Genomic DNA, 223,969 nt, shown 5'->3' with positions numbered 1-223,969 from the left:
CGGTTGTGGCGCGCCCTGCGCGAGGCTTTGCCGGGCCTGAAGTTTCGCCGTCAGGTTCCGATGGGGCCATACCATGCCGATTTCTGCTCGCACGCGGCACGGTTGATCGTCGAAATCGACGGAGACGACCATGCAGCGAAGCCGGAGCGCGATGAAGCACGCACCCGCTTCCTCAAACATGAAGGCTATGCCGTGATCCGCTTTGCCAATGCCGATGTGATGACCAATCTCGACGGTGTCGTGGCGGTGATCGGCGCGCGGGTTGCAGACAAGCAAAAGGGCCGCCCGTGACGGACAGCCCCCTCACCCTCCCACGGCCTGCGGCCGCGGGCCCCTCCCTCTCCCACAAGGGGAGAGGGGTCAGACGCTCACTCGGCTTCTTCGAACTGGTCCTGCGCGTTCTGCGCGGTGGCCGACAGGCGGACCTTGTCGCCTTCGACCTCGGCGACCAGGCCGAGCGGCAGGTAATGATGCTTGGCGCCCTGGCCGTCCTGGGTCTGGGGGCTGTCGTTCTTGGTCAGCTTGATGCGGTCGCCGTCGACATGGTCGACGGTGCCGACATGCACGCCGTCCGCGCCGATGACTTCGGCATGTTCCTTGATCTGGCTGACATCGACCATCGTTCGTCTCCTGTGTTGGGTTCGGCTTCGGAACGCGCCAAGCCGGAATTGGTCGCATGACGGGCGCGACGATCATGTACGCCGTCGCGGCAATACTTGGTGCGATCGGCGCGACGCTGCTGCTGCAACTTCGCACGACCCGATCGGACCAGGGCCGCTATGCCCGGCTGATCGCGGGCACCATGTTCGCCACGGGCGGGATCATCCTCGCCGGTTTCGCGACCGCTCTGCGCTCCTGGGCAAGCAGCGGCTGAACCGGCCTTCACCCCTATTTCCATCATTCGTTCGGAGTAACCCTCATGTCCCTCCTCCAAGCCTCAAAGCAGTACAAGCCCTTCGAATATCCCTGGGCGTTCGAATTCTGGAAGCGTCAGCAACAGCTTCACTGGCTGCCCGAAGAGGTGCCGCTGGGCGAGGATTGCCGCGACTGGGCGCAGAAGCTGACCGATCACGAGCGCAACCTGCTGACCCAGATCTTCCGCTTCTTCACCCAGGCGGATGTCGAGGTGCAGGACTGCTATCACGAGAAATATGGCCGGGTGTTCAAGCCGACCGAGATCAAGATGATGCTGACCGCGTTCAGCAACATGGAGACGGTGCACATCGCCGCCTACAGCCATCTGCTCGACACGATCGGCATGCCCGAGAGCGAATATGGCGCCTTCCTCGAATATGCCGAGATGAAGGACAAGCATGATTACATGCAGAATTTCGGCGTCGACAGCGACGAGGACATTGCGCGCACGCTGGCGATGTTCGGCGGCTTCACCGAGGGCGTCCAGCTCTTCGCGTCCTTCGCGATGCTGATGAACTTCCCGCGCTTCAACAAGATGAAGGGCATGGGCCAGATCGTCTCGTGGTCGGTCCGCGACGAGAGCCTGCATTGCGAAGGCATCATCCGCATGTTCCACGCCTTCTGCCAGGAGCGCCAGTGCCTGACCAAGGCGGTCAAGGACGACATCGCCGACGTCTGCCAGACGACGATCCGCCTGGAGGACAATTTCATCGACCTCGCCTTCGAGATGGGCCCGGTCGAGGGGATGAAGCCCAAGGAGATCAAGAAATATATCCGCTACATCGCGGACTGGCGGCTTAGCCAGCTTGGGTTGAAGCCGATCTACATGATCGACGAACATCCCCTGCCCTGGCTGACCCCGCTGCTCAACGGCGTGGAGCATGCCAACTTCTTCGAAACGCGCGCGACCGAATATTCGAAGGCGGCGACGCGCGGTCAGTGGAACGACGTCTGGGACGCGTTCGACACGCGGCAGAAGGCCAAGACCGCCAAGGCGGCCAACGAGGAGCCGAGCGAGACCGGCGACATGTTCTCGGCAGCGGGTGTCGCGGCCGAGTGATTTCGAGAGGGCGGGCTTTGGTCCGCCCTTTTTCGTTCGCGTGAAGCCGCGCCGCGGCGTGAACCAGCCTTACCGCGCCCCGCGCGTCGGCGCATGGAAGTCCGCCGGTTTCTCCGCGATCCACTTCACGAATCGCGCGACATCCGGATGCGCGCGCAGCACCGCGAAGTCGGAATAGTCCCGCGCCAGTTCGGCATTGGACAGCGTGGCATGGATCGTCCGGTGGCAAATCGGATGCACCGGCACCGTCTCGCGCCCGCCCTCGCTCTTGGGAACCGGATGGTGCCATTCCACCTTCGCGCCCAGCGCCCGCCCGCACAGCGCGCAGTGCGGCAGAGCCCCCCGCTCGACCCGTTCGGCGGCGGCCGCCAGCCCCGCCTTGCGCTTTACCCGTCCGACCATCGACCCCGATATGGGATGTGCGACGCGCATAGAAAACGGGGTCCGGCATCGCTGCCGAACCCCGTTCCTTTACGCCAACTGGATCCGACAGGGATCAGAAGTGTGCGACGACACCCGCCATCGGGCGGAACGAATGCGCGTCGTCGAAGGTCGAGACTTCCATACGGAGGCGCAGACCCGAATTGCCGGTCAGGCCGCCCAGACCGATGTCCTTGGGGCCGACTTCCGCGCCAACGCCGTACACGGTGCCGTGATAGTCGCGGTTCAGGTCACCCGCGACGCCCGGCGCGAAGTTGTGGAAGTTGTTCCAGCGATAGCCGACCTTGCCGTAGAACAGGCCGCTCTCACCGGCGCGGAAGCCCGCGCGGCCATAGGCGCCATACTGCCAGTCGATGTCGCCCGACACGCCCTTGGCGACCGAACCTTCGGCACCGACGAACACGGGGCCCAGCGGGATGTTGGCGCCGACGATGCCCTCGACCAGCGCGCCGTCCAGGTTATAGCCCTTGGGCTGCGCGGGGATACCGGCGACCGACTGGCGATCGAACTGCTCCCAACCACCCATGATCGCGACATAGGGCTCGATACCGAAGGCGCGGGTGCCGTCGGGAGCGGTCGCGGCGGGGGCCGGAGCCGCCGTCGTGTCGGTGGTGTTCATGTCCTGCGCCATGGCAGGCACGGCGACGAACGCAGCCGCCGCGGCGGCGACGAGGGAAAGCTTACGCATGTGAGATACCCTTCTCTTATTCTATGTGGGGCGGCGGTACGACCGCTCAGCCCAGGCCCGCTTAACCGGTCAAATCGTCAGGGGTTGCACGCCAAACGCGATTTTTGGTCGGCTTCTGGTCTGCTGTGTTGGAAATGCCACAGTTCCTGTCACCCGGATGAACCAATTGGGGCAGAATGGGGCAGAATGAGGCGACCGCGGATTTCCGCCATTTTTCGGCCGGGTTTGTCCGAATATCGTTAACGCATTGCGGTGCAGCGAAGCGAATCGCCGGTGGGGCGTGTCAAAACCACCTCACCCCGCTTGCCGCGAAGGTCATGGCCGAAACCTTGGTAATGGATCCCCGAGGCGACCGGTTCGCCGGTCATCCGCACCTCCAGATCGCCATCGAGACGCAGCAAGGCGGTATCGTCGCGATTGTCGAACCGCACCCAGAAGCGGCTGCCATTTTCGCACTGGAACGTGGTGGAGATCATCGGCGGCATGGCCGCGCGGGGATCGGGCATGGTCGAGCAACCGACCAGCACGATCCCGCCCGCCGCCAGGGCCACGGGCAAGCGCGTCATGGCCGAAGCGCGGTGTCGTCGGCTTCGTCGATATCGCCGTCGGCGACCGTGTCGTCCTCGAAATCCTCCTGAAGATCGTCCTCGTCGACGTCGTCGGCATCCATGTCGACCGACGCGTCGCTGGTCCCGACCTCTTCGGAGTCCATGTCGAGCTCGCCGATCGGCTCGTCCTCTACCGTATCGTCGCCCAGATCGGGTTCGATATCGGTCAGCAGCACGCCATCGGTCGGGCCGTTGCGCGTCGCCTCCAGGATTTCGGCGCGCTGGCTCTCGTCATAGCCTTCCTCGTCCCAGCCGTCGTCGCCGGGTCCCTGGCTGGGAACCTGATGTCCGCCCATCTTTGCCTCCTGTGCTCGGTGTCAGGGGAGGAACGGTGCGGCGGGCCGGGCGGTTCCCCGCCGCTGGCCACGCTCAGGTCGGGCGGAACATCCGCCCGCGCTCGGTCAGGAACACCACCGCGAAGGCCACGCACCCGGCGACGAGGAAGCCCAGCGTCAGCGGCCGCGTGGTCGAATCGAACGCCTGGCCGATCCCCGCCCCGATCAGCGAGCCGATCGTGACGCTGGTGAAGCCCTGCACGCTCGACGCGGTTCCGGCGATCCGCCCCATATTCTCCATCGCCATCGACGAGAAGTTGGAGGTCGCCAGGCCGAAGCACGCCATGGTGATCGCCTGCAGCACCGCGAAGACGATCAGCGAATCGCCCCGGACATGCGCCACGCCCAGATGGATCGCCGATACGAGGATCAGGATGGTGACCGCGCTATGGCTGATCACCCGCGTGCCCAGCCGCATGACGATCCGCGAGTTGAGCAGGTTCGCCGCCGCCATCGTGACCGAGGTCGTGGCGAAGATCAGCGCGAGCAGCTTCTCGCGCCCGAAGGTCACCGCCATGATCGGCTGGACCGAATTGAGATAGCCGTAGAGCGCCGCCATCAATGCGGTCGCCGCGAGCGTATAGCCGAGCGACAACCGGTCGCTCACCGTCTCGCGCCAGCCGCCGAGGATTCGCGGCAGCGAGATGGGCTGTTGCGCCTCGGGCGCCAGGGTCTCGGGCATCCGGACCGAGAACCAGATGAGCACCAGCGTCGCCAGCCCCGCGATGGTCCAGAAGATCAGCCGCCAGTTGCCAAACAGCAGGACCAGCTCACCGAATGCCGGGGCGAGGATCGGCACGATCATGAACACCATGAAGGCGATCGACATCACCTGCGCCATCGCGCGCCCGTGATAGCAGTCGCGGACCAGCGCCACCGTCGCCACCCGCGTGGCGGCGATCGCCGCACCCGCGCAGACCCGCGCGACGAGCAGCAGCGGGAAGCTGGCCGACACCGCCGCCGCGCCATTGGCGATGACGTAGATGACGAGCGCGACGATCAGCACCCGCCGCCGCCCATAGCGATCGGCAAGTGGCCCATGGACGAGCTGCGCCACGCCGAAGCCGATCAGGAAGGCGGTGACGACGAACGGCCGCGCGGCGGGCGACGCATGGAGGCTTTCCCCCATGGCGGGCAGCGCGGGGAGCATCGAATCGATGCCGAGCGCGGTCAACGCCATCAGCGCCGCGATGAGAAGGACGAACTCGACAAAGCCGATCGGCGCGCCGGGCGGCTCCGCCACGACGGACGCCACCGGAGCAGCGGAACGGGATTCGGACATGATGGCTGTCCCTTAGTGGGATCGGACCGCCAGGGGAACCCGCGAAACGATCCGAAGGGCGATCCCGTTGGCCAGGAAAGGTCATGCCCCCAGGAACGGCGCGACGTTCAGCGCGTCGACAGCATCCCCGGCCCAAGACCTGCAAATCGCCGTATTGGATCAACAGGGTATGCAAGGGAGTTTGCCGCCATGATCTTTCCATACCGCATCGGACCGGCCCTGCCGCTGTTCGCCGCGCTTGCCCTGTCGGGCTGCGACCGCCCCCAGGGCACCTCGGTCACGATCAACAGCGCGGACGGTGACACACTGGCGTCCGTCGACGGCAAGTCCGGCGAAGTGAAGCTTGCGCTGCCGGGCTTCCAGGGCGCGTTCAAGCTTCCGAAAATGTCGCTGGAGGCCGATGATTTCGAGCTGAACGGCGTGCATCTCTATCCCGGCTCGACCATTCGCAACGTCGATGTCGGCAATGGCCGCGACAAGGCGTTCATGATGACCTTCGACAGCCCGGCGGACCCGGCGACCGTGCGAAGCTGGTTCCGGGACAAGATGGGCGAGGCGGACTTCACCCTGACCGACGACGGCGGCGTGCTGGTCGGCAAGACGGCGGAGGAGAAGCCCTTCCGGCTCGACCTGCGCCCGGCGGGCGGCGATCGATCGACCGGGGTCATGACATTGGGTGGATGACGCACCCTGTTCCGATGGGCCGGGCGCGCTATAGTGATGACAGTTTTCTGGATTTTCTGGACATATTGCCATGACCGACACCCGCTCCGCCGAGGTTCCGACCCTCAGCCTCGCCGATCAGGACCGCGATCCGGAGGGCTTTGCCGCCGCGCTCGGGGGTTCTTTCGAGCGCTTCGGCTTCGCCATCGTCGCGGATCACGGGGTGCCCGCCGACCTGATCGACCGCGCCTGGACGCAGACCCGCGCGCTGTTCGACCTGCCCGAGGACGAAAAGCGCCGCTATCACGTCCCCGGCGGCGGTGGCGCGCGCGGCTATACGCCGTTCAAGACCGAGATCGCCAAGGATGCCAAGGTCGTCGACCTCAAGGAATTCTGGCATGTCGGCCGCGAACTGCCCGAGGGGCATGGTTATGCCGACCGGATGCCCGCCAATATCTGGCCCGAGCGGCCGGAGGGCTTCCGCGAGGATTTCATCGCGCTGTTCTCCGCGTTCGACAAGGCGGGCGACCGGCTGCTCTCGGCGATCGCGTGTCACCTGAAGCTCGATCCGCACTGGTTCGATCCGGCGGTGAAGGACGGCAATTCGGTGCTGCGCCTGCTCCACTATCCGCCGATCCCCGCCGATGCCGAGGGCGTGCGGGCGGGGGCGCATGAAGACATCAATCTCATCACCCTCCTGCTCGGAGCCGAGGAGGCGGGGCTGGAACTGCTCGACCGCGATTCGGGCGAGTGGCTGGCGATCCGGCCGCCCGAGGGAGCGATGGTCGTCAATGTCGGCGACATGCTGCAGCGGCTGACCAACCATGTCCTGCCCTCGACCACCCACCGGGTCGTCAACCCGCCGGTCGAGCGGCGCGGCTTCTCGCGCTACTCGATGCCGTTCTTCCTGCATCCGGCGCCCGATTTCCTCATCAAGACGCTGCCGGGGACGATCACCGACGCGCATCACGATCGCTATCCGGAGCCGATCACCGCGCACGACTATCTGTTCGAGCGGCTGGTGGAGATCGGTTTGATCAAGAAGTGAGTGTCGGGGGGCGGGCTCGGTGAGACACCGCCCTCCCCCAGCCCCTCCCGCCTGCGGGAGGGGAGCGGCAAGACCGAGGTTTCGAATTCTTCCAACAAGGCTCCCCTCCCGCCAGCGGGAGGGCACCCGTTAAAAGTCCCCCCCCCCGCCTGCGGGAGGGGCACCCGTTAAAACTCCCCTCCCGCAAGCGGGAGGGGTTGGGGGAGGGCACGGGGTCTCACCGAGACCTCCCCCGCGATCACCCCAAAATATGCATCAACAAGGGCTGCCCCACCAGGCTCTGGCTCCCGCGCAACCGCTCCAGCGCCTGCGCCACCGCACGCTCCGGCCCCTCATGCGTGACGATCGCGATCATCACGCCGCCGTCCGCCGCCTCGCCACGCTGGATCAGGCTTTCGATCGAGACGCCCGCGTCGCGCATCGCCGCCGCGATCTCGGCCAGCACGCCGACCTTGTCCTGCACCGTGAAGCGCAGATAGGCGCGCCCGCGCCGCTCGCCGCTGTCCGCCCTGGCCGCCTCGGTCAGTTCATGGGCGGGCATGGCGAAGGACGCGCCATATTCGCCGCGCGCGATGTCGATCAGGTCGGCGACGACCGCGCTGGCGGTCGGGCCGTCGCCCGCGCCCGCGCCCTGGAACAGCAGGCGGCCGACGAAATTGCCCTCCGCGACGACCGCATTGGTCGAGCCGGTGACATGCGCCAGCGGATGGTCGAGCGGCACCAGATGGGGATGCACCCGCTGGAACAGGCCGTTCGCCCCCTCCTCGGCCACGCCGACCAGCCGGACGCGGTAGCCGAGCGATGCCGCCTGCGCGATATCGGCGGCGAGCACATGACGGACGCCGCCGACCGCGACATCCTTGAACGCGGGCTGGGTGCCGAAGGCGATCGCGGCCAGGATCGACAGCTTGTGCGCGGCGTCGACACCGTCGATGTCGAAGCTGGGATCCGCCTCCGCATAACCGAGCGCCTGCGCCTCGGCGAGCACCTCGGCGAAGTCGCGACCTTCCGCCTCCATCTTGGACAGGATGAAATTGCAGGTGCCGTTGAGGATGCCATAGACCCGCGCGATGGCGTTCGCCGCCGCGCCTTCGCGAAGCCCCTTGATGACCGGGATGCCACCCGCCACCGCCGCCTCGAACTTGAGCGCGGCGTTCGCGGCTTCCGCCTTCCGCGCCAGTTCGAGCCCGTGATGCGCCAGCATCGCCTTGTTGGCCGTGACGAAGCCGCGCCCGGCGTCCAATGCGGTCCGCGCCAGCGTGAGCGCGGGGCCGTCCGAGCCGCCGATCAGCTCGACCACCACATCGGCATCGGGGAGCGCGGCGAGCGCGGCGGTGTCGTCGACCCATTCGAAGCGCGACAGATCGACGCCCCGGTCCTTGGTCCGGTCGCGCGCGGAGACGGCGACGATCTCGATCGGGCGACCGGCACGCCGGGTAATCAGCTCGCGGTTCGCATCGAGCAGGCGGATGACGCCGCCGCCCACCGTGCCGAGTCCCGCCAATGCCACCCGCAATGCGTCACCCATAATCGAAATCCCGTACCCTCAGCATTCACAGAGCCTCGGCGGGTAGCGGATAGAAATGGTCGCTGTCGAGCCTGACCGCGACCTTTTATTGCTTGAGGCGGCGTATCTCGCTAAATACGCGGGATGATCTCCCCCGATTTCGTGGTCGTCGACGTCGAGACCGCCTGTTCGCGCACCAGCAGCATCTGCCAGATCGGCATCGTCGGCTATGCGGCGGGGGTCGAGGTGCTGGCCTATGAGACGCTGGTCGACCCGTGCGACGAGTTCAGCCTGTTCAATATCGGTATCCATGGCATCACCGCCGAGCATGTGCTGGGCAAGCCGACGTTCGCGCATCTTCATGCCGAACTGGCGGGCCATCTGGCGGGGCGGGTGACCGTCGCGCATTCGGGATTCGACAAGGGCGCGCTGGGCCGTGCGTGCGAGCGGGACGCCCTGCCTCCGATCGCCGCGCGCTGGCTGGACAGCGTGACGATCGCGCGGCGAGCCTGGCCCGACCTGCCCAACCACAAGCTCAATACGCTGGCGGGTTTCCTCGAACTGGAACACCGGCATCACGACGCGCTGAGCGACGCGCGCGCGGCGGGACAGGTGGTGCTTCGCGCGATGGCGCAGACCGGACTGACGCTGGCCGACTGGTTCACCCCACCGCCCTCGGCCAGAGCGCGCGCCAAGCGACAGGTGAGGGCCTAAGCGATCCCCCTTCCTCCCCATCGTCAGATGGGGAGGGGGACCGCGTCCGCAGGGCGTGGTGGAGGGGCGGGGCCGGTCCGTCGCGCCCCTCCACCACCGCTGCGCGGCGGTCCCCCTCCCCAGGCGCGCCTGGGGAGGGAGGAGGGCGGCCTCAGGGTTCGAGATGCCCTTGGGGGCCCGGGCCGTCGAGCGCGATGGGGACGCGGTTGCTCTTGTCGCGGGCCTTGTCGGCCAGCTTGCTGATCCCGATCCGCGCCTCGTTGGCGAGCAAGAGTGCGGGCGCGAGGATGTTGAACCCCGTCTGGCATCCCCACTGGCTCGCCGCGCATGGCGTGCCCGACGCCCGCAGCGCGCCGGCCCCGGTCATCTCCGGATTGGATGGGACGGGCCCCGCCGGCACCTCGTCCGGGACGACGGGGATGCGATCGTCCGCCTGACGACGCCCGCAGACGACCACGTCCTCCACGGTTCCGGCGGACGCCGGACAGGGATCCTTCGCCAGGATCGAGAAGCGCTCCGTCCCCGGCGCGGCGGGCGGGGGAGAGGCGGGGGTCGCCTGCAGGGCGATCAGCAACAGCGCGAGCATCGGCACATCTCCGTCAGGGCGCGGGCTTGCGCAGCGTCGGGCCGCCGCCGCTGCGGGGGTTGGTCTCCATCGTCACCCCGGCGAAGCCACCGCCGACGAGGAAGGGCGACATATCCTTGACCGGATTGCTCCGCGCCAACAGCCGGGTCCGTTCCTCGGACACCCCTTCATGGCGGGGATCGCCGGGTTCGGGCCGGACCTCGAAGGGATAGCGGAAGCGATCGGCGTTGCGGCGGCCGCAGACGGTGACGTCGGTCGAATCGGGATTATAGACGCAGCGGGTCTGGACGCCGCTGGCCGCGCGAGTCCGGGTCATGATCGACTCTACCGACGGCGGTGGCGATGGCGATACCGGCTGCGGCGGTGGCACCGGCGGCGGGGCCTGACCGGGCACCGCCATCATCAGCATGGCCATCATCGTCGCCACCATGACACCCTCCCGGCATCGCGAGTCCCCCGGCCTTGGCCCGAGGCGGGGGCGCCGTGCCCCTTCTACGATCGACGACCAGTATCGCTGCGCCTGTGGCGTTTTTAGGGCATCAATCGATCTGGGTGCGGAACAGCGTGCGGGGCTTGCTGGTGCAGTATTTGTCGCCGACCACCGCGCAATAGGTGCCGTCATTGGCGAAGGCGCGCGCCTTCGAATCGATCGGCACGCGGTGATCCTGCGACAGGCGATAGGGCGACGGACGCGCCCGGCCCGGGCAGCTGCCCGGCATACAGGCGGGGGTCAGGCGCGGCAGCGTCATCATATGACCGCCCGCCCCATGCGGCGCGGCCAACAGCAGCAGGATCGGCACCGGCACCATCGATAGTCTCCCCTGTCTTTCCGTCGAGCCTTGAAAATTTTCGCTGGACCGCGCGAGCCTCAATCCTGTCCGACCGGCGCGATCCGCAGCCGGGGGATCTCGATCGCGGGACAACGGTCCATCACGACCTTCAGCCCGGCCGCCTCCGCACGCGCCGCCGCCGCTTCGTTGACGACGCCAAGCTGCATCCAGATCGCCTTGGCGCCCATCGCGATCGCCGCGTCCACGACGTCGCCGACCGCGTCCGAGCGGCGGAAGATATCGACGATGTCGATCGGGTCGCCGAGCTGGCCGAGTTCACGGAAGACGAACTCGCCATGCACATGCTCGCCGGTGATCTGGGGATTGACCGGAATCACCCGGTAGCCGTGATCCTGGAGCCGCTTCATCACACCATAGGACGGCCGGTCGGGGCGGTCCGACGCGCCGACCAGCGCGATGGTCCGTGCCTCCTGCAACAAGGCGCGAATATCCTGGTCATCGGTCAACGGCATGGACGGTCCCCTTGCACGACCGCCCGTCCGGCTTGTGGCATCGACGGGATACCGGCGGTCTACCGGGCTCCAACGCCCCGCCGACCCGCCGGTTTCATCCGTGTCGGAGCCAGTCCGCGACCGTCTTCGCGAGCGGCGCGAAGACGAGGTCCCCCTCCCCCGCCGCGGGCGGCTGGCCAGCGTCGGAGGCGGTGCGAATCGCGATGGTCAGCGGCACCCGACCGAGGAACGGGATGCCGAGTTCCGCCGCCGCCGCTTCCGCCCCGCCCGATCCGAACGGATCCGAATATTCGCCGCAATGCGGACAGCGATAGCCCGCCATATTCTCGACCAGGCCGATGATCGGCACGCCCGCCTTGGTGAACAGGTCGATCGCGCGACGCGCATCGATCAGCGCGAGGTCCTGCGGCGTCGACACGATCACCGCACCGGCCGGACGATGCTTCTGCACCATGGTGAGCTGCACGTCGCCCGTCCCCGGCGGCAGGTCGAGGACGAGCAGTTCGGTCGCGCCCCAGTCTCCATCGACCAACTGGCTGAGCGCCCCCGCCGCCATCGGCCCGCGCCAGGCGATCGCCTTGTCCGGCTCGACCAGCTGCCCCATCGAGAGGAGCGACACGCCATAGGGCGTCGGCACGGGTTGCAGCTTGCCGTCCTGCGCGACCGGCTTCACCCCCTCGGCCGCCATCAGCCGCGGCTGCGAGGGGCCATAGATATCGGCATCGACCAGCCCGGTCTTGATCCCGCCCCGCGCCAGCGCGATGGCGAGATTGGCGGACAGGGTCGACTTGCCCACCCCGCCCTTGCCGCTGGCGACCGCGACGATACGCCGTTCCCGCTTCTCGGCGGTCAGGACGACGCGGACATCCTCGGCCCCCGACCGGATCGCGGCGGCCTTCACCTCATCCTCCAGCGCCTGTCGACCCGCGCCGTCGAGCCCCGTCGTGTCGAGGACGACGCCCGCGCGCGCGCCCTCCATCCGCACATTGGCGCGCTTGCCCGCCACCGCGGCCACCGCCGCCTTTACCGTCTCGATGATGCTCATGGCGGCCAGATAGGATGCGATACACGGCTTGGCACTGTTTTTGTCGGCGAACCGTTCCTATAACGATGTTCATGAGAAAGCTGACGGGCCGGTTTCAACGCCCCCCCAATCTAGCCGCCGAAACGCCGAAGGGCCCCTGGGGTGGGTCCGGAGAGGACTCCGACGGCGGTCCCCGCAATCCCTGGGCCGTGCCGCCGGGTGGCCGCAAGGCGCCGGGCAAGCCCACCGCGCTGGATGAATTCATCCGCAAGGCGCGCGGATCGGGCGGCGGAGGTCCGGGCGAAGGTCCCGGCGGATCGGGTGGCGGCTTTGGCGGCCTGCCCGGCGCGCCCGGCGGCCGAACGCTCTGGGCGATCGGCGCGGCGATCCTGATCGGCATCTGGGTGCTCTACACCTCGATCCATCCGATCGGGCCGCAACAGCGCGGCGTCGTCACCTATTTCGGCCGTTACACCGGCATATTGGAACCGGGCATCCAGCTTACCGCCCCCGCCCCGATCGCCAGCGTCCGCGTGCTGGACGTGCAGAAGATCCGTACCGAGAATTTTCCGGAAGGCTCGGGCGCGAATCTGGTCCTGACCGGGGACCAGAACATCATCGACCTGACCTATTCGGTTCGCTGGGACATCGCCAATCCGCGCGACTATGCCTTCCGCCTCGCGCAGCCGCAGGAAACCGTCCGCGCCGCCGCCGAAAGTGCGATGCGCGCGGTGATCGCCGAGACGACGCTGGACCAGGCGCTGGGTTCGGGCCGCACCGGCATCGAGCAGCGCGTCCAGGAGATGACCCAGTCGATCCTCAACGAGTATCGCTCGGGCGTCCGCATCCAGGGCGTCGCGATCAAGCAGGCCGCCCCGCCGCAGCAGATCGTCGACGACTTCAACAAGGTGACGGCGGCGCAGCAGCGCGCGGTCGCCGATGTGAACCAGGCGCGTTCCTATGCGCAGCAGGTGATCGCGCGGGCCCAGGGTGAAGCGGCGCAGTTCGACAAGATGTACGAGCAATATCGCCTCGCCCCCGAAGTGACGCGCCGCCGCATGTATTACGAGACCATGGAGGCCGTGCTGGCCAAGTCGGACAAGACCATCGTCGAGACCCCCGGCGTCGTCCCCTATCTGCCGCTGTCGAAGGCGCGCCCGGCACCGCCACCGCCCGAGGTCGCGACCCCGACGCCCGCCCCGCAGCAGGGAGGCGGCCAGTGAACGGCCTGACCCTTCGCAACCCGATCGTGCTGGGCGTCGCCCTGCTGGTCGCGGTGATCGTCGCGGCGGCGACCTTCGCCATCGTGCCCGAGACCAAGCAGGCCGTCATCTATCGGTTCGAACAGCCCCGGCGGATCGTCAACGGCTATCGCCCCGACGAGGATCTGGGGTCGAGCGGCGCCGGACTGATCGCGCGCATTCCCTTCGTCGACCGGATCGTCTGGGTCGACAAGCGGGTGCTCGACCTCGACCTGGAGAAGACCCAGGTCCTGTCGACCGATCAGCTGCGCATGAATGTCGACGCCTTCGCGCGCTTCCGCGTGGTCGATCCGCGCCGGATGCTGGCGACGGCGGGCAGCGTGGACGGCGTCATCAACCAGCTTCGTCCGATCTTCGGCTCGGCGCTGCGTAACGAGCTGGGCAAGCGCCGCTCGACCGAGCTGCTCAGCCCCGAGCGCGGCCAGGTGATGGACGCGATCCAGGTGCGACTCGACCGGATCGCGCGCCAGTACGGCGTCCAGATCGTCGATGTACGCATCAAGGAGGCCGAACTGCCGCCGGGCACGCCGCTGGAAAGCGCGCTCGCCCGGATGCAGACCGCGCGTCAGCAGGAGGCGATCACCATTACCGCGCAGGGGCAGAAGCAGGCGCAGATCGTGCGGGCCGACGCCGATGGCCAGGCCGCGCAAATCTATGCGCAGGCCTTTGGCAAGGATCCGGGCTTCTACGACTTCTATCGGGCCATGCAGTCCTATCGCCACACCTTCGCCGCCGATGGCAGCAACCAGGGACATGGCAGCACGCAGATCATTCTGTCGCCCGAGAACAGCTATCTGAAGGAATTCACCGCGCCGGGTCGATAGTGGCATTTTCCACCTTTCGACCCGTTCATATTCAAGCGTCGTTCAGCCAAACCGTGACATATAGGCCACGGTCAAACCGAATTTTCTTCATTGAGAGGACTTTAGCCCAGTGCGCTACGCCTACGCCATTACCAGTGCGCTCCTCCTCGGTGGCGCGACCGCGACCCTGGCCCTCCAGCCCGGCACCGCGCAGGTCGCGCAGAACGAACCGGGTGCGATCCAGGCCGTCGCGCCGCGCGCCGGTGCGCCGATGAGCTTTGCCGACATGGTCGCCAAGCTCCAGCCCGCCGTCGTCAACATCTCGACCAAGCAGTCGATCACCGTGAAGCAGCAGGCGAACCCGTTCGCCGGTACGCCGTTCGAGGGCTTTTTCGGCCAGTTCGGCGGCCAGGGCGGACCGCAGCCGCAGAAGCGCGAAGGCGCCTCGCTGGGTTCGGGCTTCCTGATCTCGCCGGACGGCTATATCGTCACCAACAACCATGTGATCGCACCCGGCGCGCAGGGCGCCTCGGTCGACTCGATCACCGTCACGCTCAACGATCGCAAGGAATATACCGCCAAGGTCGTCGGCCGTGACGAAACCTCGGACCTTGCGGTCCTGAAGATCGATGGCAAGAACCTGCCATTCGTCCGCTTCGGCGATTCGTCGCGTGCGCGTCCCGGCGACTGGGTGCTGGCGATCGGCCAGCCCTTCGGCCTGTCGAGCACGGTGACCGCGGGTATCGTCTCGGCGGTGCACCGCGTCACCGGTCAGGGCGGCGCCAACGACCGCTTCATCCAGACCGACGCCGCGATCAACCAGGGCAACTCCGGCGGCCCGATGTTCGACATGAACGGCAACGTCATCGGCATCAACAGCCAGATCTATTCGCAGTCGGGCGGTAACATCGGCATCGGCTTCGCCATTCCGGCGGAGGATGCCAAGCCGATCATCGATCGGCTGATGAAGGGCCAGAAGATCGAGCGCGGCTATCTGGGCGTCCAGATCGGTGGCCCGGTCAATGACGATGTCGCCGCGTCGCTGGGCGTGCCCAAGGGCCAGGGCGAGATCATCGCCAAGGTCGAACCCGATGGTCCCGCCGCCAAGGCCGGTCTGAAGGCGTTCGACGTGGTCACCAAGGTCAACGGCCAGCTCGTGACGCCCGAACAGACGCTGTCCTATCTGATCGCCAACGTGCCGCCGGGCGGCCGGGTCCAGATGGAGGTGCTTCGTGCGGGCAAGCCGGTGTCGCTGACCGCGACCGCCGCGACCCGTCCGTCGAACGACGAACTTCGCGCGACGATGGGCGATGGCTCCGACGCGTTCCCGGACGATGACGACGATGCGCAGGTCGCGCCCACCGCGGGTGGCGGGCTGGGTCTGTCGGTCCAGGCGCTGACCCCGGCGATCGCCCGCGCGATCAACGTCGATCCCTCGACCCAGGGCGTGGTCGTCGCCGCCGTCGATCCATCGAGCGACGCCGCCTCCAAGCTCAAGCGCGGCGACGTGATCACCGCGATCAACGGCACCGCCGTCCGCAGCGCCGCCGACATTCAGCAGATTGTTGCCCAGGCGAAGGCGGCGGGTCGCCCGCAGGTGCTAGCCCAGATCACCCGCGCCCGCATCGCCGGCGCGCTGATCCCGCTGCGCATCAAGTAACGACCGGACCTCAAGGCAAAAGGCCGTCGCATCCACCGGGTGCGGCGGCCTTTTCCTATTCCCGTCACGAAATGCCGCGATAAGATGCGGGCATGGACGGAATCTTCATCGGCATGGGTGGCGGCAAGCCACAGGCGATCGACCTCAAGCGGGCCAACCGGCACGGACTGATCGCGGGTGCGACCGGCACCGGCAAGACGGTGACGCTGCAGACCATGGTCGAGGGATTTTCCCGCGCCGGCGTTCCCAGCTTCGTCGCCGACGTGAAGGGCGACCTGTCGGGACTCGGCATGGCGGGATCGGCGATGGGCAAGACCCATGCCGCCTTTTCCGCCCGCGCGGCAGAGCTTGGCCTGACCGACTGGTCCTATGACGCATCGCCGGTGCAGTTCTGGGACCTGTTCGGCACGCAGGGGCATCCCGTGCGCGCCACCGTGTCGGAGATGGGGCCGCTGCTCCTCGCGCGGATGATGGGGCTGAACGAGACGCAGGAAGGGGTGCTGACCATCGCCTTCCATGTCGCCGACAAGGAAGGGCTGCTGCTCCTCGACCTGGACGACCTCCAGGCGATGCTCGCCGATTGCGCCGCGCGCGCCGACGAGCTGACGACGAGCTACGGCAATGTCTCCAAACAGTCGGTCGGCGCGATCCAGCGCGCACTGCTCCAGTTGCGCACGCAGGGCGCCGAGCATTTCTTCGGCGAGCCCGCGCTAGAGCTCGCCGACATGATCCGCACCGACGAGACGGGGCGCGGCGTGGTCAACATCCTCGCCGCCGACCAGTTGATGGCGAGCCCCAAGCTCTACGCCACCTTCCTGTTGTGGCTGCTGTCCGAACTGTTCGAACAGCTTCCCGAGATCGGCGATCCCGACAAGCCCAAACTCGTCTTCTTCTTCGACGAGGCGCATCTGCTGTTCGACGAGGCCGCGCCCGCGCTGGTCGATACGATCGAGCGGGTGGCGCGGCTGATCCGGTCGAAGGGCGTCGGCGTCTATTTCATCACCCAGAATCCGATCGACATACCCGACAAGATCGCCGGGCAGTTGGGCAACCGGGTCCAGCACGCATTGCGCGCCTTCACCCCGCGCGACCAGGCGGCGGTCCGCTCCGCCGCCGAGACGTTCCGGGCCAATCCCGGCGTCGACGTGGCGACCGCGATCACCGAGCTGAAGGTCGGTGAGGCGCTGGTGTCGCTGTTGCAGGCGGACGGTTCGCCTTCCCCGGTCGAACGGACGCTGATCGCGCCGCCGCGCAGCCGGGTCGGCCCGGTAACGCCGGACGAGCGCAAGCTGCTGGTCGAGACCGATGCGGTGGGGACCAGGTACGATCAGGCGGTGGACCGCGAATCCGCCGAGGAACTGCTCGCCGCCAAGACGCAGGAAGCCGCCGCCGCCGCCGCCGAGGCCAAGGCGCAGACCGAGGCCGACAAGCAGGCGGCCCAAAGTGCGAAGGCGGACGCAAAGGCCGCCAAGGAGGCCGAGCGCGCGCGGATCGCGGAACAGCGCGAATCGGCGAACTCGCCCTGGGCCAAGATGGCGACCAGCGCCGCCCGCTCGGCCAGCTCGTCGATCGGGCGGCAGGTCGCCAACGAGATCGGCAAGCAGGTGTTCGGTGGCGGATCGCGACGCCGGTCGAGCGGCGCGGGCGGCGGGTTGGTCGGCGCGGTGGTGCGGGGCGTGTTGGGGAATCTGTTCCGGGGATGAGGGTCTGACTGCGCCCCCCCTCTCCCCTCAGAGAGGGGCGAGGGAAGGACAGGCATGGTTGAATGTCGGTCGGTCTTGGATTGGGATGACATGGGGTCGACCCCAAGCCGAGTCCCTCCCCAGAAGGGGAGGGGTAAATCAATCCGACGTCATCATGCTCTAGGCGCACGCCCCACACTCTGTCACATCTGCGCGCATGAGCCGTACTCCAACGACCGCCGCGCCCGTCGCCGAACTCACCCTTCGCGGGATCGCGCTGGGCGGGATCATCACGCTGCTGTTCACCGCCGCGAACGTCTATCTGGGTCTCAAGGTCGGGCTGACCTTCGCCACCTCGATCCCGGCGGCGGTCATCTCGATGGCGATCCTGCGCTATCTGCCGAACAGCTCGGTGCTGGAGAATAATATCGTGCAGACGGTCGCGTCGGCGGCCGGGACGCTGGCCGCGATCATCTTCGTGTTGCCGGGGCTCGTCATGATCGGCTGGTGGCAGGGTTTCCCGTACCTGCTGACCGCAGGGATCACCGCGACCGGCGGTATCCTGGGCGTCATGTTCTCGGTCCCCCTGCGCCGTGCGCTGGTCGTCGACACCGACCTGCCCTACCCGGAAGGTCGCGCCGCCGCCGAGGTCCTGAAAGTCGGCGCGGGCAGCCGCGAGGGCGAGGCGGAGAGCGCGGTCGGGCTGCGGCTGATCGTGGTCAATGCCATCGCCTCGGCCGGGTTCGCGATCCTGACCCAGACCAAGCTGGCGGTAGCCGAGGCGGCGATCTTCTTTCGCACCGGCGCGGGTGCGAGCGGGATCGCGGGTGGTTTGTCCTTCGCGCTGATCGGGGTCGGGCATCTGGTCGGCCTGTCGGTCGGGCTGGCGATGCTGCTCGGCATCGCGATCGGCTGGTGGGTGGCGCTGCCCATCCTCACCGCCATGGCCCCGTCGACCGCGCCCATCGCCGAATGGGCGGGCGCGATCTTCAGCAGGGACGTGCGCTTCCTGGGTGCAGGCGTGATCGGCGTGGCGGCGATCTGGACGCTCCTGAAGATCATCGGCCCCGTCATCGGCGGCATCCGCTCGTCGCTTGCCGCCGCTTCGGCCAAGCGCGACGGCGCGGTGCTGGCGATCGGCGAGCGCGACCTGCCGATCGGCATCGTCGCGGCCGTGGCGCTGGCGACCCTGGTCCCGATCACGGGGCTGCTCTGGTCGGTGATCGCGGGTGGCCCGCTGGCGGCGTCCGGCGTCGCGCTGATCGGCGGCGCGCTGCTGTTCATCCTGCTCATCGGCCTCGTGATCGCGGCGGTATGCGGCTATATGGCCGGTCTGATCGGCGCGTCGAACAGCCCGGTGTCGGGGATCGGCATCCTCTCCGTCCTCGCCGCCGCGCTCCTGCTGGTCGGCCTGTTCGGGCGTGGTACGCCGCCGGAGACGACGCAGGCGCTGGTCGCCTATGCGCTGATCGTCACGGGCGTGGTGTTCGGCGTCGCGACCATCTCCAACGACAATCTTCAGGACCTCAAGACCGGCGAACTGGTCGGTGCGACGCCGTGGAAGCAGCAGGTGGCGCTGGTCATCGGCGTCGTCTTCGGCAGCCTCGTGATCCCGCCCGTCCTCGACCTGCTCAACGCGACCTTGGGTTTCGCGGGCACGCCGGGTGCGGGGCCCAACGCGCTGTCCGCACCGCAGGCCGCACTGATCTCGGCATTGGCCAAGGGCGTGCTGGGTGGCGACCTCAACTGGGGGATGATCGGGATCGGCGCGCTGGTCGGCGTGGGCGTGATCGTCGTCGACGAGATTTGCGGCAAGCTCGGCTGGTTGCGCCTGCCGCCGCTGGGGGTCGGGCTGGGCATCTATCTGCCGATGACCGCGACGCTGCCGGTCGTGCTGGGCGCCACGATCGGCCATGTCTATGACCGCTGGGCGAGGCAGAGCGCCAATCCGGAGGCGGCCGAGCGGCTGGGCGTGCTCGCCGCGACCGGCCTGATCGTCGGCGAAAGCCTGTGGGGTGTCGCCTTTGCCGGGATCGTCTACCTGACCAACTCGGACGCGCCGCTGGCGCTGGTCGGCGACGGCTTCGCCACCCCCGCGCTGATCGGGGGGACGCTGGTCTTCCTGGGGCTGGTGGCGGCGCTGTATCGCAATACGCGCCGCCAGGTCATCACATTGCCGCCAGCAGCTCGCTGATCTTCACGAAGGCGAAACCGATCGAGCTGTCCGCGATGCCATAGGGCAGGAACAGCGAGTCGCCGTGGCGGATCGCGCCGCACGAATAGACGACGTTGGGCACATAGCCCTCGCGGTCCTGATCCTTGGCGGCGAGGATCGGCAGCTTGGTCCGACCGAGCACCTTGGACGGATCGTCCTTGTCGAGCAGCGCCGCGCCGATCGAATATTTGCGCATCGCACCGACGCCGTGGGTCAGCAGCAGCCATCCCTCGTCCGTCTCGATGGGCGGGCCGCAATTGCCGATCTGGACCAGCTCCCAGGGGAAGACCGGGGTGAGGATTTTCACCCCCTCGTCCCAATGGGTCAGCGAGTCGGACTTGAGCAGGAACAGATTCTCGCCGTCCTGCCGCCCGATCATCATATATTGCCCGGCAACCTTGCGCGGGAACAGCGCCATGCCCTTGTTACGCGCCGCCGAGCCGGTCATCGGCACCAGGTCGAACGCGCGGAAATCGCGGGTGCGCATCAGCTCGGACTGGATGCCCGAGCCGTCATAGGCGGTATAGGTGCCGATCCACTCGACCGCGCCGTCGTCATGCGTGAACTGGACGATCCGCATGTCCTCCAGCCCCTTGGACTGGGCATGGGTGATCGGGAAGATGACCGTGCCCGACAGGGTCGAGTCGCGGTGCCGGTAGACGGTGATCGGCCCGCTCGGCGCATCGTCCTCGCCCCAGCCATGGACGTCGGTCGCGGTGGCGAAGGGCGGCTCGGGCGCGAGGCGAAGCTGGTTCTGATCGTTGATGATGCCTTCGCGGAACGCGACCGAGGAGATGTGCCCCTCGCCCACCGCGCGCATCGACATCAGGATGCGCTGCGACCCCGGCTGGATGCCCGTCTGGTCGAAGTGCGGCACCGCCGACGGATTCATCAGCGCGGCGGCGGCATAGCTGTATTCGTGGCAGAAATAGGCGCCGATCAGCTGGCGCTTCTCGTCGCTGATCTTCGCCCCGTCGAGCTTCAGCATATCCTCGATCTGGTCATAGCGCGTCATGAAGACCCGCCGCGTCTGCCAGTGCCGCGCCTCGAAATCCTTCAGCACGGTTTCCAGCTGGTCGCGCGCTTCCGCCGGCGTCATCGCCAGGACCTCGCCCACCAGACGCTCGGTCCGGCTCGGCGGCGCGCCGTTGCCACCCGCCCATGCGATATGGAAGGGCCGCACCACGACGCGCGAAGGATCGGCATGAAGCCGCAGCCGGTGGTTGAACAAATCCATCGCGCTACCGTCTCGCCATTTTACCTAAAACGCTCGTCCCATCCCCCGTTACGCATGAGCGCGTCAGGCGATGTGACGATCGGCTCCTGCCATGGATGCACCGGATTGGCAAAGGCTAGCGATCGCACAATTGGCGAGTTGCAGCGCCAGGATCGATTCGGCGCCCTGGTTGCGGTTGAGCCCGGTCGGCATCAGCCCGTCGAAGCAGCCGCCATCATTGGCGGTCGCCAGCGGCAGGTCGAGGTCGTTGGCGCCCAGGAACCAGCCATAGGCCCGTTCGCCCTCCGCGATCCAGCGCGGGTCGCGCGTCGCGACATAGGCCGACTGGCACGCCTCGACCGTCGCCTGTGCCTCCAGCGGCTGCTGGTCGAACTGCAACGGTTCGGCATAGGGACGACCGAAGCTTTCGCTGCCGACCGCGCGGAAGCGCCCCTCGGGCGAGGTCTGCTTGCCGACGATCCATTCCAGCGTCGAGATGCCGCAGTCGATCAGATCCTGGCGGCCCAGCGCGCGCCCCGCCTCGATCAACGCCTGCGGAACGCGGGCATTGTCATAGGCGAGCACGATCTCGAACCACTGCCATTCCGGCCGCCGTGCCTCTTCGAGCAGCGCGAGATGCAGGTCGGGCATCTTTTCGAGGATCGAGCGGGCGAGCTGGTGCCCCGGCCGGGCCTCCAGCATCGCGGCGGCACCCAGCATGGCAAAGGCCTGCGCACGAAGCGAACCCAGGTCGAGCGCCAGCGACGCGGTGGCGTCGAACCACATCTGCGCCCAGTCGCGATGCTTGGCGAGCTGCGCGTCGCGTGCGGTCACGCCCAGCGCCCAGAGGGTACGGCCGTTCGAATCCTCCGACCCGACATCCTCGCACCAGCTACGGTCGAAGCGCATGAAGTTGCGATAGCGCCGCGCCTCCGGGTTCCAGGCATATTGCAGGAACGAGGCGTAGATCGTCGTCCACTTGTCGCGCGCCACCGGATCGATGTCGGGCGCCTGGGTCATGAAGATCAGCGCGCGGGCATTGTCGTCGATGCAATAGCCGTGGCGTCGATCGGGCACCGAATAGATCGCATGTTGCAACATGCCGGTCGAATCGCTCATCCGCTCGACCGCCGCCAGGTCCGGGGCCAGCGGCGTGATCGCGCTATGCTGGCTGGCGGCGATCCGGCGGGGGCGGGCGTTGATCGCGGTCCCGATCAGCGCGACCGCCGCCTCCGCCAGACGTGGCCAGATCATCGTCCGGCCGCGCGCATAGGCACGGCTCGACAGGCGATTGCGCGCCGCCTCGTCGCTCAGCAACCGGTCGATCTCGCGCGCGAAGGCCGCAACGTCGCCGAACGGCACGAGCACGCCATGTTCGTCCGCGAGGATCTCGGTGGCATGGACATAGGGGGTGGAGATCACCGCCTTGCCGACGCCGATGGCGTAGGACAGCGTGCCGCTCGTGATCTGCGCCGGGTTCGAATAGGGGGTGGCGTAGATGTCGGCCGCCTGGAGATAGTCGAGCAGTTCGTCATGCTCGAGGAAGGAGTCGACGAACGCCATGTTGTCCGCCACGCCGCGCGCGTCGGCCAGCGCCTTCAGCCGGTCGCGATACGCCTCGCCCTCATGCGCGATCAGGTTGGGATGGGTCGCACCGACCACGACATAGAGCAGCTCGGGATGATGCGCGACGACCGCGGGCAGCGCCTCGATGATCGTCTCGATCCCCTTGTTGGGCGCGAGCAGGCCGAAGGTCAGAACGACCTTGCGTCCTTCCCAGCCGAAACGCGGCTTGAACGCGTCTGGGGTCAGCAGCGCGCGATCGGGAACGCCGTGCGGGATCATCGCGATCTGGCGCGGATCGGCGCCGTAGACGCGCTGGAGAATGTCGCGGCCCTTGTCGGCCATGACGATGATCTTGGCACAGCGGCGGAGCAGCCCCTCCATGACGCGGCGCTCGTCCGCCGAGGGCTTTTCGAGCACGGTGTGGAGCGTCGCGATGACGGGCAGCGTGGTACGGTCGAGCAGCGCGAGCAGATGCTCGCCCGCGGCCCCGCCATAGATGCCGTATTCGTGCTGGACCCAGATCGCCTGCGCGCCGCTCGCCTCGATCCGCCGGGCCATGTCGATATAGGCCGCCCGCTCGTTCTGCGGGATCGCGGCGGTCACGGCGGGGGGATAGGCATAGCGGCCGGGGTGGTCGTCCATCGCGTAGACATCGACCTTCAGGTCGGGGAAGCGATTGCAGAGCGCGGAGTAAACGTCCGTGGTGAAGGTCGCGAGCCCGCACTGCCTGGGCAGGAAATTACCGATCAGCGCCAGACGTTCGATCACGGTTCCGTTCGCATCCACCATTTTGCTTGTCCTTGCAGGCGCGAGGGATGGCGGCGATCCGCACGTCCCCTCTCGTATACCATGAACACGTGGTCGGCACGATGGTTGCACCCAGTGTTACATTTTCGCTGCACTGCAACCGGAAACAGCGACCGAAAGGCCCGAAAACGGGCTATTCAGAACGACTTGGCAAAATGCTGGATAGGCGAAATCGAATGCGCCGTTCACCCGCGTCCGCGATAGCCCGCGACGCCCTGGTCGGGCAGCCACAGGGCGGCGGGGGGTGCCGACGACTGCCAGAACACGTCGATCGGGATGCCGCCGCGCGGATACCAATAGCCGCCGATGCGCAGCCAGACGGGCTTCATCTCGTCGAACAGCCGCTCGCCGATGCCGACGGTGCAATCCTCGTGGAACCCCGCATGGTTGCGGAAGCTGCCGAGGAACAGCTTGAGCGACTTGGACTCCACGATCGTCTCGCCGGGCACATAGTCGATGACGAGGTGCGCGAAGTCGGGCTGGCCGGTCACCGGGCATAGCGAGGTGAACTCCGGCGCGGCGAACCGGATCAGATAGGTACGCCCCGGACGGGGGTTGGGAACATAATCGAGCACCGCCTCTTCCGGGGAAGCGGGCAGCGCGCTGGTCTGGCCGAGATGCTTCATGAAAGGCCATGTAGGACAGCCATGCCCAAAGCGCCAACGCTGATCCCCATCCTGGGCGATCAATTGTCGATGAACCTGTCCAGCCTGGAGGGCGCGGACCCGAAGCGCACCGTACTCCTGATGATGGAAGTGGAGGACGAGACGGGCTATGTCCGCCATCACAAGGCCAAGATCGCCTATATCCTGTCCGCCATGCGCCACCATGCCGCGGCCTTGCGGAAGGCCGGTTGGACGGTCGATTATGTGAAGCTGGACGATGCGGACAATGCGGGCAGCTTCACCGGTGAGGTGGCGCGCGCGGTCGAGCGGCATTCCCCCGAACGCATCGTCGTCACGCAAGCCGGCGAGTGGCGCGTCGCCGCGATGCTGGAGGCGTGGGAGACGATGTTCGGCATCCCCGTCGACATCCGCCCGGACACCCGCTTCATCGCGACGCAGGCCGAGTTCGAGGACTGGGCGAAGGACCGCAACGAGCTGCGCATGGAATTTTTCTATCGCCTGATGCGCCGCAAGACCGGGCTGTTGATGAAGGGCGACAAGCCCGAGGGCGGCAAATGGAATTACGACGCGGACAACCGCAAGCCCGCACCCAGGAAGGACAAGCCGCCCGAGCCGCTGGCCTTCGCGCCCGACCGGATCACCCGCGACGTGCTGGCGCTGGTCGCGGCGCGGTTCGACAATCATCCCGGCTCGCTCGACGGATTTGCCTATGCGACGACGGCGGAGGAGGCGCAGCAACAGGCCGAGGCGTTCATGGCGCACGCGCTGCCCAAGTTCGGCGACTATCAGGATGCGATGCTGACGGGCCAGCACCAGCTCTGGCACTCGGTCCTGTCGCCCTATATCAATTCCGGGCTGCTCGATCCGCTCGACCTCTGCCGGATGGCGGAAGGCGAATATGAGGACGGGAATGCCAGCCTCAACTCGGTCGAGGGCTATATCCGCCAGATCATCGGCTGGCGCGAATATGTGCGCGGGCTCTACTGGCATGTCGGGCCCGATTACGTAGACCGCAACTTCCTGCGCGCGACGCGGCCGCTGCCGGGCTTCTACTGGACCGGCGAGACCGACATGCACTGCATGGCGGAGGCGCTGGGCCAGACGCTGGCGACCGCGCACGCGCACCATATCCAGCGGCTGATGGTGACGGGCAATTTCGCCATCCTGATCGGCGCGGACCCGGCGGAGGTGCATCGCTGGTATCTGGAAATCTATGTCGACGCCTATGAATGGGTCGAGTTGCCCAACGTCGTTGGCATGAGCCAGTTCGCCGATGGCGGCATCATCGCGTCCAAGCCCTATGTCTCGTCGGGGGCCTATATCAACCGCATGTCCGATTACTGCGGATCGTGTCGGTACGACGTGAAGCAGCGGGTGGGCGAGGATGCCTGCCCGTTCAACGCGCTCTATTGGGATTTCCTGGCGCGGCACGAGAAGAGGTTCGGCGAGAATCCGCGCATGGCGATGCCCTATCGCAACTGGAACCGGATGGCGGCGGAGGACCAGAAGGCGATCCGGGCGCAGGCGGCAGGGTTTCTGAAGGGGTTGGAATAGCCGGATTTCCTTGGCCTTCGACTCCGCTCAGGCGGAACGGGGGTTGGTGTGGTGAACCCTCACCCCTGGCCGCTCCCCTCCCGCAGGCGGGAGGGGATGGGGGAGGGCCTGGAGCCTCACCGGGACCATAGCTTGCCGCCCTGCCCTCCCCAAACCCTTCCCACCTGCGGGAGGGGCTTACCGCGCCCGCGCTTGCGACGCCGCCATCAACGCGCCTAGGTACGGACCGAACCGACCGAGGAGCCCCATGATGCCGCCACTCATCACGCCGGACGAACTCGCCGCGATCGCGGGCGAGGCGGATGTCCGCATCCTCGACGTCACCTATTTCCTCGACGACGCGGATGGCGCGACCGCGCGGCGCGGCTATGAGGAAGGCCATATCCCCGGCGCACGTTTCGTGGCGCTGGGCGGGCTCGCCGATCCCGAGAGCGACCTGCCGATGACGCTCCCCCCCGCCGAGCATTTCGCCCACGCGATGAGCGCGGCGGGCATCGGTCATGCCGACCGGATCGTCCTCTACGATCGCTCGCCGCTGCACAGTTCGGCGCGGGTCTGGTGGCTGCTCACCCTGTTCGGGGCGAAGTCGGTGTCGTTGCTCGACGGCGGGCTGGAGGCATGGCGCGCCGCCGGGCAACCGGTCTTGGTCGGCCCCGCCGACGCGATCGACGCGCCCGGCCTGTTCGTCGCGCAGCCCGACCTGTCGCGCGTCCGCAGCCTTCGCGAAGTCCGTGCCCATGTCGAGGCGGGCGATGCGCAACTGGTCGACGCGCGCTCGCCCGGACGCTTCGCGGGCGCCGAGCCCGAGCCGCGCCCCGGCGTCGAGCCGGGCCATATCCCGGGTTCGCGCAACCTGCCCTATGCCAAGCTGTTCGAACCCGATGGCCGGTGGAAATCGCCCGACGCCATCGCCGCCGCCTTCGCCGCCGCCGGGGTCGATCCCACCGTGCCGATGGTCGGCACCTGCGGCTCCGGCATCACCGCCAGCGTCCTGGCGTTCGGCGCGGAGCGGATCGGCGCGATGATGCCGGTCTATGACGGAAGCTGGACCGAATGGGGCTCCGACCCCAGCACCCCCAAAGCGAAAGACATCTGACCGCGATGACCGACGACGATCTGCCCATCAAGCCCGCCACCCGCCTGGTCCAGGCGGGCCGCCGCGCGGAATGGACGAAGGGCGTGGTCAACGTCCCCGTCTGGCGCGGATCAACCGTGCTGTACGACGATGTCGCGCATATGCGCCGAGTCGGTTCGGGCGATCTGCACGAAAAGCTGTTCTACGGTCGCAAGGGGTTGCCCACCCAATGGTCGCTCGCCGATGCGCTGACCAGCCTGGAGCCGGGGGCGGAGGCGACCTTCCTCTACCCCTCGGGCGTGGCGGCGATCGCGGCGGCCTTGCTGTCGGTGCTGTCGCCGGGGGACGAACTGCTGCTGGTCGACAGCGCCTATGACCCGACGCGCGGGCTCGCCACCGGGTTGCTGGCGCGGATGGGGATCACGACGCGCTTCTACGATCCGCTGGTCGGCGCGGGGATCGCCGAGCTGATCGGTCCCGCCACGCGCGCGATCTTCCTGGAAAGCCCCGGCTCGCTGAGTTTCGAGGTGCAGGACATTCCCGCCATCGTCGCGGTGGCCAAGGCACGCGGGATCACGACGATCCTCGACAATACCTGGGCGACGTCGCTGTTCTTCCCGGCGATCGAAAAGGGCATCGACCTGACCGTGCTGGCCTGCACCAAATATGTCGTCGGCCATTCCGACGCGATGCTGGGGTCGGTGACGGCGGCCCCGTCGCATTGGGCGGCGCTACGCGACACCAGTTTCCAGCTTGGCCAGGTCGCCAGCCCCGACGACGCCTATCTGGGCAGCCGGGGCCTGCGCACCATGGGCGTCCGACTTGCCCAGCATCAGCGAAGCGCCCTGACCATCGCCAGGTGGCTCGGCGAACAGCCGGGGGTCGCGCGGGTGCTCCACCCCGCCCTGCCCTCCTGTCCCGGCCACGAGGTCTTCGCGCGCGACTTTCTGGGATCGAGCGGATTGTTCGCCTTCGTCCTCGACGGCGGGAACGACGCCGCGCGTACCGCGATGCTAGACGGGCTCGCGCTGTTCGGGCTGGGGTTCAGTTGGGGCGGCTATGAAAGCCTCGCCATCCCCGCCGATCCGCATCGCTATCGCAGCGTGACCAAACGCGAATTCGCCGGTCCGCTGATCCGGCTCCAGATCGGGCTGGAGGATACCGACGACCTGATCGCCGATCTCGACCGCGGGCTCGCCCGCTTCCGGGCCGCGCGCGGATGACGCTGTTCGAATGGCTTCAGGCGAGCGGCATCGAACTGCCGGATCGCATGGAGGCCATGGAGGCCGGGGTCGCGACCGCCCTGTCGCTGGCGATGCTGGCGGGCGGGGTGGTGGCGGGACGCAGGCTGGGGCCCCGCATCGCGCAGATGGTGCAGCGCTTCGCCATCGCCAAGGGGGAGGTGCTGCAGGCGCGGATCTGCGCGATCACCCGGCATGTCGCCGCCGCGTTCCTGCTGATGACGCTGGGCGCGATCTGGCCGTGGGAATCGCTCGCGGGCGTGCCGATCGGGCTGGCGCTGGGCGCGTCGGTGGCGCGCGCGGGGTTCCAGCTCCTGCGGGGGCTGAGCCTGCCGCGCTGGTTGGCCTGGGTCTTCGCGATCGTCTGCTTCGTCGGACTGTTCAGCCGCGAGATCGGCGGCCTCGACCCGGTCACGCGACTGGCCGAGCAGATCGGCTTCACCGTCGGGTCGCGGCGATTCTCGGTGATGCTGCTGGTGACGATGCTGGTCACGGTCGTCACCATCCTCGCGGTCACGCGCGCGGTCACCCGCATCACCGAGCAATGGATCGGCCATGCACGCGGGCTCGACCCGACCCAGAAGCTGCTGGCGCAGAAGCTGGCGAGCATCGCCATCGTCGTCATCGCCTTCTTCTTCGCGATGGACCTGCTCGAGATCGACCTGACCAGCCTCGCGCTGTTTTCGGGCGGGTTCGGCCTCGCGATCGGTTTCGGGTTGCAGAAGACGATCGGCAACCTGATCGCCGGGATCATCCTCCTCATGGATCGCTCGATCAAGCCGGGCGACGTCATCGCGCTCCAGAACGAGATCGGCTGGGTGAACAAGATCGGCGTGCGCGCCGTCTCGATCATCACGCGCGACGGCAAGGAGCATCTGATCCCCAACGAGAATCTGATGACGCAGGAGGTGGAGAACTGGTCCTATTCCGACCGCAACGTCCGCGTCCGCATTCCCGTCTCGATCGCGCACGACTGCGACCTGCGCCTCGCGCAGGAGCTGATGCTGCGCGCCGCCAACGAATCGCCGCGCGTGCTGAAGAGTCCCAAGCCCAATGTCTGGCTGATGAGCTTCGGCGATTACGCGCTCCAGCATGAGATACTGGCCTGGATCAGCGATCCCGAGAGCGGCGTCGGCAATGTCCGCTCCGACGTGCTCAACCGGCTATGGTTCCTGTTCAAGGAGCATGGCATCGGCCTGCCCTATCCGCAGCGGGACATCCATATCCGCTCGCTGCCGACGGGCGAGCGTCACGAAAATCTCCGTTCGTGACCTGTGCTGTTCGCGCAACATCCTGTGCGATGAATGTCGCCATAAGACAGATTGTGCTTGTGCAGTGCACCACGGCCTGCCAATCATTCGGACCTCGCTACGGCAGACGGTCCGCCGGGTTTGACCCGACACGATAGAGGCCGCACCGATGCGGGGTTGCAGGTGAGAACATCGAATTTCCGTTTGAAAGGGAAACGATGCGCTTCTCCACGATCCTTCTTGGCGGCCTCTCCTTGGTCGCCGCCACGCCCGCCTTCGCACAGGACAGCGGCGCGGCGGGTGCCACCGCCGATGCGGCGCCGACGGCCCCCCCCTCTCCCATCACCATCTCCGGCAGCGCCGCGATCCTGACCGACTATCGCCTGCGCGGCGTGTCGCAGACCAACAAGAACGCCGCGGTACAGGCCGCGCTGACCGTCGCGCATGAAAGCGGCTTCTATATCGGCACCTTCGCCTCCAACCTGGCGGGCTGGGGCACGTTCGGCGGCGCCAATATGGAGCTGGACGGCATCGTCGGGTACAAGCACACTGCGGGCTCCGCGACCGGCGATATCGGCGTCACCTGGTACACCTATCCGGGCGGCGCGTCCGAATCGGACGTAGTCGAGTTCTTCGCCCGCGTGTCCGGCACGGCAGGCCCGGCGACGCTGACGGCGGGTGCCTATTACGCGCCCAACCAGACCTCGCTCGGCAACTTCTCCAACACGTCGTACAGCCGGGGCCAGCGCTGGGACAATATCTACCTGACCGGTGACGGCGTCGCGGCCATTCCCGGGACGCCGATCACCGCCAAGGCGCATATCGGCTATTCGAAGGGCAATCCGGGCCTCGGCCCCAACGGCACCAGCCTGTCGCCGACCGGGCAATATTGGGACTGGTCGCTGGGCGCCGACGTCGCCGCGTACAAGAACCTGACCTTCAACGTGTCGTACATCGACACCGACATCAGCCGCGCCAAATCGGCCTATCTCCAGCCCAATTTCTCCAAGGGGCAGGTGCCCGGCGGCGACACCATCGCAGGGGCGACCGTGGTGTTCGGACTGACCGCGGCCTTCTGAACGCCGCACGATCGGGGCTAAGGGGCGGTGCCGGGGGTGGCGCCGCCGCCTTTCCCGACGGCTTTCACGCGATGCATCGCCAGATGGGACCCAATGTCCCTCGCTTCCGGCCGAAACCGCTCTAAGCTGGCGTCTTCGGCTGTGGAGTGCGTTGGATGCCTCGGTTTCACCTCCTGCTTTCGTTCGGTGCCTTCGGCGCGCTGGCCCTCCCCGCCGCCACGGCATGGTCGCTCCAGACGCCGCCGCCGATCGTCGAGATCCGCACGGCCAATGTCCGGATGCTGATCCAGTGGGAGGCGGGTGCCGTCCGCTGCGAGGGCGGCCCGGCGGTCGGCCAGCCGCTTCGGCGTCCGTGGAACCAGTTGGGATGGATCGCCGACACGGCGCCGCGCGAGGTGACGCTGGGCTTCGCGATCGACGCGACCGGGCGCGCCGTCTCGATCGCGCGCGACGACAAGGCCTTCATCCCGTTCGCCGAGGACGTCGCACCCGCGCTGGCCGCCAGCCGCTTCGCCGCCGGTGCGCCGCGGCGCGGATGCACGATCACCTACCGGATGCGCGGCACCCCGCCAGCGCAGGCCGATGCGATGGAGCTGATGTCCTATACCGTCCACCCGCTCTCGGGACGGCTGCCCGAAGACGGCTGGACACGCATCCGCAGCATGGGCGGCACCTGTCTCCAGGATCCGCAGCCGCAGCCGCTGGTGCGCGTCTATCCCGATTTCTCGACCATTCCCGCCACGACAGGGGTGCGCGACTGGTCGATGGTCCGCTACGACCTCGATGCATCGGGCAAGGTGCGTCACCCCGGCGTCCTGATCGGCACGGGCAATCGCGCGCTCGATGCCGCCGCGCTGAAGGCGATCCGGGGCGCCCGCTTCACCAGGGGCGCGCGGACCGGATGCCTCTATCCCTATTGGCGCAATGCGGCGATCCTGCCCGCCCCCGAGATGCCCGAGGCGATCCGCCTGAGCCGGGTCGAGGGCGGCAATTGCCCCGACGATCATGGCTGGGCGGTTCCGCCCCAGCTGCGCTTTCCCGAGCCCTATCGCCAGCGCTCGATCGAGGGCTGGGCCGTGGTCAGCTACGACGTCGCGCCCTGGGGCGAGACCGGCAATCTGAAGGTGATCGCGGCGCAACCCGCCGACGCGTTCGGCACACAGGCGATCGCCCTGCTGCGCGCCGCGCGACTGCCGACCAGCGGCCAGGGCTATACGGGCTGTGTCGACCGCGTGCTGTTCAAGATGGCACCGCCTACATCGCCACAGGCCGGGGGCGAGGGCGGCGCACCGGTGCCGCCCGCCTGACCCGACGAGCAAGGGGCCGGACGGCTTTCGCCCCGGCCCCCTGGCGTCATCGGTCGTGCGACCTTACTTCGTCGCGGCGCGGGCGTCCTGGCCGTCGCCTTCGGGCGCGGCGACGATGTCGCGGGTGGTCGCGCCCTTGTCGACCACGTTCGTCCCCGGATCGCCGACCGAGGATCGGATGCCCGGATCGGCATTGTCGGCCCCGGCATTCTGCACCAGGCCATATTCCGACTGGCTGCGCGCCGCCTGACCGCCGAACAGCGCGTCCAGCGTCTGCTGCTGCCCGCTGCGCGCCTGGACCGGCGCGGCGCCCGGCTGGGGCGGGACCAGCGCGAAGTCGGGCGGGATGATCAGCGAGGGCTGCCGCGCGACGGCGAATTCGTCCGGACGCGCCCGGTCCAGGCCACGCCCGGCCCCACATCCCGTCAGCAACGCGGCGCAGGACAGACCTGCGATGACGGGCACCAACTTACGCATTGCTCTTCTCCACGGGAGCAGGCCGGTCGCGCACGAGGAGCGCGCGCGCCAGCAGAACCAGAACGCCTATCGTAATCGCTGCATCGGCGACATTGAAGACCAAAAAGGGGCGCCACTCGCCGAAGTGCAGATCGGCGAAGTCGACGACATAGCCGAACCGCACCCGGTCGAGGATATTGCCCAGCGCGCCGCCCAGCACACAGCCGAGCGCGACCTGGTCGACGGGATTGCGCTCCCGCGTCATCCAGAAACCGACCGCCAGCGCGATCGCCCCGGTCATCGCGACAAGCGCCCAGCGCGACGCGTTGCTGTCGGCGGTCAACAGACCCAGCGAGATGCCGTAATTGGGCACGAAGCGCAGATTGAAGATGCCGACCACCTCTCGCACGTCGCCCAGCGCGCGCAGGCCGAGCGGTCCGGTGATCGCCCATTTGACGAGCTGGTCGACGATGAACAGGATCGCGGCGGTGGCAAGACCGCGCCGGGGCAGATCAGCCATGCGCGACCACCTCCGTGCAACGTCCGCACAGCGTGCCGTCCTCGACCACGTCGGGCAGGTGCCGCCAGCAGCGGCCGCATTTGTGCTTGGTCGTCCGCGTCACGCTCACCGCATCGGCCCGCGCCACGTCCGCGACGATGAACGCCTCGGCCAGCGCATGGGGTTCGAGCGGCAGCGACAGCACCGTCACCTCCGCCTCGTTGGACGAACGCACGGTCTTTTCGCGGCGCAGCGGCTCGATCGCCTCGGTCACCTGCGCGCGCAAGGAACGAACCTCGGTCCAGCGCGCCATCAGCGCCTCGTCCTCGCCCAACTGGGGCAGCTCCGGCCATTCGAGCAGATGGACCGAGCCATCCTCCGACGGGAAACGCGACTGCCACACTTCCTCGGCGGTGAAGCAGAGGATCGGCGCGGCATAGCGGACCAGCGCGTGGAACAGGATGTCGAGCACGGTGCGATAGCTGCGCCGCTTCGGATCCGTCGCGGCGTCGCAATAGAGCGAGTCCTTGCGGATATCGAAGAAGAAGGCCGACAGGTCCTCGTTCGCGAAATCGGTCAGCGCGCGCAGGTAGCGATTGAACTCATAGGCGTCCGCCGCGCGGCGCAGCTCGGTGTCGAGCTGGGTCAGGCGGGCGAGGACATAGCGCTCCAGCTCGGGCATCGCATCGAACGAGATGCGCTCCTCTTCCGTAAACCCGTCGAGCGCGCCGAGCAGGTAGCGGAAGGTGTTGCGCAGCTTGCGATAGCTGTCCGAGGCGGTGGCGAGCACCTCCTTGCCGATGCGGACATCCTCGAAATAATCGGTCGAGGCGGTCCAGATGCGCAGGATGTCGGCGCCCGATTCGCCGATGATCTTCAACGGATCGACGACATTGCCCAGCGACTTGGACATCTTGCGCCCCTGCCCGTCGAGCGCGAAGCCGTGGGTCAGCACCGCGTCATAGGGAGCCCGCCCCCGCGTGCCGCAGGATTCGAGCAGCGAGGACTGGAACCAGCCGCGATGCTGGTCCGACCCTTCGAGATACAGGTTGGCGCGCGTGCCCTCGCCATAGCGCGCCTCGATCACGAAGGCATGGGTCGAACCCGAGTCGAACCACACGTCGAGGATGTCGTTGACCGGCTCGAAATCGGCGAGGTCATAGTCGGGGCCGAGCAGCGTCTGGTGATCGGCGGTGAACCACGCATCCGCTCCGCCCGCGCGGAAGGCGGCGAGGATCCGGGCGTTGACGTCCTTGTCGGCGAGATACTCGCCGGTCTGGCGGTTGACGTAGAGCGCGATCGGCACGCCCCAGGCGCGCTGGCGGCTGATGACCCAGTCGGGACGCCCCTCGACCATCGCACGGATGCGGTTGCGGCTGCGCTCGGGCACCCAGCGGGTCCGCTCGATCGCGTCGAGCGCGGTCTCGCGCAGCGTCGCGCCATTGCCCAGCGGCACGGTCAGCAGCGGCGTCACGCCAGAGATCGGGTCGACACTGGCCATCGCCATTTCCGGCACCAGCGTGGCGTCGGCGCGGTCCATCGGAATGAACCATTGCGGCGTGGCGCGGAAGATGACCTTCGCCTTGGAGCGCCAGCTATGCGGGTAGCTGTGCTGGAAATCGTCCGAGGCGGACAGCAGCGCGCCGACGTCGCGCAGGTCCGAACAGATCGGGCCGTCGGCGGAGACGAACTTCTTGTTGATGACGCTGCCCTGGCCGCCCAGCCACGCCCAGTCGGGGCGATAGGTGCCGTCGCCCTGCACCGCGAAGACCGGATCGATGCCGTTGGCCTTGCACAGCAGGAAGTCGTCCTCGCCGTGATCGGGGGCCATGTGGACGAGGCCCGTGCCCGCCTCGGTGGTGACGAAGTCGCCCGCGAGGAACGGCCGGGGCCTGGCGAAGAAGCCGCCCAGCTCGTGCATCGGATGCCTGGCGGTCGCCCCCTCCAGCACCGGGCCCTTCACCAGACCGATGAACGTCTCCATCGCGATGCCGGTCCGCTTGGTGAAGGCGGGGAGCAGCGGCTCGGCGACCAGATAGCGGCGCCCCGCACTCTCGAAGTGCAGATAGTCGATCGCCTCGCCATAGCTCAGCGCCTGGTTGACCGGGATCGTCCAGGGGGTCGTGGTCCAGATGACCGCCAGCGTGCCGACCAGATCGGGATATTCGGGGCAGGACGCGACCTCGAACCCGACATCGATCTGGGTCGAGACGATGTCCTCATACTCGACCTCCGCCTCGGCCAGCGCGGTCTTTTCGACCGGCGACCACATGACGGGCTTGGCGCCGCGATAGAGCTGGCCCGACTCCGCGAACTTCAACAGCTCGCCCGCGATCACCGCCTCGGCATCATAGGTCATGGTCAGGTACGGATTGGCCCAGTCGCCCATCACGCCCAACCGCTCGAACTGCGCCTTCTGCGTACCCACCCAGGTGTCGGCATAGGCGCGGCACTCGGCACGGAATTGCGCGACGGGCACCTCGTCCTTGTTCAGCTTCCTGGCGCGGTAGGCTTCCTCGACCTTCCATTCGATGGGCAGGCCGTGACAGTCCCAGCCGGGAACATAGGGCGCGTCCTTGCCCATCAGCGTCTGCGAACGGACGATGATGTCCTTCAACACCTTGTTCAGCGCATGGCCCATATGGATGTCGCCATTCGCATAGGGCGGACCATCGTGGAGGATGAACCGCTCGCGCCCCTCGCGCTCGCGGCGCAGACGGTCGTACAGCCCCATCCTGGCCCAACGATCCAGGATCGCCGGTTCCTTGGCGGCAAGCCCCGCCTTCATGGGGAAATCGGTCTTCGGCAGGAAGACGGTGTCGCGATAATCGGGCGCGTCGGTCATAGGGGACACGCCCTTAGCGGGTTTGGATTACCACGTCATGCCGGATTATGCGTGGTCAGCAGACGGCGTGCCCGCGCGCAATCGGCGTCCATCTGCACGACCAGCGCATCGAGCGAATCGAACTTCGCTTCGGGCCGCAGATATTCGACCAGCTCGACCGCCAGGTGCTGGCCGTAGAGATCGCCGGTGAAGTCGAAAAAATGCGGCTCGAGCAATTCCTTGGGCGGGTCGAAGCTGGGCCGGATACCCAGATTGGCGGCACCGTTCAGCACCCGCCCGTCGGCCAGCCGCCCCCGCACCGCATAAATGCCGTAAGCGGGCCGCAGATAATGCCCCATGTCGAGATTGGCGGTCGGATAGCCGATCGTCCGCCCCAGCTTGTCACCATGCTGCACCACGCCGTCGATCGTGAAGGGGCGGGTCAGGAGGCGGGCGGCCTCGCACGGCTTGCCCGCGACCAGCGCGGCGCGGATCCGGCTGGACGAAATCGTCTCGCCATCGAGCATCACCGGGGCGACCGCATCGGTCGAGAAACCCCTGGCGACGCCCCAGGCCCGCAAGGCGTCGACATCGCCGCTCCGCGCGCGGCCGAAGGTGAAGTCCTCGCCCGTCACTACCCCGCCGACGCGCAACGCCGCCAGCAGCCGCTGCTCGACGAAATCCTGTGCCGAGAGCGCGGCCAGTTCGGGATCGAAACGGAACAGGATCATCGCGTCGACACCCGCCGCCGCGAACAGCCGCTCGCGCTGGTCGAGCGTGGTCAGGCGGAAGGGGGCGGCGTCGGGCCGGAAATAGCGGATCGGATGCGGGTCGAAGGTGGCGACCAGCGCCGGACGCCCCTCGGCCCGCGCACGCGCGACCGCGGCACCGACCACCGCCTGATGCCCCAGATGAAAACCGTCGAAATTGCCCAGCGCGACGATCCCGCCCGCCAGATGCGCCGGGATCGGACCCGCGCCATCAACTCGCTGCATGGGCGCGCGCTATAACAGGCCGCACCGAATTGGCTAGGCGCGCGACATGACGCGGTTGCCGACCCCATCGCCCGCGATCACCCGCAGCGCCTCGGCACGATCGAACGTCTCCTCCATCGGAACGCCGATACCGACCGCGATCCCGGCGGACATGGTCACCACCCCGATCGGCTCGCCCGAGCCGCGCAGCCGCAGCGTCCGCGCCTGCATCGCGGTGCGGGCGTCCTCCATCATCCCCGCGACGGTCGACAGCGGCCGGCCGCGCTGCACGACGACGAACAGATTGCCCTGCCAGCGAATGATCTCCGCACCCTCGGCCGACTGGCGCAGCGTCGCGACGAAGGCGCGCAGGACATTGTCCGCGACCGAGCGACCATAACGCTCGTTGATCCCCTCGAGATCGTCGAGGCTGCACGCCACGACGACATAGCCATGCGAGTCGGAGGCGAGCCCCTCGATCAGGCTGCGCGCGCCGGTCCGGCTCATCACCCCGGTGAGCGGATCGACATCCTCGTTCTGCGGGACCGACTCGATCCGGACGCGCAGGCTGGAGATGCTGCCCGACAATTCCTCGAGATGACGTTCGGTCTTCGAGATGCGGGCGATCAGCTGTTCGAGCAGCAGCGCGATCGCGCTCGAATTGGGGCCCAGATCGTTGTCGCGTCCATGCGCGTGCGACAGTGCCGAGACGTCGTTGCTGAAATCGCTGGTGATCTGCCGTGCCTCGCTGGTCAGCGAGTCGAGCGCCTCGGCATGGTCGCTCAGGTCGCGATCGAGCTGGGCCCGGTCCGGCGGAAGGTCGATCGCCTCATGCTGGCGGACGAGCGGCATCAGTTCGGCGACATCGTCCTCGGTCAGGCGGATACCGCCATCGGTGCGGTCGGCGACGGCCGTTCCCAGCGGACCATAGGGATGCAGGACCGCCTGAAGCGCCAGCGCATAGCTGTTCGTCGTGCGCGCCAGTCGATGCCGGTCCAGAAACATCAATGCCTCGCGGCTGGCATCGAACAACCCCGGCGGATCGATATTCGGGTGGGTTCGACCGTCGTTTTCCCAATCCATGATCATCGCGTGGCGCCCACCCTCAAGATGACTGCGATGCACGACCGCAATCCTTCTCCTGTTTCGGATCTTTAAGGCGCTTCCCCTGCCAAATGAAGAGCGGCAAAGGACAAAATTTTCATACGATTGTTAACTCAGATTTACCGCTGTGTTTTTCTGTTGCCTCGCCAGTGTCACAAAGGAATAGGCAGGTCGGCCGTCCAATGCGGGATAATGCTTTCTGTTAACTTCGTGCCAACCGATGAATGGCGCGACGATCGTATCGCCCTCGGCATCCAGATCGATCTCGGTCAGTTCGACCCGATCGGCATGGCCGCGAAAAAGCGCGAAAATCTCCGCGCCGCCGATCACCGACACGTCCCCCGGCCCGGCCAGGGCCAGCGCGCCCGCCACATCATGCGCGACCTCGGCGCCCGGCGCGCTCCAGTCGCGATCGCGGGTCAGCACGATATGCCGTCGCCCGGGAAGCGGCGCGGGGAAGCTCGCGAAGGTCTTGCGCCCCATGATCATCGGCTGGCCCATGGTCAGCGCCTTGAAGCGCTTCAGGTCGGCGGGCAGGTGCCAGGGCAGCCCTCCGTCGCGCCCGATCACGCCGTTGCGCGCGCGGGCGAGGACCAGGGTGATCATATCGCGACCGCCGCCTTGATATGCGGTTGCGCGACATAGTCGTGGAGCACGAAATCCTCGGGCTCATAGGCGTCGATCGCGGGCGGGCGGCGTATGATCTCCAGCCGCGGCAGCGGGCCGGGCTCGCGCGCGAGCTGGGTCCGCGCCTGGTCGAGATGGTTGAGGTAGAGGTGGCAGTCGCCGCCGGTCCAGATGAACTCGCCGACTTCCAGATCGCATTGCTGCGCGAGCATATGGGTGAGCAGCGCATAGGAGGCGATATTGAACGGCACGCCCAGGAAGATGTCCGCCGAGCGCTGGTAGAGTTGCAGCGACAACCGCCCATCGGCGACATGCGTCTGGAACAGGCAGTGGCACGGTGCCAGCGCCATGGCGTGCAGGTCGCCCGGATTCCACGCCGACACGATCTGTCGCCGCGACGCGGGCTGGGTGCGGATTTGCTCTATCAGTTCGGCGATCTGATCGATATGGCGGCCGTCCGCCGTCGCCCAGTCGCGCCATTGCTTCCCATAAACCGGACCAAGATCGCCCTGATCGTCGGCCCATTCGTCCCAGATGCTGACCTTCCGATCCTGCAACCAGCGAATATTGGTGTCGCCGCGCAGGAACCACAGCAGCTCGACGATGATCGAACGGAGGTGGAGTTTCTTGGTGGTCAGCGCCGGAAAGCCCTTGGCCAGGTCGAAGCGCATCTGGTGGCCGAAAACCGACAGGGTGCCCGTGCCGGTCCGGTCCATCTGCTGGGCGCCCTGGGTCAGCACCCGGTCCATGAGGTCGAGATATTGCCGCATCGCTTTCGCCTAGCGCCGCACGGCCCCGCCGCCAAGTCGCGCCGGAACGGAGCGGGACGAAGATGCCCGGACGAGCGACACGCGGCAGAGCGGCCCATGCCGTTCATGCCCCCCTATCCCCGCCAGATTCGTACCAGAGACGACGCGCACAGACTGTTCGCGGGGCTGGGCCGCGGGCGACAGGAGGCGATCGGGGTCGCTTTTTTAGGTCGGGAACGGACCATATTGGGATTGCGTCATGCCTGGGGCCGTAACGATTCGGTCGCGGTCCCGTTCGCGCGAATCGCCCGCGATGCCCTGTTGCTCGCCGCGCGGGCGGTTCTGATCGCGCACAACCACCCCGATGGCGACACCCGGCCCAGCGCCGCCGACCTGGCGCTGACCCGGCGACTGTCGCAAGGGCTCGCCGCGCTGGACGTGGTGCTGCTCGACCATCTGATCGTCACCGGCGCGGGGATCATCAGCCTGCACGAGCAGGGTTTGTTGTGAGGATTCCATTCCCCCCCTCTCTCCTGGACAGGCGAGAGGGAAGGACGGGCATGGTTGAATGTCGAGCGGGCCTAGAAACTGACCCGGACGCGGCCGACGAGACGGTCGCCCGAATGCCGCGCGTCGGCGAGCAGGAAGGGGGCGGCGGCGCGTTCGGATACGTCGGTGCCGATATAGTCGAGCCCCAGCGTGATCGGTCCCGTCACATGCTCCACGCCCAGCCGCCAGTCGCTATAGTCGCCGCCGGGACGAAGCCGCGCCGCGCGGAACGGATCGTCGGTCTTGCCCGAGGAGTGGCCGACGCCCGCCAGCACGGTCCAGGGCGTGCCGGGAATGCCCGCCTGCGCGCCGGCATGGAGATAGAGATTGTCGCCGCCGATCGAATCCTGCGACGGCGCATAGTCGGCGCCCGCATCGACATTGACCGGGCCCAGCGTATAGGCCGCCGATCCGCCAAGCTCATAATAATCGGCGTCGAAGCCCGCTCCGCCGAAGAGATGCCCGGTCACCCGGCCGCGCAACGTGACGAGGCCCAGCGTCGTGCTGGCGCCAAGGCTCACATCCCCCACCACCTCCGCGCCGCCGTGCCGGTCCGAATCGCGCAGCGACACGATCCGGCCGCTCGCCTCGAGCGCGCCGCTGGTCACGAAGATGTCGGCGGAGGGCGACACCCGCCCCCCGCTCCAGCTCAGGCCGCGCCGGTTCTCATCGCTATCCAGTTCCACCCCGATCGCGGGGCGTTGCTGCGCGGCGGCGGGGATCGCGGCCAGCATCGGAGCCACCGTGACGATGGCGGCCCACATGATCTTCATATCCATTCTCATCCAGCGCGCGTCTCGGCATGAAGTCGGTCCATCTCGGCGCGCAGCAAGCCATGGTCCTCCTGGGCGACCGCCTGAAGGTGGTCGCGGACCGAGTCCTGCCGCTCGGCGACTTCCTGCGCAATGGCGTTGCGGTTGGCGCTGCACCAGCCGGGACGGCTGCCCTGCATCACGCCGTCGCTGCTGGCGCTGCGGAGCAGTGCGGCGCCGTTGCCCGCGCGTGCCTCGCGGTGGACGGTGACGTTGGCGCTCCACTGGCAACGCAGGGTCGAGGGACGACCACCGGTGGTGACCGCGCCGATCTGCTTGTGGGTCACGCCGACATCGGCGCTGTAGCGGACCGCGACCGGCCCCGAATGATGGTCGAGCTGAACCCGGTGTTCGAGTGCGGCATCGGAGGCCGCCACGCCACCGAGTAACAGTCCGACGACCAGAAGCGTATTCATCATCATCTCCTTCTGCGGGCCCCGGCCCATGCTGGCCGGTGGCGTATCGGCACCGAGGCGGGCCGATACCGGATCAATGCATGACAAAGCTGTCAGGTTGCAAATCCGTCCCGCAGCCGGGGGCGACCGGGCGGCTCAGTTTTCCTGCATACGGCACGGGCGGATCGCGCCCGGCTCGGGACGCGGCCCGGTGGCCTGGAAGGTCGCCAGATAGCCGCCAGCCGAAGGCATGTTCTCGAACGAGACCTGGGTGAAGCCGACCGCCTCGAACTCGCATTTCAGGAGCGCGGGCGGCGTGCCGTGCGCCTTGGTGCGGCGATCGGCATCGACCACCACGACCAGCCCGTCCTTCTTCAGCGCGGGGAAGAGCCGCCAGAGGAATTCATAGGGCTGCTCGATCTCGTGATACATGTGGACCATCATCACGCGGTCGAAGCTGTCGGGCGGGAGCTTTGGATCGGCGGGCTCGCCCAGCCGGACGCTGACATTGTCCAGCCGCTCGCGCGAGACGCGCTCGGCAAGCCGGTCGCGCCACGCGGCGACGATGTCCTCGGCCAGCACGCGGCCGTTCTTGCCGACCCGCTGAGCCAGGCGAACGGTGTAGTAACCCTCGCCCGCGCCGATATCGGCGACGGTCATGCCGGGACGGATCTTCGCCCGGTTCATGACCTGATCCGCCTCGCGCAGCCGGTCGCGCGCATCCTCGTTGGACCAGCGCGACGACACGACATCGGCGACCGGGCGGTCCGCCGCCGGGAAGGGCCCCGGCTGCTCCTCGTCGTCATGCTGCTGGATCAGCGGCTTGGAACCGTCGCATCCCGCCACCGCGCCCCCCAGCGCGATGAACAGCGCGGCCGCCGCCAGCACAGGCCCCCGCCTCCGCATCTCAGTCCACATCCTCCACCGCGACCGCCTCACCGGTCACCCGCTGCGATAACGCCGCCGCCATGAACGTGTCGAGGTCGCCGTCGAGCACGTCACCCGGCGCGGTCGAGGTCACCCCCGTGCGCAAATCCTTCACCAGCTGATAGGGCTGGAGCACATAGGAGCGGATCTGGTGACCCCAGCCGATATCGGTCTTGGTCGCGTTCTCCGCATTGGCCACCGCCTCGCGCTCGGCCAGTTCGCGCTCGTACAGCCGCGCGCGAAGCTGGTTATAGGCCTCGGCCTTGTTCTTGTGCTGCGAACGCTGGTTCTGGCACTGCACCACGATGCCGGTCGGCAAGTGGGTGATGCGCACCGCCGAGTCGGTGGTGTTGATGTGCTGACCACCCGCACCCGACGCGCGATAGGTGTCGATGCGCAGCTCGCTCTCGTTGATCTCGACCTCGATATTGTCGTCGATCACCGGATAGACCCACACGCTCGAAAAGCTGGTGTGGCGACGCGCGGCGGAGTCGTATGGGCTGATCCGGACCAGCCGGTGGACGCCCGATTCGACCTTGGCGTAGCCATAGGCGTTCTCGCCCTTGACCAGCAGCGTGGCCGACTTGATCCCCGCCTGTTCGCCCGCATGATAGTCGATCAGTTCGACCTTCATGCCGTGCCGCTCGGCCCAGCGCGTATACATGCGCTGGAGCATCCCGGCCCAGTCCTGGCTCTCGGTACCGCCAGCGCCCGCGTTGATCTCGATATAGCTGTCATTGGCGTCGGCCTCGCCCGCCAGCAGCGCCTTGACCTTGTCGCCCTCCGCCTTGCGCGCCAGTTCGCCCAGGCTGGAGACGGCTTCCTTCTCCAGCTCTTCGTCGCCCTCCATCTCGGCCAGCTCGATCAGCTCGACCGTGCCCGACAGCTCGTTCTCGATGGCGCGGGTGGCGGTGATCGCCTCGTCCAGGCGACGACGCTCGCGCATCACGGCCTGCGCCTGCTTGGGATCGTTCCACAGCGCCTGGTCCTCGACGCGCGCGTTCAGCTCGTCCAGGCGGCGCAGCGCGCGGTCCCAGTCGAGGAAGCGGCGCAGCAGCTCCAGGGCGTCCTTGATCGTGTCGACATGAGCCTGCGCTTCAGCGCGCATGAATATTCTCCGAATCGGTCGTACACCGCCCATTGGCGGGCGGAGGAAATCAATATGGGAAGCGGGCTAGTAGATTCCGCCTTCCCTTTGCAAGAAATCGCTGTCGCGCGGCGGCGCGGGCGTGGCGGGCCCGGCGGGGGTCGCCGGGGCGGTGGTGGCCGCCTCGGCATTGCGGCGGGCGCGGCGGCGCGGCTCGCTCTCGGGCTTGAACGCTTCCCAGATGACGGCGGGCTTGGGATCGTCGCCGGTGGGGAAGGTGCCGAAGACCGGTCGACCGCTCGCCCGATCGATCCGCACCATCCGAATGCCCGGCGACGCGCGGAAGGGCAGCTTCTCCAGCCCCTCATAGGCCTTTTCGGCGAACTGGCGGAAGATCGGCACCGCGACCGTGCCGCCCTGCGCATAGCCGCCCAGCGAGCGCGGATGGTCATAGCCGATATAGAGCCCGCCGACGAACTGCGGCGTGCCGCCGACGAACCAGACATCGGTCGGGCCGTTGTTGGTGCCGGTCTTGCCGAACATCGGGCGGTCCAGGTCACGCAGGCCGGTCGCGGTGCCGCGCTGGATCACGCCCTCGGTGATATGGACCATCTGATAGGCGGTCATCGCATCGAGCACCTGACGCTGATGCGAGACCGGGCGCGGCATCGGCTTGCCGTCATAATCCGCCGCGTTGCAGCGGTCGCAGGCATGCCAGTTCTCCGGCCAGATCACCTTGCCATGCCGGTCCTGTGCGAAGTCGATCAGCGAGGGCGCGCCGCCACGCCCGTTATTGGCGAGGATGGCATAGGCGTTGACCATCTGCCCCACCGTCGTCTCGCCCGCGCCCAGCGCATAGGCGAGATAGGGCGGGAAGTCGCCGATCCCCATCTGCTTGATCGTCGCGACGACATTCTTCATGCCGACCGTCGACGCGGTCCGCACGGTCATCAGGTTGCGCGACTGCTCGATGCCCCAGCGCATCGTGTGCGGCCCGGCACCCGCCGAATTGCCGAAGTTGCGGAAGCACTTGGTGCCCAGCCCCGCCCCCTGGTCGACGCAGAAGGGTCCGTCGACGATGATCGAGGCGGGCGTCATCCCCTGGTTGAGCGCGGCGGAATAGACGATCGGCTTGATCGTCGAGCCCGGCTGGCGCTCGGCCTGGGTCGCGCGGTTGAACGCCTGGAGCCGTGCGTCGAACCCGCCCTGCATCGCCAGCACGCGGCCCGTCGCCGGTTCCTCGACCACGAACCCGCCCGAGATACGCGGGACGGAACGAAGGCCGAAGACGCTGCCCTCCGGCGCGACCGCGACGATATCGCCGACCTGCAACGCGCTGAACGCGGTCGCGGCGCTGCCCCGGCGCGGCATCTGCGCGCCCGAACGGGGCAGCGTGCCGGTGCGGCCATTGGCGAAGCCGATCGTCGCGTCGGCCGACGACTTGGCGGTGACGATCCCCGCGCGCCAGTCGCGATAGTCGAGCCCGATATTGGTGTTGAGCAGCGCCTGCTGCCAATTGTCGCCGTCGAGGTCGACATGGCGAAGCGGCCCGGCCCAGCCACGCCCGCCCTCGAACCGGACCAGCCCGTCGCGCAGCGCCTGTGTCGCCAGGTCCTGCAACCGCGTATCGAGCGAGCTGCGCACCCACAGTCCGCCCTCATAGACGCTGTGCGGTCCCGTCTTCGCCGTCTCGCCGAACTGCTTGATGAGCGCGCGGCGGACCTCCTCGACGAAATAGCCGCCGACCTGCGCATATTTGGGCGTCCGACGCAGCACGGTGCCGAGCGGCTCCGTCATCGCTTCCTGATATTGCGCGCGGGTGATGAAGTTGTTGCGCAGCATCTCGCCCAGCACATAGGCCCGGCGGCCCAGCGCGCGGTCGGGGTGGCGGACCGGATCGTAATTGGACGGGCCCTTGGGCAACAGCGCCAGATACGCCATCTGCGCCAGCGTCAGCTCGTTGAGTTCCTTGTCGAAATAGGCATGTGACGCCGCCTCGACGCCGAAGGCGTTGCGCCCCAGCGCGATCTGGTTGAGATACAGCTCCAGGATCTGCTGCTTGCTGAGCGCGCTCTCGATCTTATAGGCCAGGATCGCCTCGCGCACCTTGCGCGTCGGGGAATAGGCGTTGCCGATCAACAGGTTCTTGGCGACCTGCTGGGTGATGGTCGATCCGCCGCGCGCGCGCCGCCCGGTGCCCCATTTCTTGGCATAGTCGAGCACCGCGCCCGCCAGCCCCGGATAGTCGACGCCGCCATGTTCGAAGAAACTCTTGTCCTCCGCCGCCAGGAAGGCGCGGATCAGGAGCGGCGGATATTCCTGGAACGACAGCTCGACCCGGCGCTCGCGCGCATAGGACTGGATCGGCGCGCCGTCGCTGCCCCGGACATGGGTGGGCAGCGGCGGCTCATAGGCCTTGAGCGCATCGACCGACGGCAGGTCGCGCATGAACACCAGCCAGAAGACGCCCGCCCCGATCGCCAGCAGCAGCGCCAGCGCGGCAAGCAGCCTCAGCCACCAGCGCCGCCAGAGCGGGCGACGCGGCGTTTCGGGGGTCTCGGGCGGGGAAAAAGGTTCGACGGCCATGATTTTACGCGGGCCCGTGTAGCAGGTTCGCCCCCGCTTGCCACCCGCTTGGGCTCAGTTGCGCATCACGACGCGGGCGGTTCGTCGCGATCGGGATAACGCGCGCCGACATGCGCCACCCCGCGCGCCGCCGCCAGCGCCTCCTGGCGGTGCCGCTCGGCATAGGCGGCCAGCCGCTCCGCACCCCGCGTGCCGTGACAGGCGGGGCAACTCACCCCCTCGACATAGAGCGGCGAGGCCATGTCCTCGGGCCCGACCGGCATCCGGCAGCCATGGCACAGGCTATGAACCCCCTGCGACAGCCCATGCCCGACCGCGACCCGCGCGTCGAAGACGAAGCATTCGCCGTTCCAGCGGCTCCGCTCCTCGGGCATCGTCTCCAGATATTTCAGGATGCCGCCGTCGAGGTGGAAGACATCCGCCACGCCTTCGGCCTTGAGGAACGCGGTCGCCTTTTCGCAGCGTATGCCGCCGGTGCAGAACATCGCGACCTTCGACTTGCCCGCCATCAGTTCGTCGCGATGCTCGCGAAACCAGCCGGGGAAGTCGCGAAAGCTCTTCGTCCCCGGATCGACCGCGCCATCGAACGTGCCGATCGCGACCTCGTAATCGTTGCGCGTGTCGATCAGCAGCGTGTCCGGGTCGGCGATCAGCGCGTTCCAGTCCTCGCCCGAAACATAGGTGCCGACCTCGCGCGTGGGGTCGATGCCGTCGACGCCCATCGACACGATCTCGCGCTTCAACCGCACCTTCATCCGGTGGAACGGCATCGTCTCGGCGGTCGAGTCCTTGTAATCCAGATCGGCGCACCCGGGCAGCGTGCGGATATGCGCGAGCAGCGCCTCGATCCCGTCATGCGTTCCCGCAACCGTCCCGTTGATCCCCTCCTCCGCGAGCAGCAGCGTGCCGCGAATCCCGTTCGCCTCGGCCACGGCGAGCAGCGGTTCGCGCAGCGCGGCGGGGTCGGGGAAGGCGGCGAAACGGTAAAGGGCACAGACGCGGATCATGGGCGCGCCTTTACGCCGATCGGGCGGAAGGAGCCAGATGCCCGGCCCGGGGGCTCAGGCGCGTCTCCCGAAAAGGATCCCAATGGGAAAGCTCCCCCCAAAGGCCCATCACCGGGCTGGCGGCTGCATAAGCTCGATCGTAATATGATCGGGGCCTGAGACGTAGGCCACCAAAGTCCCCTTCCGTGGACCACCCGCGATTGGCAGAGGACTACCCTTGGCCTTCCATCCTGCCGCTTCGACGCGGCCAATGGCGGCATGAATGTCTTCCACGGTCATAGCCAGGTGAGCCGCGCCAATCGCCCCCGCGCTGGAAGGCACCGCCCCGTTCTGCCGCCCTTTTGAATATTGCAACAATTCGATCGCGTAACCGCCTGGTGCCCTGACGATTGCCGTTTTCACACCCGGATCGTCGACACCGGTCACCTGATGCAGGAAGTCGCCCCCCATCTCCGATTGTCGCTCAAGTGTGAAGCCGAGCGCTCCCGTCCAAAACCGAATGGCTTCGTCCAGCGACGATACGGCAAAGCCCGTGTGATCCACCGTAATCACGGCTGCGGCGTTGTTCATCGCTGTACTCTCACTCGGCTGTGTTTGCGCTGCCTTTGCCTGCGCCCCGGCTGCAACCGACGCCAGCAGCATGGCGAACATGATCTTCATGGTGACACTCTAGGGCACGGCTGCTTTCCCGAAACCCGTTCCCGCTTCGCAATTCCCGAAATGGCCGATGTCGGTGGAGAAACGAGAAGGACGGCAACCTCCCTACCGCGCCGCCATCCGCCGCGCGAAGTGGACCTCCACCGCCTGCAAAACCGCCTTGGCGATCCGCTCGCGCCCTTCCTTGCTGTCGAGGAACGCCGCGTCCTGCATATTCGAGATATAGCCCGTCTCGAACAGGATCGACGGCATGTCGGGCGCCTTCAAGACCATTAGCGAGGCCATGCGGTGGAAGGTCGGCTTGACCGGGATCAGCGGCTCCGCCTCGCGCCCCAGCAGGCGCGCGAAGCTGGCCGAGGCGTTCATCGTCTCGCGCTGGGTAAGGTCGATCAGGATCGAGGACACGTCGCTGTTCCCGCCCAGGTCGACGCCCGCGATCACGTCCGCCTTGTTCTCGCGCGCCGCCAGCCGCGCGGCTTCCTTGTCGGAGGCGACGTCGGACAGGGTATAGGCGGTCGCCCCGCGTGCCTCGCCCGCACCGGCGCTGTCGCAATGGATCGAGATGAACAGGTCGGCATGCAGCCGCCGCGCGATGCCGTAGCGCTCGCGGTGGAGGATGTAGCGGTCGTCCTCGCGGGTCAGCGCGGCGCGTACCCGGCCGCTGGCGACGAGCGTGTCGCGGATCTGCCGGGCGATGGCGAGCGTCACGTCCTTTTCGCGCAGGCCGGTGACCGGGTTGATCGCGCCCGGATCGACTCCGCCATGCCCGGCATCGATCACCACCAGCGGGCGGTTGTCGGCGCCACGCACGCGCGGCAGCGGCAGCGCATGGCTGCGGCTCGGCACCGGTACGGTCAGGGTATAGGCGGGCTTGCGCTGGAAATGGAACGGCAGGAAGTCGAGCGCGCCCGCGAAGCTCGCCTGGGTGAAGCCCTGGTTCAGCGGTTTGAGGGTCAGCGTCAGTTGCCGCGCCTCGTCGTCGAAGCCGCCGTCGAAGATCGCGGCATCCTGCGCCAGCGTGAAGGTCAGGCGGGTGACGCCGGGCTTGACCTGGGCCTGGGTCAGGCCGCGCACCGCGCCGTCATGGACCGCCAGCGTCGCGGGCGTCGCGCCGGTGACGTCGACCGCGATCCGGCGGGGCGCGTCCAGCGCGACACTGCGCGCGCGCCTGACCGGCGAATCGAACCGAATGACCAGTTGCGCGCCCTTCACCACGACCGAACGGACTGTGGCGGCAAACGCGCTGACGGGCGCGGCGAGCCCGATCAGAAAAGCGAACAGCATCAACACGACACGGCCATATTGCCGCGTCCGCCCGCCGCCGGTCCAGCGAAAAGCCATCACGTCACACCCCTTTTGGCGATCCTGTGGATCGGCCGTCGGGGATAACGCGCGACCGCTGTCTCGGGCCTTTCCGGCAATGGTTAATCGGCAATTCGGCATTTTTTGGCCGCCAAAATCGGCAGATTTCCGCCTGTTGCGCAAACGTTCCGATGATGCTAGCAATCCGGTGGACCCCGGCTCCGATCACCTCTCCCAACCGATCGGGGGCGGGGCCATCCCCAAAATGGACCGGGACGGCGATTCGATTCGCCCGGACCAACCAGGTTGACGCTCGCATGACGCATATGATCCACCCCGCTGACCGACCGGCCTTTGCCGGTGGGATCGCGGTGTCGTGGGTCCGCACCGGCCCCGTTGCCGGTGCTGCGGCTGTGGCCGACACGCTTTCCGTTTTTTCCAGCGGACCGGCGCCCCGCGCCGCCGCCCACCTTATTTACCGCGCGCGACGGCTGCCACAGGGCCCGACGCGCGCGTGGAGACTCCATAATGACCACGCGTATGCTGATCGACGCACGCCACCGGGAAGAGACCCGGGTGGCCGTCGTCAAGGGTAACCGGATCGAGGAATTCGACTTCGAATCGGCCGAGCGCAAGCAGCTCAAGGGCAATATCTACCTCGCCAAGGTGACCCGCGTCGAACCGTCGCTCCAGGCGGCGTTCGTCGATTACGGCGGCAACCGTCACGGCTTCCTGGCCTTTTCGGAAATCCACCCCGACTATTACCAGATCCCCAAGGAAGATCGCGAAGCCCTGCTGCGCGAAGAGGCCGAGCATGCCGCCGAAGAGGCTGCGTTGCGCGCCGAGCTCGACGCCGAGGATGACGACGATCACGGCGATTTCGACGGCGAGGGCGAGGACGACCACGCCGACGAGCATCACGACGACGAGGATGGCGAGGCGGCGCCGCGTGCCCGCAAGTCGACCGTCAACGACGACCAGGTCGAGGCGCTTCGCCAGCGTCGCCAGAATCTGCGCCGCCGCTACAAGATCCAGGACGTCATCCATCGCCGCCAGGTGCTGCTGGTCCAGATCGTCAAGGAAGAGCGCGGCAACAAGGGCGCGGCGCTGACCACCTACCTGTCGCTGGCGGGTCGTTACTGCGTGCTGATGCCCAACACGTCGCACGGCGGCGGCATCAGCCGGAAGATCTCGAACGCGGCCGATCGCAAGCGGCTGAAGTCGATCATGGCCGACATGGCGCTGCCCTCGACCATGGGCTGCATCGTGCGCACCGCCGGGCTCCAGCGCACCAAGACCGAGATCAAGCGCGACTTCGACTATCTAGCGCGCCTGTGGGACGGCATCCGCGAAAAGACGCTGCACTCCTCGGCGCCCGCGCTGATCTATGGCGACAGCGACCTGATCAAGCGCGCGATCCGCGATATCTATAATCGCGAGATCGAGGAAGTGATCGTCGAGGGCGAGGAAGGCTATCGCCAGGCGAAGGAATTCATGCGTCTGCTGATGCCGACCCATGCCCGCCGGGTGAAGCAGTACGCCGACGCGGTCCCGCTGTTCCAGCGCGCGCATGTCGAGGATCAGCTCGCCGCGATGTACAATCCGGTCGTGCAGTTGAAGTCGGGCGGCTATCTGGTCATCAACCCGACCGAAGCGCTCGTCTCGATCGACATCAACTCGGGCCGTTCGACCCGCGAGCACAATATCGAGCAGACCGCGACCGCGACCAACCTCGAAGCCGCGCAGGAAATCGCGCGCCAGCTTCGCCTGCGCGACATGGCGGGTCTGGTCGTCATCGACTTCATCGACATGGACAACAACTCCAATGTCCGGAAGGTCGAGAAGGCGATGAAGGAGGCGCTGAAGAACGATCGCGCCCGCATCCAGGTCGGCCGCATCTCGTCCTTCGGGCTGATGGAGATGAGCCGCCAGCGGCTGCGCACCGGCGTGCTCGAGGCCTCGACGCGTCCCTGCCCGCATTGCGAGGGCACCGGTCTGGTCCGCACCGCGTCGTCCTCGGGCCTGTCGGCACTGCGCCTGATCGAGGACGAGGCCGCGCGCGGTCGCGGTTCGATCCTGACGCTGCGCGCCAGCCAGGAAGCCGCCGTCTACGTCCTCAACCGCAAGCGCGCCGACATTGCCGAGATCGAGGATCGCTACGGCGTGACCGTCGAGATCATCCCCGACCGCGAGGAAGAGGGTGCGCGCATGACGGTCGAGGCGTCTGGCCCGCCGCCGGCCTATGCGCCCAAGATCGACTCGCTGATTCCGGTCGAGGAGGATGAGGACGATCTGATCGACGAGATCGAGGAAGACGAGGACGAGGAAGAGGTCGAAGAGACCGCGACCGAAGCCGCCGCCCCGCGCGAACCGCGCGAAGAGGGCGAAGGCGGTGGCCGCAAGCGCCGCCGTCGTCGTCGCGGACGCCGCAATCGTGGCGGTGCCGAGGGCGAGCAGGCCGAGGGCGAAGAACTGGCCGACGACGCCGAAACCGACGAAGCCGAGGACTCGGTGGAGGAAGAGGCTGGCGAGCCGGTCGAGGCGACCGACGCCGAGCCGCGCGAGGGCGGTCGCCGTCGTCGCGGGCGTCGCGGTCGTCGTGGTGGCCGTCGCAACGAGACCGGCGCCAACGACGCCATCGAGGCCGCGTCCGAGGCCGATGACGATGCCAGCGAGGCGCCGCTGTCGATCGAAGAGCCGATCGAGGCGGGCGATGCCGCGCCGGTGACGACCCCGCTGGCGGTTGCCGAGGCCGAAGCGAGCGAAGCGCCCAAGACCCGCCGCCGCCCGCGCGCCCGCAAGGCCGCGCCGACGGTGACCGAGGCGGTCGAGACGCCGGTGGTGGAAGAGCCGGTAGCGGCTCCGGCGGTCGAGGCGGCACCTGCCGTCGAGGCGGAGGCTCCGGCCAAGCCCAAGCGCGTCCGCAAGAAGGCCGCGCCCAAGGTCGCCGCCGAGCCGGTCGCCGAGGAAGCGCCCGCTCCCGCCGCCGAAGCGGAAGCCCCGGCCAAGCCCAAGCGCGTCCGCAAGAAGGCCGCGCCCAAGGTCGCCGCCGAGCCGGTCGCCGAAGCGGCTCCTGCCGCCGAATTCGAGGCCGAACCCGCCGCCCCGGCAGAACCGGCCGATGCCGATGGCGCGACCGGCGAAGCGCCGCGTCGCGGCTGGTGGCAGCGTACCTTCGGCGCCTGATCGCTTTCAGCACCAGGCTACAGAACGCCCTCCTTCCCCAGCGGAAGGAGGGCGTTCTCATTTGTAGGATATCGGCCATTCGCGGGCCTCACCCCTCCCGCCCGCCGGCGCGGAGCGTCGGACGGGTAGGAATGGCGCCGGTGTCGAGAGCCTGTTACCTACGGGCCAGGACTTGCGACGCCGCGCACAAATTCGACGGCCTGGTATCCGGCACCGTCACGGGCGCGATCCCGCCATGCGCCACGTCCCGGAACGCCAGCACGCGATAGCGGTGTCCGATTCCGCCCTGCTCCACCCAGACCAGCCAGAGGCTGCGGACCCGATAGGCGCGCAGGAAACGCGTTTGCGGCGGCGAGTCGGACTTGACGATGTCCGAGACGTTGAACGGCGCCCCCGCCTCGGCGATCCGGCCACCGACCGCGCCCTGCAGCGCCCTTCGGACCGGCGGCGGCAGGTCCGCCATCCGCCGCGTTTCGGGGGCGGCCCCCGCGATCGTACAGTGCGGCAGGGCGGGCATCGGCGCCGCCAGATGGGCCGGTATGTCGTCGATCATCATCATGGTGTCACCCCTTTCGTTCGCCGCGCGTTCAGCCAGCCAGTGGCAAGGCCGGTCCGTCGCATCATAAGCGGCAAAGCCGGTTGTGTCCCGACACCGACCCGCCGATAGAGGAAGCATGAAGCGACTGATCGCCGCCTTCGCCACCACGATCCTGCTCTGGGCGCAACCCGCTGCCGCCCAGTCGATCCTGCGCGATGCGGAAACCGAATCGCTGTTCGCCGACATGTCGGCGCCGATGATCAAGGCCGCCGGACTGTCGCCGCGCGACGTGAAGGTCGTCCTGATCAACGACGATTCGATCAACGCCTTCGTGGCGGGGGGACAGATCGTCTATGTCCATTCGGGACTGATCCAGGCGGCGGACAATGTGAACGAGGTCCAGGGCGTCGTCGCGCACGAACTCGGCCATATCGCCGACGGCCATGTGATCCTGAGCGAGCAGGCGATGAAGCCCGCGATGAAGATGCAGCTCTTGTCGATGGTCCTCGGCCTGGCCGCCGTCGCGATGGGCGGCGGGGCGGCGGGCATGGGCGTCATGGCGGCGGGGCAACAGGCCGCGATGAGCCAGGTCCTCGCCTTCAGTCGCAACCAGGAATCGGCGGCGGACGCGGCGGGCGCGCGCTATCTCACCACCTCCGGCGTGACCGGCAAGGGGATGCTCAGCTTCTTCAAGAAGCTCCAGAATCAGCAATATCGCTATGGCTACGTCAATATCGATCCGTTCGCCCAGACCCACCCGCTGTCGGCGACGCGTATCCAGGCGCTGACCGCCGATCTTCAAGCCTCGCCCGCCTGGAACAAGCCGATCGATCCCAAATTGCAGGAACGCTTCCTCCGGGTGAAGGCCAAGCTGTTCGGCTATGTCTCGCCGCCCGAGACGACGCTGCAGAAATTTCCGGAGACCGATCAGTCGGTCTATGCGCATTATGCGCGCGCCTATGCCTATCACAAGGCCGCCTATCCCGACAAAGCCGATGCCGAGGCGAACGCGCTGATCGCCAAGGATCCGCATGACCCCTATTTCCAGGAGATCCAGGGGCAGATCCTGCTGGAGGCGGGCAAGCCACAGGAAGCGCTGGCCCCGCTGCGCGCCGCGACGATGGGATCGGGCCAGAACGCGCTGATCGCCACCACCTTCGGCCACGCGCTGATCGCGACCGAGGACAAGCGCAACCTGCCCGAGGCGGTGAAGGTCCTGAAGGTCGCGGTACAGCGGGACGAGGACAACCCCTTTGGCTGGGTCCAGCTCGGCACCGCCTATGAACAGATGGGCGACACGCCCCGCGCCGCACTGGCCACCGCCGAGCGGGCCGCCATGATGGGCGACGATCGCACCGCCATCCAGAGCGCGCGCTATGCGCTCGCCAATCTCACCCCCAACACGTCCGAATGGATTCGGGCGCAGGATATCGCCATGACCTCTGCCGACGCCGCCGCCAGTTCGAAGAAGAAGCGCCGCTGATGGGTGTGAAGACATTGGCCGCCGTCGCGGTCCTGGGTGGACTGGTCGGCGGCGGTGCCGCGTTGGCGCTCGCGCCGCTGGTGGCGGGGGGCGGCGCTTCGGGCGACAGCGTCCGCGCCTATCTGCTCGACCATCCCGAGGTCATCCCGGAGGCCATGCAGCGCCTGCAGGACCGCGAGCAGGGCAAGGCGGTCGCGGCGATCGGTGGCGACCTGACCAGGCCGTTCGGCAACGCCTATACCGGCAATCCGCGCGGCGATGTCACGCTGGTCGAATTCTACGACTATAACTGCGGCTATTGCCGCGCCAGCCTGCCGCTGCTCCGACAGTTGACGCAGGCCGATCCCAAACTCCGCATCGTCTATCGCGAGCTGCCGATCCTGGCACCGTCGAGCAAGGCGGCGGCGCGTGCCAGCCTGCTCGCCGCCGCCCAGGGCAAGTTCGCCGCCTTTCACGACGCGCTCTATGCCGGTGGCCCGGTCAGCGATGCGACGATCGCCGCCGCCGCCTCCAAGGCTGGTGTCGACATGGCCAGGATGGCGGCATTCCAGCCGCAGGCCGATGCCGAGATCACCCGCAATCTGGAGGCGGCCGGTCGGCTTGGGCTGACCGGCACGCCGAGCTGGATCGTCGGCAATCGCATCCTGTCGGGCGCGCTGCCGATCGAGGAATTGCAAAAGGCCATCGCCGCCGCGCGAAACGGTTGATACAGCGGCAGTCCTGTTACGGGGGACTGCCGCATGACCGACCCGATCCTGTCCGTCGAGGGCGTGACCAAGACCTATAAGAGCGGGGTCACCGCGCTCCAGCCGGTCGACCTGGCCATCCGGCGCGGGGAGATTTTCGCGCTGCTGGGGCCCAATGGTGCGGGCAAGACGACGCTCATCTCGATCGTCTGCGGCATCGTCACGCCATCGGGCGGGACGATCCGGGTCGACGGCCACGATGCCCTGCGCGACTATAAGGGCGCACGGCGGAAGATCGGGCTGGTGCCGCAGGAACTGTCGGTCGACATGTTCGAGCGGGTGATCGACACCGTGAATTTCAGCCGGGGCCTGTTCGGCCGCGCGCCCAACCCCGCCTATGTCGAACAGGTGCTCCGCGACCTGTCGCTGTGGGACAAGCGCCATGCCAAGCTGATGGAGCTGTCGGGCGGGATGAAGCGCCGGGTGCTGATCGCCAAGGCGCTGAGCCACGAACCCGACCTGCTGTTCCTCGACGAACCCACGGCGGGCGTCGATGTCGAGCTTCGCCGCGACATGTGGAAGCTGGTCCACCGGCTTCGCGAGCGCGGGGTCACCATCATCCTGACCACGCACTACATCGAAGAGGCCGAGGAGATGGCCGACCGGGTGGGGGTGATCGCCAAGGGCAAGCTGCTGCTGGTCGAGGAAAAGGCCGAGATGATGAAGAAGCTCGGCAAGCGCGAGATGGTACTGACGCTGGCCGAGCCGATGACCGAGGTCCCGGCGGCGCTGGCCGAATGGAATGTGTCGCTGGAGGACGAGGGCAAGCGGCTGCGCTACATCTTCGACGCGCGCGCCGAGCGGACCGGCATCCCCTCGCTGCTGCGTCGGCTGGGCGACATGGACATCGCGTTCGTCGATCTGGAAACCTACAAATCCTCGCTCGAGGATATCTTCGTCGATCTGGTCGAGGGAACGCGCGCATGAACCTGCATGGCATCTGGTCGATCTACCGCTTCGAAATGGCGCGCTTCCGGCGGACGGTTTGGACCAGCCTGATGGTCCCGGTCATCACCACGACGCTCTATTTCGTGGTGTTCGGCACCGCGATCGGCTCGGCGATGAACCAGGTCTCGGGCGTGCCTTACGGCGCGTTCATCGTGCCGGGGCTTATGCTGCTGTCGATATTTTCGGAAAGCATCCTGAACGCGAGCCTGGGCATCTACATGCCCAAATTCACCGGCACCATGTACGAGATATTGTCCGCGCCGCTGTCGCCGATCGAGACCGTGCTGGGCTATGTCGGCGCGGCGGCGAGCAAGTCGATGGTGATCGGCCTCGTCATCCTCGGCACCGCGCATCTGTTCGTCGACCTGACCATCCTGCATCCGGTCGCGATGCTCTTCTACCTGTTGCTGGTCGCGGTCACCTTTTCGCTGTTCGGCTTCGCGATCGGCATCTGGGCGCGCGGGTTCGAGCAGTTGCAGGTCGTGCCCCTGCTGATCGTCACCCCCCTCACCTTCCTCGGCGGCGCCTTCTACTCGGTCAAGATCCTGCCCGAGCCGTGGCGGACGGTGACGCTGTTCAACCCGGTCGTATATCTGATCAACGGGTTCCGCTGGACCTTCTTCGGCACGTCCGACGTGACGCCGGGGGTCAGCCTGGGGGTGACGGGGCTGTTCCTGCTGGTATGCCTGGCGTGGATCGGCTGGATCTTCCGCACCGGCTGGCGGCTGAAGAACTGACCATGATTCCTCCCCTCTACAGGGGAGGATCTTTGCGAAGCGCCCCGCGCATCACGGGCGCGACGACCAGCCCGTTCAGGTCCACCAGCACATGGACCAGCATCACCACCCACAGCGCGCCCGTCATCAGATAGAGCCCGGTCATCACCGCGCCCAGCGCGGTGGTCGCGGCGACGCCGACCCGCCCCTGATAGCGGTGCAGCGCCCCGAACAGCGCCAGCGCGGCGGCGAAGCCGATCCAGGCCCGGCCGGTCAGCATCGCGATCAGCAGCGGCAGATAGAGGCGGAAGAACGCCTCCTCGGTCACCCCCGCCATCACGCTGAGCGCGGCGGTGTATTTCAGCTCGCGCCGGTCACGCGGCAGCAATGCGGAGACGTCGCCGATCGGCTTGCGCCGCCGCAGCCGCGCCATGACCGCGCCCGCGATCAGCCCGCCGACCGCGCCCCCGGCCAGCATCCCCTGCATCGCCGCGCCGCCCGCGAAGACCGATGGCAGCGCCGCCGACGCCCCGGCGAATTCCTCCGGCATCCTCGTCAGGGCGTCCAGCCGCCCGATCAGCGCCAGCCCGACCAGCACCGGCGCGAGGAAGGCCAGCGCCGCGCGGACCAGCCACAGCCGGAACCGCATCCGGCGCGAATGGCTGTCGTTCAACGACTTGAACCGTCGATACTCGCCCAGATCGCCCTTCTCGAACCACCACACCCCCGCCAGCGCGGCAAGCAGGAGCAGGGTGGCGGCTACAGAGGTGGGCATGACGGCCATTCCTGCTTCACCGCCCATGCTTCTTCAACCGTCCGTTCTCGCCGGGCGATATCGTAGCGCATGTCCGACGTTCGCGTCTCGGCGATCTCGGGCAAGGCGGAACGGCGGTCCGGAAAGCGCATCACGCCCCGACGATCAAAGCCGATGCTGACCCTTCACCCAGCGTACCGTGCCCGACGAGGCGCGCATCACGACGCTCTCGGTCGTCATCACCCTGGTGCGCCGCTTGACGCCCGCCAGCAGCGAGCCGTCCGTAACCCCCGTCGCCGCGAAGATGCAATCGCCACGCGCCAGCTCTGTCAGGTCATATTGCTTGTCGAGGTCGGTCACGCCCCACTTGTGCGCACGCGACCGCTCGGCATCGTTGCGGAACAGCAGCCGCCCCTTGAACTGCCCGCCGACGCAGCGCAGCGCGGCACAGGCCAACACCCCCTCGGGTGCGCCGCCCGAGCCCATATAGACGTCGATGGTGGTTTCCGGGTCGGTGGTCGCGATCACCCCCGCCACGTCGCCGTCGCCGATCAGCACCACGCCGCAGCCCAGGCCGCGCAGCTCGGCGATCAGCGCCTCGTGCCGCGGCCGGTCGAGCACGCACACGACGATATCGCCGGGCTGAACGCCCTTGGCCTCGGCGATGGCGCGGATATTGTCGCTGGCGCTGCGGTCGAGATCGATCACCCCCGCCGGATAGCCCGGACCGACCGCGATCTTTTCCATATAGACGTCGGGCGCGTTGAGCAGCTGGCCCTTTTCCGCGATCGCCAGCACCGCCAGGCTGTTGGGCCCCGCCTTGGCGCAGATCGTCGTGCCCTCCAGCGGGTCGAGCGCGATGTCGATCTCCGGGCCGTTGCCGGTCCCGACCTTCTCGCCGATGAACAGCATCGGTGCCTCGTCGCGCTCGCCCTCGCCGATCACGACGGTGCCGTCCATGTCCAGCTCGTTGAGCGCGGCGCGCATCGCCTCGACCGCGGCGGCGTCGGCGGCCTTCTCGTCACCGCGCCCGACCAGCGTGGAGGCGGCGATCGCCGCCGCTTCGGTGACGCGCACCATTTCGAGGACGAGGACGCGGTCGAGGACATGGCTGGCAATCTGTGGATCGATCTGGCTCATAACTCTCCTGGCGCGGACGGGCCCGCGTTGAACATGTTTTACATGCCATACCCTGCCATCGGACGAAGGAATAGTCCGAAAGCTCCGGCGGTTGGGACGGAAAGGCGGATTGCCGCGTTTGACCCATTCATGTTGCATCCCCATGATCCCGGACCATGCCGAACCCGATGATCGCGCTTGACCATCTGTCCCGCCGCTATGACGCGGTCACGGCGGTCGACGATGTGTCGCTGACCATCGCGCGCGGTGCGTTCGTCGCGCTGGTCGGCGCGTCGGGATCGGGCAAGTCGACCTTGCTGCGGATGATCAACCGTCTCGAGACGCCCGATCGGGGCCATGTCCTGATCGACGGACGGGATGTCACCGAAGAACCGGCGCCCGGCCTTCGCCGACGGATCGGCTATGTCTTCCAGCAGCATGGCCTGTTCCCGCACATGACCGTCGCGTCGAACATCGCGATCGGGTTGCGGCTGGCGGGACGCGCGATCGGCGATCGGGTCGGCGTCATGCTCGATCTCGTCGAATTGCCGCGCGAGCTGGCCGATCGGATGCCCGACGAACTGTCCGGCGGGCAGCGACAGCGGGTCGCCATCGCCCGCGCGCTCGCGACCGAACCGCCGATCCTGCTGCTCGACGAGGCGCTGGGCGCGCTCGATCCGGTGACGCGCGATGCGGTGGCGGGGCGGCTGGTGGCGCTGCACGCGCGGCTCGGACTGACGACCCTGCTCGTCACGCACGACATGGCGGAGGCGCTGCTGACGGCCGACCGCGTGCTGGTGATGGAGCGGGGGCGGATCGTCGCCGATGCCACGCCGTCGCAGCTCGTCGCCGGTGGGGGCGGTGCGGCGGCACAGGCGCTGATGGCGGTTCCCCGGCATCAGGCCGAGCGGCTGGCGGCGCTCGCCCGATGAGCGCATTCCTCGACGCCCTGTCACGCGTGCCACCGCTGCTCGCCCAGCATGTGCTGGTCAGCATGGCGGCGCTGCTGCTCGGTATCGCCATCGCGGTGCCGCTGGCCTTCGCCTGCGCACGGCGGCCGGGGCTGTCGCGCGTCGCGCTGGGGTTGGCGAGCCTGGTCCAGACCATTCCGGCGCTGGCGCTGCTCGCGCTCTTCTATCCGGTGCTGCTCAGCCTGTCGGGATGGGTGGGCGGCGGCATCCCCGCACTCGGCTTCCTGCCGTCGCTCCTGGCGCTGACGCTCTATGCGCTGCTGCCGATCCTGCGCAACGGCGTCACCGGGCTGATCGGGCTCGATCCGGCGGTGTTGCAGGCCGCCGATGCGGTGGGGATGACGCGCGGGCAGAAGCTGCGGCTGGTCGAGGCGCCGCTGGTCGCGCCGGTGCTGGCGGCGGGGATTCGCACGGCGGCGGTCTGGACGATCGGCGCGGCGACGCTGTCGACCACCGTCGGGCAGCCGTCGCTGGGCGACCTGATCTTCGCGGGGCTCCAGACCCAGGCCTGGGCGCTGGTGCTGGCCGGTTGCTTCGCGGCCGCCGCGCTCGCGCTGGGTGTCGATGCGCTGATCGGGCTGATCGAGCGCGGGCTGGCGACGCGGCGCCGGTGGATGTGGATCGGCGGGCTGGTCGCGCTGGCGCTGGGGGGCGCGCTGGCGACCCGGCCGCTCTGGCCCCGCCAGGGGGAACCGCAGCGCCAGGTGGTGATCGGCGCGAAGAATTTCTCCGAACAATATATCCTCGCCAGACTGATCAGCGACCGGCTGACTCAGGCGGGCTATTCGGTCAGCTATCGCGACGGGCTTGGCTCGGCGGTGGCGTTCGAGGCGACGGCGGGGGGCCGGGTCGATGTCTATGTCGATTATGCCGGGACGCTGTGGACCACCGCGATGCACCGGCATGATTCGCCGCCGCGCGGCGCGATGCTGACCGCGCTGAAGGACTGGACGGCGACGCGCGACGTCGAGATGCTGGGGCCGCTGGGGTTCGAGAATGCCTATGCCTTCGCGATGAAGACGCCGCTCGCGGACCGGATGGGCGTTCGCTCGCTCGCCGACCTCGCACGCGTCGCACCGGGTCTGAAGCTTGGCAGCGACCTCGAATTTCTCGACCGGCCCGAATGGGCGGCGGTGCGCGATGCCTATGGTTTGCGGTTCGCGAGCATGACGCCGTACAGCCCGACCTTCATGTACCGCGCGCTGGCGAGCGGGCGGGCGGACGTGATCTCGGCCTTTTCGTCGGACGGGCGGATCGCGGCGGACCGGCTGACGGTGCTGAGCGATCCGAAGCGGGCGATTCCGGGCTATGACGCCGTGCTGCTGGTGGCGAAGGAGCGGGCGGGGGATGCCAAGTTCGTGCAGGCGCTACGGCCGATGCTGAATCGAATCCCGGTGGAGGCGATGCGGGAGGCCAATTACCGGGTCGACCGCGACGATGCGGCGAAGGAAAGTCCGGAGGCCGCGGCGCGGTGGCTGGCCAAGCGGGTGGGGTTGTAAGGGGAATCCCCCGCCACCATCGGTAAGCCCCTCCCGCAAGCGGGAGGGGTTTGGGGAGGGCATCGGGTCTCACCGAGACCATCGCCCGTGGCTTTCCCTCCCCCATCCCCCCCGCCTGCGGGAGGAGCGTGCCTGGGTCAGCCGTCTTGCGAGATCAATCGCGCAACAAATCGTTGATGCTGGTCTTCGACCGGGTCTGCGCGTCGACGCGCTTGACGATCACCGCGCAATACAGCCCCGGCTTGCCGTCGACCGACGGGGTCGAGCCCGGCACCACCACCGAGTAGGGCGGCACGGCGCCTCGGAAGACCTCGCCCGTCTCGCGATCGATGATCTTGGTCGAGGCACCCAGATAGACGCCCATCGACAGCACCGCGCCCGCGCCGACGCGGACACCCTCGGCGACTTCGGCGCGCGCGCCGATGAACGCGCCGTCCTCGATGATGACGGGATCGGCCTGGAGCGGCTCGAGCACGCCGCCGATCCCCGCACCGCCCGAGAGATGGACGTTCCGGCCGATCTGCGCGCAGCTGCCGACCGTCGCCCAGGTGTCGACCATCGTGCCCTCGCCGACATGGGCGCCGATGTTGACGAAGCTCGGCATCAGGATCGCGCCCTTCGCCACATGCGCACCGCGCCGCACGACCGAGCCCGGCACCGCGCGGAAGCCGGCGGCGCGGAAATCGGCTTCGGACCAGCCGCTGAACTTCGACGGCACCTTGTCGAACCAGTGGCCCGCCCCCGGACCATTGTCGATCAGGGCGTTGTCGTTCAGGCGGAACGACAGCAGCACCGCCTTTTTCAGCCACTGGTTGACCGTCCAGCCGCCCTGCCCGTCGGGTTCGGCGACTCGCGCCTCGCCCCGGTCGAGCAGCGCCAGCGCACGGTCGACGGCGATCCGCGCCTCACCCTGCGTCGCGAAGCCCAGCTCGGCGCGGTTTTCCCAGGCGGCGTCGATCGTGGCGGCCAAATCCTGGCTCATGGTCATTCCTCCAATATGCTGGTCAGCCACGGCGTCAGCGCGTGGACGGTATAGTCGATATGGTCGCGGGCGGCCTCCGGCCCCTGCTCGGAGCCGTTGTCGACCCACACGGTCGTCATCCCGATCGCCTTGGCGGGAATCAGGTTGCGCGCCATGTCCTCGAAGAAGATCGCGCGGGTCGGATCGATGTCGAACGCCGCGCACAGGCCCGCATAGGCGGACGGCTGCGGCTTGGGCACCAGGCCCATCGCGGTGATGTCGTGCACCGCCTCGAAGTGCCCGCCCAGCCCCAGCCGGTCGAGGACCTTGAGCGCATAGGGCTTGTCGCCGTTGGTGAAGACCAGCTTGCGCCCCGGCAGCTTCGCGATCGCGGCGGCGAGCGGCGCGTCCTGTTCCAGGACGTCCATCTCGATATCATGGACGTAGGCGAGGAAGGCGGCGGGATCGACGTCATGCTCGGCCATCAATCCGGCCAGCGTCGTGCCATGCGCGTGGAAATACGCCTTCTGCACCCGGAACGCCTCGGCGGGCTCGAGTCCGAGCAGGTCACCGACAAAGGCGGTCATCCGCCGGTCGATATGCGCGAACAGATTGGCGCTCGCCGGATAGAGCGTATTGTCCAGATCGAAGATCCACGCGTCGATATGGGCAAGGGCTGGCAGCATCGGGCAGCGTTTAGGCGCGCCGCCCCAGCCCCGCAAGCCGCGCGTCGCGCGACTGTCCATCATCATGTCACTTGCGAATCAACTTCTCCTTCGCGTCGCGCGCAACCGGCTCTATGACAAGCCGATAAGCCAGAAATGCGGGGCATATGGGGGTGACGGCGAGGATGGGGGCGATGCGCCGCACGGGGCTCGGCACGGGCACGGCCTGTACCCTGGCCGCGCTGCTGTCCGCCTGTGGCGGCGGAGGCGGTGGCGGGGTCGCGTCGATCCCCGCGCCGCCGATCGTGACCCCGACGCCCTCCCCGACGCCCTCCCCATCGCAGGGCGCGACCCCGACGCCCTCCCCGAGCCAGAATTACGACACGGCGGGCTACCGCGCGACGAAGGGCGCGGTGTCGATGAACGCGCTTGCCGCCTATCAGCGCGGCGCGACCGGGGCGGGCGTCACGATGGGGATCATCGATTCGGGGCTGGATACGCGCACCGGATTGTTCGCGGGACGGATTTCCGCCGCATCGACCGACGTCGCCGGGATGCGCGGCACCGGCGACGATGACGGGCACGGCACCGCGGTCGCCTTCACCGCGGCGGGCGGACGCAGCGGCGACCGGGCGCAGGGCGTCGCGTTCGATTCGACGCTGCTGATCCTGCGCGCCGATCAGCCGGGCAGTTGCGGTTCGAGCGGCGGCAGCGATGGCGGGCTGGGTGGCAAATGCTCCTTCTCCTCGACCTCGATCGCGCGCGGTCTGGACGCCGCGCGGCTGGCGGGAGCACGGGTGGCCAACATCTCGCTCGGCTCCAACGAAACGCCGCCCGCTGCGCTGCTCGCCGCGATCGACCGCGCCACCGCCGCCGGAATGGTGATCGTCATCGCCGCCGGGAATGACGGCGAATCCGATCCCTCGCTGCTCGCGCAGATCGCCAACAATAGCGGTGTCGCGCGCGGGCAGGTGATCGTCGCCGGGTCGGTCGGGCTGAGCGGCACCATCTCCGCCTTCAGCAACCGCGCGGGACAGTCGGCCGCGCACTATCTGACCGCCCTCGGCGAACAGGTCGAGGCCCCCGATGCCAGCGGCACGCGGATGCTCTGGTCGGGCACGTCCTTCGCCGCGCCGCAGATCACCGGCGCCGCCGCGCTGCTCGCCCAGGCCTTTCCCAACCTCACCGGCGCGCAGATCGCCGACCTGTTGCTGCGCACCGCGCGCGGTGCGGGCAGCGGTGGGGGCAGCGGCGGCACCGACAGCGTCTATGGTCGGGGCACGCTCGACCTGACCGCCGCCTTCCAACCGGTCGGCGCGATGAGCGTCGCCGGGAGCACCGCCGCGCTGTCCATGTCGATCAACGCCCGGCTCTCGCCCGCCATGGGGGATGCACGCGCACAGGGGCTGAACCTCGTCGCGCTCGACGGCTATGCGCGTGCCTATCATGTCGACCTGTCCGGCACGGTGGCGCAGGCGAGCCCCCGCGCGCTGCTCGCCCCCGCGCTGCTCGGCCGGATCGAAGGGGTGGCGGTCGGCGACGGCACGCGGTCGGTTTCGCTCACCAGCGCGATCCAGTCGCCGGGCGAGGCGCGGCTGCGCGCGGTCGTCCCCGGCGATGCGGTCGGCCCGGTCCGCCAGATCGTCGCGGGCAGCGTCACCCAGATGCTCGACCCCGATACGGCGATCGGCTTCGGCTTTGCCAGCGGCGGCGACGCGCTGGTCGCGAACTGGACGGGTCAGTCGGGCGTCCCCTTCCTGCTGACCGATCCCGGCTTCGGCATCGATCGCGCGCCGCGCGCCTCGGCGGCGGTACACCACCGGCTGGGTTCGTTGGGGATCAGCGTGATGGCCGAGAATGGCCGCTTCGCCACGCCCGCGCCGGGCATGGTCCCGCCCGGCTACGACCAGGCGAGCCTGACGCTCGACCATCCGGTCGGGCCGGTGGCGCTGTCGATCGGCATGACCCGGCTGGCGGAACGGTCGACCGTGCTGGGCGGCTGGTTCGGCGGCGCGCTGGGCCAGGCGCAAGGCACGAGCTGGTTCGCCGATACCGCCGCGCGGTGGAGCGATACGGGTGGCTGGACGATGGCGGCGCGCTGGCGGAGCGGGTGGACCCATGCGGTCGGCGGTCTGGGCGGCGGGTTGCTGACCAGCCGGTCCTGGTCGGTGGAGGCGGGCAAGATCGGGCTGTTCGGCGGCGACCGCCTCGACCTGCGCGTGTCGCAGCCCTTGCGCGTCACGGCGGGCGGGCTCGACCTGCGGCTGCCCGCTCACTGGGATTATGCGGGGGGACGGGTCGACGCCTGGACGACCGATCGCCTGTCGCTGGCCCCGACCGGGCGGGAATTGCTGGTCGAGGCGCGCCATGCCGTGCCGCTGGGCGCCGGGCAATTGTCGACGCATCTCTTCTGGCGGCGCGACCCCGGCCATATCGCCGCGCTGCCCCCCGAGCGCGGCATGGCAATCAAATATGGCTTGCGCTTCTGATACACGGTCTTGGCTGGCGGAGACGGGTCACGGTCCCCATCTCCCTATCATGACACGATATTCCCTGCTCGATCTGGTGCCCGTCATCGAGGGCGGCACCGTGGCCCAGGCACTCGCCAACGCCGCCGACCTGGCCGCCCATGCCGAGGCAAGCGGCTATCACCGCTACTGGACCGCCGAGCATCACGGCATGGCCGGGATCGCCTCCGCCGCGACGGCGGTGGTGCTGGCGCATGTCGGCGCCGCGACCAGCCGTATCCGGATCGGCGCGGGCGGCATCATGCTGCCCAACCACGCGCCGCTGACCATCGCCGAGCAGTTCGGCACGCTCGACGCGCTATTCCCCGGCCGGATCGACCTGGGGCTGGGTCGCGCGCCGGGGTCGGACCAGCGGGTCGCGCGCGCGCTTCGCCGGACGCTGGACAGCGACGCCAACGCCTTTCCGCGCGACGTGATGGAGCTGCAAAGCTATTTCGCCGATGACGGCCAGACGGGCATCGTCGCGACGCCGGGCGCGGGCGCGAAGCCGCACATGTGGATCCTGGGATCGAGCCTCTATGGCGCGCAACTCGCCGCCGCGCTCGGCCTGCCCTATGCCTTCGCCTCGCACTTCGCGCCGGACGCGCTGGACGACGCGCTGGCCATCTATCGCCGCGACTTCCGCCCTTCGGCGATGCTCGACAGGCCGCACGCGATGGCGGGCTTCAACGTGTTCGCCGCCGATACGGACGAGGAGGCGGAATTGCTGGCGAGTTCGCAGCAACAGGCCTTCGTCGCCTTGCGCACCGGTCGGCCGGGCAAGCTCCCGCCACCCCTCCCCGGCTATCGCGAAAGCCTCGGCGCGCAAGGGGCGGCGATCCTCGACCATGTCCTGTCCTGCTCGGCGATCGGCTCACCCGCCACGGTCGAGCGTCGGTTGGCGGCGTTCGTCGAGCGGACCAGGGTGGACGAGGTCATGATCGTCAGCTCGATCTTCGACCATGACGCACGCAAGCGCTCCGTCGGGATCGCGGCGCAGGCGATGCGTGGGCTGGAGGCGGTCGCGGCCTGAGGCCCCGGCCGTCGCCGGGGCGACGATGCGGGAGGATCGACGGCCTATCCCACCGCCGCCGGAAGCCTGAGCCGCACGAGCAACCCGCCCAAATCCTCGCTCTCCTCCAGCGCGACGGTGCCGCCGTAGATCTCCGCCACGTCGCGAACGATGGCGAGGCCCAGGCCCGTGCCCGGCTTGCCGGTATCGAGCCGGACCCCCCGATCGAAGATTCGCACGCGTTCGCCCTCCGGGATGCCGGTGCCGTCGTCCTCGACCAGGATCTCGACGAACCCGGCCTGCGCGCCGACCGTCACGAAGACGCTACCGCCGCCATATTTGGCCGCGTTCTCAACCAGATTGCCCAGCATCTCGTCCAGATCCTGGCGCTCGACATGGACCGCCAGGTCCTTGGGACCGTCGATGTCGATGCGGACATGACGATAGAGGCGACCCACGGCGCGCTCGACCGATTCCAGACTTGGCCAGACATCGGCGCGGCTATGCGCAGAACCGCGCCGTCCCACCGCGCGGGCGCGCGCCAAATGGTGGTCGACCTGGCGTCGCATCGTCCGCGCCTCGCGGATCACCGTCTCGGCCAGATCCTCGGACTTGGCGGTCGCGGCGTTCATGATGACGGTCAGCGGCGTCTTGAGCGCATGTGCGAGATTGCCCGCATGGCGCCGCGCCTCCTCCGCCTGTTTCTCGTTATGCTCGATCAGCGCGTTGAGTTCCTCGACCATCGGCGCGACCTCGTTGGGCATCGCGTCGGAGATGCGATTGGCCCGCCCCGCGCGCATCGCCGCGATCTCCTCGCGCACGCGACGCAAGGGGTAGAGGCCGTAAAAGGTCTGGATCGCCGCCATCAGGATCAACCCGACGCCGAGCAGCGCGAAGCTGCGCACCAGCGTCCGCCGCAGCGCGCCGACCTGGGCATCGAGCCCGGTGGTCCGCTGTGCCACCTGGAACCGCCAGCGCACGTCGGAGCCGGGAAGCTTCACATCGCGTTCGACGATGCGCAGTTTCTCGTCGGGGAATTGCGTGCTGGTATAGACGTGGATCGTATCGTCATTGTGCCGCGCGCCATAGGCGAGCCGCCGATCCCAGAGGGAGCGCGAGGGATAGGGCTCCAGCCCCGGCGCCGATACCTGCCAGTAGACGCCCGAGCCAGGCTCCAGAAAGGCCTGGTCGGCGGGTTCGCGGCTGAACCAGACCTCGCCCTGCACGATCTGCGCCGAGACGAGCAGCGACTGGAGGACATAGGCCTGGCGATCGTCGAAATTCTGGGTGACCGCCGCGACCAGTACCCGGTCGAGCGCGAAGCCCCCGCCGGTCAGCAGGACCATGATCCACCCCGCGGCGATCAGGATCATGCGGCGCGACAGCGATCCCGTCCGCCGCGTCGCGCGCGAGGTATGAGCGTCCTTCACCGGCGTTCCAGCATTCGGGCCGGCGTTCAGGCGACCGCGCCCGCCGCCGGATCGTCGAGGCTATAGCCCAGCCCGCGGATGGTGGTGATCACATCCTGGCCCAGCTTCTTGCGGATGCGCGTCACGAACACCTCGATCGTGTTCGAATCGCGGTCGAAATCCTGGTCGTAGATATGCTCGATCAGCTCGGTACGGCTGACCACCTTGCCCTTGTGGTGGAGCAGATAGCTGAGCAGCTTATATTCCTGCGCGGTCAGCTTGACCGGCTCGCCCGCGCGCGTGACCTTGCCCGAACGGGTGTCGAGGCGGACGTCGCCCGCGGTCAGTTCGGACGAGGCGTTGCCGCTGGCACGGCGGATCAGCGCGCGGAGGCGGGCGATCAGCTCCTCGGTCTGGAAGGGCTTGGCGACATAATCGTCCGCCCCCGCGTCCAGCCCCGCCACCTTGTCCGACCAGCTGTCGCGCGCGGTCAGGACGAGCACCGGGGTCACCTTCCCCTCCTTGCGCCAGCGGTCGAGCACGGTCAGCCCGTCGATCTCGGGCAAGCCCAGATCGAGGACGATCGCGTCATAGCTTTCGGTCGAGCCCAGGAAATGCCCCTCCTCGCCATCGGTGGCGAGATCGATGGCATAGCCCGCGCCCTCCAGCGTGGACTTGAGCTGCTGGCCGAGATTGGGCTCGTCCTCGACGATCAGAACGCGCATCGCAAAACTCCTATTCCCCTTCGACGAAAGCGGCGGCGATCAGCCGTCGGTCCGCCCGATGATCTTACCGGTACGACCGTCCACTTCCACCCAGATGACCGTGCCATTGCGCAGGAACTTCAGCGTGTAAATCTGCGCCCCGGCATCATAGTCGAAACCGATATATTGCGAATCGCGCATGGTGGGCACGACCCGCTGCTCGATCTCGCGCAGCGACAGATTGCCTTCCTTGCGGGCCTGGAACGCGCGCATCTGGTCGCCGCGACGCTGATCGGAGGCCATTCCCATCGGTGGCTCGATCATCGGCGGCGAACCCAGCGGTGCGGCGAGCAGAGCCAGAAGAACGGTCATCGACATGAAATTGGCATAGCGGGATACCGTTGAACAGCCTCTGAATGGATCATACAGCGGCGCGACAGCGCGTGAGCCGCTTGCCGGGTTCCCCATGGACGCCTAACTGCTGCTTCATCATGGCAGCACCCGTTCTTTCCTACGAAGACCTGGGCCTCGTACAAGGCTCGGGCTGGCTCTTCCGGCATCTCGACATCCATATCGGTCCGCGCGACCGGCTGGCGCTGATCGGGCGCAACGGTGCCGGCAAGTCGACCCTGCTCAAGCTGATCGCCGGGATCGTCGATTCCGACGAGGGACGGCGGATGATCGTGCCGGGCACGCATGTCGTCTATCTGGAGCAGGATCCCGACCTGACGGGTTGCGCCACGCTGATGGACTATGTCCTGTCGGGCGAGGGTGCGCCGGAAAGCTACGAGGCCGACGCTATCGCCGGACAGCTCGGCATCGACCTGACCCGCGACGCCTCGACCGCGAGCGGCGGCGAGAAGCGCCGCGCGGCGATCGTCCGCGCGCTGGCGATGAACCCCGACGTGCTGTTGCTCGACGAGCCGACCAACCATCTCGACCTCGCCGCGATCGAATGGCTGGAGGACTGGCTGAAGCGCTTCACCGGCGCGTTCGTCGTCATCAGCCATGACCGCACCTTCCTGACCCGCCTGACCAAGTCGACCCTGTGGCTCGATCGCGGGCAGATGCGCCGCAACGAGGTCGGCTTCGGCGGCTTCGATGCATGGACCGAGCAGGTCTATGCCGAGGAACAGCGCGCCGCCGAGAAGCTCGACGCCAAGCTCAAGATCGAAGAGCATTGGCTCCACCGCGGCGTCACCGCGCGCCGCAAGCGCAACCAGGGCCGCCTGGAAAAGCTGGTCCAGATGCGCGCCAGCCGCGCCGCGATGATCGGGCCGCAGGGCGCGGCCAAGCTCGGCATCGCGTCGGACGATGTGAAGACCAAGGAGGTCATCAAGGCCGAGCATGTCACCAAGCGCTACGGCGACCGCACGATCATCAAGGACCTGAGCCTGAAGGTCACGCGCGGCGACCGGATCGGGCTGGTCGGCGCGAACGGCGCGGGCAAGACGACGTTGCTCAAGCTGCTGACCGGTGAGATTCAGCCCGATGAAGGCACGGTCTTCCTCGCCAAGACGCTGGACGGCGTCATCATCGATCAGCAGCGCAAGCTGATGGCACCCGAAAAGCGCGTGCGCGAGGTGCTCGCGGATGGCGGCGACTGGATCGACGTGCGGGGCACGCGCAAGCATATCCACGGCTATCTGAAGGAATTCCTGTTCGATCCTTCGCTGGCCGAGGCGAAGATCGGGACGCTGTCGGGCGGCGAGCGGTCGCGGCTGTTGCTGGCGCGGGAATTCGCGCGCGAATCCAACCTGCTGGTCCTGGACGAACCGACCAACGACCTCGATCTCGAGACGCTCGACCTGTTGCAGGAGGTGATCGGCGACTATGACGGCACCGTCCTGATCGTCAGCCATGACCGCGACTTCCTCGACCGCACGGTGACGGTCACCCTGGGGCTGGACGGTTCGGGCACGGTCGATGTGGTGGCGGGCGGCTATGCCGACTGGGTCGCCAAGCGCAAGCAGCCCGCCGAGGCGCGCAAGGCCCCGGCCAAGACGACGCCGACGCCCCCCGCCCCGGTCCAGGCGCGGACCAAGCTGAGCTACAAGGATCAGCGCGACTATGAACTGCTGCCCAAGCGGATCGAGGAGCTGGAGGCCGGGATCGCGCGCGACGAGGCCAAGCTGGCCGATCCCGATCTCTATGCCAAGGATCCGGGCCAGTTCGACCGGCTGATGAAGGCGATCGAAAAGGCGCGCGACGAAAAGGACGAGGCCGAGATGCGCTGGCTGGAACTGGCCGAGCAGGTGGAGGCGCTGGCGGGCTGATCCCGCCGCGCCCACGTGCCGCCCCGTGCGTCAGTTGGTGATGCGCGCGGTCGCCACGGCGTTCTGGAACAGCGCGTCGAGCGCGGTGTAGATGTCCTGGTCGGTCGTGACCTTGGTATATAGGCCGGGCGAGGCGCAGGCCTGTAGCGCGGGTTCGACCTTGTAGAGCACGGGCTTCACATTGGTTTGCGACCAGGAATCCCCGTCCATCGATTCGGGCAGATATTCGGTATAGAGCACCGCGATACGCACGCCGCGATTCTTGATCATGTCGCATTTGGTGGTGTCGAAGGCGACCTCAGGTCGCCCGCCTGGACGATATTCGTCGCGCATCCCGTCGGTGATGATGAACAACACCGCTTGCGGCGTGGCATTGTTGATCCCCGTGCCCGGCGTATTGATGGTGGCGTTCATATTGTCCATCGCATCGCTGCTGCCGGTATCCTGGTCGTTATAGCCGACCTCGGTCGGCTGGCAGGCCTTTGTCGGACAGCCATTGCTATAGTATAGCGACGGCGTGAGGTTGGCGGTCTGTTGCGCTGCCAGTGCCATGTTGGCAGTCTTGGGCTGAAGAACGGAATAGCCCCCCCGCCCCCGGAACGACGCGATCGTGATGCGATAGTCGGCGCCGTTCTTGCTCGACGTATTGGTCGCGTTGGCCGTCAGCTTCGATACCGCCGTCCCTTCGTCGTCGATACGCAGGGTCAGACCATAGGATTTGGCGACGCCGTAGAGGTCGGTCATCTTGCCATTGGCATCCCTGCCGTTCAGGTCGTTCGTCGAATGACAGGCGAATTTGCAGCTCTTGCTATTGCTAGCCGCGACCTTGGCCAGCCCGGCGCTGGTGGTCGGTAACGCCATCGACCCGGACACGTCGAGCAGCATGTAGAAGTCGATATCGGGCGCGATCGCGTTGGTCGTCGCCGACCTGCCCGATATGGTCAGGGTGTTCATGCCCAGGATGCGCGCGAAGGCGTTGTTCGACTTGGCGACATAGCTCACCGTCGCGGTCCGGCGGCCATTGGCGTCGGTCGGGGACTGGATCGACAGGCCGGTCAGCGTGACGTCGCCGGACCCGGTCAGCCCCGCCGATTGCAGCATGAAGAATTGCTGCGCATAGACGGTGGCCAGCGCATCGGGGGCCTGCATCGCCATCTTGCTGACCGCCGCGAGCGCCGCCGCGTCCGCGACCGCATTGAGCTTGGTCTGCGCCTTCATCGCGCGGGCATAGTCGACGCCCATGCCGATCGCGAAGGTCAGCACCGGCAGCGCGAGCGCGAACATCATCATGACGTTGCCGCGACGCTGACGCAGCAGCGACAGGATCGCGCGAAGCGGATGGCGCGTCATCACAGGCAGTCCGAGCAGTCGATCTGATCGCTGTTGCGCGGAATCATATAGATCGAGTCCTTCAGCATCAGGGGACCGATCGCGCCGAAGGCGCTCGGCGGGGTGTAGGCGTAGGTGACTTCGGCGAGCAGGAAATAGGTGCCGTTGATCCGCATCGCAGCGGGAAGCGTGACGACGCTGCCGCGCTTGTTCGCCGCGGTGTTGAGCCCTCGGCTCCACATCACGGTGCTGACATTGTTCATCGTGCCGACCTCGGTCACGCGCACCGTCGCATTGCTCGCGGCATAGGGGAGCAGCACCTGGGTCGCGACCTGGAGATTGTCGTCGACCTCGCTCGCCGAGATCTTGCCGGTCGTATTCTGCGCGATCAGGTCGCCCGCCGCACGCGCCGCGATCGTCACCTTGCGGTTGCAGGCGATGCCGTCCTGAAGCTGCACGCCGCCGAGATAGAGGACGAGCATCACCGGCAGGAGCAGCGCGAATTCGACCATCGCGACGCCGCGCGTGTCGCGCCAGACCATGCCGGGAGGCCAAGGACGGCGGATCACGAAAAGGCCTCCGACTTGGACACCGACGTCGCCATCAGCACCGTCTGCCCGGTCCCGCGCGCGGTGAGGTCGGCGTTGGGCGCGACCTGCATCGGCCACAGATAGATGAAGCGGATCATCACCATCGATCCTTGCGAGCCGAGATCATAGGAAAAGCTGTTGGTCGGCTTTCCGCTGGCATCGAAGGTCAGCGCCATGGCATTGCCGCCCAGCCCCGATCCGGTCGTCGCGCTCTTCACGTCGACGTACAGGCGCGAGCAGGCCATGAAGCTGGGCAGCGCGGCGCATGCCTGCTGACGAAAGCGTTCGGCGAGCTGCGCCTTGGTCATGCCGGTCCCGCCGCCCTGGATATCGCTGGCCTGTGCCTGTCCCGTGATGACGCTGCGCGCCGCGATCTCGACCGCACTTTCCAGCGATTCCTGCGCGAGAAAGGCCAGGCTGGCCTGAAGGATGGCGAGCAGCAGCGCGACGAACGGCGTGGCGACCAGCGCGAACTCGACGACCGTCGCACCCCGCCGATCGGAGAGAATGGGACGGCGCGGGCCGGTCCGTCGGCGGGGAAAGGGCATGAACAACATGGCTGGGCGAGTCTCTTTCCCGCCCATAATGGTCAGTATGCGTTAAACTTCGGCAAACGCGGTTGAGAAAAGCAAAGGTTTTAACCGAGGCCGCCGAGCCTCAGGCGGTTCGCAGGGCACGCCCGTAAAGCGCCAGCGTCCAGCTCATCGCCTGGAGGAACAGCGCCGGATCATAGCGTGGCCCCTCGTCGCGCAGGAACGCGTGCTGCCCGGCGACTTCATGCCATTCATAGGATGCGCCGACCTTTTCGAGCCGGGCACGGATCGCCTCCCGCCCGGCAAAGGGCACGTGCGGATCCTGCCGCCCCCAGACGAACATCGTCTCGGCCTTCAACTCGTCCATGCGTGCCAGGCTGTCGTCGCTCCGCCCCTCGCCCAGCGTACCCGAATGGATATCGGTGGCGTAGAAACAGGCCGCCGCCGAAACGCGCGGGTCGAGCGCGGCGCGATAGGCGAGATGCCCGCCCAGACAGACGCCGAACGTCCCCAGCCGTCCGTTGCACGCCGGATGCGCCGCGAGCGCCGTCAGCCCCGCCGCCGCGTCGGCATCATAGGCCGCGACGGGCTTGGTGAATTTCAGGTCGTTGCCCCGGTCGGTCCCCGGCTTGTCATAGGCGAGCACCGTGCCCGCCGGTTCATATTCGTGATAGACCTCGGGCACCGCCACGACATAGCCCTGCCCCGCGAGCATCGCCGCCAGCCGCCGGATCGGGGCCGTCACCTGATAGATTTCGGAAAACAGCATGATACCCGGAAAGCGTCCCTCGATCGCGGGGCGGAACAGGTGCATCCGCATCGTGCCGCTGCCGGGCACCTCGACATCCTGGAACTCGTCGCTGCGTATGATCATGGCGCGCCTTCCTGTGCTGAGCGCCGTCCTTCGCATTGCGGCGGGGCGGGGGCAATCGGCTGGGGTGGGGTTGTCGACGCGGGGGGCGGCGTTATCCTGCCGCCATGGAATGGACGACGCGACGACTGGCGCTGCTCGGCGCGGTGTGGGCGGCCGGACTGCTCGCCTCGGGACGGTATCCGTTCGACCGGGCGACCTGGTGGATGGAGGTCGCACCGGTCCTGATCGTGATGCCGCTGCTCTGGGGCCTGCGAAGACGCTTTCCGCTGACCGGCCTGGCGCTGATGCTGGTCGGGATCCACGGGCTGATCCTGATGCTCGGCGGCGCCTACAGCTATGCGCGCGTGCCCGCCGGGCATTGGGTGCAGGACTGGCTTCACCTGGCGCGCAACCCCTATGACCGGCTGGGGCATTTCGCGCAGGGCTTCGTACCCGCCATCGTCTTTCGCGAAGCGCTGATCCGGTGCGGCGGACTGGCGCGCGGCCGCCTGCTGACCATGCTCGTCATCGCCTGCTGCCTGGCGGTCAGTGCCGCCTACGAGCTGATCGAGTTCGGCGCGGCGATGGCATTGGGCCAGGGCGCGGACGAGTTTCTCGGCACGCAGGGCGATCCCTGGGATACGCAGTGGGACATGTTGATGTGCCTGGTCGGCGCGGCAACCTCGCTCCTGACGCTGTCACGCTTGCATGACCGACAGATCGCGCGGCTGGGCAAGCAAACCGGGTCGTCATGAATTCGGCCGCTATCGCAAGGCTATGGTGCCCGGCGACCGCCGCCGATAGGCTGCCCGGATGAATCGCAACCTCACCGAAGACCGCCCCACCTTCGTCACCCATCTCGAATGCTCGCTGACCGGCGAGCGGTACGAGGCGGACCGGCTCCACGGCCTGTCGCGGGCGGGCCGCCCGCTGCTGGTGCGCTACGATCTCGAGGCACTTGGCAAGGCGGTGTCGCGTGAGACGATCGCGGGGCGTGAAACCGATCTGTGGCGCTGGCGCGAGCTTCTGCCCGTTCGGCATACGGACAGCATCGTCTCGCTGGGGGAGATCGAGACGCCGTTGATCCCCATTCCCCGTTCGGGCGGCGGGTCGGTGCTGGTCAAGGACGAGGGGCGGCTGCCCACCGGATCGTTCAAGGCGCGCGGGCTGGTCATGGCGGTGGCGATGGCGCGCGAGCTGGGCGTCACCCGAATCGCCATGCCGACCAACGGCAATGCGGGCGCCGCGCTGGCCGCCTATGCCGCGCGGTGCGGGATCGAGACGGTTATCCTCTGCCCCGAGGAAACGCCGGAAGTGAATGTCCGCGAGATCGCCGCGCAGGGCGCGCGCGTCTGGCGAGTCAACGGCCAGATCGACGAGTGCGGCGCGATCGTCGGGCGGGGTGCGGCGGAGGGACGCTGGTTCGACTTCTCGACGTTGAAGGAACCCTACCGGATCGAGGGCAAGAAGACGATGGGGCTGGAACTGGCCGCGCAGCTCGGCTGGGAACTGCCCGATGCGATCTTCTACCCGACCGGCGGCGGCACCGGCCTGATCGGCATGTGGAAGGCGTTCGACGAGATGGAGCGGCTGGGCTGGATCGGGTCGAAGCGCCCGCGCATGTATGCGGTGCAGGCGAGCGGCTGCGCCCCCATCGTCCGCGCCTATGAGGCGGGCGAGGAGCATGCCGAGCGCTGGGAGGATGCCGCCACCGTGGCGGCGGGCATCCGCGTGCCAAAGGCGGTCGGCGACTTCCTGATCCTGCGTGCGGTGCGCGAATCGGGCGGCGCGGCGCTGGCGGTGGGCGACCCCGCGATCCTGAGGGCGGTCGAGGATTGCGCGAAGCGGGACGGACTGTTGCTGTGTCCCGAGGGCGGCGCGACGCTGGCGGCCTATAACCAGGCGGTTCGCGACAATCTGGTCGATGAGGACGAGCGCGTGGTGCTGTTCAACTGCGCCACCGGGTTGAAGTATCCGATGCCCGAGGCGGGGCAGTGGCTGGACAAGGACGGGGCGATCGACCTGGCGGCGCTGTAAACCCACCCTCAACCCTCCCACCGGGAGAGGGAGGGAGGCGCAAAGCGCCGCAAGGGTGAGGGTGTCGGAGGGCTACCCGATCAACAACCGAATCCCCAATGCCGCCACCAAAGCCAGCGGCATCGCCACCGCGCCGACCTTCAGGAAGGCGAGGAAGCTGACATCCTCCCCCTCGCGCCGGATCGCCTGGAGCCACAATATCGTCGCCAGCGAGCCCGTAACCGACAGGTTGGGCCCGAGGTCGACGCCGATCAGCAGCGCGTCGGTCACGATCTGCGGCGGATGGGCCTGCTGGATCGCGCTGCTGGCGACGAGGCCCGCGGGCAGGTTGTTCATCGCGTTGCTGACAAAGGCGAGAATGGTGCCCGACACCGCCGCCGCGCGGGTCGGATCGGTCAGCATGTCGCGCAGGCCGCGCGCCACCCAGGCGATCACGCCGGTCCGGTCGAGCGCCTCGACGAGCACGAACAGGCCCGCGACCAGCGGCAGCACGCCCCAGGACACGCTGCGCGCCAGCGTCACCGGCGACCGCCCCGCCAGCAGCGATACGATCACCGCCGTGGCGATCCCCGCAAGCGCGGTCGGCAGGCCCAGCGGCTCGTCCAGCGCCGACATGGTGAGGAGGAGGAGCGCGGTCAGCACGATCCCCGCAATCGCCAGCTTGCCGCCGGTCGACAGCGCATCGCGCGCCACGTCCGATTCGCAATCGCCCGCGATCCGTGCCCGCTGCGTCCAGCGAAGCACCGCATAGGTGACCGCGATCGACGCGATCGACGGCAGCGCGAACGCCGCCATCCATGTCCCCAGCGGCGGCATGTGCCCGCCATAGAGGACGAGATTGGCGGGGTTGGAGATGGGCAGCACGAAGCTGGCCGCATTGGCGATGAGCGCGCAGGCGAAGAGCAGCGGCAGCGGATCGGCCTTGGCCTTCTTGGCGGCGACGAACACGGCGGGGGTCAGCACGACGGCGGTCGCGTCGTTGGACATGAAGGTCGTGACGACGACTCCGGTCGCATAGACCAGCACGAACAGCCTGGCGCGCGAGCGACCCGCCATGTTGACCGCGGTCGCCGCGATCCAGTCGAACGCGCCCTGCTCCCGCGCGGTCTCGCTGAGCAGCATCATGCCGGTGAGGAAGAGATAGACGTCGAGGCCCTTGGCGACCGCCTGCCCCGCTTCGGACAGCGGCATGAGGCCGAGCACGATCAGCAGCACCGCCCCCGCCACCGCCCAGATCCATTCGGGCCAGCGCATCGGTCGCGCGATGACGCCTGCGGTCGACAGCCCCGCAATCGCCCAGGTCGTACCCGTTGCCAGCGTCACCATCGCGTCTCTTTCCCCTGCGAGCCCTGCGGCCCCCTGATCCCGTCGTGCGATAGGCGAACGATGCGAGCCGTGGCAACGGCCGCCCGACGCTCGCCCACGAACGATCGCGCTCCCAACCCGACAGCGATACAAACGATCCGATCCGGCTCCAATGCCGCGCCGGATTTCATCGATTTCAGGCAAATGTCATGATCGCGCGGCGGATCGGCGCTTATGCTCCGACCTCGCGATCCCGGGGCGCGGTCGCACGAACGCGGGGGGCGACGATGCGGATGCGGGGCATGGCGGCTTGGGGCATGGCGGCGGTGGCGGGCATCGCGCTGATGCCGGGTGCGGCGCTCGCCGCGCCTGCCGGGTGCAAGGTCGGCCAGATGGCGGCGATCCCGGTGACGATGCAGGGCCTCCGCCCCATCGTCGAGACGCAGATCAACGGGGTTCCCGCGCCCTTCATCCTCGATAGCGGCGCGTTCTTCAGCAATATCTGGCCGTCGGTCGCGCGCGAGCGCAGGCTGAGCGAACGGCCGCTTCCCTTCGGTTTCCGGGTCAGCGGCATCGGCGGCACGACCGATGCCTCGGTCACCACGGTGCGGCATTTCGGGCTTGCCGGGCTCGACGTGCCCAATGTCCAGTTCGTCGTCAGCGGCAGCGATATCGGCCAGACCGGGCTGCTCGGCCAGAATGTCCTGGGGCTGGCCGATGTCGAATACGACCTGCCGGGCGGCATGGTCCGGCTGTTCCGGCCGAGCAATTGCGGCAAGGCGGCGATGGCCTACTGGACCGGGGGCAAGCCCTTTTTCGAAATGGCGATCCAGTCCAAGGAAGCCGGGAACAGCCATACGGTGGGCACGGGCGAGCTGGACGGCGCCAGGCTGAACATCACCTTCGACACCGGCGCACCGCAAACCGTCATCAGCCTGCGCGCCGCCGCGCGTGCGGGCGTGCATCCCGGCGATCCGGGCGTGATCGCGGCGGGGTGGGAGCGCGGCCTGGGCCGTCATGTCGTCCAGGGCTGGACCGCGCCGTTCAAGCTGCTGAAGATCGGCAATGAAGAGCTGCACAATGTGCGGCTGCACATCGCCGATCTGGGGCCGGTCGATACCGACATGCTGCTGGGTGCGGATTACTTCGTGTCGCACCGCATCTATGTGTCCAACCTCCAGCACCGCCTCTATTTCACCTATACCGGCGGGCGGCTGTTCGACGCGGTCGCCCATGCCGATGCCGCCACGGCCGCGCTGGTACAGGCCGATGCCGGCCCCGCGCCGAGCGATGCGGACGGTTTCAGTCGCCAGGGCGCGATGTTCCAGACCCAGCACGACCTGCCCCATGCGATCGAGTCCTTCACCAAGGCGATCGCCCTGGCGCCGAAGGATCCGCGTTTCCCCCGGCAACGCGCGCTCGCCTATCTGGAGCAGCGGCGGCCGGTGCTGGCGATCGACGATCTGGACACCACGCTGGCGCTCGATCCCGGCGACCTGCGCGCGCGGCTGTTGCGCGCCGAACTGCGGCTGCGCGCGGGCAATCCGGCGGGGACGATCGCCGACCTCGACCAGATCGCCGCCACCCTGCCGCGCGAGGATGGCGCACGGTTGCAGATGGGCCAGCTCTATGCCGGGGCGGACGCGTTCGACCAGGCGGTCGCGCAATATGGCCTGTGGCTCGCCGCGCATCGCGACGATTCGCGGCGAAGCACCGCGCAGAACGGACGCTGCTGGGCGAGGATGCTTGCCGATCGCGATCTCGACCAGGCGCTGGGCGACTGCAACGCCGCCGTCCGCGCGGTGCCGAGCAATCCCAGCTTCCTCGACAGCCGCGCCTTCGTCCATCTCCGCCAGAAGGACGACAAGAACGCGCTCGCCGACTTCAACGCCGCGCTGGCGATCGATCCGAAGCGCCCCTGGGCGCTGTACGGTCGGTCGCTGGCCGAGACGCATCTGGGCATGACGACCGAAGCCGCGCACGACCGTGCGCTGGCGACCGCGCTGAACAGGCGCCTGCCCGAGCTGATCGCCAGATACGGCATCGCGTGAGACGATCCTCCCCGGTACGGGGAGGACGATCAAAACGCCTTGGACAGGCCGACGAAGAAGCCGCGACGCGGGCCGAATTGCGGCGCGCCGACGCCGACGCCGGTTCCGTCGCGGATTTCGTAGCTGTGGTCGAACAGGTTGATCACGTCGAACCGGATATCGAGATTCGGCCCCGCCAGGTGCTGGCTCGCGGTCAGGTTGAACTGCGCATAGGGGGGCAGCTTGGCGCCGTTGGGGATCGAATTGACGTCGTCGTCGCGCCGCAGCCCCGAGCCGTAGATCATGCTGCCGCCCAGCTTCGTCCCCTCGGCAAAGGCATAGGACACGCCCGCCGAACCGGTGAAGGTCTGGTCGTGGTCCAGATAGATATATCGTCCGGAGATATAGGCGAGGTCGTCGGGCGAGAAGCTGAACTGGCTGGAGACGATGTTGCGCCCCTTCGCCTTGGCCGCGGCGAAATTGGCATAGGCGAGCAGGCCGCCGCGCGCATAGCTCATATTCGCCTCGATCCCGCCGATCCGCCCCTGGCGATAGTTGAACGGCGTCAGGATGATCGGCGCGCCGAACTGCCCCTCGTCGATCAGGTTCCTCGAGATGCGGTAATAGGCGTCGATGCCGTAGGTGAAGTATCGGCTGAGCCGCGCCTGGAACCCGGCGTCGAAATAATCCTGTCGCTCGGCGAAGGGCACGTCGTTGAGCGGGTTGGCGGGATAGGCGCTGGTCCCGACGAACTTGGCGATGCTGGTGCTGGCGACCAGTTCGAAGGGCGGCGGCACGAAATAGCGCGAATAGCCCGCGTGGAGCGTGTAGACCCCGTCCGGCTGCCACACCAGATTGACGCGCGGCGACAGCTGCCCCTCGCGACGATAGCCGTTATAGAGGTCGTAGCGCGCGCCGTAGTTGAGCGTCAGCTTGGGCAGCAGCTTCCATTCGTCCTGCAGATAGGCGCTGAAGCTGGTCGCGGTCTTGCCGCCATTGTCGACGACCGCGATCGGCTCGCCCGCCTGATTGCCATTGGCATCGACCGGAAAGACGCTGGTCGTGGTGTCGCTGGTCGAGCGATCGCGCGTCACCAGCAACCCGCCGCGCAGCGTGTGCGCGGTGCCGATATGGTAGACCGCATCGACCTGTCCGCCGATCGCGAAATCCTGCTTATAGGCCTGCTGCGCCTGTCCGTTGTAGAGCAGCTCGCCCACTATGTCGGGACGGTAGCGCAGCGACGAATAGCGGGCGAAAAGCGATGCCTGCACGGTCAGCGGCTCGGCATCGTGGAGGAATGCGACCTGGCCGAAGCCGGTCTTCTCGAGCTGCGTCTCGTTCAGCTTCTCGCTGGGAAAGGCGCTTTGCCCGCCGATGGTCCAGGTGCCGTCCGGCTGCTGTCCGACCGGGTTCGGGATCTGGAACCACTGGTTGGAATAGCCGCCGACGAACGACACCCGGTTCTGGTCGTCCAGGATATGGTCGACATAGGCGAAGCCCTGATACTGGTCGGTATCGTCGTGGACCGGGTTGGAGCGGCCGTCGACGCTCTCGATCCCCAGTCCGCTATGGCGATAATCGCCCGAGACGAAGTAGTTGGTGCTGCCCGTCGAGCCGCCATAGGTCAGGCTCGGCTGGATGGTATTGTGACTGCCGCCATAGATGGACGCGGTGCCGCCATTGTCGAACAGCCCGCTCTTGGTCGTGATGTCGATGACGCCCGCAGTGCGCAGGCCATATTGCGCCGGTAACGCGCCGGTCAGGATGTTGACCTTGTCGACCAGTCGCGGCGACAGCGTCTGGCCGAACACCGCCAGCCCCTCGGGCAGGATGGTGCCGTTGATGCGATATTGCAGGCCGTTATGGTCGTCGCGGACATGAAACTGGCCGAAGCCGTCCTGCACGACGCCTGGCGCCTGGAGCAGGATCTGGTTGAACTGCTGATTCTCGCCGCCGGGCAGCGCCTTGATCGTCGCGCTGGTGATCTCGTAGTTCGACGCGCCCAGGCTGGGCTGGATATGCGCGCGCGCCTCGTCGAGGCGCTTGGCGGTCACGACGATGTCGCTGCCGCTACCGGCGTCACCCGGCGAAGTTTGATCGGTCTCCGACGCGGGCACGCCGCGCGTCTGGGCGAGCGCGGGAACGGCGAGGGCGGAGGACGCGACACAGCAGAGCAGGGCGGAAAGACGCATGGGCATACTCGCATGATACAAAGTCACAACAGGCCGCCTGCTTCGCCGCGCGGCGTGACGAAGGCAAGCGCGGTGACGCTCCATGACGCATTTGTAAGCGAGCCATCATCGACCGGGCGGCGCATGGCCCGGCATGGCCAGCGGCGATCCGTCATCCTATATGAACGGCATGGCCGAGAAATTTGAGCGACATCGCCAGCCCTGGCGGCAGGACGAGATTCAGAAACTCCACACGCTGGCCAAAAAGGGCATGGCGCTGAAGGCGATCGCCAAGGCGCTGACCCGCAGCGAGGAGTCGGTGAAGGCGCGCGCCAAGGAAGACGGGCTGGCGATCGCCAAACTCCACTGACCGGCGCGATCGCGTCGCCCGGACGCCACCCCTCCACCACTCGCTCGCGCGAGCGGTCCCCCTCCCCATCGGAGATGGGGAGGAGTCCGGGCACCTCATTCCTCCCCAAGCATGCTTGGGGAGGTGGCAGGGCGAAGCCCTGACGGAGGGGCGATGCCAGTCGGTTGCCGGGGCAGGCTACGCCGGTTGAAGGACGACGGCGTCGGATTCGACAGGGCGGGATCGCGTCGCCCGGACGCCGCCCCTCCACCACTCGCTGGCGCGAACGCCCCCTCCCCACCGGAGATGGGGAGGCGTTCGGACACTCCATTCCTCCCCAAGCGTGCTTGGGGAGGTGGCAGGGCGCAGCCCTGACGGAGGGGCGATGCCAGTCGGTTGCCGGGGCAGGCTACGCCGGTTGAAGGACGACGGCGTCGGATTCGACAGGGCGGGATCGGCCCGCCCGGACGCCACCCCTCCACCACTCGCTGGCGCGAACGCCCCCACCCCACCGGAGATGGGGAGGAATGGGTTCAGGCCACGTCCGCCGACGCGGTGATCTGCGCCAGCCGCTCGGCGAGTTCGCGCTGGCGGAACGGCTTGGTCAGCCGGGCGAGCGAGGAGGCGACGCCGTCGGTTTCGGCATAGCCCGACACCAGCAGGATCGCGACGCCCGGTCGCCGGGCCCGGACCAGTCGGGCGAGTTCGGTCCCCGACAGGCCCGGCATCAGATGGTCGGTCACCAGCAGGTCGAACGCCACCCCGTCGTCGAGCATCGCGACCGCCTCCTCGCCCGATGCCGCCTCGATCACGTCATAGCCCAGATCGGCAAGCATATCGGCGGTGCTGTGGCGCACCAGATCCTCGTCATCGACCAGCAGCGCGCGACCGCTTCGCCGCGCCGGTCCCGCGCAGGTCGGCGCGACCACCGGCTCCTGCCGCACCGATCCGCTGACCGGCAGGAACAGCGCGACTTCGGTCCCCTCTCCCGGTTCGCTGCGGATCGTCAGCGCACCGCCGAGTTGCAACGCCAGCCCATGGACCATCGACAGGCCAAGCCCGGTTCCCTTGCCGACGCCCTTGGTCGAGAAGAAGGGCTCGACGGCGCGGGCCAGCGTGGCGGCGTCCATACCGCTGCCCGTGTCGGTGACGGACAGGCGGATATAGTCGCCCGCGACGACGGGCAGCCCCCGTCCCTCATCCACCCGCTCCTGGCCCAGCGCGATGCGCAGGCGACCGCCCTCCGGCATCGCGTCGCGCGCGTTCACCGCCAGGTTGAGCAGCGCCATTTCGAGCTGGTTGGGGTCGGCATCGGCGGGCGGCAGGCCGAAGGCGACATCGACCTCGACCATGATCGTCGGCCCGGTCGTGCTGGCGACCAGATCGCCCATCCCGGCGACCAGCTCGGCCAGGTCGACCGCGATCAGCTGCAGGGGCTGGCGGCGCGCGAAGGCGAGGAGGCGCTGGACCAACATGCGGGCGCGCTCCGCCGACTGCGCCGCCCCGGCGATCAGCCGCTGCTCGCGCAGGCCGCCCAGCCCCTTGTGCTGCAACAGGTCGAGCGTACCGACGATCGGGGTCAGCAGGTTGTTGAAGTCGTGCGCGACGCCGCCGGTGAGCTGTCCCATCGCCTCCATCTTCTGCGCCTGGCGAAGCGCGGCCTGCGCCTCGACCAGTTCGGCCTCGCCGCGAAGCCGGTCGGTGACGTCGGTGACGAACTGATAGACGCCGAACTGCACGCCCGCCTCGTCGAACAGCGGGTGGAAGCTGACCGAATAGCAGCGGCGGATATGGTTGGGGTCGCCATATTCGTCGACGAAGCTGACATGCTCGCCCTGCATCCCGCGCATCCAGCCCGCGCGGACCTCGTCACGCAGGCCCGGCCGGTCGGCGAGCAGTGCCAGCATGTTGTCGCCGGTGTGCGGGCGGACGCCGAAGACGCGTTCGAACTCATCGGCATGGGCGAGATTGAGCGCCAGGATGTCGAAATTCATATCGACCGCCATCACCATGATGTCGGTATTCTCGACCATCGTCGCCAGCATGTTGCGCTCGGCGGTCCGCTCCGCCACCCGCTGCTCGAGCGTTGCGTTGAGTTGGTGAAGCCGGTCCTCGGCCAGCTTGCGATCGTGGATGTCGATCGACGAACCGAACCAGCGGACGATCTCGCCACTGTCCGGATCGCGGTAGGGATGCGCGCGGTCGAGGAACCAGCGATATTCGCCCGAGGCGGAGCGGATGCGATGCTGGCACTTGTGGACACCGCCGCCGTCACGCGCGGCCTGGAACGAGGCGACGACATGGGCCACGTCGTCGGGATGGATATAGGCGCCCGCGATCTCGGCGGGCGACATCGACCGGAATGCCGCGCCGGTATAATCGGAAAATTGCCGGTTCAGGAATTCCATCTGGCCATCCGCATCGGCGATCCAGACGATTTGCGGCACGGTATCGACCATCAGGCGGAACCGCGTCTCGCTATCGGCCAGCGCCGCCTGCGCGGTGACCCGATCGGTCATCTCCGCCACCACGCAGAGCACTCCGCCCGGACGACCATCGACGTCGGTGATCGGAGAGTAATCGAGGTTCAGCCAGACCTGTTCGGCGACACCGTCGCGGTAAAGGGTCAGCGGATGGTCGCGATAGCTGAGCGTCTCGCCCGCCATTCCGACGTGCAGGACATTCGTGATGAACGCCGCGATCTCGGGCCAGGCCTCCGCCACCGGCCGCCCCATCGCCTCGGGATGCCGCCCTCGTGCGATCGCGGCATAGGCGTCATTGTACAGAAGGACGCCCTGCCCGCCCCACATGATCGCCATCGGCACCGGTGTCCGCAGCATCAGCAGGACCGCGGCACGGAGCGCGGCGCTCCATCCCTCGATCGGCCCGAGCGCCCCGTCCGACCAGTCACGCCGCGCCATCAGCGCGCCGCAGATGCCGCCGCTGCGCAGGCTGTCACGAAAACGGGTAACCGGGGTCATGCGGGGGTCGACGATCCTATGCACCACATGGTCCATCCGGCCGTGAGGTTAACCTGCAATAGGAGTTTAACCTTCCCGACGCGACAGGATTTCGCGGCCACCGCGATTGGCGGGGCGACCGCCACCGCCACGCCAGCGCCGGAGATCAGGTCAGGCTGATCCGTCGCCCTTCGCGCGCCGAGCGATAGATCGCCTCGATCAGACGCATGTCCGCCAACCCTTCCTCGCCGCCGACCAGCGGCTTCGTGTCGTTCCGGATGCATTCGGCGAGATGATCGAGTTGCCCGGCATGCTGGCCCTTGCCCGCCGGGACCTGTCGCTCCTCGGTCCGGCCGTCGCGCCGGATCCACATCTTCTGCCCCTCATAGGATGTCGCGGGCTCGAGCTGGATCCACCCCTCGGTCCCGGTCACGCGGTACATGTTGTGGTTGGAGCTGTAGCTCGACACGCACGTCGTCTCGATGCCGGAAGGAAAGCGCATCAGGAAGCTGATCCGATCCTCGACGGTGCGGAAACGCGGATCGTTGCGGTCGGTCGACTCGACCGCGCTGACCTCGACCGGTTCCTCGCCGGTCAGGTAGCGGACGGCGTTGAGGCTGTAGATGCCGATGTCCATCAACGACCCGCCCCCCGACAGGGCCCGGTCCAGTCGCCACTGGTTGGGCCGCGCGTTGAATCCATGATCGGCGGTGATGATCTGGGTCGGTCCGACGAAACCCTTCTTCGCCAGGTCGATCGCCAGCCGGTTATAGGGCTCGAACCGCGAGCGATACCCGATCATCAGCTTTCGCCCGGCCTTGCGGCACGCCTCGATCATCGTCCGGCACTCGGCGGCCGATACCGCCATCGGCTTTTCGCACATGACGTGCTTGCCGGCCTGTGCCGCGCGGACCGTATATTCGGCATGCATCGAATTGGGCAGGATGACGTAGACGACGTCGATATCCGGATTGTCCCGGATGCGGTCGAAGGTCTGGTAGCTGTAGCGATGGCTTTCGGGGATGCCGTATTTCTCGCCGAAACGCTTGAGCTTGTCGGGCGTGCCGCTGACCAGCGCGACCAGCCGCGACTGTTCGCACTCCGCGAATTTGGACATGATCAGCTCGGCATAGCTTCCCAGCCCGACGATCGCATAGCCGATCTTGCGCCCACGCGGCGCGGCACAGGCATTGCCCGCGGCAAGGGCCAGCCCGGCTCCCAGCCCCGCGATGACGGTCCGACGATCGGCGTTGCGCATGGTCTTCTCCCTTGATCCGGCCAGGCGATGTCGTCCCGCCATTTCATGAAGTTATCATGTGCGCCCCACGGGCACCACCATCATAGACTAAGGTCGATGGGGTCCTCCCCGCCACGGGGAGGGGGACGGCCGCCCCGGGGATTCCCCGTGAGCCCCCCTCCGTCAGCGCTCGCGCGCTGCCACCTCCCTGCGTCGGGGAGGATCGGATCGCTCACACCGTCACTGCCGAGGCCTGCCGCCCGTCCTCGCCGAATATCCGCAGATACCGCGCGATCTCGCTCGGCTCGCCGGTGGCCTTGGCTGGGTTGTCGGACAGCTTGACCGCGGGTCGACCGTTGGCGCTGATGACCTTGGCGACCAGCGAGATCGGTTCCAGCCCCGCCTCGCCCGCCGGATCGCATCCCCGGAAGTCGTTGGTCAGGTTGGTCCCCCAGCCGAAGCTCATCCGTACCCGGCCATGGAAGTGGCGGTAGGTCGCCTCGATGCTGTCGACGTCCATGCCGTCGGAGAAGATCAGCAGCTTGGACTTCGGATCGCGGCCATGCGCGCGCCACCAGGTGATGATCTGCTCGCCGCCCTCGATCGGTGGCATCGAATCGGGGCGGAAACCGGTCCAGTCGGCCAGCCAGTCGGGCGCGTTGCGCAGGAAGCCGCTGGTCCCGAACGCATCGGGCAGCGCGATGCGCAGATTGCCGTCGTACAGCGCCTGCCACTCCGCCAGCACGCGATAGGGCGCGGCGGCCACCCCGGCATCGTCGGGGGCGAGCGCGGCCATGACCATGGGCAGTTCATGCGCGTTGGTGCCGATCGCCTCCAGGTCATTGTCCATCGCCAGCAGTACGTTGGACGAGCCGATGAAGCGGTCGCCCAACCCCTCCTTCAACGCCTCGACACACCAACGCTGCCACAGGAAGCCGTGCCGCCGCCGCGTGCCAAAGTCGGAAAGGACCAGATCGGGCAGCGTCCGCAACCGCTCGACCTTGTCCCACAGCTTGGCCTTGGCGCGGGCATAGAGGATGTCGAGTTCGAACCGCCCCTTGCCCTTGAGCGCCGCGCGCGAGCGAAGTTCGTTGACGATGGCGAGCGCGGGGATCTCCCACATCGTCGTCTGCGCCCAGGGGCCATCGAAATGCAGCTCGAACTGGCCGTCGACGGTGCGCAAGTCATAGTCGGGGAGCCGGAACCGGGCGAGCCAGTCGATGAAGTCGGGCGTGAACATCCGCTGCTTGCCGTAGAAACTGTTGCCCGCCAGCCAGATCAACTCCTTCTTGGTGAAGCGGAGCGTGCGCGCATGGTCGAGCTGGTCGCGCAATTCCTGCTCGTCGATCACCTCGGCCAGCCGGACCGAGCGGCTTCGGTTGATGAGCGAGAAGGTCGCCGTCACCTCCGGATGGAGTTGCCGGATCATCTGGAGCATCAGCAGCTTGTAGAAATCGGTGTCGAGCAGGCTGCGCACCACCGGATCGAGCCGCCAGCCGTGATTATAGACGCGGGTGGCGATGTCGGTGACGGGCATGGGCGATCCTTGGTCGGGCGCGGAGAAAGGGCGGGAGGGGCCGATGACGGAACGCGGCATTCCCCGCCTCGCGGTGCAAAGACCATGTACGACCGGTCCTGTCAGCCCCTTTCGCATCGGCGACCCTCGCGAACTTGGCCGCGCACCGCTGTCGCCCTATGCCACCCCGCCTATCGATCCCGAGGTCCTGTTTTCCCGATGACGTCCCCGACCCCCGGCCTGTTCGGCCATATCCAACGGCTTCATGGCGACCGCCCCTGGGGTACGATGCTCGATGCGGGGACCGGGGCGGGATCGCTGCGCTGGATGACCACGCTCGCGACCGAGCGCTGGACCGCGGTGACGGGCGCGGCAGGCCATGCCCGGCAGTTGCGCGAGCAGACCCGCGCCACCCGCCGACCGGGCGACCGCATCCTGCTGGGCGATTGGGCGGATCCGGGCCTGTTGGCCGGCGAGCGCTATGACACGGTCCTCGCCGACTATCTGTTGGGCGCGATCGACGGTTTCGCGCCCTATTTCCAGGAAAGCCTGTTCGCGCGGCTACGTCCGCTGACCACTGGGCGGCTCTATGTCGTCGGGCTGGAACCCTATGTCACCGCCACCCCGCCCGGCGATCCGGCGGCGCGTATGGTGTGGCGGATCGGGCGGCTGCGCGACGCCTGCCTGCTGTTGGCGGGCGAGCGGCCCTATCGCGAATATCCCGCCGATTGGGTGAAGCGGGCCCTGGATCGCGCGGGCTTTCGCCTGCTGTCGGAGGAGCATTTCCCGATCCGCTACGGCACGCGCTTCGTCGAATCGCAGATCGCGATGCTGTCGCCCCGGCTCGCGCGGCTGGCCGACCGGACGCTGGCCAGCGCATTGGCCGGACAGGCCGCGACGCTGCGCGACGAGGCGCTGGCGCTGATCGAGACGCAAGGTGCGCTCGCCTGCGGCAGCGACTATGTCCTGGCCGCCGAGCCCGTCTGACTTTCCAACACATTCCGGCCAAGACATTCCGGCGACGAGCGACGAGGATCGCACCACCGGGTTGATCGTCATTCGGCTGGAAGCGCCCTGCCCCTGGCCTCGGCCCGAGGGGATATGGCGGAGACGGAGGGATTCGAACCCTCGGTACGGTTTCCCGTACGACGCTTTAGCAAAGCGTTGGTTTCAGCCACTCACCCACGTCTCCGGTTGCGGCGAGGGGCGGCTATAGCGGGACCGGGGGAGGCAATCAACCGGGTCCGGAGGGGATTTTATCGGGAAAATCGACTAGGGCGTTTCCCGTCATTCATTGCGCTGCAAGGCGCGGGCTGGTTAACGTGGCCAATCGGTCCGCCGGGGGAGTTTGAAGTCATGCGTCTCGTCTGTCTGGGTCTGTCGGTGCTCGGCGGTCTTTCCATGGTCGCCGCCGCGCCGCTGGCCGCACAGGTCCGCACCATCGATCCCAATCAGGGCATCGACAGCGATCTGGGCACCCAGCCCTCACGCCCCGCCCCGCGCAGCACGCCCGTGCAGGAGCCGTCGCAGGACAATGCGCCGCCCCCCTACACCCCGCCGGTGCAGCAGCCGCCCGTCACCACCACGCCGCCCGCGAACACCCCGGAGACGCGCGCGACCCAGACCACCCAGGCCGCCGACACCTTCGAGCGCGACGACCTGCTCGCGGCGGGCGAAGGCGTGTTCGGCAAGGGTGCCGAGGGGCTCGCCGGAATGATCGAGCGGATCCTGCGCGAGCAGGGTCGCCCCAACGCCTATATCGCCGGGCGCGAAGCCTCTGGCGCGTTCGTAGTCGGGCTCCGCTATGGCTCTGGGATCATGACCCACAAGGTCGAGGGGCAGATGCCCGTCTACTGGACCGGGCCGTCGCTGGGCTTCGACATCGGCGGCGATGCCAACAAGGTGTTCGTGCTGGTCTACAACCTCTACGACACCGAGGAGCTGTTCCATCGCTTCCCGGCGGCCGAGGGTCGGCTGTATTTCGTCGGCGGGTTCGCCGCGACCTATCTGCGGCGTGGCAATGTCGTTCTGATCCCCGTGCGGCTCGGCGTCGGCTGGCGCGCGGGCGTCAATGTCGGGTATATGAACTTCACCCACAAGGCCCGGTGGTTGCCGTTCTGATGGGGCTTGGGGGCCGGGGGTTGTCCTCGGCCTTCGACGTCGCTCAGGCTGAATGGGGGTCTGGGAACGGGTCAGCTCTCGACAGCCGTTCCCGCTGAGCGAAGTTGAAACCCACGGCCGACCCTATTCCCGCACCAACATGCGATAAGGCTCGCTCACCGCGATCACCGGCACGTCCCAGGGGTGCGCCGCCAGCAGCCGTTCCGCCAGCATGTCCACCTCCGCCTCCGCATCGAAGATCGCGGTCAGGATGACCGTCGGGGACCAACTGGCCTCGCCCAGCGTGCCCAGTGTCGGCACCGCGCCCTCGCCCGGTCGAAAGCCTTCATAGCCGATCGCCAGTTCGACCACGTCGTGATAGCGCCCGAAGTCGCCGAGCGGCGGGGTGCGCATTATGGCGAGGAGCGCGGCGGCGGTGTCGTCCCGCTCCACCGCGTTCGGATCGCCCGCGATCAGGGCCGCGAGCGTGGCGGGCGCGACCGGGCAATAGACCCGGATATCCCGCACCCGCCGCGTAAGGCTCATCCGAAATCGACCGCCTCGAACCGGATCGGCCGACCGGTCGGGGCGTCCGCAATCCGGTCCTCCCACATCGCCACCTGACCGCGCACGATGGTGCCGATCGGCTTGCCGGTCAGTTCCATGCCGGTGAAGGGCGACCAGCCGCATTTGGACTGGAGCCACTGTTCCTCGATCGTCCAGCGCTTCTTGAGGTCGACGATGGTGAAGTCGGCGTCGTACCCGGCGGCGATCCGTCCCTTGCCGACGATCCCGAAGATACGCTGCGCGCCCGCACTGGTCAGCTCGATCACCCGCTGCAGCGACAGACGGCCATGCGCGGCATGGTCGAGCAGCAGCGGCAGCAGCGTCTGCACGCCGGGCATCCCGCTGGGGCTGCCGGGATAGGGCTTGGCCTTTTCCTCCAGCGTGTGCGGCGCATGGTCCGATCCGATCACGTCGGGCACGCCCTGGTTGAGCCAGTGCCACAGGCCGTCGCGATGCGCGCCCGAGCGGATCGGGGGGTTCATCTGCGCCAGCGTGCCGAGGCGCGGATAGGCCTCTTCGCCCGCCAGCGTCAGATGTTGCGGAGTCACCTCGCAGGTCGCGATGTCCTTGTTCCGGCCGATATATTCCAGCTCGGCAGGCGTGGTGACATGCAGGATATGGATGCGACGATTGGCCTCGCGCGCCAGGCGCAGGATGCGGCGGGTGGCGAGCATCGCACTTTCGTCGTCACGCCAGACCGGATGTGAGGCGGGATCGCCCTCGATACGCTCGGCCGTGCGCGCATTCATCCGGTCCTCGTCCTCGGCGTGAATGGCGACGCGGCGGTGGCCCGAGGCGAGCACTTCGGCCAGGCGCGCATCTTCCGAAACCAGCAGGTCGCCGGTCGAGGCGCCCATGAAGATCTTGACCCCCGCCGTGCCCGGCATCCGCTCCAGCTCGGCCAGGTCGCGGGCATTGTGGTTCGTCGCGCCGACATAGAAGGCGTGATCGCAGAACATCGTCTTCGCGCGCGTCAGCTTGTCGGTGATCGCGTCCGACGAATCGGTGTTTGGCTTGGTGTTGGGCATCTCGAACACCGCGGTGACGCCGCCCATCACCGCCGCGCGGCTACCGCTGGCCAGGTCTTCCTTGTGCATCAGGCCGGGCTCGCGGAAATGGACCTGGCTGTCGATCACGCCCGGCAGGATGTCGAGACCGGTGCAGTCGATCACCCGACCCGCATCGCCGACCGCGCCGATCTGAACGATCCGGCCGTCGCGCACGCCGACATCGGCGCGGACCGGGCCGCCGGGCGTGTGGACGGTGCCGCCGGAGAGTAGCAGGTCGAAGGTCATGACAAACGGGCCTTTCGCGAGGGATCGCGCCTTCCTACCTTGCCAGCATGACCGATACCACCCCGACCGCCACCGCCGACGCCATGCCCGCCACGACGCTGGCCGACCGACGAATGATCCGGGTCGCGGGCGAGGACGTACGGGGTTTCCTGCAAGGTCTGGTCACGCAGGATGTCGTCGGCCTGTCGCCCGAGGCGCCCCGCTGGGGCGGCCTGCTGACACCGCAGGGCAAGGCGCTGTTCGACTTCATCCTGTGGGACGATGGCGAGGCGGTGCTGATTGATGCGGAGGCCCAACAGGCCGAGGCACTGGCCCGGCGGCTGGCCATGTACCGGTTGCGCCGGGCGATCACGATCGAACCCGTCGACGCCATGGCCGTTCACTGGAGCCCCGACGCGGCCGGGCGGCCCGACGATCCCCGACTGGCGGCGTTGGGGAAGCGCTGGCTGGCGCCTCCGGGAGCTTCGGCCGCGGGGTGGACCGGACATCGCCTGTCGCTGGGCGTGACCGAGGGGGTCGGCGAACTGGGCGCGGGGGAGACGCTGTGGCTCGAGTGTAACGCGCGCGAGCTTAACGGCGTCAGCTTCACCAAGGGTTGCTATGTCGGGCAGGAAAACACCGCGCGGATGCACCACCGGTCCAAGGTCAACCGGCGGCTGGTCGTCGTGCCGCTGGCGGAGGCCACCGACCGGACGCGTGCCCGCTATCCGGAACTGGGTGTGATGGTCGAGCATCGCCGCGTCGAGGCGTTGGGCGACGCCGTTCGTCCCCAGTGGCTGGTCGACGCGTTGGCGCAGGACGATCGCGACTGACGCTCAGTGCGTGGCGTGGGCCTCGATCGACAAGGCCTGCTGGATCCGGGAGCCGGGCGCGGTCAGCATGTGGCCGACCTGCACCGCGATCGTCGCGGCGGCCGCCAGCCCGAACAGGCAGAGCGTTCCGAATTGCAGCGCGCTCGAAATCGAGCGGCTGCGTTCCATCCGGCGGGCCGCGTCGATTTCGCTGACCAGTCGGTTCCGAACATCGCGGCGATCGTCGCGCGCGGCGGTGGATAGCGGCTTTCCCTCGAGCCGTGGTTCGCTGACCAGCGCGTCGGCGCTGATCACGTCCTGCGTCCGGATTCCGGAAAACCGGTCCCTGTGCCAGATGACGCGGCCGATCACGACCTGACGCCCGCGCCGGATATCGACATATTCCCCGGCCGCCAGCGGGTCGTCGCTGGCCACCATCATCCCGTGCGACGAGATGTTATGGATGCAGGCATCGCCCCAGCCACGCGCCGACTTCATACGACAGGGGATCAACACCTGTCGGCGTTGTTCGCGCTTCCTGTATTCCGCCCCCGCCCGCAACATGGCGATCCTTTCCCGTCGAGCGAGTGACCATAACGGCCACCCACGAAGAAAGTGTGAATCGGCAAAGGCGATGTCGGCGTGGCGCAAATATCGCGGGCAGCCGGTCCTCGTTGCGAAAGATCAACGACCGTCGCGAAAGCAGCCGGGCGCTCAGCCTGACGGATTTCGTCAGATTTCAACGAAGCCGAAGCGAATGTCGACTTTGGAGGCCTACCGGATCAGGGCGGCTTTTGTCGTTCGCGGCCACCCGGTCACGATGTCACCCGCCCAATAAAAAAGGAGGCCGGCTTTCGCCGACCTCCCTCTTTCGTAATCAGCCTTGGCTGAGCGTGGCTTACTGGCCAGCGCCCGGACCGTAGGTGATCTCGACGCGACGGTTCTGGACCTCGCGGACACCGTCCGCGGTCTGAACGCGCAGCTTGTCGCGCTGCTCGCCGAACGCTTCCGTTGCGATCGAGCCGTCCGGGATCGAACGCGAAGTCATGTACGCCTTCACCGCGTCGGCACGACGCTGCGAGAGGCCCATGTTGTACTTCGGCGTACCCGAGGTGTCGGTGTAACCGGCAACCATCACGCGCGCATTGCCGCAGCTCTGATACTGCGTGATCGCGTTGTCGAGGATCGACGCGGCTTCCGGCGTGACGTCCGACTTGTCCCATTCGAAGAACACGATGAACGGACCCGGCGAGCACGTCACCGCTTCGGGAGCGGGCGGCGGCGGCGGGGGAGGAGGCGGCGGCGGCGGGGGCGGAGGCGGCGGCGGCGGCGGCGGAGCAGCCGGTTCGCCGAAGTTGTACGCCACGCCACCCAGGATCGAGTGCGAACGGAAACGGCCGTCGAACGTGTTGTTCGCGACGTCGACCAGCTTGACGTTCTCGGCGTTGAAGAAGCGATACTTCAGCGTCGCGTCGATGTGGTCGGTCAGCGGCGCACGGATGCCCGCCAGAGCCTGCCACGCGAACACGGTGTCCGAGTCGTTCAGGAAATCGGCCTGGTTGTTCAGCTTGTAGTTCGCCTTGACGCGAGCCACACCGACACCGCCACCGACGAAGCCCTGGATGCCGTCGTCGGCACCGAAGTCCAGCAAGCCGTTCAGCATGAAGCTGAGCGCCGAGGTGGAACCACCGGCATAGTCGTAGTTACCAGCGGCAACCGTGCCAGCACCGATGCCGGTGTTGGTCAGCGTGGTCGAGCTGAAGCCGTCGACCGTCGCGCGGCGATAGCCGACTTCGGTTTCCAGACGGAAACCACCGAAGTCGTAACCCATCACGCCGTCAACGTCATAACCATAGTCATGGTTGACGGTGGCAACGCCCGTGCGCGTGCCGGTGACGTCATAGTTGATGTCCTCGACGATCATACCGCCGCCTTCGATGCCGACGTACCACGACTTGTCGCGGGCGAGGGCAGGCGAAGCCAGAGCGGTGGAGGCGAGTGCCAGAACAATGGCAAGCTTCCGCATCATAGTCCCCTTTCTTGGTTGTCACTACGGACAGCGCAAACCCACTATCGGAGCGTTGGTTTCCACGCAAGCGAACAAAAGCCCGGCACTGTGGCATTAAAAGCACAGATTTTCGGTCAGCCGGAGGCGACCAATCCATGGCTCCGGAGCGCCCCGATCACCGCCTCAAGGGCAGAACGCGCCTCGATATCAACGACTTGGCCACCAGTCGGAACTAAGATGGGGGATTGTTGCGCGCCCAAAACTTTTTTTCCACCGACGGTTACCTCACGGGCCGCCACCCGCCCCGTCCGCCATGCCGTCCCGTCCCATTCGGACCGGCATTGCTCCGCCCCGTTCCAGACCGACAACCCCGCTCGCGGCGACAGGAACCGCCATCCGCCATCGGTCCAGCCGGCGAGCATATCGGCCCGGCCCTGCCAGGCGCCGAAGGGCTGGTCGCCGATCACCCAGGCCTGTCCGACCATCGGCGATGCGGGCGGGGTGTCGAGGCCCACCGCCTCGACACAGGGCTGAACGATCAGGTCGAGCAAGGTCAGCGCCTCGTTATGCGTCATCTCCTTCTGCGCCTGTCCGGCGGTCAGCAGCGGCAGCGTCCAGCGCGGTGTCTCTGCGGTCATCTCATCCCTCCCCGATAGATCCGACCAGCGGCGGCGATGCGCCCCAGGTCCCCAATTGGCGTATCGTGACCCGCTCCCCCGCCTGCGCGGGGCCGGACCAGCGCGGTTCGGTGACGATCGCCTCTCGTCCACCCACCGTCACGCGGTAGCGTTCGCCCTCCTCGCCCAGCGGTGCGTCGACCCGGTCGAGCCAGCGCCAGCCGATGCGGCTCCGCCGGGTCCAGCCGATCGCGACCTCGCCGCCCGACTGATGTCGGCTCCAAAGGCCGATGGGTGCGGGTGGCAGGACCGAGCAGCCGGTGACCGTCGCCGCCGTCGCCACCCCCTCGCTGCCATCGGCGACGCCGTGCGCGAGGAACGTCACCCGCGCGCCGAGCGCGGTGATCGGCAGGTCGAGCGTCCGCACCGTTTCCGCCGTGACCAGCGCAAAGGGCGTTCCGGCAACCGCCTGGCCGACCATCGCCTCGGTTCCGCGCAAGCCCCGGCGCAGCGCGCTCAACCGCCAGTGCCGGTCGCCAAGCGGCTCGGCGCGCGCGAATTGCAGCAGTTCGCCACCGACCCAGGCGAGATTGGCGCCCGCATCGATCGCCGCCGCGTCGGCATCGGCCAGGTCGTCGTCGACGCTCACCACCAGCGACCCCCGGCGATCGACCAGCGCGGTGCCACCGCCCGGCGTCACCGCCGTCACGCTGCCGATCACGCCGGGCAGCGCGGTGGTGCCGATCGCGATCCAGCTCGCGCCGTCGTCGAGGCTATAGGCGAGGTTCGCCTGGCGCCACCCCGGTCCGCCCGCCGCGATGATCGTCAGGCGCGGGGCGGACAGCAGCTCGTCGGAGAGCGGCGGCGCCTCGAACGCGATCAGGCGCGTCGCGCCGACCGTCCGGTCCGCCGCGCGCGCGATCCGGCCCGACGAGGCGCCGAGCACCGGTGCGGCCCCGCTGACCGGTACGCAGCTCAGCCGAACCGCCATCGCTTCCCACGCGGCCTCGACCACGCGCCAGCGTCCCGTCTCGCCCGCGATGCCGATCACGTCACCCGGACCGATGGCCAGCGCCTCGGGCCCAAGCGTGACGGTGCGCCGCACCCGTTCGGCGAGGCGACGGGTCAGCCGGTCCTCGGCCAGCGTCCGCGCCGTCGCGGCGTCGAGCGCGGCGGCGAGGTCCAGGCGCTCGTCCCGCACCCCGCCCACGCGGCGCGCCCGCTGGGTTCCGATCTGGTAGTCGCGCGCGGGATCGTAATGCGCGACGGTCACGCTGGCGGGCAGGACCGCGTCCGCCGTCACCGCGCGACGCCCCCGCTGGCCCGCACCGCGCGCCGCCATGCCCTCGTCGACGATCGACGTTGCGGATGTGGCGTAACCCGGCACGATCATCCGTATCCCGGCGCCGTCCGCGATCCATTGCCCCCCGCTCATGTCGGCAAGCATCGCCAGCACCGCCCGCACGCTGCCGCCACTGGCCGCGAAGCCCGCGACGGTCGTGCCCTGGCTCCCCGCGCGGACCACAGGCGACACGGCCTGCGCGATCGCGCCGCTGTCCATGTCGGTCGCATCCGCCTCCACCTCGAAGGTGAGTTGCGGGATGCGGTTGCCGAACTCGGCGAGCGCCAGCCCCTCGAACACGGCATAGGCGAGCCCCCGGAACGCCGGGGCCCGCTCCCCCTCGACCGACGCGATCAGCGGATCGACCGCCTGCGCCTCGGTGCCGGGGTGGAGGCGGAAGGCGGTCGCCACCTTGAAATCGCCAGCACTGCCGCGCAGCAATCGTCCATCGGCCCAGATGCGCCCCACCCGCCGGATCGTCCGGCCCGACAGGGCGACGGCGAAATTCGCCGAATAGCTGTAGCTCTCGACGCTCGGCCGTCGCTTGCCGCCGCCGCTCACGCCCCGCGTCTCGACCAGGTCCGTCGCCCAGATGACCGGTCCCGCCACTCGCATCGTGCCGAAGATGGCGGGCATCTGCGTGCCATAAGCAGAACCCTGGACCGACAGCTCGGTCAGGCGCGGGCCCTGCCGCCGGGGCGAACCCAGCACGGCGTGATCGACGCGATTGCCGACGAGCGCGCCGATCGCGCCGCCCACCGGGCCCAGCAGCGCCCGCCCCACCACGCCCAAGACCAAGGTCGCCATCACCCCTCCCCCTTCCAGAATCCCAAGACCGGCCAGGGCGGCGCACCCGGCCGCCAGGCGACGCGGCGCAGCCCCGCATCGGCATGGACGATCCCGTCCTCGACCCGGATCGCCAGATGGAGCTGTCCCGGCCCCGCACGGCACAGCAGCACCGCGCCGGGTTCGTCGCCGCCGCGCACGAAGACCGCATCGAGCATCGCCGCCACCCGCGCATCGTCACCGCTTCGCCCGCCATAGCCGGTGGGTGCCGTCCGCCCGGTCGCCGCAGCGACCAACCCGACGCAATCCAGGCCATGCCGCACGTCGCGACCGTGTAGCCGGAACCGCACGCCGACCAGCGCGCGCGCCGCCGCCGCCACCCGGCTCATGCGCCGGGATACCGCGTGAGCAGGTCGATGCCGGGCAGGAACGGTTCGCCGCGAAAATTGGCGACGTTGCCGAACCGCGACAGACAGGTGTCGAGCCGCTTGTCGCAACCCTCGACCAGCTCGACGAGCACCGTCCCCTCGACCGCGAAGGCCGGGGCGACCGACAGCGACACGCGATTTCCCTCCGACCGGACGATGATCGCCTCCAGCCCGGCATTGGCACCGCCGAACCAGATCAGCCGCCCCTGGCCATAGGCATTGTCGACCGGCTCGGTCGCATCCAGCGTCAGTTCGCGCCCACCGTCCCAGGCGGTGACGCGGCACATGGGCCGCCGCCCCGCCATCGCGACCCGACAGCGCCGATCGCCCAGCGACGCGCGGCAATCTGGCGAGGTTTCCTCCGCGACGGGTCGATCGAGCGCGGTCGCGATGCCGCGCAGTTCCGCGGTAAAGCCCCCCTCGCCCAGCTCCACGCCGCCGATTTCCCCGACACCGAGCGGCACCGGCGCCGCCTCGCCGCTCCAGTCGACCGCGATCGCCGTCACCCGCGCGCCGTCCCAGCGCCCCGCGAGCAGATCCGCCTCGGCGATCGCCGCGCTGGTCAGCGCGCCCGAGGCTTCCATCAGCTCCGCCTCCAGCCCGTCGCCGCGCAGGATCGCACTCGGCGTCAGGCCCGGCGCGGCGCGATAGCGGAGGCCGTCGATCCATAGATCACGGTCATGCCCGGTCAGCCCGATCGTTACCCCGTCGCGGCGGTCCAGCCGCCAACAGAGAACGCGCGCGGTCAGCGTGTCGGCGCTCATGCCTCGCGCACCTCGACCAGCGGGACCGAGGGGGCCGCGCCCGCCTGGAACCCCGCCAGCGCCGCGCTCAGCCTGTCCTCGGCAAAGCGCACGGGCACGTCGAAGCTGAAGCTCGCGGTGATCGTCGCGCCCGTGGCCGGGGCGGTGTCGAACACCAGCCAGCCGCCCGCCTCCACCACGAACGCGGTCACGCCGGTGCCGCCGACGCGGACCGAGACGCTGCCGGACACGGGCCGGGTGATCCGGCGCGACTGCGCGCCGTAATGGCGGACCAGCGCGAAGCGGCGGGACGTGCCGTCGCCGGTTCCCAAGGCCTCGTCGGTGCCCATGCTGTCGAACGGATCGCGCAGGCGAAATCCGCGCGCCGGACCCATCCGCGCACGATAGAAGGCCAGCAGCGCGGCGATATCCGCCGCCGAACGGATACCCGGCCCGACGTCATAGGTGGTCCGCGCCTCCGCCCAGGCGGCATTGCGCGCCTCGCGTCCGCCCGCGCTGGTCAGGATCGCGGTGGAGAAGCCCGGCGTCACCTCCGCCTCGCGCCCCAGCGCCAGTGGGAACAGCACATCGTCGAAAGCCTGCATGTCGTCCTCGCCCCCCTCCCAACAGACGAAGCCGTCGCGCATCGCCTGCGGCATCGCCCAGACATAGGTCGCCGCGACACCGCGCGACCGCGCGGTTTCCGCCGCGTCGGTGATCCATCCCCATTGCGCGCGCTGATCGGCGCGCAGCACGAAGCCCGAAAGATAATGCTGCCGCTCCGGCGGATAGCCCAGCCGTGCCTCGGCCAGCGCCACGGCCTTTCGCGTCGACGCGGTATCGCCCGCGGTGACCCAGTCATAATCCTCGAGCTGGAGCATATCGAAGGCCGGGCTCGCCCAGCCGACCGGCATGTTCGCGCGCGCCGCCTCGGGCGCCTGCGGGTCGAGCACCGTTGGCAGATAGGTGAGCAGATGGGTGACGCAGCCCGGTGCGGCCGCCTTGGCCGCCGCGCACAGCGCCGCCGTCGACGCGGCCAGACACGCCCCCGCCCGGTCGAGCGTGTCGCGCTGTCCTTGCGTCTTCGCGCCGCTCATCGTCGCGATCGGCACCGGGGCGAAGGCCGCGACCGCCGCCGCATCGTACAGGCACGGGGCACCGTCCGATGGCCGCACCCACCACCAGGGCTCGCCGATCTGGAAGCGCGGCGCCAGCCCCGCCGCCTGCCCGATCGCCAGGAATGCTCGCGCGACCGACTGGAGATAGGCCATCGCTCCCGAATGCGCCGGGCTTAGCAGCGTCGAGGGTGGCGACCAGCCGGTGAGTGCCGGCCCGCCATCCGCCGCCCGCTGCTTCCAGTCGCCCCAGCAATGCGCGTCGAACAGCTCGTAGGACAGCGACCAGATCAGCTCATAGCCCAGCGCCCGCGCCTCGCGCGAGAACCCGCCATGCCAGGCGGCGCAGGCGGTGTTGAGCGTGCCGCCGCGCAGGCTGGCGTAGAGCCCGTCGCCATTCCGCTCGAGCCTGAAATAATGGCTCATCCCGACATAGTGGACGATCCCGCCGCGATAGCCGAGGTGCAGGATGTTGCGCAGCAAACGCTGCGGCGTCAGGTGATAGCTGTCGTCATAGCCGGTCGCGATCCGGAAACCCTGCTCGGGAAGCACCGCCGCGCCGACGCCGATCACCGCGCCCGGCCCGTCGCAGGCGATCCCGGTCATTTCGACCCACGCCTCCTGCGGCTGGTCGAGCATCGTGGCGCCCGCATCGTAATCGCGCGCCACCAGCGAGACGAACATGCGGTCCACATCCCCCCGCCCAGACCGGGTCGCGATCCTCGGGCAAGCGGAACCCGCCCGCCAGGTCGGCGAAGTCGATCACGATCTCGGCATCCTCGGCCGAACCGCTGGCATAGTTCCACAGTCGCACATACCAGGCGCGCGCCCGCCCCCCGGCATCGCGCCCCTCAATGGTCAGGGTAGGGCCGTAGACGGCGTCGAGCGGCTTGATTCCCCCCGAGCGCCAGCGGAACCGCAACCGGCAATCGCGATAGTCGCGCGCCGTGTCGTAGCGGAGCAGCGGATGATCGTGCCGATCCGCCGATTCCCAGATCAGTCCGGCCAGATCGTCGGCGCGGTAGAACACCGTGTCGACCCGCAGCGCGTCGGGCGCGGTGGCGACCACCGCCGCCATCATCGGGCGCGGGAAATCGACCGTCCAGTAGCGCGGGTCGAACCGCGAAAGCGTATCGCTCCGCTGCGCGTCCCGCTGGTCGTGCAGACACCATTGCATCTGGTTAGTCTCCTGAACCTGTGCCGGGGAAGCCCCTCCACCACCGCTTCGCGGCGGTCCCCCGCCCTCAATCCTCCGCCAGCGCCGCCCGCACCGCCCGCGCGACCTGGCGGCTGGAGCGTTGCAGGACGTCGCCCGCCTGCCCTGCCCCGGCGTTGATCGTGATCGCCACGCGTACCTCGCGCGAACCACCGCCGCCGTCGGGGCCTAGCGTCTCGACCCGCCCGCTGCTGGTCGGCACGAACAGCTCGGGACCGCGTTCGCCGACCAGATAGGGTCGGTCGGGCGCCACCGGCCCGCCGGTCGCGCGGCCGGGCAGGCCCGACAGCAGCCCGCTCAACACATCGTTCCCGAAGCAGCCGCTGCCCCGGTCGCCATCCTCCCCGCCCCGCCCGCCGCCGCGCGCCAGGCCGAGCAGGTCGCGCAGCGCCATGCGAGCGATCTGGTCGAGCACCGACAGCGCGGTCGCCTTCAGCTCCTCGAAACCGAACTTGCCGGTCCGCGCCGCGCGGAGCAGCGCATGTTCGACCGCCCGCGCGCCGATCTCCGCCGCCGTGCCCAGCCCGCGCGACAGCTCGTCACGCATCGCCGCCATGTCGGCGGCGATGCCCCGCGTGTCGATGCGGGGCGCCCATTCCTGCTCATCCATCCGGATACATCTCCCGCAACCGGGCGAGGCGGTCGGGGGACGGCGGATCGCCGCCCATCCCCGCCATGCCCGTCATCGCCGTCACCACCGCGCGAAGCTCGGCGGGCGTGGCACGCCAGAAGCGGTCGGGCGACCATCCCAGTACCGCGCCCGCCATGCCCGCAAGCTGACCCGCCTCGTCCGAAAAGCTCACCGCCCGCCCAGGATCTGGCGCAGCAATTGCCGCAGCACCGGCGCCAGCGCGCCGAGCCCCAGCTCGATCAACGCCTCGCCCAGTTGCTCCCGGCTCAGCTCCTCGGGCACGTCGTGCAGGCAATGCCAGATCAGCGCCGCCGCCTCGCGCAGCGACAGCTTCCCCTCCCCGGCGCGCTCGACGAGTTCGAACAACGGGCCCAGCTCACCCTCGGCGGCGACCAGCGCCTGGAAACTCGGCCGGACGACCATCTCCGCCCCGCCGATGTGCAACGCCGCCTCGCCGCGCAACGGATTCGCCGCCGCGCTCATGCCGCCACCACCTGGCCGGAACTCTCCAGCGCCAGCGTGTAGGTCCGTTCGCCCCCGAAATCCCCACTATAGTCGAGGCGGGTGACCAGGAAGCGGCCGGTCATCGATCCGCCGCTCTCGAAGCTCAACCGATAGGTTTCGATCGTGCCCGAGAGCGCATGGCCGCGCATCCGCGCCTCCGCCGCCGATCCGGTGAACACGCCGGCGCCAGCGACACTGACATGCCGCACCCCCGCACCCGACAGCAATTCGCGCCAGCCGCCCGAATCCTTGTTGGTCACCACCACCGTCTCGCCGTTGATCGACAATTGCGTGGTGCGCAGCCCCGCCATCGTCGCGAAGGACGGCGGTTCCGCCCCGTCGCCGATCTTCAGCAGAAAGGCACTTCCCTTTTCGATCGCCATGTCCGTCTCCCCCCTATTGCCCCACGCGCCACAATCGCGCGCGCCATTCGATCACCGCCGTCCAGCGGGTGCCCGTCTTCGCCATTCGCGTCGCCACGACGCTGAGCCCCGCGACCCGCCAGCCCCCGGCCAGCGGATCGGGCAGCACGATGTCCTCCGCCGCGCGCATCGTGCCGCGCAGCCGCAGCGGCTTCTCGCCCTCGTCGACCAGCGTGACGGTCGCGCGCATCTCGCGCCCCTCGATCCCCGCCGCGCCCCAGTCGCTGTCGCTCGGCTCGCCCAGCACCGCGTGCGGCACCCCCGCGCGCACCGGCACGGCATCGAACACCGCCACCGCCAAAGGCCGCAGCGCGTCCCGCAACGCCGTCAGCATCGCATCGCGCAAAGTCTCTCGCGCGGTCATGCCCGCCTCGCCATATCGATCCGCATCGACCGCCAGGGCCGCCAGAGCGCCGCGACGGCGGCGGGCGGCACGGCGGCGGCGTCGCGATTGTCGAACAGATGCGCCCCCATGATCGCGACGCCGTGCGCGATCCCGGGCGGCAGCGTCGCCCAGCTTTCGGCCATCCCCGCGCGGTAGCGCACCGTCGTCGCCACGCGCGTGCGGATCCAGCCGCGCGCATCGCGATCGATCTCGCCCTCGCCGCCCGACAGGATCGCGACCACCGGCCCCATCGACAGCGTTTGCCATCCGCTGGCACCCGGCAGCGATTCCTCGACGACCCGGCGGATCGTCACCCGGCCGCAGAACGACTCGGCCAGCCCGAGCGCCACTCCCGCGACCTGTTCGACCAGTTCCGCCTCATTGCCTTCGTCCAGCCGCAACAGTCGGCGCACCGCCCCGGCCGCCGCGGAGAGCGCCGCGGCGGGAATGGGCTCGATCGTCCCGCTCATCATGATGAATTCTCCTTCACCGATACAAGTTGCGACAAGCCGGACACATGGCCGTCACACTTGTCAGGCAGATGATCGGACAGCCGCTGCCCGCCTCCCCCTTGGGCACCGGCCATGTCGACCCAGCGCCTCCCCCGGCAGGGTCCGGCATTCTCCCTGAACTACGGGGCAGCCCCCTGCCGGCTGCCCCGCATTTTTTCCGATCAGCCCGCCGAGAATTTCAGCAGCTTGATCGCCTCCGAATCGCTGACACAGCCACCGACGCGCCGCGTCGCGTAGAAGGTGACGAACGGCTTGTTGCTGTACGGATCACGCAGGATCGCGGTCTCGGCGCGCTCGGTGATGAGATAGCCCGCCTGGAAGTTGCCGAACGCGATGGCGCAGGCGTCGGTGGCGATATCGGGCATCTCCTCCGCCTCGATCACCGGATAGCCGAGCAGCGTCGTCGGCTGCCCCGCCGCCAGGCTCGGTGCCCAGATGAACTGGCCGTCGAGCGTCTTCATCTTGCGGATGCGCGCCGCCGTCGACGCGTTCATCACGAAGCACGCGCCCTGGCGATAGGGTGCGCGCAACGTCTGGACGAAGTCGACCAGCCGCTCTTCGGGCGAGTCGCCGAAACCCCCGCTTGTCCCCGTCGCCAGATATTGCAGCGTCCCGAACGCCCGGACGCCGTCCTTGGCGCTGGAGACGGGATTGGCGAGGAAGCCCTTGGGCCGGTTGACGCCGGACCCGTTGACGAAGGCCTGCCCCTCGGCGCGCGCGAACTCGGTCGCGATCTCGCCTGCCAGCCAGCCCTCGACGTCGAAGGCCGCATCGTCGAGCATCGCCTGGCTGGCCGACGGATTGGCGTAGAGTTCGCCCATCGGCGGCGCGAGTTCGACGAAGCTCGGCGTCGCCGTTTCGGGTCGCGCCGCCGTCTCGCTCGCCCAGCCCGACGGCGTGCCGCCGGTGGTCACCAGCTTGCGATAGCCCGCCGAGCCGACCGTCACGACATTGGCGATGCTGCGGATCGGCGAGACGTTGCGCAGGACCGAGGCGATCGTCGCATCGATCTCACGCGGGACGGCATAGCCGCCGCTGTCGCCGGTGGTGCCGGTAAAGGCCTTCAGCTCGACGGTGGCGCCGCTGCGCACATAGCCGTCGAACGCGGTGTTCGTCTTCGGGCCCGCGCCGTCCAGCACGGGTCGTTCGATCACGTCCATATCAGTCCCCCTTGGTTGCAACATGATTCACGCGGGCCAGCGGCTGCATCGGCACCGCCACCAGGCTGATCTCGACCAGTTCGGCCGACAGGATCGCGCGGGCGGCGCCCTGATGGACACGACGCGGGCGGTATCCGACCGACAGACCCGCCACCGTGCCCGCACGCACCATCGCGGCGAGCGCCGGATCGTCGACCGTCCCCTCGACCGCCAGTCCGGTATCGTCCTCGTTCAGGCTCACCACCCGCCCCATCGCGGTGCCGCGATGCTGCCAGAGCAGCGGCACCAGCGGCGCACCCGCAAAGGCGCCGCGCCGCATGACGTCGCCCGCCCGGTCCATCCGATCCCAGATCGCGGCATAGCCGGTGAAGGTCAGGCTCATTTCAGCCAGTCCTCCATCCCCAGCCGCATCGCGATCCCCGCGAGCAGCAGCGCGCCGAGCAGCCGCGTCAGCCAGCCCATGGCGCTTTTCCACACCGACGACTTGGCCTCGCGCCAGGCCGACAGCAGCTCGCGCAACTCGGCGACATCCTCCGCCGCATCCGCATCGGCGAGGCCGAGCCGGGTCAGCGCACGCGTCGCGCCCAGCTCGCCCGCCTCCTCGGCGACCGCGCGCAGTGTCACCAGGTCCGCGCCGCTATCCGCCGCCTGCGCCAGCAGCCGGGCCAGAACGTCACCGCTCATGACAGCCCCACCATGGCGCGCTTCTCCGCCGGATCGAGAAAGTCCGCCGACCCCGCCATCGCCCAGAGCATCTGGCGCTCCTCGGCCAGTGCGGTGACGCGGTTGATGTCGACCGACAGGTTCGCATTCTCGAACCAGCCCGCCAGCCCCTGCGCCAAGCCGCTCAGGATCGCGCCCGCCAGCGGCAGGATCGCCTGTCGCCACAGCGCGCGGTTCGCCTCGCGGTAATTGGCATAGGTATTGTCGCCGGGCAGGCCGAGCAGCATCGGCGGCACACCGAAGGCGAGCGCGATCTCCCGCGCCGCCGACGCCTTGGCCGCGATGAAATCCAGTTCCGCCGGGGTCAGGCTCATCGCCTGCCACTTCAGCCCGCCTTCCAGCAGCAGCGGACGCCCGGCATTGCCGCTGCCCGCGAATCCCTCCATCTCGGCGCGCAACCGCTCGAACTGGTCGGGCGTCAGGGTCGATCCGTCGCCCGGATCATAGACCAGGGCCCCCGACGGCCGCGCCGCATTGTCGAGCAGCGCGCGGTTCCAGGCGGCGGCCGCATTGTGGATCGCGATCGCCCCCGCCGCCGCGCCCAGACAACCCAGACCATAATGGTCGTCGAGCGGGTGGCAGCTTTTAACGTGAATCACCTGCGGCTTCACCGGATCGACCGACAGCTTGGTCGCACGCCCGCCCGCCCGGTAGAGATAGGCGGCGGGCCAGCCGCTCGCGTCCAGTTCCATCGTCACCCGCTCGGGGCGAAGCGCGAACAGCTCGACGACATCCCCCTCGGCATCGCGCAGGATCTGCACATAGGCATTGCCGTGCAGCAGCAGATGGGTGGCCACCGTCTCCAGCAGCGCCTGCCCCTCGCTGCGCGCCGCGACCAGCGCGACCAGTTCGGGATGCGAGGCGGCGAGCGGCGCATCGGCCAGCCCGCCCGCGACCATCCGCACCGCGCGCTGCGCCACCGGGTTGCGCAAGTAACCCTCGCGCACCTGCGTCTCATAGGACGGCGCCGAGCCCGTCAGCGGCACCCCCGACCGCGCCAACCCCAACCCGAGCAGCGGACGCGCGGCCCCCCGCCCGGTCTTGCGACCGAACATCCTCATCGTCTTGCTCCTCAATCACTCCTCCCCGGTACGGGGAGGTGGCAGCGCGCAGCGCTGACGGAGGGGGGCTTCCACACAGGACTCGCCCAGCGGCGATCCCCCTCCACCACCGCTTCGCGGCGGTCCCCCTCCCCGTTCCGGGGAGGATCAGCTCACAAATTCCGTATCCCCGGCGGTCCGCGTCCCGACAGCATCAGCTCGGTCAGCGCCCAGACCAGCGCATCCGCGCGATCCGGCGAGCGGCCGGGCCCCTCATAGGCCCCCGCCACGCCCAACCCGCACAATTCATCCTCCAGCGCGGGAAACCCCCGGCCGTGCCAGACCCGTCCCTGCGCATAGAGGAACGACACCGGCTCCGCCCGCGCGGCCTTGCCCGTGGAGGCATAGACCAGATGCACCGGCAAAGTCGGGTCGGCGAGCCGCAGCACGCTTTCCACCATGTCGCCGCCCTGGTTGCGCTCCGCCACCACCCGGTCCGCGCGGTTGCGCCGGGCACAGCCTGCCACCCGTGCCGCCCAGCCCTCGGGCGACAGTCCCGCTTCGCTCGCATCCTCCAGCACATAGCCATGGCCGTCGCGCCCCAGCCCGACCGCGACGATCCCGCAGGCATCGCCGCTGCTGGTCGCGGGCGGATCGACGCCGATCACCACCCGGTCGAGCGCGGGCACCGCCTTGGCGCGTTGCCGATCGAGCAGCGCGCGGGTCCACAGCGCACCCTCGCGGTCGTCGACCATCTCGCCATCCAGTTCCTGGCGCCCCAGCCGCGTGTCGCCATATTGCGCGAGCATCGCCTCCTGGAAACTGTCGGGCAGATGCGCATTGTCGCTGGTCCGCCCGATCGTCTCGACGCAATCGGGCAGCGCCATGACCTTGCGCATCAGGGGCGTCGCACGCGGCGTGGTCGTGACCAGCACGCGAGGAAAATCGCCCAGACGGAGCGTCATCATCAGATTGTCCCACCCGGCCTCCCCCTTCCACTTGCCCAGTTCGTCGCACCAGGCGGCATGATGCTGCGGGCCGCGCAACGCCTCGGGCGCCGCCGCCGAATAGGCGAAGCCGATCGCGCCCGACGCGAAATGCACCTGCCCCAGGCTGCCGATCCATTTGGGCCGCTCGCCCTTGCGCGCCACCGCCAGCAGCCCGCTTTCGCCGCGCACCATCACCCGCTCGACATCGCGCAGGGTCGCCCCCATCAGCGCGATCCGCGCCCCCGGATTGTCGCGGGCGAGCGCACTCACCCACTCCGCCCCCGCCCGCGTCTTGCCGAAGCCGCGTCCCGCGCGGATCAGCCAGACGCGCCAGTCGCCCGGCGGCGCGACCTGTCCGTCATGCGCCCATAATTCCCACCGTTCGATCAGTTCGCGCTTCTGCGCCGACGTCAGCGCCGCCAGCGCCTGTTCGCGTGCCTCCGGTGCCAGCAGCGCCAGCGCGGCGAGCCGCGTCGCCGCATCCTCCCCCGCCATCACGCCATCCCCTTCAACCGCCGCCGCGCCAGGCCATCGAGCGCGCGTTCCAGCGCCGCATCGGTCTCCGCCGCACTTACCCGCGCCGCCTCGCTTCCGGCGTCACCCGCCTGGACCAGCGCATCGCGGCGTGCGAGCAGCTTCAGATAAAGTTGCACCTCGGTCGCCTGGAGCGGCGGGGTGATGGAGAGGCCGGCGGTCCCCGCACCGGCCTCTCCGCCCTCCTCCTGCTCCCCGGCCAACAGGGCCAGCATCCGGCGCAGCAGTCCTTCCTCGACCAGCGCGTGCGCCGCGCCGATCGCCTCGTCCCAGGCCTCGCCAAAGGCCCGGTCGCGCCGCCGCAGCGAACGGGCCGCACCGAGCGTCTCTCCCACCGCCCGAGCCGCCACGCCAGCATCGGCACTGACCGCCAGCGCCGCCAGGAATTGCCGCCGCCGCGCCAGCGTCCACCGCGCGCCCTCCCCCGTTCCGGCCATCCCCGCTCCCCCGAAGCATCGAGCGCGACGTCCAGCGCCCTCGATGTTCCTGTTATGTACCTGATGCTATCGATCTTGTATCCAACAAAGGAACCTATTTGGTTGGCCGCACAAAAGCGGCTTGCCAGACGGCAAGGCCATCGGCATTAGGCGGTCTTCCCGAAAGGGGGCGATTAGCTCAGTCGGTAGAGCGTCTCGTTTACACCGAGAATGTCGGCGGTTCGAGCCCGTCATCGCCCACCAGTTTCCCCGCCGCCGCGCGAACAATTCGCATCGTGCTGATCGCCGCGACGGCGTGGCTACTGGACCCCGGCGGTCGCCGGGGTGGTTCCAGCCATCACAGGGTCCGCGATCAGGCCAGCTTCCAATAGGTCGCGTACCGTTCGTGCGCGATGCTGTGGTATGGGACCAGCCGCACCGGCTGGCCGTCCGCCGCGGGGATGGTGAATTCCAGCGGCTTGCCCGACGCGGCGATCCTTTTCGTCAGGTCGTCGGGTTCGCCGGACAGCGTCGGGGCCTGGAACGGCGTGTTGTTATAATCGCCGTATTTCCGTTCGTTGACGATGATGTCCGCGCCCGGCGACAACCCCTCGCGACCCAGCGCGCCCGCCAGCACCAGCGGGCCATAGGTGAAGGCGACGATCTCCGGCGCGGCGGGGGCGCTTTCGACGCCGGGTTCCATCACCATCCGCCATTCGACCGTGTCGCCGGTCTTCCAGGTCCGGGTCACGTCCGCATAGCTGCCGGGCTTGTCCGATCGCGACACCTCGGCGCCGTTGACCAACAGCGTCGCGGTCCGGCTCCATTTCGGGTGGCGGAGCTTGAGCGTCAATTCGGTCGGCTGGCGGAGCTGCCACCGGAACTGGGTATTCCCCGCCTCCGGGAACCGCGTCGCCTGGGTCAGCACCGCGCCCTTGTCGGCCCATTTCAGCGTCGAGGGGATGAACAGGTTCACATAGAGCGAATCGCCGTCATGGAAGTAGATCGAGTCGCGATACTTGACGTGATTTTCCATGCCGGTGCCGGTGCAGCACCAGAAACTGTCCTCCGGCGTGTGGTACAGTTTCATATAGCCCGGCCGCGCGCCCTGGAAATAGGTCGCCATGCCCGAGTCCGGATCCTGCGAGGCGAGGATGCCGTTGTAGAGCGTCCGCTCGTAATAATCGGCATATTCCGCGCGCGGGTCGTGCAGGAAAAGCGCGCGGGTCAGCTTCAGCATATTGTGCTGGCAGCAGGTTTCCGACCCCTTGGCCGAGAAGACATGCTTGTCGAAATCGGCCATGGCGAAGAAATGCTCGCCGTCACCGTGTCCGCCGGTCGCGAAGGAGCGGGTATGCGCGACCGTCCGCCAGAAGAAGGACGCCGCATTGTGATAGGCGTCGTTGCCCGTCGCCTCAAAGACGCGCTGGAAGCCGATGATCTTGGGCACCTGCGTATTGGCGTGCAGCCCGTCGAGATGATCCTGGCCCTTGGCGAGCGGATTCATGATCGCCTTTTGCGAGAAGCGCTCGGCGACGCGGGCATAATCCTGATTGCCGGTCATGAAATACAGATCGGCGTAGATCTCGTTCATGCCGCCATATTCGGTCTGCAGCATCGTCTCGAACTGTTCGTCGGACAGCGGCCTGGTCGCCACCACGCCCCAGTCGGCCAGTCGGATCAGCACCGCGCGCGACGGCTCGCTGCCCGCCAGCAACACCGAGTCGCGAAGCCCCGCATAGACCTTGTGCAGCGTGTACCAGGGGACGCCCGTGATCGGCTCGCCACGCAGATGCGCCGCGACCAGCGCGGGGCCCTTGGGGAAGGCGCAGACCAGGCCGGTCCCCGCCGCCTGCTGGCAGGCGGCCAATTCGTTCGCGATATAGTCGATCCGCTGGCGATAGCGCTTGTCCCCGGTCGACCGGTAGGCGAGCGCGCAGGCGGACAGATAATGGCCCAGCGTATGGCCGTGGCAATTGATCTCGTCCCACATCGGCTCCGATTCCCAGCCGCCATAGACGGGCGCCCTGGGCTTCAGCCCCGCATTCTTGCGGAAATTGGCCAACATCCGATCGGGTTGCAGCCGCATCAGATACGCCTCGGTCATCTTCTGCGCGTGGAGGAAAGGCCCCTCGCCCAGTGTCACGTCCGCCATGTCGAAGGGCTGGAGAACGGCGGGGCGCGCCATCGCCGTCGGCTTGGCCTGAGCCCATGCGGCGGCGGGCATCACCGCCCCCCACCCGGTCGCCAACGCGCCGATGCTGGCGGTGGCGAGGACGTCGCGACGCGACGGTGTGTGGCAGCATGAGCGCACGATCTTCTCCGACTATTCTCTTTGGCCGGAGGGTAGCGATCGGCACGCCCACGACGCAACCGCTTTTTGGATTCCATCCTCGATAACGTTTACGAGTGCGTAGCCGAGCGCTCGGGCCGAAGCTATCGACCGACTTGATCGCGATCAATTGTCCGACATAAGATACGGCGATCACGCCGTTTCTGTCGTCATGCCCCCCTTTGCCCTGTCTGCCCGGTGGCTCTCGCCCTGTCGCAAGGCCATGTGCCAGAGCATCCGGACCGGCGGCTCCGCACCGCGTCGATCGCCCGGCAGCATCGCGACCAGCGCCTTGGCCAGCGCAAGGCCGAGATCGCCCAGCTCCAGCGAGAAGCAGGTCAGGTCCGGTGACAGCGCGCGGCAGGCGGGATTGTCGCGCAGCCCGATCACCGCCACGTCGCGCCCGGGCTCCAGCCCCAGCCGCCGCAAGGCGCGATAGGCCCCGACGGGCGCGGTTTCGCCCATCAGCAGCAGCGCGGTCGGGCGATCGGCCAGCGCCATCAGCTCGCGCGCGGTCGCCTCGCCATCGCTTTCGTCGGTCTCGCCGTGATGGACCAGCGCGGGGTCGTAGCCGATTCCGGCCTGCGCCAGCGCGTCGCGGTAGCGCTGCACGACGATATGGCTGTTATTGATCGTCGCGGGCGGCGCGACCAGCCCGATCCGGCGATGCCCCGCCCCGGTCAGCAGCGCCATCGCCTCGTCCACCACGCCTTCGAAATCCAGGTCGATCCAGGCATAGTCGCGCGGCGTGTCGGTCCGCCCCAGCGCGACGAAGGGAATGTTGTGATCGAGCAGGAAGGCGATGCGCGGATCGTCATGCTGCGTCCCCGACAGCACCCAGCCATCGACGGTTCGGCGCGACACGTGCCGCCGCAAAAAGGTCAGCCCGTCCTCCCCCTTGCGCGCGAGCAACACGACGAGGTCGAGGTCATGCTCGCCCAGGCCGTCCTGCAACCCCTCGAGCAGCGCCATGAAGAACGGATCGCCATGGATCGCGCTGTCATGCTCCAGCGTCAGCATGAAGCCGACGGTTCCCGTTCGCCCGCTACGCAGCGTCCGGCCGGACTGGTTGGGGATATAGCCGACCTCCCGCGCCGCCTCCACCACCCGCGTCCGCGTGGCGGGGCTGACGTCCTTGCGATCGTTCAGCGCGCGCGACACCGTGCCGATCGACAGGCCCAGGTGACTGGCAAGCTCGCGTATGTCCATGTGCCTGTGATCGCGGTGCAAAGCGATCCGCACAAGGGGCATTGACAGTCGGGTTTGTCCGAGTGATTATCCGTAAACGTTTACGGCCATCAAAGAATGGCGATGAGAGGAAGACGGGTTTGCACACACTCGCCCTGGAGGCGCGCGCGCTTTGCTGGTCCTATGACGGCGAATGGCTGCGGATCGAGGCGCATGGCGCGGACGGCCTGCGGCTGCGGGCCTCGTGCTTTCCCGATCGCGGCGCACGCGCCGGGGCGCTGCTCGCTGCGTCGGCGGACGATAATGGGCCCGCCCCCGTCATCACGCGTGACGGCGGCACGGCGCGGATCACGCAAGGATCCATCACGGCGGAAGTCGATCTCCAGGGCCGCGTTCGCTTCCTGAACGCGCGCGGCGAGCTGCTGCTCGAGGAAAAGTGGCGGCAACGCGACACGATCAGCAAATACTGGACCGTCGGCACCGATGAGGTGCGGACGATCAGCGCACTCGGGCTGTCGGGGCGCGAGTTCAAGCCGCTGCCCGGCGATGTCGCGCGGATCACCGTTCGGTTCGAGGCGAAGTCGGGCGAGCGCCTCTATGGCATGGGCCAGTATCAACAGCCCAATCTCGACCTGGCGGGCTGCACGCTGGAACTGGCGCAGCGCAATTCGCAGGCGAGCGTCCCCTTCGTCGTGTCGAGCCAGGGCTATGGCCTGCTGTGGAACATCCCCGCCGTGGGCGAGGTGCATTTCGCCGCCAATGGCGCGACATGGACCGCGCGGGCGGCGCGCGAGATCGATTACTGGATCACCGCCGCCGAGCGCCCGGCGGACATCCTGCGCAACTATGCCGCCGTCACCGGCACCGTGCCGATGATGCCCGACCATGCCCTGGGCTTGTGGCAGAGCAAGCTGCGCTACCGCACGCAGGACGAGTTGCTGGCGGTCGCCCGCGACTATCATGCGCGCGGCATTCCGCTGGCGGTGATCGTCGCTGATTTCTTCCACTGGCCGGTACAGGGCGACTGGCGGTTCGACGAGCGCGAATGGCCCGATCCCGCCGCGATGACCGCCGAGTTGAAGGCGATGGGGACCGAGTTGCTCGTCTCGGTCTGGCCGACGGTCGATCACCGTTCGGAGAATTACGCCAGGATGGCCGAAAAGGGCTATCTGGTGCGCGCGATGCGCGGGCTGGACGTGCAGCAGGAATTCCTCGGCAATACCCGCTTCATCGACGTCACTCATCCCGGCGCGCGCGATTTCCTGTGGCGGACCGCGAAGCGCAACTACCGCGACAAGGGTGTCGCGCTGTTCTGGCTGGACGAGGCCGAGCCCGAGTACAGCGCCTACGACTTCGACAATTACCGTTATCACGCGGGCAGCGTGCTGGAGATCGGCAACGCCTATCCGCTCCATTACGCCCAGGCCTTTCACGACGGGCTTCGCGCCGAGGGGGAGACGGAGATCGTCAGCCTGGTTCGCTGCGCCTGGGCGGGCAGCCAGCGTTACGGCGCGCTGGTCTGGTCGGGGGACATCCATTCCTCGTTCGAGGCGATGCGCAACCAGCTGAGCGCCGGATTGAACATGGCGATGGCGGGCATTCCGTGGTGGACCACCGATATCGGCGGCTTCCATGGCGGCGATGTCGAGGATCCCGCCTTCCACGAACTGATGATCCGCTGGTTCCAATGGGCGGTGTTCACGCCGATCCTGCGGATGCACGGGCACCGCGATCCGATCACCCCGCCCGCCGAGCCGTTCCGCGACGGCGTCGCCCAGTGCGATACGGGCGCGGGCAACGAATTGTGGAGCTTCGGCGAGCCGGTATTCGCGATCCTGCGCGATTATGCCGCCCTGCGCGAGCGGCTGCGCCCCTATGTCGCGTCGCTGATGCGGGCGGCGCATGAGCGTGGCGATCCGCTGATGCGGCCGATATTCTACGACTATCCCGACGATCCCCGCGCCTGGGCGGTGGACGATCAATATATGTTCGGCCCCGATCTGCTGGTCGCCCCGGTGACCGCGGGCGGTGTGACGGAACGGCGCGTCTATCTGCCCCACGGCATCTGGCGCGACGTCTGGACGGGGGAGCGGGTCGAGGGCGGCGTCGACATCGCCTGCGCCGCCCCGGTCGAGCGGATACCCGTCTTCGTGCGCGACGGTGCGGGCGTGGCGGACGCTTTCGACGCGCGGACGTGATCGCGGGACAGGACAGGGCGGGATCGTCAAAGGCGAACCGGGGATAAGGGACAGGACAATGGCACTATCGATCGCCGACCACGCCATGGGAACGACGGAACCGCAACCGACCGATGGTCAGGCCGCGTCGATCCCGTTCGTCGAAAAGCTCTGCTACGGGCTGGGCGATGCGGGCGGCACGATCGTCACCGGGCTGATCGCCAATTTCCTGACCTTCTATTACACCGACGTCTTCGGCCTGGCGCCGGGGATCGTCGGCATCCTGTTCCTGTCGCTGCGCATCTTCGACGCGGTGTCCGATCCCCTGATCGGGATCATGGCCGACCGCACCTCGACCCGCTGGGGCCGGTTCCGCCCCTATCTGCTGTGGACCGCGATCCCCGTCGGCCTCGCCTGTTTCCTGACCTTCCAGTCCCCCGACCTCGGCTATGACGGCAAGGTCGCCTATGCGGCTGTCACCTATTTCCTGCTCGCCTTCTCCTATTCGCTCAACAACGTCCCCTATTGCGCCCTCATCACCCGCATGACCGACAGCGCGCGCGAAGGCGTGGCGTGCCAGTCGGTGCGTTTCGCGCTGGTCGCCATCGCCTCCTTCTGCGTGTCGGTCGGACTGCCGATCATGGTCCGCCAGTTGGGCGGCACCGACATCGCGCGCGGCTATCGCGACGGGGTGGCGATCCTCAGCCTGGCCGCCGTGGTCATGTTCCTGATCTGCTTCCTGTTCGTGCGCGAGCGGGTGGTCGCCGCCGACAGTGCCGAGGTGCCGCTGAAGGTCGCCATCGCCACCACGCTGAAGAACGACCAGTTGCGCCTGACCTTCGTCATGACGCTGCTGCTGATCGGCATCTTCAATACCAAGGGCGGCGCGGCGCTCTATTTCATCACCTATGTGCTGGGTGGCGACACCACCTATCAGGCGCTGTTCTTCGGCATCGCGACCGCGGGCGGGTTCCTGGGTTCGGTGATCGTCCCCTTCTTCACCCGGCGTTTCGACGTGAAGACCGTCTATGTCTGGGTGAACCTGATCCTGGTCGCGGGACATTTCGCCGCCTTCTTCGTGCCGGGCGGCTATCCGATCCTGTGGCTGGTGCTGGTCGGCCTGTGCTGCATCGTGCTGGGCTGCACCCTGCCGCTGCACTTCACCCTGATCCAGCTCGCCGACCAATATGGCGAGTGGAAGCTCGGGATGCGCTCCTCGGGCATGAGCTTCGCCTTCAACCAGTTCTTCGTCAAACTCGCCTGGGCGCTGGCGGGCGTGCTGATCAGCGGCGTCCTGGTCATCGTGTCGTACAAGGCGGGGGCGGGCAATCAGACGCCCTTGTCCCTGACCGGCATCCGCGCGCTCTCGACCGTCATCCCCGGCTTGATGCATCTGGCGCTGGCCGCCACCGCCGCCCGCCTGATCCTGAACCGCGCGACGATCGAGCGCATGACCGCCGAGCGTCCCGCATGACCTTCCAGCCGAAAGCCCGCCCCATGTCCTCGCCCCTTCGCCTGATCCTCGCCACGCTGCTCGGCTCGACCTCCATCGCCGCCGTCGCGCAGGAGCGGCTGACCGTCGATCTGGCCAGCGATACGGGCGCGTTTCATGGCGGCGCGTCGGGAACGCTCTACGGCCTCTACGATGCCCGGCTGCCGCATCCCAATCTGGTCGAGGGGATCGGTCTCCGCACCGTCTCGACCAAGGCGCAGGACGGGCCGCAGCATCCGGGTGCGGACGCGCTGGAGGTCTCGACATTGCTGACCGATGCGTCCGGCGGCGACACTTATATCTACATGACCGATATCAACCGCGAATTCCCGTACAACTGGAAGACCGGCGACTGCGCCCGGTCGGTCTCGCATTATATCGAGCAGTTGCGCGCCCAGGTCCGCCAGGTGAAGGCGATGGCCCCGCGCTATCGCGACCGGATCGTCTTCGTTCCCTATAACGAACCCGATGGCAACATGTTCGCGGACGGCCCCAAGAGCTGCAACGGCGTGAAGTGGCAGAAGGACCCGACCGCCTTCAACGACGCCTGGGACCGGGCGGTGCGGATGATCCGCCAGGAGCTGCCCGGCGCGCGGATCGCGGGGCCCAATACCAGCATCCTCTATCCCGAGGTCGAGGGCTTCCTGCGTCACGCCATCGCGGCCGATACCATGCCCGACGTCGTAACCTGGCACGAGCTGAGCAACCCGGCGGCGGTGCGGACCAGCGTGCGCAAGTATCGCGAATGGGAGGACCGGCTGTTCGCGGGCACCAAATGGCAGGGCCGCCACCTGCCCGTCAACATCAACGAATATGCCTATAACTACCACACGTCCGTCCCCGGCCAGATGGTGCAGTGGGTCGCGGCGATCGAGGATTCCAAGGTCGACGCCGACATCGCCTATTGGAATATCGACGGGAATCTCAGCGACTCCGCCGTCCAGGCCAATCGCGGCAACGGGCAATGGTGGCTGCTCAACGCCTATGCGACGATGAGCGGCCATACGCTGGCCGTCACCCCGCCGCATCCCGACCAGAGCTATACGCTGCAGGGGCTGGCGACACTCGACCCCGCGCGGCGGCAGATGCGCCTGCTGTTCGGCGGCAAGAGCGGCGACGCGACGATCGCGCTGGCGCATGTCCCCGCCGCGTTCGGCCCCGAGGTCCGGGTGCGCGTCCGCGAGATCGGCTGGACCGGACAATTGGGCGATTCCGCCCCGCCGGTCACGATGGCGGAGCGGACGATGCCGGTGAAGGACGGCCAGATCGCGCTGACCTTCGGTCGGGACGGCCTGCCCGCGCTGCGCGAAGAAGCGGCCTATGAGTTGCTGCTCACGCCTGCGGAAGGGACGCAGGCCCCCGCCGTCGCCCTGCCCTGGCGACAGGATTACGAGGCGGAGAAGGCGACACGGCGGGGCCAGGGCCTGGCGGTACGCGGGCCGGAGGGCTCGCCCGACCATGTCGACCGCTTCCACACCTCGGGTGGCTACTCGGTCGAGGGGTTCAGGACCGGCGGCGACGCCGCGCTCGACTTCGCGGTCGCGGTGCCGCGCACCGGTCGCTACGACCTGCGCGTGCTCGCCAGCACCTTCAACAAGGATCCGCTGGTCACCGATCAGGGGGCGACCAACGTCTTCCTCCGGATCGACGGCAAGAAGGCGGGCGAGACCGAGCTGTTCCTGCCGCTGGGATACAAGCCCGCAGTGCTCGATCATGTCGATACGATCGTCACCCTGACGCGCGGCCAGCATGTCCTGACGCTCGCGACGCGCAGCCTGGACGGCACAAGGGCGACGCGCGGCAACGCGCTGGTCGACCGGATCACGCTGACCGCCGCCGACCCCGCCGCGACCACCGTCCGCTACGACGTGCGCGACGCGATGCTGAAGGGCGAGACCGCGACCTTCTGGGTATACGGCGCGCAGGACGGGGCGGCGAAACTGGCCGCCGATGCGCGCGGCCCGGTCACCATCCGCGTCAACGACCGGCCGCTGTCGGGTGGCGACGCGTTCCTGCTCGGCGGGATCAACAAGGTCGAGGTGTCGGGAACCGCGGGTCTTCGCGCCCTGACCGTCACGCGCGAGCCCGCGCCCCAAGCCCCCCGCCGCTACGAGGCGGAGGGTGCGCAGGTCGCCGGGACCACGCGGATCGGCACCGCGTCGCTGGCCAGCGGCGGACGCGCGGTATTCGACATCGGTGGTGCGCCGGGCAACGGCAACACGCTGACCTTCCCCAGGGTCGTCGCGGACAAGGCGGGGACCTATGCGCTGACCATCCGCTTCTCGAACGACGAACAGTCCAAGGCGACGCATTACAATCCCGATCCGCTCGCCCGGATCGCGCGCATCTCGGTCAACGGCGCCAAGCCGATCCTGGCGACCTTCCCCAACAGCTTCCACGCCAACAACTGGTGGGAGATGACGGTGCCGGTGACCCTGCGCGCCGGGGCCAACAGCATCCGTATCGCGGGCGAGGAACAGCCCGACTGGGACGGCCGCACCCCTGCGTCCAAGACCTGGCCCGGCGTCCTGCTCCGATCGCGCTTCGCACCCAATATCGACCGGATCACCGTCTCACCCATGCCCTGAACGACCGGATTCCGGGGTGACGCCGAACACGGCGCGCCCGGATTTCGAACACGACCGGAAACGTTTCCATCAAAAAATAGAAGGAGGGGTTTATGAAGCACGCATCGATCGGTGGCCTTTTGGCCTCGGCATCCATCCTCGCCACCCTGGCACTGGCCGCCCCCGCGACCGCCCAGAGCCAGCCGCCCCAAGCCGAACCCGCGCAGGATCGGGATCAGCCCGTCGGCCAGACGGCACCGGGCAGCGCCGACATCGTCGTCACCGGCATCCGCCAGAGCCTGAGCAGCGCGCAGAACATCAAGCGCAATTCGGATGCGATCGTCGACGCGCTGGTCGCCGAGGATATCGGCAAATTCCCCGACAACAACGCGGCGGAGGCGATCGCGCGCGTCACCGGCGTACAGGTCACCCGCTATCTCGACGAAGCGGGCGGCGTGCTGATCCGCGGCCTGCCCAATGTCCAGACCACGGTCCAGGGTCGGGAAATCTTCACCGCCGACGGCCGCTCGGTGTCGATCGCCGACTTCCCCGCCCAGGCGCTGTCGCGGGTCGAGGTCTATAAGGCGACGACCGCCGACAATCTCGAAGGCGGCATCGCCGGGCTGATCGATGTCGGCCTGCGCCGCCCGTTCGACTTCAAGGGCTTCCAGATCGCTGGCGCGGCGCGCGCCGTCTACAACTCGGAATCCCGGAAAGTGGACCCGATCGGCAGCCTGCTGGTCACCGACCGGTGGCAGACCGGGATCGGAGAGATCGGCGCGCTGGTCAACGTGTCCTTCACCCAGACCCGCTATCTCAACTCGGTCCGCTATCAGGGTTTCCAGGACAATGTCCCCGCCGCGCAGGCGGTGCTGCCCGCCTCGGTCGGCCGCAACTTCACCTTCCCGCAGGATATCGGCCTGTTCTACGGTCGCGGCACTCGCCAGCGTCCCTCGGTCAACGGCTCGCTCCAGTGGAAGCCCGCCGACAATCTGATGATCTATGCCGACGGCCTGTATCAGGGCTATCGCAACAAGAACGCCAACGACTTTTTCGGCGTGCCGATCCAGTCCAACCCCAATGGCGGCAATCCGCCGACGATCCGCAACGCGGTGCTGACCCAGGACGGCACGACGCTGCAATCCTTCGACGTCGATCTCGGCCTGGTCAACGGGCCGTCCAAGGAGTTCGGGACCAGCCGCACCGACACCTATCAGGGCGCGGTCGGCGCCAAATGGGAGACGGGCAACGCCGTCTTCACCACCGACCTGGCCTATACGAAGTCGATCGTCGACAACAATTGGGGCCAGTTCCAGACCCAGGTCGCGACGCCGCTGTCGCTGTCGGTCAAGCTCAACGACCAGGGCAGCGTCAACTTCACGCCGAGCGGCGTCGACTTCAACAACCCCGACAGCTTCTATATGCGCGGATTGATCGAGAACCGGAACCGCGCGACCGGCAGCCAGTGGCAGTGGCAGGGCAATGTCGCGATCGACACCGGCTCGTCGCTATTCCCCAAATTCCTGTTCGGGCTTCGCTATGGCGATCGCAACGCCAGCTCGGTCTATGGCGACCGCTATGCCTCGCTGGTCAGCCTGAAGGACCCGATCAGCCGGGTGCCGACCGTGGCGCAGGGCGGCGTCATCGAACCCGGCTTCCACGGCGACGACGTGCAGCAGTTCCGATCCTGGTACGCGCCCAATTCCTTCCTGTTCAACGACCGGCTGAACGATGTGCGCGACTATGTCCGCGACGCGCTGGTCCGTGCGGGCGCCGATGCCGGAACCCAGGCCGCCTGGGCGCCCGAGCAGCCCAATCTCAACCCGCTCAACGCCTTCCAGGCGCGCGAGCAGGTCTACACCACCTATGCGCAGGTCAATTACGCCTTCGATATCGGCATCCCGGTCGACGGCGTGATCGGCGCGCGCGTGATCCTGACGCGCAACCGGCTGAACGGCACCAATCAGCTTCCGACGGCGGCGGGCGGCACGGTGCTGGTGCCGATCAACTCCTCGACGCAATATGCCGACATCCTGCCCAATATCAGCGCGCAGTTGCACTTCACCGACCGGTTGAAACTGCGCCTGTCGCGGACCCAGGCGCTGTCGCGGCCGGGGTTCAACCAGATCAACCCGACGCTGACCGTCTCGCAGGGTACGGTCGGGGGCAACATCTCCTACACCGGCAATGGCGGCAATCCGAACCTGCAGCCGATCCGGTCGGACAATTACGACGCCTCGCTCGAATATTATTTCTCGCGCACCGGGTCGGTGTCGGTCGCCGGCTTCTATCGCAAGATCAACGGCTTCATCAATTCGCTGCCGCAGATCGTCAATGTCGCGCCGTTCGGCGACATCCTGGTCTATCGCCCGTCCAACGCCGGATCGGGCACGATCAAGGGGATCGAGGTGGCGGGCACCACCTTCTTCGACTTCCTGCCGGGCGCGCTTCGCGGGCTGGGGGCGCAGGCCAACTTCACCTATATCGAGGGGGAGCAGGTGCTGCCCTCCGCCGCCAACTTCACCGGTGGCACCAACACCCTGCCCGGCGTGTCCAAATACAGCTTCAACGTCATCGGCCTGTACGAGCTGGGGCCGACCAGCGTGCGGCTGGCCTATAACTATCGCAGCGCGAACGTGGACGGCTTCGGCGCGCCGGGCGTCTACACCACCGTCTATTCGGGGGCGGTCGGGCGGCTCGACCTGTCGGCCAGCTATAATCTGAACGACAATGTCACGCTGACCGTCGATGCGACCAATTTGCTGCGCACGCCCTATCACAGCTATGTGAAGGACCCGCGCTATCCGCGCGACGTCCGGTGGGAGGCGAGCCTGTTGTCGGCGGGCGTCCGCTTCCGCTTCTGAGACAGGATGGGCGGGCCATCAGGGTGGCCCGCCCCGTCCGACCAAAAGGGACGATAGCCGAGGGCCGACAAGGCGACCGGCCCCCGGGTCCATGAGGGCCCGGTCATGGACCCCGATGCTACCTCGACCGGGTCGACGGCCCGCAGATCGGAACGCAGAGGCTGACCGGGGACAGAAACCCCAGTGGCAAACCCGGACCACCCCCCGTCACCGGCGCGACGGGTGACGCGCCGGACCGCCTATTCGGCCAGCAGGCTGGCGGTCTCGTCGGCGGTCAGGTCGATCCCGAACATCAGGCTCATCCGCATCCGGTAGACGCGCGGATCGCTCAACGTCGCGCTGGTTTCGTCCTGCCCGACACGGCGCCGGTAATGACGGTCGGTCAGCGAGGCGAAGCCGTGCGGCAGGATGATGCTGACGATATTGGCCTGGCGGAACCGGCTGTCCCCGGCGGTCGAGGTCCAGTGATTGCCCATCGCCAGGTCGGCGTCCCAGACATGATCGGTGGTGAAGCTATACTGCGGCTCCCACCCCTCGCCCGCCGAGCGACCATCGGTAAGCCCCGGATGGCCGTTGCGCAGCAGCATCCAGCCATGCTGGACATCGCGGACCAGCCGGAAGCCCGCGCCGTCGGGCGCCGTCGCCTCCGCCCCGTCGACCAGCGGCATGGGCGGCGAATAGCTGCCCCCGAACCCGGCATCGGCGATCCAGTCCTGTCCGTCCAGATGGACAAGGCTGAGCGTATGCGTGGTCGGCGGCACGTCGCCGGCGCGCAGCCAGACGCGCGCCAGCAGCGGCCGCGCGACGAAACCATGCGCCGCCAGCGCGTCGAGGAACAGCCGGTTCTGCTCGAAGCAATAGCCCCCACGCTTGGCGGTCACCAGCTTGGCGAAGACGCCGTCGCTGTCGATCGCGATCGGACGGCCGAGCCGCACGTCGAGATTCTCGAACGGAATGGCCAGCCGGTGCGCCCATTGCAGTCGGCCCAGCCCCTCGGCATCGACGGTCACGCGCGATGGCAGGGCGATACGGGAAAGATAGAGGTCAAGATCGAACATGGTCCCGCAGATAGGGTGCCCGATGCCGATTGTCGAAGGGGGTCGCGTACCCCACCCCCTTATCGCACCGCGCGCGACGGGATATAGCGCGGCGTGACCATGCGCTTCCCCGACCCCGATCCGACCCTGGCCTTCTCCCCCGCCGCGATCCGCGCGGCCGCCGACGTGATCCTTTCGGGCGGGATCGTCGCGGTTCCGACCGAGACGGTCTATGGCCTGGCCGCCGATGCCACCGACGCCGACGCTGTCGCGCGCATCTACGCCGCGAAGGGGCGGCCGTCCTTCAACCCGCTGATCGTCCATGTCCCCGACCTGACGGCCGCACGCGCGCTGGCCGTCTTCGACACCGACGCGCTGGCGCTGGCCGAGGCGTTCTGGCCCGGTCCACTGACGCTCGTCCTGCCGGTGCGGGCGGAATCGGGGATCGCCTCGCTGGTCACGGCGGGGCTCGACACGGTGGCGATCCGCGTACCGCGCCACCGTGCGATGCAGACGCTACTGGCGACTTGCGGACGACCGCTCGCCGCGCCCTCGGCCAATGCCAGTGGCGGGATCAGCCCGACCCGCGCCGCGCATGTGCGCGCGAGCCTCGGCCCGTCCGTACCGATCATCGACGACGGCGCGACCGAGGCGGGGCTGGAGTCCAGCATCGTCGCCGGGCGGACCATCCTGCGTCCCGGCCCCGTCACCGCGGCGATGCTCGCGACGGTACTTGGCGATATGGAGTCGGGGCCCGAGGCCCCCGCGATCGTCACCGCACCCGGCCAACTCGCCAGCCATTACGCACCGCGCAAACCCCTGAGACTGAACGCGGAGATCGCGGCCCAGGACGAATGGCTGATCGGCTTCGGCGCGGTCGCGGGGCAGGATACGCTGTCCGCCAGCGGCGACACGGTCGAGGCGGCGGCGCGGCTGTTCGACGCGCTCCACCGCGCCGATGCGGGCGACCGCCCCCGCCTCGCGGTGGCGCCGATCCCGAACGAGGGAATCGGCGAAGCGATCAACGACCGGCTGCGACGCGCGGCGACCCGGTAGCGGGTCGGCTCGTCGCGTGGCCCCCGGGCCGCGCCCGACGCCCGGGATTACGCCGTCACCGCCTTCGACCTTGCGGCGAAGCTCTTGCGCAGCTTCTGCAGTTTGGGCGGGATCACCGCCATGCAATAGGGGTTCGACCGGCCGGAGGTCTCCCAATAATCCTGATGATAATCCTCCGCCGGATACCACTCCGCCATCGGCTCGATCGTCGTGACGATCGGCTTGTCCGACCCGGCCTGCGCCCGATCGGCGGCGGCCCTCATCGCGGCCTCCTGGCGTTCGTCCGCCGGGAACATCGCCGAGCGATACTGGGTCCCGACGTCGTTGCCCTGACGGTTGAGCTGCGTCGGGTCATGCGTCGCGAAATAAATGTCGAGCAGATCGTCGAGCGCGAGCTGTTCGGGATCGAAACCGATCCGGATCGCCTCGGCATGGCCGGTGTCACCGCCGCATACCTGCTTGTAGGTCGGGTTGGGAACGTTACCGCCGATATAGCCGCTTTCGATCGATTCGACGCCGATCACGTCCTTGAACACCGCCTCGGTGCACCAAAAGCAACCGCCTGCCAGTGTCACATATTCAGTCACACGAAATCTCCTCGTCGTCTTGTATGCTTAGATAGGAAGGCGCTAGGCCACGGCAATCCATGGGTTCGGGACAAAGATGATGGCGGCGATCGACGGCAAGGTGATGGTGACGGGTGGAGCGGGCTATATCGGCAGCCATGCGGTGCTCGCGCTGCTGGACGCAGGCTATGAGGTCGTCGTGCTAGACAATCTCGTCACCGGCTTCGACTGGGCGGTCGATCCGCGCGCGACGCTGGTCGTCGCCAATGTCGCCGATGACGACAAGGTCCGCGCCGCGATCCGCGACCACCGCGTCCGCGCGATCATGCACTTCGCCGGTTCGGTCGTCGTCCCCGAGTCGGTCAGCGATCCGCTCAAATATTATCGCAACAACACCGCCGCCAGCCGCGCGCTGATCGAAAGCGCGGTGGCCGAGGGCGTGCCGCACTTCATCTTCTCCTCGACCGCCGCCACCTATGGCACGCCCGAGAAGGTGCCGGTCGCCGAAGGCGATCCCAAGGCGCCGATCAACCCTTACGGCATGTCCAAGCTGATGACCGAGATCATGCTGAAGGACGTCGCCGCCGCGCACGCGATCAACTATTGCGCGCTGCGTTACTTCAACGTCGCGGGCGCGGACCCCAAGGGGCGCTCGGGCCAGTCGACGGTCGGCGCGACCCACCTGATCAAGATCGCGGTCGAGGCGGCGATCGGCAAGCGCGAGGCGGTCGGTGTCTATGGCACCGACTTCGCGACCCGCGACGGCACCGGCGTGCGCGACTATATCCACGTCTCCGACCTCGCCGACGCGCATGTCGCCGCGCTCGAACTGCTGATCGCCCAGCCGGGCGAGAGCCACACGCTCAATTGCGGCTATGGTCGCGGCTTCTCGGTGCTCGAAGTGCTGGATGCGGTCGACCGGGTAACCAACCACACGATCGAGCGCCGGATGGAAGGTCGCCGCGCGGGCGACCCCGCCGAGCTGGTCGCGGACAACAGCGCGATCCTGGCCGCCCTGCCCTGGCGCCCCGAGCGTGACGATCTCGACGGCATCGTCCGCGACGCGCTTGCCTGGGAACGCAAGCTGGCCGAGATGGGGCGCTAAGCCCGGTGCGGCTGCGCTCGCTCCTGTTCGTGCCGGGCGACCGGCCCGACAGGATGGCCAAGGCGATGACCCTCGGCGCCGACGCGCTGATCCTCGACCTCGAGGATGCCGTCGCGCCCGACGCCAAGCCGCGCGCGCGCGACGATGTCGCCCGCTTCCTGGCGCAGCCGCGCGATGGCGCCGTCGCGCTGTTCGTGCGGATCAACCCGGTCGACGGGCCGCTGGCGGCGGACGACCTGGCGGCGGTGCTGCCCGTCCGCCCCGACGGCATCGTCCTGCCCAAGGCGGAAGGGCTGGTCAGCCTCCATGCGCTGGCGGCGCGCGGAGTGGCGCATGTGCCGATCCTGCCGATCGCCACCGAAACCCCGACCGCGCTGTTTCGCCTCCACGAATATGCGGGGTCGAGCGTGCCGCTCGCCGGGCTGACCTGGGGCGCCGAGGACCTGCCCGCCGCGATCGGCGCGACCAGCGCGCGCGAGACGGATGGCGGCTATACCGCACCCTATCAGCTCGCCCGCTCGCTGACCCTGTTCGGGGCGCACGCCGCCGGGGTCGCCGCGATCGAGACGGTCTATCCCGATTTCCGTGATCTCGACGGGCTTGCCGCCTATGCCGCGCGTGGGCGACGCGATGGCTTTACCGGCATGATGGCGATCCATCCGTCGCAGGTGCCGGTCATCAACGCCGCCTTCACCCCCTCGCCCGAGGAACTGGCGCGGGCGCAGGCGATCGTCGATCTGTTCGCCGCCAATCCCGGCGCGGGCGCGTTGCAGCGCGATGGCCGGATGGTCGATGCCCCACATCTGAAGGCGGCACAGGCACTGCTGGCCCGCGCGGGGCAGTAACGCCTATTCGCGCATGCTCGGCCAGGACGCGCGCATCGCCGCCGTGGCCCACCACCAGCCGAGCGCCCAGAGGGTCCCGAAACACCATCCCGCCGCCACGTCGGATGGCCAGTGGACGCCCAGATAGACCCGGCTGACCCCGATGGCTCCGACCAGCAGCACCGCCAGCGCGACGATCGCGTGGCGGACGCGGCGGTGGCGGGTCAACTGGGTCGCGAGCGCGGCCAGGGTGAGATAGACCATCGCGCTGCCCGCCGCATGGCCGCTGGGGAAGCTGGCATTGGACACGTCGACCCAGTGCGGCACGAGATCCGGCCGCGCGCGCGACACACCGTTCTTGACCAGGGTCACGACCGCACCGCCGCTGATCCCCGATGCGACCGTGACCCCCGCCACCAGCCACCAGCCGCGCGCCGCGAGCAGCAGGGCCGCCGCCCCGACCATCATCACCAGCACCGGCACGCTGCCCAGCGCGGTGATGTCGACCGCCGCGTGCATGAGGGCGCGCGACGCGAAATGCGCGCGCAGCCCCGTGAGAATCGCCCGGTCCCATGCGAAGGGCCAGCGATCGACCAGCAGGCCCGCGAGCATCAGAATCGCCAGCGCCGCGGCCCCGGCCGCCGCCCCCCGCAGGGCCAGCGGCATGGCGGAGAGGCGTTCAGGCAGTCGTTCGGTCAAATATCGTCACCCGGTTCGGTTACTCGCCGACCAACGATCCCGAACGGACCCCGGTCGCGCCAAGCTTCTGGCAAAGCGGGATGAATTGGGCAACCGCCCCCCTCCCACCGTTCCCCGGACAGGCGTTTCGCAACCCCGGTATCGGCTTGGCGAACATAATCGATCATGCTCATTCGAAAAACGGGTTTGCGCATTAACTATAATTGTCGCAAAGATGCGTCATACCGGCACACAGACCGGCTGGAGAGGACTGCACGACCATGGAACAAAATGTCATTTCGCCGTTCGACCGCCTGCTCATCCTCGCTTTCGGCGCGACGGCAAGCTGGGTCGCCGTGGGCGGTATGGCGATGGGTGCGTCCAAGCTGGTCCACCACCTGTTCTGAACGATCGACGCCGGTCCGCACCACGACGGACCGGCTGTCTTCCTGACCGACCGGCCCGGCATTTCGAAGATCAGGTTTGGTCGACCGGTATTCCCGGTCTGAACCGGCGCACCAGTCCGATCGCGCGCCAGCGGAGCAGATCGTCGACCCCGGCATAGCCGAGCCCGAGATGCGGCGGCCGCGATGCCAGCACATCGGCGAGCGTGACCCGCCCCGAGCGCAGCGCCGTCCGCGCCAATTGCCGCCATCGTCGCGCGGTTTCCCACCGGATGAGCGTCACGCTCTCCTGATCGGGTGCGACCTGGCGCAGATAGGCCCCTTGCAACACCGCGATCGCCCGACCCAGCCGCCGCAGCGTCGCGCCGTCCGGCACCGGCAGTCCGCCCATATTATGCCGGACCAGCAGGCCGGCGATATCCCCGGCCGCGTCGCCCAGCAGCGCGGTATGCGCGTCCGCCAGGACGCGGGTCGCGCTCGCCCGCATCTGCGCGATGAACCGCTTCGACGCCCCACCCGCATGCTGGCGATAGATCAGCAATGGTTCGTCCAGCCGCGCGATCCGGCCGAACGCGACGATACGGTGATACAGGTCGAAATCCTCGGCATAGAGGATCTCGGGCCGGGTGAAGGGTTCCAGCCGCCGCGCAACGTCGCCGCGCACCATCACCGTCGACCAGGCGAGCGGGTTCTCGATCCAGCTCAACCAGCGGATAAGGTCGGGCGTGGTATGCGCCGCATAGTCCATCGGCAGCACCCGCCCCTCGACCAGCTGCTCGGTCTGCGCCCCCGCCAGCACGACATCGGGGTTCGCCTCCAGATAGGCGACCTGCCGCGCCAGCCGTTCGGGGCGGCACAGATCGTCCTGGTCCAGCCCCGCCAGATAGCGTCCGCGCGCCTCGGCGAAGCCGCGATTGCGGGTCGTCACCGGTCCGCCATTGACCGCATTCTCGATCAGGCGAACCCGGCGATCGGGCCAGCCTCGCACCAGCGCGCGCGTGTCGTCGGACGAACAGTCGTCGACGACCAGCGCCTCCCAGTCGGTCAGCGTCTGCGCACCGAGGCTCGCCAGCGTCTCGCCGATCAGCGCGGCGCCGTTATAGGCCGGGATGACGATGCTGACGACCGGATGGCTCATGCCGCTTCATGGCTCCGGTCGACGTCGTTCCGATCGAGCAACTGGTCGACGATCATCTGGCCGACATGGTTCTGCCACAGCCACAGGCCGTTGGCCTGGCCGCGAAAGCTCTTTTCGCCGCCCAGGGCGCCCCAGGGCACGAACCCGGCGGACAGCCCGATGCCATAGGCCCCCGGCACCGGTCGGTCGCCCGCGTCGAGAATTCGGCAATGGCGATCGACCATTGGCCGCCCGGCCATATGCGCCAGCGCGATCGGTGCGCCCGCTTCATCGAACAGCGGCAGCGCGCGCGGTCGATAGCCCAGCGCACCGACCACCAGATCGGCCTCCCCGATCAGCGCGCGGGCCCGATGGTCGTCATCGCCCGCGATCCGGTGGATCGTCAGGCGCGGATCGGGGACCCGCCCGCCCAGCCCCAGTATCCGCAGTACGAGCTCGCGCGACTCGAGCCGAAGCCCCGCCAGCCGCAGCACGAAGCCGCTCACCGGACAAATGTCGTCGGCCGTGAAATCGGTGAACCCTTCCGCCTGTGCCGCCGCCACCGTCGGGAAGAAGGGCTTGGGCGGATTGCGCACGACCAGCGTGACCGCACCCGCGCCGAGCGGCAGGTCATGGCATTTGAGCAATTGCACCGCCGAGGCGAGCGCGCTGGTCGAGGCGCCGACGATCACGATCCGCGGTGCGCGCACCTGCGCCAGCCGCGCGACCGCTTCGCCCGTCCCGCCATGACGGAGCAGCGCGTCGGACCGCATCAGCCGCGCCCCCGCCATTTCACCCAGGGGCAGGCCCGCCACGACGGTCGCGGCGACCTGAGCCTCGGTCTGAACCCCGCCGGTGGCGACGACGACGCTGCGCGCGGTGACCTGTCGCTCCTCTCCGCCCTCCATCAGCGTCGTGCGCCATAGCCCGTCCCGGGTACGTTCGGCGCGCACCGCCTCGACACCGGTCCATATCCGGCCGCCCCGCTCCGTCACGATGTCGCGCAAGGCGGACGCGGTCGCGTCCAGCAACGGCGCGGTATCGCGAAGCGGCGCTCCCAGCGCACCGCAATAGCCAGCCATCACCCGACCCGCAGGATGCGTCTCCAGCGCGGCCAGTTCGGGATGGGGATTGTCCTTCACCGCCGACAGGAACGTCTCCGCCGTCGTATCCGACCGGATCGCATAGTCGCCCAGCGCGCCCGAACCGATGCGCGCCGATCGCTCGACCAGCGTCAGTCCGCCCCGCGCGAGTTCCTCGAGCGATCCGTTCTTGCTCGCCGCGGTCAATATGGCGGTGCCGGCCGGGCCGCCGCCGATGACGAGACAATTGACCGGCCCCGCCGTGTCGGCATCCGTCGTGGCGGCGCATCCTTCGGACACCCGCGCCACGACGATCCGCAGCCGGTGGGCGACGATGTTCGCCGCGCCCGGCTCCATCGCGTCGGTGATCGGCAGGCTGATCATGCGCGCGGAGATCTGGTCGGCCACAGGCGTCGGTTCGATCAGCGCCGCCTCGCGAAACCAGGGCTGCTCGCCCAGATGCGGGCTGAAATAATGCCCCGCCCCGACGCCATGGTCGGCCAGCATCGCGATCACCGCGTCGCGACGGGGCCCCAGCGCGGGCGGGAGCAGCACCGGCATGAACTGGGTCGCCTGTCGCCGCGCCGTCTCCCGCTGGAACGACCAGCCGGGCAAGGCCGCGCGATATTCGTGGTCGAGCGCGGCGCGCGCATCGCAGACCCGATCGATCTCCGCCAGCTTGCACCGTGCCATCAGCGCCAGCACTTCGGGCATCTTGGCGTTGATGCCCGGCAGCGTCGCGCTGCGCCCGCTCTCGAAGCCGAAATTCACCATCGCGCGCAACCGGTCGATCCGCTCGACGTCGCCGCTGTAGATCAGTCCGCCCTCGCCGACCGAGAAGGTCTTGGTCGCGTGCATCGAATAGACCAGGGTGAAGGGCGCGCCCGTGCCGAAGCCGCGACCATCCGCATCCAGGGTGCCCAACGACGCGGCGGCATCGATCACGATCCCCACCCCATGGCGCCGCGCCAGCCAGGCATAGCGATCGAGGTCGATGGCGGTGCCGAAGGTCGCATAGGGCACGATCACCCGGATGCGGTCACCATAGCGCGCCAGCATCCGCTCCTCCCCGGCCGCGTCGGCGGTCCAGTCGTCGGGATCGACGTCGATGACCAGCGGCGTCAGCCCCGCCCATATCGCCGCCTGCCCCGTGGCCGCGAAGGTCATCGTCGGCATCATCGCCAGCGCGCCGGGTGCGGGCGTCATCCCCGCCGCCTGGCGGATCGCGATCATCAGCCCCAGCGTCGCGTTGCCGACCGCCAGCGCCGCCCCCCGTCCGCCGAACAGCCGCGCGACCATCTCCGCCTCCAGCGCGCGCACCTCGGGCCCGCCATTGCTGAACTGTCCGGAAGCCTCGATCCGGATCAGCCCGTCGATCTGCTCGGACAGCCGAGGCGGATTGGGGGCAATGAGCGGAAATTCCATGGGGCGCTTGTCCTGGGGCACGGCCATCGCTGTCCCATAATCGCCTTTAAGAAGCGGTTAGCACAAGCGTATACGAGGATCGGCGGTGCCGGATCAGGACGCCGCGTGTCGCCGCAGCTGGTCCCGAAAACCCGATGGTGGGTCCGCCGGGACTCGAACCCGGGACCTCTCGATTAAAAGTCGCTTGCTCTACCAACTGAGCTACGGACCCTCCATCGGGGTGGAAGCGACCTAGGGGCGCGGACGCCTGCGGTCAACACCATGTCGAAGATGGCGAATGCGCCGACCGTCCCACGGATCGCGCCAGTCCCCCGCGATCGCCGCCAGGGGATGCAGCACGAAGGCGCGGCTCGCATAGGCGGTATGCGGCACGGTCAGTCCGCGCGAGCGCCACTTGCCTCCCGACCAGAGGATGATGTCCAGATCGATCACCCGCGCGCCCCAGCGCTGCCCGCGCCGCCGCCCGAACGCGCGCTCCACCGCCTTCAGCCGCGCGAGCATAGCGGGTGGGGCGAGCGGGCTTTCGATCAGCGCGGCGGCATTGGCGAAGGCCCGGATCGACGGACCGACCGGCGCGGTGATGAGGATCGGCGACACCGCATAGACCCCCGGCAAGGCCGCCAGCGCCGCGCGAATCTCGTCACGCGGCCCGCCATGCCGTCCCGGACGGTTGGAACCCAGCGCGATGGCATAGCTTGTCGTCGTCATGTCACCCGACTACCCGAGCGCGATGCCCGACGCATCCTTTCCCGTGATCCCCGCCCCGTTGGCCCCGATCCAGCCGCCGCGCGACTGCCCGCTCTGTCCCCGCCTGGTCGAGATCCGCCAGGCGGTCGCCGCCGAATATCCCGGCTGGTGGAACGCCCCCGTTCCCCCCTTCGGCGATGGCGAGGCGTGGCTGGCGGTCGTCGGCCTCGCCCCCGGCAAGCATGGCGCGCACCGCACCGGCCGCCCCTTTACCGGCGACGGTGCGGGTCCGCTCCTCTATGGCACGCTCGCCAAATTCGGGCTGGCCGAGGGGGAATTCGCGGCCAGGATCGATGACGGACTGACGCTGAAGGGCGCGGTGATCCTGAACGCGGTCAAATGCCTGCCGCCCGAGAACAAGCCCATGCCGGACGAGATCCGCACCTGCCGGTCCTTCCTCGAAGCCGAACTGGCGGCGCTGCCCCGCCTGTCGGTCGTCGTCGCGCTGGGCGAGATCGCGCATCGCTCGGTCATCAAGGCGCTCGGCGGACGCCTGCCCAAGGCGCGCTTCGCCCATCTGGCGGAACACCGGCTGCCCGGCGGCGGCCCGGTGGTGCTCGATAGCTATCACTGCTCGCGCTACAACCAGAATACCGGCCGCCTGACGCCCGAGATGTTCGAGGCCGTCTTCGCCCGCGCGGTGAAATTGCGGGGGTAGCCGCCGGATCGTCGCCCCGGCGAAGGCTGGAGCCTCTCACGATCCGCGCCCGACAGGACGAGAGGTTCCAGCCTCCGCCGGGATGACGGGCGTCAGATATCCTGAACCAGCCGCCCGTAGAGTTCCGGCCGCCGGTCGCGGAAGAAGCCGAACGCCGCGCGGTGGCGCTTCACCCGGCCGAGGTCGAGGGTCGCGACGATCACGCCCTCTTCCTCGCGGCCCAGTTCGGCCAGGATGTCGCCGCGCTCGTCGCAGATGAAGCTGGTGCCGTAGAAGGTCTGGCCATGTTCGCAGCCGACCCGGTTGGCCGCGACGATCGGCACGACGTTGGACACCGCATGGCCGACCATCGCGCGCCGCCACAGCCGCGCGGTATCGAGGCTGTCGTCATGCGGCTCGCTGCCGATCGCAGTCGGGTAGAACAGGATTTCCGCGCCCATCAGCATCATCGCGCGCGCCGTCTCGGGATACCATTGGTCCCAGCAGATGCCGACGCCCAGCTTGGTCGCCGGGCCGTCCCACACCTTGAACCCGGTATTGCCGGGGCGGAAGTAGAATTTCTCCTCATAGCCCGGACCGTCCGGGATATGGCTCTTGCGATAGACGCCCGCGACCTTGCCGTCGGGATTGACCATCGCCAGCGAATTGTAATGGTGTGGCCCGTCCGCCTCGAAGAAGCTGGTCGGGATATGGACCTTCAGTTCGGCGGCGAGTTCCTGCATCGCGCGGACCGCCTTGTGTTCGTCGGTCGGCTTGGCGTTGGCGAACAGCCCCTCGTCCTCGACGCGACAGAAATATTCGCCCTCGAACAGCTCGGGCGGCAGGATCACCTGCGCGCCCCTGGCGGCGGCCTCACGGACGAGGCGCGAAACCTCGGCGATGTTGCGGTCGATATCGGCGGTAAAGGCCAGTTGCAGCGCGGCGACGGTGATCTGGGTCATGGTCCCGCCCTTTAATGGCTCGGCTTTCCGGCGTCACGTGCGGAGTTGGGTGGGGAGACATTTGACCCGGGGCCGAACGAACGGATATCGGGGGGCAAGCCCCCCAGCCGATCACCGCGCCGGGATCTGCTGCGAGATGCAGTGGAAGCTGCCCCCCCCGGTCAGGATCGCGTCGGCGCGCAGGCCCACGACCTCGCGGTCGGGGAAGATCGCCTGGATCGCCGCGACGCCCGCCGCGTCGTTCTCGCTGCCATAGAGTGGCACGACCACCGTCGCATTGCCGATATAGAAGTTCATATAGCTGGCGGGCACGATCTCCTCATCGCGCAGCACCCGGCCCGGCGACGGGATGGTCACGACCTCAAGCCCGGCGGCGGTCGCATCGCGCCTGGCGGCCATATAGACCTGCCAATTGGGGTCGTTCTCCGCCGCCTCCGGCAATGCGATCCGGTTCGGGCCGACGAAGCGCGCCAGATTGTCGACATGGCCATCGGTATGGTCGTTGAGCAGCCCGTCGCCCAGCCACACGATCCGGGTCAGCCCCAGATCCTGCGCCAGCCGCTCGGCGATTTCGGCTTCGTTCAGCTCGGGATTGCGGTTGGCGTTGAGCAGGCATTGCCGCGTGGTCACGACCAGCCCGCTGCCGTCGCCATCGATCGCGCCGCCCTCCAGCACCCAGTCGCAGCGGGTCGCGGCGATACCGCGATCCTCGGCCAGCCGCGCGCCGACCGTGTCGTCACCCGGCAGATCGTATTTGCCGCCCCAGCCGTTGAACTGGAACAGCCGCGCGGAGCCGTCGCCGGTGACGATCGGCCCGGTATCGCGCAGCCAGATGTCGCCGAACGGCTGGACGATCACCTCTGCGGTGTCGCCCGCCATCCGCCGCGCCGCCTCGGCGGCCTCGCCATCGGCGGCGACCAGGATCACCCGCTCGCCCCGGCCATCGGCGTGGACGGCGCGGGCAAAGGCCAGCACCTCCTCGCGCGCGGGCTCCAGATCCTCTTCCCATAGCTCGGGATGGCTGGGAAAGCCGATCCAGACGGCGTCGTGCGGGGCCCATTCGGGCGGCGGGGGCGTCGTCGCGGATGACTGGGTCACGGGCGTCGTCACTGGGCGTTCTTCCTGCTTTGATCGCGAAGGCTGCGAAATTCGGCGGTGGGATACCAGTTGGGCCACAGGCCCGGCCGGTCGGCGAGCGTCCTGCCAAGTTGATAGTAGACGGTCAAATCCTCGACCGCACCCGACCAATCCCAACTGGGGTCATATTGATCGGCGGGCTTGTGATAGCGATGCGCGACATAATCCTCGGTCGCCGCCTTGCCCGCCGCGACGCCGCCCATCACCTTGTCCTGACCCGATCCGCCGTCGAGCATGGGAACACCCTGTTTCGCAAAGGAAAAATGGTCGGAACGATAATAGCTGCCCCGTTCCGGATTGGCCTCCTCGCCGATATAGCGGCCCTGCGCGCCGACCAGCCCCTTGGCCAGATCCTCGATCTCGGACTTGCCCTTGCCGACCAGCACGAAATCCTTCGACCGGCCGGTGACGTTCAGCCCGTCCATGTTCACCCCGCCGACCGTGCGTGCCAGCGGAAAGATCGGATGCTGCGCGTAATAGCTGGAGCCGAGCAGCCCGCTTTCCTCCGCCGTCACCGCCAGGAAGGCGATCGAGCGCTTGGCCGGGCCGGCCTTGGCCTGCGCCTCCGCGATCGCGACCAGCCCGGCGACCCCGCTCGCATTGTCGACCGCGCCGTTGCAGATATCGTCGCCATCGACCGCGTCGCAGCGGCCCAGATGGTCCCAATGCGCGGAATAGAGGACATAGTCCCCCGGTTCCGACGTGCCCGGCAGCACGCCGATCACATTCTTCGATGCCTGGCGCCGGATCGTGTTGGTGAAGCCCCCCGACAGCGTCAGGCCGAGCGGCACCGCCTTGAACCCCCTGGTCTGCGCCGCCTTGGTCAGCGTGGTCAGGTCGCGCCCCGCCGCCGTCAGGATCCGCTTGGCGACGGCTTCCTGGATCCAGCCGATCACCTGGCTCTGGTCCATATGGTCGCCCGCCTCGTCCAGCTCGAGCTGCGGCCCGGTCCAGGAGGATTGCACCACCGCCCAGGGATAGGCCGCCGGTTCGGTCTGATGCACGATCAGCGCGGCGGCCGCGCCATGCTTGGCGGCATTCTCGAACTTATAGGGCCAGCGACCATACCAGGTCATCGCCCGGCCCTCGAACGGACCGTCGCGCCCCATGGTCTGCCAATCGGCATCGTTGACCAGGATGACCACCGTCTTGCCGCGCACATCGACCCCGGCATAATCGTCCCAGCCCTTTTCGGGCGCGGTGATGCCATAGCCGACGAACACCATCTCGCTGTTCTTCAGGTCGATCCGGGGCGTGACGCGGTACGTGCCGACGACCATGTCGGTGCGATAGGCGAGCGGGATCGACGCCCCCTTGCCCGACACGGTGAAGGGCTGGACATCGTTGGCCAGGATCTCGACCATCGGCACGTCCTGGGTCCAGCTTCCCTTGTTGCCGGGCTTCAACCCCGCCTTCTGGAAGCGCTCGATGATATAGGCGACCGTCTTGTCCTCGGCGGGCGTGGTCGGCGCGCGCCCCTCGAACGCGTCGGAAGACAGGGTCTGCGTGACGGTCTTGAGCGTCTCGACCGAGATGGCTGGCTTGTCCTGCGCCATCGCGGTGCCGGAGAGGAGGACGGACAACAGGAGCAGACGGCGCATGACGGATTCCCCTTTGCTATGCGGGCTTTGTGCCCGGCGGCGAGGTCGGGGGCAAGCTTGCCAAGGGGCGGCGGGACACTCAGTGTCGCTACATGAGAAAACTGTACCCCCTGGCCGTGCTGGTCATCTTCGGCTTTGTCGGTTTGCTGTTCGGCAAATTCGGCCTGTTGTTTCCCCTGGGACTGGCCGCCGCCGTCATCGTGGCGATTTCGCGGAATGGACGCGCGAGTCGATAGCCTGGTGAGGCAGGCCGAGGCTTATCGAGGTGATTGGCAGAACGTAAGACGAACTCCAGCTTGGGCCCCAGCGGGCCCGTGCAAGACAAATTTCATCAATCGCCATGGGCCCGAACCGACCGGTTAGACTTGCAGTATACCAACGATCGCCCTCACTCACATAGGCTGATGATTTGGCGGGCGGCTTTGACCGCGCCATCCTCCTGCGCGACAACCTCAGCGGCACGCTTCGCTGCACATTTCATCCGGCCCGACATAAGAACGCTCGAAATGACGTCGACAGCATGATTGGCCTCGAACCTTTCGCGCGGGATCGTCAGCCCGATACCGGCTGATTGCAGACGGGCCGCATTATCGAACTGGTCTCCGAAGTGCGGGACGACGATCTGCGGAGCACCCGCGCGAAGTGCTTGGCCCGTAGTGCCCACACCGCCATGGTGAATGATCGCAGCGGCATGAGGAAAGACCGCCGAGTGCGGAGCGTAACCGACATAAAGGCAATCGCCGTCCCGGCGCGGCGTTCCCGGTTGGCCGGTCAACATCAGGGCGCGCTTACCCAACATCCGACTTGCTATCACGGCTTCGTGGTAAAAAGGTCCCGGTGAGCCTACCGCGAACGATCCCAGAGTGAATATCAAGGGCGGATCGCCATCGCGCAGAAAGTCCGCGATCTCGGGTGCCAGCATATCCGCCGCCCCACTTTCGCTATCGAAGAAGGGGAAACCCGTAAGGGCGGCATTGTCCGGCGAGTCGGGCGGCAGGACGCCGAGCGTGGAAGACCAACAGCATAGAATGGCTTGTGCTGCGGCATTACGATCCAGCAAGGGGGCCGCCTTATTGGCAGCAAGGCCATGTTCGCGGCGCACCGCATCGATCCGTTTCGAATGGCGCTTCCGCAATGCCATGCGCGCAAGCGCATAGATGGTTCGATTCCAGCTTCGGCCAAGGCCGGTACGCGGAAGGTGCCGCATCATCCCGAAATGCGGTGCCACCGGGGGCTGCCAGATCGAGAATAGCGTCATCGGTTGCAGAAGGACCGTCGCCAGCGGCAGGCGACGCTTTTCCGCGACGATCTCCGACGCGAATGCGAATATCGAACTGCCCAGTACGTCCGCGTCCGCCCCTAGCGCATCCAGGGCCGCGACGCTGGCCGAGAGAGAAGGCATCAAGATTTCGTCGAGAACGAAGCGTGAGTCCGCAAGGACCCGTCCCGCCAACTCCGTTGGGTTCATGCCCAACCGATGGCAAAGGGCCATATGGCCTGGCAGAATGGCTTCGGCGTTCAGCCCCGCAGCGCGAGCCTTGACCACCCCATCTTCTGGAATGGCCAGTGTCACCCTATGCCCTTGGGCCGTCAGGGATCGCCCGATCGCGATGAAAGGATGGAGGTCCCCCAGCGAACCTATGGTGACCAGAACGACATGGGCCATACACCCTGAATAGGCATGACTTCATTACGCCATCGAGACGAACGGCTTGGCCGCCCACTTTTGCCCAAACGAAAAAAGGCGGCCCCGAAGGACCGCCTCTTTCCACATTCGGTGAGACCCGAAAACTTAGCGCGAATAGAATTCGACGACCAGGTTCGGTTCCATCTTCACCGGATAGGGCACCTCGTCCAGCGTCGGGATGCGGGTCAGCGCGACCTTGGTGTTGCCGTCGGCGGTGACGTAGTCGGGCACTTCACGCTCGGCGAGCTGCTGTGCTTCCATGACCAGCGCCATTTCGGTCGCCTTCGAACCCAGCGAGATCTCGTCGCCGACGAAGCAGCGACGCGACGCGACGTTGCACTTCACGCCGTTGACGCGGATGTGACCATGGCTGACCAGCTGACGCGCGGCGAAGATGGTCGGCGCGAACTTGGCGCGGTACACGATCATGTCCAGGCGCTGCTCGAGCAGGCCGATCAGGTTCTGCGAGGTATCGCCCTTCATGCGGGCGGCTTCCTGGTAGCAGGCCTTGAACTGCTTCTCGGTCACATCGCCATAATAGCCCTTCAGCTTCTGCTTGGCGCGCAGCTGCAGACCGAAGTCCGAAACCTTGCCCTTGCGACGCTGACCATGCTGGCCGGGGCCGTATTCACGCTTGTTGACCGGGCTCTTGGGACGACCCCAGATGTTCTCGCCCATGCGGCGGTCGAGCTTGTACTTCGCGCTGTGACGCTTCGACATATGTAATCCTTGGCAACTACGAACAACGTTGGTCCCGGTATCGCGCCATGCCAGTCTTTGAGGGACGAGCGCAGGCCCACCGCTTCACCGGGGTGCGGGGGCAATTGCGAAGCGGCGCGCCTAGCCGAGGGGCGCCGGAGAGTCAAGCAAGCGGCCGGTCAGCGTCCGCTGGCGGCGTTCAGCCGGGCCGCCGCATTGTCGACGTCCTTGCGGGCATCGGCGGCGATCTCGTCCCACTCCGCCCGGGTCTTGCAGATGCGCCTGGCGCCCAGTCGTGAGCCGGTGGCCTGCTCGGTCCGACACACCTTCTTTTCCTTGGCCGGGGGCGGCGTGGGCTCGGCCTGTTGGCCGACAAGCGCCAGCAGCAGCAACGTCGTCAGCATCGTCCTGTCTCCCCCATGAGAACGTGCCGTCATGCTATCCTCGGGCGGCCCCGGTCCGCAAGCCGGACTGGACAGCGCGAACGCCAATCGGCACAGCCTCGCCCATGACCCAGATTCTCGCCGGACCCGATTGCACCACCATGGCGGAGGTCCGCGCGGGGGTGGACCAGCTCGATCGCGAACTGGTGGCGATGCTCGCGCGCCGCTTCGCCTATATGGACGCGGCGGCGCGGATCAAGCCGACCCGCGACCGGGTCCGCGACGAGGATCGCAAGCGACAGGTGATCGACCAGGCTCGCGCCGAAGCCGCCCGGCTGGGCGTGCCCGAGACGGTCGTGGCCGACATCTGGGAAGTGCTGGTCGAAGGCTCGATCGCCTATGAACTGGCGGCGTTCGACCGGACGCGGGGGTAAAGGGCCGTATCCCGGCCCCCGTGCAAGCTGAACGGAGGCCGGGAATCCACCTAGGCCGGATCGACATTCAGCGTATTCTTCCCTCTCCCCTGGACAGGGGAGAGGGTTAGCGAAGCTTGCCAGCGTGCTGGCTAGCGCAGCTTGGGTGAAGGGTTGAGCGAGCCTCAAGGCTCGCGCGCTCTTCGAGCGCTTCACCCCTCTCCCAGCTCCGACTAGGGCTTTGCTACGCAAAGACCAAGTCTGCGCAACCCTCTCCCCTCCACGAGGGGCGAGGGAAGGACAGGCATGGTTGAATGTCGATCGGACCTAGGCCGTTACCGCTGGCGGGGCCGCGCCAGCGTCGACAGCACCCCGCGCAGCGTCCGCACCTCCTGGCTCGACCAGCCCGGCTTGGTCAGCAGCGTGCGGAGCGTGCGCTTGCTCGCGGGGGTACGATCGGGCGGGAAGAAGAACCCCGCCCCCTCCAGCATCTCCTCGAGCTGGCCGATCATCCCGTCGAGCTCGAATTGCGGCGCGACCTCGGGCAGTTCGGTTTCGGGCGGCTGGGCGAGCGCGACACCCTTCGACCATTCATAGGCGACCAGGATCACCGCCTGGGCCAGGTTCAGGCTGCCGAATTCGGGATTGATCGGCACCGTCACGATCTTGCGCGCGATGGCGACGTCGTCGGTTTCCAGCCCCGAACGCTCGGGTCCGAACAGGAAGGCGGCGCGTCCGACCGTGTCGGCGTGAATCTCGCGCGCGGCGTCCTCCGGGGTCACGACCGGCTTGGTCACGCCGCGCTTGCGCACCGTGGTGGCATAGACCTGCGCACAGTCCGCCACCGCGTCGGAGACGCTTTCATAGACCTTGGCCCGTTCCAGCACGATATCCGCGCCGGAGGCGGCCGGGCCAGCCTGCGGATTGGGCCAGCCGTCGCGCGGCGTGACGAGCCGCATCTCGACCAGCCCGAAATTCAGCATGGCCCGCGCGGCCTTGCCGATATTCTCGCCGAGCTGCGGGCGGACCAGGACGATGACGGGCGGCTGGGATCGGGGCTGGGATCGGGGCTGGGACAAAATTCAATCTTCCGTTCGCCCCGAGCGAAGTCGAAGGGCACGTTCCGCGCGCGGTATCGCGGCTTCTTCAAGCGCCGTCCAGTCCGATGCGATCAGCGCGGCCTTCCTGGCATGGGACCAGCCTTTGATCGGCTGTTCGGCGGCGAGAGCTTCGTGGCGCGAGGGGAAGTCCTGGGACCGGACGCGTTCTGCCGGACGGCGATTCCGGGTGGAGCAGGGGATTTCGCCGGTCCGGTGCCCACGCCCCGAACCGCGCCTCACTCGCCCTTCGGCGCGACCTCTTCCACCGTCCCGGCGAACGCCTCGAAATCCCTGGCCTCGCCGAACTCGCGGTACACGCTGGCGAACCGGATATAGGCGACCGAGTCGAGCCCCTTGAGCCCCTCCATCACCATCTCGCCGATACGCTTGGAGGACACCTCGCCCTCGCCGCTGGTTTCGAGTTGCCGCTGGATACCCGAGACGAGCTTCTCCACCCTGACCGGATCGATCGGCCGCTTGCGGGTCGCGATGGCGATGGAGCGGAGCAGCTTCTCGCGGTCGAACGGCTCGCGCCGCTCCTCGCTCTTCAACACGAACAGCTCGCGCAACTGGATACGCTCGAACGTCGTGAAGCGCGCGCCGCAGCCCTCGCACTGGCGGCGGCGGCGGATCGCCGCCCCATCTTCGGTGGGGCGGCTGTCCTTTACCTGACTGTCTTCATGGCCACAGAATGGGCAGCGCATTCAGAGCTTCTTCTTCGCCTTGAAATAGGCGTAGCCGGCACCCGCCGCCGCGCCGAAGATCGGGCCGACGAACGGCACCGGAATCGCGACGACCGCGCCCAGCGCGCCCCATTTCGCCATGCTCTTGCCGAGGCCCGGGGTCGACTTGATGTCGCCCTGCACTTCGGAAATCTTCTGGTCGAACTTGGCCATGCGATTACGTCCTTATCCCTGATAGATCGGAAAGCGTGCGCAAAGCTCACGCACACGGGCACGAACGTTCGCCTCGACCTCCGGGTCCCCATGTTCGCCCTTGGCCTTCAGACCGTCGAGCACATCGGCGACCATATGGCCGATCTGCTCGAATTCCGCCGTGCCGAAACCACGCGTGGTCCCGGCGGGCGAGCCGACGCGGATACCACTGGTCTTCATCGGGGGCAGCGGATCGTTGGGAATGCCGTTCTTGTTGCAGGTGATGCCGGCCCGCTCCAGCGCCTCGTCGGCGTCGCGGCCGGTGATGCCCAGCGGGGTCAGGTCGACCAGCGCCAGATGCGTGTCGGTGCCGCCCGCGACCAGGTTCGCGCCGCGCGCCTTCAGCGTGTTCGCCAGCGTGCGGGCATTCTCCACGACCGCCGCGATATAGGTCTTGAACTCAGGGTTCAGCGCCTCGCCGAACGCGACCGCCTTGGCGGCGATGACGTGCATCAGCGGGCCACCCTGCAGGCCGGGGAACACCGCCGAGTTGATCTTCTTCGCGATCGCCTCGTCGTTGGTCATGATCATGCCGCCGCGCGGACCGCGCAGCGTCTTGTGCGTGGTGGTGGTCACGACATGCGCATGGCCGAACGGGGTCGGGTGCAGCCCGCCCGCGACGATGCCCGCGAAATGGGCCATGTCGACCATGAAATAGGCGCCGACCTCGTCCGCGATGGCGCGGAACTTGGCGAAGTCGATCACCCGCGGATAGGCCGAGCCGCCCGCGATGATGATCTTGGGCTGGCTCTCGCGCGCGATCCGGGCGACCTCGTCATAGTCGATCAGGTGCGTCTCGGGATCGACGCCATACTGGACCGCGTTGAACCACTTGCCCGACAGCGCCGCCTTGGCGCCGTGCGTCAGGTGGCCACCGGCGTCGAGCGACAGACCCATGATCGTGTCGCCGGGCTTGGCCAGCGCGAGCATCACCGCGCCGTTCGCCTGCGCGCCCGAATGCGGCTGGACGTTGACGAAGTCGCAACCGAAGATCTGCTTGGCGCGGTCGATCGCCAGCTGCTCGACCTCGTCCGACGGCGCGCAGCCCTGATAATAGCGCTTGCCCGGATAGCCCTCGGCATATTTGTTGGTGAAGACCGAGCCCTGCGCCTCCATCACCGCCTTGGAGACGATGTTCTCGGATGCGATCAGTTCGATCTGGGTCTGCTCACGCTCCAGCTCATGGGCGACACCGGCGAAGACGGCGGGGTCGGCATCGGCGAGCGTACGGGTGAAGAAACCGGCGGGCTGGACGTCGTTAAGCGTGCTCATGAGGGGCAGTATCCTTGGCGTTCAATTCTGGGCGGGCGCGGCGGTGGACAGCATGTCGACGCGCCGCTGATGACGTCCGCCCTCGAACGGGGTGGACAAAAAGGCTTGGAGGCAGGCCTTGGCCATTTCCTCACCGATGACGCGCGCGCCCATGGCGATGGCGTTGGCGTCGTTATGCTGGCGCGCGAGCGCGGCCGACAGCGGCTCCGACACGAGCGCGCAGCGGCAGGCGGGGTTGCGGTTGGCGGCGATCGAAATGCCGATGCCCGAGCCGCACAGCGCGACGCCGCGCTCCGCTCGTCCGTCGGCCAGTGCGTCGCCGACCGCGCGACCGAATTCGGGATAATCGACGCTGGCGGTGCCGTCCGTGCCCAGGTCGAGCACGTCATGCCCCTGCTCCCGCAGCCAGTCCGCCAGCACGGTCTTCAGCGAGACGGCGGCATGATCGGATGCGATCGCGATGCGCATGGGACGGGCGCTCCAGACGGGTGAGGATGGAATGGGTGCGCCTTTACGCGCGCGCGGGAAGAATGGCTACCCCCTTGGGTGGACCGGGCACCATGGGGGTGGCGGGAACGGGCGAGGCGCCTGACGGGTTCAGCGCGTCATGAAGCGCATACTGATCCTCTCCGCCCTTGTCGCCACCTCGGTCGGCCTGACCGCCTGTTCGCGTGAGACGCCGGAGGTGGTGAACAACACCGCCGCCGCCTCGGTCGGCGGCCCCAGCGCGCCCGCGACGGCGGGTCCGGCGGGCGACGGGTCGACCTTCACCGGCCTGCCCAAGGCCAAGGCCCCCGATTATGTCGGACGCTGGATCGGCGTGGAGGGCATGTACCTGACCATCAAGCACGCCGCGACCCCCGGCCGCTATCGCATGGAGATGCAATGGGACCTCGACCACAAGGGCGAGTTTCGTGGCGAGCAGGTCGGCGATACCATCGTGTTCGAACGCAACGGCGTGCGCGAGACGCTGCGCCCGACCATTGGCGACGCGACGGGGCTGAAATATCTCGCGGGCAAGACCGAATGCCTGACCGTCAAGAGCGGCGAAGGCTATTGCAAGACGTAGAGGCACGCCTCCCCGGCGCGGGGGAGAAGGGGGGAAGCGCGGCGGCCCAGGGCCGATCGACATTCGACTATGCCTGTCCTTCCCTCGCAGAGGGGAGAATAAGCTGAACGTCGATCCCGCCTAGGCCGCCATCCGCAGTTCCAGCCGTTCCCATATCTCGACCAGCGCCGACACCAGTTCCGCCATCATCGCATCGTCATGCGCGGGGCCGGGCGTGAAGCGAAGCCGTTCGGTGCCGCGCGGCACGGTCGGGTAATTGATCGGCTGCACGTACACGCCATATTCGGCGAGCAGGATGTCGCTGATCTTCTTGGCCTTGACCGGATCGCCGACCATCACCGGCACGATATGCGTCTCGCCCAGCATCACGGGCAGCCCCGCCTCGCGCATCATCGCCTTCAGCTTGGCGGCGGCGGCCTGCTGTCCCTCGCGCTCGACCGAACTCTGCTTCAGGTGACGCACGCTCGCCAGCACGCCTGCGACCAGCACCGGCGACAGCGAGGTGGTGAAGATGAAGCCCGGCGCATAGGAGCGGATCACGTCGACGATCATCCGGTCGGCCGCGATATAGCCGCCCATGACGCCGAACGCCTTGCCCAGCGTCCCCTCGATCACGGTCAGCCGGTGCGCGACCCCGTCCCGCTCCGAGATACCGCCGCCGCGCGGCCCGTACATGCCGACCGCATGCACCTCGTCCAGATAGGTCAGCGCGTTATACTTGTCGGCCAGGTCGCAGATCGCGGCGATCGGGGCGACATCGCCCTCCATCGAATAGACGCTTTCGAACGCGATCAGTTTGGGGACCGCCGGATCGGCCGCCGCCAGCAATTCTTCCAGATGCGCCAGGTCGTTGTGGCGGAACACCTGCTTCTCGCAGCCCGAATTGCGGATGCCCGCGATCATCGAGGCGTGGTTCAGCTCGTCCGAGAAGATCACGCAGCCGGGCAGGATCTTGGCCAGCGTCGCCAGCGTCGCCTCGTTGGAGACATAGCCGCTGGTGAACAGCAACGCCGCTTCCTTGCCGTGCAGGTCGGCGAGTTCGCCTTCCAGATCGACATGATAATGGGTGTTGCCGCCGATGTTGCGCGTACCGCCCGAGCCCGCGCCGACGTCGTGGAGCGCTTCCTCCATCGCGGCGATGACCTTGGGGTGCTGTCCCATCGCCAGATAGTCGTTGGAACACCATACGGTGATCGGCTTCGGCCCGTTATGCCCGGCGAAACAGCGCGCATTGGGGAACATGCCCTTGTTGCGCAGGATGTCGATGAAGACGCGGTAACGTCCCTCGGCGTGCAGGCGGTCGATCGCCTGGGTGAAGACGCGGGAATAATCCACGCGCGCGTCCGTACCGTCGATGCTCATGGGACGGGAATGTAGGACGATGCGGCGGAGGATGCGAGTCGATAACGCCGCTGACTGTGATCGATCATGGTGGACATATTGTCCCACGGATCGAAGGGTTCCCGATGCGGGATCGAAGTCCCCGGCATGGATTTGCGGCCAGGCTGTCCCCTGGGCTGCGACGTTACCCGACCTGAAAGGGCGTGGTGGGCGGTCTACAGCGCCTCGATCCGCGTGAAGCCCCGCGCCGCCAACCCCGGTGCGAGCGCCTGTTCCCGCTCGCCCAGATGCGTGAACACCGCGACGCCGTCGCCCGGTGATTCAGGCCAGTCCTGCCCCTCGGTCAGGAACGCGATTCGCCGCGCGATCCCCGGCCCGCCATCGACGAAACGCACTGGCCGGGGCGCCGCGGCCGCCAGTTCCGCCTCGACCAGCGGGAAATGGGTGCAGGCGTTGACGATCACGTCGACATGCTCGCCGCCCTCCTGCCCGAACAGCCCGTCCAGCACCGCCGCGAAGGACGCAGGCGACACCGATTCGCCGCGCAGCTTCGCCTCGGCCAGCTCGACCAGTTCGGCCGAGCCGTGCCGGATCACCCGGCAATCGCCCGCGAACCGCGCGGCGAGATCGTCGACATAGGCCTGGCGCACCGTCGCGCGGGTGCCGAGCACGCCGATGACCCGCGTCTCGGTCATCGCCGCCGCGGGCTTGATCGCCGGCACCGTGCCGACCACCGGCAGGTCGAGCGCCGCGCGTACCGCCGGCAGCGCGATGGTCGAGGCGGTGTTGCACGCAATGACGATGAGGCGCGGACGATAGCGCTCCGCCAGCCGCCCGAGCAGCGCGGGCACCCGCCCGGCAATCTCCGCCTCGGTCTTCTCGCCATAGGGAAAGCCAGCACTATCGGCGACATAGACGAAGGGGGCGGTCGGCAACACCCTGCGCGCGGGGCCCGCGATCGACAGGCCGCCGACGCCGGAATCGAAGAATAATATGGGGCGCGCATCGCTCATCGCGCCGTCATACCCAGCCCGCGCGACCGAAACCAGAGCGTCGCGGATTGGACAGGCCCGGTCCGATGTTCTATGTCTGTCCCGCAATACAGGGGACGACGATTGCCGACCGAAATCATCTGGGGGCCACCGACCTTGGCCTTGCTGATCGGCTATGTGCTGGGTTCGATTCCGTTCGGGGTCATCCTGACCCGCGCGACCGGCGCGGGCGACCTGCGCAGCATCGGTTCGGGCAATATCGGCGCGACCAACGTGCTGCGCACGGGCCGCAAGGGGCTGGCCGCCGCGACGTTGATCCTCGACATGCTGAAAGGCGTCGTCGCCGTGTTGATCGTCCGCCACTGGCTGCCTGGTGAGGAGCCACTCGCCGCCGCCGCCGCGTTCGTCGGCCACTGCTATCCGATCTGGTTGAAATTCCGTGGCGGCAAGGGTGTCGCGACGTTGATGGGCGTGGTCGTCGCGCTCTACTGGCCGCTCGGCCTCGTCTATGCCGTCGTCTGGCTGGGACTGCTCGCGACACTGCGCATCTCGGCGGTGGCGGGTATGGTCGCGGCGCTCAGCGCGCCGCTCGCCGCCGCCGTGCTGGGGCGGTTCGATCTCGTCCTGCTGCTGATCGCGCTGGCGCTGATCGTCATCTGGAAACACGGCTCGAACATCGAACGGCTGCTGGCCGGGACCGAGCCGCGCATCGGCCGCAAGACGTCGTGACCGAGATGCGATTCGCACAGCTTCGGCTGTTGCGGACGCATGGCATCGGCCCCGTGACCTGGCGCCAGTTGATGGCGCGCTTCGGCGATGCGGCGGCGGCGCTGGACGCCCTGCCCGGTCTGGCGCGGCGCGGCGGGGGCGAGCCGCCCAAGGCCGCCGACCCCGCCACGATCCGACGCGAGTTGGACATGGTGGCACGGCTCGGCGCGCGGCACGTGATGCTCGGCGAGCCCGACTATCCCGCACTTCTCGCCCGGATCGACACCGCGCCGCCCGCGCTGATCGTGCGCGGCGACATGACGCTGGCGCAGCGTGGCGGCGTCGCGCTGGTGGGGGCGCGCAACGCCTCCGCCGCATCGTGTCGCTTCGCACGCGGGCTGGCGCAGGACCTCGCCGCGCAGACCGTGCCCGTCACCTCCGGGCTGGCGCGCGGGATCGACACGGCGGCACATCTCGGCGCGCTGGAGGGCGGGACGATCGGCGTCATCGCCAGCGGCATCGACATCGCCTTCCCGCCCGAAAACGCCCGGCTGCACGAGGAGGTCGCGACACGCGGCCTGCTGGTCGCCGAGCAGCCGCCGGGCACCCAGCCGCTCGCGCGCCACTTCCCCGCCCGCAACCGGATCATCGCCGGGCTGGCGCAGGGCACGGTGGTGGTCGAGGCGGCACCGCGCTCGGGCTCGCTGATCACCGCGCGGCTGGCGGCAGAGGCGGGGCGCGAGGTGATGGCGGTGCCCGGCCACCCCGCCGACCCGCGCGCGCAAGGGTGCAACATGCTGATTCGCGAGGGGGCGACGCTGATCCAGTCGGCTGCGGATATCCTCGAACAGATCCGCCCGATCGACGCCCGCATGGTCCGCGCGCCCGGTGACACCTATACGCCTCCGCCGCCGCTGGAAGCCAGCGACACCGACCGCGCCCGCGTCACCGACCTGCTCGGCCCGGTGGCGGTCTGCGTCGACGAACTGATCCGGCAGAGCGGACGCCCCTCCGCTATCGTCCAGACGATCCTGCTGGAACTGGAACTCGCCGGACGGCTGGAACGCCATGCGGGCGGCCGCGTGGCATTGATGTGATCGGCGACATGATCGGCACCGGCATCCCGGCATGGCCCTCGACCCAGCTTGACGCCCCCCCGCCCCCTCCCCATCCTCGCGTACACACGTAAGGGACTCGAAGCTTACCACTCATGCAGCTTGTCATCGTCGAATCGCCCGCCAAGGCGAAGACCATCGAGAAATATCTGGGTTCGGACTACCGCGTCCTGGCGAGCTATGGTCACGTCCGCGACCTGCCCCCCAAGGACGGCTCGGTCGACCCCGACCAGAACTTCGCGATGGAGTGGGAGAATTACGCGGACAAGGCGCGCCAGCTGAAGGCCATCGCCGACGAGGCCAAGAAGGCCGACCGCCTGATCCTGGCCACCGACCCTGACCGCGAGGGCGAGGCGATTTCCTGGCACGTGCAGGAGGTTCTGAAGAACCGCAAGGCGCTGCCCGATCATGTCGAGCGGGTGACGTTCAACGCGATCACCAAGCCCGCCATCCTGCATGCGATGCAGAACCCCAGGCAACTGGATACCGACCTGATCGACGCGTACCGGGCGCGGCGCGCGCTCGACTATCTGGTCGGCTTCACCCTGTCGCCGGTGCTGTGGCGCAAGCTGCCCGGCGCCAAGTCGGCGGGCCGCGTCCAGTCGGTCGCGCTTCGCCTGATCGTCAGCCGCGAGCGCGAGATCGAGGCGTTCCGCCCGCAGGAATATTGGTCGGTCACGGCCGATATGGAGCAGGACGGCACTCCCTTCGTCGCGCGGCTGGTCCAGTGGGAGGGCAAGAAGCTCGACCGCCTGTCGATCGGTAACGAGGGCGACGCCACCCGCGCCAAGGCCGATGTCGAGGCGGGCCGTTTCCAGGTCCAGTCGGTCGAGACCAAGCCCGCGACGCGCAACCCGCCGCCGCCCTTCACCACCTCCACGCTGCAACAGGAGGCCGCGCGCAAGCTGGGCTTCTCGGCCGATCACACGATGCGGATCGCGCAGCAACTCTATGAGGACGGGGCGATCACCTATATGCGGACCGATGGCGTCCAGATGGACGGATCGGCCATCTCGGCGGCGCGCAAGGCCGTAGCCGACCGCTATGACGCCTCCTATGTCCCCGACAAGCCGCGCCATTACCAGTCCAAGGCGAAGAATGCGCAGGAAGCGCACGAGGCGATCCGCCCGACCGACTTCTCGCGCGACCGCGCGGGCTCGGGCGACCATGGCCGCCTCTACGACCTGATCTGGAAGCGCGCGCTGGCGTCGCAAATGGCGTCGGCGCGGATGGAGCGCACCACCATCGACATGGCCGACGGCACCGGCCGCCATGTCCTGCGCGCGACCGGTCAGGTCGTGCTCTTCCCCGGCTATCTGGCGCTCTATGAGGAAGGCCAGGACGACAGCCAGGACGAAGAGGCCCGCCGCCTCCCCCGCCTGCGCGAGGGCGATGCCCCCGCCAAGAAGGAGGTGAAGGCCGAGCAGCACTTCACCCAGCCGCCGCCGCGCTTCTCCGAGGCGTCGCTGGTCAAGCGGATGGAGGAACTCGGCATCGGGCGTCCGTCGACCTATGCGTCGATCATCAAGACGCTGAAGGACCGGGCCTATGTCCGCGTCGAGAAGAACCGCTTCTTCGCCGAGGAGAGCGGACGGCTGGTGACGGCGTTCCTCGAGCGCTTCTTCGAGAAATATGTCGGCTACGACTATACCGCCGAGCTGGAGGAGGAGCTGGACGACGTGTCCGGCGGCCGCGCCCAGTGGCAGGCGGTGCTCGACGCCTTCTGGCGCGATTTCAAGCCGCGCACGTCCGAGGTGATGGAGCAGCAGCCTTCGGCGATCACCGCCGAGCTGGACCAATTCCTGGCGCCCTATCTCTTCCCCGAAAAGGCGGACGGATCGGATCCGCGCCTCTGCCCCAATTGCGGCGAAGGCAAGCTCGCTCTTCGGGGCGGTCGGTTCGGCGCGTTCATCGCCTGCTCCAACTATCCCGAATGCAAATACACCCGTCGCTTCGCACAGGGCGGCGACGGTGCTGGCGAGGACAGCGGGCCGGAGACATTGGGGCAGGATCCCGAAACCGGGCTGCCGGTCGAGCGCAAGTCGGGGCGGTTCGGCCCCTATATCCAGCTTGGCGAGGGCAAGGACGCCAAGCGCGCCTCCATCCCCAAGGATGTCGATCTCGATCTGGAATGGGCGCTCAAACTGCTCAGCCTGCCGCGTACCATCGGTAATCACCCGGAGACGGGCGAGCCGATCACCGCGTCGATCGGGCGCTATGGTCCCTATCTGGCGCATGCGGGCAAATATGCGCGGCTGACGTCGACGGCGGATGTGTTCGAGACGGGCATGAACGCCGCCGTCGTCAAGCTGGCCGAGGCGGCGGCGGGCGGTGGGCGCGCGGCGCGGGGCACCGCATCGCGTGAACCGCTCAAGGTCCTGGGCAAGCATCCGCGCACCGAAGCCGAGATCAAGCTGATGGAAGGGCGCTACGGCCCCTACGTCACCGATGGCGAGACGAACGCGACCATCCCCAAGACGGTCGACAAGGACCAGTTGACGCTGGAAGAGGCCGCGCAACTGATCGACGCGCGGGCGGCTGCGGCGCCTGCACGCAAGAAACCGGCGAAGAAGGCGGCCGCCAAGAAGGCACCGGCCAAGGCGACGGCGGAAAAGGCGGGGGCGGCCAAGGCGGGGGCGGAAAAGAAGACGCCCGCCAAAAAGGCACCGGCGAAGAAAGCCGCTCCCAAGAAGGCGGCGGCGAAGGCGACGAGCGACTGATCCCTGCCTGGCTGTTCGGAAACCTCTGCGAACCGTTCACCATCCCGGCCATTGCCGGGGCGGTTTGCAGAGGGTCGGCGCCGGGGGAGCAGCCGTGCCGATTCAGGCGGCGCGAAGCTGGTGTGACATGCCGTTGAGGAAAGCCCGCGCCTGACGCTGCGCTTCGGCGATCTCGCGCATGGTCATGTCGCTCGCGATCTCGGCCCGTGCGATCTGGCCGGGCAGGAAGCCCGCGACCGCCGCGAGATTGAACCATTTGTGCGCGGCGATCAGGTCGATGCCGCTGCCGTTCGAACCGGTCGAACATGCGACGCCCAGATCGTACAGGGTCGCGCCGTCATCGCCTTCGATTGCGTCGTCATACCGGCTTTCCATCAGGAACAGCGCGGACTTGCTGCTATTGGCCATATCCTACCCCTTTTTCGGACCTCCTGTGTCCGGGGATCAGCCTATGACCACAACGGTCACAAATTCGTTAACTCGTTAACCATCCGATATAGCGATGTTGTCGATCAGTCTGGCCGATCCCATGCGGGCCGCGGCCAGCAGACGGCGGGGACGATCGGCGGCGGGATCGGGTGTCAGCGTCTCGGCATCGGCCAGCGCGACATAATCCACCTCGAACCCGGCGGCGGCCAGCGTGGCGCGGGCATCGGCCAGAACGGTCGCGACATCCTCGCCCCGGCCGATGGCACGCGCGGCGACGCCCAGCGCGCGCGGCAGGGCGACCGCCTTGGCGCGCTGCTCCTCATCCAGGTAGATGTTGCGCGAGGACAGGGCGAGGCCGTCATCGTCGCGCTGCGTCGGCACGCCCACCACCTCGACGGGCATGTCCAGGTCGGCGACCATGCGGCGGATCACCGCCAGCTGCTGAAAATCCTTCTCGCCGAAATAGGCGGCGTCGGGGCCGATCTGGTTGAACAGCTTGGCGACGACGGTGGCGACGCCGTCGAAATGGCCGGGGCGCGACTCGCCGTCAAAGCCCTCGCTGACGCCCGACACCCGGATGGTCGTCGCATGGCCCTCGGGGTACATGTCCTCGACGCCGGGCATCCACACCAGATCGCATCCCGCCTCGGTCAGCATCCGCAGGTCGGATCCCTCGCGCCGGGGATAGCGCCCCAGATCCTCGCCCGCCCCGAACTGCTTCGGGTTCACGAAGATCGACGCGACGACCTTGGTCCCCGGCCGCTTCGCCGCCTCGATCAATGCGATATGACCGGCATGGAGCGCGCCCATCGTTGGCACCAGCGCCACGCGCGCGCCGTCCGCACGCATCGTGGCGAGCGCCGCAACCAAGGCCTCGCGATCCCGAATGACTTGCACTGATTTTACCCCTCGTTCCCCAGGCCCAGGGCTTCTATGTAGGGAGCCAACGGGGATCAATAAGGAAGCGACGAGTTGCCGGAACGGCTATCTTCAACCCATGTGATCGTATTTGCCAATGAAAAGGGTGGCACTGGCAAATCGACCACGGCGGTCCATGTCGCCATCGCCCTGGCCGCGAAGGGCGCGCGCGTGGCGTGCCTCGATCTGGATCACCGGCAGCGGACCGTGGGGCGTTATCTCGACAATCGGGCCGAGACGATTCGTCGCACCGGCCACCGCCTGCCGATGCCGATCCATGCGACGCACAGCAGCCAGACCGAGGAGGGGTTCGAGGAACTCTGGTTCCGCCTCCAGCAGGATGCCGATTTCCTGATCGTCGATACGCCGGGTCGCGACGACCACTTCGCACGGACCGCCGCGGCGCTGTCCAACACGCTGGTCACGCCGATGAACGACAGCTTCGTCGACTTCGACCTGATCGGCCAGGTCGATCCCGAGACGTTTCAGGTCACCCGCCCCAGCTTTTATTCCGAACTGATCTGGGACGCGCGCAAGCAGCGCGCGCGGGCGGACGGCACCACGATAGACTGGGTCGTGCTGCGCAACCGGCTCCAGCATATCGAAGCGCGCAACATGCGCCGCGTGTCCGACGCGCTGACCCAATTGTCGCGCCGCGTCGGCTTCCGCGTGATCCCGGGCCTGGGCGAGCGCGTCATCTATCGCGAGATGTTCCCCAACGGCCTGACCATGATCGACGCGCGCGAATTCGGTGCGATGGGGCTTGGCCATGTCGCCGCGCGGCAGGAACTGCGCGAGATGATGGCCGCGCTGCAACTGCCCGAAGCGTGGGCGGAGGAGGGCAGCGCCCCGGCCAGCACCGCCCCTAGCACCGCGGCATGACGCGACGCCGGGTCGCCCTCGCGTGAAATGGCTGATCGCGCTGGCGGTGATCTGGCTGGTGTGGCGCTATATGCCCCGCCCCGCCAAGCCCGCTCCCAAGCCCCGCCTGCCGCGTGACGAGGCGGAGGCGCTGGCGATCCTCGACCTGCCGCCACATGCGGATGTCGACGCGATCCGGCAGGCGCATCGGCGGCTCGTGAATCAGGTCCATCCCGATCGCGGCGGCTCGGCCGATCTGACGCGCCGGGTCAACGCCGCGCGCGACCTGTTGCTGGCGCGCCGCGATGGGTGATGCGCGAGGTGATTTGGGGGCGGCGCGGATCGCCGCGATCCATCCCAGCGCCTGCCGCGAATATGACGTGCGCGGGACCGTGCCCGAGACACTGGACGAGGGCGCGGCCTATGCCGTCGGGCGGGGCTTCGCGACCCGCGTGCGGCGCGCGGGCGGCACGCGCGTGGCGGTCGGCCGCGACGGGCGACTGAGTTCGCCCGCGCTGGAGGCCGCGCTGGTCGGGGGGCTGACCGAAAGCGGCGTCGACGTCGTCCGGCTGGGCCTGGGCCCCACCCCGATGGTCTATTTCGCCGAGGCGACGCTGGGCGTGGACGGCGCCGTCCAGGTGACGGGCAGCCACAATCCCCGCGACGACAATGGCTTCAAGATGGTGCTTCGCCATCGCCCCTTTTTCGGTGACGACGTCCAGGACCTGGCGCGCATGGCCGCCGCGCGCGACTGGACGACGGGTACGGGCAGCGTCGAGTCGGTCGACATACTCGACGCCTATGTCGACCGGCTGATCGCGGGTTATGCCGGGGGCCGCTACCGTATCGGTTGGGACTGCGGCAGCGGCGCCGCCGGGCCGGTGATCGAGGCGCTGGTCCGGCGATTGCCGGGCGAGCATCACACGCTGTTCACCGAGGTCGACGGCCGATTCCCGCATCACCACCCCGACCCGACGGTCGAGGCCAATCTCGACGCGCTGAAGGCGCTGGTGACCGAGAAGCGGCTGGATTTCGGCTTCGCCTTCGACGGCGATGGCGACCGGATCGGCGCGGTCGATGGCCAGGGCCGGGTGATCTGGGGCGACCAGATCCTGATGCTCCTCGCCGGACCGACGCTGGCCGAGCATCCCGGCGCGCCGATCGTCGCCGACGTGAAGGCCAGCCAGGCGCTGTTCGATCATGTCCAGGGCCTGGGCGGGCGGCCGGTGATGTGGAAGACCGGGCACAGCCTGATGAAGACCAAGATGCTCGAGACGGGCGCGCCGCTGGGTGGCGAGATGTCGGGGCACATGTTCTTCGCGGGCGAATGGTACGGCTTCGACGATGCGCATTATGCCGCGATCCGGCTGATCCGCGCGGCGCATCTGTCCGGGCGGTCGATGACGGAATTGCGCGGCGCGATGCCCGCCATGGTCGACATCCCCGAAACCCGGATCACGGTGGCGGAGGCGGACAAGTTCGCGATCGTCGAACGCGTCGCCGACGCGCTTCGCGCCGAGGGGGCGGTGGTCAACGACACCGACGGCGTGCGGGTGCGGACGGCGGATGGCTGGTGGCTGCTCCGCGCGTCGAATACCCAGGCCGCGCTCACCGTCCGGGCGGAGGCGGGGGACGACGCCGGTCTGGCGCGCGTGCTCGCGGATCTCGACCGGCACCTGTCGACACAGGGGGTGCGGCGGTAGCGCGGGGCATGGCCCCTTCGACGTCGCTCAGGCCGAGCGAGGTCGAGAGCCCAGGAAATCCCGAAGGTCGGGGACCAAGGCCCCCGCCCCCCGATCAGATCTCCCCGATCATCTCCGACAGCACTTCCAGGCACGACACGCCCAGCTTAGCCGAGCGCGCGCCCGACCAGCCATGCACCGCATCCGGATTGGGATCATGGTCCTTGAACGGCATTTCGAGCGTCACCGACACCGCGCCGAACCGCTCGGCGACCTGATTGGTGGACATGGAGAGGTTGGCCTTGCCCGCGCCCGCCTTGTCATAGCCCATCTGGGTCTGGAAGTCGGGCGTATGCCCGGCCAGGCGACGGCCAAACTCGTAGAATTTGGCGCCATGCGCGTCGGTCCAGCTCGGGATGCCTTCGAACCCCGCGATGAAATTGGCGGGAATCGCCTCGTCGCCATGCACGTCCATCGCGAAGTCGACGCCGGTCCGGTCCATCCGGTCGCGCACGCACAGCACTTCCGGGCTGCGCTCCAGGCTCGGCGTGTGCCACTCGCGGTTGAGGTTCACGCCGACGGCATTGGTGCGCAGATGCCCGCGCCGCGTGCCGTCCGGATTCATGTTGGGGACGACATGCACCGTCGCCGCCGCCAGCAGCGGCGCCGCCGCCGGGCTGGTCAGCCAGTCGAGCGCACCCTCCATCCACCATTCGGCCATCGATTCGCCCGGATGCTGGCGGGCATAGAGCCACACTTGCCTGGCGCCGTCGCCGATCCGGAAATAATCGATCGGCTGGCCGTCGATGCTCTGGCCGATCTCCTCGTGATGCACGCCCTTCCCCGCGATCCGCGCGACCAGGTCGTTGTGCCGCTCCATCGTATAGGGCTCGAAATAGGCGAACCAGGCAAGATCGCTCTCGCCGGTCCACTGCCATTCGATCACCCCGTCGGCATAGCCGGTCGGCGTCATCCGCCAGTCCTGCCGATCGGTCGAGGCGCGGACATGATAGCCGGGCCAGCCCTGCGGAAAGGCCGATCCCGCGCCGTTCAGGATGCGGAAGGTCAGCGTGCGCCCCTTCGCGCCGCCGACCCGGAAATAGAACCACTGATAGAAGTCGGAATCCTGATCGCGGACGATCTCCAGATCGACGCGGTCGCCCTCGATCGCGATCACGCGGATGTTGCCGCTGTCGAACGCGGCATTGATGGTCAGCGTCATGCCCTTACTTCACCTCGATCGTGCGGCCCGATTCGCCGGGGAATTTGGTGAACAGCGCATCGGCGAGCTTCGCCGCCTGCGCCTGCGCATCGATGCGGGCGATCGCCTGGACCGGCGCGATGTTGCGCGCGCTGCCTTCCCAGATCGGCGACTGGTCGGCGCGGCGCTTGATCTGGACCGACAGCTCGGTGCCGATCAGCTCCTGCGGACGGCTCTTGCCGATCGGGAAGCTCAGCCCCCCGCCCAGGCCGACACCGCCGCCACCGCGACCGCCCGAGAAGCCGCCGCCGCCCAGCCCGACCGAGAAGGGCGACGGGCGCGGCGGGCCGAGCCGGTTGGCGCGGGTGAAGGCGACGGTGGCGATGAAGTCCGGCTGCGCGTCACCCTGGGGCAGCGAATAGCCGTTGCGGAGCAGCGCCGTCTCGACCGCCGCGGCATAGGTCTTGAACTCGATGCTGGCGGGGCCAGTATTGGACAGCGGTTCGACCCGCACCGTGCCGCGCGCGATCGGCTCGCCCAGATGATAGCGAATCACATCGGTCGGCGGCAACCGCCCGCCCGTGGTGGAACAGGCGGCGAGCGTTCCGGCGGCGGCCGCGAGGATCAGAAGCGAACGGGCTTTCATGGGCAGGAGCACCTTGGAGGATGTTTCGGTTGGGCAACGCATGACATATGGGGGTTGATCCTGCGGCGATAGAGGCGGGGTGCAACCTGACCCCGATGTCACGCCACAATCTTGACTTGGACACCCTTTGCCACTAGGCGGCGACGCTTTCCAGATCACCCTCCAGTTCAAAAGAAGCGAATCGATCATGAAGATCCGCAATTCCCTGAAGTCGCTCAAGGATCGTCACCGGGACAACCGCGTGATCCGCCGTCGCGGCCGCACCTATGTCATCAACAAGACCAACCGTCGTTTCAAGGCGCGCCAGGGCTAATCTGCCCTGATGCCGATCAACCCGATCGTGGCGGACGTGCCGTCCGCGACGCGTGGCGATCGGCCGACCGCCGTCATCTTCGACGTCGGTCGCGTCCTGTACGACTGGGATCCCCGGATCCTGTATCGGCGCCTGATCGCGGACGATCGGGCGCTCGATGCGTTCGTGCGCGATGTCGTCACCACCGAGTGGCATTTCCAGCATGATGCGGGCCGCGACTTCGCCGACACCTCGGCGGAGCTCAGCGCATTGTACCCGCAGCATCGCGCGTTGATCGCCGCCTGGGGCCCGCGCTTCAACGAGAGCATCGGCGATCCGATTCCCGGAATGCACGAACTGGTCGCCGAACTCGATTTGGCGGGCGTGCCGCTGTTCGCCATCACCAATTTCAGCCACGAATTCTGGCCGCCCTTCCGGATGCGCGAGGCGGCGCTGTTCGACCGTTTCCGCGATATCGTCGTGTCGGGGACCGAGAAACTGGTGAAGCCCGACCCCGCCATCTACCGCCTCGCGCTCACCCGGTTCGGGCTGGAGCCGTCGCAGGCGGTGTTCATCGACGACAGTCGCGCCAATATCGAAGCCGCCGCCGCGATGGGAATCCACGCGCTGCACTTCACCGACGAGGCGACGTTGCGTCCGCAATTGCGGGCGTTGGGGGTGGTCGCCTAGCCGAGGGGCACCCCGCGCGCGTCGGCCTCCGTCAACGCGAACGCAGGGGTGATGCGCGCGTCCCTGCCCCGATCAGCCTGGGCGAAGTCGAAGGGCCGCGCCCGAACCTCACCGATCGAGCGACGCCAACTGATCCGCGCCCGCCTGCGACGTCGGCGTCGCCAGCAGCGCCGGATCGAAATGATCGCCGACCATCTCGTCGGTAACGATCACCGTCGTACCCACCGACGTGATCGAGAACAGCTTCTTCGCAAAGGCCGTCGGCAGTCGGATACAGCCGTGCGAATCGGGAAATCCCGGATTGTTGCCCGCGTGCAGCGCCACCCCGTCCCAGGTCAGCCGCTGCATGAACGGCATCGGCGCGGCGTTATAGAGGTTGCTGCGATGCATCTCGCGCTTCTGGAGGATCGGGAACACGCCGGTCGGCGTGTCCTTGCCGTCCTTGCCCGTCGAAACCGAGGCGGCGGCGATCATCGCGTCGCCGCGATAGACATAGGCGCGCTGCATGGGGAGGCTGATCACGACGGTCACCGGCTGCACCACGGGGTCGACGGCCGTGGCTTGCGAATCGGCCCAGACGAAGCGGTTGGGGGCCAGGGCCGCGGCGGCATCCGCGATCGCGACCGTGCCCGGCCCGTCATCGGCGGCCATGGCGGGAGCGGCAAAACCCAGCGTCGATGCGCCGAGCAGGGCAATCAAAGCGAAAGCCTTCATATCGCTTTTCCTTGGCGAGTTCATAAAATCTTAAACCCGTCAATACATATTTAGTGCCGAGCGAAATTTTTTGTCCTGAGACGGAACTTTCGCCGAATCGATGGAACCAAGCGATCAAGCGAGCCGGGATGGGCAGAAAAACGACCCTTGCTCTGCTACATAGGTGAAGCGGGATTTCTGGGGTTTGAAGGATCACGATGCTCGATAATCTGGACGCTGCGCCGGGTCGGCGCGCGCTGTTGAAGAACGCGCTGGTGTTGGCTGGTGCGCTTGCGGTTCCGGGGGCGGCAGGTGCGCAGGGACGGCTGACGTCCGGCGATTTGCGGCCGATGCGCCAGCCACCTCTGCCCAATCATCCGACCTATGCCTCGCCCATTCCGGCGGAACCGATCCTCGCGTCGTCGCGGGTCGTCCGTCCGGCGCTGTTGCGCGCGGCGATGACCTCGCTCCAGCAGCATGGCAGCCGCGTGCGGCAGCGCGACCGTATGGCGATCGTCGACTTCGCCGTCGGCTCGTCGGAACCACGCCTGCACCTGGTCGATCTGGTCAGCGGGCACAGTACCTCGCTGCTCGTCTCGCACGGCAGCGGCTCGGACCCGTCGCACAGCGGCTATCTCCAGCGCTTCTCCAACGCGTTCAATTCGAACGCGAGCAGCGAGGGGGCGTTCCTGACCGACGACTATTATGTCGGCAAGCATGGCCGCTCGCAGCGCCTGATCGGGCTCGACCCGACCAACGACAACGCGCTCGGCCGCGCGATCGTCGTCCACTCGGCCTGGTACGCCAACAGCGACATGATCCGCACCCACGGGATGCTGGGCCGCAGCCAGGGCTGTTTCGCGGTCGGCGAGAACGACCTCGACCTCGTATTCGCCAATCTCGGCCCCGGCCGGATGATCTACGCGGCCAAGGTCTGATTGCCATCACGGACGGCCCTTCCCCAATCGGGCAGGGGCCGTCGGCGACGTCAGGCGGGATTATGCTCCGCCAGGAAGGCCGCCATGGCCTTCAGGAATTCCAGCCGATCCTCCGACCGGGTGAAGTGGTGATCGGCCAGCGGCTGTTCGATATAACGGACCGGCTTGCCCGCCGCCTTGAGCGCGGCGACCATCATCCGCGACTGGTCGACCGGCACGCGCTTGTCCTCCTTGCCGTGGACGATCAGTAGCGGCATCGTCATGCTGGCCGCGCCGAAGCGTGGCGAGACGGCGTGATAGTCGGGCGCCTGCTTGTGAAGCCAGTCGGCGCGCGTCTTGCCGAACAGGAAGCGCGAGTCATAGCGCTTCATGGACTGAAGATCGGACACCCCCGCATAGGACACCGCGCAGCGGTACAGCTTGCCGTCGCGCTGCGCCGCGCGCATCGCGGCATAGCCGCCATAGGATGCGCCGACCATGCACACCCGCTTGCTGTCGGCGATCCCCTGCGCCGCGAGCCAAGCGACCGCGTCATCGAGATCGTCCTGCATCTTGAGGCCCCATTCGCCCTGCCCCTTTTGCGCGAAGGCGGTGCCATAGCCCGATGACCCGCGATAATTGGGCTGGATCACCGCATAGCCCAGCTCGGCGAGATACTGGCTCCACCAGTCCCAGCTTTCGGCGTCGCGCGCGAACGGGCCGCCATGCGGCATCACGATCAACGGCAGGTTCCGGTCGCCCCGCCCTCGCGGCAGCGTCAGCACCGCCTCGATCTGCGTCCCGTCGCGTGCGGGATAGCGCAGGGTGCGGACCGGCGACAGCCGCTGTCCCCTGATCTGCGGATTGTCCCAGGCGAGGAACTGCATGTTCCCATATTCCGTATCCCAGTAATAGAGCGCGCCGGGGGTGGTTGGCCCGGCGACACGGATCAGGAAACGGGTGCGTTGGCGGTTCCAGGAGATGATCTCCGCCCGGCGCGGCGCCACCGCCTTGTCGACCTGAGCCTGCAAATCCTTGATTCGCGCATCGGTCCAGGCATCGTGATAATATTGGTCGGTGTAACGGATCGCCGAAATGTCGTCGCCCGTCTCGTTCGCGATGATCCCGTCGATGTCATAGCCCGCCAGATCGCTGACCTTGCGGCCCAGCTTCAGGTCGGGGAGCGTCACCTCGTACAGCGAGTCGAAGCCGTCACTGTCATCGATCGCGAGCGCGGTGCCGTCCGCGCGGAAGATGCTCGGCACCAGGATCGATTCGTCCTTGCGCCCATTGGCACGGGCGATCGTCTGGAACGACTCGCCGTTGGTCCGCCGATAGAGCAGCGACTTCTGCCGCGTCGTGTCGCTGTAGCGGATGCCCATCCGCAACTGGCCCTGGCCATCGGCATACCAGTCCCACACATCGGGCTGCCCCGAGGCGATCCGCTTCACCTTGCCGGTCGATACATCGGCCTCGAACACCGAGGGATAGACGTCCTCCATCGAATAGATGCCGGTCTGCTTGGCGAACAGGATGCGCGGGCTGCCGTCCCTGGCGACCCACAGCACCTCGTCGGCGCGAAAGCCCGACCGGTCCCAGTCGATCCGCGTCGTCCTGGTCATGTCGGCGGAGATGCCGAGCATCCGGGTGACATAATATTCCTCGCCCTGGATCACCTGCTTGGCCCCCAGTCCGACCAGCAGCCAGTCGTCATTGACCCAGCGCCACCAATTGACGTCGACCTTCTCGGCAAGCGGCACGACGGCGGTCTTGCCCTGATCCTTGATCAGCGGAACGACCACCAGATATTGCTTGCCGTTCAACCCGCGCTTGCCCGCGATCCGCGTGCCATCGGGCGACAGCGACGGCTTCTCCATTTCGGGCAAGGCGGCGAAGGCCTCGACCGGCAGCGTACCGGGCTTGGCGATGCCCGGTGTCGCGGGCTTTGCCGGTTCCTGGGTCCGGCCGGTCGATGCCGACAGAACAAGCGCCGCCATCGACGCACCCAGCATCCACATCCTACCGATCGTCATATATCCCCCCTGGCCGGACCATCTCCCAAAGGCCCGGTCGGGTATGGATATCACCCTGGCGACTCAGCGAAAGGGGGTTTCAGTGTCCCGGACCATGCTCGAAGCCGAGCCGGGGCGGCAGGGGAACGGGCCCTTGCGCGTCGTGGAGCGACAGCCCCTCGCCCGCATCGAAGCGACCGACCCGCGTCGCGGGCACTGGCGGGACGGCGCTGCCCGGCATGGCGAAGAGCAGCTCGTAATCGTCCCCCGCCGTCGCCGCCGCCACTCGGGCGGTGCGGTCGTCGCCGCCATGCGCCCGGGCCTCCGCCGACATCGGCACCGCGTCGAGATCAATCGCCACCGACACCCCGCTCGCCCGCGCCATCCGCACGGCGTCGATCAGCAGCCCGTCGGACACGTCCATCATCGCACCGACCACCGGGCCCAGCGCCCGCCCCTCGGTCAGGCGTGGCAGCGGGCGGCGATAGGCATCGCGCAGGGCGATCGGGCCATAGCCGCGTCGCGCGATCGCCAGCCCCAGGCCCGCATCGCCGATCGTGCCCGTGACCCACAGGCCGTCGCCCGCCCGCGCCCCGTCGCGCGCAGGCGCTGGCGCATCGCGCCCGAACGCCGTCAGCGTCAGGACACGCGGGCCGCGCAACGACACCGTGTCCCCGCCGATCAAGCGGACATGGAATCGGGTCAGCACCGCGCCAAAGCCATCCAGGAACGCCCGGTCCCAGGCGGCGTCGCCCAGCGGATAGTTGAGCATCACCCCCTCGACCAGCGCGCCCTTGGCGGCGAGGTCGGACAGGTTGGTCGCGACCAGCTTCCACGCGACATCGGCGGGCGGGTCATGGGGCAGGAAGTGCACCCCCTCGACCAGCGTGTCGGTGGTGACGACCAGCGGGCCTGCGTCGATCACCGCCCCGTCGTCCACCAGCCCGCGCGCGCCGGGGTGCAGCGGCATCCGGCGGAGCGCGGCGAGGAAATCCGTTTCGTTCATCGGGGCCCCGTTCGGTCAGGAGATAAGCGAAACGGAGCGGAGGATCAGGCCCGAGCGACCTTGGCGATCGCGTCGAGCAGGCCGTTGACGAAGCCCGCCTCGCGCTTTTCGTAAAAGGCGTGAGCGACGTCGACATATTCGCTGATCACCGCGCCCACCGGTACGTCGCGGCGGGCAATCAGTTCGTAGGTGCCCGCACGGAGCAGCGCCTTCATCGGCTTGTCCAGCCGGTTGAGCGTCCAACCGGTGGCCAGCTTGTCCTCGATCATCCGGTCGATCTCGCCCAGCCGCGCCTGGACGCCCTTGACGATATCGTCGAAGAAATCGACGTCGGCCTCGGCATATTCGACGTCTTCGATGGTCGCGCCGATGCGGTGATTGTGGAATTCATGGAGCAGCGTGGGCAGCGGGGTCTGTTCCATGTCGTGCTGATACAGGGCCTGGACGGCAGCAAGACGCGCGGCGGCGCGCGCCTGGGTACGGGCGGGAGGACGAGTCATCCGGCGGCCTTTACCGGGCTGTCACCGATCCGTCACGCCCTTTGGTATCCGTGGGGCGTGCGGGGCGAACTCGACGGCCAAGGTCCGACCCCGATCCTCCCCATCTCCGATGGGGAGGGGCCGACCCCAAGCTACCGATTCAGCCGCAACCGAAGCGCCACCGACTTGGCATGGGCGGGCAGCCCCTCGGCATAAGCCAGTGCCACCGTCGCCGGACCCAGCTCGGCCAGCGCCGTCTCGGTCAGCCCCAGGAAGCTCGTCCGCTTCATGAAGTCGAGCACCGATAGCCCGCTGGCGAAGCGCGCGCGGCGGCCGGTGGGCAGGACATGGTTGGGCCCCGCGACATAATCGCCGATCGCCTCGGGCGTATGGCGGCCCAGGAACACCGACCCGGCATGACGCAACCGGTCAAACAACGCCTGCGGATCGTCGACCGCCAGCTCCAGATGCTCGGGCGCCAGCCGGTCGACCAGCGGCATCGCGGCCTCCAGCGACTCGACCACGATAATCGCGCCGTTCGCGTCCCAGGCGGTGCGCGCCACGCTGGCGGTGGCCAGTTCGGGGATCTGGCGGTCGACCGCTTCGGCGACCCGTTGGGCGAAGTCGGCGTCGTCGGTGAACAGGATCGACTGGGTGACCGTGTCGTGCTCGGCCTGGCTCAGCAGGTCGGCGGCGATCCAGTCCGGATCGTTCTTGCCGTCCGCGACCACGACGATCTCGGAGGGGCCGGCGACCATGTCGATGCCGACCATGCCATAGACCTGGCGCTTGGCCTCCGCGACCCAGGCATTGCCGGGGCCGGTGACGACATCGACCCGCTGGATACGGCCTGCACCATAGGCCAGCGCGCCCACGGCCTGCGCCCCGCCGACGCGCCACACCTCGTCCACGCCCGCCAGATGCGCGGCGGCGAGGACCAGATGGTTGATCTCGCCCTTGGGCGTCGGCGTGACCATCACCAGCCGCTCGACGCCCGCCACCTTGGCCGGAATCGCGTTCATCAGCAGCGAGGAGGGATAGGCCGCGCGCCCGCCCGGAACGTAGATCCCGGCCGCATCCACCGCCGTCCAGCGCGCACCCAGGCGGACGCCCTGCGCATCGACATAGTCGGTATCGGTCGGCTTCTGCTTCTCGTGATACGCCCGGATCCGCGCGGCGGCGAGGTCGAGCGCGTGACGCAGCTCGGGCTCCAGCGCCTCATAGGCCGCGCGGCAGTCGGCCGGTTCGATCCGCCAGCCGCTCTCCGCCAGGTCATGGCCGTCAAACTGCTTGGTGAAGGCCGCCACCGCCGCCTCGCCATCGTCGCGAACCGCGCGCAGGATCACCTGCACGTCGCGCGCGACATCGGCGTCGCTCTCGCGCCGGGCGTCGACCAGTTCGTCGAAGGCGGCGGCGAAGCCCGCGTCGCGCGTATCGAGCCGGATCATGCGACGTCCCTTTCCGCCACAGCGCGGCGGAACGCCTCGACCAGCGGCACCACCTGCGCGCGCGTCTTCATCGCGGCGCGGTTGACCACCAGCCGCGAGGTGACCTCCTCGATCACCTCCACCTCGACCAGCCCGTTCTCCTTGAGCGTCCGGCCCGACGACACCAGGTCGACGATGCGCGGCGCCAGCCCCAGCGTGGGGGCCAGCTCCATCGCGCCGTTCAGCTTGACGCATTCGGCCTGCACCCCGCGCGCGGCGAAATGGCGGCTGGTGATGTGCGGATATTTGGTCGCGACGCGGACATGGCTCCACCCGCGCGGATCGTCGCTTTCCGCCATCTCCGCGGGTTCGGCGACCGAGATGCGGCAATGGCCGATCCGCAGGTCGACCGGCGCGTACAGTTCGGAATAGCCGAATTCGGACAGCACGTCCGACCCGACGATGCCCAGTTGCGCAGCGCCATGCGCGACGAAGGTGGCGACGTCGAAGGCGCGCACCCGGATCAGCTCGATGCCGGGGACATCGGTCGCGAAGCGCAGCGCGCGGCTGTCCTTGTCGGTGAAGGCCGCCTCTGGCCGGATCCCGGCGGCGGCGAGCAGCGGCAACGCCTCGGCCAGGATGCGTCCCTTGGGGACGGCGATGATCAGCGGCTGTGCGGAGGATATCGGGGGCATGAGGATCGGGGGCTTACCCACCCCCGGGATGGATCGCAATTCTTATCCTGCCCGAGCCGGACGCCGTGCCGAATGCCTTGTCGCGCCAGCCACATCACCCCATATCAGCCATCGAATCGGCCACGCCTTTCCTTTTGGCGGCTTTGCGGCTATGGCGGCGCCTCTTCGACATACCCTATAACACGACGAACCGAGGTATTTTTTGGCCAAGGAAGAACTGCTCGAGATGCGCGGCCGCGTGGTGGAACTGCTCCCCAATGCGATGTTCCGCGTCCAGCTCGAGAATGATCACGAGATCCTGGGGCACACGGCGGGCAAGATGCGCAAGAACCGCATCCGCGTGCTGGTCGGCGACGAGGTGCTCGTCGAGCTGACGCCTTACGACCTGACCAAGGGCCGGATCACCTACCGCTTCAAGTGAGCGAACGGCCCACCATGCCGGTCGTCCTTGCATCATCCTCCCCGCGCCGCCGCGACCTGCTGGCGCGACTGGGAGTCGTGCCCGACCGCACCGCCTCGCCCGATATCGACGAAGCACCCCGCCCCGCCGAGCTTCCGCGTGTCTACGCGCTGCGGCTGGCGGTGGAGAAGGCGCACGCGGTGGAGCGTGCCCAGGGTGAGATCGTCGTCGCGGGCGACACCACCATCGCCGTCGGCCGCCGCATCCTGCCCCCCGCCGAGACCGAGGATGTGCAGCGCAAGCTGCTGCGCCTGCTTTCCGGGCGGCGGCATCACGCGCTGTCGGCGGTGTGCGTCATCGACGCCACGGGCAAGGCGCGTACCCGGCTGGCCGACACGATCGTCGCGTTCAAGCCGCTCTGCGACGACGAGATCGACGCCTATATCGCCTGCGGCGAGGGACTGGGCAAAGCCGGGGGCTATGCCATCCAGGGCCGCGCCGAGGCGTTCGTCCGCTTCCTGCAAGGGTCCCATTCGGGCGTGATCGGCCTGCCGCTGTTCGAGACGCGCGCGCTGCTCAAGGCGGCCGGGCTGCCGCTTGTCTGAATGGCTCTATGAGGCCGGAATCGGCGAGGCGCGCGCCGCGCTGGTCGAGGATGGCCGGATCGTCCAGGCCGCGATCGAGCTGACCGGGACGTTGACCGTGGGCACGGTCGCGGCCGGACGGCTGGTCGAGCTGCGCCCCGGTCGACAGGGGCGGGTGACGCTGGCGACGGGCGGCGACGTGCTGTTGTCGCCCGTGCCCGGGGGGATGACGCAAGGCTCGACGCTGACCGTCCTCGTCAGCCGGGAGGCGATCCCCGAACGCGGCCGCTCCAAGCTGCCCAAGGCGGTCGTCGCGCCCGAAGACGCCCTGCCCGCCGCCGGTCCCGATCTGCGCGCGCGGATCATGGCGAGCGGCATCGCCGTCCGCGAACTCCTGCCGCACCAGCCCGACGATCTGGAAGCGGCAGGCTGGTCCGAACTGCTCGACGAGGCGGTGACCGGCGAGATCGGCTTCGGCCCCGGCGTGCTGCGCATGACGCCGACCCCCGCCATGACGCTGTTCGACGTCGACGGATCGCCCCCGCACGAGCCGCTGTCCATCGCCGCCGCACGCGCGGTCGCCGAGGCGATCCTTCGCCACGGCATCGGCGGATCGATCGGGATCGACTTCCCGACGCTGGAGGGCAGGGGGCCGCGCCAGGCGGTGGCGGAGGCGCTCGACGCCAGTCTCCCCCTTCCCTTCGAGCGGACGGCGGTCAACGGCTTCGGCTTCCTGCAGATCGTGCGGCCCCGCCCGCGTGCCTCGATCCCCGAGCGGCTGGGCATCGACCCCATCGGTGCCCGGACCCGCGCCCTGCTGCGCCAATGGGAGCGCGAGCCGCCCGGCGCCACGCCGGTCCACCGCGTCTCCGCCGCCATTTACGATCGCCTGATGGCGCATCCCGACTGGCGCGAAACGCTCGAACGCCGCACCGGCCGTCCCCTGCAACTGGAACGCTCATGACCACCTGCCCCATCTGCGACAAGCCGACCGCCGCCGAGCACGCCCCCTTCTGCTCCCGCGGATGCAAGGATCGGGACCTTCTGCAATGGCTGGGCGACGGTTATCGCATTCCCGTCAAAGAAAGTGACGAGGAAGGGCTGGACACCGGCGAAAACCACCCCTAAAGGCACGCCTCCAATCGCAATCGCGGTGTGGGCCCAAGTAGCTCAGTTGGTAGAGCATGCGACTGAAAATCGCAGTGTCGGTGGTTCGATCCCGCCCTTGGGCACCATTTTCCCCTACATCGTCAAACGCATAGAGCGACACTGACAAGCGTCGGCACGCGCGTGGTTCCGCGTCGGCCGTCCTTCGGCCCACCCGCCCCCCGTCAGGTCGTGGCGATGGGATCGAGGACATAGGCGACACGCTCGGCCAGATCCTCGATATGGTCGAGAAACCGCGCGAAGTGCGGCGTCGCGCGATGGGCGGTGACGGCCGCCATGTCCGTGTAGAGCTCGTCGAGGACGAACCGGCTGGCGTCGCCCTGATCCTGCCAGAGGTCGTAGCGCAGGTTGCCCGGCTCGGCGCGGCTGGGGACCAGCATGGCGTCGAGCAACTGGCGCAGACCCTCCACAGCGTCCGCGCGGGCGGTCAGGACGGCGATGATCTTCACAGGGGCGGTCATGACATTGGCGCCTTGTCGATGGGGTTTGCGGCACATCCTGTCGCCAGGCGGCCCCTGGTGGCGCCTGGCATCATGCCGCCGCCTCCACGAAGATGGGCAGCTCGCTCGCCGCCTCGGTCCGCGTATCGGCGAAGTTGGACACCGTCACGCCGACCAGGCGTATGCCCTTCTCCGTCGGCAGCACCGATCGGATCAGGTCGATCGCGGCACGGTGCAACCCCTCTTGGGTCGTCACCGGCGTCGGCTGGCTGCGGCGGCGTGTGATCTGGTGGAAGTCGGCATATTTGACCTTGACCGTGACGGTCCGCCCGAACGCCTGCCTTGCCTCGCACCAGTGCCAGACATCGTCCGCCATCCGCAGCACCCCGGCCTCGATCTCCCCCGGCTCGGTCAGGTCGCGGTCGAAGGTCGTCTCCGATCCCGAGGACTTGCGCACCCGGTTGGGATTGACCGGGCGATCATCCTGCCCCCGCGCGATCGCGTGATACCATTCGGCCGCGCTGCCGAAATGCTGTTGCAGGAAGGACAGCGACTTGGCCTTCAGGTCCGCGCCCGTCTCGATCCCCAGCCGCTTCATCTTCTCCGCCGTCACCGGCCCGACACCGTGAAAGCGGCTGACGGGCAGCGTCTCGACCCAGTCCGCGCCCATCTCCGGGGTCACGGCGAACTGGCCATTGGGCTTGCGATGATCGGAGGCGAGCTTGGCCAGGAACTTGTTGTACGAAACCCCGGCAGACGCGGTCAGCCCGGTTTCCGCCAATATGTCCGCGCGGATCGCCCTGGCGGTCAGCCACGCGGTCCCGAGCCCACACTTGTCGGCGGTCACGTCCAGATAGGCCTCGTCGAGCGAGAGCGGCTGGATCAGGTCGGTATAGCGCGCGAAGACATCGTGGATCTGGCGCGACACGTCCCGATACACCTCGAAGCGCGGCGGCACGAAGACCAGGTCGGGGCAGCGGCGCAACGCGGTGACCGAGGGCAATGCCGAACGAACGCCGAACTTGCGCGCTTCGTAGCTGGCCGCCGCCACCACGCCACGTGCGGCGGCATGGCCGACCGCGACCGGCCGACCGCGAAGCGACGGATCGTCACGCTGCTCGACCGACGCGAAGAAGGCGTCCATGTCGACGTGGATGATCTTGCGCACCGTCATGCGCCCCTTTAACGCAGGCAGAACGAATTGTGAACACGTCGCCGGATTTCGCGCGGATATCCGGTCGCTTAGCCTGGGGCCGATCAACATTCAGCTTATTCTCTCCTCTCCCCTCCACGAGGGGTGAGGGAAGGACAGGCATGGTTGAACGTCGATCCGGCCTAGAAGCCCCACCTGCCAAGGGCCGGTTGCAGAAACTGCAGTCGCGCTTGTTTCTTTCGCCCGGAAGCGAACCGCGCTCGAAACGTTCATTGCGCATCCGGTGGCCGATGGCCCTTCCTAGCGATGGACATGAAGACGATGAGCAAGACGATCGCCGACCTGCTGAACGACACGCTGGTCGAGGCTGGGGTGAAGCGCATCTGGGGCGTGACCGGCGACAGCCTCAACGCCTTCAACGACAGCATGCGTCGCTCGGGCGAGATCGCGTGGATGCATGTCCGCAACGAGGAGGCCGGGGCCTTCGCCGCCGGGGCGGAGGCTGCGGCGACCGGCGCGCTGGCGGTGTGCGCGGGCAGTTGCGGGCCGGGCAACCTGCACCTGATCAACGGGCTGTTCGACTGCCATCGCAACCACGTGCCCGTGCTGGCGATCGCCGCGCATATCCCGTCGAGCGAGATCGGGCTCGCCTATTTCCAGGAAACGCATCCCACCGAGCTGTTCCGCGAATGCAGCCATTTCTGCGAAATGGTACAGGACGCGCGGCAGATGCCTGAATTGCTCCACCGTGCGATCCGCACCGCGATCGGCCAGCGCGGCGTCGCGGTGCTGGTGATCCCCGGCGACGTGGCGCTGCAAAAGGCGCCCGAGACGCGCGCCGTCCCCTTCCCCGCGCTCGCCGCGCCCCGGCTGATGCCCGACGATGCCAGCGTCGGCCAGGTCGCCGAGCTGGTCAACGCGTCCAAGGCGGTCACGCTGCTGTGCGGATCGGGCACCGCGGGCGCGCATGACGAAGTGGTGGCGCTCGCCGCCGCGCTGAAGGCGCCGATCGTCCACGCCTATCGCGGCAAGGAATGGATCGAGTACGACAATCCCTATGATGTCGGCATGACCGGGCTGATCGGCTTCTCCTCGGGCTATCATGCGATGATGGAGTGCGACACGCTGTTGATGCTGGGCACCGACTTTCCGTATCGCAACTTCTACCCCGAAAAGGCGAAGGTGGTGCAGGTCGACCGCGATCCGGGTGCGCTCGGTCGGCGCGTGCCGCTCGACCTGGGCATCGTGGCGGACGTGAAGGAATTCGCCGCGCGGCTGACCCCGCTCGTCCGGCCCGAGCGCGACGGGCGCTTCCTCGACAAGGCGCGCGCCCACTATCGCGATGCGCGCAAGGGGCTGGACGACCTCGCCAGCCCACGCGACGGGGAGAAGCCGCTCCATCCGCAATATGTCGCCGCGATGGTCGATCGGCTGGCGGATGCGGACACGGTCTTCACCGCCGATGTCGGCACGCCCGCGGTCTGGGCCGCGCGCTACCTGACGATGAACGGACGGCGGCGGCTGATCGGGTCGTTCAACCATGGCTCGATGGCCAATGCGCTGCCCCAGGCGCTGGGGGTGCAGGGCGCCTTTCCCGGTCGGCAGGTGGTATCGCTGTCGGGCGATGGCGGCCTTACGATGCTGATGGGCGACATGCTGACCGCCGTACAGATGGGCCTGCCGATCAAGATCGTCGTCTTCAACAACGGGACGCTGGGCTTCGTCGAGATGGAGCAGAAGGCGGCGGGCTATGTCGACGCCAATGTCTCACTGAAGAACCCGGACTTTGCCGCGATCGCGCGGGAGATGGGCTATTTCGGCGCACGGGTCACCCGATCCGACGCGTTGGAGGGGGCGTTGCGCGAGGCGTTCGCGCATGATGGCCCCGCGCTGGTCGATGTCGTCACCGAAGGGCTCGAGCTGATCATGCCGCCCAAGATCCAGGCCGAGCAGGCCAAGGGGTTCAGCCTCTACGCGCTGCGCGCGGTGCTCAGCGGACGCGGGGACGAGGTGGTCGAGCTGGCCAAGGCGAATCTGCTGCGGTGAGGCCACGCCCCCCAAACCTCTCCCCTCCCGCAAGCGGGAGGGGCCGGGGGAGGGCAAGGGGCCTCACCCAGCCCCCGGCTTCACGGATAGCTGACCGTCTTCGGCACTTCCGGGATCTCGATCCGCTCGACATCGTCTCCCGGCACGGTCGGAAACTCGCGGGCCTTCCAGGCGCGCTTGGCCTCCTCGATCCGTTCGCGGCGTGAGGATACGAAGTTCCACCACACATGGCGCGGCGTGGTGAACGCATCGCCGCCGCACAGCATCACCCGACCGCCGCGTTCGGAGCGAAGCGTCGCCGCGATCCCCGGCTTCAGGATGTAGAGCCGCTGCGGCTCCAGCGTCATCCCCTCCAGGCTCGCCTCGCCAAGCGCGCAATAGACCGCGCGCTCCTCGGCGCTCGCGTCGATCGGGATGCTGCCACCCGGCTCCAGCGCGATATCGGCATAGATGGTGCCCGCATAGGTCGTGGTCGGCGCCCGCTGGCCCCAGAGTTCGCCCATGATGACCCGTGCGGTCGCCCCCTGCCCCGCGATCACGGGCAGTGCTTCGGCGGGTACATGTTCGAAGTCGGGGTCCATCTCCTCCTGCGCCTCGGGCAGGGCGAGCCAGGTCTGGATGCCCGACAACACCGGCCCCTGCGGCCGCATCTCGCCGGGCGAGCGTTCGGAGTGGACGATGCCATGCCCCGCCGTCATCAGGTTCACCGCCCCCGGCTCGATCACCAGATCGCTGCCCAGCGAATCGCGGTGCCCGATCGCGCCTTCGAACAGATAGGTGACGGTCGCCAGGTTGATGTGCGGATGCGGCCGCACGTCGATCCCGGAGCCGGGCTGCAACTGCGCCGGGCCCATCTGGTCGAAGAACAGGAAGGGGCCGACCATCGTCCGCTCCTTGTTGGGCAGCGTCCGGTGAACCTTGAACCCGCCCAGATCATGGGTGGAGGGCTGCAACGTGCGCAGCAGGAAATCGTCAAACATGAGTCGGCTCCGTGGCGTCGAGCAAGTCGATCAGATCGGTCGGGAAATAGGGTTCGTCGTGGCGCGCCAGCTCCTCGCGGGAAAACCAGCGCCAGCTCCGCATGACCCGCTGCTCGAGCGGGGTATGGCCGTCACCGGTCACGTCATGCGAATCGACATCGACGCGGAAATAGCGCTCGTCCGCCTCCACCTCGACACCCTCGATGGTGCGGAATGCGACCTGTCGCCGGGCGACCTGCGGTCCGCAATCGCGGTCGAGCCCGGTCTCCTCCAGCAATTCGCGACGCGCGGCGCGTTCATAGGTCTCGCCAGGGTCGACCGCGCCGCCGGGGGTGCACCAGAAGGGCGGACGATCGTCGGGTGTGAAACGGAACATCAGCGTCCGTCCGGCCGCGTCGACCAGCAATATCCGCGCAGCGGGGCGGGGCAGGCGTGTCATGCGGCATCAAGCTCCGGATAATGGCGGAAAATCCCGTCCTCATTGAACGCCTGCCGCCGGTCGCTGTCCAGATAGGCGGCGATGCCGGGCAGCGCCCTGACCCGATCATGGAGGGCGATCAGCGCGGGATAATCACCCTCGACCGCCGCCATCCGCTTCGGGAACATGTAGCGCAGCCCCGCGACGAGCTGGAACAGCGAGGTGTCGACCGGCGACCAGCGGTCGCCCGCCATCCAGTCGCGCGTCCCCAGCGCCCCCTCGAAATAGCGCAGGAATTTGGGGATGCGTTCGTCGCGGAACCGGGCGGCGGCGCGAGCGGCCTCGGGCTTCTGCTCGTGATAATAGGCCATCACCGCAACCGGGTGATGGACGTTGTGGACCTCGGCGACCATGTCGCTGATCGTCAGTTGCAGCTGATGAAGCCAGACGCGATCGGCCTCTGGCGCCAGATCGTGCCGCTCGGTCAGCCAGTGGAGGATGTTGGCGACCTGCGCGATGGCCTCTCCCTCGACCCGCAGATAGGGCGGCGCGAAGGGCGGGCGATCGCCCTTGCCCATGTCGGCGAGCAGCGCCTCGGCACCCTGCTCGGGCCCGCGATCGCGATAGGGAAGACCCGCCGCCTCCAGCGTCAGCCGGACGAACTCGCCGCGTCCCGGCAAGCCGGGCCAGTACCACAGGTCATAGGGCATTCGCTTACTCCTCGGGCGCCTTCGCGCTGATCGCCAGCGCATGGATCCGTTCCGACAACAGATCGGCGAGCGCGTGGTTCACCATGCGCTGGCGGGCGACGCGCGACTGGCCCGCAAAGGCGGGTGCGACCACGACGACGCGAAAATGGCTTTCGCCGGTGCCGTCATCGCCCAGATGGCCGCTGTGCATCGCGCTTTCGTTGATGACCTCCAACCGGGTCGGGGACAGCGCCTCGGTCAGGCGGATGGCGATCTGGTCGGCGACGGTCCGGCCGGGGGCGGCGGTGGTGATATCGGTCATGGCCCCTATATAGACCGTTTTTCAGGATAAAGCGGATAACTGTGACGCGTCGGTCGAGCAGCGATACCTCCAGGACGAAACCCGGTGCGCGCTTTCATGGTCGCGTCGAGAATAGCGGTCGCGCCTGCGACCATCCGGGCTGCGTCGAATCGGGCGAGTTCCGGGCACCGCCGGCGGAGGGTGCGCGCAGCGGCGACGGTCCGGGGCAGTTCCGCTGGTTCTGCCTGGAGCATGTCCGCGCGTTCAACAGCCGCTACAACTTCTTCGAAGGGATGAGCGCGGACGAGATCCATCGTGCCCAACGCCCCTATTCGGGCTGGGAACGCGAAACGCGCGCCTTCGCGCAAGGCGGCACCGATCCCGGACCGCGCTGGGCCGACTTCTCCGATCCGCTCGACGCGATCGCCGCCCGCTATCGTCGCGAGGCCGCGCCCGAACGTTCGGACGGCAAGCCGCTATCGGGGCAGGATCGCGAAAGCCTGAAGGTGCTGGGGCTGGAGGCGGATGCCGACCGCAGCGCGCTCCGGCGGCGGTACAGCGAATTGGTCCGCCGCTATCACCCTGACCGCAACGGCGGCGACCGTGCCCATGAGGCACGGCTGCAAAAGGTCATCGCGGCCTACCAGCAACTCCGCCAGGCCCCGGCGTTCGCCTGATCCTCCCCGTGCCGGGGAGGATGTTCAGATTCGCGGCCCCACCAATCCGAATCGCGCGCCCTGCGGGTCGAGGACCGACATCGAATACTGCCCGCCGGGTATTTCCGTCGGCCCATATTCGATCGTCCCGCCCCCCTCGCTCACCCGCGCCGCCGCCAGGTCGATATCGGCGACCGAGAAATAGAAACGCCACCCCGGCGTTCCCCCCGGCGGGCACCCCATCAGCGCGCCGAGCATCACCGGTCCATCGGCCAGGAAGCGATATTCGCCCAGATCCCCCATCGGCATCCCGCCCTGGTGCGCCCAGCCGAAGTGCCGCCCGAAAAAGGCGAGCGCGCGGTCGGGGTCGCTGGCGATCCGCTCATTCCAGGTGACGTGACCGACGCTGTCGCCGGTGCCGTGTTCGGCAAAGGCGCGCGACGTCTGCTCGTCCTCGGACGCCATGATGTAGAAGGGCGCGCCCAGCGGATCGGTGACCAGCGCCATCCGCCCGACCCCCGGCATCGTCCAGGCTGGCATCAGCACCCGCCCGCCATCCTCGACGATCGCGCCGAGCGATTCGTCGACATCGACGACCGGCAGATAGCCGAGCCAAACCGGCCCGCCGGGCGATCCGGGCGGCCGCTGCATCAGGCCGCCGATCGCCACGCCCTCGCCCGTCGCCAGGATCCGATAGTCGCGGTCGGGAATGCCGCTGTCGCAGACCTGCCAGTTCAGCAGCCGGGCGTAGAAATCCTGCGCCGCGTCGACATCGTCGGCCAGCAGTTCGTACCAGATGAAATTCGCCATATCACCTGTCCCCTTCGAAACGTCGCGCCGTTTCAAGGCGGTAGACCGCCCCTTCCGCGCCGACTCGGGGGGCAGGATGACCGCGAAACGCCGCCGCCGCAATGACCCCGCATCGCGCTTCTTGGCGATCCTTGCCATTGAGTAGGGAGCCGCGCTTGGCCTAAGGCGTTGAGCGACGAGACGAGGGCCTGATGACCAACATCCCGAATACGCTTCCCGACAGCCGCGATACGACGATTCTCGATGCGCCCGACAAGATGGTGTCGGTGCGCGACCTGTTCGGCATCGATACCGACATGGAGGTTCCCGCCTTCTCCGAGGCCGATGAGCGCGTCCCCGATCTCGATCCCGCCTATGTGTTCGATCCCGACACGACGCTGGCGATCCTGGCGGGCTTCGCGCACAATCGCCGCGTGATGGTGCAGGGCTATCACGGCACCGGCAAGTCGAGCCATATCGAGCAGGTGGCGGCGCGCCTCAACTGGCCGTGCATCCGCATCAACCTCGACGCGCATATCAGCCGCATCGACCTGATCGGCCGCGACGCCATCGTCCTCAAGGACGGCCAGCAGGTGACCGAGTTCCGCGAGGGCCTGCTCCCCTGGGCGCTCCAGACCCCGACCGCGCTGGTGTTCGACGAATATGATGCGGGTCGCCCCGACGTGATGTTCGTGATCCAGCGCGTGCTGGAAACCGAGGGCAAGCTGACCCTGCTCGACCAGAACCGCGTGATCCGCCCCAACAAGTGGTTCCGCCTGTTCGCCACGGCCAATACGGTCGGCCTGGGCGACACCAGCGGGCTGTATCACGGGACGCAGCAGATCAACCAGGGCCAGATGGACCGCTGGAACATCGTCGTCACGCTCAACTATCTGCCCGCCGCGACCGAGGCGCAGATCGTGCTCGCCAAGTCTGGCGAATATGACAAGCCCGACGGCAAGCAGCTGGTCGAGAACATGGTCCGCGTCGCCGACATGACCCGCAAGGGCTTCGTCAACGGTGATATCTCGACCGTGATGAGCCCGCGCACGGTCATCACCTGGGCGCAGAACACGCTGATCTTCGGCGATCCGGGCTTCGCCTTCCGCCTGTCCTTCCTCAACAAGTGCGACGAGAACGAACGCGCGCTGGTGGCGGAATATTATCAGCGCGTCTTCGGCAAGGACCTGCCCGAAAGCGTCGTCGGCCGCGCCTGATCCCGATGGCGAACGACACCCCCCTCGACCGGTTCAAGGCGGTTCTCGGCGGCACCGCGCGCACCATCGCGCAGGAGCCGGAGGTGGAGCTTGCCTTCACCGCCGATGCGCCGACATCGTCGGGCAAGCATATCCGCGTGCCCATGCCCGGCCGCGCGCTGCCCGCCGATCAGGTGGCCGAGGCGCGCGGCTTCGCCGATGCCTTCGCGCTGCGACTGAAGCTGCACGACACCACGCTTCATGCGAAGGCCGCGCCGGTCGAGGCGGTCGCACGCGCGGTCTATGACGCGGTCGAGACGGCACGGGTCGAGGCCCTGGGCGCGCGCGGCTATGCCGGGATCGGCGACAATCTCGCCCACGCGCTCGACGTGCGGCTGCGCTCCGATCCGCTGACCCGCGCGCGCAACCGGGACGAGGTGCCGTTGTCGACCGCGCTCGGCCTGCTACTGCGCGAGCGGATGACGGGGCGGCCTTCGCCCGCCGAAACCGCGCCTGCGCTCGCGCTGGTCCGCGAATGGCTGGAGTCCGCGACCGATCTCAATGCGCTGGCGGGCGCGATGGACGACCAGAAGGCGTTCCAGACGCTCGCGGCCAGAATGCTCGCCGACCTCGAACTCGCCGAGCCGCCCGCCGAACCCGAGGACGCCGATGAAGGCGGCGACGATCAGGAGGGCGAGGAGCAGCAGAACGAGGACGAGAGCGACGAGGATAACGACGAACAGGGCCAGGGCGAAGGCGAGGTAGAGGCGCGCGCCGAGAAGCGCGAATCGGACAGCGAGGACGGCCAGTCCGAGGACCAGTCGCAGGATTCGCTCGACGATCTGGACGGCGAACCCGGCGACGATGGCGACGAGGGCAGCCAGCCGACCCGCCCCAATCGCCCGCTGATCGATCCCAGCGCGCAGTTCGACTACAAGCCCTGGACCACCCAGTTCGACGAGGTCGTCGCGGCGGGCGACCTGTGCGACGCCGAGGAACTCGCCCGGCTGCGCGGCTATCTCGACCAGCAGCTCGCGCATCTCCAGTCGGCGGTGTCGAAACTGGCCAACCGGCTGCAACGCCGCCTGATGGCGCAGCAGTCGCGGTCCTGGGACTTCGACCAGGAAGAGGGGATTCTCGACGCGGCGCGGCTTGCCCGCGTGGTGGTCAATCCCGGCCAATCGCTGTCCTACAAGATCGAGCGGGATACCGACTTCCGCGATACCGTCGTCACGCTGCTGATCGACAATTCGGGGTCGATGCGCGGGCGACCGATCGGCATCGCCGCCATCTCGGCCGATATCCTGGCGCGCACGCTGGAGCGGTGCGGGGTGAAGACCGAGATTCTCGGCTTCACCACCCGCGCCTGGAAGGGTGGGCAGGCCCGCGAAACCTGGCTGGCGGCCGGGCGTCCCCCGCAGCCGGGTCGGCTCAACGATATCCGCCACATCGTCTACAAGCAGGCCGACGAGCCGTGGCGGCGCGCGCGCAACAATCTCGGCCTGATGATGCGCGAGGGGCTGCTGAAGGAAAATATCGACGGCGAGGCGCTGCTCTGGGCACATGCACGCCTCGTCGCGCGGCCCGAGGAGCGGCGGATCCTGATGGTCATCTCCGATGGCGCGCCGGTCGACGATTCGACGCTGTCGGTCAATTCGGGCAGCTATCTGGAGCGGCACCTCCGCCAGGTGATCGGCTGGATCGAGACCAAGAGCCCGGTCGAACTGATCGCGATCGGCATCGGTCATGACGTGACGCGTTACTACGCCCGCGCGGTGACGATCATGGACGCCGAGCAGCTCGGCGGCACGATCATCGAGCAGTTGGCCAGCCTGTTCGACACCGAATGAGCCGGATCGCCGCGCCCGCGCAGGGGTTCGTCGGCCCGGTCAAGCGCTCGATCACCATCGCGGGCCACGCCACCTCGATCAGCCTGGAGCCGGTGTTCTGGGCGGCGCTGGAGGACGCGGCGGCGGCCCACGCCCTGCCGCTATCGGCGCTGGTCGCGGAGATCGACGCGCTGCGGATCGAGGCCGAGGACGCGCCCAACCTGGCGAGTGCGATCCGGTCCTGGTTGTTCCTGCGGCGGTGATGCCGGTTGCTTTGCCGGGGCATGGGCTTCGCGCCAGCCCCGGCACCCGGCACCCAGCCTCCGATTGACGCCGCCGCGCCCATCCGGCAGGGGCGCGCCGTCGATTTCGGGGTTGGTGTGGCCGCCATTTCAAAGCGTAGCATGGGATTGCGGGTTCATCGCTGGCTGGCGCTGGCGATCGGCCTCTTCGCGCTCGCCATGGCGCTGTCGGGAACGATCCTGGCGACGGGCGCCGCGTCGCCCGCTCGCGTCCGGGCGAGCGGAACCGCCCGCATCGCGCCGGTCCGCTACGTCGACGCCGCGCATCGCCGCTTGCAACCCGGCGAGCGGATCGCCGCGCTGGCAATGGGGGACGGATCGTCGCCGGTGGTGGTGACGCTCGATCGAACGCGCGATCGCTCCCGCCGCATGGTGTTCCTCGATCCGCCGACCGGCGCGATCCTCGCCAGCGGCAGGCCGGATAGCATGGTGCTGGGGACGATGCGGCGGTTCCACGACGGGCTGTTCCTGTCGGGGCGCGGTCGGTGGGTGATCGGCCTGATCGGGGCGGGGATGCTGTCTGCCAGCCTGACCGGGCTCTGGGCGCAGACGACGCGCCAGCCGCCCAGGCGCAGGAAACGACGCACACATAAGGGCGAAGCCGCGCTCGCCTGGCATCGAAGGGTCGGACTATGGGCGGCGCTACCGGTCCTGGCGATGACCGTCAGCGGCATGGCGCTCGCCTTTTCGGACTCACCGACGGATCAGTCCCCGGCACCCCCGCTCGCGCGTCCGGCGCTGTCGGTCGAGCGGGTGATCGCGAGCGGACGGGCCTGGTCGCGCGGCCGGCTGACCGCGATCGACTGGCCGACCGAGCGGTCGCCGGACTGGACGCTCCACTATGCGGGGCACGGACCGATCATCGTGAAGGTCGCCGACGACAGCGTCGATGCGGTCGCAGCGCCGGGCCATGCGGATCCGACGATGCTGTCCTGGGTCCAGCGCCTGCATGGCGGCCGGGGCATGGGCTGGCCGTGGCGGACCCTCGCCGTGGTGATCGGCCTGCTGACGATATGGTCGACGGTAAGCGGCCTGGCAGCCTACAGGGTCCGCCCGAAGCTCAGACGCGCTCGACGCTGAGCAGGTCGGTCGCGTCGAGGCCGAGCAGCGCGATGTGATCGCGGATGCGCGGCCATTGGACCGCGAGAAAACTCTCCCGCTCGGCGGCACGCAACCGGTCGGCGGCGCCCGGCATCACGAACATGCCGACCCCGCGCCGCACCTCGACATAGCCGTCGTCCTGGAAACTCTGATACGCCTTGGCGACCGTCAGGGGGTTCGCCCCCTGCTCCGCCGCGAGCGCGCGGACCGAGGGAAGCTGGTCCCCCGTCCGGTACGTGCCATTCAGGATACCCGCCGCGATCGTCCCGCGCAGGCGGATGTAAACCGGGCTGTCGTCACCGCTAAGAGCTGTCATGCCAGGTTAATACAGCGACATGGATGCGATGTCGAGGGCGGAGGGCAATAACGTTTGCAGCCTCGTCGCACTCAGGCCTCGTCCGGTCCGTTCCAGATCGATACGATCCGCGCCATATCGGGACGCGGCCGCTCCTCGAGCGCGCGACCGGGGGTGCCGAGGAAGACGAAGCCGACGATCCGCTCGGGCGCGGCGCCGAAGGCGTCGCGCACCGCGTCGGAAAAGGCGGGCCAGCCGGTCAGCCATCCTCCCGCAAAGCCCAGCGCGTGCGCGGCATGGAGCAGGTTCATGCACGCCGCGCCCGCCGACAGCTCCTGCTCCCACATCGGGATATGACTGTCGGGGCGCGGCGAGGACATAACGACGACGAGGCCCGGCGCCTGATGCGCGAATTGCTCGAGCGAGGCGATCTCGGTCGCGCCCGCCTGCGGCCGTTCGGCGCGATAGGCGGTGGTGATCACCTGGGCCAACCGGGTGCGCGCCTCGGTCGGCACAATCACGAAGCGCCACGGGGCCAGCTTGCCATGATCGGGCGTCCGCGCGGCGATCGCCAGCATCTGCGCCAGCTGCGCATCGTCGGGGCCGGGCGCGGTCAGGTCGCGCGGCTTGCCCGACCGCCTGGTCGCGAGCAGCGTCAGCGGAGTCGAGCGGTCGTTGAAGGCGGCGGGGCGCGGGTCGGTCATGATCGATCCTTACGTCGTCGCGCATGATATTTACAGTCGCGGCTTTGGCGTTAGGTTACTGGACCATTACGCCCTTCCCGCGCCGCGTGGCACGCGAGGGGCGATCCCGATGGAGTAAACGCCGGCATGGCGACTGCGTATGAGGCCGCCGCGCGCGGCAAAACGGTATTGGGCCATCCCCGGGGCCTGTTCCTGTTGTTCTTCACCGAGATGTGGGAGCGTTTTTCCTATTACGGGATGCGCGCCATCCTGGTCTTCTACCTGACCAAGCATTTCCTGTTCACCGACGAACCGGCGTTCGGCATCTACGCCGCCTATACCTCGCTGGTCTATGTCACGCCGGTGATCGGCGGCTATCTCGCCGACCGCTATCTGGGGGCCAGACGCGCGGTGCTGGCCGGGGGCCTGTTCATCGCCTTCGGCCATATCCTGATCGCGGTAATGGAGGGGCCGCAAGGCGCGACGGGGGCCTATCTGGAGGGCTTCTACCTCGCGCTTGCCTCGATCGTGATCGGCACCGGCTTCCTGAAGGCCAATATCTCGGTGCTGGTGGGGCAGCTCTACGCGCGTGACGACATGCGCCGCGACCCCGCCTTCTCGATCTTCTACATGGGCATCAATGCGGGCGGCGCGCTCGGCCCGATCGTGTGCGGCGTGCTGGGCGAGACGGTGGGCTGGGCTTATGGCTTCGGCGCGGCGGGCGTCGGGATGCTGCTGGGCCTGATCGCCTTCATCACGCTCAAGCGCGAGCTTCACGGCGCGGGCGAGGCGCCGTCGCTGCCGGTGCTGCGGGCCCCGGTCGTCGCGGGGCTGTCGCGCGAGTGGCTCATCTATCTGGGCGCGATCGTCGCGACGCTGGGCGTATGGCAGTTGATCCAGCATCAGGACGCGGTCGGCACGCTGCTCGTCGTCTTCGCCGCCGCGACGGTGATCTTCATCCTGTGGCGCGCGGTCTTCACCCTGCCCCGGGTCGACCGCGACCGCATCTTCGCCGCGCTGTTCCTGATCGCGCTGTGCCCGCTCTTCTGGGCGCTGTTCGAGCAGGCGGGCTCGTCGCTCAACCTCTATACCGATCGCTCGGTCGACCGCACGCTGCTCGGCTGGACCATCCCGGCCTCGGCGTTCCAGTCGGTCAACTCGATCTTCATCATCCTGCTCGCGCCGCTGTTCGCCGCGCTCTGGACGATCCTGGGCAAGCGCGGGCTGGAGCCGAGCGCGCCGTTCAAGTTCGGCATCGGCCTGGTCGGCGTCGGTGCGGGCTTCCTGGTGCTGGTCGCGGGTGCGGCGGCCTATGCCGGAGTGCCGACGCCGGTGATCTTCGTCATCCTCGTCTATCTGATCCACACCATGGCCGAGCTGTGCTTCTCGCCGGTCGGCCTAGCCGCGATGACGCGGCTGTCGCTGCCCAGCATGACCGGGCTGATGATGGGCACCTGGTTCCTGGCGACCGCGGCGGGCAACTTCATCGCCGGCCTGATCGCGCAGGCGACCGGCGGCGAGGGCGCGGGGCCGGAGAAGGTGCTCGATGTCTATTCGCGGATCGGCTGGTTCTCGATCGGGATCGGCGTGGTCGTGCTCGTCATCTCGCCGTTCGTCGCCAAGCTGATGCATCTCGACCTGCTCAAGGCCGAGGGCGTGCTGGCGGGGGACAAGGAACTCGCCGAACCGGCGGCGGCGGGGGTCGATACGCGGTTGGAGCAGAAGCCGCTTTGAGGAAAGCGGGGCGGTCGGGATCACACCCGACCGCCTGCCGCTCCCGACCTCCGCTCGGGCTGGGCGGAGGCCGGGTGAAGCCCTCAGAGCCGCGTCATCGCCATCGCCCGCTCGCCATAGCGCGGCCCCGCCGTGGCGCCGCGCGGTGACGCCGCGTCGAGCTTCGCCAGATCCTCGGCGGACAGCGTGACGTCCGCCGCCTTCATCGAATCCTCCAGCGTCGCCCGCCGCTTCGAACCCGGAATCGGCACGATATCGTCGCCCTGCGCCAGCAGCCAGGCCAGCGCCACCTGCGCCGCGCTGGCGTCATGCGCGGCGGCGATGGCCTTCACCACCTCGACGACCTTCATGTTGCGGTCGAAATTCTCCTCCGAATAGCGCGGATCGTTCCGCCGGTAGTCGCCCTCGGGCAGGTCGTCGCGCGAGGTGATCTGGCCGGTCAGGAAGCCGCGCCCCAGCGGGCTGTACGGCACGAAACCGATGCCCAGCTCGCGCACCACGGGCAGGATGTCGGCCTCGACATCGCGCTCCCACAGCGAATATTCGGACTGGACGGCCGCGATCGGATGGACGGCGGCGGCGCGGCGGATCGTCTCGGCGCTCGCCTCCGACAGGCCCAGGCGGCGGACCTTGCCCTGTTCGACCAGCCGCCCCATCGCGCCGACCGTCTCCTCGATCGGCACATTGGGGTCGACGCGATGCTGGTAGAACAGGTCGATCGTCTCGACCCCCAGCCGCCTGAGCGACCCTTCGCACGCGCGCTGGACATTGGCCGGGGTGGAATCGACCCCGGTCATGCCGTTCTCGTCATAGCGAAAGCCGAATTTGGTCGCGATCACCACCGCATCGCGCCTGCCGCGAATGGCGCGGCCGAGCAGTTCCTCGTTCTTCAGCGGGCCGTAGATTTCGGCGGTGTCGAACAGGGTCACGCCCAGTTCGATCGCGCGGTGGATGGTGGCGATGCTTTCCGCCTCGTCCGCCTGGCCGTACATGTTGGCGCCCACGCCCGCCATCGGCATGCAGCCGAGACCCAGCGCGGACACCTCGAATTCGGGGCCGAGTGTGCGATATTTCATGGACGTTCCTCGTCGATCGTGCCGCTCCACCGCGAAACGGTCGCGGTCGCGGCAAGGTCCATGCTGACATTGCCCAGCGTGCGGAAAATGTCGGGAATCGTCTCGACCGCGATGAGCAGCCCCAGCGGCGCGGCAGGCACCCCCAGCGCGACGCACACCGGCGCGATCGAGGCGAAGAAGGTGATCTGCGACGGCAGGCTCGCCGATCCCAGCGAGACGAGGATCGCCGCGACCACCGCCGCCACGACCGCCGCCGGGCACGGCACGATCCCGAACCAGTCGGCGATGTAGAGCGCGACGGCGACGTTCATCGCGGGCTGGGTTCCCCGGAACATCGCCACCGCCATCGGCAGCACCAGGCTGGAGGTCGTCGGCTGGATCCGCAGCGTCTTCGTCCCCTCGACCATCGCGGGGAGGCTGGCGAGCGAACTCTGCGTCGAGATCGCGACCGCCTGGGCCGGGGCGAGCGCGCGGGCGAAGCGCGACAGCGGCACGCGACCGGCGATGGCGGCCACGCCGTAAGCCATCAGCATCACCAGCACGCCGACGCTGGCGATCGTCGCGATATAATGGGCGAGCGCGCCGAACGCCGCGCCGCCCGCGCTGGCCCCGACCACGAAGGCGAGCGCGAAGACGCCCAGCGGTGCCAGCCACAGGACCCAGCCGATCAGCACCAGCATCGCGTCGCGGATCGCGGTGAAGAAACCGAGGAGTTGCGCACGGCCGCCCGGCTCGATCCGGGTCATCGCGAAGGCGAAGGCCAGGGTGAAGAGGATCAGCGAGAGGAGCGCATTGTTGGTCGCGGCGGCGAACACGTTGGTCGGCACGATCGAGGACAGGAACTCGCTGATCGGCGGCGTCTCCCCGACGGGTGCGGCATGGCCTAGCGCGGTCTTCAGCGCCGCCGCCGCCCCGCGCGGAATCGGCACCATCCGCAACAGCACGGGCGTGACCAGCGCCGCCATCGTCGCGGTCAGCGTGACGAGCGTCAGGAAGGTCGCGATCGCGCGCCCCGCGATCCGCCCCGCCTGCGCCGCCTCCGCCGTCGCGGCGACGCCGGTGATCAGCAGCGTGACGACCAGCGGGATGACCGTCATCTGCAACCCGTTGAGCCACAAGGTCCCCACCGGCCCGGCGACCGCCAGACCATAGCCCGCCGCCACCGGCGACAGCGTCGCCACCGCCACCCCGACGAGCAGACCAGCGGCGAGCGATAACAGGATCAGCGTGGCACGCGACATCGACAGCCTTTGGTTTCTTTGAGCTTTTGAAAGGTCGCGCTAAACGGGGCGCGACCACAATATGTTTCCTCTTCTAGACCGGCAGGGACCTGGCCGCATGGCAAGAAAATATTTCGGCACCGATGGCATTCGCGGCGCGACCAACGGCGCGGTCATGACCGCGGAAATGGCGATGAAGGTCGGCATGGCGGCGGGCGCCTATTTCCAGCGCGGCGATCACCGCCACCGCGTCGTCATCGGCAAGGACACCCGCCTGTCGGGCTATATGCTCGAATCGGCACTGGTCGCCGGATTCACCAGCGTGGGCATGGACGTGGTGCTGCTCGGGCCGCTGCCGACCCCCGCCGTCGCGATGCTGACCCATTCGATGCGCGCCGACATCGGCGTGATGATCTCGGCCAGCCACAATCCCTTCGCCGACAATGGCATCAAGCTGTTCGGCCCCGATGGCTACAAGCTGTCCGACGAGGCGGAGGAGTCGATCGAGGCACTGATCGAGCAGAATGTGCCGCTCGCCCCCTCGGGCCAGATCGGACGCGCGCGACGGGTGGACGATGCGGCGGGGCGTTACATCCACTTCGCCAAGTCGACCTTCCCGCAGTCGCTTCGCCTCGACGGCCTGCGCGTGGTGATCGACTGCGCCAACGGCGCGGCGTACAAGGTCGCACCGGCCGCGCTGTGGGAACTGGGGGCGGACGTGGTCGCGATCGGCGTCACCCCCAACGGCATCAACATCAACGACGGCGTCGGCTCGACCGCGCCGCAGACGCTGGCCGAGACGGTGGTCGCCAGTGGCGCCGATATCGGCATCGCGCTCGACGGCGACGCCGACCGCCTGATCGTCGTCGACGAGACCGGGACCGTGGTCGATGGCGACCAGCTGATGGCGGTCATCGCCACCGCCTATGCGCGCGAGGGGCGGCTTGCGGGCGGCGGGCTGGTCGCGACGGTCATGTCGAATCTGGGGCTGGAACGGCATCTGGGTGCGCAGGGCCTGGGCCTCGTCCGTACCAAGGTCGGCGACCGCCATGTGCTGGAAGCGATGCGCGCGCGCGGCTATAATGTCGGCGGCGAGCAGTCGGGGCATATCATCCTGTCCGACTATGCGACGACCGGCGACGGGCTGGTCGCGGCGCTGCAGGTGCTCGCCGAGATCAAGCGGGCGGGCGCGCGGGCCAGCGAGGTGCTGCATCGCTTCGATCCGTTGCCGCAACTCCTGAAGAATGTCCGTTTCGCGGGCGGCAAGCCGCTCGAACATGAGAAGGTGCAGGGCGTGATCGCCGCCGCCGAGGCGGAACTGGCCGGACGCGGCCGCCTGGTCATCCGCCCCTCGGGCACCGAGCCGGTCATTCGGGTGATGGCCGAGGGCGAGGACAAGCGACAGGTCGAGACGCTGGTCGACCGGATCTGCGACGTGGTGCGCGAGGTGGCCGCCTGATGCTCGAGATGCGCCCCGACTGCGAACGCTGCGGCGTCGCGCTGCCCCCCAGCCAGGGTGGCGCCTTCATCTGCTCGCTGGAGACGACCTTCTGTGCCGAATGCGCCGACGAACTCGACGAGACCTGCCCCGATTGCGGCGGCGAACTGCTCGACCGGCCGACGCGGATGGGCCGCGTGCTGAAGGCCAATCCCGCCGCCACGCAAGCCCGTTTTCGCGGCTGACCTCGACCACGGCCGCCCGTCGCTCTATGCGGGCCCTGTCACATTGAAGGAGTTTCCATGCCCCAGCTCGTCCTGATCCGCCACGGCCAGTCCGCCTGGAACCTGGAGAACCGCTTCACCGGCTGGTGGGACGTCGACGTCACCGCGCAAGGCGCCGCCGAGGCACGGGCAGCGGGCGCGATGATGGCCGAGAAGGGCCTAGACTTCGACCTGACCTTCACCAGCCTGCAGACCCGCGCGATCAAGACGCTGAACCTGGCGCTGGAGACGATGGGTCGGCTCTGGCTGCCGACCGAGAAGCATTGGCGGCTGAACGAGCGTCATTATGGCGGCCTCACCGGCCTCGACAAGGCGGAGACGGCGGCCAAGCATGGCGACGACCAGGTCAAGATCTGGCGCCGCAGCTTCGACGTGCCCCCGCCCCCGGCGGATGCTGGCGGCGAGTTCGACGTGTCGGGCGACCGCCGCTATGCGGGCATCGAGGTGCCGCAGACCGAGAGCCTGAAGGACACGATCGCGCGCGTCCTGCCTTACTGGGAAGAGCGCATCGCCCCCGCGCTGCGCGACGGCAACCGCGTGCTGATCTCGGCGCACGGCAATTCGCTGCGCGCGCTGGTCAAGCATCTGTCGAACATTCCGGACGACGAGATCACCGGCCTCGAAATCCCGACCGCGCAGCCGATCGTCTACGAACTGGCCGACGACCTGACGCCGACCGATCGCTACTATCTGTCCGAACGCTGATCGACGCGGGGGTGGTCGGGCGATCGACCACCCCTGGTTGCTCCCTGTCGGGCGGGTGTCGTGCCCTGGGCTTCGACTTCGCCCGGCCTGAACCGGTCTTTGGCTGCTTGGTCTTCCCCGACCGCCGTTCCGGCTGAGCGACGTCGAAGGCCACGCCCCCCGCCAAAATGCGCTCAGGGTCTACGTAAACGCATACGGAAACTTGCCCCCCTCGCCCCACCCCGCTAGTCAGCCGCTTTCCCGGCACCGGGGCCACAGGGGCTAAGGCGGAACAGCGGTTATGATTTCGGTCGGGATCATCATGGGGTCCACTTCGGACTGGGAAACCATGCGGCACGCCGCCGAGACGCTGGAGGCGCTGGGCGTGGCGCACGAGACCCGCGTCGTCTCCGCGCATCGCACGCCGCAGCGCCTCTACGACTATGCCACCACCGCCGCCGATCGCGGGATCAAGGTCATCATCGCGGGCGCCGGGGGCGCGGCGCATCTGCCGGGGATGGCCGCGTCGATGACGCACCTTCCCGTGCTGGGCGTGCCGGTCGAGTCCAAGGCGTTGAAAGGCATGGATAGCCTGCTTTCGATCGTCCAGATGCCCGGCGGCATCCCGGTCGGCACGCTGGCCATCGGCAAGGCTGGCGCGATCAATGCCGGGCTGCTCGCGGCGTCGATCCTGGCTCTGTCCGACGACGGCCTCGCCGAGCGGCTGAAGGCGTGGCGCCAGCGCCAGACCGACAGCGTCGCCAACGATCCGCAGGGCTGATCCGATGCTGAAGCCGGGTTCGACGATCGGGATCCTGGGCGGCGGCCAGCTCGGCCGGATGCTGGCGGTGGCGGCGGCGCAGCTCGGCTATCACACACGGGTCCTGGCCCCCGACGAGGACAGCGTGGCGGCGCAGACCGCCTTGTCGATCACGCGCGCCGATTACGACGACACCACCGCCCTCGCCGCGCTCGCCGCCGCCTGCGACGTCGTCACCTATGAGTTCGAGAATATCGACGTGGCGCCGGTCGAATGGCTGGCCGAACGCGTGCCCGTCCATCCCGCCCCCGCCGCGCTCCGTGTCGCGCAGGACCGGATCGCCGAGAAGCGCTTCGTCGAGAAGGTCGGTGGCCGCCCCGCCCCCTGGGCCGAGGTGAACAGCGCCGCCGACCTGACCGAAGCCCTTGCTCGGATCGGTTGCCCGGCCATTCTGAAGACGACGCGGTTCGGCTATGACGGCAAGGGTCAGGCGCTGATCCGCGACATCGCCGAGGCGCCCGCCGCGTTCGAGGCGATCGGCGGCCCGGCGGTGCTGGAGGGGTTCATCCATTTCAGCCACGAATTCTCGATCCTGATCGCGCGGGCCGAAGACGGTCGCGCGGTCCGTTACGACCCGCCGCACAATGTCCACCGCGACGCGATCCTGCGCAGCTCGACGCTGCCCGCGCCATCCGACATCCTGGACCAGGCCGAGGAGGCGACCGCGCTCGCCATCCGCATCGCCGAGCGACTGGGCTATGTCGGCGTGCTCGCCTGCGAGTTCTTCGCGACCGAGAACGGTCCCGTCTTCAACGAGATGGCCCCACGCGTCCACAATTCGGGCCATTGGACGATCGAGGGGGCGGAGACCTCTCAGTTCGAGAACCACATCCGCGCCATCTGTGGCCTGCCGCTGGGCGACACGACGCTGACCGGCGCGCGGGTGGTCATGGAAAATCTGATCGGCGACGATCCCTGGGAACCCGCGCTCGCCGAAAAGGGCGCGCACCTGCACCTCTATGGCAAGGGCGAGGCGCGGCCGGGGCGCAAGATGGGACATGTGACGCGGGTGGTGCGCTGACCGCCCGACCCGCGCCAGCCCGTCAAGCCTTCGCCCAATCCTCCCCGATCCGGCGCAGCACGTCGAGCGGAACGCGGCCATGGCGCAGCACGGCGGTGTGGAAGGCCTTCAGATCGAACCGGTCGCCCTGTCGTTTCTTCGCCAGGTCGCGAATGTCGACGAACACCGAATGGCCGAGCTTGTAGCTCGCCGCCTGGCCGGGATTGACGCAGTAGCGCTCGACCTCGCGGGTGGCGAACCCCTCCGCCTCGCCCTCGGCCTCGACGAAGTGGCGGATCGCCTGTTCGCGCGTCCAGCGCAGATGGTGCAGCCCGGTATCGACGACACAGCGATTGGCGCGGAACAGCAGGAACTTGAGATAGCCCAGCCGTCCCAGCGGATCGTCGTCATACATGCCGATCTCGTCCGCCAGCTGCTCGGCATAGAGCGCCCAGCCCTCGCCATAGCCGGAGAAGCCGTTGATCTTGCGGATGAGGGGGAGCCGCGTGTTGGAAAGCGCGAGGCCACCCTCCATCTGATGCCCCGGCAGCCCTTCGTGATAGACCGTCGTCGCCAGGCAGAATTTGGGCCAGTCGGCGCTGTCCTTCAGGTTGAAATAGACGAGGCCCGGCCGTGACCCGTCGATCGCGGGCCCCTGCGCGAAGGCGGCCGCCGCGCCCGCCTCGGTCTGGGGCGGCACCCGGCGCACCTCGAAACCGTAAGGCGGGATCCGTTCGAACACCTGTGGCAGGCGGGTACGGATCGCGTCCAGCCGCGCGTTGCAATAGGCGATCGCCGCCCGCTTGCCCGCGTCGGTATTGGGGTAGAGCTGGTCCGGGTTCTTGTAGAGCGCGGCCATGCGCTGCCCGACCGTGCCCTTGGTGAAGCCCTGCTTCTTCAACAGCATGTCGAGCCGTGACGACAGCATCGCCGCCTGATCGCGGCCGAATTTGTGGACCTCGTCGGGTGAGAAGCTGGTGGTGGTGTTCGCCTTCAGCGCGACCGGATAATAGGCCGCGCCCTCGCGCAGTTTCCAGACACCCGCGTCATGCGTGGCGCGCTTCCGCAGCTCGCGGGCATAGGCGATCTGCCGATCGAGCGCAGGCAGCACCTCCGCCTCGTAGATTCGCGTGGCGGCCTGCGCATAGCGATCCCCCAGCCCCTTTTCGGCGGCGCGACGGGCCAGCGACTGGACGACCAGCGCCTCGCTCGCGGGCTGGCGGGTCTTGGCCATCTGTTCGAGCGCGAGGTCGAGGATGAAGTCGGGCGCCACCGCGCCCTGCCCCGCGTCGTGGCGCATCCGGTCGGTCTGCGCGTCCATCTGGGTCGCGAAGGCGCGCAGCCGCATCAGATAGGCATCGGCATCGCCCGCGCTCGCCACCTTGTGCTTGGTATCGAGGAAGTCGGGGACGGACTGATACGCGCCCGAGAGTTGCGACACCACATAGGGGCTGGGGCCGTAGGAGCTGCCGCCAAAGTCGAACGCCTGCACCGCCTCCGCCGAGCGCCGGGTGTAGAGGACCGACTCCAGATCGATCCGCTCCTCGGGCGACAGGCTGGCCGGGTCGATCGCCTGGAGCCGTGCGAGGTCGGCCCTGGTCGCGGCCTTGGCGGCGGCGATACCGGTCGGCGACTGATCGGAGAGCCTGGAGCGCAGATCGGCATTGGCACCGGTGTCGAGCCCGAGGCTGGTCGCGCCTTCCGGGCTGCGGCGAAGCTGTTCCTGGACCAGCGTGTCGAACAGCGTGTCGAGCGGGGTCGATGCCGTGGCCTGGGCGAGGACGCCCTCGCTTTGTGCAGCCACCGCCATCGCGGCGGTGCCGCCCAGGAAATGCCGACGATCGATCATGCTGGTCCCCTATGTGTCTTCGGGCTCAGCGTAACGGGATTTGGCGGGAATTGAACCGGTTATGTGGTCGGCGGCGGGGCGTGGGCTTCGACGTCGCTCGGCCTGGACGGCGGTGGGGATCGTGGTCTGGATACGCTACCCCGTTCACCCTGAGCGAAGTCGAAGGCAACGGGGACACGCCCCCCCCAAACGAAAAGGGCGGCGCGCCCGCAGACGCACCGCCCTTCCCTATCTCACCGCGTGGTCATCACCCCGCGCGCGTGCCCGACAGCGGAAAGCTGCCGAACGCGCCCGCGCCGACCGAACCGGTCAGCGTGTCGCCATCGGCGGTCGCCTCGCAATCCAGCGTCATCGGCATGGGCGAGCTGATCGACATCTTCCACGTGATCGTATTGCCAGACACGTCGCCCTCGATCTCCATCGCGCCCATCTGGCCGCCGCCCGAGCCGGTGAAGCGATCGCCCTCGGTCCGGACGGTCAGGGTCATCTCCTGATCGCCCAGCGGCGACTTGACGGTGCAGTTCCAGGTGCCGTCGATATCGGCCATCGTGCTTCTCCCTAAATCCCGAATCTTACTGTCCCGCGACCGCGGAAGCCTCGACCACCTCGACGGGCAGGCCCAGCGTGTCGAGCTGCGGCTTGACCGTCTTGGCGTCGCCGACCACGACCCAGACAAAGTCCTTGGGGTTCAACGCCGCCTGGATCGACTTGTTCAGCTCCGGCAGGGTCATCGCCTGATAGCGCTGGGTGATCGTCGCATAATAATCGTCGGGCCGACGATACAGGTCGTTGGCCTCCATCGCCGACAGCACCGCGTCGGAGGTTTCGAAATTACCCGACAGCGACCGGATCGCACCGGTGATCGCGCGGTCGAACTCGACCTGATCCATCGGCTTGGTGGTCAGGAACTCGGTCACGTCGGTGCGCAGCGCGTCGATCGACGGACCGGTCTTGTCCGCCTGGACCGGCGCCGACATGATATAGGGCGCCGCGAATTCGGAGGTCTGGAAACGGCCATTGACGCCGTAGGACCAGTGCCTGGTCTCGCGAATGTCGGTGTTGATCCGGCTGAGGAAGCTGCCGCCCAGCGCGTCGTTGGCGGTGTTCTGCACCAGCATATTGTCGATGCCCTTCAGCGGCGTCGGCGCGCCCGCCAGGATCATCGACTGCGGGCTGTCGGGACGGTTGATCAGCACGATCTTGGGAGCGGACGCCCGTCCGGCGGTGAAATTCTTCACGCCGCCAGCACCCGTGCCGCGCCAGTCGCCCAGCGCCCGCTCGAGCGCCGCCTTAACCTCGGCCAGCGGACGGTCGGAGGTGACGAAGATCTTCGCCTTGTCGGGACGCAGCCACGCCTGCTGGAACGCGATCAAGTCGGCGCGGGTCATCGCCGCCACCGCGCGCGGATCGCCAGCGCCCTGCGCCTTGGCATAGGGGCTGGTCGGCCCATAGACGAGCGGCGGCAGGACCCGGCTCGCCAGACCCTGCGGGTTGGTCAGCTCCTGCCTGATCCCCGCCAGCGTCTGCGCCTTGACGCGGGCCAGCTCGTCCTCGGGAAAGGCCGGGTTGCGCAGCACGTCGGCATAGAGGTCGAGCGCGGGGGCGAGGTTGACGCTCGGCACGGTCAGTCCGACGGTGGTGCGATCGTTCGACGCGCCCGATCCGATCTGCGCACCCAGCCGCTCCTGCTCCTCGGCGATCGCGATCGAGTTGCGCCGCGTGGTGCCCTCTTCCAGCATCCCCAGCGTCAGGCGCTGCGTGCCCAGCTTGCCCGCCACGTCGGCGGCGATCCCGGCGTCGAACGAAGCCTCGATCTGGGTGATCGGCACGGCGGTCCGCTGCGCATAGACCAGCTCGATCCCGTTCGACAGGCGGCTGCGCTGGACGGTGGGGAAGCTCAGCGGCTTGACCTGACCGACTTCGGGCATGGCTCCGCGCGTGCCCTTGGCTGGCTGGTCGGGGGCGGCGGGGACGTCGGCGCGCGGCGGCACCTTCGCCTCCTCATAGGCGTCACGCGGACCCGGCACGACGGTCAGCGTATAGCTGGGCCGCGACAGCCACTTGTCCGCCGCCGCCTTGACGGTCGCGGGGGTCTGCGCCGCGATCGCCTGGAGCTGCTTCTTGTAGAAGCCCGGATCGTTCGAATAGAGCGCGCCCTCGGCCAGCGCGACCGCCTTGCCGCCGAAGCCGCCGACCGATTCCAGCCCCTGAATCCGCCCCGATACCGACTTGGCGACGACGCGGTTCACCTCGTCGGCGGTCGGACCGTTCTTCAGGAAGTCGGCGAGGATCTCGTCCATCCGCTTGTTGACCAGCGCGGGGTCCACGCCGGGGCGGACGATCGCCATCATGTTGAACATGCCGACCTGCGCGAAGACGCGGTCGCTGGCCGAGACCTGGACCGCCAGCTTCTCTTTCTTGACCAGGATATTGTCGAGCCGCGACGAGGCGAGCCCGCCCAGTACCGAGGCGGCCACGACCAGCGGCGCGCTTTCGCGATCGTTGAGCCCGGGCACCGTCCAGTTGCGGCTGATCATCACCGCCGCGACGCGGTCCTTCATCTCCTCGCTGACGGGCGCGGGCAGCGTCGGGATGGAGACGGTCGGCAATACGCTCTTGGGCCCCGGCTTGATCGCGCCGAAATATTTCTCGACCAAGGGCCTGGCGGTGGCGACATCGACATCGCCCGCCAGCACCAGCACCGCGTTGTTGGGGCCGTAATGACTGCGGAACCAGTCCTTCACCGTCTCCAGCGACGCGGCGTCCAGATCGGCCATCGAACCGATGGTGCTGTGCGCATAGGGGTGACCGGCGGGGAACAGGCCGCTCAGCACCTTATATTGGGTCAGGCCATAGGGCTGGTTGTCGCCCTGACGCTTCTCGTTCTGAACGACGCCGCGCTGCTCGTCGAGCACGGCTTGCGTCACCGCGCCGAGCAGATAGCCCATGCGGTCCGATTCCAGGAACAGCGCGCGGTCGAGCGCGGCGGTCGGCACCGTCTCGAAATAGTTGGTCCGGTCGAAATAGGTCGTGCCGTTATAGTCGGTCGCGCCCACCGACTTCAGCGGCGCGAAGAAATCGCCCGGCGCGTTTTCCGAGCCGTTGAACATCAGATGCTCGAACAGATGCGCGAAGCCCGTCTTGCCCTGCGGCTCATGCTTCGATCCGACATCGTACCAGACGCTGACCGCGACGACCGGCGCCTTGCGGTCGGTATGGACCACGACGCGCAGCCCGTTGGGGAGGGTGAAGGTCTGGTAGGGGATGTCGACCGCCTTCACGAGCGTCGAGACGGGCGCCGGCCTGGCGATGGCGGTCGCCCTGGCGGGTGTGGCCTGGGCCGATACGCCCTGGAACGGCAGGACGAACGCGAGGGCGGCAGCGCCCGACAGCGCCGCGGACTTGAAACGCATGACTTGGAGTCTCCCCACTCGGTGTATGGGTTGAGCATAGCGGGCGCGGGGCGGACCGCAATCCGGCAAGGCACATGAAATGACGACCAATTTCGACCGACCCTTTCGCAATCGAAACGGCCATCCCATGTTGCGGGACAGGAAATCACCCCCACCCCTTGTGTTGCCGAAATGCAACACCATCTGACCTGGAAAGCGACAGGAAGACCAGATGAACCTCGAAAAATTCACCGACCGCGCGAAAGGCTTTCTCCAGGCCGCGCAAACCGTGGCGATCCGCAACAGCCATCAGCGTATCGCCCCCGAACATCTCCTCAAGGCGCTGATCGAGGACGATCAGGGCATGGCGTCCGGCCTGATCCAGGCGGCGGGCGGCGATGCCAAGCGCGTCGAGCGCGAGACCGATGCGGCGCTTGGCAAAATTCCGGCCGTCTCCGGCTCGGGCGCACAAAGCTCGCCGGGGCTCGACAATGATCTGGTCCGCGTGCTCGACCAGGCCGAACAGGTCGCGCAAAAGGCGGGCGACAGCTTCGTCACCGTCGAACGGATGCTGCTGGCCCTCGCGCTGGCTTCGACCACGGCCGCTGGCAAGGCGCTGGCGGCGGGGGGTGTGAACCCGCAGGCGCTGAACGGCGCGATCGAACAGCTTCGCCAGGGCCGCACCGCCGACACGGCGGGGGCGGAGGACCGTTACGACGCGCTCAAGAAATTCGCCCGCGACCTGACCCAGGTGGCGCGCGACGGCAAGCTGGATCCGGTGATCGGCCGCGACGAGGAAATCCGCCGCACCATCCAGATCCTCGCCCGCCGGACCAAGAACAATCCCGCCCTGATCGGCGAACCCGGCGTCGGCAAGACCGCGATCGCCGAAGGGCTCGCGCTGCGCATCGCCAATGGCGACGTGCCCGACACGCTGAAGGACCGCAAGCTGATGGCGCTCGACATGGGTGCGCTGATCGCGGGTGCCAAATATCGCGGCGAGTTCGAGGAGCGGCTGAAGGGCGTGCTGGACGAGGTGAAGGCCGCCGAGGGCGACATCATCCTGTTCATCGACGAGATGCACACGCTGATCGGCGCAGGGAAAGGCGACGGGGCGATGGACGCCTCCAACCTCTTGAAACCCGCCTTGGCGCGCGGCGAGCTGCACTGCGTCGGCGCGACCACGCTCGACGAATATCGCAAATATGTCGAGAAGGACCCCGCGCTCCAGCGGCGCTTCCAGCCCGTCTTCGTCGGCGAGCCCACGGTCGAGGACACCATCTCGATCCTGCGCGGGCTGAAGGAGAAGTACGAACTCCATCACGGCGTGCGCATCACCGACGGCGCGCTGGTGGCGGCGGCGACGCTCTCCAACCGCTACATCACCGATCGCTTCCTGCCCGACAAGGCGATCGACCTGATGGACGAGGCCGCCAGCCGCATCCGCATGGAGGTGGAATCCAAGCCCGAGGAGATCGAGACGCTCGACCGCCGCATCCTGCGCCTGAAGATCGAGCGCGAGGGGCTGCGCCGCGAGAGCGACGCCGCCAGCATCGACCGGCTGGAGCATCTGGAGGAGGAACTCGCCAATCTCGAGGAACAGTCGCACGAACTGACCCAGCGCTGGCAGGCCGAGAAGGACAAGATCGCGGGCGAGGCCAAGCTCAAGGAGCAGCTCGACCAGGCGCGGATCGAACTCGACCAGGCGCAGCGCGCGGGCGACCTCGCCAAGGCTGGCGAGCTGTCCTATGGCCGCATCCCGCAGCTGGAGAAGCAACTGGCCGAGGCGCAGTCCGCGACCGAGGGGGCGATGCTTCGCGAGGAAGTGACCGCGGACGATATCGCGGGCGTGGTCAGCCGCTGGACCGGGGTGCCGGTCGACCGGATGCTGCAGGGCGAGCGCGAGAAGCTGCTCCGCATGGAAGAGGTGATCGGCAAGCGCGTCATCGGCCAGGAGGATGCGGTCCGCGCCGTCTCCACCGCCGTGCGCCGCGCGCGCGCCGGGCTACAGGATCCCAACCGGCCGCTGGGCTCGTTCCTGTTCCTGGGGCCGACGGGCGTCGGCAAGACCGAGCTGACCAAGGCGCTCGCCGAATTCCTGTTCGACGACGCATCCGCGATGGTGCGCATCGACATGAGCGAATTCATGGAGAAGCACAGCGTCGCCCGGCTGATCGGCGCCCCTCCCGGCTATGTCGGTTATGAGGAAGGCGGCGTCCTGACCGAGGCGGTGCGGCGCAGGCCCTATCAGGTCGTGCTGTTCGACGAGGTGGAGAAGGCGCATGGCGACGTGTTCAACGTGCTGCTCCAGGTGCTGGACGACGGCCGCCTGACCGATGGCCAGGGGCGGACGGTCGATTTTTCCAACACGCTGATCATCCTGACCTCGAACCTGGGCAGCCAGTATCTGGCCAATGTCGAGGACGGGCAGAGCGTCGAGAGCGTCGAGCCGCAGGTGATGGAGATCGTGCGCGGTCACTTCCGCCCCGAATTCCTCAACCGGCTGGACGAGATCATCCTGTTCCATCGGCTGGGCCAGAGCCATATGGGCCCGATCGTCGACATCCAGGTCGGCCGGGTCGCCAAGCTGCTGGCGGACCGCAAGATCGGCCTGCACCTGACCGATGCCGCCCGCGAGTGGCTGGGCCGGGTGGGGTATGATCCGGTGTACGGCGCAAGGCCGCTCCGCCGCGCGGTGCAGCGCCATCTGCAGGACCCGCTGGCGGAAGAAATCCTGCGCGGGCACGTGAAGGACGGGTCGAGCGTCACCGTCGACGAGGGCGACGGGAAGCTGGCGCTGTCGGTGGGGTGAACACCCGCTTCATGCGGGACAAAAAAAGGGGCCGGTCGACCCGGCCCCTTTCCTTTCCGACGCGATATTCGAGATCAGAAGTTCACGCCGAACTGGATGCGTGCCGAACGGCCATTATTGTACGAGGTCGGCAGGGAATAGACCGGCTGCGGGGCACCGGCGGAGGTGGTCCCCGTTTCCGCCACGCGCAGCACCGGCTTCGAATTGAAGACGTTGAACACCGACAGGCGCACAAAGCCATTGAAGGCATCCGTAGGCACTGCGACGGTCGCGTCGAGGTTTAGCAGCGCGAGCCAGTCGGACTTCAACTGCGAACCACGGTTCACGACCTGCAACGTGCTGGGTCGTGCGCCGCCCACGCGGTTGAAGGGGTCGTTTATCACGGTAAAGCCATTGGGGTTGCGAACAACCGATCCGTTGACCACGTTACAATAGGCCGCGCTGGTCCGATAATAGAGGCCCGCGATGCCGCCCGGCGCCGTCGCGTCATAGTCGGCGCTGGCAGGCGGGCGACCATAGCAGCCGAAGTGGCGCGGCGCGCTGAGCGAGCCGTTAAAGCCCAACGTCAGCCACTCCGCCGCCTTGTACGAGCCCCAGGCCTTGAAGTTGTGACGGCGATCGTTCGGCAGATAACCATAGGTGCCGTTGACGAGCACCGGCAAGTCGAACGCCGTGGTCAGGCCGGAGTCGGTCTGTGCGTTGTCGGAACGGACGCCGCCCTCGATATTCCCGTACAGCTTAGAATAGGTGTAGTTGGCGTTCAGCGACCAGACGCCGTCCCATTCACGCTCGAACGTGAAGTTGACCCCACGATAGACACGCTGCGCCAGCGGATATTTGAGTGCGGCCGCCGACAGCACGACCTTGCGCGGATTCGTCTCGCCCGGCAGCGGATCGCTGAGCGTCACGGCGACGTCGCGGCCCGGATTGATCAGTGCGAATTGATGCACACCGCTCCAGGTAGCACGGCAATCCGCCGCGGCCTTACCCTGTGCGATGCAGTAGGGCACGATCGCCTGGTCTAGCGCTGCATCTTCCAGCGAGTTGTTCAACTTCGTCTGCGTGAAGTTGAACCCGACCTTGATCCTGTTGCCCAGGCGATGTTCGAGACCGACGATGATCTCGTCGACCGACTGCGGCTTGAGGTTGGAGGCGACCACCGATTCGGTGCTCGGCACCGTGCCGTCGTTGCTGACCACGCAAGCGGTCCCGGTCGGCGTCCCGCCCGGACACGCCGTGAAGCCGGCACCGGTGGTGATCGGCGATCCGAGGATCGGTGTGTTGTTCGAAGTCAGGCCACCGAACTGATAATAGGCGCTCGAGTCAAACTCGCCGCCTGCCAGACGGACATTGGTGTTGACCGCGACCGGCAGGAAGTAACGGCTGTACGATCCGAAGAATTTGGTACGGCCGTCGCCGAGCGGATCGATGCTCGCGCCCAGTCGTGGAGCCCATTGATTCTTGGCCAGGAAGAACGTGCGGCCAGCGCCATTCTTGTTTTCGAAGCGATCGTTGCGAATCCCGAGGTTCAGGTTCAGGCGATCGTTGAAAAGATGCCAGTCGTCCTGAACATAATAGGCGGTGTTGCGCGTCGCGAAATTACCACCCGTGCGGAACGTCCGGGCCGTGATATAGGGCGTACCACCCGGCAAACCGACGACGGAATCGATCGTTGACGCGGTCCCCGATGCGGTCAACAGCGTATATTGCGCACCGCCATTCGCCACCGTCGTGGAATTTTCGTCGAGATCTTCGCGATCATAGCCGCCACGGATATGATGCGATCCGAACAGATCGAACCGGACATCGGCATCGGCGCGATAGAAAGTACGCTTGTCGAAGTTGAGCGACGCATTGGACAGTGTGTTGCCAATGCTGTTGTTCACGCCGTTCCGCTGGTCGACGACCGATGGCAGGTTTGGCAGACTCGATTCGGTCGTGTCGCTGTTCTTGTTGACGCCATAGGCCGCCGAGAGGGTCAGCCACTGCGTGAAGCTGCCAGTGTAGCGGAACACGTAATTCGCGCCGCCGGAACGATAGATGTTCGTCGCGACATAGCCGCCCGGCTTATTCGTATTCAGATTGTAGCGCTGTCCGCTGGCGAGCGAGTATTGGCTGGTGCCGTAGACATTCTCGATCGTGCGACCGGTCGTATCCCAATAGGTCGCCTCAAGCCGCTGGCCATCCACGATCACCGCATCGATCTTGCCACCCCAGAAGGGGCTGGTGTTCCGATTCTGACTGTAGGACGTGCCGACGATCTGCTGGTTGAACGTGCTCAGGTCCGCGAAATTGGCGCAAAGGGCGGGATTGCTCGCGCAGCCATTGACCCCGGTCCCCGCCGCCGAGGCGACGCCGGTATAACCCTGGCCGTAGCTTACATCTCGCGCGTTGTAGATGCCGTAGAAGAACAGATGGTCCTTGATGATGGGGCCGGACAGTTGCGCGATGAACTCATGACGGTCCGAATAGGCCGAGTCATTGTCCGCAGCATAGGTGTTGCGCGTCTTCGAAACCAGGGTGTTCGGCTGCCAGTTGAACGTGACGCCGCCATGCCATTCGTTGGAGCCGGACTTGGTGGTCGAATTGATCATACCGCCGGTGAAGCGGCCGAATTCCGCCGGGATACCGCCGATCTTGGTCTGCACCGTCTGATAGAATTCGAACGGCACGGCCACCGCACCCAGCCCGTTGCGGAACTGCGTAATGTTGAGGCCATTGATGTAATAGACATTCTCAGACACCGACGCGCCGTTGATCGACGGGAACGACCCGAAGCGCCCGTCACCGCCGACCGCGCCGGGTGCGAGCAGCACGACCGAGGTCAGGTCACGTCCGACCGGGATACGCGTGGCGACATCCGCGACGTCGATCGTCTGGCCGATCGTGTTGCTGCTGAAATCGACGACCTGCACGCGTCCGGCGGTCACGACGATGTCGCCGCTCGTTCCCGCATCGACCGGCTGAAGATTGAACTGGTTGGCGGCGCGCCCCTGGATCAGGCGGACGGCCGGATCGGTGAAGCTTTCATAGCCATCGGCCGTGATCGTGAAGCTATACGTGCCCTGCGGGAGGGCGGAGACGGTATAGGAGCCATCGGCCTGCGTCGTAGTCGTCCGCGTGAAGCCCTGCGCCGTCGACGTGATCGCCACCGTGGCGCCGCCGATCGCCTTTCCATCGGTGCCCAGGATACGACCCGTGGCGTTCACCTGTGTATAATCCTGCGCATGGACGGGAGCAGCGGTCGCCACGATCCCGGCTCCGGCACCCAGCATGGCAACGGCCTGCAGCGCGGCACCCTGACGCAGCAGCGCCTTTGAAAAGAATCCCCGTTTGGTCATATGCAATCCCCCTGGACCGGCGCGCTGTGGCGCCCAATTCCTCGCCCGTGACGGAGCGATGACTGATATATGTCCGGAAGATGACGCGATATTCCAAAGCGTTTTTAGGATCACACTGCATTACGGCAAATATAGTTGAATCTTTGCCACATATCATCAAGTTAAATTAAACCTATATTTTACCGTAAACTCTGCTTTCGTCCATTTTTTTCAGAAATATACTCCCATTATATTTACAGACTTGCCGCCTTACATCAGCAAATCACAAGCAGTGCCATATGACATGTGGTCCATATGACAGGGTTGACAATGTAGAGATATCATTGCGCTGCCGATACCGAGTCCGAATCAGGCGCGGCGCCTTGTCCCCCCGTGACCAGAACGCCTCCCAAAGTGCAGGTCCATGAGCGGCTCCTGGGCTCGGAGGCCGAGCCTGTAACCACCGCGGACTTCACGGCCGACCACGTCCGCCATGGCCCCAAACAAAAACGGCGGGCATCGCTGCCCGCCGTTTCCGTACTCCTGTATCGACGCTTACAGGTCGATCGTGAAGCTCGTGAAGATGTACCGGCCCGCGGCATCGTAGATGCCCGGATAGGTGTTGCCGTTGCCGAACGAACCGATCGGGGCGGCCGTCGAGCTGAGGATCGGCGGCATCCGGTCGAGCAGGTTGTTGGCACCGACGCGCAGCGTGTACTTGCCCTCGATGCGGGCCGACACGGCCAGATCGAAATAGTCCTGCGCCGGAACGCGCGCATCGCGCACGTAGAAGGCACCTGCCAGATCGCTGTCGCTCGTCGAACGCTCGAACCGGGTCGGCGACAGGTGACGCCAGGTGCCCGAGATGCCGATGCCGCTCGAACCGGTCCACGACAGCACGCCACGGTGACGCCACTTGGACTGCGGGAAGCCGCACTGCGCGCCATACAGACCGGCGCAGTCGAACTCCGCACCGACCTTCGACGAGGTCAGCTCGTCGACATAGGTGCCGGCGAAGCCCGCATTGAACGTGCCGATCGATTCGGTACGCAGCACATAGTTGACCGACACGTCGATACCGCGGGTCTTGAGCGTCCCGGCATTGACATTGGTGTCGACCACATAGCCCTGCGGCGTCTGCCACAAGGTGCCGTTGGCATCGCGGTTGATCGCACCGCACAGCGTCGGGTTGCCCGTCTGCAGACACTGGCTGAGGATCGTGTCGGCACCGATGACGCCGATGATGTCCTTCACCTTGATGCTGAACAGATCGACCGTGGCGGTGAAGCCGCGCAGGAAGGTCGGCTGGAACACCGCGCCGACGGTGAACGTGTCGGCCGTCTCCGGACGCAGGTTCGGGTTGCCGCCGACCAGGCCGTTATACTGTTCCGACGGGTTCGCCGCGACCAGGCCGAAGCGATTGGCCGGAACGCCGATACGGGCGCACTGGGCGGCCGTGTTGCCGTTGACCAGACCATTGACCGCCGCACCCGCGCACGGATCGGTGGCACCGTCGATCTGGACCGACTGGGCAACGAACAGTTCCTGGATGTTCGGCGCACGCACCGCGCGGTTGTAGCCGCCACGGAAGGTAAGGTCGCGAACCGGCGCCCAGGTCAGCTGACCCTTGTACGAGCTGACCGAACCGGCCGTGCTGTAGTGCGAGAAGCGATAGCCGCCTTCCAGCGTCAGTTCGTGGAAGAACGGACGATCGGTGACCAGCGGGATCTGAAGCTCGCCGAACACTTCCTTCACGTCATACTGGCCGGAGTTGGGCAGGGTCGGACCGCCCTGGCCCGCCAGGTCGCCGGTCTGGAACGCCTGGTCGACCTCGAGACGCAGCTGCTCCTTGCGATATTCCGCACCGATCGACAGGCCGATGCCCTGGTCGGAGAAGGGCGACTGGATGCCGTACTCGCCGCCACGGAAGTTGACCGAGCCGCTGACCACGGTTTCCTTGGTCTCGCCCTGCTGGAAGCCCGACTGCTGGACATAGTTCAGCGCGGCGGGCGTGATCGCCGCCGAACCGAAGATGTTGAGCGGAACGCAGTTCGGATCCGTACCGTCGACCACCGAACGACAGACCGGGTTGGCCGCCGTGCCGATGACGTCGAGCGCGCGGGTCGTCTTCGACACCGAGAACTCGTTGCGATAGATCAGGTTGTACTTGGTCGTGCCGTACTGACCATAGGCGTCATACGAAATGCCGCGATCGAGATCGCCGCGAACGCCCGCCACGAAACGGTAGGAGGTGTGCGTGATGTCGGCCTGACGTCCGCCACCCTCGACGTTACGACGAGCGATGATGACGTTCGCCTTGTTATAGGTCGAGCCGTCCGGATTGATGAAGGCGATCGGAGCGCCATTGGCATCGGACAACAGGTTCGAGGCACGGCAGAAGGTCGAGACCTGGAGCGCCGACAGGAACGGGTTGTTGCAGTTCAGCGTCTGCGTGTTGCCGAAGTCGCCCGACGGCGCGATCTGGGCGACCGTGCGGTCGTCCATGAAGTTGAACTCGGCATAGGGCTTGAACGCGTCGCTGACGTCGTAATGCGCCATGAAGCCGGCGGTGAACCGCTTGTCCGGACGCTGATAGTAGTTCAGCGGATTGGCGTTGTACAAGGTCTGGCCCGCAACGAGCTGACCCGCCGAGTTCAGCGTGTACTGGGTCGGCGGACCACCCTGGGTCGCGTCGCCCAGCGAAAAGTTCGCGGGCGCGGCGGTCGCCGAACCGCCGCAGCGGTAATCGGGGCCGGAATTGCCGGCCGGGGCGTTCAGGCTGCACGCGCTATAGTCGCGGCGGCCCTGCGTGATCGCCTGGATCTCGCGATAGCCCATATAGGCGACGATATGGCCCTTGCCGTCGCTGGTGCCGGTGCCGACCTTCAGGTTGACGTCGAACTGCTGGCCATCCGCGACATTGCCGCTGGGATAGGGGAAGCCGCGCGCGGCGGCGAGGCCCTGGAACCGGCTGCTGTCGTTATTGTGGTTGTACAGGCCGTAGGACGAGGTGAGGCTGAGCCCCTGATAGTCGGTGTCGAGAACGAAGTTCACGACGCCCGCGACCGCGTCCGAGCCATAGACCGACGAAGCGCCGCCGGTCAGCACGTCGACGCGCTTGATCAGTGCCTGCGGAATGACGTTGACGTCGGCGGCCGAGCTCTTCGAGACCGGATCGCCCGGCATCAGGCGGCGGCCGTTCACCAGCACCAGGGTGCGCTGATCGCCCAGGTTGCGCAGGTTCAGCGTCGCCGTACCGGTCGAGCCGTTCGACACCGACGAGGTCTGGGTCGCGAACGACTGCGGCAGCGTGTTGAGCACGTCCTCGATGCGCGATCCGCCGCGGATCTGGATGTCCTGCGCGGTCACGACCGAGATCGGGCTGGCCGAGGTCAGGTTCGGGTTCGAGATGCGCGATCCGGTAACGACGATATCGCCGCCGGTCGGCGCATTGGGGGTCGCCGCGGTCGAGGCATCGGCGGGGGTGTCCTGCGTCGTCGCATCGGCGGGCGCGGTCTGCGTGGTATCCGCAGTCTGCGCAACGGCAGGCGCACCCGCGAGCACGCCCGCGAAAACCGTGGTGGTTAGCAAGCTAACCCGCAAAAACGTCTTTTTCATTCTAGTCCCCTTTATGCTTGATCGGGCCCTAGGGCTCGGGAAGCACATTATTTTCACACGTGCTCAGGCGGCAGGTGTTGGCGCGACACTCTCCCAAACGAGAGGTCGTCGCAATCGTGGTTTAACCGTCACGCAAGAATCTTTCTCGATGTAACCTTTAAGACACATTGCCCGACGCGGCCGATGCGACGGCTTGTCGAAAAAAACGCTTCGTTCTATTCGAGTTACGCATCGACGGCACCGCCACCCCCGCTTTTGCAAGCGCGGTCGATGGAAAGGCATAACATACTGATGAATATGGCTTTTACCCATCTTTACCGAGGGCGGACCGCGATGATCCCCGCGCTTGGCCTGGTCGCCTTGCTGGCCGCGTCGCCGGTGTCGGCGGAGGCGAACGACAAGCGTTCGGTGCTGCTGGCGGCGGCCGCGGAATGCACGTCGATCACCGACACATCGGCACGTCTGGCCTGTTACGACCGGACCGTAGCGGCGCTCGTCGCGGCCGAGCGCAAACATGACGTTGTCGTCATCGACCGTGCGCAGGTCCGGCAGACCCGGAAAACGCTGTTCGGGCTGAACCTGCCCAATCTCGGCCTGTTCGGCGACGGCGGCGACAAGGACGGTCCCGAGGCCGTCAACCAGATCGAAAGCACGCTGCAGCGCGCCGATGTCGAGGGTGGCGCGTGGATCTTCACGCTGAAGGACGGGGCGCGGTGGCGTCAGACCGACGACAATGTCATCGGTGGCAAACCACGCGTGGGAAGCCCCGTCGTCATCCGGCGTGGCGCCCTGGGCAGCTTCAAGCTGAGCCTGGCGGGGCAGCCCGCGGTCAAGGTTCGCCGCGAGAACTGATAGCGATCAGCGCGGCTGCGTGGGCGTGGGCGTTGATTGGGGCATCGGCCCCGTCACCAGCAGCGGGTCGAGCTTTCGGCCGCGCCATTGCAGGCTCCAGTGCAGGTGCGGGCCGGTCGCACGCCCCGTCGCGCCGACCGCGCCGATCGGCTGCCCCTGGCGGACATGGTCGCCGGGCTTCACGTCGATGCGCGACAGATGGAGGAACGCGCTGTTGAGCCCCTGGCCATGGTCGAGCATCAGCAGATGGCCCTCCAGGGTGAAGGGCTGCTCCGCCGCCAGGATGACGACGCCGTCCGCGGGCGCGCGGACGATCGTGCCGGTGGTGGCGGCGATGTCGGTGCCCGAGTGATAGCTGCCCGGCTCGCCACGATAGACACGCTGCGCACCGAACAGCCCGGAAATACGCCCCGTCAGCGGCCATGTCAGCGTCTGACGCCAGCCCTGGGCGCCGGTGACCTGCGCCCGCGCGGCGCGGATCTGCGCCAGCTCGGGCGGCCGCAGGCGTTGGAATTCGGGATCGGGGACGGGATATTTGGGCAGCGTATCCAGCCGCTCGATCCGCCAGGCGCGCGGCGCGATGGTCAGCGTCTGGCGAAACTGGCTGCCATCGGCGAAGTTCGCCGCCAGCTCGGCGGAAGGTCCGGCATCGCGGTCGAAACCGGCGAGGAACCGACCGTCCGGCGCGAGCGGCAAGGGCTCGCCGTCCAATGTGACCGAGACCGCGCCCGCTGGCGCCTGACCACGGATCAGTCCGCCCTGACTCGGTTCCCCCGTCCAGCGAAAGGCGATGGACGGGGGCGCGACGGGCAAGCGCCCGGCCTGGGGAGCAACCTGTCCACCGGCGGCGGTGCAGGTGGCCAAGGCCAGCATCGCGACGCCGCCCGCGATCCTCATTGCGGGCCCAGCACCTTGGCCGTGGCCTGCGCATCGGCATAGGCCTCCTGCCGCACGGCGCTCCAATATTTCAGGTCTTCGAGCGGGATGCGCCGCCCGGTCACCGCGCAGACGACATGGTCGCCCGGCGACAGGACGCGAAAGCCATTGGCCAGATAGTGGAGCCGCGCGGGGCGATCGGTATTGGACATCAACATATTCGCTCTTTCGAAAGCGTCATAGGAGCGTGGGCTGATCGCCCTTGGGCTCCCGCTTGGGTTTGTCATAGGTTCGGGCGGCGGGGCACTCAACCCCAGCCCTGTCCGCCGTCCTGTCCACAGCCACGTCCACGGTGCCGTCGCGGAAACGCAGGGTCAGCATGTCGGCCGCCTTTGCCGCTTCGGCCGAGGACAGGGTCTCGCCACCGGGCCGCGCGGTGATCCGGGCATAGCCGCGCTCCAGGATACGGTCGGGGTTGAGCGACTGGACCAGCCGCCAGGTCGCGGCCAGCCGGTCGCGCCCGCGTTCCACCTGCCGCTCCAGCACCGCCGGGCGCAGCGCCGCCCCCGCCCGGTCCAGCCCGCCGCGCGCCAGCGTCACCCGCCGCTCCAGCCCCCGGTCGAGCCGAGCGCCCGCCTCGTCCGCCCGCTGGCGCTGCGGCCCCAGCAACTGGTCGCGCTTGGGCAGCAGCCGCGCCATCGCGTCCAGCCGTTCGCGTCCGCGCTCGACATAGCGTCGCGCGCAACGCTCGGTGCGCTGGCGATGGCTGGCGACCGTCAGGCGCAGGTCGGCAAGCACCGGCACCGCGATCTCCGCCGCCGCCGTGGGCGTGGGCGCGCGCAGGTCGGCGGCATAGTCGCACAGGGTCGTGTCGGTCTCATGCCCGACCGCCGAGATGATCGGGATGGTGCAGTCGGCGACCGCGCGGACCACGATCTCTTCGTTGAACGACCAGAGATCCTCGATCGAGCCGCCACCGCGCGCGACGATCACGAGGTCGGGGCGCGGCACCGGACCGCCGGGTTCGATCGCGTCGAACCCGCGAATCGCGGCGGCGACATCCCTGGCCGAGCCCTCGCCCTGCACCTTGACCGGCCAGACGATGACATGGGTGGGACAGCGATCCTCCAGCCGGTGGAGGATGTCGCGGATCACCGCACCGGTCGGCGAGGTGACGACCCCGATCACCGGCGGCATGAAGGGCAATGGCTTCTTCCGCTCGCGCGCGAACAGCCCCTCGCCCGCCAGCTTGGCCTTCAGCTTTTCGAGCAGCGCCATCAGCGCGCCCGCGCCCGCCAGTTCCATCCGCTCGACGACGATCTGGTATTTGGAGCGTCCGGGGAAGGTGGTCAGGCGGCCGGTGGCGATCACCTCCACCCCGTCCTGCGGCTGGAAGGGCAACGTATTGGCCGCGCCCTTCCACATCACCGCGTCGATGACCGCATTCTCGTCCTTCAGGCTCATATAGACATGGCCCGAGGTCGCACGCTTATATCCCGAAATCTCGCCGCGCAGGCGGACATGGCCGAACTCGCCCTCGACCATCCGCTTCAGCTTCAGGCTCAGTTCGCCGACCGACAGCGCGAGCGCGTTGTCGCCGGCGATCTCCTCGGCTACCAGCCTGGGGCTTTCGTCATAGGGATAAGGATCGGGCATGAACGTCCTGCTGCTGGGATCGGGTGGCCGCGAACACGCGCTGGCGTGGAAGCTGGCACAGTCGAACGGGTTAGATACGCTCTACGCCGCGCCCGGCAACCCCGGTATCGCCGCCCATGCGACGTGCGTCGCGCTGAACGCGGCGGATCATGCCGCCGTGGTCGGCTTCGTCAAGGATCACGCCATCGCGCTGGTCGTGATCGGACCGGAAGCGCCGCTGGTCGACGGTCTCGCCGATTCGCTCCGTGCGGAGGGCGTGCCGGTCTTCGGTCCGTCCAGGGCCGCCGCGCAGCTCGAGGGGTCGAAGGGCTTCACCAAGGATCTGTGCCGCCGCGCCGACATTCCGACCGCCGGTTACGTCCGTGTGAACACGCTGGAGGAGGCGCGAGGAGCGCTCGCCAGCACCTTCGGCCTGCCGGTGGTGATCAAGGCGGACGGCCTGGCGGCGGGCAAGGGCGTGACCGTCGCCTTCACCCGCGACGAAGCCGAGGCCGCGATCGTCGACCTGTTCTCGGTCCCCGGCGCCGAGGTGGTGATCGAGGAATTTCTCGACGGCGAGGAAGCGAGCCTCTTCGTGCTGACCGATGGCGAGGCCCTGCTCCCCTTCGGCTCGGCGCAGGACCACAAGCGGGTCGGCGACGGCGATACCGGTCCCAATACCGGCGGCATGGGCGCCTATAGCCCCGCGCGCGTCCTGACCCCCGAGCTCGAGCAGCAGGCGATCGACCGGATCGTCCGCCCGACGGTCGATACGCTGCGTGCCGAGGGAACGCCCTTTTCGGGCGTGCTCTATGCCGGGCTGATGCTGACCGCGCAGGGGCCCAAGCTGATCGAGTATAACGCCCGCTTCGGCGACCCCGAATGCCAGGTGCTGATGCTACGCTTCCAGGGCGATCTGCTGGCGCTGATGCTGGCGGTGGCCGAGGGGCGGCTGGCCGAGATTCCCGCCCCCGATTTCTCGGCCGACCCCGCGCTGACCGTCGTCATGGCGGCGGCGGGTTATCCGGGCACGCCCAAGGCGGACGGCAGCATCGAAGCGATCGACGCCGCCGAGGCGACCGGCGCGGTGGTCTTCCAGGCGGGCACCAGATTGGACGGCGCGCGACTGGTCGCCAGCGGCGGCCGCGTCCTGGCGGTCACCGCCAGCGCCGCCACCGTCCGCGAGGCGCAGGCCGCCGCGTACCGCGCGATCGATGCGATCCGGTTCCCCGATGGCTTTTGCCGCCGCGACATCGGCTGGCGCGAGGTGGCGCGCGAGGCCGACGCCGCGGGAACCGCCGGGTAGCTCCGTCGATTGGGCTCGCGATCGGGGCCGTGGAACATTAGGGTGAGGCGATGAACGACACGACGGCAGCAACTGCGGGGGCGGCTCCGGCCGAAAGCCTGATCCCCGATGGCGTGGCGGCCATCACCACCATCCATTTCGTCCTGATCGCGCTGGTCGCGCTCGCGGCGATCGCGATCATCGTCATCGGTATGCGGCTCAAGCGGCGGCGCACCCATGCCGCGCGGCAGGTGGAGGAGAATGCGCAGGACGCCGGGATGACCGTCCGCGCGCCCGACACCGCCCCGCTGAGCGAGGCATCGCTGACCCAGCCCGGCGCACGCCCTTCGCCCACGCCGTCACCGGCTCCAGTTCCGGCCCAAGTTCCGGCGCCAGATCCCGCGCCAGCCGCCGCCCCGGCTCCGCCGCCACCCGTCATGCCCGTCGCCGCCGCGCCGGAAGAGCCGGTCGTCGCGCCGGAGCCGCTGAGCGACGAGCCGGTCGCCGCCGCCGCGCCGATGACGGCCAGCCCGGCTGCCGAGGCCGCCCCTACTGCCGCCGCCGCCGCCGCCGCCGCCGCCGCCGAGCGCCCGGAGGATCAGCCGATCACGCTGCTCAAGGGCCTGGGCCCCAAGCTGACCCAGAAGCTTGCCGAACACGGCATCACCACGGTCGGCGACATGGCGGGGCTCAGCGAGCAACAGGCCCAGGCGCTCGATGCGCAGCTCGGCGCGTTTTCGGGTCGCATGGCACGCGACCGCTGGCTCGAACAGGCGCGGCTGCTCGCATCGGGGGACCGTGCGGGATTCGAGGCGGTCTTCGGGCGTCTCTGACGGAACGGCGGGACGTCGCGGTGGGTTGACGCCCACATGACCACCCTCTCCCCCTCCACCACCGCGCTGATCCTGATCGACCTGCAACAGGGCATCGTCCCCCATGCGGGCGGCCCGCGTTCGGGCGAGGAGGTGGTGCGGACCGCCAAGACCCTCGCCGACCGGTTCAGGGCGGCTGGAGCCCCGGTGATCCTGGTCCATGTCGGCTTCACCCCCGACGCCATGCCCAGCCAGAATGTCGACCGCCCCGGTCTGCCGCCCCAGGGTTCTCCGCCGGGCTTCAGCGACTTCGTCCCCGACCTGCGCCAGCCAGACGACATCGTCGTGCTCAAGCATCATTGGGGGGCGTTCACCGGCACCGACCTCGACCTGCAATTGCGGCGGCGGGGTATCCGCACCGTCGTGATCGCGGGCATCTCGACCAATATGGGCGTCGAGTCGACCGCCCGCTCGGCGTGGGAATTGTCCTACGACATCGTCATCGCCGAAGACGCCTGCGCCTCCCGCTCGACCGAACTCCATGAATTCGCGATCGCGAACATCTTCCCGATGATCGCGCGGGTGGTGGCGTCGGGGGATATCGTACTGGAATGATATGGACCGGACCGAGCGGAAAGCGGCCCCTCGCACCGCCAAGTCGTGCCAGCAGGGCGGAGGCGCAGTAAGGCGCCCCCTTGAGCGAGCCGCTCCTTCCGCTTCAACACCACGTCCGCGAAGGGTTTGAAGCGGACAGACGGTTTCAAGGATGATGCTGGCAATGTCAGCCGTTCCGAAAACGATGGAGATTTGGGAATAGTCAGACTGACGCTGCCGTTCGCCCCTTTGCCAACCAGTCGCGTCGAACTGCGATACCGGACGCAAGCCAGAGCGCGCCAGCAGCCATGAACCCGGCAACCTCTCCGCCTGTAGGGGCTCCGACGACGAAGCCCGCAATCGCTGCAACAACCAGCGCCGTTCCAAGAACATAGAACGGGCGAAAGCCAGCAGCGAACGCGATTGGCAGGAAATGCAGGCCGACGATCAGCGCCATCGATGGCAACAGAAGATCGGGCCGATGCAGGTTCATGACGATGTTGGCGGCAAGGAAAAGGCCGACGCCTTCACCGATGCTACTCCACATGATGGCTCGTTCTTCCTTTGGCGACGGCTTGATGCCCTCGCCGGGGGTGCGGATCACATAGCTTGCGGCGGAACCGATCAGGATGAACCCCAAGAAGGGCAGCGCCAGAGCGACCCCGGACAAGTGCCACTGCCAATATAGCGTCAACGAAGCGAAAACTGCTCCAAAGAAGCTCATAATCAGCGCGCCCCATGCCCCCACCGACGCCCCCCTTCTCTCTACGTAATCGGCTCATAGTATGTCTGCCGTTTGGACTGGTCGAGAGAGATCAGATCAGCCGCGTTGAGGATAGCGGATCGACGCTCCAACGGTCGAGACTGGTGGAATCGGCCCTCAGGCCTCGCTCACCAACAGCTTGTCGATCCGCCGCCCGTCGAGATCGACCACCTCGAAGCGCCAGCCCTGTTCGACGAAGCTCTCGCCTTCGCCCGGCAGGTGGCGGAACACCGCGAGCGCCAGCCCGGCGACGGTCGCATAGTCGCGGTCGTCGGGCAGGTCGATGCCCAGCCGGTCGGCCAGCGCATCCGCCGCCATCGTCCCCGCCACCAGCAGCGAGCCGTCGTCGCGCTCGACCACCGAGGGGGCCTCGCCCGGATCGGCGTCGGAGGCGAATTCGCCAGCGATCGCGGCCAGCAGGTCGGACGGCGTCACGATCCCCTCGAAATGGCCGTATTCGTCATGGATCAGCGCCATCGGCACCTCGGCCTGGCGCAGCGCCAGCAGCACGTCCATCGCGTCGATCCGGTCGATCACCACCGGCGCCTTGCGCATCAGGTGCTTGAGGTCGAGCGGCTCGTCGCGGAACAGCGCCATCGCGATATCGCGCGCCTGGACCACGCCGACCACCGCGTCGATCGAACCCTCGCCCACCGGCAGGCGGGTGCGCGGGCTCTCGAGCAGCTTGGCGCGAATCGCCCCGTCGTCCAGCGTGCAGTCCAGCCAGTCGATCTCGGTACGCGGCGTCATCACCTCGCGCACGGGGCGGTCGGCCAGCCGAACGACCCCCGAGATGATCGAGCGCTCATGCTCCTCGATGACGCCCGACTTGGACGCTTCCGCGACGATCAGGTGGAGTTCCTCCGCCGTCACCTGGTCCTCGTTGTCGCGATTGAGGCCGAGCAGCTTGAAGATGATGCCGCTGGTCGAGTCGAGCACCCAGACGATCGGCGCGGTGCCCACCGCCAGCCAGCGCATCGGCACCGCGACGAAGGCCGCGATCGGCTCCGGCTTGCGCAGCGCGAACTGCTTGGGCACCAGCTCGCCCAGGATCAGCGAGGCATAGGTGGTCAGGCCGATGACCAGCGCGAAGCCCAGCGTCGCGGCGGTCGCGGGCGACACGCCGAGCGCCTCCAGTCGCGCCGCCGTCGGCGTGCCCAGGCTGGCGCCCGAATAGGCACCCGCGATGATGCCGGTCAGGGTGATGCCGATCTGTACGGTCGACAGGAACTTGCCGGGATCGGCCGCTAGGGTCAGCGCGGCCTGTGCCCCCTTGCGCCCGCTTCGCGCCATCGCCTCCAGCCGCGCGCGGCGCGACGATACGATCGCCAGCTCGCTCATCGCGAACGCGCCGTTCAACGCGACGAGCGCGAAGATGATGAGGACGTCGATCCACGGAAAGGGGGGCAGCGTTGCCATCGGTATCGGGTGCTCATAGCGGGGCGGACGGGGCTTCGACAACTCCCGTCGTCATGTTCCGTTCAGTTCGCCTCCGGAACAAGGCCGATCGACCCCGCGTTTCAGGGGTGAAAACGCGACTAAGGACTATGCGTATGACCAAATCCGCCAAATTCCTGACCATGGCCGCGCTGTCGGCGCTGGTCGTCACGTCCGGCTGCACGACCGACCCGGAAACGGGCGAGCGTCGCCTGTCCAAGACCGCGATCGGCGGTCTCGGTGGGGCGGTGGGCGGCTATCTGCTCGGCGATCTCGTCGGCGGGCGTCACGACCGGACCGAGAAGATCCTGGGCGCTGGCATCGGCGGCCTCGCCGGGGCCGGGATCGGCGCGTACATGGACAAGCAGGAGCGCGACCTGCGCGCGCGCACCGCGGGCACCGACGTGCAGGTGGTCCGCCAGGGCGACGACCTGTTGCTCAACCTGCCCTCGGGCATCACCTTCGCCTATAACTCGTCGCAGGTGCAGCCGCAGTTCCGCCAGACGCTGGACCAGGTGGCCGATATCCTGTCGCAATATAAGCAGACCTATATCGACGTGTACGGCCATACCGATTCGACCGGCAGCGACGCCTATAACCAGACGCTGTCGGAGCGGCGTGCGGTGGCGGTGGCGGACTATCTCGCCTCGCGCGGGGTGCAGCCCGCCCGCATCGGCACGCGCGGCTTCGGCAAGACCCAGCCGATCGCGTCGAACGACACCGAGGAAGGCCGCGCCGCCAATCGTCGCGTCGAGATCAAGATCGTGCCGATCCGCGAGGGCGACCTGCGCTGACCGGAGGGATGCGGCGCCTGCTTGCGCGGAGCGTCGCATCCCCAGCTATCGATGATGGGTCCGTCCGACATGCCGGGCGGACCCTTTTCACGTCGGTGGCGGCATCGCCCGATAAGGCCCAGGCCTGCGCGGGTGCTCCTATCGTCGCGCCGCGAAGAATTCGCGCAGCAGCGCCGCCGCCTCGCCCTCGCCCATGCCGGTATAGACATCGGGGCGGTGATGGCAGGTCGGCTGGGCGAAGAAGCGGGGCCCATGCTCGACCGCGCCGCCCTTCGGGTCGCTGGCGGCGTAATAGAGACGGGCGATCCGGGCATGGGCGATCGCGCCCGCGCACATCGCGCAGGGCTCCAGCGTGACCCACAGGTCGCAATCCTCCAGCCGGTCACGCCCCAGCACCGTCGCGGCCGCGCGAATCGCCTGGATCTCGGCATGTGCGGTGGGGTCGCACAGGCGGCGCGGGGCGTTGGCGCCGGTGGCGATCACCCTGCCGTCCCGCACCACGACGGCGCCCACCGGAACCTCGCCCGCCAGCCCGGCCTGGGCGGCGGCGTCGAGCGCGGCGCGCATCGGGGCGGGGAGCGGAAACATCGCCCTTCCCTGCCCCGCGCCGATGGCCGGGGCAAGGGCTCGCTCGCGCGCCACCTGTTACTGGGCGCTTACTGGGCCCTTACTGGGCCCCTTACTGGGCCCCTTATTGGGCGTTATCGGCTGGCTTTTCCACCGAGACGGTGGGCACGTCGACGGTCTTCTGGGTGGTGCCGACCGACACCTTGGGCCCTTCGGCGCGGAAGGCCGGGGCCTGGACGACGGCGGGGCGGGTCTGGTCGATGCTGATCCAGCCCATCGCCATGGCACCCGCGGCCAGCAGAACGACGATGCCGATTAGGACAAGAAAGGCGCGCATGACTCTGGCTCCAACAGGTTCGTTGCCGTAACAACGCACCTGCCGACGGCACGGTTGCACGCGCAAAAAACCGGGAATCGGTTGACGTGCCCCCCGGGACGGGGTATCGGCGCGGCCTTTCCGGGCACTGCCTGAAACCAGGATAACGATCATGTCGCGCATTTGCGAGCTGACCGGCAAGGGCCGGCAGGTGGGTAACAACGTTTCCCACGCCAACAACAAGACCAAGCGCACGTTCCTGCCGAACCTGCAGAACGTCACGCTGATTTCCGATTCGCTCGAGAAGAGCGTGCGTCTGCGCGTCTCGACCCACGGCCTGCGTTCGGTCGAGCATAATGGCGGCCTGGACAACTGGCTGGTCAAGACCTCGGACGACCAGCTTTCGCTGCGCGTGCGTCGCCTGAAGCGCGACGTCGTGAAGAAGCTGGCCGCCGCCAAGACCGAAGCCGCCGCCGCATAATTCGCGACTGTCGGTTGACGGGTTGAAGCCCGCCGCTCCCCGGAGCGGCGGGTTTTCGTCGTTGGGGTGGCGGGGCCTGGCTTCCGAATCACCGCCCGACAGACGGCAGATCCAGCCGGAATTTGAGCAGATAGCTGTGCTGCAGCACCAGCTGGTTGTCGTCGGACACCAGCCACAGGATCGTCGCCCCGGCTTCGTGCGTCACGGCCACCCCTTCGAAATTGTCGTGGATCAGCGGCGAATCGAGCTCGGCGAGCAGATGCCCCCTTGCCACCCTGCCCGGCGCCACCGCGGCGGCGGGGACGAGCATGATCCGGTTGGAGAAGCGGAACGGCAGGCGGAAGCGCCGCTCCACCACGATCAGCGACGCGTCGGGCAGCGCGGTGGCGTCCGCGACATCGTGATAGGGTGAAACCATATACGCGAATCGCCGGGGCCGATCGCGTAGCGGATCGCTGGCGAAGATCAGACCCTGGCGGCTCCAGCGGCGCGCCACCTCGCTGCCCCGCCAGCGCGGCTTCGCGATCCTGGCCTCTTCGGAGATGGTGACAAATCGGCCGTCTGGCATCCGTGCCAGCGACTCGGGCCCGCCATTGGACGGCCAGTTCGCCATGGCCGGCGGCGCGACATAGCCCTCCACGCGGGCGAAATCGGGGGCGTAGCGCCAGATCTGGTTGAAGTCCTCGAACCCCACCCACAGCGTCCCGGTCTTCGGATCGAGCGTCATCGATTCGCTGTCCCGATCGGACTTGAGCCAGCCCGTCCCCGGCCCCGCAGGGAGATTGTCGAAGCGCAGGCCATGCGGCTTCCAGTCGCGCCCCATCGTGAAGCGCGCGATATTGCCGCCGTCGCTGAGCAGCATGAAACGATCGCCCTCCACGGTCAGCGACGAGAAGCCGCCAAAGGCGGGCATACGGCTGGTGAGTTCGACGCCGCCGAGATAGGTCAGCGCGCCGAGCCGCCGTCGCGCGGGATCGGCCGGATCGAGCGCGATCCGCTTCGCGTCCATCTGCGGCGGCCCTTCATAGAGCGGCAGGCGATCGCGCCCCGCCCAACCCGGCACGAGCGCCAGGATCAGCAGGCAGGAGAGAAGAATACGCATCGCCGCCTCATACGCATTGCGACGCGCACCGACAGCCCGTTTCCCGCGACACGGCGACCATATCGCTCCCTTAACGAACGATAACGAGGGCATTCAGGAAGCGCTCAACGCCGGGTCGCCAATACCGGATCAGCGACGACGGGCGGGACCGTCGATCGGAAAGAGTTTCGGGAGTGAGACGATGATGAAGACCCTGACCCTGGCCGCGACCACGCTGGCGATGCTTGGCGGCGCCGTGCTGCCCGCCACCGCGGCCGACGCGCACCGGTATCGTCGGGCGCATCATGCCGACCGCTATGATCGCGGCTATCGCGACGGCGCGGCGGCGGAATATCGCGACAGCAAGTGCCGCCGCTCGGGCACGACCGGCACCATCGTCGGTGCGGTCGCGGGCGGCCTGCTGGGCCGGACGATCGACATGCGCGGCGACCGGACGCTGGGCACGCTGATCGGCGGCGGCGCGGGCGCGCTGGCGGGCCGCGCGATCGAGCGGTCGGGGCGCCCCGGCTATTGCCGCTAAACGGTTAGGGCGGGCGGCCCCCATCGGCCTACCCGCCCTGAAAGTCCTCGCGTAGCGTATCGAGGACGAAACGCCGATCTCCCCACCGGAGGTCGGCGTTTCTTTTTTGGGTCGGCACCGACCCGCTCGACATTCAAATGGCTCTTCCTCTTCCCTCGCCTCTCTCTGAGGGGAGAGGGAAGAGATGAAAAGACACGAAATGAAAGTCGATACGCCTCAGTACATATGCTGACCGCCGTTGATCGACAGGGTCGAGCCGGTGACGAAGCCCGCTTCGTCCGAACAGAGGAAGGCGACGCCGCGTGCGATCTCGTGCGCCTGGCCCAGGCGACCGACCGGGATCTTGGCGACGATCTTCTCCAGCACATCGGCGGGAACGGCGGCGACCATGTCGGTATCGATATAGCCAGGTGCGATCGCGTTGACGGTCACGCCGACGCGCGCGCCCTCCTGCGCCAGCGCCTTGGTGAAACCGTGGATGCCCGACTTCGCGGCGGCGTAGTTGACCTGGCCATATTGGCCCGCCTGGCCGTTGATCGAGCCGATATTGACGATACGCCCCCATTTGCGTTCGCGCATCCCGGGGAACACCGCCTTGGCCATGTTGAAGCAACCGCCCAGGTTGGTGTCCATGACCTCCTTCCACATCTGATAGGTCATCTTGAGCAGCGTGCCGTCACGGGTGATGCCCGCATTGTTGACGACGATGTCGACCGGGCCGAGTTCCTCGGCGACCTGCGCGACGCCCGCCTGGACCGCGTCATAATCGGCGACGTCCCACTTATAGGCCTTGATCCCGGTGCGTTCCGAAAATTCGCGGGCGCGTTCGTCGTTGCCCGCGTAATTGGCGGCAACGGTGACGCCCGCCTCCTTCAAGGCCAGGCTGATCGCCTCGCCGATACCGCGCGTACCACCCGTCACAATCGCGACCCGTGCCATTCAACCTCTCCCATTTTGAGATTGTGGCTTAAAAGGGGCACACGCCATCCGCAATGCCAAAGGCCCGGGCGAAATGGAATATTACGTTACGGCAACCAGCCTTGCAGTTCGCGATCGATCAATCCGCGCAGCATGGCGACACCGACCTCGCTATCGTTAAGACACGGAAGATAGGCGAAATGCGTTCCACCCGCGCTCTCGAAACTCTCGCGTCCCCGGATCGCCAGCTCCTCCAGCGTCTCGATACAGTCCGCCGAGAATCCCGGAGCGAGAATCGCCACCTTGCGAATTCCGCGTCCCGGCAGCGCCTCCAGCGTCGTGTCGGTCGCGGGTTCGAGCCATTTGGCGCGCCCGAATCGCGACTGGAACGCGACCAGCAATTCGCGCGCGCCGAGCATGTCCTTCAAAGCCTCGGCCAGAAGGCGCGCGGTCTTCCGGCAATGGCAGTGATAGGGGTCGCCCAGCTCGAGCGTCCGCTGCGGCATGCCGTGGAAGCTGGCGACGATCGCCTCGGGCTCGAAGTCGAGCGTGGCGAGCTGTGCCTCCACCTGCGTCTTCAGCGCATCGATATAGAGCGGGTCGTCATGATACGGCGGCAGGGTACGGATCGCGGGTTGCCAACGCATCGTCGCCAGATGCGCGAAGGCGCGATCGTTGGCGGTGGCGGTCGTCGCCGCGCAATATTGCGGATAGAGCGGCGCGAGCAGGATGCGCTCGCATCCCGCATCCTTCATCGCCTGCACCCGATCGGCGATGGCGGGGCGGCCATAGCGCATCGCCCAGTCGACCATGACCTCCGCCCCGAACATATCCTTGAGCGCCACCGCCTGCGCCCGCGTGATCGCCGCCAGTGGCGAACCGCCATCGGACCAGACCAGCGAATAGGCATGGGCCGACTTTTTGGGCCGGGTGTTCAGGATGATTCCGCGCAGGATCGGCTGCCAGAGGAGCGCCGGGATCTCGATGACGCGCCGATCGGACAGGAATTCGCGCAGATACCGCTTCACCGCGCGCGGCTCGGGCGCATCGGGCGTCCCCAGGTTCATCAACAGCACGCCGATCTTCGGGCGCGGCACGGGGGGATGATCGGGGGGCAGCATCAGGCGGACAACTCCATCGGCAGGCTTCGTATCCGTGGGAAGCCGGGCAGGGTGGCGAGCGCATTGGCGATGGCGGGCGCGACCGGCGGCACCGCCAGTTCCCCGACTCCACCCGGCGCCTCGTCGGAGGCGATCAGCTCGACCGTGATGTCGGGCGTGTCGGCGAGGCGCGGCAGCGCCAGCGCGCCCAGCCGCACCGGCCCGGCCAGCCCGCGCGCGAAGCCGATATCCGCGCCGAACAGATTGGCGAGCCCGAACAGCAGGCCGCCCTCGATCTGCTGGCGAACCAGATCGGGGTTGATGATACGCCCGCAATCGACGGCGGCGACCAGCCGGTCGACCACCGGGGGCCCGCCCTCGCCCCGATGCACCTCGGCCAGAATTGCGACATGGCTGCCGCGAAAGCCGTGCGCCGCGACGCCCTGCCCACTTCCCGCGCCGCCGCCTTCCCATCCACCCAGCGACGCGGCGGTGGACAGGCAGCGTGCCAGACGCGGATCATCGCCCAGCATCCGGATGCGCCACGCCAGCGGATCGGCACCCGCGCGCGCGGCGAGTTCGTCGACGAACGACTCGCTGGCGAAGACATTGGCGACATGGGCGCCGCCCCGGACATGGCCGGTCGGGATAGGCAGCTCGGCGCGGTGATGATGCACCGCCAGCGCGGGGATCGCATAGGGCGGCACCGCCCCGCCCATCGCATAGGCATCCCCCCGCCCCAGCCCGCGCATCCCCCAGCGCGCTGGCGTGCCGGGCATCACCCGTCGCGCCAGGTCGGGGCCGGTCGCGGGGGTCGCGATCCGGCTTCGCCAGCCGGTGATGCGATCCCGGTCGAGCCGCGCGGTCAGCTTCGCGATCACGGGCGCGCGAAAGGCGTCGCGGCGCAGATCGTCGGCGCGCGACCATTGCAGGTTGACCGGACGTTTCAGCTTCGCCGCGATCGTCGCCGCCTGCACCGCCGCCTCGGACTCCAGCGCGACGCCGAAGGAGCCGCCGATCGGCATGGGGTGGACGGTCACCCGGTCGGGCGACAATCCTGCCGCCTCGGCCGCCAGCGCGCGGACCCGAGCGGGAACCTGGGTCGGCACCCAGAGTTCCAGCCCGCCGTCATTCCACGCCGCCACCGCCGCACGCGGTTCGATCGCGGCATGGACGCCGACCCCGACGCGGTATTGTGCCTCGACCAGCCCGCCTCCCTCCAGCGCGCTCGCGATATCGCCGTGCGAAGAGGCAAGCCGCCCGTCGTCGCGCAGCGCCTGTTCGAGCCGATGCGCGATCCCGGCACTGCTCACGCCCGGTGCCGGAGTGATCGCCTGCGGAGCGGCGGCATCGAGCCCCTTTTGCGCGATCCACCAGCTTGCGGCGGCGACCGCGATCCAGTCCGCGCCCTCGATCACATCGACCACGCCGGTTATCGTCATCGCGGCATCGCGGTTCGACCGGATCGCCCGCACCGTGCCCAACGGCGCATGGCGGATCGCGACATGCACCATCTCGGGCAGGCGGATATCGGCGGTGAAATTGGCCGAACCGTCGATCTTGGCCGGCGAATCGAGACGGGGCAATTCCCGCCCGGCCAACTGACCAGCACCACCGCTGCCGAGCGGCAGGGGATCGGGCACGGTCTCGCTCGCCGCCGCCTCGGCCAGTTCGGCGAAGCGTAGCCGCCTCTGCCCCTGGGTGATGAAGCCCTGCTTCGCCTCGCACAGCGTCCAGTCGACGCCCCAGCGGCGCGCGGCGGCCTGCGCCATCAGCACGCGGGCGGTGACCGCCGCGGCGCGCGCGGGCTCCTCGAACATGCGGATCGAACTGGACCCGCCGGTCAGCATGACCATGTCGCGGCGCAGCCATTCGTCGCGAAACCCCTCGGGCACGCGGTCGAACGCCCCCTCGAACAGCGAATCGACGCCCACCGGGTTGGCGTAGAGCGGGCTGATCGGGGCGGGCTCGACCGCCACCGTCCGCCAGTCTGCGCCGAGTTCGTCCGCGACGATCTGCGCCAGCGCGGTGACGATGCCCTGGCCATGTTCGGCCTGCGGCACCGCGACGGTCACGATCCCGTCGAGGCCGATCTTCAACCAGGCACCGAACGCCTGTTCGCCGGGATTGACGGTCAGGTTCGGCGCATAGGCGCGCGGCCACAGGCTCCACGCGACCAGCAATCCGGCCCCCGCCCCCCCGCCGATCAGTATGTTGCGCCTGCTGACTTCCATCACGGGGGAGCCTTAGCGTCGAAGGCCGGTCAGGCAAGCCGGGGGTTTCGGTGTGTGAGAGTGACGGGGTCGATCGGTTGCCGGTTTGGGGTTTGGGCGAACGGCTGGGGGGTCGCCTTCGCTAGGGCCGAACGGAAAGTGGCGGCGCCCCCCCCCGGAACCCTGCTATTGGTGTTGACGCGCGTCCCCTCTATGGAAGCCGACCAGAGATAGGGGAAACGCGCTTGATCCTGCCCATGCTTGCGGCCGCCGCCGGCCATATCCGGTTCGAGGATCTGGGATTGCACCCGGATGTCTTCTCGATCGGCTTCTTCACGCTGCGCTGGTACAGCCTGGCCTACATCACCGGCATCCTGTTCGGCTGGTGGTATCTGGGCAAGATGCTTGATCGTCCGGGCGCCCCGATGTCGCGCGCGCATGCCGACGATCTGGTCTTCTATGCGACGCTGGGCATCATCCTGGGCGGTCGGATCGGCTATGTGATCTTCTACGCGCCCGAGATGTTCCTCCACCCGCTTCGCATCCTGCGGCTGTGGGACGGCGGCATGAGCTTCCATGGCGGGGCGGTGGGCACCGGCCTCGGCGTCATCCTCTTCGCGCGCAAGCACAAGCTTAGCTGGCTGCGAATCCTCGACTATCTGGTCTGCACCGCGCCGGTGGGGCTGTTCCTCGGCCGCCTCGCCAATTTCGTCAACGGCGAGCTGTGGGGCAAGCCGTCGGACGTGCCCTGGGCGATCGTCTTTCCGCGCACCGTGCCGTTCGGCCTGCCCGATCCCGCGCGCCATCCCAGCCAGCTTTACGAGGCCGGGCTGGAGGGGCTGATCCTGTTCGCGGTGATGAGCTTCGCCTTCTGGCGGACCAAATCGCGTTACGAACCCGGCAGGCTGTCGGGGCTGTTCCTGCTCGGCTATGGCATCGCGCGCTTCATCGTCGAATTCTTCCGCGAGCCCGATCAGCAGCTTCGCGCCTTCGCACAGTTCACCGGACTGCACATGGGCCAGTGGCTGTGCGTCCCGATGATCCTGGGCGGGCTGTACCTGATGACCTCTGCCAAGGCGCGGCGCGTCCGCGTCGAACCGATCGCGGGAAGCGACAGCGTCGCCTGATCCCCTTGCGGCGGCGGGATCGGGGCGGCAGAGCGAGGGCATGACCAACCCGCTGATCCCCCCCGCCGATCATCGACCCGCGCCCGGGGACGCGCTGCCCGAGCGGCTCGCCCGCGCGATCGCGCTGGCCGGGCCGATACCGGTGGCGCAGTTCATGGCCGCCGCCAATGCGCATTATTACGGCACCCGCGATCCGCTGGGTGCCGACGGCGACTTCACCACCAGTCCCGAGATCAGCCAGATGTTCGGCGAACTGGTCGGCCTGTGGTGCGCGGACCTGTGGGACCGTGCGGGGCGACCCGAGGTTCACTGGGTCGAGCTGGGTCCGGGCCGGGGCACGCTGGCCGCCGATGCCAGGCGCGCGATGGCGAAGGCGGGCTTTTCGCCGCCGGTCCATTTCGTCGAGACGAGCGCCAGCTTGCGCACCGCGCAAGGACAGCGGATCGCCGATGCGACATGGCATGACACGGTCGAGACGCTGCCGACCGACCGACCGCTGATCGTCATCGCCAACGAGTTCTTCGACGCGCTGCCGATCCGGCAACTGGTCCGGCGCGGAGACGGCTGGCACGAGCGGCTGGTCGCGGCGCAAGACCTGCTGTTCCTGCCGATCGCCGGGCCACCGGTGCCGGGCGACCTCATCCCGGAGACGCTTCGCGACGCCGAGGCCGGTTCGGTGATCGAGGTATCCCCCGCCAGCGTGTCGGTGATCCGCGCGCTCTCCACGCGGATCGCCGCGCAAGGAGGAGCCACGCTGATCGTCGACTATGGCTATGAGGGGCCCGCGATCGCCGACACGCTTCAGGCGGTGCGCGGCCATGGCTATGCCAACCCGTTCGAACGGCCGGGCGACCAGGATCTGAGCGCGCATGTCGACTTCACGACGCTCGCCGCCTGCGCACAGGCGGCGGGGCTCGCCGCCTTCGGTCCCGTCACCCAGCGCGATCTGCTCGGCGCGCTGGGGATCGACCAGCGGACCGCCGCCCTCGCCCGCGCGCATCCCGGGCGCGCCGACGCGCTGCTCGCCGATCGCAACCGGCTGATGCAGGACATGGGGACGCTCTTCCGCGCGCTCGCGGTCACGCGGCCCGACTGGCCGGTTCCGGCGGGGTATGGCGAATGATCGACTATCGCGATGCCGGGCCGGGCGACGGCGAAGCGTTGGGACGGATGGCGGCGGCGGCGTTCACCGAGACGTTCGGTCCTCTCTATCCCCCCGCCGATCTCGCCGCCTTCCTCGACGAGGCCTTCGGTCCCGGGGGGCTGCCGCGCCAGGTCGACGATCCCGACTTCACCATCCGCCTGGCGGTGGCGGACGGCGCGATCATCGGCTTTGCCAAGCTCGGCCCGGTGGGCTTTCCCGGCACCTGGCCCGAGGACGCGGTCGAACTCTACCAGCTCTATGTCGCGTCTAGCCATCTGGGCGCGGGCGTCGGTCCGGTCCTCATGGACTGGGCGATCGCGACGGCCAGGGCAGGCGGGGCGAGCCAGCTCATCCTGTCGGTCTATGTCGACAACCACCGGGCCAAGGCCTTCTACGCGCGCTACGGCTTCGTCGACATCGGCCGGTTCGACTTCCCCGTCGGCGCGACCATCGATGAGGATCGGATCATGAGGCTGTCGCTATGACCCCTTCGCCACGGATAGAGCTGCTCCGGACCCCGCTGCTGGACACGGTTGCGCACGGTTTCCTCGGGCGACGCGGGGGTGTCTCGAACGGGATCCATGGCGGGCTGAACGTCGGCCTGGGATCGGAGGACGATGCCGACGCGGTCGCGGAGAATCGGCGGCGCGCCCGCGATACGGTGCTGCCGTCGGCGCGGCTCATCACCTGCTACCAGATTCATTCGGCGGAGGCGGTGACGGTGCTGACCGCGCCGGAAGACGATATCCGCCCGCATGGCGACGCCCTGGTCACCGACCGGCCGGGCCTGTTGCTCGGCATCCTGACCGCCGATTGCGCGCCGGTGCTGTTCGCCGACGCGCAGGCCGGGGTGGTCGGTGCCGCCCATGCCGGGTGGAAGGGCGCGTTCGGCGGGATCACCGATGCGACGCTGGTCGCGATGGAGGCGCTGGGGGCACGACGCGAACGGATCGTCGCGGCGATCGGACCATGCATCGCGCGCGCCAGCTACGAGGTCGATGCCGCGTTCCTTCGCCGCTTCGCCGAGCATACGCCCGAAAACGAGCGCTTCTTCGCCGATGGCCGCCCCGACCGATATCAGTTCGATCTGGAGGCCTATGTCGCGCATCGACTGGCGGCGGCGGGGGTGAGCCGCGTCGTCGCGCTCGGCGAGGACACCTATACGCAGGAGGATCGCTTTTTCAGCTTCCGGCGCGCCACCCATCGCGGCGAACCCTCTTATGGCCGCCAGATCTCGCTGATCGGGCTGGCATAGGCATCGCCAACGCCGTTCACCGCGTTATCCTCGGGACATGGCCGCCGACAGAGCGGCGCAACGTCCCAAGGAGACCGACATGCCGACCGAATCAGATCTGACCGGCGTTCCGCCGCAGTCGCCAGCGACGGGCGAGCGCAAGAGCGATGCGACGAGCATCGGCGAGCGCAAGCTGAAGCCCTCGACCCTGATGATGGGTTATGGCTTCGACCCCGTCCTGTCGGAAGGCTCGCTCAAGCCACCGATCTTCCTGACATCGACCTTCGTCTTCCCCAACGCCGCGGCGGGCAAGCGGCATTTCGAGGGGGTGACCGGCAAGCGCCCCGGCGGCGCCGATGGCCTGGTCTATTCTCGCTTCAACGGCCCGAATCAGGAGATACTCGAAGACCGGCTCGCCATCTGGGACGAGGCGGAGGATGCGCTGACCTTCTCCAGCGGCATGGCGGCGATCGCCACCCTGTTCCTCTCGATGGTCCAGCCCGGTGACGTGATCGTCCATTCGGGTCCGCTCTACGCCGCGACCGAGACGTTGATCGGCCGCATCCTGGGCCGGTTCGGGGTGCAGTGGCTCGACTTCCCCGCAGGCGCCACGCGCGAGGAGATCGATAACGTGCTGGCCAAGGCCGCCGCGCTCGGTCGGGTCGCAATGATCTATCTGGAAAGCCCCGCCAACCCGACCAACGCGCTGGTCGATATCGAGGCGGTGGCCGCCGCCCGCGACGCCGCCTTCGCCGATACGGAGGAAAAGCCCCCCATCGCGATCGACAACACCTTCCTGGGGCCGCTGTGGCAACGGCCGCTGCGGCACGGCGCGGACCTCGTCGTCTATTCGCTGACCAAATATGCGGGCGGCCATTCGGATCTGGTCGCGGGGGGCGTGCTGGGGTCCAAGGCGCACATCGCCACCATCCGATCGATGCGCAACACGATCGGCACGATCTGCGACCCCAACACCGCCTGGATGCTGCTGCGCTCGCTCGAGACGCTCGAACTGCGCATGAGCCGCGCGGGCGAGAATGCCGCGAAGGTCTGCGCCTTCCTTCGCGACCATCCCAAGGTGGAGCGGGTCGGCTATCTCGGCTTCCTGGCGGACACGCCGGGATTGGAGCGACAGGCGGACATCTATCGCCGCCACTGCACCGGCGGCGGGTCGACCTTCTCGCTTTATCTGAAGGGGGGCGAGGCGGAGTCGTTCCGCTTCCTGGATGCCTTGCGCATCGCCAAGCTGGCGGTCAGCCTGGGCGGGACCGAGACGCTGGCCAGCCATCCCGCGGCGATGACGCATCTGTCGGTCCCGGACGCGCGCAAGGGGGCGTTGGGGATCACCGACAATCTGGTCCGCATCTCGATCGGGGTCGAGGATGCCGACGACCTGATCGCGGATTGTGAACAGGCGCTGGCGGCGATTTGAGAACGCCCGTTCGTCCCGCTCAGGCGGCGGCGAGCGCGGTATAGAGCCGCGCCGTCAGCCGCCCGAGCGTGGCGCGGAACAGCCCCGGATCGTTCAGGGCGCGTGACAACAGGATCGCGCCCTGGATACCGCTGACCACGTCCTGCGCCAGGATCGTCGCATGTCCCTCCTCGATGCCTCCGCGGATCAGCACCGTCTGGATCGCGGCGATCCAGCGTCGGAAATAGGCGGCGATCGACTCGGCGAAGGGGTCGCGTGTCGCCCCCAATCCCCAGGCCCCGATCAGGCAGGCGCGCTGCCCCGACTGGAAATAGCGATCGACCGCGACCATCATCGCCTCGATTCCCGCGCGCGGCTCCGCCGCCTCAGCCAGCGGGGCGAAGACCGCCTGCTCGAACCATGTCGCGATATCGTCGAGCACGGCGGCCGCCATCTCGTTCTTTCCGCCCGGGAAGAAGTGATACAGGCTGCCGCGACCCAGCCCCGTCGCGGTGCCGATCAGCGACAGGCTGGCCCCGGCGAAACCATATTCGCGGAACACCTCCGCCAGGCCGGGCAGCGCATCGGCACGCTCCGCGATCAGCCGCGCCACCGTTACAACCCCAGATCGCTCAGCGAGGGATGATCGGCCGGTCGCGTTCCCAGCGGCCAGTGGAACAACCGCTCCTCAGGCGTGATCGGCAGGTCGTTGATCGAGGCGATCCGGCGGCGCATCCGCCCATCCTCGGCAAAGTCCCAATTCTCGTTGCCATAGGCCCGGAACCACTGGCCCGTATCGTCCCGCCATTCATAGGCGAAGCGAACCGCGATACGCGCGCCGTCATGCGCCCATAATTCCTTGATCAGCCGATACTCCTGCTCCCGCGCCCACTTCTCCCGCAGGAAGGCGACGATCGCCTCATGACCGGTGACGAAGGTCGCGCGGTTTCGCCAGTGGCAGTCGGGGGTATAGGCCTGCGCCACCCGCTCGGGATCGCGACTGTTCCAGCCATCCTCGGCGGCGCGCACCTTCTGGACGGCGGTTTCGTAAGTGAATGGGGGAAGTGGCGGGCGCATCACCCTGTCCTTTACCGATCGTTTATCTCTGTACCGCTCAATACAGAGAATTGGAAGCGGTGGCAAGGGTGAGCGTTCGCCCCGCGCATCTCCTGACCGCTGGACAGGGGGAAGGGATCAGCAGGGCGTGCCGACCTGTTGGATGGTTGGGACAGGGGCGGGGTGAGCAGCCGAAGTCCCTACCGACTGGACCATGTGCCGCCCCCGACCCCATCCACCCCGGCGCAGGCCGGGGTCCAGTTGCGAGCCGATTCGATAGCGCACGAACGCCCTTCCCCGCTCTTTCACGAGACTGGCCGAAGTAACGCTGGAATGAGATGCCATCCGGGCGGAGGGTGGAATCTCCGGACGGTCGAGGTGGCGAGGAACCGCCTATGCCTTGGCGACACGCTCGATGTGATAGATCGCCGCCGGTCCAGACAGCCGGGGCAAAACCAACGTATTGCGACCCGGCCCATGGGCCGTCCGGAATATAGCTCGGCATCGCAAGGTCGGGCGGGCCCCGAGCGACGGCCCCGGAAAACGAAAAGGCCCGGCGTCGCATCGCTGCAACGCCGGGCCCTGTCGCCCGAAAAGGGATGGCTTATTCAGACGAAGCGATCAGCCTTCGTTCTGCAGGTTGACGGCCGCGTACTTGCCGCGACGATCGACCTCGATCTCGAACTGCAGGCGGTCGCCCTCGTTCAGCGAGCCCATGCCGGCGCGCTCGACGGCCGAGATGTGGACGAACGCGTCGGGCTGTCCGTCGTCGCGCTGAATGAAGCCGAAGCCCTTCATCGCGTTGAAGAACTTGACCGTGCCGGTCGCCTTCTCACCGGTCAGCTGGCGCTGCGGAGCGGCACCGAAGCCACCGGCTGCACCACCGCGGGGACCACGATCGCGGTCGCCGCCGAAGCCGCCTTCACGCGGTTCGCGGGGAGCACGATCCTGGACCGGGAGCGGCTCGCCCTCGATCTTCAGTTCGATGGCCGAGATGCGGCCGCCACGATCGACCAGGGTGAAGCCGAGCGGCTGACCCTCGGCCAGACCGGTCAGACCCGCCTGCTCGACGGCCGAGATGTGGACGAACACGTCTTCGCCGCCGTCATCACGCACGACAAAGCCGAAACCCTTCTGCGCGTTGAAGAACTTTACGACACCGGTGCCCTCGCCAACGACCTGGGGGGGCATGCCGCCGCCGCCGCCACGACCGCCGCCGAAGCCGCCACCGCCGCCGCCGCCCGAAACCGCCGCGACCAGACCGCCGACACCCGCC

212 protein-coding genes, 4 tRNA genes and 2 pseudogenes (1 of these 218 cut by a window edge) are annotated in these 223,969 nt (G+C 67.9%); 87 read left to right on the top strand and 131 right to left on the bottom strand.

Annotated elements, in window-relative coordinates; all coding sequences use genetic code 11:
* Nucleotides 1-291: the 3' portion of an endonuclease domain-containing protein gene (locus LRP66_RS03625; protein WP_230481140.1), read on the top strand. Its footprint begins 102 nt before the window's first position; 291 of the gene's 393 nt are visible here — the last part of the coding sequence; the start codon falls outside the window, past its left edge; its stop codon occupies nt 289-291.
* A 77-nt stretch (nt 292-368) separates the two neighbouring features.
* Here the strand turns inward: LRP66_RS03625 and LRP66_RS03620 are convergent, their stop codons facing one another.
* The gene (locus LRP66_RS03620; protein WP_230481139.1) at nt 369-620 is read right to left on the bottom strand and encodes a DUF2171 domain-containing protein; all 252 of its coding nucleotides are present in this window, start codon (nt 618-620) and stop codon (nt 369-371) included.
* A gap of 56 nt (nt 621-676) precedes the next feature.
* On the opposite strand from LRP66_RS03620, the gene LRP66_RS03615 reads away from it, so the two are divergent.
* Together LRP66_RS03615 and LRP66_RS03610 are read left to right on the top strand one after the other, a co-directional pair.
* Complete coding sequence (locus tag LRP66_RS03615) at nt 677-874, top strand: hypothetical protein (protein WP_230481138.1); 198 nt, start codon at nt 677-679, stop codon at nt 872-874.
* A 45-nt stretch (nt 875-919) separates the two neighbouring features.
* The gene (locus LRP66_RS03610; protein WP_230481137.1) at nt 920-1,975 is read left to right on the top strand and encodes a ribonucleotide-diphosphate reductase subunit beta; all 1,056 of its coding nucleotides are present in this window, start codon (nt 920-922) and stop codon (nt 1,973-1,975) included.
* A gap of 69 nt (nt 1,976-2,044) precedes the next feature.
* On the opposite strand, the gene LRP66_RS03605 is transcribed toward LRP66_RS03610, so the two are convergent.
* The 5 genes from LRP66_RS03605 to LRP66_RS03585 all read right to left on the bottom strand — a co-directional run bounded on the left by LRP66_RS03605 (nt 2,045) and on the right by LRP66_RS03585 (nt 5,329).
* The gene (locus tag LRP66_RS03605; protein ID WP_230481136.1) at nt 2,045-2,377 is read right to left on the bottom strand and encodes an HNH endonuclease; all 333 of its coding nucleotides are present in this window, start codon (nt 2,375-2,377) and stop codon (nt 2,045-2,047) included.
* A 94-nt stretch (nt 2,378-2,471) separates the two neighbouring features.
* Entirely contained in the window at nt 2,472-3,104 is a 633-nt protein-coding gene (locus tag LRP66_RS03600; protein WP_230481135.1) for an outer membrane protein, read from the bottom strand.
* Nucleotides 3,105-3,343: 239 nt separating this feature from the next.
* Nucleotides 3,344-3,670, bottom strand: coding sequence for an MliC family protein (locus tag LRP66_RS03595; protein WP_230481134.1), 327 nt, complete (start codon nt 3,668-3,670; stop codon nt 3,344-3,346).
* Entirely contained in the window at nt 3,667-4,008 is a 342-nt protein-coding gene (locus LRP66_RS03590) for a DNA primase (RefSeq protein WP_230481133.1), read from the bottom strand. The genes LRP66_RS03595 and LRP66_RS03590 overlap by 4 nt, the downstream gene beginning before the upstream one ends.
* A gap of 73 nt (nt 4,009-4,081) precedes the next feature.
* A complete protein-coding gene (locus LRP66_RS03585) occupies nt 4,082-5,329 on the bottom strand; it encodes a multidrug effflux MFS transporter (RefSeq protein WP_230481132.1) in 1,248 nt (415 codons plus the stop codon).
* 189 nt (nt 5,330-5,518) lie between these two features.
* Here LRP66_RS03585 and LRP66_RS03580 point away from each other — a divergent pair, with 189 nt between their 5' ends.
* Nucleotides 5,519-6,013 (top strand): hypothetical protein, encoded by a 495-nt coding sequence (locus tag LRP66_RS03580; RefSeq protein WP_230481131.1) that lies wholly within the window; start codon nt 5,519-5,521, stop codon nt 6,011-6,013.
* Nucleotides 6,014-6,083: 70 nt separating this feature from the next.
* Nucleotides 6,084-7,040 carry an isopenicillin N synthase family dioxygenase gene (locus tag LRP66_RS03575; protein WP_230481130.1) on the top strand — a complete coding sequence of 319 codons (957 nt, stop codon included), beginning with the start codon at nt 6,084-6,086 and terminating at the stop codon, nt 7,038-7,040.
* A 238-nt stretch (nt 7,041-7,278) separates the two neighbouring features.
* Here LRP66_RS03575 and LRP66_RS03570 read toward each other — a convergent pair whose 3' ends face one another.
* Nucleotides 7,279-8,568, bottom strand: coding sequence for a homoserine dehydrogenase (locus LRP66_RS03570; RefSeq protein WP_230481129.1), 1,290 nt, complete (start codon nt 8,566-8,568; stop codon nt 7,279-7,281).
* Nucleotides 8,569-8,691: 123 nt separating this feature from the next.
* Between LRP66_RS03570 and LRP66_RS03565 the strand changes: the two genes are divergently transcribed.
* Nucleotides 8,692-9,261, top strand: coding sequence for a 3'-5' exonuclease (locus tag LRP66_RS03565; protein ID WP_230481128.1), 570 nt, complete (start codon nt 8,692-8,694; stop codon nt 9,259-9,261).
* Nucleotides 9,262-9,412: 151 nt separating this feature from the next.
* Here the strand turns inward: LRP66_RS03565 and LRP66_RS03560 are convergent, their stop codons facing one another.
* The 5 genes from LRP66_RS03560 to LRP66_RS03540 form a co-directional block, all read right to left on the bottom strand.
* On the bottom strand, nt 9,413-9,847 hold the full coding sequence (locus tag LRP66_RS03560) for a hypothetical protein (protein ID WP_230481127.1): 435 nt from the start codon (nt 9,845-9,847) through the stop codon (nt 9,413-9,415).
* 13 nt (nt 9,848-9,860) lie between these two features.
* Nucleotides 9,861-10,277: a hypothetical protein gene (locus tag LRP66_RS03555; RefSeq protein ID WP_230481126.1), complete on the bottom strand. Its 417-nt coding sequence runs from the start codon at nt 10,275-10,277 to the stop codon at nt 9,861-9,863.
* Between the two features lie 109 nt (nt 10,278-10,386).
* On the bottom strand, nt 10,387-10,656 hold the full coding sequence (locus tag LRP66_RS03550; RefSeq protein WP_230481125.1) for a hypothetical protein: 270 nt from the start codon (nt 10,654-10,656) through the stop codon (nt 10,387-10,389).
* Nucleotides 10,657-10,715: 59 nt separating this feature from the next.
* Nucleotides 10,716-11,150, bottom strand: a complete 435-nt coding sequence (locus LRP66_RS03545) for a CoA-binding protein (protein WP_230481124.1) — start codon at nt 11,148-11,150, stop codon at nt 10,716-10,718.
* A gap of 94 nt (nt 11,151-11,244) precedes the next feature.
* The gene (locus LRP66_RS03540) at nt 11,245-12,195 is read right to left on the bottom strand and encodes an Mrp/NBP35 family ATP-binding protein (protein WP_230481123.1); all 951 of its coding nucleotides are present in this window, start codon (nt 12,193-12,195) and stop codon (nt 11,245-11,247) included.
* A 71-nt stretch (nt 12,196-12,266) separates the two neighbouring features.
* Here LRP66_RS03540 and hflK point away from each other — a divergent pair, with 71 nt between their 5' ends.
* The 5 genes from hflK (at nt 12,267) to LRP66_RS03515 (ending at nt 19,775) form a co-directional block, all read left to right on the top strand.
* Entirely contained in the window at nt 12,267-13,397 is a 1,131-nt protein-coding gene (gene hflK, locus LRP66_RS03535; protein ID WP_230481122.1) for a protease modulator HflK, read from the top strand.
* Complete coding sequence (hflC, locus tag LRP66_RS03530; RefSeq protein WP_230481121.1) at nt 13,394-14,260, top strand: protease modulator HflC; 867 nt, start codon at nt 13,394-13,396, stop codon at nt 14,258-14,260. Before hflK ends, hflC begins: the two co-directional genes overlap by 4 nt.
* A gap of 109 nt (nt 14,261-14,369) precedes the next feature.
* Nucleotides 14,370-15,899: a Do family serine endopeptidase gene (locus LRP66_RS03525; RefSeq protein WP_230481120.1), complete on the top strand. Its 1,530-nt coding sequence runs from the start codon at nt 14,370-14,372 to the stop codon at nt 15,897-15,899.
* A gap of 92 nt (nt 15,900-15,991) precedes the next feature.
* Nucleotides 15,992-17,602, top strand: coding sequence for a helicase HerA-like domain-containing protein (locus LRP66_RS03520; RefSeq protein WP_230481119.1), 1,611 nt, complete (start codon nt 15,992-15,994; stop codon nt 17,600-17,602).
* Nucleotides 17,603-17,798: 196 nt separating this feature from the next.
* Nucleotides 17,799-19,775 carry an OPT family oligopeptide transporter gene (locus LRP66_RS03515; RefSeq protein WP_230481118.1) on the top strand — a complete coding sequence of 659 codons (1,977 nt, stop codon included), beginning with the start codon at nt 17,799-17,801 and terminating at the stop codon, nt 19,773-19,775.
* Here the strand turns inward: LRP66_RS03515 and LRP66_RS03510 are convergent.
* The 3 genes from LRP66_RS03510 to queF all read right to left on the bottom strand — a co-directional run bounded on the left by LRP66_RS03510 (nt 19,750) and on the right by queF (nt 24,011).
* Entirely contained in the window at nt 19,750-21,033 is a 1,284-nt protein-coding gene (locus LRP66_RS03510) for a glycoside hydrolase family 130 protein (protein ID WP_230481117.1), read from the bottom strand. The two genes, LRP66_RS03515 and LRP66_RS03510, sit on opposite strands and share 26 nt — an antisense overlap.
* A gap of 63 nt (nt 21,034-21,096) precedes the next feature.
* Nucleotides 21,097-23,367: a glycosyltransferase family 4 protein gene (locus LRP66_RS03505; protein ID WP_230481116.1), complete on the bottom strand. Its 2,271-nt coding sequence runs from the start codon at nt 23,365-23,367 to the stop codon at nt 21,097-21,099.
* Nucleotides 23,368-23,570: 203 nt separating this feature from the next.
* Nucleotides 23,571-24,011: a preQ(1) synthase gene (gene queF, locus LRP66_RS03500; protein ID WP_230481115.1), complete on the bottom strand. Its 441-nt coding sequence runs from the start codon at nt 24,009-24,011 to the stop codon at nt 23,571-23,573.
* Nucleotides 24,012-24,032: 21 nt separating this feature from the next.
* Here queF and LRP66_RS03495 point away from each other — a divergent pair, with 21 nt between their 5' ends.
* From LRP66_RS03495 to LRP66_RS03470, 6 genes are all read left to right on the top strand, one after another.
* On the top strand, nt 24,033-25,565 hold the full coding sequence (locus tag LRP66_RS03495; RefSeq protein WP_230481114.1) for a cryptochrome/photolyase family protein: 1,533 nt from the start codon (nt 24,033-24,035) through the stop codon (nt 25,563-25,565).
* A 247-nt stretch (nt 25,566-25,812) separates the two neighbouring features.
* A complete protein-coding gene (locus LRP66_RS03490; protein ID WP_329959235.1) occupies nt 25,813-26,661 on the top strand; it encodes a sulfurtransferase in 849 nt (282 codons plus the stop codon).
* A 5-nt stretch (nt 26,662-26,666) separates the two neighbouring features.
* Nucleotides 26,667-27,863, top strand: a complete 1,197-nt coding sequence (gene metC, locus LRP66_RS03485) for a cystathionine beta-lyase (protein ID WP_230481113.1) — start codon at nt 26,667-26,669, stop codon at nt 27,861-27,863.
* On the top strand, nt 27,860-29,152 hold the full coding sequence (locus tag LRP66_RS03480; RefSeq protein ID WP_230481112.1) for a mechanosensitive ion channel family protein: 1,293 nt from the start codon (nt 27,860-27,862) through the stop codon (nt 29,150-29,152). The genes metC and LRP66_RS03480 overlap by 4 nt, the downstream gene beginning before the upstream one ends.
* A gap of 197 nt (nt 29,153-29,349) precedes the next feature.
* Entirely contained in the window at nt 29,350-30,210 is an 861-nt protein-coding gene (locus tag LRP66_RS03475) for a TorF family putative porin (protein WP_230481111.1), read from the top strand.
* Between the two features lie 155 nt (nt 30,211-30,365).
* The gene (locus tag LRP66_RS03470; RefSeq protein ID WP_230481110.1) at nt 30,366-31,517 is read left to right on the top strand and encodes a TonB family protein; all 1,152 of its coding nucleotides are present in this window, start codon (nt 30,366-30,368) and stop codon (nt 31,515-31,517) included.
* A 63-nt stretch (nt 31,518-31,580) separates the two neighbouring features.
* Here LRP66_RS03470 and LRP66_RS03465 read toward each other — a convergent pair whose 3' ends face one another.
* The 7 genes from LRP66_RS03465 to LRP66_RS03435 form a co-directional block, all read right to left on the bottom strand.
* Nucleotides 31,581-31,994, bottom strand: coding sequence for a DUF3035 domain-containing protein (locus tag LRP66_RS03465; RefSeq protein WP_230481109.1), 414 nt, complete (start codon nt 31,992-31,994; stop codon nt 31,581-31,583).
* Nucleotides 31,987-32,493, bottom strand: a complete 507-nt coding sequence (gene lspA, locus LRP66_RS03460) for a signal peptidase II (RefSeq protein WP_230481108.1) — start codon at nt 32,491-32,493, stop codon at nt 31,987-31,989. Before lspA ends, LRP66_RS03465 begins: the two co-directional genes overlap by 8 nt.
* Nucleotides 32,486-35,317, bottom strand: coding sequence for an isoleucine--tRNA ligase (gene ileS, locus LRP66_RS03455; RefSeq protein WP_230481107.1), 2,832 nt, complete (start codon nt 35,315-35,317; stop codon nt 32,486-32,488). Before ileS ends, lspA begins: the two co-directional genes overlap by 8 nt.
* Before the next feature lie 35 nt (nt 35,318-35,352).
* Nucleotides 35,353-36,291, bottom strand: coding sequence for a bifunctional riboflavin kinase/FAD synthetase (locus LRP66_RS03450; protein ID WP_230481106.1), 939 nt, complete (start codon nt 36,289-36,291; stop codon nt 35,353-35,355).
* Between the two features lie 33 nt (nt 36,292-36,324).
* Entirely contained in the window at nt 36,325-37,395 is a 1,071-nt protein-coding gene (locus LRP66_RS03445; protein ID WP_230481105.1) for a diguanylate cyclase domain-containing protein, read from the bottom strand.
* An 87-nt stretch (nt 37,396-37,482) separates the two neighbouring features.
* Nucleotides 37,483-37,980, bottom strand: coding sequence for a dihydrofolate reductase (locus LRP66_RS03440; RefSeq protein WP_230481104.1), 498 nt, complete (start codon nt 37,978-37,980; stop codon nt 37,483-37,485).
* Nucleotides 37,977-38,771 carry a thymidylate synthase gene (locus LRP66_RS03435; RefSeq protein WP_230481103.1) on the bottom strand — a complete coding sequence of 265 codons (795 nt, stop codon included), beginning with the start codon at nt 38,769-38,771 and terminating at the stop codon, nt 37,977-37,979. The genes LRP66_RS03440 and LRP66_RS03435 overlap by 4 nt, the downstream gene beginning before the upstream one ends.
* A 96-nt stretch (nt 38,772-38,867) precedes the next feature.
* Here LRP66_RS03435 and LRP66_RS03430 point away from each other — a divergent pair, with 96 nt between their 5' ends.
* On the top strand, nt 38,868-39,260 hold the full coding sequence (locus LRP66_RS03430) for a JAB domain-containing protein (protein WP_230481102.1): 393 nt from the start codon (nt 38,868-38,870) through the stop codon (nt 39,258-39,260).
* A gap of 71 nt (nt 39,261-39,331) precedes the next feature.
* On the opposite strand, the gene LRP66_RS03425 is transcribed toward LRP66_RS03430, so the two are convergent.
* The 8 genes from LRP66_RS03425 to LRP66_RS03390 form a co-directional block, all read right to left on the bottom strand.
* Nucleotides 39,332-40,072, bottom strand: coding sequence for a TorF family putative porin (locus LRP66_RS03425; RefSeq protein WP_230481101.1), 741 nt, complete (start codon nt 40,070-40,072; stop codon nt 39,332-39,334).
* Nucleotides 40,073-40,080: 8 nt separating this feature from the next.
* Entirely contained in the window at nt 40,081-40,527 is a 447-nt protein-coding gene (locus tag LRP66_RS03420) for a hypothetical protein (RefSeq protein WP_230481100.1), read from the bottom strand.
* Nucleotides 40,528-40,662: 135 nt separating this feature from the next.
* Nucleotides 40,663-41,412: a class I SAM-dependent methyltransferase gene (locus LRP66_RS03415; protein WP_230481099.1), complete on the bottom strand. Its 750-nt coding sequence runs from the start codon at nt 41,410-41,412 to the stop codon at nt 40,663-40,665.
* A gap of 1 nt (nt 41,413) precedes the next feature.
* Complete coding sequence (gene prfB / locus LRP66_RS03410) at nt 41,414-42,541, bottom strand: peptide chain release factor 2 (RefSeq protein ID WP_230481098.1); 1,128 nt, start codon at nt 42,539-42,541, stop codon at nt 41,414-41,416.
* A 66-nt stretch (nt 42,542-42,607) separates the two neighbouring features.
* Nucleotides 42,608-45,106, bottom strand: a complete 2,499-nt coding sequence (locus LRP66_RS03405; protein WP_230481097.1) for a penicillin-binding protein 1A — start codon at nt 45,104-45,106, stop codon at nt 42,608-42,610.
* 65 nt (nt 45,107-45,171) lie between these two features.
* Nucleotides 45,172-46,113, bottom strand: coding sequence for an oxygen-dependent tRNA uridine(34) hydroxylase TrhO (gene trhO, locus LRP66_RS03400; protein WP_230481096.1), 942 nt, complete (start codon nt 46,111-46,113; stop codon nt 45,172-45,174).
* Between the two features lie 108 nt (nt 46,114-46,221).
* Nucleotides 46,222-46,773, bottom strand: a complete 552-nt coding sequence (locus LRP66_RS03395) for a VOC family protein (RefSeq protein WP_230481095.1) — start codon at nt 46,771-46,773, stop codon at nt 46,222-46,224.
* Nucleotides 46,774-46,875: 102 nt separating this feature from the next.
* Nucleotides 46,876-48,111, bottom strand: coding sequence for an N-acetylmuramoyl-L-alanine amidase (locus tag LRP66_RS03390; protein WP_230481200.1), 1,236 nt, complete (start codon nt 48,109-48,111; stop codon nt 46,876-46,878).
* A 501-nt stretch (nt 48,112-48,612) separates the two neighbouring features.
* On the opposite strand from LRP66_RS03390, the gene LRP66_RS03385 reads away from it, so the two are divergent.
* Entirely contained in the window at nt 48,613-51,258 is a 2,646-nt protein-coding gene (locus LRP66_RS03385; RefSeq protein ID WP_230481199.1) for an Rne/Rng family ribonuclease, read from the top strand.
* Between the two features lie 154 nt (nt 51,259-51,412).
* Here LRP66_RS03385 and LRP66_RS03380 read toward each other — a convergent pair whose 3' ends face one another.
* The gene (locus LRP66_RS03380) at nt 51,413-51,817 is read right to left on the bottom strand and encodes a hypothetical protein (protein ID WP_230481094.1); all 405 of its coding nucleotides are present in this window, start codon (nt 51,815-51,817) and stop codon (nt 51,413-51,415) included.
* A 115-nt stretch (nt 51,818-51,932) separates the two neighbouring features.
* Between LRP66_RS03380 and LRP66_RS03375 the strand changes: the two genes are divergently transcribed.
* The 4 genes from LRP66_RS03375 to LRP66_RS03360 are packed head-to-tail and all read left to right on the top strand — an operon-like array spanning nt 51,933 to nt 55,710.
* Nucleotides 51,933-53,279, top strand: a complete 1,347-nt coding sequence (locus tag LRP66_RS03375) for a M48 family metalloprotease (protein ID WP_230481093.1) — start codon at nt 51,933-51,935, stop codon at nt 53,277-53,279.
* Complete coding sequence (locus LRP66_RS03370; protein ID WP_230481092.1) at nt 53,279-53,986, top strand: DsbA family protein; 708 nt, start codon at nt 53,279-53,281, stop codon at nt 53,984-53,986. The genes LRP66_RS03375 and LRP66_RS03370 overlap by 1 nt, the downstream gene beginning before the upstream one ends.
* A gap of 33 nt (nt 53,987-54,019) precedes the next feature.
* Entirely contained in the window at nt 54,020-54,952 is a 933-nt protein-coding gene (locus tag LRP66_RS03365) for an ABC transporter ATP-binding protein (RefSeq protein ID WP_230481091.1), read from the top strand.
* Nucleotides 54,949-55,710, top strand: a complete 762-nt coding sequence (locus LRP66_RS03360) for an ABC transporter permease (protein WP_230481090.1) — start codon at nt 54,949-54,951, stop codon at nt 55,708-55,710. Before LRP66_RS03365 ends, LRP66_RS03360 begins: the two co-directional genes overlap by 4 nt.
* 16 nt (nt 55,711-55,726) lie before the next feature.
* Here LRP66_RS03360 and LRP66_RS03355 read toward each other — a convergent pair whose 3' ends face one another.
* Together LRP66_RS03355 and glpX are read right to left on the bottom strand one after the other, a co-directional pair.
* Entirely contained in the window at nt 55,727-56,464 is a 738-nt protein-coding gene (locus tag LRP66_RS03355; RefSeq protein ID WP_230481089.1) for a CPBP family intramembrane glutamic endopeptidase, read from the bottom strand.
* 144 nt (nt 56,465-56,608) lie between these two features.
* Nucleotides 56,609-57,583 carry a class II fructose-bisphosphatase gene (glpX, locus tag LRP66_RS03350; RefSeq protein ID WP_230481088.1) on the bottom strand — a complete coding sequence of 325 codons (975 nt, stop codon included), beginning with the start codon at nt 57,581-57,583 and terminating at the stop codon, nt 56,609-56,611.
* 155 nt (nt 57,584-57,738) lie between these two features.
* Between glpX and LRP66_RS03345 the strand changes: the two genes are divergently transcribed.
* Together LRP66_RS03345 and LRP66_RS03340 are read left to right on the top strand one after the other, a co-directional pair.
* The gene (locus tag LRP66_RS03345) at nt 57,739-58,494 is read left to right on the top strand and encodes an ATP-binding cassette domain-containing protein (protein ID WP_230481087.1); all 756 of its coding nucleotides are present in this window, start codon (nt 57,739-57,741) and stop codon (nt 58,492-58,494) included.
* Nucleotides 58,491-60,032 carry a glycine betaine ABC transporter substrate-binding protein gene (locus LRP66_RS03340; protein WP_230481086.1) on the top strand — a complete coding sequence of 514 codons (1,542 nt, stop codon included), beginning with the start codon at nt 58,491-58,493 and terminating at the stop codon, nt 60,030-60,032. Before LRP66_RS03345 ends, LRP66_RS03340 begins: the two co-directional genes overlap by 4 nt.
* Nucleotides 60,033-60,186: 154 nt before the next feature.
* Here LRP66_RS03340 and dapD read toward each other — a convergent pair whose 3' ends face one another.
* Entirely contained in the window at nt 60,187-61,014 is an 828-nt protein-coding gene (dapD, locus tag LRP66_RS03335) for a 2,3,4,5-tetrahydropyridine-2,6-dicarboxylate N-succinyltransferase (protein WP_230481085.1), read from the bottom strand.
* A 2-nt stretch (nt 61,015-61,016) separates the two neighbouring features.
* Entirely contained in the window at nt 61,017-61,679 is a 663-nt protein-coding gene (locus LRP66_RS03330) for a pyrimidine 5'-nucleotidase (protein WP_230481198.1), read from the bottom strand.
* A 173-nt stretch (nt 61,680-61,852) separates the two neighbouring features.
* Between LRP66_RS03330 and LRP66_RS03325 the strand changes: the two genes are divergently transcribed.
* Together LRP66_RS03325 and LRP66_RS03320 are read left to right on the top strand one after the other, a co-directional pair.
* Nucleotides 61,853-64,147, top strand: coding sequence for a S8 family peptidase (locus LRP66_RS03325; protein ID WP_230481084.1), 2,295 nt, complete (start codon nt 61,853-61,855; stop codon nt 64,145-64,147).
* A gap of 49 nt (nt 64,148-64,196) precedes the next feature.
* Nucleotides 64,197-65,198: an LLM class flavin-dependent oxidoreductase gene (locus LRP66_RS03320; protein WP_230481083.1), complete on the top strand. Its 1,002-nt coding sequence runs from the start codon at nt 64,197-64,199 to the stop codon at nt 65,196-65,198.
* A 44-nt stretch (nt 65,199-65,242) separates the two neighbouring features.
* Here LRP66_RS03320 and LRP66_RS03315 read toward each other — a convergent pair whose 3' ends face one another.
* The 3 genes from LRP66_RS03315 to LRP66_RS03305 form a co-directional block, all read right to left on the bottom strand.
* The gene (locus LRP66_RS03315) at nt 65,243-66,550 is read right to left on the bottom strand and encodes a sensor histidine kinase (RefSeq protein ID WP_230481197.1); all 1,308 of its coding nucleotides are present in this window, start codon (nt 66,548-66,550) and stop codon (nt 65,243-65,245) included.
* An 83-nt stretch (nt 66,551-66,633) separates the two neighbouring features.
* Nucleotides 66,634-67,311 carry a response regulator transcription factor gene (locus tag LRP66_RS03310; RefSeq protein ID WP_230481082.1) on the bottom strand — a complete coding sequence of 226 codons (678 nt, stop codon included), beginning with the start codon at nt 67,309-67,311 and terminating at the stop codon, nt 66,634-66,636.
* A 39-nt stretch (nt 67,312-67,350) separates the two neighbouring features.
* Nucleotides 67,351-67,668: a hypothetical protein gene (locus tag LRP66_RS03305; protein ID WP_230481081.1), complete on the bottom strand. Its 318-nt coding sequence runs from the start codon at nt 67,666-67,668 to the stop codon at nt 67,351-67,353.
* 113 nt (nt 67,669-67,781) lie between these two features.
* Here LRP66_RS03305 and LRP66_RS03300 point away from each other — a divergent pair, with 113 nt between their 5' ends.
* Nucleotides 67,782-69,566, top strand: coding sequence for an ABC-F family ATP-binding cassette domain-containing protein (locus LRP66_RS03300; protein WP_230481080.1), 1,785 nt, complete (start codon nt 67,782-67,784; stop codon nt 69,564-69,566).
* A 30-nt stretch (nt 69,567-69,596) separates the two neighbouring features.
* On the opposite strand, the gene LRP66_RS03295 is transcribed toward LRP66_RS03300, so the two are convergent.
* The 4 genes from LRP66_RS03295 to LRP66_RS03280 form a co-directional block, all read right to left on the bottom strand.
* The gene (locus tag LRP66_RS03295; RefSeq protein WP_230481079.1) at nt 69,597-70,916 is read right to left on the bottom strand and encodes a pilus assembly protein TadG-related protein; all 1,320 of its coding nucleotides are present in this window, start codon (nt 70,914-70,916) and stop codon (nt 69,597-69,599) included.
* Nucleotides 70,916-71,464 carry a TadE/TadG family type IV pilus assembly protein gene (locus tag LRP66_RS03290; RefSeq protein WP_230481078.1) on the bottom strand — a complete coding sequence of 183 codons (549 nt, stop codon included), beginning with the start codon at nt 71,462-71,464 and terminating at the stop codon, nt 70,916-70,918. The genes LRP66_RS03295 and LRP66_RS03290 overlap by 1 nt, the downstream gene beginning before the upstream one ends.
* Nucleotides 71,461-72,042 carry a TadE/TadG family type IV pilus assembly protein gene (locus LRP66_RS03285; protein WP_230481077.1) on the bottom strand — a complete coding sequence of 194 codons (582 nt, stop codon included), beginning with the start codon at nt 72,040-72,042 and terminating at the stop codon, nt 71,461-71,463. Before LRP66_RS03285 ends, LRP66_RS03290 begins: the two co-directional genes overlap by 4 nt.
* A 100-nt stretch (nt 72,043-72,142) precedes the next feature.
* Complete coding sequence (locus tag LRP66_RS03280) at nt 72,143-72,892, bottom strand: dienelactone hydrolase family protein (protein WP_230481076.1); 750 nt, start codon at nt 72,890-72,892, stop codon at nt 72,143-72,145.
* A gap of 104 nt (nt 72,893-72,996) precedes the next feature.
* Between LRP66_RS03280 and LRP66_RS03275 the strand changes: the two genes are divergently transcribed.
* The gene (locus LRP66_RS03275) at nt 72,997-73,626 is read left to right on the top strand and encodes a DUF2238 domain-containing protein (protein WP_230481075.1); all 630 of its coding nucleotides are present in this window, start codon (nt 72,997-72,999) and stop codon (nt 73,624-73,626) included.
* A 58-nt stretch (nt 73,627-73,684) separates the two neighbouring features.
* Nucleotides 73,685-74,908 (top strand): threonine synthase, encoded by a 1,224-nt coding sequence (locus LRP66_RS03270; RefSeq protein ID WP_230481074.1) that lies wholly within the window; start codon nt 73,685-73,687, stop codon nt 74,906-74,908.
* A 72-nt stretch (nt 74,909-74,980) separates the two neighbouring features.
* Here LRP66_RS03270 and LRP66_RS03265 read toward each other — a convergent pair whose 3' ends face one another.
* Nucleotides 74,981-76,231 (bottom strand): arsenic transporter, encoded by a 1,251-nt coding sequence (locus tag LRP66_RS03265; protein WP_230481196.1) that lies wholly within the window; start codon nt 76,229-76,231, stop codon nt 74,981-74,983.
* Nucleotides 76,232-76,515: 284 nt separating this feature from the next.
* Here LRP66_RS03265 and LRP66_RS03260 point away from each other — a divergent pair, with 284 nt between their 5' ends.
* A complete protein-coding gene (locus LRP66_RS03260; protein WP_230481073.1) occupies nt 76,516-78,264 on the top strand; it encodes an aspartyl protease family protein in 1,749 nt (582 codons plus the stop codon).
* 29 nt (nt 78,265-78,293) lie between these two features.
* Here the strand turns inward: LRP66_RS03260 and LRP66_RS03255 are convergent, their stop codons facing one another.
* Entirely contained in the window at nt 78,294-80,435 is a 2,142-nt protein-coding gene (locus LRP66_RS03255) for a TonB-dependent receptor (RefSeq protein WP_230481072.1), read from the bottom strand.
* A 169-nt stretch (nt 80,436-80,604) separates the two neighbouring features.
* On the opposite strand from LRP66_RS03255, the gene LRP66_RS03250 reads away from it, so the two are divergent.
* A complete protein-coding gene (locus LRP66_RS03250; RefSeq protein ID WP_230481195.1) occupies nt 80,605-80,784 on the top strand; it encodes a hypothetical protein in 180 nt (59 codons plus the stop codon).
* Between the two features lie 512 nt (nt 80,785-81,296).
* Here the strand turns inward: LRP66_RS03250 and LRP66_RS03245 are convergent.
* From LRP66_RS03245 to pncB, 3 genes are all read right to left on the bottom strand, one after another.
* The gene (locus LRP66_RS03245; protein WP_230481071.1) at nt 81,297-83,768 is read right to left on the bottom strand and encodes a PAS domain-containing protein; all 2,472 of its coding nucleotides are present in this window, start codon (nt 83,766-83,768) and stop codon (nt 81,297-81,299) included.
* A 121-nt stretch (nt 83,769-83,889) separates the two neighbouring features.
* The gene (locus LRP66_RS03240; protein ID WP_230481070.1) at nt 83,890-84,981 is read right to left on the bottom strand and encodes a Gfo/Idh/MocA family protein; all 1,092 of its coding nucleotides are present in this window, start codon (nt 84,979-84,981) and stop codon (nt 83,890-83,892) included.
* Between the two features lie 211 nt (nt 84,982-85,192).
* Nucleotides 85,193-86,497 carry a nicotinate phosphoribosyltransferase gene (gene pncB, locus LRP66_RS03235; RefSeq protein WP_230481069.1) on the bottom strand — a complete coding sequence of 435 codons (1,305 nt, stop codon included), beginning with the start codon at nt 86,495-86,497 and terminating at the stop codon, nt 85,193-85,195.
* A gap of 198 nt (nt 86,498-86,695) precedes the next feature.
* On the opposite strand from pncB, the gene LRP66_RS03230 reads away from it, so the two are divergent.
* Nucleotides 86,696-87,463, top strand: coding sequence for a class I SAM-dependent methyltransferase (locus LRP66_RS03230; protein ID WP_230481068.1), 768 nt, complete (start codon nt 86,696-86,698; stop codon nt 87,461-87,463).
* 115 nt (nt 87,464-87,578) lie between these two features.
* On the opposite strand, the gene LRP66_RS03225 is transcribed toward LRP66_RS03230, so the two are convergent.
* Nucleotides 87,579-87,668, bottom strand: a tRNA-Ser gene (locus LRP66_RS03225).
* Nucleotides 87,669-87,832: 164 nt separating this feature from the next.
* Here LRP66_RS03225 and LRP66_RS03220 point away from each other — a divergent pair.
* Nucleotides 87,833-88,597, top strand: a complete 765-nt coding sequence (locus LRP66_RS03220; RefSeq protein ID WP_230481067.1) for a DUF1134 domain-containing protein — start codon at nt 87,833-87,835, stop codon at nt 88,595-88,597.
* 123 nt (nt 88,598-88,720) lie between these two features.
* On the opposite strand, the gene LRP66_RS03215 is transcribed toward LRP66_RS03220, so the two are convergent.
* Both LRP66_RS03215 and LRP66_RS03210 read right to left on the bottom strand, forming a co-directional pair.
* Nucleotides 88,721-89,122: a hypothetical protein gene (locus tag LRP66_RS03215; RefSeq protein ID WP_230481066.1), complete on the bottom strand. Its 402-nt coding sequence runs from the start codon at nt 89,120-89,122 to the stop codon at nt 88,721-88,723.
* Nucleotides 89,119-90,438 carry a dihydroorotase gene (locus tag LRP66_RS03210; RefSeq protein ID WP_230481065.1) on the bottom strand — a complete coding sequence of 440 codons (1,320 nt, stop codon included), beginning with the start codon at nt 90,436-90,438 and terminating at the stop codon, nt 89,119-89,121. Before LRP66_RS03210 ends, LRP66_RS03215 begins: the two co-directional genes overlap by 4 nt.
* A 47-nt stretch (nt 90,439-90,485) precedes the next feature.
* Here LRP66_RS03210 and ygfZ point away from each other — a divergent pair, with 47 nt between their 5' ends.
* A complete protein-coding gene (gene ygfZ, locus LRP66_RS03205) occupies nt 90,486-91,250 on the top strand; it encodes a CAF17-like 4Fe-4S cluster assembly/insertion protein YgfZ (protein ID WP_230481064.1) in 765 nt (254 codons plus the stop codon).
* A gap of 3 nt (nt 91,251-91,253) precedes the next feature.
* On the opposite strand, the gene LRP66_RS03200 is transcribed toward ygfZ, so the two are convergent.
* The 19 genes and pseudogenes from LRP66_RS03200 to LRP66_RS03110 all read right to left on the bottom strand — a co-directional run bounded on the left by LRP66_RS03200 (nt 91,254) and on the right by LRP66_RS03110 (nt 106,821).
* Nucleotides 91,254-91,793, bottom strand: a complete 540-nt coding sequence (locus LRP66_RS03200) for a PilZ domain-containing protein (RefSeq protein ID WP_230481063.1) — start codon at nt 91,791-91,793, stop codon at nt 91,254-91,256.
* A gap of 334 nt (nt 91,794-92,127) precedes the next feature.
* Nucleotides 92,128-93,255, bottom strand: coding sequence for an OmpA family protein (locus LRP66_RS03195; RefSeq protein ID WP_230481062.1), 1,128 nt, complete (start codon nt 93,253-93,255; stop codon nt 92,128-92,130).
* Nucleotides 93,256-93,371: 116 nt separating this feature from the next.
* Nucleotides 93,372-93,875, bottom strand: a complete 504-nt coding sequence (locus tag LRP66_RS03190) for a DUF2793 domain-containing protein (RefSeq protein ID WP_230481061.1) — start codon at nt 93,873-93,875, stop codon at nt 93,372-93,374.
* 1 nt (nt 93,876) lies between these two features.
* The gene (locus LRP66_RS03185; protein WP_230481060.1) at nt 93,877-96,003 is read right to left on the bottom strand and encodes a phage tail protein; all 2,127 of its coding nucleotides are present in this window, start codon (nt 96,001-96,003) and stop codon (nt 93,877-93,879) included.
* Entirely contained in the window at nt 96,003-96,371 is a 369-nt protein-coding gene (locus tag LRP66_RS03180) for a peptidoglycan endopeptidase (protein ID WP_230481059.1), read from the bottom strand. The genes LRP66_RS03185 and LRP66_RS03180 overlap by 1 nt, the downstream gene beginning before the upstream one ends.
* Nucleotides 96,368-97,174, bottom strand: coding sequence for a DUF2163 domain-containing protein (locus LRP66_RS03175; protein ID WP_230481058.1), 807 nt, complete (start codon nt 97,172-97,174; stop codon nt 96,368-96,370). Before LRP66_RS03175 ends, LRP66_RS03180 begins: the two co-directional genes overlap by 4 nt.
* A pseudogene (locus LRP66_RS03170) lies at nt 97,171-99,445 on the bottom strand (DUF2460 domain-containing protein). Before LRP66_RS03170 ends, LRP66_RS03175 begins: the two are co-directional and overlap by 4 nt.
* Before the next feature lie 67 nt (nt 99,446-99,512).
* The gene (locus LRP66_RS03165; RefSeq protein WP_230481057.1) at nt 99,513-100,094 is read right to left on the bottom strand and encodes a tail tape measure protein; all 582 of its coding nucleotides are present in this window, start codon (nt 100,092-100,094) and stop codon (nt 99,513-99,515) included.
* Nucleotides 100,087-100,251: a phage tail assembly chaperone gene (locus LRP66_RS03160; RefSeq protein WP_443026654.1), complete on the bottom strand. Its 165-nt coding sequence runs from the start codon at nt 100,249-100,251 to the stop codon at nt 100,087-100,089. Before LRP66_RS03160 ends, LRP66_RS03165 begins: the two co-directional genes overlap by 8 nt.
* A 32-nt stretch (nt 100,252-100,283) precedes the next feature.
* Nucleotides 100,284-100,598 (bottom strand): gene transfer agent family protein, encoded by a 315-nt coding sequence (locus tag LRP66_RS03155; protein WP_230481055.1) that lies wholly within the window; start codon nt 100,596-100,598, stop codon nt 100,284-100,286.
* The gene (locus tag LRP66_RS03150) at nt 100,595-101,002 is read right to left on the bottom strand and encodes a phage major tail protein, TP901-1 family (RefSeq protein ID WP_230481054.1); all 408 of its coding nucleotides are present in this window, start codon (nt 101,000-101,002) and stop codon (nt 100,595-100,597) included. The genes LRP66_RS03155 and LRP66_RS03150 overlap by 4 nt, the downstream gene beginning before the upstream one ends.
* A 13-nt stretch (nt 101,003-101,015) precedes the next feature.
* A complete protein-coding gene (gene gp17 / locus LRP66_RS03145; protein WP_230481053.1) occupies nt 101,016-101,405 on the bottom strand; it encodes a tail completion protein gp17 in 390 nt (129 codons plus the stop codon).
* Nucleotides 101,402-101,899, bottom strand: coding sequence for a hypothetical protein (locus tag LRP66_RS03140; protein WP_230481052.1), 498 nt, complete (start codon nt 101,897-101,899; stop codon nt 101,402-101,404). Before LRP66_RS03140 ends, gp17 begins: the two co-directional genes overlap by 4 nt.
* A 200-nt stretch (nt 101,900-102,099) precedes the next feature.
* Nucleotides 102,100-103,098, bottom strand: coding sequence for a phage major capsid protein (locus LRP66_RS03135; RefSeq protein ID WP_230481051.1), 999 nt, complete (start codon nt 103,096-103,098; stop codon nt 102,100-102,102).
* Nucleotide 103,099: 1 nt separating this feature from the next.
* A complete protein-coding gene (locus LRP66_RS03130; RefSeq protein WP_230481050.1) occupies nt 103,100-103,480 on the bottom strand; it encodes an HK97 family phage prohead protease in 381 nt (126 codons plus the stop codon).
* Nucleotides 103,477-103,782 (bottom strand): DUF6127 family protein, encoded by a 306-nt coding sequence (locus tag LRP66_RS03125; RefSeq protein ID WP_230481049.1) that lies wholly within the window; start codon nt 103,780-103,782, stop codon nt 103,477-103,479. The genes LRP66_RS03130 and LRP66_RS03125 overlap by 4 nt, the downstream gene beginning before the upstream one ends.
* Nucleotides 103,779-104,882: a phage portal protein gene (locus LRP66_RS03120; RefSeq protein WP_230481048.1), complete on the bottom strand. Its 1,104-nt coding sequence runs from the start codon at nt 104,880-104,882 to the stop codon at nt 103,779-103,781. The genes LRP66_RS03125 and LRP66_RS03120 overlap by 4 nt, the downstream gene beginning before the upstream one ends.
* A 152-nt stretch (nt 104,883-105,034) precedes the next feature.
* Complete coding sequence (locus LRP66_RS03115) at nt 105,035-106,345, bottom strand: DNA-packaging protein (RefSeq protein WP_230481047.1); 1,311 nt, start codon at nt 106,343-106,345, stop codon at nt 105,035-105,037.
* Nucleotides 106,345-106,821: a hypothetical protein gene (locus LRP66_RS03110; RefSeq protein ID WP_230481046.1), complete on the bottom strand. Its 477-nt coding sequence runs from the start codon at nt 106,819-106,821 to the stop codon at nt 106,345-106,347. The genes LRP66_RS03115 and LRP66_RS03110 overlap by 1 nt, the downstream gene beginning before the upstream one ends.
* A gap of 167 nt (nt 106,822-106,988) precedes the next feature.
* On the opposite strand from LRP66_RS03110, the gene LRP66_RS03105 reads away from it, so the two are divergent.
* Nucleotides 106,989-107,064: transfer RNA gene (locus tag LRP66_RS03105), tRNA-Val, on the top strand.
* A gap of 109 nt (nt 107,065-107,173) precedes the next feature.
* On the opposite strand, the gene LRP66_RS03100 is transcribed toward LRP66_RS03105, so the two are convergent.
* A complete protein-coding gene (locus LRP66_RS03100; RefSeq protein ID WP_230481194.1) occupies nt 107,174-109,027 on the bottom strand; it encodes a glycoside hydrolase family 127 protein in 1,854 nt (617 codons plus the stop codon).
* A gap of 258 nt (nt 109,028-109,285) precedes the next feature.
* Nucleotides 109,286-110,341, bottom strand: coding sequence for a substrate-binding domain-containing protein (locus tag LRP66_RS03095; RefSeq protein ID WP_230481045.1), 1,056 nt, complete (start codon nt 110,339-110,341; stop codon nt 109,286-109,288).
* A gap of 119 nt (nt 110,342-110,460) precedes the next feature.
* Between LRP66_RS03095 and LRP66_RS03090 the strand changes: the two genes are divergently transcribed.
* From LRP66_RS03090 to LRP66_RS03075, 4 genes are all read left to right on the top strand, one after another.
* Nucleotides 110,461-112,518 carry a glycoside hydrolase family 31 protein gene (locus LRP66_RS03090; RefSeq protein WP_230481044.1) on the top strand — a complete coding sequence of 686 codons (2,058 nt, stop codon included), beginning with the start codon at nt 110,461-110,463 and terminating at the stop codon, nt 112,516-112,518.
* Nucleotides 112,519-112,576: 58 nt separating this feature from the next.
* Nucleotides 112,577-113,971 carry an MFS transporter gene (locus tag LRP66_RS03085; RefSeq protein WP_230481043.1) on the top strand — a complete coding sequence of 465 codons (1,395 nt, stop codon included), beginning with the start codon at nt 112,577-112,579 and terminating at the stop codon, nt 113,969-113,971.
* A 23-nt stretch (nt 113,972-113,994) separates the two neighbouring features.
* Nucleotides 113,995-116,577: a cellulosome protein gene (locus LRP66_RS03080; RefSeq protein WP_230481042.1), complete on the top strand. Its 2,583-nt coding sequence runs from the start codon at nt 113,995-113,997 to the stop codon at nt 116,575-116,577.
* Nucleotides 116,578-116,669: 92 nt separating this feature from the next.
* Nucleotides 116,670-119,420: a TonB-dependent receptor gene (locus tag LRP66_RS03075; RefSeq protein ID WP_230481041.1), complete on the top strand. Its 2,751-nt coding sequence runs from the start codon at nt 116,670-116,672 to the stop codon at nt 119,418-119,420.
* Nucleotides 119,421-119,659: 239 nt separating this feature from the next.
* Here LRP66_RS03075 and LRP66_RS03070 read toward each other — a convergent pair whose 3' ends face one another.
* Nucleotides 119,660-120,478 carry an arylamine N-acetyltransferase family protein gene (locus tag LRP66_RS03070; protein WP_230481040.1) on the bottom strand — a complete coding sequence of 273 codons (819 nt, stop codon included), beginning with the start codon at nt 120,476-120,478 and terminating at the stop codon, nt 119,660-119,662.
* A gap of 99 nt (nt 120,479-120,577) precedes the next feature.
* Between LRP66_RS03070 and LRP66_RS03065 the strand changes: the two genes are divergently transcribed.
* Complete coding sequence (locus LRP66_RS03065) at nt 120,578-121,513, top strand: L-threonylcarbamoyladenylate synthase (protein WP_230481193.1); 936 nt, start codon at nt 120,578-120,580, stop codon at nt 121,511-121,513.
* Between the two features lie 47 nt (nt 121,514-121,560).
* Here LRP66_RS03065 and msrA read toward each other — a convergent pair whose 3' ends face one another.
* Nucleotides 121,561-122,100: a peptide-methionine (S)-S-oxide reductase MsrA gene (gene msrA, locus LRP66_RS03060; RefSeq protein ID WP_230481039.1), complete on the bottom strand. Its 540-nt coding sequence runs from the start codon at nt 122,098-122,100 to the stop codon at nt 121,561-121,563.
* A 79-nt stretch (nt 122,101-122,179) separates the two neighbouring features.
* On the opposite strand from msrA, the gene galE reads away from it, so the two are divergent.
* Entirely contained in the window at nt 122,180-123,184 is a 1,005-nt protein-coding gene (gene galE, locus LRP66_RS03055; RefSeq protein ID WP_230481038.1) for a UDP-glucose 4-epimerase GalE, read from the top strand.
* A 5-nt stretch (nt 123,185-123,189) separates the two neighbouring features.
* Complete coding sequence (locus tag LRP66_RS03050) at nt 123,190-124,029, top strand: HpcH/HpaI aldolase/citrate lyase family protein (RefSeq protein ID WP_230481037.1); 840 nt, start codon at nt 123,190-123,192, stop codon at nt 124,027-124,029.
* A 3-nt stretch (nt 124,030-124,032) separates the two neighbouring features.
* Here LRP66_RS03050 and LRP66_RS03045 read toward each other — a convergent pair whose 3' ends face one another.
* Nucleotides 124,033-124,707 (bottom strand): phosphatase PAP2 family protein, encoded by a 675-nt coding sequence (locus tag LRP66_RS03045; protein WP_230481036.1) that lies wholly within the window; start codon nt 124,705-124,707, stop codon nt 124,033-124,035.
* Nucleotides 124,708-124,967: 260 nt separating this feature from the next.
* On the opposite strand from LRP66_RS03045, the gene LRP66_RS18250 reads away from it, so the two are divergent.
* Nucleotides 124,968-125,093, top strand: coding sequence for a hypothetical protein (locus LRP66_RS18250; RefSeq protein WP_268992429.1), 126 nt, complete (start codon nt 124,968-124,970; stop codon nt 125,091-125,093).
* A gap of 70 nt (nt 125,094-125,163) precedes the next feature.
* Here the strand turns inward: LRP66_RS18250 and LRP66_RS03040 are convergent, their stop codons facing one another.
* From LRP66_RS03040 to folK, 4 genes are all read right to left on the bottom strand, one after another.
* The gene (locus LRP66_RS03040; protein WP_230481035.1) at nt 125,164-126,228 is read right to left on the bottom strand and encodes a glycosyltransferase family 2 protein; all 1,065 of its coding nucleotides are present in this window, start codon (nt 126,226-126,228) and stop codon (nt 125,164-125,166) included.
* Nucleotides 126,225-128,741: a DegT/DnrJ/EryC1/StrS family aminotransferase gene (locus tag LRP66_RS03035; RefSeq protein WP_329959233.1), complete on the bottom strand. Its 2,517-nt coding sequence runs from the start codon at nt 128,739-128,741 to the stop codon at nt 126,225-126,227. Before LRP66_RS03035 ends, LRP66_RS03040 begins: the two co-directional genes overlap by 4 nt.
* Before the next feature lie 108 nt (nt 128,742-128,849).
* A tRNA-Lys gene (locus tag LRP66_RS03030) sits at nt 128,850-128,925 on the bottom strand.
* Nucleotides 128,926-128,945: 20 nt separating this feature from the next.
* Nucleotides 128,946-129,422, bottom strand: coding sequence for a 2-amino-4-hydroxy-6-hydroxymethyldihydropteridine diphosphokinase (gene folK, locus LRP66_RS03025; RefSeq protein ID WP_230481034.1), 477 nt, complete (start codon nt 129,420-129,422; stop codon nt 128,946-128,948).
* A 22-nt stretch (nt 129,423-129,444) separates the two neighbouring features.
* Between folK and LRP66_RS03020 the strand changes: the two genes are divergently transcribed.
* The gene (locus LRP66_RS03020; protein WP_230481191.1) at nt 129,445-130,119 is read left to right on the top strand and encodes a uracil-DNA glycosylase; all 675 of its coding nucleotides are present in this window, start codon (nt 129,445-129,447) and stop codon (nt 130,117-130,119) included.
* A 92-nt stretch (nt 130,120-130,211) separates the two neighbouring features.
* On the opposite strand, the gene aguB is transcribed toward LRP66_RS03020, so the two are convergent.
* The 3 genes from aguB to LRP66_RS03005 all read right to left on the bottom strand — a co-directional run bounded on the left by aguB (nt 130,212) and on the right by LRP66_RS03005 (nt 133,798).
* Nucleotides 130,212-131,060, bottom strand: coding sequence for an N-carbamoylputrescine amidase (gene aguB / locus LRP66_RS03015; protein ID WP_230481033.1), 849 nt, complete (start codon nt 131,058-131,060; stop codon nt 130,212-130,214).
* A 111-nt stretch (nt 131,061-131,171) separates the two neighbouring features.
* A complete protein-coding gene (locus tag LRP66_RS03010) occupies nt 131,172-132,170 on the bottom strand; it encodes an agmatine deiminase family protein (protein WP_230481032.1) in 999 nt (332 codons plus the stop codon).
* Nucleotides 132,167-133,798: a M28 family metallopeptidase gene (locus tag LRP66_RS03005; RefSeq protein WP_230481031.1), complete on the bottom strand. Its 1,632-nt coding sequence runs from the start codon at nt 133,796-133,798 to the stop codon at nt 132,167-132,169. Before LRP66_RS03005 ends, LRP66_RS03010 begins: the two co-directional genes overlap by 4 nt.
* A 92-nt stretch (nt 133,799-133,890) precedes the next feature.
* Between LRP66_RS03005 and LRP66_RS03000 the strand changes: the two genes are divergently transcribed.
* The gene (locus LRP66_RS03000; protein ID WP_230481030.1) at nt 133,891-134,034 is read left to right on the top strand and encodes a hypothetical protein; all 144 of its coding nucleotides are present in this window, start codon (nt 133,891-133,893) and stop codon (nt 134,032-134,034) included.
* A 152-nt stretch (nt 134,035-134,186) separates the two neighbouring features.
* Here the strand turns inward: LRP66_RS03000 and LRP66_RS02995 are convergent, their stop codons facing one another.
* From LRP66_RS02995 to LRP66_RS02985, 3 genes are all read right to left on the bottom strand, one after another.
* On the bottom strand, nt 134,187-135,371 hold the full coding sequence (locus LRP66_RS02995) for a nucleotide disphospho-sugar-binding domain-containing protein (protein WP_230481029.1): 1,185 nt from the start codon (nt 135,369-135,371) through the stop codon (nt 134,187-134,189).
* Nucleotides 135,372-135,590: 219 nt separating this feature from the next.
* Nucleotides 135,591-136,205, bottom strand: coding sequence for a 30S ribosomal protein S4 (gene rpsD, locus LRP66_RS02990; RefSeq protein ID WP_230481028.1), 615 nt, complete (start codon nt 136,203-136,205; stop codon nt 135,591-135,593).
* A gap of 158 nt (nt 136,206-136,363) precedes the next feature.
* A complete protein-coding gene (locus tag LRP66_RS02985; protein ID WP_230481027.1) occupies nt 136,364-136,621 on the bottom strand; it encodes a hypothetical protein in 258 nt (85 codons plus the stop codon).
* 71 nt (nt 136,622-136,692) lie between these two features.
* On the opposite strand from LRP66_RS02985, the gene LRP66_RS02980 reads away from it, so the two are divergent.
* Nucleotides 136,693-137,001 (top strand): chorismate mutase, encoded by a 309-nt coding sequence (locus tag LRP66_RS02980; protein WP_230481026.1) that lies wholly within the window; start codon nt 136,693-136,695, stop codon nt 136,999-137,001.
* Between the two features lie 314 nt (nt 137,002-137,315).
* On the opposite strand, the gene LRP66_RS02975 is transcribed toward LRP66_RS02980, so the two are convergent.
* The 5 genes from LRP66_RS02975 to rpiB all read right to left on the bottom strand — a co-directional run bounded on the left by LRP66_RS02975 (nt 137,316) and on the right by rpiB (nt 140,755).
* Nucleotides 137,316-138,059, bottom strand: a complete 744-nt coding sequence (locus LRP66_RS02975; protein ID WP_230481025.1) for an RNA methyltransferase — start codon at nt 138,057-138,059, stop codon at nt 137,316-137,318.
* A 257-nt stretch (nt 138,060-138,316) separates the two neighbouring features.
* Nucleotides 138,317-138,784 (bottom strand): transcriptional regulator NrdR, encoded by a 468-nt coding sequence (nrdR, locus tag LRP66_RS02970; protein WP_230481024.1) that lies wholly within the window; start codon nt 138,782-138,784, stop codon nt 138,317-138,319.
* On the bottom strand, nt 138,785-138,976 hold the full coding sequence (locus tag LRP66_RS02965) for a hypothetical protein (RefSeq protein ID WP_230481023.1): 192 nt from the start codon (nt 138,974-138,976) through the stop codon (nt 138,785-138,787).
* A 12-nt stretch (nt 138,977-138,988) separates the two neighbouring features.
* On the bottom strand, nt 138,989-140,287 hold the full coding sequence (gene glyA / locus LRP66_RS02960) for a serine hydroxymethyltransferase (RefSeq protein WP_230481022.1): 1,299 nt from the start codon (nt 140,285-140,287) through the stop codon (nt 138,989-138,991).
* A 21-nt stretch (nt 140,288-140,308) separates the two neighbouring features.
* Nucleotides 140,309-140,755 carry a ribose 5-phosphate isomerase B gene (rpiB, locus tag LRP66_RS02955; RefSeq protein WP_230481021.1) on the bottom strand — a complete coding sequence of 149 codons (447 nt, stop codon included), beginning with the start codon at nt 140,753-140,755 and terminating at the stop codon, nt 140,309-140,311.
* A 139-nt stretch (nt 140,756-140,894) separates the two neighbouring features.
* On the opposite strand from rpiB, the gene LRP66_RS02950 reads away from it, so the two are divergent.
* Nucleotides 140,895-141,356 carry a hypothetical protein gene (locus LRP66_RS02950; protein WP_230481020.1) on the top strand — a complete coding sequence of 154 codons (462 nt, stop codon included), beginning with the start codon at nt 140,895-140,897 and terminating at the stop codon, nt 141,354-141,356.
* Nucleotides 141,357-141,476: 120 nt separating this feature from the next.
* Here the strand turns inward: LRP66_RS02950 and hemA are convergent, their stop codons facing one another.
* Together hemA and murI are read right to left on the bottom strand one after the other, a co-directional pair.
* Nucleotides 141,477-142,718, bottom strand: coding sequence for a 5-aminolevulinate synthase (gene hemA, locus LRP66_RS02945; protein WP_329959232.1), 1,242 nt, complete (start codon nt 142,716-142,718; stop codon nt 141,477-141,479).
* Between the two features lie 194 nt (nt 142,719-142,912).
* A complete protein-coding gene (gene murI, locus LRP66_RS02940; RefSeq protein WP_230481018.1) occupies nt 142,913-143,710 on the bottom strand; it encodes a glutamate racemase in 798 nt (265 codons plus the stop codon).
* Nucleotides 143,711-143,812: 102 nt separating this feature from the next.
* On the opposite strand from murI, the gene plsY reads away from it, so the two are divergent.
* The 3 genes from plsY to topA all read left to right on the top strand — a co-directional run bounded on the left by plsY (nt 143,813) and on the right by topA (nt 148,232).
* On the top strand, nt 143,813-144,418 hold the full coding sequence (plsY, locus tag LRP66_RS02935; RefSeq protein ID WP_230481017.1) for a glycerol-3-phosphate 1-O-acyltransferase PlsY: 606 nt from the start codon (nt 143,813-143,815) through the stop codon (nt 144,416-144,418).
* 5 nt (nt 144,419-144,423) lie between these two features.
* Nucleotides 144,424-145,494 carry a DNA-processing protein DprA gene (gene dprA / locus LRP66_RS02930; protein ID WP_230481190.1) on the top strand — a complete coding sequence of 357 codons (1,071 nt, stop codon included), beginning with the start codon at nt 144,424-144,426 and terminating at the stop codon, nt 145,492-145,494.
* Nucleotides 145,495-145,607: 113 nt separating this feature from the next.
* Entirely contained in the window at nt 145,608-148,232 is a 2,625-nt protein-coding gene (topA, locus tag LRP66_RS02925) for a type I DNA topoisomerase (protein WP_230481016.1), read from the top strand.
* A 102-nt stretch (nt 148,233-148,334) separates the two neighbouring features.
* Here the strand turns inward: topA and LRP66_RS02920 are convergent, their stop codons facing one another.
* Nucleotides 148,335-148,640: a hypothetical protein gene (locus LRP66_RS02920; RefSeq protein ID WP_230481015.1), complete on the bottom strand. Its 306-nt coding sequence runs from the start codon at nt 148,638-148,640 to the stop codon at nt 148,335-148,337.
* A 75-nt stretch (nt 148,641-148,715) separates the two neighbouring features.
* Nucleotides 148,716-149,558, bottom strand: coding sequence for a pantoate--beta-alanine ligase (gene panC / locus LRP66_RS02915; protein WP_230481014.1), 843 nt, complete (start codon nt 149,556-149,558; stop codon nt 148,716-148,718).
* A 75-nt stretch (nt 149,559-149,633) separates the two neighbouring features.
* On the opposite strand from panC, the gene LRP66_RS02910 reads away from it, so the two are divergent.
* From LRP66_RS02910 to pgmG, 3 genes are read left to right on the top strand one after another with little or no spacing between them, the layout of a single operon-like run.
* Nucleotides 149,634-150,461: a division plane positioning ATPase MipZ gene (locus LRP66_RS02910; protein WP_230481013.1), complete on the top strand. Its 828-nt coding sequence runs from the start codon at nt 149,634-149,636 to the stop codon at nt 150,459-150,461.
* 22 nt (nt 150,462-150,483) lie between these two features.
* Nucleotides 150,484-150,753: a DnaJ domain-containing protein gene (locus tag LRP66_RS02905; protein ID WP_230481012.1), complete on the top strand. Its 270-nt coding sequence runs from the start codon at nt 150,484-150,486 to the stop codon at nt 150,751-150,753.
* Nucleotides 150,746-152,143 (top strand): phosphoglucomutase/phosphomannomutase PgmG, encoded by a 1,398-nt coding sequence (pgmG, locus tag LRP66_RS02900; protein ID WP_230481011.1) that lies wholly within the window; start codon nt 150,746-150,748, stop codon nt 152,141-152,143. Before LRP66_RS02905 ends, pgmG begins: the two co-directional genes overlap by 8 nt.
* A gap of 94 nt (nt 152,144-152,237) precedes the next feature.
* Here the strand turns inward: pgmG and LRP66_RS02895 are convergent, their stop codons facing one another.
* Both LRP66_RS02895 and LRP66_RS02890 read right to left on the bottom strand, forming a co-directional pair.
* Nucleotides 152,238-153,344, bottom strand: coding sequence for a M14 family metallopeptidase (locus LRP66_RS02895; RefSeq protein ID WP_230481010.1), 1,107 nt, complete (start codon nt 153,342-153,344; stop codon nt 152,238-152,240).
* Between the two features lie 4 nt (nt 153,345-153,348).
* Nucleotides 153,349-153,969, bottom strand: a complete 621-nt coding sequence (locus LRP66_RS02890) for a DUF4136 domain-containing protein (protein ID WP_230481009.1) — start codon at nt 153,967-153,969, stop codon at nt 153,349-153,351.
* 187 nt (nt 153,970-154,156) lie between these two features.
* On the opposite strand from LRP66_RS02890, the gene ykgO reads away from it, so the two are divergent.
* A complete protein-coding gene (gene ykgO, locus LRP66_RS02885) occupies nt 154,157-154,282 on the top strand; it encodes a type B 50S ribosomal protein L36 (RefSeq protein ID WP_003046794.1) in 126 nt (41 codons plus the stop codon).
* 9 nt (nt 154,283-154,291) lie between these two features.
* Nucleotides 154,292-154,951 carry an HAD family hydrolase gene (locus tag LRP66_RS02880; RefSeq protein ID WP_230481008.1) on the top strand — a complete coding sequence of 220 codons (660 nt, stop codon included), beginning with the start codon at nt 154,292-154,294 and terminating at the stop codon, nt 154,949-154,951.
* A gap of 108 nt (nt 154,952-155,059) precedes the next feature.
* On the opposite strand, the gene LRP66_RS02875 is transcribed toward LRP66_RS02880, so the two are convergent.
* Nucleotides 155,060-155,665: a L,D-transpeptidase family protein gene (locus LRP66_RS02875; protein WP_230481007.1), complete on the bottom strand. Its 606-nt coding sequence runs from the start codon at nt 155,663-155,665 to the stop codon at nt 155,060-155,062.
* A 197-nt stretch (nt 155,666-155,862) separates the two neighbouring features.
* On the opposite strand from LRP66_RS02875, the gene LRP66_RS02870 reads away from it, so the two are divergent.
* Nucleotides 155,863-156,582 (top strand): murein L,D-transpeptidase catalytic domain family protein, encoded by a 720-nt coding sequence (locus tag LRP66_RS02870; protein WP_230481006.1) that lies wholly within the window; start codon nt 155,863-155,865, stop codon nt 156,580-156,582.
* 50 nt (nt 156,583-156,632) lie between these two features.
* On the opposite strand, the gene LRP66_RS02865 is transcribed toward LRP66_RS02870, so the two are convergent.
* From LRP66_RS02865 to hisG, 5 genes are all read right to left on the bottom strand, one after another.
* Nucleotides 156,633-158,594: an alpha/beta hydrolase family protein gene (locus LRP66_RS02865; protein ID WP_230481005.1), complete on the bottom strand. Its 1,962-nt coding sequence runs from the start codon at nt 158,592-158,594 to the stop codon at nt 156,633-156,635.
* A gap of 79 nt (nt 158,595-158,673) precedes the next feature.
* Complete coding sequence (gene thiL / locus LRP66_RS02860) at nt 158,674-159,579, bottom strand: thiamine-phosphate kinase (RefSeq protein ID WP_230481004.1); 906 nt, start codon at nt 159,577-159,579, stop codon at nt 158,674-158,676.
* A 44-nt stretch (nt 159,580-159,623) separates the two neighbouring features.
* Entirely contained in the window at nt 159,624-160,079 is a 456-nt protein-coding gene (nusB, locus tag LRP66_RS02855; protein WP_230481003.1) for a transcription antitermination factor NusB, read from the bottom strand.
* 131 nt (nt 160,080-160,210) lie between these two features.
* Entirely contained in the window at nt 160,211-161,506 is a 1,296-nt protein-coding gene (gene hisD, locus LRP66_RS02850; protein WP_230481002.1) for a histidinol dehydrogenase, read from the bottom strand.
* On the bottom strand, nt 161,503-162,180 hold the full coding sequence (gene hisG, locus LRP66_RS02845; RefSeq protein WP_230481001.1) for an ATP phosphoribosyltransferase: 678 nt from the start codon (nt 162,178-162,180) through the stop codon (nt 161,503-161,505). The genes hisD and hisG overlap by 4 nt, the downstream gene beginning before the upstream one ends.
* 202 nt (nt 162,181-162,382) lie before the next feature.
* On the opposite strand from hisG, the gene infA reads away from it, so the two are divergent.
* The 5 genes from infA (at nt 162,383) to LRP66_RS02820 (ending at nt 164,399) form a co-directional block, all read left to right on the top strand.
* Complete coding sequence (infA, locus tag LRP66_RS02840; RefSeq protein WP_007403889.1) at nt 162,383-162,601, top strand: translation initiation factor IF-1; 219 nt, start codon at nt 162,383-162,385, stop codon at nt 162,599-162,601.
* Nucleotides 162,602-162,615: 14 nt separating this feature from the next.
* Complete coding sequence (locus LRP66_RS02835; protein ID WP_230481000.1) at nt 162,616-163,185, top strand: Maf family protein; 570 nt, start codon at nt 162,616-162,618, stop codon at nt 163,183-163,185.
* Nucleotides 163,178-164,128, top strand: a complete 951-nt coding sequence (locus LRP66_RS02830; RefSeq protein ID WP_230480999.1) for a ribonuclease — start codon at nt 163,178-163,180, stop codon at nt 164,126-164,128. Before LRP66_RS02835 ends, LRP66_RS02830 begins: the two co-directional genes overlap by 8 nt.
* Nucleotides 164,125-164,292 carry a DNA gyrase inhibitor YacG gene (locus LRP66_RS02825; protein WP_230480998.1) on the top strand — a complete coding sequence of 56 codons (168 nt, stop codon included), beginning with the start codon at nt 164,125-164,127 and terminating at the stop codon, nt 164,290-164,292. Before LRP66_RS02830 ends, LRP66_RS02825 begins: the two co-directional genes overlap by 4 nt.
* Nucleotides 164,293-164,323: 31 nt before the next feature.
* Nucleotides 164,324-164,399: transfer RNA gene (locus LRP66_RS02820), tRNA-Phe, on the top strand.
* A gap of 96 nt (nt 164,400-164,495) precedes the next feature.
* On the opposite strand, the gene LRP66_RS02815 is transcribed toward LRP66_RS02820, so the two are convergent.
* Nucleotides 164,496-164,792, bottom strand: coding sequence for a putative quinol monooxygenase (locus LRP66_RS02815; protein ID WP_230480997.1), 297 nt, complete (start codon nt 164,790-164,792; stop codon nt 164,496-164,498).
* A gap of 70 nt (nt 164,793-164,862) precedes the next feature.
* Nucleotides 164,863-165,945, bottom strand: a complete 1,083-nt coding sequence (gene dinB / locus LRP66_RS02810) for a DNA polymerase IV (protein ID WP_230480996.1) — start codon at nt 165,943-165,945, stop codon at nt 164,863-164,865.
* Between the two features lie 300 nt (nt 165,946-166,245).
* On the opposite strand from dinB, the gene poxB reads away from it, so the two are divergent.
* Nucleotides 166,246-167,970, top strand: coding sequence for a ubiquinone-dependent pyruvate dehydrogenase (poxB, locus tag LRP66_RS02805; RefSeq protein ID WP_230480995.1), 1,725 nt, complete (start codon nt 166,246-166,248; stop codon nt 167,968-167,970).
* 80 nt (nt 167,971-168,050) lie between these two features.
* On the opposite strand, the gene LRP66_RS02800 is transcribed toward poxB, so the two are convergent.
* The 4 genes from LRP66_RS02800 to LRP66_RS02785 are packed head-to-tail and all read right to left on the bottom strand — an operon-like array spanning nt 168,051 to nt 170,379.
* Nucleotides 168,051-168,950, bottom strand: a complete 900-nt coding sequence (locus LRP66_RS02800) for a pirin family protein (protein ID WP_230480994.1) — start codon at nt 168,948-168,950, stop codon at nt 168,051-168,053.
* On the bottom strand, nt 168,943-169,389 hold the full coding sequence (locus tag LRP66_RS02795; RefSeq protein WP_230480993.1) for an NUDIX hydrolase: 447 nt from the start codon (nt 169,387-169,389) through the stop codon (nt 168,943-168,945). The genes LRP66_RS02800 and LRP66_RS02795 overlap by 8 nt, the downstream gene beginning before the upstream one ends.
* Nucleotides 169,386-170,078 carry a glutathione S-transferase gene (locus tag LRP66_RS02790; protein WP_230480992.1) on the bottom strand — a complete coding sequence of 231 codons (693 nt, stop codon included), beginning with the start codon at nt 170,076-170,078 and terminating at the stop codon, nt 169,386-169,388. Before LRP66_RS02790 ends, LRP66_RS02795 begins: the two co-directional genes overlap by 4 nt.
* Before the next feature lie 4 nt (nt 170,079-170,082).
* On the bottom strand, nt 170,083-170,379 hold the full coding sequence (locus LRP66_RS02785) for a BolA family protein (RefSeq protein ID WP_230480991.1): 297 nt from the start codon (nt 170,377-170,379) through the stop codon (nt 170,083-170,085).
* Between the two features lie 41 nt (nt 170,380-170,420).
* On the opposite strand from LRP66_RS02785, the gene LRP66_RS02780 reads away from it, so the two are divergent.
* Nucleotides 170,421-171,035, top strand: a complete 615-nt coding sequence (locus LRP66_RS02780) for a J domain-containing protein (protein ID WP_230480990.1) — start codon at nt 170,421-170,423, stop codon at nt 171,033-171,035.
* A gap of 24 nt (nt 171,036-171,059) precedes the next feature.
* Here the strand turns inward: LRP66_RS02780 and LRP66_RS02775 are convergent, their stop codons facing one another.
* On the bottom strand, nt 171,060-171,824 hold the full coding sequence (locus tag LRP66_RS02775) for a VOC family protein (RefSeq protein WP_230480989.1): 765 nt from the start codon (nt 171,822-171,824) through the stop codon (nt 171,060-171,062).
* 191 nt (nt 171,825-172,015) lie between these two features.
* Between LRP66_RS02775 and cobS the strand changes: the two genes are divergently transcribed.
* The 4 genes from cobS (at nt 172,016) to LRP66_RS02755 (ending at nt 176,210) form a co-directional block, all read left to right on the top strand.
* Nucleotides 172,016-173,020: a cobaltochelatase subunit CobS gene (cobS, locus tag LRP66_RS02770; protein ID WP_058743933.1), complete on the top strand. Its 1,005-nt coding sequence runs from the start codon at nt 172,016-172,018 to the stop codon at nt 173,018-173,020.
* A 5-nt stretch (nt 173,021-173,025) separates the two neighbouring features.
* Nucleotides 173,026-174,849 carry a cobaltochelatase subunit CobT gene (gene cobT, locus LRP66_RS02765; protein WP_230480988.1) on the top strand — a complete coding sequence of 608 codons (1,824 nt, stop codon included), beginning with the start codon at nt 173,026-173,028 and terminating at the stop codon, nt 174,847-174,849.
* Entirely contained in the window at nt 174,846-175,091 is a 246-nt protein-coding gene (locus LRP66_RS02760) for a ribbon-helix-helix domain-containing protein (RefSeq protein WP_230480987.1), read from the top strand. Before cobT ends, LRP66_RS02760 begins: the two co-directional genes overlap by 4 nt.
* Nucleotides 175,092-175,232: 141 nt before the next feature.
* Nucleotides 175,233-176,210, top strand: coding sequence for a PepSY-associated TM helix domain-containing protein (locus LRP66_RS02755; protein WP_230480986.1), 978 nt, complete (start codon nt 175,233-175,235; stop codon nt 176,208-176,210).
* On the opposite strand, the gene LRP66_RS02750 is transcribed toward LRP66_RS02755, so the two are convergent.
* Both LRP66_RS02750 and LRP66_RS02745 read right to left on the bottom strand, forming a co-directional pair.
* Complete coding sequence (locus LRP66_RS02750) at nt 176,191-176,547, bottom strand: GntR family transcriptional regulator (RefSeq protein ID WP_230480985.1); 357 nt, start codon at nt 176,545-176,547, stop codon at nt 176,191-176,193. The two genes, LRP66_RS02755 and LRP66_RS02750, sit on opposite strands and share 20 nt — an antisense overlap.
* A 71-nt stretch (nt 176,548-176,618) precedes the next feature.
* Nucleotides 176,619-177,230 (bottom strand): nitroreductase family protein, encoded by a 612-nt coding sequence (locus LRP66_RS02745; RefSeq protein WP_230480984.1) that lies wholly within the window; start codon nt 177,228-177,230, stop codon nt 176,619-176,621.
* Between the two features lie 126 nt (nt 177,231-177,356).
* On the opposite strand from LRP66_RS02745, the gene LRP66_RS02740 reads away from it, so the two are divergent.
* Nucleotides 177,357-178,943 carry a peptide MFS transporter gene (locus LRP66_RS02740; protein WP_230480983.1) on the top strand — a complete coding sequence of 529 codons (1,587 nt, stop codon included), beginning with the start codon at nt 177,357-177,359 and terminating at the stop codon, nt 178,941-178,943.
* Nucleotides 178,944-179,026: 83 nt separating this feature from the next.
* On the opposite strand, the gene LRP66_RS02735 is transcribed toward LRP66_RS02740, so the two are convergent.
* Together LRP66_RS02735 and LRP66_RS02730 are read right to left on the bottom strand one after the other, a co-directional pair.
* Complete coding sequence (locus LRP66_RS02735; protein ID WP_230480982.1) at nt 179,027-180,019, bottom strand: aldo/keto reductase; 993 nt, start codon at nt 180,017-180,019, stop codon at nt 179,027-179,029.
* A complete protein-coding gene (locus LRP66_RS02730) occupies nt 180,016-181,260 on the bottom strand; it encodes a dicarboxylate/amino acid:cation symporter (protein ID WP_230480981.1) in 1,245 nt (414 codons plus the stop codon). Before LRP66_RS02730 ends, LRP66_RS02735 begins: the two co-directional genes overlap by 4 nt.
* Before the next feature lie 97 nt (nt 181,261-181,357).
* On the opposite strand from LRP66_RS02730, the gene glmM reads away from it, so the two are divergent.
* From glmM to LRP66_RS02705, 5 genes are all read left to right on the top strand, one after another.
* Nucleotides 181,358-182,698 (top strand): phosphoglucosamine mutase, encoded by a 1,341-nt coding sequence (gene glmM / locus LRP66_RS02725; protein ID WP_230480980.1) that lies wholly within the window; start codon nt 181,358-181,360, stop codon nt 182,696-182,698.
* A complete protein-coding gene (locus tag LRP66_RS02720; protein WP_230480979.1) occupies nt 182,698-182,922 on the top strand; it encodes a DUF1272 domain-containing protein in 225 nt (74 codons plus the stop codon). Before glmM ends, LRP66_RS02720 begins: the two co-directional genes overlap by 1 nt.
* Nucleotides 182,923-182,979: 57 nt before the next feature.
* A complete protein-coding gene (gene gpmA / locus LRP66_RS02715) occupies nt 182,980-183,666 on the top strand; it encodes a 2,3-diphosphoglycerate-dependent phosphoglycerate mutase (protein WP_230480978.1) in 687 nt (228 codons plus the stop codon).
* Nucleotides 183,667-183,967: 301 nt separating this feature from the next.
* Nucleotides 183,968-184,426 carry a 5-(carboxyamino)imidazole ribonucleotide mutase gene (gene purE, locus LRP66_RS02710; RefSeq protein ID WP_443026652.1) on the top strand — a complete coding sequence of 153 codons (459 nt, stop codon included), beginning with the start codon at nt 183,968-183,970 and terminating at the stop codon, nt 184,424-184,426.
* Nucleotides 184,427-184,430: 4 nt separating this feature from the next.
* Complete coding sequence (locus LRP66_RS02705) at nt 184,431-185,486, top strand: 5-(carboxyamino)imidazole ribonucleotide synthase (protein ID WP_230480976.1); 1,056 nt, start codon at nt 184,431-184,433, stop codon at nt 185,484-185,486.
* Between the two features lie 22 nt (nt 185,487-185,508).
* On the opposite strand, the gene LRP66_RS02700 is transcribed toward LRP66_RS02705, so the two are convergent.
* From LRP66_RS02700 to LRP66_RS02690, 3 genes are all read right to left on the bottom strand, one after another.
* A complete protein-coding gene (locus tag LRP66_RS02700) occupies nt 185,509-187,314 on the bottom strand; it encodes a DUF885 domain-containing protein (RefSeq protein ID WP_230480975.1) in 1,806 nt (601 codons plus the stop codon).
* A gap of 247 nt (nt 187,315-187,561) precedes the next feature.
* A complete protein-coding gene (locus LRP66_RS02695) occupies nt 187,562-187,861 on the bottom strand; it encodes a hypothetical protein (protein ID WP_230480974.1) in 300 nt (99 codons plus the stop codon).
* A gap of 25 nt (nt 187,862-187,886) precedes the next feature.
* Nucleotides 187,887-190,727 (bottom strand): M16 family metallopeptidase, encoded by a 2,841-nt coding sequence (locus LRP66_RS02690; RefSeq protein ID WP_230480973.1) that lies wholly within the window; start codon nt 190,725-190,727, stop codon nt 187,887-187,889.
* Between the two features lie 211 nt (nt 190,728-190,938).
* On the opposite strand from LRP66_RS02690, the gene clpB reads away from it, so the two are divergent.
* The gene (clpB, locus tag LRP66_RS02685; RefSeq protein ID WP_230480972.1) at nt 190,939-193,518 is read left to right on the top strand and encodes an ATP-dependent chaperone ClpB; all 2,580 of its coding nucleotides are present in this window, start codon (nt 190,939-190,941) and stop codon (nt 193,516-193,518) included.
* A gap of 74 nt (nt 193,519-193,592) precedes the next feature.
* On the opposite strand, the gene LRP66_RS02680 is transcribed toward clpB, so the two are convergent.
* Together LRP66_RS02680 and LRP66_RS02675 are read right to left on the bottom strand one after the other, a co-directional pair.
* A complete protein-coding gene (locus LRP66_RS02680) occupies nt 193,593-196,859 on the bottom strand; it encodes a TonB-dependent receptor (RefSeq protein ID WP_230480971.1) in 3,267 nt (1,088 codons plus the stop codon).
* A 534-nt stretch (nt 196,860-197,393) separates the two neighbouring features.
* Nucleotides 197,394-200,456, bottom strand: a complete 3,063-nt coding sequence (locus LRP66_RS02675) for a TonB-dependent receptor domain-containing protein (protein ID WP_230480970.1) — start codon at nt 200,454-200,456, stop codon at nt 197,394-197,396.
* A 333-nt stretch (nt 200,457-200,789) separates the two neighbouring features.
* Here LRP66_RS02675 and LRP66_RS02670 point away from each other — a divergent pair, with 333 nt between their 5' ends.
* Complete coding sequence (locus tag LRP66_RS02670; RefSeq protein WP_230480969.1) at nt 200,790-201,308, top strand: hypothetical protein; 519 nt, start codon at nt 200,790-200,792, stop codon at nt 201,306-201,308.
* Nucleotides 201,309-201,314: 6 nt separating this feature from the next.
* On the opposite strand, the gene LRP66_RS02665 is transcribed toward LRP66_RS02670, so the two are convergent.
* Genes LRP66_RS02665 through xseA form a run of 3 tightly spaced genes read right to left on the bottom strand, consistent with a single transcriptional unit; the run spans nt 201,315 to nt 203,840 of the window.
* The gene (locus tag LRP66_RS02665) at nt 201,315-202,205 is read right to left on the bottom strand and encodes a M23 family metallopeptidase (RefSeq protein WP_230480968.1); all 891 of its coding nucleotides are present in this window, start codon (nt 202,203-202,205) and stop codon (nt 201,315-201,317) included.
* Nucleotides 202,202-202,402: a DUF2093 domain-containing protein gene (locus LRP66_RS02660; RefSeq protein WP_230480967.1), complete on the bottom strand. Its 201-nt coding sequence runs from the start codon at nt 202,400-202,402 to the stop codon at nt 202,202-202,204. Before LRP66_RS02660 ends, LRP66_RS02665 begins: the two co-directional genes overlap by 4 nt.
* Before the next feature lie 19 nt (nt 202,403-202,421).
* Nucleotides 202,422-203,840, bottom strand: coding sequence for an exodeoxyribonuclease VII large subunit (xseA, locus tag LRP66_RS02655; protein ID WP_230480966.1), 1,419 nt, complete (start codon nt 203,838-203,840; stop codon nt 202,422-202,424).
* On the opposite strand from xseA, the gene purD reads away from it, so the two are divergent.
* From purD to LRP66_RS02640, 3 genes are read left to right on the top strand one after another with little or no spacing between them, the layout of a single operon-like run.
* The gene (gene purD / locus LRP66_RS02650; protein WP_230480965.1) at nt 203,839-205,125 is read left to right on the top strand and encodes a phosphoribosylamine--glycine ligase; all 1,287 of its coding nucleotides are present in this window, start codon (nt 203,839-203,841) and stop codon (nt 205,123-205,125) included. The two genes, xseA and purD, sit on opposite strands and share 2 nt — an antisense overlap.
* A gap of 50 nt (nt 205,126-205,175) precedes the next feature.
* Complete coding sequence (locus LRP66_RS02645; protein ID WP_230480964.1) at nt 205,176-205,937, top strand: hypothetical protein; 762 nt, start codon at nt 205,176-205,178, stop codon at nt 205,935-205,937.
* Between the two features lie 36 nt (nt 205,938-205,973).
* Nucleotides 205,974-206,531, top strand: coding sequence for a hydrolase (locus tag LRP66_RS02640; protein ID WP_230480963.1), 558 nt, complete (start codon nt 205,974-205,976; stop codon nt 206,529-206,531).
* A gap of 202 nt (nt 206,532-206,733) precedes the next feature.
* Here LRP66_RS02640 and LRP66_RS02635 read toward each other — a convergent pair whose 3' ends face one another.
* Both LRP66_RS02635 and LRP66_RS02630 read right to left on the bottom strand, forming a co-directional pair.
* Nucleotides 206,734-207,258 carry a hypothetical protein gene (locus LRP66_RS02635; RefSeq protein WP_230480962.1) on the bottom strand — a complete coding sequence of 175 codons (525 nt, stop codon included), beginning with the start codon at nt 207,256-207,258 and terminating at the stop codon, nt 206,734-206,736.
* Between the two features lie 132 nt (nt 207,259-207,390).
* The gene (locus LRP66_RS02630) at nt 207,391-208,692 is read right to left on the bottom strand and encodes a hemolysin family protein (protein WP_230480961.1); all 1,302 of its coding nucleotides are present in this window, start codon (nt 208,690-208,692) and stop codon (nt 207,391-207,393) included.
* A gap of 134 nt (nt 208,693-208,826) precedes the next feature.
* On the opposite strand from LRP66_RS02630, the gene LRP66_RS02625 reads away from it, so the two are divergent.
* The gene (locus LRP66_RS02625) at nt 208,827-209,504 is read left to right on the top strand and encodes an OmpA family protein (RefSeq protein ID WP_230480960.1); all 678 of its coding nucleotides are present in this window, start codon (nt 208,827-208,829) and stop codon (nt 209,502-209,504) included.
* A gap of 138 nt (nt 209,505-209,642) precedes the next feature.
* On the opposite strand, the gene LRP66_RS02620 is transcribed toward LRP66_RS02625, so the two are convergent.
* Entirely contained in the window at nt 209,643-210,071 is a 429-nt protein-coding gene (locus LRP66_RS02620; protein WP_230481189.1) for a nucleoside deaminase, read from the bottom strand.
* Between the two features lie 124 nt (nt 210,072-210,195).
* A complete protein-coding gene (locus LRP66_RS02615) occupies nt 210,196-210,408 on the bottom strand; it encodes a hypothetical protein (RefSeq protein ID WP_230480959.1) in 213 nt (70 codons plus the stop codon).
* 151 nt (nt 210,409-210,559) lie between these two features.
* Between LRP66_RS02615 and rpmB the strand changes: the two genes are divergently transcribed.
* Nucleotides 210,560-210,868: a 50S ribosomal protein L28 gene (rpmB, locus tag LRP66_RS02610; RefSeq protein WP_056432158.1), complete on the top strand. Its 309-nt coding sequence runs from the start codon at nt 210,560-210,562 to the stop codon at nt 210,866-210,868.
* An 88-nt stretch (nt 210,869-210,956) separates the two neighbouring features.
* On the opposite strand, the gene LRP66_RS02605 is transcribed toward rpmB, so the two are convergent.
* Nucleotides 210,957-211,970 (bottom strand): esterase-like activity of phytase family protein, encoded by a 1,014-nt coding sequence (locus tag LRP66_RS02605; protein ID WP_230480958.1) that lies wholly within the window; start codon nt 211,968-211,970, stop codon nt 210,957-210,959.
* Nucleotides 211,971-212,151: 181 nt separating this feature from the next.
* Between LRP66_RS02605 and LRP66_RS02600 the strand changes: the two genes are divergently transcribed.
* Nucleotides 212,152-212,490: a glycine zipper 2TM domain-containing protein gene (locus tag LRP66_RS02600; protein ID WP_230480957.1), complete on the top strand. Its 339-nt coding sequence runs from the start codon at nt 212,152-212,154 to the stop codon at nt 212,488-212,490.
* A gap of 216 nt (nt 212,491-212,706) precedes the next feature.
* On the opposite strand, the gene phbB is transcribed toward LRP66_RS02600, so the two are convergent.
* From phbB to LRP66_RS02585, 3 genes are all read right to left on the bottom strand, one after another.
* Nucleotides 212,707-213,429 carry an acetoacetyl-CoA reductase gene (gene phbB, locus LRP66_RS02595; protein WP_056432167.1) on the bottom strand — a complete coding sequence of 241 codons (723 nt, stop codon included), beginning with the start codon at nt 213,427-213,429 and terminating at the stop codon, nt 212,707-212,709.
* A gap of 86 nt (nt 213,430-213,515) precedes the next feature.
* The gene (gene hemH, locus LRP66_RS02590; protein ID WP_230480956.1) at nt 213,516-214,529 is read right to left on the bottom strand and encodes a ferrochelatase; all 1,014 of its coding nucleotides are present in this window, start codon (nt 214,527-214,529) and stop codon (nt 213,516-213,518) included.
* Complete coding sequence (locus LRP66_RS02585; RefSeq protein ID WP_230480955.1) at nt 214,529-216,742, bottom strand: xanthine dehydrogenase family protein molybdopterin-binding subunit; 2,214 nt, start codon at nt 216,740-216,742, stop codon at nt 214,529-214,531. The genes hemH and LRP66_RS02585 overlap by 1 nt, the downstream gene beginning before the upstream one ends.
* 224 nt (nt 216,743-216,966) lie before the next feature.
* On the opposite strand from LRP66_RS02585, the gene lgt reads away from it, so the two are divergent.
* The 5 genes from lgt (at nt 216,967) to LRP66_RS02560 (ending at nt 221,658) form a co-directional block, all read left to right on the top strand.
* Entirely contained in the window at nt 216,967-217,848 is an 882-nt protein-coding gene (gene lgt, locus LRP66_RS02580; protein ID WP_443026651.1) for a prolipoprotein diacylglyceryl transferase, read from the top strand.
* 40 nt (nt 217,849-217,888) lie between these two features.
* Nucleotides 217,889-218,971 (top strand): class I SAM-dependent methyltransferase, encoded by a 1,083-nt coding sequence (locus tag LRP66_RS02575; RefSeq protein WP_230480954.1) that lies wholly within the window; start codon nt 217,889-217,891, stop codon nt 218,969-218,971.
* Nucleotides 218,968-219,477: a GNAT family N-acetyltransferase gene (locus LRP66_RS02570; protein ID WP_230480953.1), complete on the top strand. Its 510-nt coding sequence runs from the start codon at nt 218,968-218,970 to the stop codon at nt 219,475-219,477. The genes LRP66_RS02575 and LRP66_RS02570 overlap by 4 nt, the downstream gene beginning before the upstream one ends.
* The gene (gene pgeF / locus LRP66_RS02565; RefSeq protein WP_230480952.1) at nt 219,474-220,247 is read left to right on the top strand and encodes a peptidoglycan editing factor PgeF; all 774 of its coding nucleotides are present in this window, start codon (nt 219,474-219,476) and stop codon (nt 220,245-220,247) included. Before LRP66_RS02570 ends, pgeF begins: the two co-directional genes overlap by 4 nt.
* Before the next feature lie 79 nt (nt 220,248-220,326).
* Nucleotides 220,327-221,658: a cystathionine gamma-synthase family protein gene (locus LRP66_RS02560; protein ID WP_230480951.1), complete on the top strand. Its 1,332-nt coding sequence runs from the start codon at nt 220,327-220,329 to the stop codon at nt 221,656-221,658.
* Nucleotides 221,659-221,677: 19 nt separating this feature from the next.
* On the opposite strand, the gene LRP66_RS02555 is transcribed toward LRP66_RS02560, so the two are convergent.
* The 3 genes and pseudogenes from LRP66_RS02555 to LRP66_RS18300 all read right to left on the bottom strand — a co-directional run.
* A complete protein-coding gene (locus LRP66_RS02555; protein WP_230480950.1) occupies nt 221,678-222,250 on the bottom strand; it encodes a TetR/AcrR family transcriptional regulator in 573 nt (190 codons plus the stop codon).
* Nucleotides 222,251-222,252: 2 nt separating this feature from the next.
* Entirely contained in the window at nt 222,253-222,714 is a 462-nt protein-coding gene (locus LRP66_RS02550) for a nuclear transport factor 2 family protein (RefSeq protein ID WP_230480949.1), read from the bottom strand.
* 587 nt (nt 222,715-223,301) lie between these two features.
* Nucleotides 223,302-223,969: pseudogene (locus LRP66_RS18300) on the bottom strand (cold-shock protein); the annotation flags it as partial.

It is taken from the genome of Sphingomonas sp. Leaf21 (assembly GCF_916858675.1).
GTDB lineage: Bacteria > Pseudomonadota > Alphaproteobacteria > Sphingomonadales > Sphingomonadaceae > Sphingomonas.
Note: the sequence above shows the minus strand (reverse complement) of the source record. Positions and strands in the feature narration are given on the sequence as shown.

What these genes read in the sequence shown, in the direction of transcription:
- LRP66_RS03135 (WP_230481051.1), bottom strand. Translation starts at nt 103,098, where the DNA reads ATGGACGTGATCGAACGACCCGTGCTGGACGGCGCGGGCCCGAAGACG.
- LRP66_RS03380 (WP_230481094.1), bottom strand. Translation starts at nt 51,817, where the DNA reads ATGATGATGATCGACGACATACCGGCCCATCTGGCGGCGCCGATGCCC.
- LRP66_RS03510 (WP_230481117.1), bottom strand. Translation starts at nt 21,033, where the DNA reads ATGGATTTGTTCAACCACCGGCTGCGGCTTCATGCCGATCCTTCGCGC.
- LRP66_RS03300 (WP_230481080.1), top strand. Translation starts at nt 67,782, where the DNA reads ATGGCAGCACCCGTTCTTTCCTACGAAGACCTGGGCCTCGTACAAGGC.
- LRP66_RS03330 (WP_230481198.1), bottom strand. Translation starts at nt 61,679, where the DNA reads ATGCTGCCAGCCCTTGCCCATATCGACGCGTGGATCTTCGATCTGGAC.
- LRP66_RS02670 (WP_230480969.1), top strand. Translation starts at nt 200,790, where the DNA reads ATGATCCCCGCGCTTGGCCTGGTCGCCTTGCTGGCCGCGTCGCCGGTG.
- galE (WP_230481038.1), top strand. Translation starts at nt 122,180, where the DNA reads ATGGCGGCGATCGACGGCAAGGTGATGGTGACGGGTGGAGCGGGCTAT.
- LRP66_RS03140 (WP_230481052.1), bottom strand. Translation starts at nt 101,899, where the DNA reads ATGATGAGCGGGACGATCGAGCCCATTCCCGCCGCGGCGCTCTCCGCG.
- LRP66_RS02750 (WP_230480985.1), bottom strand. Translation starts at nt 176,547, where the DNA reads ATGACAGCTCTTAGCGGTGACGACAGCCCGGTTTACATCCGCCTGCGC.
- LRP66_RS02870 (WP_230481006.1), top strand. Translation starts at nt 155,863, where the DNA reads ATGCTCGATAATCTGGACGCTGCGCCGGGTCGGCGCGCGCTGTTGAAG.
- LRP66_RS03405 (WP_230481097.1), bottom strand. Translation starts at nt 45,106, where the DNA reads ATGGCCGTCGAACCTTTTTCCCCGCCCGAGACCCCCGAAACGCCGCGT.
- LRP66_RS02795 (WP_230480993.1), bottom strand. Translation starts at nt 169,389, where the DNA reads ATGACACGCCTGCCCCGCCCCGCTGCGCGGATATTGCTGGTCGACGCG.
- dapD (WP_230481085.1), bottom strand. Translation starts at nt 61,014, where the DNA reads ATGAGCCAGGATTTGGCCGCCACGATCGACGCCGCCTGGGAAAACCGC.
- LRP66_RS02880 (WP_230481008.1), top strand. Translation starts at nt 154,292, where the DNA reads ATGCCGATCAACCCGATCGTGGCGGACGTGCCGTCCGCGACGCGTGGC.
- LRP66_RS03360 (WP_230481090.1), top strand. Translation starts at nt 54,949, where the DNA reads ATGAACCTGCATGGCATCTGGTCGATCTACCGCTTCGAAATGGCGCGC.
- LRP66_RS03515 (WP_230481118.1), top strand. Translation starts at nt 17,799, where the DNA reads ATGAGCCGTACTCCAACGACCGCCGCGCCCGTCGCCGAACTCACCCTT.
- LRP66_RS03065 (WP_230481193.1), top strand. Translation starts at nt 120,578, where the DNA reads ATGCGCTTCCCCGACCCCGATCCGACCCTGGCCTTCTCCCCCGCCGCG.
- LRP66_RS03200 (WP_230481063.1), bottom strand. Translation starts at nt 91,793, where the DNA reads ATGTTGCGGGCGGGGGCGGAATACAGGAAGCGCGAACAACGCCGACAG.
- LRP66_RS03185 (WP_230481060.1), bottom strand. Translation starts at nt 96,003, where the DNA reads ATGGCGACCTTGGTCTTGGGCGTGGTGGGGCGGGCGCTGCTGGGCCCG.
- LRP66_RS02785 (WP_230480991.1), bottom strand. Translation starts at nt 170,379, where the DNA reads ATGACCGATATCACCACCGCCGCCCCCGGCCGGACCGTCGCCGACCAG.
- LRP66_RS03040 (WP_230481035.1), bottom strand. Translation starts at nt 126,228, where the DNA reads ATGAGCCATCCGGTCGTCAGCATCGTCATCCCGGCCTATAACGGCGCC.
- metC (WP_230481113.1), top strand. Translation starts at nt 26,667, where the DNA reads ATGACCGACGACGATCTGCCCATCAAGCCCGCCACCCGCCTGGTCCAG.
- LRP66_RS03075 (WP_230481041.1), top strand. Translation starts at nt 116,670, where the DNA reads ATGAAGCACGCATCGATCGGTGGCCTTTTGGCCTCGGCATCCATCCTC.
- poxB (WP_230480995.1), top strand. Translation starts at nt 166,246, where the DNA reads ATGAGCAAGACGATCGCCGACCTGCTGAACGACACGCTGGTCGAGGCT.
- LRP66_RS02920 (WP_230481015.1), bottom strand. Translation starts at nt 148,640, where the DNA reads ATGGCCAATAGCAGCAAGTCCGCGCTGTTCCTGATGGAAAGCCGGTAT.
- dprA (WP_230481190.1), top strand. Translation starts at nt 144,424, where the DNA reads ATGCGATTCGCACAGCTTCGGCTGTTGCGGACGCATGGCATCGGCCCC.
- LRP66_RS02705 (WP_230480976.1), top strand. Translation starts at nt 184,431, where the DNA reads ATGCTGAAGCCGGGTTCGACGATCGGGATCCTGGGCGGCGGCCAGCTC.
- LRP66_RS03240 (WP_230481070.1), bottom strand. Translation starts at nt 84,981, where the DNA reads ATGCGCAACGCCGATCGTCGGACCGTCATCGCGGGGCTGGGAGCCGGG.
- LRP66_RS03430 (WP_230481102.1), top strand. Translation starts at nt 38,868, where the DNA reads ATGCCGTTCATGCCCCCCTATCCCCGCCAGATTCGTACCAGAGACGAC.
- LRP66_RS02630 (WP_230480961.1), bottom strand. Translation starts at nt 208,692, where the DNA reads ATGGCAACGCTGCCCCCCTTTCCGTGGATCGACGTCCTCATCATCTTC.
- LRP66_RS03220 (WP_230481067.1), top strand. Translation starts at nt 87,833, where the DNA reads ATGCGTCTCGTCTGTCTGGGTCTGTCGGTGCTCGGCGGTCTTTCCATG.
- LRP66_RS02560 (WP_230480951.1), top strand. Translation starts at nt 220,327, where the DNA reads ATGCCGACCGAATCAGATCTGACCGGCGTTCCGCCGCAGTCGCCAGCG.
- LRP66_RS02895 (WP_230481010.1), bottom strand. Translation starts at nt 153,344, where the DNA reads ATGACGCTGACCATCAATGCCGCGTTCGACAGCGGCAACATCCGCGTG.
- LRP66_RS03165 (WP_230481057.1), bottom strand. Translation starts at nt 100,094, where the DNA reads ATGGATGAGCAGGAATGGGCGCCCCGCATCGACACGCGGGGCATCGCC.
- LRP66_RS03440 (WP_230481104.1), bottom strand. Translation starts at nt 37,980, where the DNA reads ATGATCACCCTGGTCCTCGCCCGCGCGCGCAACGGCGTGATCGGGCGC.
- glmM (WP_230480980.1), top strand. Translation starts at nt 181,358, where the DNA reads ATGGCAAGAAAATATTTCGGCACCGATGGCATTCGCGGCGCGACCAAC.
- LRP66_RS02585 (WP_230480955.1), bottom strand. Translation starts at nt 216,742, where the DNA reads ATGGAAGTCAGCAGGCGCAACATACTGATCGGCGGGGGGGCGGGGGCC.
- LRP66_RS03190 (WP_230481061.1), bottom strand. Translation starts at nt 93,875, where the DNA reads ATGACCGCAGAGACACCGCGCTGGACGCTGCCGCTGCTGACCGCCGGA.
- phbB (WP_056432167.1), bottom strand. Translation starts at nt 213,429, where the DNA reads ATGGCACGGGTCGCGATTGTGACGGGTGGTACGCGCGGTATCGGCGAG.
- LRP66_RS03465 (WP_230481109.1), bottom strand. Translation starts at nt 31,994, where the DNA reads ATGCGTAAGTTGGTGCCCGTCATCGCAGGTCTGTCCTGCGCCGCGTTG.
- LRP66_RS03160 (WP_443026654.1), bottom strand. Translation starts at nt 100,251, where the DNA reads ATGGCGGGCGCGGTACTGGGATGGTCGCCCGACCGCTTCTGGCGTGCC.
- LRP66_RS02735 (WP_230480982.1), bottom strand. Translation starts at nt 180,019, where the DNA reads ATGAAATATCGCACACTCGGCCCCGAATTCGAGGTGTCCGCGCTGGGT.
- LRP66_RS03315 (WP_230481197.1), bottom strand. Translation starts at nt 66,550, where the DNA reads ATGATCCTGATCGCCGCGGGGTGGATCATGGTCCTGCTGACCGGCGGG.
- LRP66_RS03215 (WP_230481066.1), bottom strand. Translation starts at nt 89,122, where the DNA reads ATGAGCCTTACGCGGCGGGTGCGGGATATCCGGGTCTATTGCCCGGTC.
- LRP66_RS02720 (WP_230480979.1), top strand. Translation starts at nt 182,698, where the DNA reads ATGCTCGAGATGCGCCCCGACTGCGAACGCTGCGGCGTCGCGCTGCCC.
- LRP66_RS03605 (WP_230481136.1), bottom strand. Translation starts at nt 2,377, where the DNA reads ATGGTCGGACGGGTAAAGCGCAAGGCGGGGCTGGCGGCCGCCGCCGAA.
- LRP66_RS03425 (WP_230481101.1), bottom strand. Translation starts at nt 40,072, where the DNA reads ATGAAGATCATGTGGGCCGCCATCGTCACGGTGGCTCCGATGCTGGCC.
- LRP66_RS03100 (WP_230481194.1), bottom strand. Translation starts at nt 109,027, where the DNA reads ATGCCCGCCGCCGCATGGGCTCAGGCCAAGCCGACGGCGATGGCGCGC.
- LRP66_RS02645 (WP_230480964.1), top strand. Translation starts at nt 205,176, where the DNA reads ATGAACGACACGACGGCAGCAACTGCGGGGGCGGCTCCGGCCGAAAGC.
- LRP66_RS03150 (WP_230481054.1), bottom strand. Translation starts at nt 101,002, where the DNA reads ATGGCGATCGAAAAGGGAAGTGCCTTTCTGCTGAAGATCGGCGACGGG.
- ykgO (WP_003046794.1), top strand. Translation starts at nt 154,157, where the DNA reads ATGAAGATCCGCAATTCCCTGAAGTCGCTCAAGGATCGTCACCGGGAC.
- LRP66_RS03600 (WP_230481135.1), bottom strand. Translation starts at nt 3,104, where the DNA reads ATGCGTAAGCTTTCCCTCGTCGCCGCCGCGGCGGCTGCGTTCGTCGCC.
- LRP66_RS03085 (WP_230481043.1), top strand. Translation starts at nt 112,577, where the DNA reads ATGGCACTATCGATCGCCGACCACGCCATGGGAACGACGGAACCGCAA.
- LRP66_RS03110 (WP_230481046.1), bottom strand. Translation starts at nt 106,821, where the DNA reads ATGGCCGGAACGGGGGAGGGCGCGCGGTGGACGCTGGCGCGGCGGCGG.
- LRP66_RS03070 (WP_230481040.1), bottom strand. Translation starts at nt 120,478, where the DNA reads ATGTTCGATCTTGACCTCTATCTTTCCCGTATCGCCCTGCCATCGCGC.
- topA (WP_230481016.1), top strand. Translation starts at nt 145,608, where the DNA reads ATGCAGCTTGTCATCGTCGAATCGCCCGCCAAGGCGAAGACCATCGAG.
- LRP66_RS03385 (WP_230481199.1), top strand. Translation starts at nt 48,613, where the DNA reads ATGCTGATCGACGCACGCCACCGGGAAGAGACCCGGGTGGCCGTCGTC.
- LRP66_RS03435 (WP_230481103.1), bottom strand. Translation starts at nt 38,771, where the DNA reads ATGCGGCAATATCTCGACCTCATGGACCGGGTGCTGACCCAGGGCGCC.
- LRP66_RS03005 (WP_230481031.1), bottom strand. Translation starts at nt 133,798, where the DNA reads ATGCGCCGTCTGCTCCTGTTGTCCGTCCTCCTCTCCGGCACCGCGATG.
- hemA (WP_329959232.1), bottom strand. Translation starts at nt 142,718, where the DNA reads ATGAGCATCGACGGTACGGACGCGCGCGTGGATTATTCCCGCGTCTTC.
- LRP66_RS03580 (WP_230481131.1), top strand. Translation starts at nt 5,519, where the DNA reads ATGATCTTTCCATACCGCATCGGACCGGCCCTGCCGCTGTTCGCCGCG.
- LRP66_RS03175 (WP_230481058.1), bottom strand. Translation starts at nt 97,174, where the DNA reads ATGAGCGCCGACACGCTGACCGCGCGCGTTCTCTGTTGGCGGCTGGAC.
- LRP66_RS03285 (WP_230481077.1), bottom strand. Translation starts at nt 72,042, where the DNA reads ATGTTGTTCATGCCCTTTCCCCGCCGACGGACCGGCCCGCGCCGTCCC.
- LRP66_RS02690 (WP_230480973.1), bottom strand. Translation starts at nt 190,727, where the DNA reads ATGCGTTTCAAGTCCGCGGCGCTGTCGGGCGCTGCCGCCCTCGCGTTC.
- LRP66_RS03325 (WP_230481084.1), top strand. Translation starts at nt 61,853, where the DNA reads ATGCGCCGCACGGGGCTCGGCACGGGCACGGCCTGTACCCTGGCCGCG.
- LRP66_RS03480 (WP_230481112.1), top strand. Translation starts at nt 27,860, where the DNA reads ATGACGCTGTTCGAATGGCTTCAGGCGAGCGGCATCGAACTGCCGGAT.
- LRP66_RS03450 (WP_230481106.1), bottom strand. Translation starts at nt 36,291, where the DNA reads ATGCAGCGAGTTGATGGCGCGGGTCCGATCCCGGCGCATCTGGCGGGC.
- LRP66_RS02815 (WP_230480997.1), bottom strand. Translation starts at nt 164,792, where the DNA reads ATGACCGCCCCTGTGAAGATCATCGCCGTCCTGACCGCCCGCGCGGAC.
- LRP66_RS03230 (WP_230481068.1), top strand. Translation starts at nt 86,696, where the DNA reads ATGACGTCCCCGACCCCCGGCCTGTTCGGCCATATCCAACGGCTTCAT.
- LRP66_RS03355 (WP_230481089.1), bottom strand. Translation starts at nt 56,464, where the DNA reads ATGCCCACCTCTGTAGCCGCCACCCTGCTCCTGCTTGCCGCGCTGGCG.
- LRP66_RS03270 (WP_230481074.1), top strand. Translation starts at nt 73,685, where the DNA reads ATGAATCGCAACCTCACCGAAGACCGCCCCACCTTCGTCACCCATCTC.
- LRP66_RS03395 (WP_230481095.1), bottom strand. Translation starts at nt 46,773, where the DNA reads ATGAAGATCATGTTCGCCATGCTGCTGGCGTCGGTTGCAGCCGGGGCG.
- LRP66_RS02825 (WP_230480998.1), top strand. Translation starts at nt 164,125, where the DNA reads ATGACCACCTGCCCCATCTGCGACAAGCCGACCGCCGCCGAGCACGCC.
- LRP66_RS03310 (WP_230481082.1), bottom strand. Translation starts at nt 67,311, where the DNA reads ATGCGCGTTCTGATCGTCGAGGACGAGCCCAATCTCGGCCAGCAGCTC.
- LRP66_RS03260 (WP_230481073.1), top strand. Translation starts at nt 76,516, where the DNA reads ATGGCGGCTTGGGGCATGGCGGCGGTGGCGGGCATCGCGCTGATGCCG.
- nrdR (WP_230481024.1), bottom strand. Translation starts at nt 138,784, where the DNA reads ATGCGCTGCCCATTCTGTGGCCATGAAGACAGTCAGGTAAAGGACAGC.
- LRP66_RS03620 (WP_230481139.1), bottom strand. Translation starts at nt 620, where the DNA reads ATGGTCGATGTCAGCCAGATCAAGGAACATGCCGAAGTCATCGGCGCG.
- LRP66_RS03280 (WP_230481076.1), bottom strand. Translation starts at nt 72,892, where the DNA reads ATGATCATACGCAGCGACGAGTTCCAGGATGTCGAGGTGCCCGGCAGC.
- LRP66_RS03000 (WP_230481030.1), top strand. Translation starts at nt 133,891, where the DNA reads ATGAGAAAACTGTACCCCCTGGCCGTGCTGGTCATCTTCGGCTTTGTC.
- LRP66_RS02730 (WP_230480981.1), bottom strand. Translation starts at nt 181,260, where the DNA reads ATGTCGCGTGCCACGCTGATCCTGTTATCGCTCGCCGCTGGTCTGCTC.
- rpmB (WP_056432158.1), top strand. Translation starts at nt 210,560, where the DNA reads ATGTCGCGCATTTGCGAGCTGACCGGCAAGGGCCGGCAGGTGGGTAAC.
- rpsD (WP_230481028.1), bottom strand. Translation starts at nt 136,205, where the DNA reads ATGTCGAAGCGTCACAGCGCGAAGTACAAGCTCGACCGCCGCATGGGC.
- LRP66_RS03470 (WP_230481110.1), top strand. Translation starts at nt 30,366, where the DNA reads ATGCCTCGGTTTCACCTCCTGCTTTCGTTCGGTGCCTTCGGCGCGCTG.
- LRP66_RS03295 (WP_230481079.1), bottom strand. Translation starts at nt 70,916, where the DNA reads ATGACGCGCCATCCGCTTCGCGCGATCCTGTCGCTGCTGCGTCAGCGT.
- LRP66_RS03475 (WP_230481111.1), top strand. Translation starts at nt 29,350, where the DNA reads ATGCGCTTCTCCACGATCCTTCTTGGCGGCCTCTCCTTGGTCGCCGCC.
- clpB (WP_230480972.1), top strand. Translation starts at nt 190,939, where the DNA reads ATGAACCTCGAAAAATTCACCGACCGCGCGAAAGGCTTTCTCCAGGCC.
- LRP66_RS02570 (WP_230480953.1), top strand. Translation starts at nt 218,968, where the DNA reads ATGATCGACTATCGCGATGCCGGGCCGGGCGACGGCGAAGCGTTGGGA.
- LRP66_RS03555 (WP_230481126.1), bottom strand. Translation starts at nt 10,277, where the DNA reads ATGGTGGCGACGATGATGGCCATGCTGATGATGGCGGTGCCCGGTCAG.
- LRP66_RS03610 (WP_230481137.1), top strand. Translation starts at nt 920, where the DNA reads ATGTCCCTCCTCCAAGCCTCAAAGCAGTACAAGCCCTTCGAATATCCC.
- lspA (WP_230481108.1), bottom strand. Translation starts at nt 32,493, where the DNA reads ATGGCTGATCTGCCCCGGCGCGGTCTTGCCACCGCCGCGATCCTGTTC.
- LRP66_RS03345 (WP_230481087.1), top strand. Translation starts at nt 57,739, where the DNA reads ATGCCGAACCCGATGATCGCGCTTGACCATCTGTCCCGCCGCTATGAC.
- LRP66_RS02550 (WP_230480949.1), bottom strand. Translation starts at nt 222,714, where the DNA reads ATGCGCCCGCCACTTCCCCCATTCACTTACGAAACCGCCGTCCAGAAG.
- hemH (WP_230480956.1), bottom strand. Translation starts at nt 214,529, where the DNA reads ATGCTGCCCCCCGATCATCCCCCCGTGCCGCGCCCGAAGATCGGCGTG.
- LRP66_RS03305 (WP_230481081.1), bottom strand. Translation starts at nt 67,668, where the DNA reads ATGTCGATGACCGTTCTTCTGGCTCTGCTCGCCGCACCGCTGGGTTCG.
- LRP66_RS03120 (WP_230481048.1), bottom strand. Translation starts at nt 104,882, where the DNA reads ATGAGGATGTTCGGTCGCAAGACCGGGCGGGGGGCCGCGCGTCCGCTG.
- LRP66_RS02835 (WP_230481000.1), top strand. Translation starts at nt 162,616, where the DNA reads ATGCCGGTCGTCCTTGCATCATCCTCCCCGCGCCGCCGCGACCTGCTG.
- LRP66_RS03195 (WP_230481062.1), bottom strand. Translation starts at nt 93,255, where the DNA reads ATGCGGAAGCTTGCCATTGTTCTGGCACTCGCCTCCACCGCTCTGGCT.
- LRP66_RS02640 (WP_230480963.1), top strand. Translation starts at nt 205,974, where the DNA reads ATGACCACCCTCTCCCCCTCCACCACCGCGCTGATCCTGATCGACCTG.
- LRP66_RS02865 (WP_230481005.1), bottom strand. Translation starts at nt 158,594, where the DNA reads ATGACGATCGGTAGGATGTGGATGCTGGGTGCGTCGATGGCGGCGCTT.
- queF (WP_230481115.1), bottom strand. Translation starts at nt 24,011, where the DNA reads ATGAAGCATCTCGGCCAGACCAGCGCGCTGCCCGCTTCCCCGGAAGAG.
- LRP66_RS03130 (WP_230481050.1), bottom strand. Translation starts at nt 103,480, where the DNA reads ATGAGCCTGACCTTCACCGGCTATGCCGCGATCTGGGATCGGATGGAC.
- LRP66_RS02620 (WP_230481189.1), bottom strand. Translation starts at nt 210,071, where the DNA reads ATGCGCGCCGCGCTCGACGCCGCCGCCCAGGCCGGGCTGGCGGGCGAG.
- cobT (WP_230480988.1), top strand. Translation starts at nt 173,026, where the DNA reads ATGGCGAACGACACCCCCCTCGACCGGTTCAAGGCGGTTCTCGGCGGC.
- LRP66_RS03575 (WP_230481130.1), top strand. Translation starts at nt 6,084, where the DNA reads ATGACCGACACCCGCTCCGCCGAGGTTCCGACCCTCAGCCTCGCCGAT.
- gp17 (WP_230481053.1), bottom strand. Translation starts at nt 101,405, where the DNA reads ATGACCGCGCGAGAGACTTTGCGCGATGCGATGCTGACGGCGTTGCGG.
- dinB (WP_230480996.1), bottom strand. Translation starts at nt 165,945, where the DNA reads ATGACGGTGCGCAAGATCATCCACGTCGACATGGACGCCTTCTTCGCG.
- prfB (WP_230481098.1), bottom strand. Translation starts at nt 42,541, where the DNA reads ATGCGCGCTGAAGCGCAGGCTCATGTCGACACGATCAAGGACGCCCTG.
- LRP66_RS03560 (WP_230481127.1), bottom strand. Translation starts at nt 9,847, where the DNA reads ATGCTCGCGCTGTTGCTGATCGCCCTGCAGGCGACCCCCGCCTCTCCC.
- LRP66_RS02755 (WP_230480986.1), top strand. Translation starts at nt 175,233, where the DNA reads ATGGGATTGCGGGTTCATCGCTGGCTGGCGCTGGCGATCGGCCTCTTC.
- LRP66_RS03375 (WP_230481093.1), top strand. Translation starts at nt 51,933, where the DNA reads ATGAAGCGACTGATCGCCGCCTTCGCCACCACGATCCTGCTCTGGGCG.
- LRP66_RS02695 (WP_230480974.1), bottom strand. Translation starts at nt 187,861, where the DNA reads ATGGCCGATATCGACGGCACCTGGAACTGCACCGTCAAGTCGCCGCTG.
- LRP66_RS03540 (WP_230481123.1), bottom strand. Translation starts at nt 12,195, where the DNA reads ATGAGCATCATCGAGACGGTAAAGGCGGCGGTGGCCGCGGTGGCGGGC.
- LRP66_RS03505 (WP_230481116.1), bottom strand. Translation starts at nt 23,367, where the DNA reads ATGGTGGATGCGAACGGAACCGTGATCGAACGTCTGGCGCTGATCGGT.
- LRP66_RS03250 (WP_230481195.1), top strand. Translation starts at nt 80,605, where the DNA reads ATGGCCGAGAAATTTGAGCGACATCGCCAGCCCTGGCGGCAGGACGAG.
- purE (WP_443026652.1), top strand. Translation starts at nt 183,968, where the DNA reads ATGGGGTCCACTTCGGACTGGGAAACCATGCGGCACGCCGCCGAGACG.
- LRP66_RS02745 (WP_230480984.1), bottom strand. Translation starts at nt 177,230, where the DNA reads ATGACCGACCCGCGCCCCGCCGCCTTCAACGACCGCTCGACTCCGCTG.
- LRP66_RS03565 (WP_230481128.1), top strand. Translation starts at nt 8,692, where the DNA reads ATGATCTCCCCCGATTTCGTGGTCGTCGACGTCGAGACCGCCTGTTCG.
- LRP66_RS03595 (WP_230481134.1), bottom strand. Translation starts at nt 3,670, where the DNA reads ATGACGCGCTTGCCCGTGGCCCTGGCGGCGGGCGGGATCGTGCTGGTC.
- LRP66_RS03585 (WP_230481132.1), bottom strand. Translation starts at nt 5,329, where the DNA reads ATGTCCGAATCCCGTTCCGCTGCTCCGGTGGCGTCCGTCGTGGCGGAG.
- LRP66_RS02965 (WP_230481023.1), bottom strand. Translation starts at nt 138,976, where the DNA reads ATGGCCAAGTTCGACCAGAAGATTTCCGAAGTGCAGGGCGACATCAAG.
- LRP66_RS03125 (WP_230481049.1), bottom strand. Translation starts at nt 103,782, where the DNA reads ATGAGCGGTGACGTTCTGGCCCGGCTGCTGGCGCAGGCGGCGGATAGC.
- LRP66_RS03115 (WP_230481047.1), bottom strand. Translation starts at nt 106,345, where the DNA reads ATGGCGGGGGAGGATGCGGCGACGCGGCTCGCCGCGCTGGCGCTGCTG.
- LRP66_RS02790 (WP_230480992.1), bottom strand. Translation starts at nt 170,078, where the DNA reads ATGCCCTATGACCTGTGGTACTGGCCCGGCTTGCCGGGACGCGGCGAG.
- cobS (WP_058743933.1), top strand. Translation starts at nt 172,016, where the DNA reads ATGACCAACATCCCGAATACGCTTCCCGACAGCCGCGATACGACGATT.
- LRP66_RS03495 (WP_230481114.1), top strand. Translation starts at nt 24,033, where the DNA reads ATGCCCAAAGCGCCAACGCTGATCCCCATCCTGGGCGATCAATTGTCG.
- pgeF (WP_230480952.1), top strand. Translation starts at nt 219,474, where the DNA reads ATGACCCCTTCGCCACGGATAGAGCTGCTCCGGACCCCGCTGCTGGAC.
- LRP66_RS03035 (WP_329959233.1), bottom strand. Translation starts at nt 128,741, where the DNA reads ATGGCCGTGCCCCAGGACAAGCGCCCCATGGAATTTCCGCTCATTGCC.
- LRP66_RS02760 (WP_230480987.1), top strand. Translation starts at nt 174,846, where the DNA reads ATGAGCCGGATCGCCGCGCCCGCGCAGGGGTTCGTCGGCCCGGTCAAG.
- ygfZ (WP_230481064.1), top strand. Translation starts at nt 90,486, where the DNA reads ATGACCGATACCACCCCGACCGCCACCGCCGACGCCATGCCCGCCACG.
- LRP66_RS03095 (WP_230481045.1), bottom strand. Translation starts at nt 110,341, where the DNA reads ATGGACATACGCGAGCTTGCCAGTCACCTGGGCCTGTCGATCGGCACG.
- purD (WP_230480965.1), top strand. Translation starts at nt 203,839, where the DNA reads ATGAACGTCCTGCTGCTGGGATCGGGTGGCCGCGAACACGCGCTGGCG.
- xseA (WP_230480966.1), bottom strand. Translation starts at nt 203,840, where the DNA reads ATGCCCGATCCTTATCCCTATGACGAAAGCCCCAGGCTGGTAGCCGAG.
- LRP66_RS03155 (WP_230481055.1), bottom strand. Translation starts at nt 100,598, where the DNA reads ATGAGCGCGGCGGCGAATCCGTTGCGCGGCGAGGCGGCGTTGCACATC.
- LRP66_RS03570 (WP_230481129.1), bottom strand. Translation starts at nt 8,568, where the DNA reads ATGGGTGACGCATTGCGGGTGGCATTGGCGGGACTCGGCACGGTGGGC.
- LRP66_RS03020 (WP_230481191.1), top strand. Translation starts at nt 129,445, where the DNA reads ATGCCCGACGCATCCTTTCCCGTGATCCCCGCCCCGTTGGCCCCGATC.
- LRP66_RS02625 (WP_230480960.1), top strand. Translation starts at nt 208,827, where the DNA reads ATGACCAAATCCGCCAAATTCCTGACCATGGCCGCGCTGTCGGCGCTG.
- LRP66_RS02660 (WP_230480967.1), bottom strand. Translation starts at nt 202,402, where the DNA reads ATGTTGATGTCCAATACCGATCGCCCCGCGCGGCTCCACTATCTGGCC.
- LRP66_RS03390 (WP_230481200.1), bottom strand. Translation starts at nt 48,111, where the DNA reads ATGGCTTTTCGCTGGACCGGCGGCGGGCGGACGCGGCAATATGGCCGT.
- LRP66_RS02980 (WP_230481026.1), top strand. Translation starts at nt 136,693, where the DNA reads ATGACCCAGATTCTCGCCGGACCCGATTGCACCACCATGGCGGAGGTC.
- gpmA (WP_230480978.1), top strand. Translation starts at nt 182,980, where the DNA reads ATGCCCCAGCTCGTCCTGATCCGCCACGGCCAGTCCGCCTGGAACCTG.
- nusB (WP_230481003.1), bottom strand. Translation starts at nt 160,079, where the DNA reads ATGACTCGTCCTCCCGCCCGTACCCAGGCGCGCGCCGCCGCGCGTCTT.
- LRP66_RS02605 (WP_230480958.1), bottom strand. Translation starts at nt 211,970, where the DNA reads ATGCGTATTCTTCTCTCCTGCCTGCTGATCCTGGCGCTCGTGCCGGGT.
- hisD (WP_230481002.1), bottom strand. Translation starts at nt 161,506, where the DNA reads ATGATCCGGCTCGATACGCGCGACGCGGGCTTCGCCGCCGCCTTCGAC.
- murI (WP_230481018.1), bottom strand. Translation starts at nt 143,710, where the DNA reads ATGAGCGATGCGCGCCCCATATTATTCTTCGATTCCGGCGTCGGCGGC.
- LRP66_RS03545 (WP_230481124.1), bottom strand. Translation starts at nt 11,150, where the DNA reads ATGCCGTTGACCGATGACCAGGATATTCGCGCCTTGTTGCAGGAGGCA.
- rpiB (WP_230481021.1), bottom strand. Translation starts at nt 140,755, where the DNA reads ATGCGCATCGCGATCGCATCCGATCATGCCGCCGTCTCGCTGAAGACC.
- LRP66_RS03320 (WP_230481083.1), top strand. Translation starts at nt 64,197, where the DNA reads ATGACACGATATTCCCTGCTCGATCTGGTGCCCGTCATCGAGGGCGGC.
- LRP66_RS03275 (WP_230481075.1), top strand. Translation starts at nt 72,997, where the DNA reads ATGGAATGGACGACGCGACGACTGGCGCTGCTCGGCGCGGTGTGGGCG.
- LRP66_RS03210 (WP_230481065.1), bottom strand. Translation starts at nt 90,438, where the DNA reads ATGACCTTCGACCTGCTACTCTCCGGCGGCACCGTCCACACGCCCGGC.
- LRP66_RS02600 (WP_230480957.1), top strand. Translation starts at nt 212,152, where the DNA reads ATGATGAAGACCCTGACCCTGGCCGCGACCACGCTGGCGATGCTTGGC.
- LRP66_RS02775 (WP_230480989.1), bottom strand. Translation starts at nt 171,824, where the DNA reads ATGGCGAATTTCATCTGGTACGAACTGCTGGCCGACGATGTCGACGCG.
- LRP66_RS03365 (WP_230481091.1), top strand. Translation starts at nt 54,020, where the DNA reads ATGACCGACCCGATCCTGTCCGTCGAGGGCGTGACCAAGACCTATAAG.
- pncB (WP_230481069.1), bottom strand. Translation starts at nt 86,497, where the DNA reads ATGCCCGTCACCGACATCGCCACCCGCGTCTATAATCACGGCTGGCGG.
- pgmG (WP_230481011.1), top strand. Translation starts at nt 150,746, where the DNA reads ATGGGTGATGCGCGAGGTGATTTGGGGGCGGCGCGGATCGCCGCGATC.
- LRP66_RS02985 (WP_230481027.1), bottom strand. Translation starts at nt 136,621, where the DNA reads ATGACGGCACGTTCTCATGGGGGAGACAGGACGATGCTGACGACGTTG.
- LRP66_RS03420 (WP_230481100.1), bottom strand. Translation starts at nt 40,527, where the DNA reads ATGAATACGCTTCTGGTCGTCGGACTGTTACTCGGTGGCGTGGCGGCC.
- LRP66_RS03590 (WP_230481133.1), bottom strand. Translation starts at nt 4,008, where the DNA reads ATGGGCGGACATCAGGTTCCCAGCCAGGGACCCGGCGACGACGGCTGG.
- aguB (WP_230481033.1), bottom strand. Translation starts at nt 131,060, where the DNA reads ATGACCCAGATCACCGTCGCCGCGCTGCAACTGGCCTTTACCGCCGAT.
- ileS (WP_230481107.1), bottom strand. Translation starts at nt 35,317, where the DNA reads ATGACCGACGCGCCCGATTATCGCGACACCGTCTTCCTGCCGAAGACC.
- LRP66_RS03550 (WP_230481125.1), bottom strand. Translation starts at nt 10,656, where the DNA reads ATGGTGCCGGTGCCGATCCTGCTGCTGTTGGCCGCGCCGCATGGGGCG.
- LRP66_RS02875 (WP_230481007.1), bottom strand. Translation starts at nt 155,665, where the DNA reads ATGAAGGCTTTCGCTTTGATTGCCCTGCTCGGCGCATCGACGCTGGGT.
- LRP66_RS02890 (WP_230481009.1), bottom strand. Translation starts at nt 153,969, where the DNA reads ATGAAAGCCCGTTCGCTTCTGATCCTCGCGGCCGCCGCCGGAACGCTC.
- LRP66_RS03490 (WP_329959235.1), top strand. Translation starts at nt 25,813, where the DNA reads ATGATGCCGCCACTCATCACGCCGGACGAACTCGCCGCGATCGCGGGC.
- folK (WP_230481034.1), bottom strand. Translation starts at nt 129,422, where the DNA reads ATGACGACGACAAGCTATGCCATCGCGCTGGGTTCCAACCGTCCGGGA.
- LRP66_RS02700 (WP_230480975.1), bottom strand. Translation starts at nt 187,314, where the DNA reads ATGATCGATCGTCGGCATTTCCTGGGCGGCACCGCCGCGATGGCGGTG.
- LRP66_RS02675 (WP_230480970.1), bottom strand. Translation starts at nt 200,456, where the DNA reads ATGAAAAAGACGTTTTTGCGGGTTAGCTTGCTAACCACCACGGTTTTC.
- LRP66_RS02740 (WP_230480983.1), top strand. Translation starts at nt 177,357, where the DNA reads ATGGCGACTGCGTATGAGGCCGCCGCGCGCGGCAAAACGGTATTGGGC.
- LRP66_RS03615 (WP_230481138.1), top strand. Translation starts at nt 677, where the DNA reads ATGACGGGCGCGACGATCATGTACGCCGTCGCGGCAATACTTGGTGCG.
- LRP66_RS02575 (WP_230480954.1), top strand. Translation starts at nt 217,889, where the DNA reads ATGACCAACCCGCTGATCCCCCCCGCCGATCATCGACCCGCGCCCGGG.
- thiL (WP_230481004.1), bottom strand. Translation starts at nt 159,579, where the DNA reads ATGAACGAAACGGATTTCCTCGCCGCGCTCCGCCGGATGCCGCTGCAC.
- LRP66_RS02800 (WP_230480994.1), bottom strand. Translation starts at nt 168,950, where the DNA reads ATGTTTGACGATTTCCTGCTGCGCACGTTGCAGCCCTCCACCCATGAT.
- LRP66_RS03520 (WP_230481119.1), top strand. Translation starts at nt 15,992, where the DNA reads ATGGACGGAATCTTCATCGGCATGGGTGGCGGCAAGCCACAGGCGATC.
- LRP66_RS02665 (WP_230480968.1), bottom strand. Translation starts at nt 202,205, where the DNA reads ATGAGGATCGCGGGCGGCGTCGCGATGCTGGCCTTGGCCACCTGCACC.
- LRP66_RS03415 (WP_230481099.1), bottom strand. Translation starts at nt 41,412, where the DNA reads ATGCGGAGGCGGGGGCCTGTGCTGGCGGCGGCCGCGCTGTTCATCGCG.
- LRP66_RS03080 (WP_230481042.1), top strand. Translation starts at nt 113,995, where the DNA reads ATGTCCTCGCCCCTTCGCCTGATCCTCGCCACGCTGCTCGGCTCGACC.
- LRP66_RS03255 (WP_230481072.1), bottom strand. Translation starts at nt 80,435, where the DNA reads ATGCGTCTTTCCGCCCTGCTCTGCTGTGTCGCGTCCTCCGCCCTCGCC.
- glpX (WP_230481088.1), bottom strand. Translation starts at nt 57,583, where the DNA reads ATGAGCCAGATCGATCCACAGATTGCCAGCCATGTCCTCGACCGCGTC.
- hflK (WP_230481122.1), top strand. Translation starts at nt 12,267, where the DNA reads ATGAGAAAGCTGACGGGCCGGTTTCAACGCCCCCCCAATCTAGCCGCC.
- LRP66_RS03370 (WP_230481092.1), top strand. Translation starts at nt 53,279, where the DNA reads ATGGGTGTGAAGACATTGGCCGCCGTCGCGGTCCTGGGTGGACTGGTC.
- hisG (WP_230481001.1), bottom strand. Translation starts at nt 162,180, where the DNA reads ATGCCCCCGATATCCTCCGCACAGCCGCTGATCATCGCCGTCCCCAAG.
- glyA (WP_230481022.1), bottom strand. Translation starts at nt 140,287, where the DNA reads ATGAGCACGCTTAACGACGTCCAGCCCGCCGGTTTCTTCACCCGTACG.
- LRP66_RS18250 (WP_268992429.1), top strand. Translation starts at nt 124,968, where the DNA reads ATGGAACAAAATGTCATTTCGCCGTTCGACCGCCTGCTCATCCTCGCT.
- LRP66_RS03340 (WP_230481086.1), top strand. Translation starts at nt 58,491, where the DNA reads ATGAGCGCATTCCTCGACGCCCTGTCACGCGTGCCACCGCTGCTCGCC.
- LRP66_RS02680 (WP_230480971.1), bottom strand. Translation starts at nt 196,859, where the DNA reads ATGACCAAACGGGGATTCTTTTCAAAGGCGCTGCTGCGTCAGGGTGCC.
- LRP66_RS02615 (WP_230480959.1), bottom strand. Translation starts at nt 210,408, where the DNA reads ATGCGCGCCTTTCTTGTCCTAATCGGCATCGTCGTTCTGCTGGCCGCG.
- LRP66_RS03180 (WP_230481059.1), bottom strand. Translation starts at nt 96,371, where the DNA reads ATGAGCCGGGTGGCGGCGGCGGCGCGCGCGCTGGTCGGCGTGCGGTTC.
- trhO (WP_230481096.1), bottom strand. Translation starts at nt 46,113, where the DNA reads ATGATCCGCGTCTGTGCCCTTTACCGTTTCGCCGCCTTCCCCGACCCC.
- LRP66_RS02950 (WP_230481020.1), top strand. Translation starts at nt 140,895, where the DNA reads ATGAAGCGCATACTGATCCTCTCCGCCCTTGTCGCCACCTCGGTCGGC.